Origin of the sequence: Kibdelosporangium persicum, assembly GCF_013280595.1 — a bacterium.
Classification (GTDB): domain Bacteria; phylum Actinomycetota; class Actinomycetes; order Mycobacteriales; family Pseudonocardiaceae; genus Kibdelosporangium; species Kibdelosporangium persicum.
The window spans coordinates 115,344-346,029 of sequence record NZ_JAAATY010000007.1; the positions used below are offsets into that span (position 1 = coordinate 115,344).

Consider the following 230,686-nt stretch of genomic DNA (forward strand, 5'->3'; position numbering starts at 1 on the left):
ATCACTTGTGACAGCACCTCGTACACCGCAACCGGCAGGTGCACCACGGTTCCGTCTGGAGTCATCAGCGCGGCATCTGCCGGAGCACGGGATAGCAGGGCCGCGAGTTCGTCCAGCTCAAGCCTCTCGGCTGGGTCGCTGGGTGGGAGGACTGGCCGGTCGACGGTAGCGGTCACGCTGGCTGCCCCATGGGTCGGCGTTGCATCTGACATGGTCTATGGTCGCCGGAAATCGAAAAAATCGCAAGTTGATGTTGAATGGCGTGCGGTCCGCCTCAGTCAGTGGCAAGGACGACCTCGGCGAGCGCTGGCAGTGTCAACCCGTCGAGGGCTTCTGCCCACGGTCCATCACGAGGCTGCCCGTACGGGTGCTTGACATGCCCTGCGGTCAGCCCTCGGCCTGGCGAGGCTCGGTAACTTCCGAGTGGAGCGGTATCCGCATCGTCAACTCGTGGCATGAACTGGCCCATAGACGCCGTGGCGATTCGTCTTTTCGGCCTTGCCTCTTGGGCCAGGCCAACGTCTGAACTCCGCTTTCATCGGTTACCAGCCGCGGGAACGCCATTCCTCGATGTGCGGTTTCTGCTCGCCGAGGGTCGAGTCGTCGCCGTGGCCGGGGTAGAACCACGTGTCGTCTGGAAGTACGTCGAACAACCGCGACGAAACGTCATCGACCAGCGAAGCGAAGTCCTCGGGCGAAGTGGTCTTGCCCACGCCGCCGGCGAACAGCGTATCGCTTCAGCGGTGAATACCGCCCGGGTCACGACGAGGGCGTCGGAAGGGGCCATGGCGGCTCGTGTGGACTCATGTGCGGGTGACCGCCACGGCTTGGCCACCACTCCTCCTGGCGAGCGCGACGAACGAGCACGTGAACAGCAGGCCAGTGACCAGGATAAATTCGATGATCGTCGGCAAGGGCACCGCGCCGATGAGCAGGAGCACGGCCGTGAGCGCGGCGAGCAGCAGGCTACGTTCCCACCACGCCAGGACCAACAGCCCACCGGTCACGAGCAGTTCTTCGGCCCGGTAGCTCGTCCACGTGGCCAGCAGGCCCGTTACGCCGACAGCCAGTGTCACCACACTTATCGCGGTCAGCGCAGATCTCCCACGCCCCAACTGGAAGTAGACCCACGCCGCGGCGCACAGTCCGATCGCGAGCAGTGAACCGGCGATCGTCGGTGCCAGGTCCGGCGTCTCATCGATGATCCACATCATGCACGGGAACGCCACGATGGCGACCGAACCACACACCGTGGCCAAGGCGAATGCCCGTACCCGGCCGGATCCATGGGCATACCAGGCAATCGCGGCAAGGAAGACAAGTGTCACCCCGACTATCCAGTACTCGGGGTTGCTGGTGAATGACCAGACTGTGGCGGCGTACACGGCGCCGGGCGAAAGCGTGTGTAGTTGCCGTTCAGCCGCCCGCGACATTTCCAAGCCGTAGAGAGTGGTGGTCACTGGGTAGTCGTTACCCGGAAAACTCGTGTAGCGCGCGTCCACCCACCATCCGCCCTGGGCGAACGCGGCGCTGCCGAGTGTCAGAAAGCCCAGTAACATCAACGGAAACCAGAAACCGAACCGCCCGCGTGTGCCCATACCGGTCAGCGTATCGATGTGGGACATGGCCGAGTTGCGCCATTCGTCGATGTGTGACTTCTGCTCGCCGAGGGTCGAGTCGTCGCCGTGACCCGGATAGCCAGTGTCGTCCGGCAGCAGATCGAACAGTCGCGACTTCACGTCGTGCTCACGCACCTGGCTCAGAGGTTCCCAGGAGTCCTGCGTGACACGTGTTCGAGGTGATGAGACGTCGCCATGGACACCCATCGGGACACGGATCCGGCAGTGTGCCCGCCGCGAGGCCGACAGAGCGTCAGCTCGTGATCGCCCCACGAAAAGTCAGGACCAGCGAAGTCCTCCCGTTCAACGAGTTCCTCGGCGAGGTCGGCGAACCTCTCCGCAGGAACATCGCCCTTCTCGATTCTTCTACGCAATACCACCGTTCTCCGCGGCACGGTGTAGCAGAGGTACGGGTAAGGGGATCGTGCGTTCTCCCCCGATCTGGGAACGGGGTGCGTCACGCCGTAGTCGCCATAGCCGATCATGCCCACCCGTCGGCACACCTCACTCCACAGGAAGACCTCGGGACGATCCCGCGTAGTTGTCGCGTAGGTGGTTCGAGCGGCCGGGATCGACCCGGCCAGGAGCGTGGCAGAGCCGGGACCGAGCACGTCGTGCACGGCTGCCGCGGCTTCTGCCACGGCAACTACCTGTGCCGTGCGCACTTCCTCGATGAACCCCACGTCCAGCACTGCGTGCACATGTCCGATCCGCGTGCCGGTCAACCTCATAATGGACCGAATTCTGTTGACGAGTTCGCTTGCCGGAAGCGCCCGACGGAACCGGATCACCAGGTCGCGTTCCCTGTGTTCGACGAGCAACCGAACCCGACGCAGTACTTCGTCAGACGCGCCACCGGCGATCACAGGTACGAGGCCGGGGAGGCCATCGGCCATGAGCCCGAGCTCTTCCAGCAATGCGGACTCGATCATGTCGTCCAGGTACTCGAACACTCCGCCGGGTTGTCCGGCGAGCGGGCTCGCGGCGGTGAGCCATGTGGTGTCCAGCCACAGCGTCCGCCGCAAGTCCGCGACGCTGACCGCGGCGCGAACAAGAGCGGGGAGGAGCATCCCGCCGGGTTTCGCCGAATCAAGCAGTTCGATCATCAACCTCACATGCGCATCGCGCGTGGAGCGGAGATGGCAGAGAGCGTCGAGTTCGCCGAGCTTGCATTTGAGCGTTACCAGTGGACGAGCGGGGTGCATCCGCCTTCCTCCCCGTGGACGGTGCGTAGCTCGAGACTCCCAGTGTGGGGCATGATCGAGCCACGCATCCGCCCTCCGGACAGGTGGCGATTACTCGCGTAAGCGTGATAGTGGGATTACGGAGAGTATCCGCGCTCGTCCCGTCTTACCAGCCGTGGGAACGCCATTCGTCGATGTGCGGCTTCTGTTCGCGCCCAACGTCGAGTCGTCGCCATGGCCCGGGTAGAACCAGGTGTTGTCGGGCAGCACGTCGAACAGTCGCGACTTCACGTCGTTGAGAAGCGAGGTGAAGTTCTCCGGGGATGAGGTTTGCCTACGCCGTCGGGGAACAGCGTATCGCGTGAGCGGTGAACAAATGGTCCGACACGAGTCATCTCGACTCGTGAGCACCATGGCCATGCCGTCAGGCAATTCAGCTGGGTTGATCCGTCGGTGCAAGATCAGAATGTTTGGTGTCGAGCAGACCTGGCGCGTGAGCGCTACTGCTCATACGGGTCTCGGGGCTCATGGTCGAGCGCGGCTTCCTGGTCGGCTCGGAAGGCGTCGGCGTCGATGTGTGTTGCGGGACATGGCGACGAACTCGGCTCGTGAGACGAAGCGCCGACGTCGGCGAAGCGGGATCAGTTCACCGATCTCGTGGCCGACCCCAGGTCGTTGGTCCGGAGCTTGAAGTTCTCCGAGGTAGGTATGGCCGTTCCGGCGCCGGCACGGAGTGTCGTATTCACTTCAGCGGTGAACAGGCGCCGACTGATGTCTTATCTGGACGCCTGGCGCAAATTGAGATGAGCGCCGCTTGCGGAGTCCGACAGATGGATTTGATCGGCGGCCATACGCCATTCGGGTGCCTCGCTGTCGCTCTGGCGGATCAGTGCCGTGATTTCACTTGCTTAGCGGTATGGCTCGAACGCTCGGTAAGTGGACTATCGATGATTAGCCGGAGCATGTCGGGGGCGTGATGGGACATTATCCAAACTGTGAGCGGGCTCAGAGCCGTCGATGCAAGTGCACGATGTGTTGGGGCACGCAGCATGGCTGGAAGGATGCGGTCAAGCTTGCGAAAGATCCTGATCCGACAGGCCGGAACCGGCTGCGTTCCGCGGTTGACGATGCGTGGCGCGCCGCCTTTGTAGGCCAGAGAAACGCTACTCGACGCCCCTCGAATAAGATCAGCTATCCGAAGAAGATCGCCGGGATCGACTCCGGTATCGCCGATCTTGTCGACTGGCTGGCGCAGGACCTCGCCGCGCGCAAATACGACGCAGCCCAGCGTGTCGATCGTGTGCCTGGGCAGGGAGTCGAGCTGTCGGCTCAGGAAATGGGCGTGCAGCAAACCCGCCGGTCAGCGGCGGCCTCGTCGAATGAGTCGGACAGTGCGGCAGTGAATACAAGCTTTCTCCCGCTGGTCTCGCGTCCGTCACCTGAGGACTCGTCGCGAGGGCCGGACCCTTCGGCAGACGAACCAACGGTGATCCAGGTGGAGAAACTGGGCGATGCACTGGCCGGGCAGGTTCTCAAGGATGTCGAGCGGGCCTACCCTGGTCCTGTTCCGTCAGCAGTGAAGGTGGCGTTGGCCGACCACTTCTGGTGCGATCTACTTGCGCAATTGGCGTATGTGGTCGATAGTGGCATCAAGGTCTTCGATCAGGTGCCGGACCGTGTTGCTCAGTTGATTCTGAAGTCACGAAAGGATGCCGGTCGGCTCCCGCTCGAAGAACTGGTCGTGAAGACTGCGGTCAAGAGCGTTTGGAAGTACATCCATGGGCTTGCGATCTTCGGCTGGATCATCCCGGCTCGCACGTTTCTCCCTGTGGTGAGGACTCTGGCGGTGTTGATCTGCAAAGCTCCTGAGCGTCATCGCGCCGTCGTGCAACATTGTCTCGATCCGATGGCAGGAGAGTTGACCTCGGAAACGAAGCAAAGACTGATCAAGGTTCTGCGTGAGTGGCTTCCCCAGACAGAACGCGGACTTGAACCGGCGATAGCCTCGGCGTTCGGTTAGCAAGCCTTGTATCGACGGTCCAGTCAAGATCAAGTCCTCGGATGGGTGGATCCAGGTAGCGCTCCGTGAGACACATCCATCGAGGCCCGTTTGCTGGCCTTCAGCAAGCGGGGCCGCTTGATTCGGCGGTGATCACCAGCCGCGGGAGCGCCATTCGTCGATGTGCGGTTTCTGCTCGCCAAAGTTGAGTCGTCGCCGTGGCCTGGGCAGAACCACGTGTCGTCTGGAAGTACGTCGAACAACCGCGACGAAACGTCATCGACCAGCGAAGCGAAGTCCTCGGGCGAAGTGGTCTTGCCCACGCCGCCGGCGGACAGCGTATCGCTTCAGCGGACAACACAGCCCGTGTGTAGCGCGTGGGGCTACGCGTGGCTACACTGCAGTCATGCGTGTCATCAGCCAGCGCGAGTTCCGCAACAACTCTGCGGCCGTCATGGATGCCGTAGAGGCGGGAGAGACTTACCACGTCACTCGCAATGGTGTTGAGATCGCTGAACTGCGCCCGCTTTCCCGGAGACGGAGGCTGACGGCTGAGGAGCTGGTTGAGCGCCATCGACGGTTGCCTCGTGTCGATCACGAGCTGATGCGGCGGGAGGCTGACGAGTTCTTCGGCACGGAAGATCGCATCGGTAGCGACGATCCATGGGAGCGTCGCCGTGGCTGAGCGTGCGGAGTCGGGTGTGTTGGACACGTGCGCGTACATCGACCTCTACTTGCTTGACCCAGCTCAGTTGCCTGTTATCCCGGTGATCACTGCGATCACGATGGCGGAACTGCATCAGGGTGTGGCAATGGCCAAGACCCCGGCGGTCAGGGCGGCGCGAACAGAGAAGCTCGGTGCTGCGATCGTTGATTTCGATCCGTTGCCCTTCGATGGCGACGCGGCCACCCGGTTCGGTTCCTTGGTCGGACTGACCTTGGCTGCGAACCGTGATCCGAAACCGCGGCGAATGGATCTCATGATCGCGGCGATCGCGTCGGCTCATGGCTTACCGCTCTACACGCGTAACGCCGATGACTTCAAAGGCTTGCAGGACTTGTTGACCGTGGTCGCCATCTGAGTGTGCGTCGGGCAAGCCTGTTGCCGACGCACACTCAGGCCAACGACCTACCAGCCGCGGGAACGCCACTCCTCGATGTGCGGTTTCTGCTCGCCCAACGTCGAGTCGTCGCCGTGGCCGGGGTAGAACCACGTGTCGTCCGGTAGTACGTCGAACAACCGCGACGAAACGTCATCGACCAGCGAAGCGAAGTCCTCGGGCGAAGTGGTCTTGCCCACGCCGCCGGGGAACAGTGAGTCGCCGGTCCACAGGTGCGGGTGGCCGGCCGGGTCGCGGTAGAGCAGGGCGATCGAGCCGGGGGTGTGGCCGCGCAGGTGGATCACTTCCAGGGTGCACTCGCCGACCGGGATCGTGTCGCCGTGTTTGACGAGCACGTCCGGGGGTACCGGAAGAGGGCCGGCGTCCAGCGCGTGCGCCACCGTGTTCGCGCCGTTCGCGCCGGCGACGGCGCCAAGGGCCTGCCAGTGGTCGGGGTGTTGATGGGTCGTCACGATCGTGCGCAACCGGGGCCGGTTGCGATCGTGGCCGATGAGGTCTTCGATCCGCTCGGGATCGTTCGCCGCGTCGATCAACAGCGCTTCCCTGCTGGCGTTGCACACCAGGAGGTACGCGTTGTTGTCCATCGGCCCGACGGACAGCTTGTTGATGGTCAGCTTCTCGAGGGTCCGCCTGGCGGCCGGGCCGCCTGGTTCCACATGACCGGTGTAGTTCTCGACAACGTCCACGGTCGCCGACAGTAGTCCTTCAGGCCCTGCTCAGTGTCCTCACAGGTAGCGTCATTACGCTCCGATCACGAAGTCGCCCTTGTCCGCCGATCACTGCGAGCTCGTGACTACCACACCTACAGCGACCACATCGGAAGCGCCGAAGCGGTCCACACGCCGGATCAGCTGGGACATCCTGCGGGTGTTCGCGGTGTTCGCCGTCGTCGTCGAACACATCACCCACCAGTCCCAGATCAACCACCCTGAGCTGGCTGGATATCCTTTTGCTTTACCGCTTCAGTTCGGCGCCAGCAGCATGCTGGTGATCTCCGCTTTCTTCGTGTGCGTCACGATCGGCCGGCGTCGGTGGCTGTGGAATCGCCTAGCCCGTTTGGTGCCCGCGTACCTTGTCGCCGTACTCGCGACGTATGTCATCTCGCGTATCGCCGTGACCGTTTTCAACGGCCATACGTATGCGGACGGTAGTTGGCTGTTTGGTATACCCGTGTCCGGTGTGCCCACGCCGTACCCGTGGTATCTGCCGACCGCGCATGACCTACTCGGCAACCTGCTCATGATCCAGGCCTGGTCGCCCAGCTTCCACTGGATCGACGCCTCCTACTGGACCCTTCCCGTCCAGATCATCGCGTTCGCCTGCGCCGCCTTCCTTTTCGGCCGGCGGTGGCTCACCGCCCGCAACGCCCCGGTGTGGCTGTGGTCGCTGGTCATCGTCCCGGTCGTGCTGCGGTTCACCCTGCGCACCGACGACGCCCCGCAGTGGATCAAGTCCGTCTTCGACGGCCTGGCCCTGCACCGCGTCCACCTCTTCGGCGTCGGCATCGCCATCTGGCTGTGGTCGACCGGCCGCATGCGCGGCTGGCACCTCGGCCTTTACATCGCCGCCGCCCTGGTCGCGCAGGACGCGCACGCCTACTTCGCCGACACGCCGTCCACGATCGCGTTCGGCGTCGTCCTCCTTCTTGTCTGCGCCGCCGCGGGCGGCCCGGACTGGGACATCGCGATCGTGCGCAGGATGGCACCGGCCATCACGTGGCTCGCCGGCATCTCCTTCGGCGTGTACCTCGTCCACCAGGAGCTCGGGTTCATCCTCGCCCGGTCACTGCTGGACATCGGCGCCACCCCGCTGGAACGGTTCGCCGCCTCGTTCACCCTCGCCGTCGTCCTCGGCTGGCTGCTCACCAAGCTCGTCGAACGGCCGGCGCACCGCCTGCTGACTCAGAGCCAGGCAGGCAGGTTCGGCAGGTCACCGGCCAGCCCGGTGCCGTCGCCGCGCCCGATCAGCCAGGCCAGCACGGTCGGCGCCGGTCCGCCCACGTCCGGGGAGTCCTTGGCCGCCGCCAGCTCCCAGTCGCGCTGACGCCCGTCGGCGAGGTCCACCCGCAGGCGCACCGGCGGCACGTCGGGGCGCTTGGCGAACTCGCCGACCACCATGTCCAGCAGACGCTCCACGTGCCCTTCGGGCAGATCGCCGAAGCCCACCCCGGCGTCCAGATCCACCAGGTGCACCGAGGTCTCCTGCCACCGCAGCCACGGCACCGTGCACGCGGAGATCTGCCGTCCGTTGGCCAGCACGACCGCGTTGCCCCACGAAACGTCATCCATCTGAGTGACTGCTTCGAAGAATCTCTCCAGCGCCGCGGTCAGGTCCTCGCGCAGCAGCGCGGCCATCCGGTGCGCGCCCTCCTCGATGTCCGCGTCGCGGTCCGCCCGGCTCGCGTACATCGGGTGCTCCACCCCGGTGCGTGCCCACGTGAGCAGGTTCACCAGCGCGTCCGCGTTGCGCGCCAGGTGGGTGACCACGTGTGCCCTGGTCCAGCCGGGCAACAGGCTCGGCCGCTTCATCGCGATGTCGTCGAGCCCTTCGACGACACCCGTCAGCAGCACGGACGTCTGCCTGGCCGCCGCCGTCCCGAGCTCGGCGTACTCGGTCGCGGAGAGATCACTCCTCGGCTCCGGCAGGGAATCGTGTGGCGTGGCGGTTTGTTGCGATACGCGTGGTCCAGTCATATGTCGTAATCCCGACTTCGTTGAGCGACATCGCGCTCACGATGAGCTGATAGCGACCAGGGTACGGGTAGATCACCGGCTGTGGGGCAGACTCCAAATCGGTTTTGTCGGACCCCCGGCCTAACATGGTCGCGGCAGCCTCGATCGAACGCATATTCGAGAGCACTGGCCGAAGATCAATACCGAAGGGACCCCCTGTGGCCGACCGTCTCGTGGTTCGCGGCGCCCGCGAGCACAACCTGCGCAGCGTCGACCTTGACCTGCCCAGGGACAGCCTGATCGTGTTCACCGGGCTGTCCGGGTCCGGCAAGTCGAGTCTGGCGTTCGACACCATCTTCGCCGAGGGCCAGCGCAGATACGTCGAGTCGCTGTCGGCGTACGCCCGCCAGTTCCTCGGCCAGATGGACAAGCCGGACGTCGACTTCATCGAGGGCCTGTCGCCCGCGGTCTCCATCGACCAGAAGTCCACCAGCCGCAACCCGCGGTCGACCGTCGGCACCGTCACCGAGGTCTACGACTACCTGCGGTTGCTCTACGCGCGCGCGGGCAAGCCGCACTGCCCGATGTGCGGCGAGGCGATCAGCAAGCAGACGCCGCAGCAGATCGTCGACCAGGTGCTCGCGCTGGAGGAAGGCACCCGCTTCCAGGTCCTCGCGCCGGTCATCCGCAGCCGCAAGGGCGAGTACGTCGACCTTTTCCAGACGCTGCAGTCGCAGGGTTACTCCCGCGCGCGGGTCGACGGTGTCGTGTACTCGCTCAACGAGGTGCCGAAGCTCAAGAAGCAGGAGAAGCACGACATCGCGGTCGTGATCGACCGGCTGACCGTCAAGAAGAGCGCCAAGCAGCGGCTGACCGACTCGGTCGAGACCGCGCTGCGCCTCGCCGACGGCCTGGTCGTGCTGGAGTTCGTCGACCTCGACGAGAACGACCCGCACCGCGACCGCGGCTTCTCCGAGAACCTGGCCTGCCCGAACGGCCACCCGCTGGCGATCGAGGACCTCGAGCCGAGGTCGTTCTCGTTCAACTCGCCGTACGGCGCGTGCACCTCGTGTTCCGGTCTCGGCGTCCGGATGGAGGTCGACCCGGAGCTGGTCGTGCCCGACCCGGATCTGTCGCTGGGCGAAGGCGCGATCGCGCCGTGGGCCGGCGGGCAGACCGCGGAGTACTTCACCAGGCTGCTCACGTCGCTGGCCGAGAGCGTCGGCTTCCGGATGGACACGCCGTGGAAGCGGCTTCCGGCCAAGGCGCAGAAGGCGGTGTTGCACGGCACGAACGACCAGGTGCACGTGCGCTACCGCAACCGCTATGGCCGTGAGCGGTCGTACTACGCGAGCTACGAGGGCGTGATCCCGTTCCTCGAGCGGCGGCAGGAGCAGACCGAGTCCGACGCGATGCGCGAGCGCTACGAGGGCTACATGCGGGAGGTTCCGTGCCCCGCGTGCCAGGGAACGCGCCTGAAGCCCGAGATCCTCGCGGTCACGTTGCACCACAAGACGCAGGGCGACCTGTCGATCGCCGACGTCTGTGCGATGAGTGTCGCGGACTGCTCGGAGTTCCTGGAAGGCCTGTCACTCGGCCAGCGCGAGAAGATGATCGCGGGCGCCGTGCTCAAGGAGATCCAGGCGCGGCTGCGGTTCCTGCTCGACGTCGGCCTGGACTACCTGTCGCTGGACCGCGGTTCGGCGACGCTGTCCGGCGGTGAGGCACAGCGGATCCGGCTGGCCACGCAGATCGGCTCCGGCCTGGTCGGCGTGCTGTACGTGCTCGACGAGCCGTCGATCGGGCTGCACCAGCGCGACAACCACCGGCTGATCGAGACGCTGACCCGCCTGCGGGACCTGGGCAACACGCTCATCGTCGTCGAGCACGACGAGGACACCATCCGCACGTCCGACTGGGTGGTGGACATCGGTCCGGGCGCCGGTGAGCACGGCGGCAAGGTCGTGCACTCCGGTCCGGTCGCGAAGTTGTTGAAGAACAAGGAATCCATGACCGGGGCGTACCTGTCGGGGCGCAAGGAGATCCCGGTCCCGGAGATCCGCAGGCCGATCGACCGCAAGCGGCAGCTGACCGTGGTCGGCGCGCGTGAGCACAACCTGCGCAACCTGGACGTGTCGTTCCCGTTGGGCTGCCTGGTGTCCGTGACCGGTGTGTCCGGCTCCGGGAAGTCCACTTTGGTCAACGACATCCTGGCGCAGGTGCTGGCGAACAAGCTCAACGGCGCCCGTCAGGTGCCCGGCAGGCACACCAGGGTCAACGGGCTCGCCCACCTGGACAAGCTGGTCCGGGTCGACCAGTCGCCGATCGGCCGCACCCCGCGGTCCAACCCGGCGACGTACACCGGCGTGTTCGACAACATCCGCAAGCTCTTCGCGGCCACGACCGAGGCGAAGGTGCGCGGCTACCAGCCGGGCCGGTTCTCGTTCAACGTCAAGGGCGGCCGCTGCGAGGCGTGCGCCGGCGACGGCACGATCAAGATCGAGATGAACTTCCTGCCGGACGTGTACGTGCCGTGCGAGGTCTGCAAGGGTGCCCGCTACAACCGGGAAACCCTTGAGGTGCACTACAAGGGCAAGACCATCTCGGAGATCCTGGACATGCCGATCGAGGAGGCGGCCGAGTTCTTCAAGCCGATCAACTCGATCCACCGGCACCTCAAGACGCTGGTGGACGTCGGCCTTGGCTACGTCCGGCTCGGCCAGCCCGCGCCGACGCTGTCCGGTGGCGAGGCGCAGCGCGTGAAGCTGGCCAGCGAGTTGCAGAAGCGCTCGACCGGCAAGACCGTGTACATCCTGGACGAGCCGACGACCGGTCTGCACTTCGAGGACATCCGCAAGCTGCTCGGCGTGATCAACGGCCTGGTGGACAAGGGCAACACGGTGATCGTGATCGAGCACAACCTCGACGTGATCAAGAGCTCCGACTGGATCGTCGACATGGGCCCGGAGGGCGGCTCGGGCGGCGGCACGGTGGTGGCCGAGGGCACGCCGGAGGATCTGGCGGACATCGAGGACAGCTACACCGGCCAGTTCCTCAAGCAGGTGCTCAAGGTTTAGGCCGAACGGGCGAAACGGCACGTGGGTCGACGATGTCCGAGGACATCGTCGACCCACGTGCCGCTCAGCGACCCGAGAGGCATCCTGACGGTCGTGCGCGGATGGGCGGGCCCGGCCACGCCGGCGCCGGCCGGCAGCACCCGCCGAAAAGTAGGACCAATCCGCGCCGTGAACTGCTTCGAACTGGGTTGAACCACTTCTGACCCCTCCTCGTGTGTGTGGGTGAACGAGGTCGCCGCGAAGGGCGGGGCCACCACAGGAGGTTAGTCATGAAGGGCGCTCGTGTCGGCGTGCTGACTGCCATCGCCGGTTTGGGGCTGCTGGGCCTGACCGCTTGCAGTGGCGACTATCCCGCCCCCAGGGTACAGATTCCCCCGCAGCAGCAACAGGAGTTGCCCGTCGAGGACGGTCCCAGGCCCACCCTCGTCGCCGCGGAGGTCTCGTCACTGGGCAAGGTGGTGACCAGCCAGCAGGGCATGACGCTCTACCGGTTCGACAAGGACAGTCCGCAGGTGTCCACCTGTTACGACGCCTGCGCCAAGCAGTGGACGCCCTTGTTGGCCGAGGGCAAGGAGATCACGTTCACCGGTGTCCCGCAGAACATGGTGCGCACCACCAAACGCAAGGACGGCACCCGGCAGATCACGATCAACAAATGGCCGGTGTACATGTACGCCAAGGATTCCGCGCCCGGTGACGCCGGCGGGCAGGGCATGGGCGGCACGTGGTTCGCGGTGACCCCGGAGGGCAAGAAGGCACAGGGCCTCGCGACCCAGGCGGATCAGCCGCAGCAGCAACAACAACAGCAACCGAAACCGCAGCGGGCACCGGCCGGCGACTCCGGTTCCGGCTACTGACGCGCGAGCGGAGGGAATCACGTCGTGAGCGCCTCACTGGCCTTCGCAGGAGGCCCGCGATCACCGGTGGTCCGTCCAAGTCCAGTAACCTCCGCACCGACTCGATCCCCAGCGGAGAGGAACCTGGTGACGACCCCAGGCTGGTGGCCGCGGCGATCGCGGCGCGTTCGTGGTGAAGACCTTGTCCGGTCGTTGTACAACGAGCACGGCGCGAGCCTGCTCGCGTACGCGACCCGGTTGACCAACGACCGGGCGGCGGCCGAAGACATCGTCCAGGAGACATTGCTGCGCGCGTGGAAGCACTCTGACGCGTTGACCGCCGAGAAGGGGTCGGTCAGGGGCTGGTTGCTCACTGTGGCACGCAACATCGTCACCGACCGGGCGAGGGCCCGCGCGGTGCGGCCGCCCGAGGTGGCCGAGGTGACGGAGTCGCCGTCGGTCGAACGGGACCACGCCGACCAGATCGTGGACTCGATGGCCATGCTCGGCGCGTTGGACAGCTTGTCCCCCGAGCACCGCGACGTACTCGTGGAGATCTATTACAAAGGCCGCACGGTCACCGAAGCCGCACAGGCGTTGGGCATCGCGGCGGGTACCGTGAAGTCAAGATCCTATTATGCATTGCGTGCCCTACGGGCCGTGATGTCCGGCGGCAAGACAGGGACGGAGGTGCCCCGGTGAGCAATCCACACGTGAGCAACCAGCACGATCACTCCTCGCTCGGGGCGTATGCCCTCGGGGTGCTGACCCCGCGCGAAGCCACGGAGGTCGAAGCGCACCTGCGGTCCTGCCCGGACGGCAGGCGTGAGGTCGCCGACCTGGTCAACCTGCGCACGGCGCTGGACACGGTGCCGCCGGAGGCGTTCATCGACGGCCCGCCGCCAGGGGGCGATCTGCTGCTGCAGCGCACGCTGCGCCGCGTTCGCGCCGAGGAGGGCCAGCAGCCCGCCGCGCGGCCCTCGATGGGCCGTCGCCTCGCCGCGGTCGCGGCGGCCGTGGTGATCGCCGGCGGCGCGTTCGCGGGTGGCATCGCTCTCGGCGGAGGGGACCCGAGCACGCCCGAGCCCCCCGGTGTGGCGTTCGCGGCCACGGACCAGGCGTCCGGCGCCACGATGGACGTGAAGGTCGAGCCGTTGGCCGGCTGGGTGAAGGTGCACGCCAAGGTCAGTGGCATCAAGCAGGGCGAGCAGTGCCAGCTGATCGTCACCGCGAAGGACAGGACGCAGCGCAGCGCGGGCAGCTGGCTGGTGACCGAGAAGGGCGAGGACGGGGGCACCACGCTGCAAGGCCCCGCGCTGGTCGCCCCGGAGGACGTCCAGTCGGTCGACGTGATCACGTTCGACGGCCGCAAGCTCGTCTCCGTGCCGGTGAACCTCTAGTTGACGCGGCAGGACTCGCAACCGCGGGGTGGCGTCCGGCTGACGCCGCTCCGCGGTGGCAACCGCTACCGGTTCCGTAGCCTGTGGACGCTGCCCGTGCCGGCGGGCGAGGTGTTCGACGTGGTCACCGATCCGGGCACGTATCCGTTGTGGTGGCCTGACATCCACGGCGTCGGCCGGATCGACGACGACACGGCTGAGGTCGTCTGCAGGTCCGTTCTGCCGTACGCGCTGACTTTCCGGCTGCACCGGGCCGAGGAGGACTTCGACCGGGGCCGGATGCTGGTCGGCATGACCGGGGATCTCGAGGGCTTCTGCCGGTCCATTTTGGTGACCCACCGGCGCCGGGTGACGTTGGAGATCACCCAGGAAGTCGTGGTGAACAAACGGTTGCTCACACTGCTGGCACCGGTCGCCAGACCGGTGTTCCGCGCCAACCACGCCGCGATGATGTGGCGTGGCCAGCGCGGGCTCCGCAGGTTCCTCTCGTGAGTGTTTATCAGGGTTAGAACCCGGATAAACACTCACGAGGGGGTTCAGGCGTGGGCGGGTTCCTTCTTGGCGCCTTCGTCCTCGTCGTCCTCACGCACGGCGTGCTCGTCGACCATCGTGGCCTCGTCGAACGGGTCCTCACCGGACAGCACGCGCTTGGCCTGGTCCCGGTCGAACTCCTTGGTCCACGTGCCCAGCAGCACGGTGGCGACGGCGTTGCCGGTGAAGTTGGTCAGCGCACGGGCCTCGGACATGAACCGGTCGATGCCGACGATGAAGCCGACGCCGCCGACCAGTTCCGGCCGGTGCGACGACAGACCGCCCGCCAGCGTGGCCAGGCCCGCGCCGGACACCCCGGCCGCGCCCTTCGAGGCGATCATCATGAACAGCAGCAACGCGATCTGCTCGCCGAAGCTCAGCGGGGCGTTCATCGCCTCGGCGATGAAGATCGTCGCCATGGTCAGGTAGATCATCGTGCCGTCGAGGTTGAACGAGTACCCGGTCGGCACCGTGATGCCGACGACCGGGCGGCTCACGCCGACGTGCTCCATCTTCGCGATCAGCCGCGGCAGCGCACTCTCCGAAGAGGACGTCGAGAAGATCAGCAGGTACTCCCGGGCGAGGTACTTCATCAGGGAGAACAGGTTGATCCGCGAGACGATCCACAACAGGCCGGCCAGCACCACCGCGATGAACAGCACACACGTGATGTAGAAGCCGAGCATGATCACCAGCAGGCTCTTGAGCGCCGCGGCGCCGGTCGCGCCGACCACGGCCGCGATGGCGCCGAACGCGCCGATCGGGGCGGCCCACATGACCATCGCCAGCACCTTGAAGACCAGCCGCTGGACGTGCGAGATGCCGCGCAGCACCGGCTTGCCCTTCTCGCCGAGGGCCTGCAGCGCGAAGCCGACCAGCAGCGAGATCAGCAGCGTTTCGAGCACGTCACCGCTGGTCAGGCCGGACAGCAGGGTGGTGGGGATGATGCCGAGGATGAACTGGGTGGTGTTCTCCTGGGCCTTGACCTGGGCCTGGCCGGACTTCGCCACCTGATCGGTGATGGTCAGCCCGTCACCGGGGTGCAGGACGTTGCCGACGATCAGGCCGATCGTCAGTGCGACGAACGACATCGCGATGAAGTACCCGATCGCCAGGCCGCCGACCTTGCCAACCCGCGCGGCCTGCCTGATCGAGCCGATGCCCAGCACCAGCGTGCAGAAGATGATCGGACTGATCATCATCTTGATCAGCGCGACGAAACCGTCACCGACCGGCTTCAGCGCGACACCGGTCTTCGGGAACACCAGCCCGACGATGATGCCGAGAATGACCGCGATGACAACCGCGATGTAGAGGTAGTGGGTGCGATCCCGGCGGGTACGCCCCTCGACTGTGGACAAAACAGGCCTCCTGGGAAGGCATGACGGCGACTCTTGGTCTGGCGAATTGGTTGTGCAGACTATCCGTGGCGATATGACACGGGTCACGGTTGTGTTCATTTCGGTCGCGCGTCGCGGAGGTTAACGGTCATGCGTGAGTGGAGTCTGGCCCGTCAGCTGATGGTGCTGCAGGTCGTGATCGTGGCCGTCATCGTCGCGGGTGGATCGATACTGGCCTACCTCGACGCGGCCAGGAACACGGAGGACACCGCGCGGCGTGAAGTCGTCGCCGTGGCCAAGTCGGTCGCGGACGCGCCCACCTTGTTGACCGCGCTGGCCACGCCAAGGCCGACGGACATCCTGCAGCCGTTCGCCGAAGACGTACGTCACGACACGGGTGTCGATTTCATCACGATCATGAATCCGGACGGGATCAGGTTCACCCATCCCAATCCGCAGGAGATCGGCCGCCATTTTCTGGGCAACACCAAGGACGCTCTGGAAGGGCGGGTGCTGACCGAGACATTTGTCGGAACGCTCGGGCCGTCGGTCCGCGCGGTCGTCCCGGTATTTTCAGCCGATCGTGTCGTGGTCGCATTGGTGGCCGTCGGGATCACGGTCGAGGCGATCGCCGACGAACTGTCCGAACGCATCGTCGCCGTTGTCGTGGTCGGCATCGCGGCGCTGGGCGCCGGCCTGGTCGGGACGTACTTCGTCAGCGCCCGCGTCCGCAGGCAGACCCGGGGGATGGGGCCCGCGCGGCTGGGCCGGATGATCGACTACCACGAGTCCATCCTGCACGCGGTACACGAGGGACTGTTGCTGTTGGACCGCCACGGAACCGTGACCCTGTGCAATGACGCCGCCCGCGACCTGCTCGGCGTGTCCGAGGACGTCGAGGGCAAACGGTTGTCGTCGTTGGGGCTCCCCGCATCCCTTGTGGACGGCCTGTTGTCCGACGGTCCCGTCCGTGACGAGATCCACCTGACCGACCGGCGGGTGCTCGTGGTGAACAAGTCGGAGTTGCCCACGCACGGCGCCGTGGTGACGTTGCGGGACCACACGGATCTGCAGGCGCTGACCGGGGAACTGGACTCGGTGAAGGGCTTCGCCGAGTCGCTGCGGTCACAGGCGCACGAAGCGGCCAACCGGCTGCACACCGTCGTCTCCCTGATCGAGCTCGACCGGACCGACGAGGCCGTCCGGTTCGCGACCGAGGAGCTGGAAATCGCCCAGCAGCTGACCGATCGTGTCGTCGGGGCGGTGGGGGAGCCCGTTCTGGCCGCCTTGTTGCTCGGCAAGACCGCTGAGGCGAGTGAACGCGGTGTGGAACTCGTGATCACCCCGGACACACACATCGACGAGACCACGCTGCCCGGACGCGATCTCGTGACGATCCTCGGCAACCTGATCGACAACGCCCTGGACGCGGCCGTCGAAGGGACGCAACCGCCGCGGGTCTTCGTCACCGTGCGGAAAACCGGCACCGACGTCGTGGTCAGGGTCGCCGACACCGGCCCCGGCCTCGACGACGAGACGTCCCAGGCGGCCTTCACCCGTGGCTGGTCTACAAAGGATTCGAATCGCGGCTTGGGGCTCGCGTTGGTCGGGCAGACCGTGCGCCGCTACGGCGGGACGATCGAGCTCGGGCAGGACGTCGGCGCTGTGTTCACCGTGCGGCTGCCACTCCCGGCGACGACTACGTGACGTGATGGTGTGACGACTCAGTGAGCGGAAAACCGCTGGTCAGTCACACGGCGGACGCGTCCCGTTCCGATCGGTGGTCAAGCGCGCCCGAATACCGCCCGGATGGGCTCGTGGGAGACACTGTTCGGCGGTAGGCCGGACGAGCCGGCCCCGTGAGGCTGTCGAGATGATCAGGGTTTTGGTGGTCGAGGACGACCCCGTAGCCGCCGACGCGCACCGGCTCTACGTGGAGCGGGTGGCGGGCTTCTCGGTGTCCGGAGTCGCCCACACCGGGGCGGAGGCGAAGCGGTTCGTCGAGCAGCACCCGATCGACCTGCTCCTGCTGGACCTCTACCTGCCGGACGCGCACGGCCTGCAGATCAGCCGCGCGTTGCGGGCCGCCAACCCGAACATCGACGTCATCGCGGTGACGTCCGCGCGTGACCTGGCGATGGTCCGGGCCGCGGTGTCCGCGGGCGTGGTGCAGTACCTGCTGAAACCCTTCACGTTCGCGACCCTGCGCGACAAACTGGAGCGCTACGCCCAGTTCAGGAACACCGTCACCGCCGCGGGGGAGGCCGCGGGCCAGGCCGACGTCGACCGCGCGCTGGCCACGCTGCGCGGCACGGACGGCATCGGCCTGCCGAAGGGCATGAGCGCGGACACCCTGGACTCGGTGGTCGCCGCGCTGCGGGAGACCCCGGAAGGCCTCTCCGCGGTGGGCGCCGCGACTGCCGTCGGCATCTCGCGGGTCACGGCCAGGCGCTACCTCGAGCACCTGGCGGACACCGGCACGGTCGTCCGGCGCCCGCAGTACGGCCAGGTGGGCAGGCCGGAGCTGTTCTACCGGCTCGCGGCCGGCTGACCGCCGTGTCCACCTTTCCAGCACCCCGTGTCGCACGTTCCGGCACCCCGAAATGCACGTTCCGGCACCATGAAAAGCCCGGTGCAGCGAGTCTTGGGGAATTTCAGGGTGCCGGAGTGGTGGACACGGGGTGCCGGAGTGGTGGACACGCCTAGGTGGGCAGGGTGCGGATTCGTCCGGGGACTCCGGGACGGGTCTGCCATGGGTGTGGGCCGGTGAGCGGCCGGTACTCCACACCCATGGCATCCAGCCTGGCCAGGTGGTGGTTGACCAGGCGGGCTTCGAATTCCCGGTAGGACCGGCCGTCCGGCGACGACCAGACGACCTCGGCGAACGCCGCGAGCCGGGGGAACGTGGCGTAGTCGACGCGCCGCGGGTTGTCCAGGTGCTCGGTCCAGACCTGCGCCTGCGCGCCGAGCACGTGCCGGTGGAACTCGGGCGCCAGCGCCGACGGGATCGGCTCGTAGCGGTAGACGTCCTCAAGCGTGTGCAGATAGCCGACGGGGATCGGCTCGTCGGGGTGCTCGGCCTGGCGGTGGTCGAGGTAGACGTGCTGCTCGGGGCACATCACCACGTCGTGGCCGGAGGACGCGGCCGTCACGCCCGCTTCCTCACCGCGCCACGAGGCGATGATCGCGTCTTCGGCGAGGTCCCCGGCGTCGAGGATCTCGTCCCAGCCGAGCGACCGACGGCCTCGCTCCGCCAGGTGCGCCGCGAGCCGGCTGACGAACCAGCCGTGCAGCTGGACTTCGGACGTGAACCCGAGCTCGGCCATCCGCTGGGCCGCGGCCGCGCTGTCCTTCCACTGCCCGGTCGGGACCTCGTCGCCGCCCAGGCAGATCACCGGGCTGTCGAAGATCTCCACGACGTGGTCGAGCACGGTCTTGAAGAACTCGATGGCGAAGTCCGAGACGTTCAGGATGTTCGGGTTGATGCCCCAGTTGCGCAGCACCGACAGCTGCTCGTCGGTGTTGCCGAGCTTCGGGTACGCCGCGATCGCCGCCTGGCTGTGCCCGGGGACGTCCACTTCCGGCACGATCGTGACGTGCCGTTGCTTGGCGTACGCCACAAGCTCGCGCATGTCGTCGGTCGTGTAGAAACCGCCGTGCGGACGGCCGTCGTGCTCCGTGGTGCCGTCAGGCTGACGGCCCACCCACGATCCCGTGCGCCACGAGCCGACTTCCGTCAGCCGCGGGTACGCGGGGACCTCGATGCGCCACCCCTGGTCGTCGGTCAGGTGCAGGTGCAGCACGTTCAGCTTGTGTGCGGCCATCTGGTCGATGAACCGGAACACCTCGTACTTCGGCATGAAGTGCCGTGCCACGTCCAACAGCACGCCACGCCAGCCGAACCGCGGCGCGTCCTCGACCGTGCCGCACGGCAACGTCCACGGTCCACTGTGGATCGATGCGGCCCTGAACCGGTCGGCTCCGTGGAGCTGGCGCAGGGTCTGCGAGGCGTAGAACGCCCCGGCCTCGTCGGCGGCTTCCACCTGGACGCCGTCCTGCGTGATCGTCAGCCGGTAACCCTCGGCGGGCAGCGTGTCGGTGAACCCGACCGACGGCTCCACCGGGGCGCCGGTGATCAGGCTCTCCCCGGTGGGCCGCACCGAGGAAGGCCGGGGCAGGAGGCCTTCGAAACCCGTCATCCCTTGACCGCTCCTGAAAGTCCGGACGCCAGGTGCCGCTGCACGAAGATGAAGAAGATCAGCACCGGGATCGTCATGAGTGTCGCGCCGGCCATGATTCCGCCCCAGTCGAGCTCTTCGGGCTTGTAGAACACGCGCATCGCCTGGGGCAGCGTGCGGTTGTCCACATCGGAGAAGATCAGCGTCTGCGCGAACAGGAAGTCGTTCCACGCGTGGATGAACGCCAGCACGCTGGTGGCGACCAGGCCCGGCGCGACCAACGGGAACAGCACCTGCCAGGTGAACCGCAGGCGGCTCGCCCCGTCCAGTGCCGCGGCTTCCTCCAGTTCGGCCGGGACAGCGGCGACGAACCCGCGCAGCATCCAGATCGCGAACGGCAGGCTGAACGCCAGGTTCACCAGCACCAACGGCGCCAGCTCGTTCAGGCCGAGCGCCGGAACCGCCGAACCCGCCTGCTGGACCATGAAGAACAACGGGATGGTCAGCGCCTCGACCGGAACCATCTGGGCGACAAGCAACATCACCAGCAGCACGGTCCGGCCCTTGAACCGGAACCGCGTCAACGCCACCGCGGACAGGAACGACAGCAGCATCGACAACGCCACCACGCACAGGGCGACGATCGCGCTGTTGACGAAATACCGCCCGAAGCCCTGGGAGTCCAGCACCCGCTCGAAGCTGTCGAAGCTGGGCGCGAACGTCCACGGCGCCGGGGACTGGATCTCGCCGGCGGGCTTGAACGCCGACAACACCATCCAGTACAGCGGAACCGCCACCAGAGCCGCGATGACGCAGCAGGCGATCTCGGCGATCAGCCGGCCGGGACGGCGGCGCTTTCTGACTGGGCGACTCACGGTTGCCATCCGGACCTCCGTTGCGTCCGTAGGTACACGACCGTGATCAGCATCAGCAGGATCGTCATCACCACGCCGATCGCCGCGCCCAGGCCGTATTCCTCACCGGCGAACGCCTTCTGGTAGGTGTAGACGTTCAGCACGAGGTTCTGGCCCGCGATGCCGCCGCCGTTGGTCATCACGTAGATCTGCGTGAAGATCTTGAAGTCCCAGATGATCGACTGGATCGTGGCGATCACCAGCAACGGCTTCAGGATCGGCAGGATCACCTGGGTGGCCGTGCGGGTCCACGTGGCGCCGTCCAGCTGGGCCGCCTCGATCACCTCGGCCGAGATGTTCCTGATGCCCGCGTACATCGTCATCATCACGAACGGGAACGAGCACCAGATGACCTCGGCCGCCACGAGCCCGAACGCCGAAAGCCGGTCGAAGGTCCAGGAATGCCCCTGCATCCCGAGGATCTCGTTGACCACGCCGAAGTCCGCGTCGAACAGGAACAGCCAGATGTACGAACCGGCCATCGCCGGAGTCGCCCAGGCACCCAGTGCCGCGAGGAAAAGCAGCATCCGGGGCACGGTCCGGACACGCGTGGCCAGGATCGCCAGACCCGTGCCGACCAGCAGGCTGCCGATCACGCACACCGCGGCGAAGAGCACTGTGGACACCAGCACGGACCAGAACTGGTCGTCGCCGAACAGTTCGATGTAGTTGTCCAGGCCGATGAACACCAACGGTTCGGCGCCGCTGGCCTGTGGCTGGTTGTACTCGTACAACGAGATCTGCACGAGCTGGTAGAGCGGGTACGCCATCAGCGCCAGCAGCAGGACCCCGGCGGGCAGCAGATAGAGCGCCGCCGCCCGCCCGTCGCGCTTCTTGCGGACAGGCCGCTGCGGCGCCGGAACCTCCAGTTCGGGCGCCGCAGGGGCGATCTGGGTCGTCATCAGCTTCCGAAGGCCTTGTTCATCTCGGCCGCGGCCGCGTCGGTCGCCGCTTCGAGCGACTGGCCGCCGGTGGCGATCTGCTGGATGGCGGTCGGGATGACCGACTGGGCGTCGATCTTGGTCCACGCCGGGGTGGCCGGGACGAACCTCGTGCCCGCCTGCGCGGTCTTCACGAACGGTTCCAGGGTCTTGTCGGCGCTGGCGACCTGTTCCTGGACGTCCTTGAACGTCGGCAGGTTGCCCATCGCGGTGTACATCTTCTGCTGGTACTTCTTGCCGCCCAGCAGCTTGATGAACTCCAGCGACAGCGTGTGCTTCTTGCTGGCGCCGAACACGCCGAGCAGGTTGCCGCCGGCGAACGCGGGCGCGATCGAGCCGGAGTCCTTGCCCGGCAACGGCACCACCGCGTACTTGCCCTTCACCGCACCGGCCTCCACGGCCTTGCGGTTGAAGTCACCACCGATCGTCATGCCCGCCTTGCCGCCGGCGAACTGCGCCACCGACTGGCTGCCGGTCAGCTGCGCGCACGCCGAAGGCGGGCAGATGTCGTCCTTGAGCAGTTCGGCGTACTGGCGAAGGCCGTCCCGCGCCTGCTGGCCGTTGATCGACGCCGTCCACTTGTCCCCGTCCTGTTTGGCCAGATCACCGCCGTTGGCCCAGATGTACGGGAAAGCCGCGTAGATGTACTTGCCGCCGGTGGCGATGCCGTACAGGTCCGGCTTGGCCTGGCGGATCTTGCGGGCGGTCTCGGTCAGCTCCGCCAGGGTCTTCGGCGGCTGCAGGCCGAGCTCGGAGAACACGTCGGTGCGGTAGTACAGCGCGCGAGTGCCGGTGTACCACGGGATTCCGTACGTCTTGCCCTTCACCTTCGCGGTGTCGAGCACCGACGGGATCAGGTCCTTGCTGTCCGTCCAGGCTCCCAGGTCGGCCGTCAGGTCCGCGAAACCGTTGGACGCGGTGTAGCCCGCGAGGTCGGTGTTGCCGAACTCGGCCACGTCGGGCGAGGAGTTCTTGTCGTTGAAGGCGCCGTTGAACCGGGACGCCCTGCCGTCGACCGGCAGGTACTCCACGGTGACCTTGACCCCCTGGTGCGCCGCCTCGAACTCCTGCTTGGCCTCGTTGACCACGGCCTCCTTGGGGCCGTTGCTGGCCTCCTGGAACAGCCACACCTTCAGCTCACCGGTCATCTCGCCGACCGGCTGGCCGGCGTTGCCGGTCTGCTGCGGCTGGTTGTTCGCGGCCTGCGGTGGTCCACACGCGACGACCAGCGCTCCGACAGCGGCTGCAGCGAGCACACCTTTGATCTTCATTGTTCCTCCGGTTGCGTCTGATGCAACGCGCGTTTCACATACGGCAATGTCGCGATGCTAGAACGGACAATTGCCCGGCACAAGGGTCTAAACCAATGCCGTTACCGCAGGTAAACCTCGTGAGTGTTTATCAGGGTTCTAACCCCGACAAACACTCACGAGGGGTGAGCTGGGGGTTACCTGAAGGAGACGATGCCGACGTTGTCCACCGTCACCGAACCCGCTGACGTGCCCAGCTTTCCGGTGCCCGGGTCACGGGGCAGCCAGTTGATCGTGCCGGTGCGTTGGTTGGACACATACACCCAGTTGCCGTTCGGGTGCAGGGTGAAGTGCCGTGGCCACGTGCCACCGGTCGGTGTCGTGCCGGCGAACGACAGGCTTTTGCCCTGCTCGCCGACCGTGAAGGTGGCCAGGCTGTCGTGGCCCCGGTTGGAGGCGTAGACGAACCGGCCGTCCGCCGACACCTCGATCTCGCCGGGGAAGTTCTCCGGCGGCGTGGCGTCGCCCAGCGTGCTGATCACCTGGCCGGGCGTGAACCTGCCCGCCGCCGCGTCCCACGCCGCCACGGTCACCTCCGACCGCAGCTCACCCAGGATGTAGGCGTACCTGCCGTTCGGGTGGAACGCCAGGTGCCGCGGGCCGAGGCCGACCGGCAGCCTGAGCTGCTGGTTCAGCTTCAACTTCCCGGCCGTGCCGAGGCTGTACACGTACACCGAGTCCGCGCCGAGGTCGACGGCGACGATCCACCGTCCACTCGGGTCGGTGACGACCTCGTGCGCGTGCGCGGCACGGTTGTCCCCGGTGTGCTTGACGACATCGGTCACGGCGCCGACCCGCCCGTCGGCCCGCAGCGACAGCACGGAAACGCTGCCGCTGCCGTAGTTGGCCGCCAGCAAGTGCCTGCCGTGGATGCTGATGTGCGTCGGGTGCGCGCCGTTCACGTCGGCCGAGTTGAGCACCTTCGGCCGCTGCGGATCGGCGATCGTGTACGCCGTGACCTTGCCGGGATCGGACTCGATGGTCGAGTACAGAATCCGGCGGTCCCGCGAGTACGTGAACCACGACGGGTCCACGATCCCGGGGATGCCGCCGGTCAGGGTCAGCTTCCCGGACACCGGGTCGACGGTGCCGACCGAGAAGCCCGGTCCGACCGGCGGTCCCCAGCTGGTGAAGCTTCCGATGTAGACAGTGGACACGTTTCTCCCGTACGCCGACGCCGGGACCCCCGTCGCCAGCATCAGCCCGCCTGCTCCGGCCGCGCCGAGGAAGGCGCGCCGGTTCAACCCGTTCACCGTGTGGAGATCCTCTCTGTGCAGGGTGTCAGATGAAGATCATCAAGACCGCGGCCACCAGGAACCCGACCACGGACAAGATGGTTTCCAGCACTGTCCAGGTCTTCAGCGTGTCCTTCACCGAGATGCCGAAGTACCGGGACACGATCCAGAACCCGCCGTCGTTGACGTGCGAGGCGATGATCGAACCGGCGCAGATGGCGGCGACGATGAGCGCCAGTTGCGGTTGCGTGTAGCCCGCGTTCGCGACGGTCGGGCCGATGATGGCCGCCGAGGCGGCGATCGCCGCGGTGGCCGAACCCTGCGCGATCCGCAGGCCACACGAGATGAGGTACGCCGCCACGAGCACCGGCAGGCCGACGTCCGCGAGGGATGTCTGCACGGCCTTGCCGATACCGCTGACGGTCAGCACCCGGCCGTAGAACGCTCCGGCGCCGACGACGAGCAGGATCATGGCGACCGGCTTGAGCGAGGCGTTCGCGATCGTGGACACCTGGTCGCGGGTCATTCCGCGGCGGTAACCCAGCAACCAGAACGCGAGCAGCACCGAGATGGTCAGCGCGATCGCCGGCGTGCCGAAGAACGTGGCGACACCGGCCAGGAACGTGCCCTTGTCCAGGATGATGCTGCCGAACGTGCCGATCAGGATGAGGATCAACGGCGTCGCGATGATCCACACGACCGTGCTGAGCCTCGGCTCGGTCTTCGCCGGGGCGGTGGCGGTGCCCGGCTTGTCGCCGGTGACCTTGGTGGCCTCGAGCATCTCCTCGGGCACGTCGATGTGGATGCGCTTGCCGATCCAGTTGGCGAACACCAGCCCGGCGCCCCACGCCGGGATCGCGCAGATCGCGCCGAACAGGATCACCCAGCCGAGCCCGACACCGAGCAGACCGGCCGCGGCGACCGGGCCGGGGTGCGGCGGCAGGAACGCGTGCGTCACCGACAGACCGGCCAGCAACGGCAGGCAGAACAGCAGGATCGAGCGGCCCGACTGCTTGGCGACCACGTACACCAGCGGCGCGAGCACGAAGATGCCGATGTCGAAGAACACCGGGACACCGAAGATCAGCCCGGCCAGGCCCATCGCCAGCGCGGCCCGTTTCTCGCCGAACGCCTGCAACAGCTTGCGGGTCAGCACATGCGCGCCACCGGACGCCTCCAGGATGGCGCCGAGGAACGTCCCCATCCCGATGATCACGGCGATGTGCCCGAGGATGTTGCCGAACCCGGTCTCGATCAACGATCCCGCGTTGCTCGACTGGATGGAGCCGACCAGCGTCTCCACCGGGATGCCCGCGGCCAGCGCGGTACCGACGCCGACGATCAGCAACGCGATGAAGGGCTCGACCTTCCACCACATGATCATCGTCAGCAGCAGTGCGATACCGACCGCGGCGAGCAGCAACAGCCCACCCGTCGTGTGTTGCAACCAGTCCACCATAGGACTGCTCCCTCTATTGTTCAGTGACACGCGCGGTGGCTACCGCGTCGACGAACTCGCCGGCCCGCTGCCGGATCTCGGCCAGCCGGGACTCGGCGGCCAGTGCGGGTGAGACCACGCCGCTGCCCGCGGTGACCGCGAGCGCGCCGGCTTCCAGGTACTGCGCGGCGTTGGCGGTGGTCAGGCCGCCGGTCGCCACCAGTGGCACGCCAGGGTAGGGCCCGTGCAGGTCCTTGAAGTACTCAGGACCCAGCCGCGCCGCCGGGAACACCTTGACCGCGGTGGCGCCCATGTCCACGGCGTCGGCCACTTCGGTCGGGGTCATCGCCCCGAGCACGACCGGCACGCCCTGCCGGACCGCCTCCTCGGCCACCTTGGGCCGCAAGCCGGGCGTCAGCAGGAACTTCGCGCCCGCGTTGACGGCGTCCCGGGCGTCCTGTCCGGTCATCACCGTGCCCGCGCCGAGGATCAGACCGTCCACTTCGGCCGCCTGTTCCATCAGCCGTGGCGCGTCCGGCGTGGTGAACGAGAACTCCACGATCGGCAGGCCGGCCTCGACCAGGGTGCTGCCCAGAGCGGCCGGGTCGGCGATCCGCGGAGCCCGGATGATGCACAACGAACGCCACGCCCTGAGCTCGGCGATGAGGTCCATGGATCAGACTCCCGGGTTACGCAGCGAATGACCGGGTGTGGCGCCCGTGTGGGTTCCGTCGTCGATCACCGGGACCCCGTTGACCAGCACGTACGGAATGCCGGTCGCGACCTGCCTCGGCTCGTCGAAGGTCGCGGTGTCGGCGACGGTGTCCGGGTCGAACAGCACCAGGTCCGCGGCGTAGCCCTCGCGGATCAGACCCCGGTCGGCCAGGCGCAAACGGTTGGCGGCCCGGCCGGTCAGGTGCGCGACGCACTCCTCGAGCTCCAGAACGCCCAGCTCACGGACGTAACGGGCGAGGTAGCGGGGGAACGTGCCCCATGCGCGGGGATGTGGACGCTCACCGACGAGGAGTCCGTCGCTGCCGCCGGTGTGCGCCGGGTGCTTCATGATCGCCTGGACGTTGTCCTCGTGACCGACGTGCATCAGGCACGAGGTACCCATTCGCTCGTCGATCAACACGTCGAAGTACAGGTCCGCGGGCGGCCGCCCGGCCTGCCGTGCCGACTCGGCGACGCTGTGCCCCACCAGGTGCGAGTTCGCGTCCTTGCGGACGCCGTTGATCTCGATGGAGTCCCAGTCGACGGGAACGCCGTGGCAGCCGTCGGACCCGTTCTCCTCCAGGTCGGCACGGATCTTCTCGCGGGTGTCCGGATCGGACATCCGGGCGATCGCGGCGTCCGGGCCGCCTTCGGTCGACCAGCTCGGCAGGAGCGCGGACAGATAGGTCGCGCCAGGCAGGTACGGGTACGTGTCCAGGGTGATGTCGCAGCCGTCCGCGATCGCCTCGTCCAGCAGGGCGAGCAGTTCAACGCCGCGGCCCTTGTTCACCGGGAAGTTCATCGTCGCGTGCGCCAGGTGCAGCGGGCAGCCGGAGCGGCGGGACACGTCGACCATCTCGGCGTACGCCTCCAGCGCGCCCGCGCCGTAACTGCGGTGGTGCGGGCTGTAGTAGCCGCCGAGCTTGCCGGTGACCTCGCACAACGCCACCAGCTCGTCGGTGTCGGCGTACATGCCCGGCGTATAGGTCAATCCGGACGAAAGGCCCATCGCGCCCTCGCGCATGCCCTGCGCGACAACCTCTTTCATCCGGTCCATTTCGGACTCGGTCGGCGGCCTGGCCGCCCAGCCGACCACCATCATCCGGATCGTGCCCTGTGGCAGCAGGTACGCCGCGTTCACCGCGATGCCCTGGTCGAGCCGGTCGAGGTACTCGCCGACACTGCGCCAGTTCCAGTCGAACCCGGGCGGATCGTCGTTCCAGCCCGCCAACTGGGCGCGCAGCCCGGCCAGTGTCTCGTCGTTGACCGGCGCGTACGACAGGCCGTCCTGGCCGTAGACCTCACTGGTCACGCCCTGCGACACCTTGGCGAGGTGGTCGGGTTTGGCCAGCACCTGCAGGTCCGAGTGGGAGTGCATGTCGATGAACCCGGGCGCGAGCACCAGGCCACGCGCGTCGATCACGCGGGTGGCGTCCAGTCTCCGGCCGGTCGCGATCTCGGCGATCCGGCCGGACTGCACGCCGACGTCCGCCTGGTAACGCGGGGCGCCGGTGCCGTCGACGACCGTCGCGCCGCGGAACGCAATATCCATTTCGGACTCCTTTGTCAGAAATAAGTCCGGATGAAGTCGACCACGGTCTCACCGTCCGCGCCGACCGCGGGAAGCAGTTGCCACTTGTCGAACACCGTGCACGGGTGCGAGAGGCCAAGACCGATCCAGTCGCCGACCTGGACGCCGGCCCCGTTCGGGACGAGGTAGGCGTGCTGGTCGTTGAGCGAGACGATCTCCGCGCCGGTCAACGGCCGGGTGGTGCCGTCCCGCCGGATCAGTTGCGGCTCCGGCAGCCCTTCGTCGAAGGACGCGTCCCGCTTGCCGATGGTCAGCAGGGCGAGGTTGTCCTCGGGCTTGGACGTGACCTGCGCCCACGCGCGCAGTGCGCTGCGCAAACTCGGCGTTCCTTCGATCCGGGAGTGCGCGCCGAGCGGGGAGTTCTCCCGGTAGAAGCCGTCGTCGTGGGTGACGTACGCGCCGCTTCGCAGCAACGGGAAGACATTCAGGCCCTCGGGCCACGGCTGGGTCAGCGCGTCGGCGACGTGGTCGAAGTACGCGCTGCCGCCGACCGTGACGATCACCCGGTCGCGGTCCTCGAACTTGCCGGCGAGCTGGACCGTGACGGCACGGATCTGGGTGAGGAAGTCGTCGATGGCCTTGAGGCCCTCCGCGGAGGCCTCGTGCGCCAGCGATCCCTCCCACCCGGCGGTGCCGACGAGCTTGAGCACCGGGCTGGCGACGATCGCGCCGGCGACCGCCTCGGCCGTCTCCGGCGTGCGCGCACCGGTGCGGCCGCCGGGCGCCCCGACCTCGACGAAGACGTTGACCTGGCGTTGCGCGCCCCGCAGACCTTCGGTCATCAACTCGACCGCGCGGACCGAGTCGGCCCAGCAGAAGAACTCGAAGTCCGGGTCGGCGGCCAGTTCGGCGGCCAGCCAGCGCAGGGCGTTCGGGTCGACCAGCTGGTTGGCCAGCAGGATCCGGCTCACGCCGAACGCGCGGTAGACCCGCAGCTGGCTGGCGTTCGCGGTCGTGATCGCCCAGCAGCCTGCGTCGAGCTGGCGCTGGAACAGCTGCGGCGCCATCGTCGTCTTGCCGTGTGGTGACAGTGCGAGACCACGCGATTCGCACCAACGGCGCATGGTCGCCAGGTTGTGGTCGATGGCATCGTTGTCGAGCACGACCAGCGGGCCGACGAAGCCGTCGGTGAACAACTTCGGGTTCGTGGCCAGTGCCTCGGCCACGGTCCTGCCGAACAGCGCGTCCGGCATTCCCTTGAAGCGCCAGTCGATCCGCTCCTGGCGGAGGCGGTCCACCGCGTCCCGGTCCATGCTCGCCGGCTCGGCCATCTCCCTGCCTCTCATTGCGTATGTTGCAACGGCTATTGCGCGATGTGCTGCGGTGGTGTGTAGCATCCTCATCGCCGCCAGGTCAACGTCGCAACTTCGAGCCCCCGTGCCGGCAGTGTCCCTTCATCTGGCTGGGGAAAGGATGGGAAACCCAGTGGAGACCGATGTGCTGTGCCTCGGCGAGTCCATGGCGCTGTTCGTGCCGGGCGAGCCGGGACCGGTGGACCAGGTCCGCACGTGGATCCGGACCGTCGGTGGCGCGGAGTCCAATGTGGCCTGCAATCTGGCGATGCTGGGCCTGCGGGCGAAGTGGGTGAGCGCCGTCGGCCAGGACGCCTTCGGCAAGGCCGTGGTCTCCGCGGTGGCGTCGCACGGGGTGGACGTGTCCGGAGTCGTGGTCGATCCCGCCCGGCCGACCGGGCTCTACATCAAGGAGAGCAGCGCGGGCGGCAGCCCGGTCCGGTACTACCGGCGCGGTTCGGCCGCGTCCGGAATGGGCCCCGCGTTGCTCGGTGACCTGGACCTGAACGTCCGGGTGGTGCATCTGACGGGCATCACGGCCGCGCTGTCCGACTCGTGCCTCGACCTGATGCGTGCGCTGGTCGCGGCGCCCCGGAACACTTTCCGGCTCTCGTTCGACCTGAACTGGCGGCCCGGGCTGTGGACCGGCCGGGACACGTCCGTGCTGCGGGAACTGGCCGATTCGGCGGACATCGTGCTCGCTGGTGACGACGAGGCACTGGACGTGTGGGGGACGAGTGACCCTGCCGAGATCCGCCGTATCCTGCCCGGCCCCGCCACCGTGGTGGTGAAACACGGCGCCCGCGGCGCGACGCTGATCGAAGGCGGTGTTTCGGTGTTCCAGCCCGCTTTACGCGTCGACGTCGTCGAGCCGGTCGGCGCGGGCGACGCCTTCGCGGCCGGGTTCCTCGCCGCGACACTGGCGGGGGAGTCACCCGTCCGCCGGCTCCGATCCGGACACTTGCAGGCCGCCACGACATTGCGGACGCATGATGATGTCGGGACACCGCTGCCGCCCGGCCTGATGACGTCGTTGCTCGACGCGGACGCGGACGAGTGGGCCGCCGCACACCTGACCGAGCAGGGGGTTTTACAGCCGTGAGCGCGCTTGCGAACGAACCATCCGACACAGGGCCCGGCTCATGCGACGCGAGCGGGCACAGCGGGGAGCGGGCATGAGCCAAAGTCTCGACAGGGCGTTGACCTTGCTCGACGCGCTGGCCGAAGGGCCTCGCACCCTGGACCAGCTCGCCGAGACCATCGGCGTGCACAAGTCGACCGTCCTGCGGTTGCTGCGGACGCTCGAAACGCATCGGTTCGTCCAGCGTGAGGGCGTGCGTTACTACCGGCTCGGCACAGCCCTGTTCGACCTCGCACACCGGTCCCTTGAGGACCGTGACGTCCGCCGGAGCGTCGAACCCGCGCTACGCGAGCTGAACGCGCAGACCGGCCACACCGTGCACCTGGCTTCGTACGAGGACGGCGAAGTCGTGTACATCGACAAGTTCGAGAGCCGCCACCAGGTCCGGATGTACTCCAGGATCGGCAAACGAGCCGCGCTGCACTGCACGGCCGTCGCCAAGGTGCTGGTGTCGGCGTTCCCCGAGGATCGGCGCCGCGAGATCGCCAACGGCATCACGTACGAGAAGAAGACCGAGAACACAATCCTGACGCCCGAGGCGTACCTCGCCGAACTGGCGACCGTCGCCTCGCGCGGGTACGCGGTCGACAACTCCGAGCACGAGGACTTCATCCACTGCATCGCCGCGCCCGTGCGAGGACCCCGAGGCGAGGTCCTCGCGGCCATGTCGCTGTCGGTGCCGAAGGTACTGTTGGACCTTGACGGGTTGCTGGGGCTAGTGCCCGACCTGCTGCGCGCGGCGGAGAAGGCGTCCGCCGAATGCGGATATCACCGATAGGAGAGGACAAACATGGCCAGGACCTTCATCCACCCCGAGGGCACCGTGAAACCGGCGGTGCCGCTGTCGCACGGGGTGCGGAAGGGCAACATCCTCCAGGTCGCCGGCCAGGTGGCGTTCGACGAGCAGGGTGAGGTGGTCGGCCGGACCGTGGCCGAGCAGACCCGCCAGGTGCTGGCGAACGTCAAGCGGGTGCTGGAAGCGGGCGGCGCGTCCCTCGACGACGTGGTGATGCTGCGCGCGTACCTGACCGACGTGGCGCACTTCGCCGAGTTCAACGAGGCGTACGCCGAGTTCCTCGGCGGCGACTTCCCGGCCCGCACAACGGTTTACGTCGGCCTGCCGCCCGGCCTGCTGGTCGAGATCGACGCGCTCGCCGTGGTGGACTGAGTACTGCCCGGGATGATCGGGCTCGCTTCGGCGGGCCCGATCACCCGAACACGCACCGCGAGGCGGTTACTCGCGGGGGATCTCGGCGGGCACCTTGGCCGAGCCGAACACCCGGGAGATCTCCATGCCGAAGCGCATGACAAGCGGGCCGACCTCGCGCACCCGGGCCGGTTTCATCCGGGAAGCCAGCGACGACACCGAAAGCGCGCCGATCACCTCGTCGCTGTGGTCGAAGATCGGCGCCGCCACGCACCGGACTTCCTCTTCGTTCTCACGGTCGTCGATGGCGTAGCCGCGGCGGCGGATGCGTTGCAGGTCCGCACGTAACGACTCAGGGTCGGCCAGAGTACGGCCGGTCACCGGTGCCAGACCACGGTCGATGGCGGCCTGGACCGCTTCCTCGGGCAGCCACGCGAGAATCGCCTTCCCCACCGCTGTTCGATAAGCGGGCACCCGGTTGCCTATCCGGGAGGCCATCCGTACCTGGTGGTCGTTCTCGACCTTGTCGATGTAGACAACGTCCGGCGGCTCGTACACCACTAGATGACAGGTCTCACCCAGCATGCGTTGCATGCGCCGCAACGGCTCCGCCGCGACGGTGCGCAGGTCCAACGACGCCAGGTAGGCCTGGCCGAGGCGCAAAGCGCCGTGGCCCAGGCGGAACCAGCCGGTCTGCCGGTCCCGGATGAGCAGGTTCGTGTCGAGCAGGGGAGTTGTCAGGCGCAGCACGCTGCTCTTGCTGATCTTCAGGTCCTCGGCGATACGTGACAGCGGGACACCGCGGGTCTCGTTCGCCCGGTCGGACACGTACTGGAGTACCGAAAGCGCGCGTCGTAGTGACGACGACTGGTTACGCGAACTGGGCTGACTGGACACAGTGTGAAGCATGACACGTGGTCTGGACCTGTTACGGCGACAACACGACTTTTTGCACTGCACAACAACCTGATCAACTCATGGCACGGCTGACCTGGGCGGTGGTCGTCTGGAAGGCGCTGGGGGTTGCACGCTCGAAGGGGTGACTATCCAATGAGTGAGGTCGGACGCCGGAGTTTTCTGGCGGGAGCGGGGGCCGCGGCTGTGGGGGTCGCGGCGACGGGCACGCTTGGCGGCACGGCGGTGGCGCGGGAATCGGAGGCTGGTGTCAGCCTTCCCGCCACCACAGTGCGGCCGGGCGACTCGAGATACGTCGACATGGTCCGGGGCACCAATCCACGCTGGATCGGGACGCCGGAAGCGGTCCACGTGGTCAGCTCGACCGCGCAGGTCGTTGCGGCGGTTCAGGAAGCGGTGACCGCGGGCAAGCAGATCGGGGTGCGTAGCGGCGGCCACTGCTACGAAGACTTTGTTTACAGCGGGAAACAAGTCGTCCTCGACTTGTCCGAGTTGGACGGCATCGGCTACGACCCGGCGGTGAACGCCATTTCGGTCGGCGCGGGTGCGAACCTTTTTCAGGTTTACGAGGCGCTGTACCGGGTTTGGGGCGTCATCATCCCGGGCGGTTCGTGCGGCACGGTCGGCGCGGGCGGCCACATCACCGGCGGCGGTTACGGTCTGAGTTCCCGCCAGTTCGGACTTACCGTGGACTACCTCTACGGCGTCGAGGTCGTGGTGGTCGACGCGTCCGGCCGGGCGCGGGCGGTCATCGCCACGAGGGAGGCCGACGATCCCAACCGGGATCTCTGGTGGGCGCACACCGGCGGTGGCGGCGGCAACTTCGGTGTGGTGACGCGGTTTCTGCTGAAGTCCCGAACCGCGACGGGCACCGACCCGGCCACGTTCCTGCCGAAGCCGCCGTCCGAGATCTTCATCAGCTCGGTGGCGCTGGACTGGAAGGACATCACCGAGGCGGACTTCACCAGGGTGGTGGACAACTTCGGCAAGTGGCACGAGCTCAACAGTGCGCCGGGTTCGCCGTACGCCGGGCTTTTCGGTCTGCTGAAGCTGAACAAGCGGACCGTCGATCCCGTCACCAAGGCGGTCGGCGGCCAGGTCGCCCTGCTGACCCAGGCCGACGCGACCGCGCCGAACGCACGGAAACTGCTCGACGACTACCTCGCGGCGGTCTTCGACGGCGTCCAGGCGCGGCGCACCGCGATGACCGCACGGTCCGGCGATCACCCGGCGCTGCCGCAGTTCGCCGAGCCGCAGCGGTTGCCGTGGCTCAACGGCACGTATGCCCTGAGCGGTGGTGGTTGGGAGTTCCGCGCCGACTACAAGTCCGCGTACCTGCGCAAGGGGCACACCGCCGAACAGATCGCCGCGACCTACCGGGCGTTGGCGACCACGGAGTACAACAACCCCAACGCGTTGGTGCAGATCGACTCGTACGGTTGCCAGATCAACGCTGTCGGTTCGGCGGACACCGCTGTGCCGCAACGTGATTCCGTGTTGAAGTTGCAATACCAGGTCTACTGGAAGGACCCGGCCGAGGAGGCCCAGCACCTCCACTGGTTCCGCACCTTCTACTCGTCGGTGTACGCGTCGACCGGTGGCGTGCCGGTGCCCAACGCGGTGACGGACGGCTGTTACGTGAACTACCCGGACATCGACCTGTCCGATCCGACCTTCAACAAGTCCGGCGTGCCGTGGTCGACCTTGTATTACAAGGGAAACTACGCGCGTCTGCGGCAGGTGAAGGCGAAGTACGACCCGCGTAACGTGTTCCGGCACCGCCAGTCGGTCGAGTCCTAACCCAACACGGCCGCCAAGGCTGCGGTGTCCTGATATTCCCGCCAGTGCACGGCTTTGCCGTCGCGCACGGTCAGGACGCCGATGAACCGGGCCGAGTGCCGCTCTCCGGTGGCGTTCACCGTACCGGCCAGTTCGTACTCCACGACGATCACATCGGGCTCGATGGTGTCGTGGGTAGCGATGGTGGTGCATTCGGTGAGCGTCACCGGCAGTGCGGCCCGGCCCGCGCGGGCGACGCGCGACACGACCGGCACGCCTCGATGGCCACGCCCGGCAGGCGCACGCTCGGCATCGTTTTCGCAGGACTCCGCCCGTCCGAAAAAATTCTCCGATCCCGCTGAACCGCCGTCGGGGGCCGCTCGTGTTGTGGGTGAGCAACCACGGCCCCGCAGAGATGCACCGGGGCATCAAGCGGGAGAAGGGATCGACGTCATGGCATCAGCTCGGGTGAGGCACATCCTTGCCACCGCGGCGGCTGTCGGCGCCGTGCTGGCCACCGCGGCGTGCGGGGCGAGCCCCACAGCGACGCCTGCGGCCAATCAGCGGCAGCTGCAACAGGAAGCGCAGCCGCCCGCCGTCGCAGCGCCGACCGGGACGGTGCCCGTCGACGACGCGCCGGCCGCGAACGGCGCGGGCGTCACCGGTCTCAAGGCGACCGAGTCGCCGACGCTGGGCACGATCCTGACCGACAGCGAAGGCAAAACCCTATACCGCTTCGACAAGGACACCCCGAAACCGCCGAAGTCCAACTGCGCCGACGCGTGCGCCAAGGCGTGGCCCCCGGTGCCGTTCTCGGACAGTCTGACGCTCGAAGGCGTCGACAAGGCGATGGTCGGCTCGATCGACCGCCCGGACGGCATCAAGCAGCTGACCGTCGGCGGCTGGGCGATGTACTACTTCGAGAAGGACACCGCGCCGGGCGAGACCAAGGGCGAGGCGGTCCAGGGCACCTGGTGGACCGCGGCCCCGAACGGCACCCGCGCCAAGGACAAGGTGAAGGCCGCCGCGCCGGGCACCACTGTGCTGCGGGCGATGGAGGTCAAGCCGTTCGGCAAGGTGCTGACCAACGACAAGGGTTTCACCCTCTACGTCTTCGACAAGGACACCAAGCAGCCGTCCGCGTCGAACTGCAACGGTGACTGCGCCAGGAACTGGCCGCCGCTCAAGGCCGAGGACAACGTCGTCGCCGAGGGCATCGACAAGAGCCTGATCGGTTCGGTCACCCGGCAGGACGGCACCAAGCAGGTGACCATCGCCGGTTCGCCGGTCTACACCTTCGCCAAGGACACCGCTCCCTGCCAGGCCAACGGTGAGGGCGTCCAGGGCACCTGGTTCGTGGTCGCGCCGGACGGCAAGAAGGCCAAGGACAAGATCGCCAAGTAGTGCCACAGATCATGTGATCCGGCGCTGGCCTCCCCTCCTGCGCCTCACCGGCGCCGGGTCACAGTTGGGTCCGACCCCCAACACCCCTATGACGGCCCCACGGGACTCCCGTGGGGCCGTTGGTTCGTGCGGATTCGTGCGGAGGCGAAATGGGTCGGTGGACGGCCGGGACGGCTCAGTAGACCGGCCCGGTGTACTTCTCGCCCGGCCCGGCGCCCGGCTCGTCCGGGAACGCCGAGGCCTCCCGGAACGCCCGCTGCAACGACTGGAGGCCTTCGCGCAGCGGACCGGCGTGCGGCCCGAGATACTCGACGGAGGCGGTGACGAGGCCGGCCAGCGCGGTGATCAGCCGGCGGGCCTCGTCCAGGTCCCGGCGGGGCGACTCGTCGGGGTCCGGGTCGGCCAGGCCGAGGCGTTCGGCGGCGGCCGACATGAGCATCACGGCGGACCGGCTGATCACCTCGACGCTGGGAATCTCGGCGAGGTCACGAACGTTGTCACTGCTGGCAGGGTCTGCGACGGGGTCACTCACGGTCTGGTACCCTTTCACGTGCGACCAGCCCCTGTACCCACGGGGGCGGCAAGTGGAGCCCCGCTCCCACCTGTGTCACCGCGGAGGTGTCCGGGTCCGGTCTTTATCGCAGCGGCGTGAGCTTGCTGCGGCGCGACGTGCGTGCACGTCGTGGATCGGTGTAGGCAGCGGGCCCCGCGTCAGCAATGACGGCGGGGCCTGACGCGTTACTGGGGTCACACCGCAGGCCGCAGCTGACAGCAAGAGAGACTTTGTACTCGGGAAAGAGGAGGCACCATCAGCTCCGAGTCACGTATTAACGACCGCATCCGGGTGCCGGAGGTCCGCTTGGTCGGACCGAACGGCGAGCAGGTGGGGATCGTCCGCATCGAGGACGCGCTCCGCCTCGCCCAGGAGGCGGATCTCGACCTCGTCGAGGTCGCCCCGCAGGCTCGTCCGCCGGTCTGCAAGCTCATGGACTACGGCAAGTTCAAGTACGAGAGCGCGCAGAAGGCTCGCGAGTCCCGGCGCAACCAGGTACTCACGGTGATCAAGGAGCAGAAGCTCCGGCCGAAGATCGACCCGCACGACTACGAGACCAAGAAGCGCGCTGTCGTCCGCTTCCTCGAGCACGGCAACAAGGTCAAGATCACCATCATGTTCCGCGGCCGTGAGCAGTCCCGGCCGGAGCTCGGGTACCGGTTGTTGCAGCGGTTGGCCGACGACGTGGCCGAGTTGGGGGTCATCGAGTCCTCACCGAAGCAGGACGGCCGAAACATGATCATGGTGTTGGCGCCGCACAAGAACGCCAAGCCGAAGGCGAAGGCGACGTCGCCGCAGCCTGACTCCGCGGAGTAGTACCGACCGGGGTCACCCGAAGTAGCGAGCTGCTTCCGCCCGTGCCGACACGGGCGGAAGCACCTAGATGAGGACGACCATGCCTAAAAACAAGACGCACAAGGGCACTGCCAAGCGCTTTCGCGTGACCGGCAAGGGCAAGTTGAAGCGTGAGCAGGCCGGCAGGCGGCACATTCTGGAGAAGAAGCCCAGCAAGCTGACCCGCCGCCTTGAGGGCATCACCGACGTCGCCCCGAACGACGAGAAGCGCGTCAAGCGCCTGCTCGGCATCTGAGCTCCGCTCAGCTCCACTCCCTTGACCACCCGGGGCGCCCCGAACGCCCCATCGAGATAAGCAGGATGGACCCGTGGCACGCGTCAAGCGGGCAGTCAACGCCCAGAAGAAGCGCCGCACGACCCTTGAACTGGCCAGTGGCTACCGCGGCCAGCGCTCGCGGCTGTACCGCAAGGCCAAGGAGCAGGTGCTCCACTCGCTGAACTACGCCTACCGCGACCGCCGCGCCCGCAAGGGTGACTTCCGGCAGCTGTGGATCACGCGGATCAACGCCGCGGCGCGTCAGAACGGCATGACCTACAACCGCTTCATCCAGGGCCTGAAGGTCGCGGGTGTCGAGGTCGACCGCAAGATCCTCGCCGAGCTCGCGGTGAGCGACCCGGCCGCGTTCACCGCGCTGGTCGAGGTGTCCCGCGCGAACGTTCCGGCGCAGGAGAAGGCCTGAGCGAGCAGTACTCCCGGCCCGGGGCGGTCCAGCTCTTCACCGAGCGGACGCCCCGGGTCGCCGCTGCCCGGCAGTTGACCAGACGCGCGGGCCGGGAGCGGGCGGGCCGGTTCCTCGCCGAGGGAGCGCAGGCGGTCCGTGAGGCGTTGCGGTACGGCGAGGTGTACGAGCTGTTCGTCACCGAGCAGGCCGCCGCCCGGAATGCCGAGCTCGTCACCGAGGCCCGCGACTCGGGTGTGCAGGTGTCCACTGTGACCGATCGAGCCGCCGATGGGCTCTCGGAAACCGTGACACCGCAAGGCATTGTCGCCGTCTGTGAGCTCCTGGACGTCTCGCTCGACGAGGCCCTTGCCGAACCTGGGCTGGTCGCTGTGCTGGTCGGCGTGTCCGATCCGGGTAACGCGGGCACGGTGACGCGGGTCGCGGACGCGGCGGGTGCGTCGGCCGTGATCTTCGCCGGTGACACCGTCGATCCGCACAACGGCAAGTGCGTTCGTGCGTCCACCGGCAGTGTCTTCCACCTGCCGCTGGCGCGTTCGCGTAACACCGCCGCGGTTTTCGAGGCGTGCCGTAAAGCCGGGTTGCGGCTGGTCGCGGCCGATGGGCACGCCACGACGGATCTCACCAAGGTCGACTTGAGCCGGCCCACCGCGTGGGTGTTCGGCAGCGAGGCGCACGGTCTTGATCCGGACGTGCTGGAAGCCGTCGACGACGTGGTGCGCGTCCCGATCCTCGGCAAGGCCGAAAGCCTGAACCTGGCGACCGCCGCCGCGGTCTGCCTCTACGCCACCCACCTGCGCTAACCCCCTCGTGAGTGTTTATCCGTGTTCTAACCCTGATAAACACTCACGAGGGGTTTTCAGGCGCGGAGGCGGGTGGTGAGGGCGCGGGCCGTGGGGTCCTGGGAGACGGGTTTGGACTGGGCTTCCAGGGCGCGGGTCAGGACGTCGAGCACGCGGGCTGTGATGCTCGGCGGTGTGTCGTCGGAGAGCAGTTCCGTGGCGTCCCTGGCCAGCTGTTCGGCCACGTCGGCGGCGTCCATCGCGACGTGGTTGCGGGCCGCGCGGACCATCAGGAAAATCTGCCAGTCCGGCTCGTCGAGGTCCGCCACGATCGCCGCGGCACGCATGTTGTCGTCCAACGCCTCAGCGTGCCGATCGAGCTGCGTGTACGTGTAACCCCGCAGTTCCAGCATTTCCGCGGTCAGCCGGGCGGCCAGGTCGCCTTCCTCGATGTGGGACTCGGCCCGTGCCAACGCCGTCAACGCTTCGAGCGGCGCGTCGTCCGCGATCGCGGCCGCTGTCTTGATCCACGCGCGGCAGGCTTCGACCGGCAGTTCGGCCTCCTCCCACAGCTCCGCGGAACGGCGGTGGCAGCGTTCGGCCTCGGCAGGCTCGCCGAGCGCGTGGCTGGTGGCGCCCAGACCGGCCCACACCATGGCCTGGGAGGCCGACGGCGCGTCCGCGACCAGGCCGAGCATGGCCTGGAAGTGCCTGCGGCCTTCGGCGTGCTCGCCGAGCTCCGCGCACACCGAGCCCAGCCGGTAGCGGGTCCGCAGCGTCTCCTCCTCGGCTTGCGAAGGCAACAGGCGCAGAGCTTCCTCAAGCGCCTCAGCGGCTTCGACGAGACGGCCGTGCGCCAGATAGCCGGAGGACAACACGTAACACGCGTGCGCCGTCTCCAGCGGAGTTCCCTCCGACCGGCACACGGCGACGGTTTCCACGAGCTCACGCAGGTGATCACCCGCGCGGTCCATGTTGTCCACCATGGACGCCCGGTGCAGCAACACCTCCGGCCGCCACGGCCCCGGGTACGCGCGGACGAACTCGACCAGTTCCGAAGACGTCCGCAACGCCAGGTCGACGTCACCGCGGACCTCGGCGATCGCCATCCTGGCCCGCAGGGCGTGGAACCGGTCGCCCGGCCGCAGCCCCGGCGTGGTCAGCACCTGGTCCAGGATCTCCTCGGCCGCGTCCAGGTTGCCCTGGCGTGCCAGGTGATCGGCTTGTTCCACCAGGACGGACGAAATCCGCTCGGACGCGGTCTCCTTGGCCAGCTCGAACGCCTCGTCGAGCAACGCGGTCGCGCGTACGTGCTCGTGCCGATGGTCGAGAAGCTCGCACAGGATCAGCCGGACCAGGATGCGCCCGGTCGACGACGAGTGCGCCTCGGCGGACACCAGTGCTTGCTCGGCCGTCTCGATCCCGCCGTCCAGGTCGCCGGATTCGGCCTTCAGCATGCCCAGTCGCGCGTGGAACCGGGCCGCCTGGTCGAGATCGCCGGCCTCGATCAGGCGCTGCACGGCCGACGGCAGGTCCTTGAGCGCGGTCGGCCCGGGGAACACGACGGTCCGGCGGGCGGCGAGTTGCGCGGCGAGTTTGGCGGGCAGCAACGGATCCAGGTCCGCCGGCAGCGACTTCAGCAGCCGGTGCCCGGTGAGGAAGTCGTTCTCCTCGTACGCCAGATGCGCCTGGTACGCCAGTTCGACCGGGTCCGCGGTGATCGGCTCGGGCTCGGCGGCCGGATTCGGCACGGCCAGCGGCACGTGCACCACGTCCGGAGCGTCCAGAATGGACTGGACGCGCTCGGACTGCCGGGTGGTGCCGTTGCGCTTGTCGAACTGCGCGGCCAGTTCCATCGCGCGGCCCGACAGGTACTCACGCAGCCGTCCCGCGGTCGTGTGCTCGACGCCGCCGCCAGGCAACGGGACGGCCAGATCGACGCGGTCCGAGTCGAGGCGGCTGAGCAGCAACGCCGCGCTGGCGGCGAAGTTCATCGTGCCGATCGGGCTGGTCGCGTGATGCACCTGATCGAGGTGCCGGCGCAGCAGCTCCATGCCACGCGGCACGTTGCCGGTCACGGCACAGAACTCCAGATGCAGGCCGACGTAACCCTGACTCGCCTGCTCACGGGACTGCCGGTACGCCAACAGGTGTGCGTTCTTGGCCCGTTCGATCTCACCCAACGCCGTCAACGCGGGCAGCAACGCGGTCAGCACCCCTTGCGGCTGCGTGCTGCACGTGAACCGGCCGGCCAACGCGGGTTCCGCGTGCCGCAACGCTTCCTCGTACCGGCCGCGCGTCACCAGGTGCTCGACCTGCTCCTCGACCACGCAGCCCGCGCAGTCGGACATGTCGTCGCGTTCGGTCGCGACGAACCGGGCGAAGTGCTCGTCCGCCAGGTCGAAGTCGCCGACATGGGAAGCGGTCAGCGCACGCTGGCCCCAGACGGGTTGCAACGAGAAGCCGAACCGCTTGAAGCGCGCCTCCAGCTCGTCGAGCACCGCCTCGATCTGCGCGAGCGTGAACCGCGGGTCGCGCCGCAGCCCGACCGGCACCCACTTGTGCGCCCAGTTCAGGCTGCGCATGTCGCTGTCGCTGAAGACCGACGGGTCACGCTTCTCCGCCGCGTGGCACCACGCGATCGGCGCGAGGATCAGGTCGTACCGGTTGAGGTAGTAACAGGACTGGATCAGGGCCACGCGGCAGACGGCAGGCAGGTGCTTGTCGCCGCTGGCGTCCGCGGCCCGCGCGGCGCGCTCCAGCGCCTCGTGCTTGGCCATGCCGGTCGGCATGTCCGTGGCCTCGGAGAACAGCCGCAGCGCGTACTCGACGGGATCGGTCATCGGCGCACCGCCCGGTCGAGCAGGTCGAGGAACGAACGGTTGAGCGCGGCGGTGTCCTTGGGCCGCATCGGCCGACGGGACTGAAGCAGTGCGTGCACGTAGAGCGACTCTACGGTCAGCTCGGCCAGCGTTCGGTCGGTCAGCTCGGAAAGCCTTCGCACCAGAGGATTGCGTGTGTTCAGCACGAGTTGCTGGCTCGCGGTGGACGCGGGTTCGGCGAGCTGGCCGAGCAGTTCCGCCCACAGCGGGTCACTCTGTTCGCTGATCTCGGCGTTGTCGCGCTGCCGTTCCCGGTCCGCGTCGGTGATCAGCAACGCGGGTAACGACACCGGGTCGAACTCGCGCGGCAACGCCTCGCAGTCGTGCCGGTCCAGCACGGTCTGCGCGAGCTTCAGGCTGGTCCGCAGCGCGCCCTCGATCCCGGCGTCGGGATGGTCCATCGTCGCCAGCAGTTCGCTGGGCACGACCCGGCGTGTGGCCGACGGGCCGTCGACCTCGGTCAGCCGCCGCATCAGTTCCGCGTCGTAGGCGTAACCCGCGTTGAGCAGCCCGACGCCCTGTGCCTGCGCGATCGACGCGAGCTGGCGGAACTCGTCGACGTCCGGCGTGTACGCGATGCTGGGGTACCGACGCCGGAACTGGCGCAACGTCATGGTGCCGTCGGTGGTCTCGAACGGCAGCCAGTGCTCGACGAGCCGCAGCAGTTCGTCGTCCATCAGCGCCACGGACTTCATGCCGAGCTGGTGTTTGGCCAGCAACGCCGACGCCCGGTCGGGCTCGGTGGCGCCGAGCCGGACCAGCCAGTCCTTCAGCACCGCGCCGAGCTCGTCCCGGACGGCCAGCAGGGTTTCGTCCTGGTAGAGCGACTCACGGCTGGCGGTCGGCCGCAACGCGGACGAATTCACCGCGCAGCGCACGAAATAGGCCCAGTCGGGGAGCAGTCCCTCGACAGAGTCGCCGACCAGCATGCGCTTCAGGTAGATCCGGTGCGCCTGCCGGGAACCGGGGTGTGCCGCGTCCGGCATGACGAACGCCGCCCCGGTCAGCCCGGCCGCCGGGATGTCCAGCGGCAGCACCTCGAACGGGCGGAAGCCGAACGTGCGCTCGCAGTAGGCGGCCATCCGGTCGGTGTAGTCGTCCACGGGTTCGCCCGACGGCCGCAGCCACGGCAGTTCGGGCAGGGTGAGCCGCTCCGAGCCGATCTCGACGTCGGCGGGCAGCAGTTCGCCGAATTCCCGGGCCAGCGCGGCGACCATGTCGTGCTGGAGCCAGTGTTCGGCGTCCTTGCGGGGAATCAGCGTGACGGTCGTGCCGATCTCGGCTCGGGCCGATTCGTCGGCCACCACTTCGTACGTGCCGGACGCGTCAGCGGTCCAGCGCACCGCCGGGCCGCCTTTCGCGGAGCGGCTGACCAGGTGGATCTCGTCGGCGACGAGGAAACACGACAGCAGTCCGACGCCGAACTGACCGAGGAAGTCCTGCCGGGCGAACCCGAGATCGTCCCGCTTGGAGGTGCGGCCCAGCGTGGACAGCAACGTGTGCACCTCGTCCTCGGTCAGCCCGATACCGGTGTCGGCGATCCGCAGCGTGCCGTCGCCGGTGCTCTCGGCCGGGTCGATCCTGATCGACGCGGGGCCGCCACCCCGTGCGGTGATCGCGTCCGTCGCGTTCTGCAGCAGCTCGCGGATGTAGACCCGTGGGCTCGAATAGAGGTGCTGGCTGAGCAGCTCGATGATGCCTCGGAGATCCACGCCGAACGATCTGGACATGAGTGGTAACTGACCTCGAAATGCGTGTGGGGTCGCGCGATTAGTCGCGCGCGTCACTCTATCGGGCGAGTTGCCGGTCCGTTACCCCACGGGATGGATCGTCTCTTGTGTGACCTATTGAGTTGCGCGAAGTGAGGGTCGCCTACGATCGTTGGGCTACCTTGCCTGTTTCAGGTGAACGCACACGCACTCGTGGACCCGAGGAGATGTCCAGCAACGATGTCCGGAGCCAACGACCCCTACGACCCTAAAGAGGTCGCGGCGCTCGCGCCTGAGACGCTTCAGCAGGCGGTCGACAAGGCTAAGGCTGAGTTTTCCGCCGCTGACAGCCTCGAAGCCCTCGCCGGAGTCAAGCCAGCCCATCTCGGTGACAAGTCGCCGTTGCTGGTAGCCCGCCGTGAGATCGGCGCGCTGCCGCCCAAGGCCCGTTCCGAGGCGGGCAAGCGCGTGAACGAGGCGCAGAACACCGTGAAGACCGCGTTCGAGCAGCGCCGCGCGCAGCTGGAGATCGAGCGTGACGAGCGTGTTCTGCGTGACGAGGCAGTGGATGTCACGCTGCCGTGGGACCGCGTTCCGCGTGGCGCACGTCACCCTGTCAGCACGTTGAGCGAGCTGATCGCGGACGTGTTCGTCGGCATGGGGTACGAAGTCGCCGAAGGCCCCGAGGTCGAGGCCGAGTGGTTCAACTTCGACGCGCTGAACTTCCTGCCGGACCACCCGGCCCGCACGATGTCGGACACCTTCCACATCGCGCCCGCGGACTCGGGCCTGGTGCTGCGCACGCACACCTCGCCGGTGCAGATCCGCTCGTTGCTGGACCGTGAGCTGCCGGTGTACGTGGTGTGCCCCGGCCGCACGTACCGCACCGACGAGATCGACGCCACCCACCTGCCGGTGTTCAACCAGGTCGAGGGCCTCGCGGTGGACAAGGGCATCACGATGGCGCACCTGAAGGGCACGCTGGACCACTTCGCCAGGGCGATGTTCGGGCCGGAGTCCAAGACCCGGTTCCGGCCGAACTTCTTCCCGTTCACCGAGCCGTCCGCCGAGGTGGACGTGTGGTTCCCGGAGAAGAAGGGCGGCGCGGGCTGGGTCGAGTGGGGCGGCTGCGGCATGGTCGACCCCAACGTGCTGCGCGCCTGCGGCGTGGACACCGACGTCTACTCGGGCTTCGCGTTCGGGATGGGGATAGACCGGACACTGCAGTTCCGAAACGGCATTCCGGACATGCGCGACATGGTGGAGGGCGACGTCCGCTTCACCACGGCGTTCGGAACGGAGGCGGAGTGAAGATCCCTCTCAGCTGGCTGAAGTCGCACGTCGACGTCCCGGAGGGGCTGACTCCGGACCAGATCTCCGAGGCGCTGGTCAACCTCGGCTTCGAAGTCGAGGAGATGCGCTCGCTCGACGAGGTGACCGGCCCGCTCGTGGTCGGCCGGGTCGTGGAGATCGAGGAACTCAAGGACTTCAAGAAGCCGATCCGTTACTGCCAGGTCGATGTCGGCGACGGCGAGGACGAGGACACCGTCGAGACGCGCGGGATCATCTGCGGCGCCACGAACTTCGCCGAGGGCGACCTCGTCGTGGTGGCGCTGCCCGGTGCCGTGCTGCCCGGCGGGTTCGCGATCTCCGCGCGCAAGACGTACGGCAGGACGTCCAACGGCATGATCTGCTCGGCCCGTGAGCTGGGCCTGGGCGAGGACCACGCCGGAATCCTGGTGCTGCCCAGCGGTGAGGCCAGTCCGGGGGACGACGCGGCGCCGCTGCTCGGCCTGGACGACACGGTGATCGACCTGGAGATCACGCCGGACCGCGGCTACGCCATGTCGGTCCGCGGCATGGCCCGTGAGCTGGCGATCGCGTTCGAGACCACCCTGGTCGACCCGGCCGCGATCGGCGTGCCGGGCGCCGAGGGCGACGCGCACAACGTCCACATCGAGGCCGAGGACGGCTGCTCGCGGTTCGTGGTCCGCCGGGTGACCGGGCTCGACCCGACGTCGCCGACGCCGTGGTTCATGCGCAGGCGGCTGATGCTGGCCGGTATCCGCAGCATCTCGCTCGCGGTGGACGTGACCAACTACGTGATGCTCGAGACCGGGCAGCCGATGCACGCCTTCGACACGTCCTCGGTCAAGGGCAACCTGGTCGTGCGGCGCGCGCAGCCCGGCGAGAAGCTGACCACATTGGACGATGTGGAGCGGGTGCTCGACCCGGACGACATGGTGATCGCCGACGACACCGGCCCGATCTCGCTGGCCGGGGTGATGGGCGGTGCGTCCACCGAGGTCCGGCCGGACTCCACGGACATCCTGCTGGAGGCGGCCGTCTGGGACCCGCCGTCGATCGCGCGGGCGGTCCGCAGGCACAAGCTGCCCAGCGAGGCCTCGCGGCGCTTCGAGCGTTCGGTCGACCCGGCGCTGGCCCCGGCCGCCGCCGAGCGGGCCGCGCAGTTGCTGCGTGAGCACGGCGAGGCACGCATCCAGCCGGGCCGCACCGACGTCGGACGGCCCGAGCTGCCCGGCCCGGTGCTGATGGAGATCGACCTGCCGGACCGCGTCGCGGGCATCAACTACCCGCGCGGCGTGACCGCGCGCCGGTTGAGCCAGATCGGCTGCACGGTCGAGGTGACGACCACCACCGCCGGTCGTGCCGCGGTGGTCGTGACGCCGCCGACGTGGCGGCCCGATCTGACCCGTCCGGCCGACCTGGTCGAGGAAGTCCTGCGGCTGGAGGGGTATCACACGATCCCGTCCGTGCTGCCCGCCGCGCCCGCCGGTCGTGGCCTGACGCCGTCGCAGCGTCGCCGCCGTGCGGTGGCGCGGACCCTGGCTGACGTCGGCTACGTCGAGGTCACGCCGATGACCTTCGTGTCACCGGAGACGTGGGACGCCTTCGGGCTGCCCGAGGACGACGTGCGGCGGCAGACCGTGAAGGTGCTCAACCCGCTTGAGGCCGACCGCGACGAGATGACCACGACGTTGCTGCCCGGCCTGCTGGAAGCGTTGGCACGCAACGTGTCCCGTGGCATCCGGGACGTGGCGCTGTTCCACGTCGGCCAGGTCGTGCTGCCCAAGGCGCAGCAGGTCCCGGTGCCGGAGCTGGCCACGGACCGCCGGCCGACCGACGCCGAGATCGCCACGTTGAAGGCCGCGCTGCCCGCGCAGCCGGTGCACGTCGGTGTCGTGCTGACGGGCAACCGTCAGCGCCCCGGCTGGTGGGGCAAGGGCGAACCGGCCACGTGGGCGGACGCGATCCAGGCCGCGCACGACGTCGCGGCTGTCGCGGGCGTCGAGCTGACGGTGCAGGCCGGCTCGCTGATGCCGTGGCACCCCGGGCGGTGTGCGGAACTGCGTGTCGGCGGCTTCCCGGTCGGGCACGCGGGCGAGCTGCACCCGAAGGTCATCGAGGCCCTCGGTCTGCCGAAGCGCACGTGCGCGATGGAGCTGGACCTCGACCTGCTGCCGCTCCAGAAGCACCGGCCGGCGCCGAAGGTCTCGCCGTACCCACCGGTGCTGCTCGACGCCGCTCTGGTGCTGGACGCCGCGGTGCCGGTGGCCGAGGTGACCGAGGCGCTCAAGTCGGGCGGCGGCGCCCTGCTGGAGGACCTGCACCTGTTCGACGTGTACACCGGCGAGCAGCTCGGCGAAGGAAAGCGTTCGCTGGCCTACTCCCTGCGCTTCCGCGCGCCCGACAAGACGTTGACGCTGGAGGAGGCCACCGCCGCCAAGGAGGCCGCGGTCGCCGTGGTGTCCGAGCGGTTCGGTGCAACTTTGCGCTGATCAAACCTCGTGAGTGTTTATCCGTGTTCTAACCCTGATAAACACTCACGAGGGGGTTTGGGTGGTGGGGCGTGGTTTCCAGGGGTATGAGGTCGTTGGTCGACGCGGTTCGCGCTGAACTCGCGCGGGCCGCGGATCCGGTCAAGGCGCCGGAGATGCAGCGGTACATGAAGTCGGACATGCCGTTTCGCGGCGTGCCGAAGCCGGAACGGGCCGTGCTGGCCAAGAAGCTGTTCGCCGAGCATGAGCTGTCCGATGTGGACGAGCTGCGAGCGGCTACTTTGGAGCTCTGGCGGAACGCCGAATACCGCGAGGAACGGTACATCGCGATCGACCTGACCGGATATCGCCGGTACGCGCCGTGGCAGACCACGGATCTGATGCCGATGTACGACGAGATGATCGTGACCGGCGCGTGGTGGGACTACGTCGACGAGATCGCGATCCGCCGGGTCGGGCCGCTTCTGCTGGCGGAGCCGGAAGTCATGACGGCGATGATGCGCGAGTGGGCGGCCGACGCCGACCTGTGGCGGCGCCGCACCTCGATCATCTGCCAGGTCGGTGCCAAAGCGGACGTGGACACCGATCTGCTGACCGACACCATCGAGGCGAACATCCACGACAAGGACTTCTTCCTGCGCAAGGGAATCGGCTGGGCGCTGCGCCAGTACTCCAAAGTGGACCCGGGCTGGGTGCGTGCCTTCGCCGGCACGCACCCAGCCCTCTCACCCCTCTCCAGGAAAGAGGCTATGAAGTACGTTTAGGCCCGAAGGCCGCGTACGCCACCAAGCCGGCCACACCGAGCACGACGGCGGTGGCCAAGGCCGGACCGGAGTCCGGACCTTGCGTCAGCCACAGCAGGATCTCGTTGTCAGGCGGCCAGACCGCGCCGACGGCGGCCCAGAGGGCGGGTGGCGACCACGCCAGCTGGCTGCCGAGTGTCACGGCACCCAGCCCGGCCAGGCCGGTCAGCCCGGCGGTGTTGCGCAGAACCACCTCGATGTCCCACAGGTTGACCGCGGCCGTCAGCCCGAACACGGCCAACGCCACGAGAACCAGGTGCGCACTTCGCCACAGCGGCCAAGGCAGCGCCCCCGTGCGGTCGAGGTGAACGTCCGCGCCACCAAGCCCAAGGGCCGCCACCGCGACGCCCAATCCCAAGGCCAGCAAGAGGATTCGCACATCGGGCACGTCGAGAGCCCACACACCGGCCGTCGCCGCCACCATCGTGGTCAACGCCGCGGGCACGCTCCGGCACCGTAAGTACAGCAGCACGTCAGCACTCCCGCGCCGTGGCGCGCAGCGAGGCGACATGAGCGGGCTGCTGGTCGGCAGGCAGAGCTTGTAGTGCCTGCCACATCGGCTCCGCCACGGCCATGACCTCCGGGTTCGGCGGGACACTCGGCCTCACGGGCTCGAACTTGCCGTCGAACCACGAAGCCACGACTGTTCGTTTGGCGCTCGACACCACGGACTTGTCCCAGGTGTCACAGCGCGCCAGCGCCGGTCCGGCGAGAATGGTCCGCCTGCTGTCGCGCTTGAACTCCCAGTCGTCGAAGTGGAAGTACACGACATCGGCGGACTTCGGCAGCGAATCCATGTCCCAGCTGGGCATCCGCGCTTCCTCCACCCTGGTCGGCGCGCCCGGCAGCTTGGCCAGCTGGCTCAACGCCTGCTTGGCGGGGCCGAGGACCTCGGGAAGGTGGTCTTCGTGGATTCGCGACACGCACACCTGGTCCTCGCAGACGAGGGCCGCGGCCGACGTGTCCGTTTCGAACACGCCGCCCTGGGACGGCAGCGATGGCAGGGCGATCGCCAGCGCCGCGAGCGCCGGGACCAGTGCGAGCAGACGTGCCTTGTCGCCTGCCAGCGTGAGCAGGCCGAAGCCGGTCACCGCCAACCCGATGAACCACAGGCCCTGCACCAGGTTCACCTCGGCGGACACCGTCGTGAACACGTCCGGCGGGTCGAAGACGGGGGACAGCAGGGCGACCTGTTGCGACACGGTGTTCTCCAGGGCGCTGCCGGTGCCCGGTCCGCCGGTCAGTGTGATCACCATCGCGGCCAGCCCGAGAACCGCCAGGATCGGTGCGGTCAGCAGGAAGGGGAACACCCGCCCGATGCCCATCCCCGCCAGCGCCGCGGCGATCACCGACAGCACGCCGACGATCATGATCGGCAGCCAGGCCGCGGAGAAGTAACCGGCGTTCCCGGCCACCTGAACCGCGCCGACGAGGAAGATCGCCAGGTAGGCACCGGCCACGCCGACGCACATCGCGGCGACCGGCGGCACCGCCCGCGTGAACGGCGACCTGGACGTCGTGGCCAGCAGTTCGTCCATCTTGGACCGGCGATCCCGCCTGCCCTGCCAGGCACCCGCGCCCAAAGCCAACGGCCAGGTCATGTTCAGCAGCCAGCGCTGCCACATGGCCAGCGAGGTCCATTCCTCGGTCCACGCGTCCATGCCTTTGCTCCACGGACCCGGCAGCGCGTAGAACAGCCCGACGCTGATCACAAAGATGAGCAAACCGGTCCACAACCCGGCCGAGCGGCGCAGCTCGATCACCACGGGCCTCATCGCGCACGCCCCAGCAGAGCCGAGTAGCCGCGTTCGGCCGGGCTGTCGCCGACGTCGGAGTCGCCGCCCGCCGCCGCCAAGGACTCCGGAGTGCCTTGGAACACCAGCTTTCCCTCGTCCATCAGCACCACGTCGGTACACGCGACGGCGACGTCCTCGACCAGATGCGTCGACACCACGACACACGTGTCCGTGGCCAGAGACCGCACCAGCTCCCGGAACTGCATGCGCTGCGCTGGATCGAGGCCCACTGTCGGCTCGTCCAGCAGCAGGATGCGCGGGTTGTTGACGAGCGCCTGCGCGATGCCCGCGCGCCGGACCATGCCGCCGGACAACGTCTTGAGCTTGTCGTCGGCCCGGGACGTCAGGTCGGCACGGTCGATCGCGCGCTGCACCGCGCCCGGGATCTCGGCCTTCGGCATTTCCTTGAGCCAAGCCATGTACTCGACGAACTCGCGCACGGTGAACCGTGGGTAGAACCCGAACTGCTGGGGCAGGTAGCCGATCTCGCGGCGCAGCGGCCGGAGGTCGCGGCCGCCCGGCTGCTTGCCCAGCAGTTCCAGCGAACCGCCCGCCGGGCTCAGAACCGTTGCCAGCGCCCGGATCAACGTCGTCTTCCCGGCCCCGTTCGGCCCGAGGATGCCGTGCACGCCGACACCCAGCGACAGGTCGAGCCCGTTCACGGCCATCCGGCGCCCGGCCCGGACCCGCAGGTCCGAGGTGTGGATCTCCCATGCGTACGTCGTCGGCGCGGTTTCCGCGGCCTTCACTACGCGTCCCAAAGTTGTTTCCCCTTAACGCAACAGTCGCGCGTAGGCATCGGCCCGCAGGGCCAGTGCCGCGACGCACCCGGCAATGGACAACGCCCAGAAGGGCAGGCTGGCCGGTTGCAGCACCACCGGCAGATCGTCCCGGATCAGGCCAGGACCCACGACGAGCACGGCCCACACCGCGGCAAGCACGCTCGCGGCACGCGTAACCCCGATGAGCAAACCGAAAGCGAGCGCCCCCACCGTGAAGGCCAAGCTGGGCACCAGCCACAGCGCGGGTGACGCCCCGCCCGGCAGTCCCGCGAGCACCAGTGCGGGAATCACCAGTACGAGGACCGAGACGGTCCGCCGGAGCACCAGTTCCAGCCCCGCTCGTGGCGTTCCCGCGACCAGTTCGTGCATCGGATCGACGTTCTTGTTCCACGAGGCCGCCACGCCGAGCATGGGCGCGATCGGAGCCAGCAGCAGCACCAGTGAGGTGTCGAGTGGCGCCAGCAGGTCGAGCAGCGTCGCCACGGCGGCCACCATGATCGTCATCCCGATCCACGGCAGACCGAGGGGCGAGACCCGCAGCCGGCGGTGCTTCGCGGGTGCTTCGGCGGGCGTGAGCCCGGCCCACACCGTGTCCAGCAACGGCGTGATGCCCTCGGTGTGCGAGGCCAGCACCTGACGGCATGTGGCGCACAGTTCCATGTGCGCCTCCAAGGCCCACACCTGGTCCGCAGGTATGCCGTCATCCCCGTGGGCATATCTGCGGACCAGGTCCCCCGGCACGTGGTTCATGAGAGCGCCTTCCGTAGCAACAACCGTGCTCGGCGAGCGCGGGTCTTCACCGTTCCTTCGGGCACGCCCAGCAGGACTGACGTTTCGCGCACGGTCAGCCCGTCGAGCACCATCGCCTGGAGCACGTCACGCAACTCCGGCGCGAGGCCGTCCAGTGCGGCGCCCAGTTCGGCCCCGACCGTGCCCGCCAACGCCTCTTCCTCGGCGGCAGGCGCGTCGGCCGGGATTTCCGGCCGGAGCGCGGCGTGTTTCTGCTGCCTCCGGAAGACGTCGACAAGCCGGTGCGCGGCGATGGTCCACAGCCAGCCGACGGCGCTGCCGTCCACCGCCGCACCGGCGAAGCCGCCTGCCGCACGCCAGACCGCCAGGTATGTCTCCTGCATGACCTCGGCGACGACCTGGTCGTCCGGACATCGGCGGCGCAACCGCACAGCCAGCCACGGTGACGTGCGGCGGTACAGCTCCTCGAAGGCAGCCTGATCGCCCCGGGCGATCCGGCGCACCAACGCCGCTTCGTCATCCGTCATGCCCAGCTAGACGACGGACTGGCCGGATCGGTTTTCGTCCGCCGGAGTTTTCTCGAAGCCCAGCGCCGCCCAGGCCGCGTCCACCGAGACCTTCCGCAGCTCCTCCTGCGGAACGTCGGCGTACTCGATCGTGCAGTCCTGGAGGCCGCCCAGCGCGACGGTCGCCCTGACCGACTCGGCGAGCGTCGGTCGCGGGCCGATCAGCAGCACGGCGATCCGCCGTCGCCACGCCATCACGGTCTCGATCAGACCGAGCATGTGCAGCGTGTTCAGCTCCTGGACGAACAGGATGATGTCTTTGCGGTGGGCGTAGTGGAAGTCGAAGTAGTCCTCCAGCACGGCGCGGTGGTCGACCTCGGTTCGTGACTCCTGGCGGCGCAGGAACTCCTCGCCGCCGTCGATCACCGGCTGCACGATGCTGCGGAGCAGGTCCTCGCGGGAGGTGAAGTGGTAGTACAGCGCGGGCTTGCTGATGCCGAGCCGGTCGGCGATCTGGCGCAGGCTGGTCCGCTGGACGCCCTGCTCGATGAAGAGCTGGCGGGCGACGTCCAGGATGCGCTGTTTCGTGTCGGCCACGTCCTGAAGAGTAGGTGACCTACCGGCAGGTCAGGGCCTGCCGGTAGGTCGTTGCTCAGATCAGGTGATCGAACTCGCCGTTCCTGGCGCCCGACAGCATGGCCGCGATCTCCGCCTCGGTGAACTGGAGGATCGGGCTCGCCGCTCCCAGCTTGGAGTCACGGACACCGATCACGTCGCCGACCTTGGCGAACTGGACGCAATCATCGTTTGGTTGGCTGGCAGCCGCTTTCTGCCACAGCGCCCCCTCGAAGGCGCTGCCTGGCAGGTAGTCTCGCTCGCGCAACGGACTGTCCTTTCCGAACACGGTTCACTTGTACTCCTCCGCCACTTTCCCGATGAAAACGCGGGATTCCACCGGGCCCAGCGCGGCGGCCTGAAGAGTGCCCCACAGCCGCTCGTAGCCTTCGACCAGGTCAGGGGCGTCGATGTAGCGCGCGTCGTCGTACTGTTCGAGATGCACGAAATTCAGTGGTGCCGCGATTCCCGGACTCGGGACGTGGATCAACGCGAAACTCAGCCAGCCGAAGCTGGTCTGGGTGCCGCTGGTGAACGGAAGCACCTGGATCTGAACATTGGGCCTCTCGCCGATCGTGATCAGGTGGTGCAGTTGCTCGTGCATCACCGTGTGATCGCCGTGCACGCGCCTGAGCACTGACTCGGAGAGGATGAAGGTTGCCATGACGTCACGGTCGAGAACGGTCTGCCTCTCCTTGCGCGCCTTCACCGTCTCATCCTCGTTGAAGGTGTACCCGAATGGGGATGGCATGCGGCTGATGGCTCGGACGTAGTCCTCAGTCTGCAGGAGGCCGGGGAGGATCTCGGCTCGCATCTGGCGGATGCGGTCGCAGTGGGCCTCCAGATCGATCAGCATCCGGGCCGACTCGCGGTAGACCGCCTTGTAGCCGGTCCAGTCACCCCTCTTGCCCAGCTTGCGGGCGAGGTCCGTCATGACCGCGATCAGGTCGGGCCCGGCGCCGTACACCTCACCCATCATCCGGACGTCGCCGACGCTCGGTTTCGAGGTCATGTTGAGGATGCGGTTGATTTTCGTACCGGCACATCCCAGGTAGGCGCCCGCTTCGTCATCTTTGATTCCGGACTTTTGTTTCAACCTGTTCAACTCGTTGTTGAGCATTAGGAGCGGAACGGTCTTCGTGGTCATCGTCAGGTGGCCTTCCCGGGGATTGTGAACTCCTGGCGAGAGTATCGTCACAGTCCGTCACTCGGTGAATCACCTGATCGGTTAATTCTGTTTCGGGGAAGCCTAGTTTAGCTTTGTTCCCGTTCCCGAACGAGGTGCGTGCATTCCTCGGCGGCGCCTGCTCTCGATAAGTCGGCCCGCTTGTGCGCACCACCGCCGGTCCGTGCGATCAAGGCGACTTTTCCACCAGCGCCGCCGAGATCGCGCGGACCGGCCGAATCCCACTACCACTAAGGAAGTCCCGTGTCCGAAGAGTTCGCCAAGCAAGTCGCGGAAATGGTCGCCGACCAGGCGCCGAAGGTGTTCGCGGTCGTCCTCGAATACGGCGCCCAGCTCGACGCCCAGGTGGCCGCCTGGGGCATCGCGCTCGACGAGGGCGCGTTCATGACCACGGTCGACGGCAGAAGCCAGTACGCCTTGGCCCAGCCGGAGAACGCGCTGCGGTACATCCGGCACCTCCCCGAGGTCACGCCACGCCTGGTCTGGCCCTGATCCCTTTACTTACCGGTAGGTCAGATTCGGTGCTAGTCTGACTTACCGGTAAGTAGGAGGGGATCATGCGGGTACTTGTCTCTGGGGCGAGCATCGCGGGGCCGGTCCTGGCGTATTGGCTGGTCAGGTACGGGCACGAGGTCACGGTCGTCGAGCGTGCCCCCGCGTTGCGCAAAACCGGCGGGCACGCGGTCGACCTGTTCAAGCCCGCCATGGACATCACCGAGAAGATGGGCGTGCTGCCGCACGTCGAGCGGCTCGCCACCGGCACCGAGCGGATGACGTTGCACCGGCCGCGCGCCAAGCCGATCCGGGTGAACCTGGGCAAGGTGTACCAGGCGGCGTCCGACCGGCACGTCGAGATCATGCGCGACGATCTGAGCGAGATCTACTACGACGCCACGACCGGCGACGTCGAATACCTCTTCGGCGATTCCATTACCGAGATTTCCGAAGACGGGAAGGTCACTTTCGAGAATTCCGCGCCCCGCCGGTTCGACATCGTCGTCGGCGCGGACGGGCTGCACTCCAACGTCCGCAGGCTGATGTTCGGCGAGGAATCGGAGTTCAGCGAATTCATCGGCGCCTACCTGGCCGTGATCACCGTGCCCAAGGAATTCGGGCGGGACGGCGAGTTCACCAACCACCTGGACGTCGGCCGCATGGCCGGTGTTTACAGCGCCAAGCACATGGACGACGCCCGTGCCGTGTTCCTGTTCCGCAGCAAACCACTCGATTACCACTACCGGGACGTGGCGCGGCAACGAGAATTGTTGCGTGACGCGTTCACCAGGCTGCACCCGGACGTGAACCGCTGGGTGGCGGAAGCCGAGCACTCACCGGCGTTCTACTTCGACTCGATCACACAACTGCGCATGAACACGTGGTCCCGTGGCCGTGTCACGCTCGTCGGCGACGCCGGATATTGCCCTGGCCCTGCCGTTGGCGGCAGCACGAGCATGGCGGTCGTCGGGGCGTACGTCCTGGCCGGGGAACTGGCCGCGGCAGGCGACGACCACGAGCGAGGTTTCGCGGCCTACGAGCGGGAGATGACCGAGTACGTCCTGCGTGCGCGGAAATTCGCCATGCAGGCGGCCAGGACCATCATCCCTGGCGGCGCGTTCGGCGTGTGGGCGCTGGCCAACGTGTCCCGCCTCGTGTCCGTGCTGCCCGCGTCGTTCAGCCGGGCGCTCGCCAGGCTGAACGCGTCCGGCGCCCGCATGCACGACGAGTTCCCGCTCAAGGACTACGGCTGATCAACGGCCGTCACTGAGTCCTGGCGCGTTCCGCCGCACTGCGTTCGACGCAGAACTCGTTGCCTTCGGGATCGTGCATCACGACCCAGCCCAGGCCGTCGGGCCTGCGGTGGTCCTCGAAGATCGTCGCGCCGAGCTCCAGCAGCCGGACCACCTCTTCGTCGCGAGTGGTGTCCGGCCGCAGGCAGATGTGCATCCGGTTCTTGATCGCCTTGGCTTCCGGCACCTGCTGGAAGAACATGTTCATGCCGCCACCGAGATCGATGGCGACCTCGGGGTCGCCGGGGTGGTCGTCGTCGCCGACCGGCTTGCCGTAGACCTTGCTCCAGAACTGTGCCAGCCCGTACGCGTCCAGTGCGTCGAGTGAGACGTTGTGGATCGTGGATGCCATGGGGTCATCCAAGTGCAGGCCAGGAAAACCGGCAAAACGATTTACCAGCCGGGCAGGTCGTCCACGGGCTTGGCGTTGGCCTCGTGCCGCGCGATCGTGCCGTCCAGCGCCGCGGACAGGTCCACCCCGGTCTGGTCGGCCAGGTTGATCACCGTGAACGCCAAGTCGGCCAGCCGCTGCTCCCAGCCCTCGGTCGGGCGGAACGGGCGACGGCCGTTCGCGGTCGCCGCGAGGACTTCGTCGGACAGCTTGCCGATGTCCGACAGCAACGTCAGGGTCAGTGTCGGCGCGTTCGCGTGCAGACCGAGTTTGTCGGCGGCCTGCGCGACCTTCTGCTGGACTTCTCGCACGGCACTACACAGTAGAGGACCCGCCCCGCCCCCTTTCCCCCTCGTGAGTGTTTATCCGTGTTCTAACCCTGATAAACGCTCACGAGGGGGAGTCGGCTGGTCAGCGGTCGCGATGGATGATCAGGCTGGCCAGCGCGGCCAGTTCGGCGGCGGCACCGGTCGGCGGATCGGCCGACCGCAGCCGGTGGATCGCCCTGGCCAGCCGGTCGTCCGCCTGCTCCTGGCACCATCTGCGGCCACCGGCCAGCTCCACCAGCTCGGCGGCGCGTTTGACCTCTCTGCCCGACAACGGCCGATCGGCGTGGTACAGCTCGTGCAACTGACGCCCGGCGACGGTCCGGGACGCCAACGCGACCACGACCGGAACGGACTTCTTGCGGTTGTACAGGTCGGAGTACACCGGCTTGCCGGTCACCGCCGGATCGCCCCAGATCCCGAGCAGGTCGTCGACCAGCTGGAACGCCAGGCCGAGCTCCTCGCCGAACGCACGCAGATGGTCGACCTGCTTCGCGCGCCCGCCGCCGAACAACGCCCCGATCGCACACGCCGCACTGATCAACGCGCCGGTCTTGCCGCGCGCCATCGCCAGGCACTCGGCCAGCTCGATGTCCCGCCGTTCCTCGAAGGAGACGTCGCGGCTCTGCCCCTCCACCAGGGACTGCACGGCCGAGCTGAGAATCCGCATGCCGTCCCGGGAATCGGGATGCCCGCTCGCCGCGAGCACCTCGAACGCCAGGGCCAGCAACGAATCCCCGGCCAGGATGGCGGCGTGGCGGCCGAACACGGTCCACGCCGTCGGGCGGTGCCGCCGGGTGACGTCACCGTCGATCACGTCGTCGTGCAGGAGCGAGAAGTTGTGCACCAGCTCGATGGCCACCGCCGCGGGCACGGCGGCCGACGCCACGCCGCCGACCGCTTCGGCCGCCAGCAGCGTCAACGTGGGCCGTAAGGCCTTGCCACCGCACGACGCCGTGGGTGTGCCGCGTTCGTCCCACCAGCCGTAGTGGTAGCCCGCGATCTGCCGCATCGAGTCCGGCAGCGTGTCCACAGCGGCCCGGCTGGCCGGCTCGACGAGCTCCCTGCTCCACGTCATGACCTCGCCGGGACCGCGGCTTTCGGCTGTCACTCCACGGGCCGTCATGGTTCACGCCCGAGCTCGACGCCCTCGAGGATGCCGAGCGCGTCGGGCACCAGCACCGCGACCGAGTAGTACGTGCTGACCACGTACGACATGATCGCCCGGTCGTCGACGCCCATGAACCGCACGTTGAGCCCCGGCTGCTGCTCGTCGGGCAGTCCGGTGCGGTGCAGGGCGATCACGCCCTGGTTCTTCTCACCGGTCCGCATCGCGATGACGGACGTCCGGCCGGTCTCGCTGACCGGGATCTTGTCGCAGGGCAGCAACGGGATGTTGCGCCACGTGCGCACGGTCCTGCCGTGGAGTTCGGTGGTGTTGGGGTAGATCCCGCGGCGGTTGCACTCCCGGCCGAACGCCGCGATCGCCTTGGGGTGCGCCAGGATGAACTGGGTCTTGCGGCGCCGGGAGATCAGCTCGTCCATGTCGTCCGGGGTCGGCGGACCGGACCGGGTGTGGATGCGCTGTTTGAGGTCGGCGTTGTACAGCAGCCCGATCTGCCTGTTGTTCATCATCTCGTGCTCCTGCCGCTCACGCAGCGCCTCGATGGTCAGCCGGAGCTGTTGCTCGACCTGATCCATCGGATGGTTGTAGAGGTCAGCGACGCGGGTGTGGATTCGCAGAACCGTCTGTGACACGCTCATCTCGTACTCGCGGGGCGTGAGCTCGTAGTCCACGAAGGTCCCGGGCAGCTGGTACTCGCCCTCGTGCCCGGAGGCCAGCTCGATCTCCGCCTCACCCTTGGCGTTGCTCGGCTTCCCGCGCATCGCGACGTAGTTCGCCACATGCGCCAGCAGCGTCTCGGACTGCTCGCACAGCCGGTCGAAGTCCTGACGGGACAACGACATCGTGATGCACCGGGTCTTGGCCTTCACCGAGAAGTCCCACTCGTGGGGCTGACCGGTCAGTGCCTGATCACCGAAGTACTCGCCTTCGCCGAGCGTGTCGACGATCTTGTCCTCACCGTACTCGCCCCGCCCGATCTTGCTCGCCTTGCCGTGCGCCATCAGCACCAGCCGGTCGGCGGACTGTCCTCTTTGGATGATCAGGTCGCCTGCCTCGAACTCCTGCTGCTCGAACCTGTCCGCCAGCGCGGCCAGCGTGTCGTCGTCCGCCAGGCCGCGCAGCAGAGCCAGTTCACGCAGTTCCGGCGGGACGACCTGGACCCGTCCGGCGGTGCTGATGAAGCTGACCAGTCCGTCGCCGAGGGCGTACGTCAGCCGCCGGTTGACCCGGTAGGTGCCGGCGTCGGCCTGCACCCACGGCAGGACGCGCAGCAGCCAGCGCGGCGTGATCCCCTGCATCTGCGGTACGGACTTGGTCGTCGTCGCCAGATTTCTCGCCGCCGACGTGCTGAGGCTCAGCTGCGGCTGGGGATTCTCGACCTGTGTCACCTGTGCGGCCTGCCTGTTCGTCGTTGATCGTGGGGAAGGTGGTTGGACGCCCGGCCGATGCCGACCGGAGTCGAAGGCCCGCGGATGGCGGGCCGCACATCGGCCGGCGCCCCGCCCGGTCACCGTGACTCTGCCCCTGACCGGTGGGGCACCACGCCTTTCACCCGGCTGATGGGAGCGCCGATGGCCGGCCGGGACGTGCGGCGTGGCAACGGCCAGGGCCTGGCGGCCGAGGTCAGCAGGCCCGCGGCCGAACCGGGCCGGTCCGCCCGGCGTCAGTCACCCGCGCGGCCGAGTTCGACGTTCTCCAGCACACCGAGCGCGTCCGGCACCAGGATCGCCGCCGAGTAGTAGGCGCTGACCAGGTAGGAGATGATCGCCTTCTCGTTGATGTTCATGAACCGCACCGACAGGCCGGGCTGGTACTCGTCCGGCAGGCCGGTCTGGTGCAGGCCGATCACGCCCTGGTTCTGCTCACCCACCCGCATCGCGATGATCTGCGTGGTCCGGGTGGCGGTCACCGGGATCTTGTTGCACGGCAGCACCGGGATTCCTCGCCACGACGGCACCTGGTGCCCGTTGAGGTCGATGCTCTGCGGGTACAGGCCGCGCTTGTTGCACTCCTGGCCGAACGCGGCGATCGCCCGCGGGTGGGCCAGGATGAACATCGGGTCCTTCCACACCGTGGCCAGCAGTTCGTCCATGTCGTCCGGGGTGGGCGGGCCGGACCGGGTCGGGACGCGCTGTTTGAGGTCGGCGTTGCAGAGCAGGCCGAAGCCGCGGTTGTTGATCAGCTCGTGTTCCTGGCGTTCCCGCAATGCCTCGATGGTCAGCCGGAGTTGTTGCTCCGTCTGGTTCATCGGCTGGTTGTACAGGTCGGCGACCCTGGTGTGCACACGCAGCACGGTTTGCGCGACGCTCAGCTCGTATTCCCGCGGGGTGAGTTCGTAGTCGACGAACGTGCTCGGCAGTTCCGGTTCCCCTTCGTGGCCGGACGCCAGTTCGATCTCGGCCTCGCCGTACGTGTTCGCCGGCTTTTTCGGGCTGTTCACATAGGCGGTGACGTGTGCGCGCAGTGACTCGGACTGCTCCTGCAATTCCTGGAATGCCCGCTTCGGCAGCGCCAGAATGGTCGTCGGCGTCACGGCCTTGGCGGTGAACTCCCAGATGCCCTGATCCTGGATGAGCCCCTGGTCGCCGAAATAGTCGCCGTCGACCATCGTGCCGAGCACGGTCTGGTCGCCGTACTCGCCGGTGCCGATCTTGTTCACCTTGCCGTGCGCGACCACGTACAGATGGTTGGCCTCGTGGCCGAACTCGGCGATCACGTCACCGGGCTGGTACTCCCGCTGTTCGAACCGGTCGGCCAGCGCGTTGAGCGCGTCTTCGTCCTCGTAGGTGCGCAGCAGCGCCAGTTCGACCAGGTCCGGGCCGACGACGTGGACCTGCGCGCCGAGGTTGGAGACCGCGATCCGGCCGTCGCCGATGGTGTAGCTCAGCCGCCTGTTCACCCGGTACACGCCGCCCTGGGCCTGGACCCACGGCAGCACCCGCAGCAGCCACCGCGAGGTGATGCTCTGCATCTGCGGGACGGATTTGGTGGTGGTCGCCAGATTCCGCGCGGCCGCGGTCGCCAGGCTCTGCTGTTGCTGGCCGTTCTCTACGCCAAGGTTCGACTCCACCGTGTCGGTCACAACTTGCCGCCGTTCTTCCTAGTCGGGTCCGATGAACACAGAAAAGACAGGGTGTAGCTGGTGATTGGCTCGAGACAATGCGGGAACGCCCTTTCGTGTCCCGGGAATGCACGAAAGTTCGGGCGGTGCCAAGACGGAGGCTAGCACCAGGTTTCGAACGTGCGCAGTCACCCAAAAGGCTTGCCGGTTGGTGGAAAACAATCATGGGACGACTCGTGGCCGGCCAGGAGAAAAACGACTGAAAGTGCAACTCGGGAAATGCCGTTCACTCGGCAGTGCAGGCGACTGCGACGAACGTGTGTAGCGGTGGGGCCCTGCGTGATCTGGTGCTAATCCATCCGGGGCAGTGGCATCCGGTCCAGCGCGGCGATCACGAGCGCGGCCATCCTGGCCGGGTCGCCCTGCTCCGGACGCAACACCAGTTCCGGCGCCACGGGCGGCTCGTACGGGTCGTCCACCCCGGTGAACCCGGTGATCTCACCGGCCCTGGCCCTGGCGTACATCCCCTTGGGATCGCGGGCCTCACACGTCTCGATCGGAGTGTCCACAAAGACCTCGAAGAACCCGAGACCCGCTTGCTCGTGCGCGGCGCGCACCCGGTCCCGATCGGCCTGGTACGGGCTGATCAGCGACACCACCGCGACCAGGCCCGCGTCCGCGAAGAGCCGCGCGACCTCGCCGACCCTGCGGACGTTCTCCGCGCGGTCGGCCGCGCTGAACCCCAGGTCGGCGTTCAGGCCGTGGCGCAGATTGTCCCCGTCCAGCAGATAGGCCGGACGGCCCGCGGCCACCAGCCGGCGCTCCAGTTCCACCGCGATGGTCGACTTGCCGGACGCGGACAGCCCGGTCAGCCACACCGTGCACCCGGTCGAGCCGCGTTCGGCGCGCCCCACGGCGGTCGAGTGCCAGACCACGGACTGGCTCGGCCCGGTGATCATGCCGGCGGCGACGGTGTTGTTGGTGGTCTCGTCCACCAGGATGAAGCTGCCACAAGCCCGGTTGCGGCGGTACGCGTCGAACAGCAGCGGCTGCTGCGTACGCAGCTTCACGCGACCGATCTCGTTGAGCGCCAGGGACTCCGCGGTCTCGTCGCGGTGCAGCGTGGTGATGTCCATGCGGTAGTCCAGCGACGTGACAACGGCCTTGGTCGTCCGGGTGGTGTTGACCACCGTGTATTTCGCGTCCGGGCTGAGGTTCCCGCGTTCGGTGAGCCAGCAGACCATCGCGTCGACGTCCTGGCCGACGTGCGGGCGGTTGTTCGGACGGCAGATCAGATCACCCCGGCCGACGTCCAGATCGTCGGCGAGCCGCAGCGTGACGGCCTGCGGCGGGAAGGCCTCGGTCACCGGCCGCCCGCCCGGGCCCCAGATCGCGCTGACCGTCGTGGTGAACCCGGACGGCAGCACGAGCACCTCGTCGCCCGGTTTGAACACACCGCCCGCCACGGTCCCGGCGTACCCGCGGAAGTCCTTGTGCCGGATGACGTACTGCACCGGGAACCGGGCGTCGATCAGGTTGCGGTCCGAGCTGATGTGCACCTCTTCGAGGTGGTGCAGCAGGGAAGTCCCTTCGTACCACGGCATCGAGGCGCTGCGGTGGACGATGTTGTCGCCGTGCAAGGCGGAAACCGGCACGAACGTCAGGTCCGGTACGGCGAGCTTCATCGAGAACCGCCGGAACTCCTCGCGGATCTCCTCGAACCGGTCCCGTGACCAGCCGACCAGGTCCATCTTGTTGACGCACACCACGAGGTGCGGGATGCCCAGCAGCGTGGCCAGGAACGCGTGCCTGCGCGACTGGTCGGCGATTGCGTTGCGCGCGTCGAGGAGGATCAGCGCCAGGTCCGCTGTGGACGCTCCGGTGACCATGTTGCGCGTGTACTGGATGTGCCCTGGCGTGTCGGCGATGATGAACTTCCGCCTGGGCGTGGCGAAGTAGCGGTACGCCACGTCGATCGTGATGCCCTGCTCCCGTTCCGCCCGCAGCCCGTCGGTCAGCAGGGCGAGGTTCGGGTAGTCCTCGCCGCGGTCGCGGCTGGCGCGTTCGATCGCCGCGAGCTGGTCGGCGAAGATCGTCTTCGAGTCGAACAGCAGCCTGCCGATCAGGGTCGACTTGCCGTCGTCGACGCTGCCCGCGGTGGCCAGGCGGAGCAGGTTCGGCATCAGAAGTAGCCTTCCTTCTTGCGATCCTCCATCCCGGCCTCGGAGATCCGGTCGTCCGCCCGGGTCGCGCCACGCTCGGTCACCCGGGTCGCGGCCACCTCGGCGACGACCTCTTCCGGGGTCCTCGCGGTGGATTCGACGCACCCGGTGCAGGTCGCGTCGCCGACGGTGCGGAACCGCACGGTCGCGTCGAACGGTTCCTCGTCCGGCAGGAGCGTCACGAACCTGGTGTGCGCCAACAACATTCCGTCCCGCTGGAACACCTTGCGCCGGTGCGCGTAGTAGATCGGCGGCAGTTGGATGCCTTCGTCCCGGATGTAGTGCCAGATGTCCAGTTCGGTCCAGTTGGACAGCGGGAACACCCGGATGTGCTCGCCGCGCCGGTGCCGCCCGTTGTAGAGGTTCCAGAGTTCCGGCCGCTGGTTGCGGGGATCCCACTGGCCGAACTCGTCCCGGAAGCTGAACACGCGCTCCTTGGCGCGTGCCTTCTCCTCGTCCCGGCGGGCGCCACCGAACACCGCGTCGAACCGGTTCTCGTTGATGGCACGCAACAAAGCCGTGGTCTGCAGGCGGTTACGGCTGGCGCGTGGCCCGGTCTCGTCGACGACCCGGCCCGCGTCGATGTCGTCCTGGACACTGCTCACGATCAGCCGCACGCCCGTGGTCTCGACGGTGTGGTCCCGGAACTGGATGACCTCGTCGAAGTTGTGGCCGGTGTCCACGTGCATCACCGGGAACGGCGGCGGCGCGGGCCAGAACGCCTTGGCGGCCAGGTGCAGCATCACCACGGAGTCCTTGCCGCCGGAGAACAACAGCACCGGCCGTTCGAACGTCGCCGCGACCTCGCGCATCACGTGTACGGACTCGGCTTCGAGCGCGCGCAGATCGGACAGCTCGTACGTGGTCGCCACGATCAAAAACTAGAACAGGTTATTGCGCCCGGTCAATGGCCGGGGTTCGATGATGGCATGAACTTGCACACGATCGAGGAGATCCGCAGGCTGAAGTACCGATATCTGCGCGGCGTGGACCAGAAACGCTGGGATCTGCTGGAGAACGCGCTGACCGAGGACGCGGTCGCGGACTACGGCACCAAGGCCATGGGGGAGCCGCTCGTGCTCACCGGCCGCGCCGCGATCCTGGACTTCCTGCGGCGGAACCTGGGTGGCGACAAGATCGTCACGTTCCACTTCGCCGGGCAGCCGGAGATCGACGTCGAGGGCGACACCGCGAGCGGGACCTGGGCGTTCGAGGACACCGTGATCGTCAAGGAACACCGCCTGGTGATCAAGGGTGCCGCCTACTACGAGGAGCGGTACGTCCGTTCGGCCGAACACGGCTGGCGGATCAAGCACATCGCCTATAACAGGTTGTACGAGGTGATGGTGTCGATGGACGACCTGCCGAGCCTGAAGTTCCTCGCCGGTGTTTGACCAGCTGTTAGAACACGTTCTAGCCTAGGTCGGTGCTCACCGAGTCATTCGCCGCCGCGATCGCCGAGGCCGAGAAGATCATCGCCGAGGCGCCGCACGTCCAGACTGAGCAGGACCTGACCGAGGGCTACGACTACCTCGCCGGCAGCATCCGGGCGTCGCTGCAGATGGCGTGGGCGTACGACCGTGACTTCCCCTTCTTCGTCCAGTCCACCGGGCCGTACACCAAAATGGGGCTGGACAACCCGGACACGCTGTACTTCCACGCGTACATCCGTGAGGACGCGGAGTACGTGGTGACCGGCCGCCGTGGCAGCACCGCGGATCTGAGCTTCCAGGTGCTCAACGGCGACTACTCGCCGGTGGACGTGCCGGACAGCCTCACCGCGTTCGACGACCGCGCGTTCGACATCGCCGCGGACGGCTCGTTCGAGATCCGGTTCGGGCCGGGCGAATCCGGGCCGAACTACTTCCACCTCGGCACGGGCTCGGCGATGCTGATCGTGCGGGAGGTCTACAGCGACTGGACGGCCGAACAGCGCGGCATGATCAGAATCCGGCGCGCCGACACCACCGGCAGCGCGCCGCCGATGCCCGCCAAGGAGCTGATGGCCAAGCGGTACGGCGTGGCGGGCAAGATGCTGATCGGCAGGCTCAGGACGTTCCTGGCGTTCCCGAAGTGGTTCTACCTCAAGCTTCCGGTGAACACGATGACCGAGCCGCGCTCGACACCGGGCGGGCTGACCACCCAGTTCTCCTCGGCCGGCCACTACGACCTGGCCGACGAGCAGGCGATGATCATCACGGTGCCCGCGTCCGAGGCGCCGTACCAGGGCTTCCAGCTGGGCAGCATGTGGTACGTCTCGCTGGACTACATCAACCACCAGACCAGCCTGACCGCCGACCAGGCCAGGATCGACCCGGACGGCAGAATCCGTTACGTGGTCAGTGAACGCGATCCCGGGCTGGCGAACTGGATCGAACGCACCGGCCATTCCCGCGGATATCTGCAGATCCGGTGGCAGCGGCTCTCGCGTGAGCTCAAACCCGAGGACGGCCCGCAGGTCGAAGTCGTCGACGTCGGAGACCTGCCGCGCCGGCTGCCGTTCCACGCCGAGGCGCGGGTGACTCCTTCGCAGTACGCAGAACGGATTGCCGCGCGCCAGGCGGCCGTGGCGACCAGGATGGTGGGCTGATGTTGTTGCAGGACAAGGTGGTCGTGGTCGCCGGGATCGGCCCGGGGCTCGGCCGGTCGATCGCGTTGCGATGTGCGCGGCAGGGTGCGGACATCGTGCTGGCGGCACGGACCGAGTCCCGGCTCACCGAAGTCGCCAAAGAGGTCACCGATCTCGGGCGGCGTGCGGTGACCGTGCCGACGGACATCTCCGACGAGACCGCGGCGGCTCGCTTGGCGGAGACCAGTCTGGAGTCGTTCGGGCGGGTGGACACCTTGGTGAACAACGCTTTCGCGATGCCGCCGATGCAGACCTTTGACCGGGCCCCGTTCGACGGAATCCGGCAGGGCTTCGAGACCAACGTTCTCGGCGCGCTGCGGCTGGTGAACCTGTTTCGTCCGGCGCTGGAAGCCAGTCACGGCTCGGTGGTGATGGTCAGCTCGATGGTGATCCGGCACTCGCAGCTGACCATGGGGCCGTACAAGATGACCAAGTCCGCGTTGCTGGCGATGGCGCAGAGCCTGTCGACGGAGCTGGGCCCCCAAGGCGTGCGGATCAACACGATCGCGCCCGGCTACATCTGGGCTGACAACGTGAAGTTCTACTTCGACTACCTCGCCAGGCAACGGGGCATCACGCCACAGGAGGTCTACCAGGAGGTGGCCGCCAACATCGACCTGCGCAAGCTGCCGGAGCCCGATGAGGTGGCGGACACGATCGTGTTCCTCGCCTCCGAACTGGCTCGTGCGGTCACCGGGCAGTGCCTTGACGTGAACGGCGGGGAGTACCACCACTAGGGGTTGCACTGTGGATGTCGAGTCGTTGCACGCGTCGGCCACCAAGATCACCGGCCTGACCGACTTCGGGGATTCCGCTTATCTCGAAGGCCTTTCGGTGCTGCTGGCCTCGTACGAACGGGAAGCCGGGCTCACCGAGCTGGGCTACCGGGTCAAACGCGCCGGCCTGCGCACGGCGTTGGTGGCGCGGCTGTTGAGCGAGGCGGCGTGGCAGCGCCATCCCGGGTACGCGTCCGTGCCGATCGAGCGGCCGATCTTCGTCACCGGCCTGCCCCGCACCGGAACGACGGCGTTGCACCGGCTGTTGACCGAGGACCCCGCGCACCAAGGCCTGGAACTGTGGCTCACCGACGTGCCCCAGCCCCGTCCGCCGCGTGAGACGTGGGACGAAAACCCGATGTACCAACGGATCCAGGCCGGATACGAGCAACACCACGTCGAGCACCCCGAGTTCATGGGCCTGCACTACATCACCGCGGACATGGCCGAGGAGTGCTGGCGGCTGCTGCGCCAGTCCATGTTGTCCGTGTCGTTCGAATGCCTCGCCTACATCCCGGGGTACTCGGCATGGCTGGCCGAACAGGACTGGAGCGACGCGTACCACCGGCACCGCCGCAACCTCCAGCTGATCGGGATGCCGGACGCGCAACGCCGTTGGGTGCTCAAGAACCCCAGCCACCTGTTCGCGCTCGACGCGCTGATGGACGCCTATCCCGATGCGCTGGTGATCCAGACGCACCGGCCGCCGCGCACCATCATCGCGTCGATGTGCAGCCTCGCCGAACAAGCCGCCGGGGAGTGGTCCACGGTCTTCCGTGGCCCGGTCATCGGCGAGACCCAGTTGGAGCTGTGGGCTCGTGGACTGGAGAAGTTCACCGCCGACCGCGCGAAACACAATCCCGCCCAGTTCTTCGACGTGCGGTACGACGATTTCGTGGCCGATCCCCTTGGCGTCGTCACGGACATCTACCGCCATTTCGGCATGGAGAACTCCGACGAGACGCTGACCGCGATGAAAGCCGTGCACTCGTCCGGCGATCGCCGCCGGTCGCACCGGTACGACCTGGCCGACTTCGGTCTGACGGTGGAACAGGTGGAGGCGAGGTTCAGTTCCGTAGCGCAGTGACCGCGACGGTGTTGAAGCGCATCGTGAAACGTCCGCCCATGGCGTCGATGGCCTCGCCCATGGCCACCAGCACTTCGGCGACGGTGTCCGCCGGGAAGCTGCTCATGCCGCCGTGGGTCGGGACGCGGTCGAGCCACTCGTCCCTGGTGTACTCGCGTTCCCAGCTGAACTGCCACTCGTCCGGCGCTTGGAACGCGCCTGTTTCGCGAATGCCGTCGGCGGCGCGACCGGTCATCACCGCGTATGGGTTGTCGTTGTTCGTGATCTGCGCGGGGAACGAGTCAGGCAGAAGCCTGCGGTAGATCTCGGCGAACGCCGTGGCCAGCTCGGCAGGCGGTTGGTCGGCGTTCCAGAACACGGCGAGCAGCCCGCCGGGTCGAAGGACTTGCGCCGCCTTGGCCGCTCCGTTCACCGGATCGACCCAGTGCCAGCACTGCCCGGCGGTGATCGCGTCGAACGTCCGGCCGGCGGACTGCCATTCCTCGATCTTCGCGACCTCGACCTCAAGGCCGCGTTCCCGGGCGTGCTCGGCCATCCGGGCGTCGGGCTCGACACCGAGCACCTCACATCCGGCCGCTTGCAGTTGGCGGGCCACGATGCCCGTACCGCAGCCGACGTCCAGCACGTGTGCTCCGGGGCTGGTGGCGACGATTCGGTCGATCAACGCGTCCGGGTAGCGGGGACGCGTTCGGTCATAGCGTTCCGCGTCGACGCCGAAGGACTCCGCGACGTGCCGGTACTGGTGAGGCTCTAGAGTGGGCATGTGCCCACCATAGTGGGCAAGCGCCCACTCGACAAGGGAGGAACCCCGGTGCCGACCGGCGTGAGCATCCGTGACGTGCGCGCCCAGCTCTTCGCAGCCGCCGACCGGATCCTGCTGCGGGACGGCCCGAGCGCGCTCACCAGCCGCGCCGTCACGGCCGAGGCAGGTGTGGCGAAAGGCGTCCTGCACAAGCATTTCGACGACTTCGACGCGTTCCTCGCCGAGTTCGTGCTCGACCGCGTCGAACGAATGGACGCCGATGCGGCAGCCCTGCGCGACGCCGCCGGAACCGGCTCGGTCGTCGACAACCTGACCACCGCGCTGATCGCCGTGTTCGAGTCTGTCGCTGTCGCGGTCGTCGCCCTCATCACGTATCGCGACGAACTCCGTGCCCGGTTGCGTGAGGTCTGGCCCGCGGGCGTCCCCGTACTGACGGAGGCCGCGATCATGATCGGCGACTACCTGGGCGCGGAACGGGACCGCGGCCGCATCTCGCCGGACTCGGACGTCAACACCCTTGCCGCGATGCTCATCGGCTCCGCGCACCTGCTGTTCGCCGACCGGTCCAACCGGCCGGACACCGAGGCCGTCCGCCGGATCGTGACGACGCTACTTGGTCCAGAAGCGTGACCAGGTCGCGGGCGGCCGCGACTCCGTGAGCACGTACTCGCGGAACGCCTCGACCACCGCCGGGGCGTAGTGATCAGGGCACCAGCCGACACCGATCGTCCTGGCACAGCGCGGTTGTGAGATCGGCAGTTCCACGACGCCGGGCAGCGGCCCGGGAGCCGGCGCGAGCAGCGCCACCCCGCAGCCCGCGCCGACCAGGCCGCGCAGCATCGTCGGATCCTCGCCCTCGAACGCGATCCGTGGCTCGAAACCGGCCTCGCGGCACAGCCGTTCGGTGATCGGCCTGAGCCCGAAGCCGTGCGCGAACGTCACGAACGGCTCGTCCTTGACCTCCGCGAGCCGGACCTTGCGGCGTCGCGCCAGGCGGTGCCCGACCGGGACGACCAGCGCGAGCGGCTCGTCCAGCACCGGTCGCCAGGTGATTCCCGGCTGGTCGGACGGTTGTGCCGCCAGCACCATGTCGACCTCGCCGTCCAGCAGGGCCTGTTCGTTGCGGCTGGTTCCGCCCTGCCGGAACGCGAACTCGACCTTGGGGTACCGGGCGCGGAAACCGCTCAGCAGGGCGGGAACCAGTTCGGTGCCGAGCGTGTTGAGGAACGCGAACCGAACCGTGCCGTGCGTGGGATCCGCGGCGGTTCCGATTGTCCTGACGGCACCGTCGATCGCGTTGAGCGCTCGTCTGGCGGCGTCGAGCAGTGTGCGGCCGTTGCTGTTGAGCCGCAGCACGCGGCCGACACGGTCGAACAGGGGAGCGCCGACCTCGCTCTCCAGCCGCGCGAGACCGCGCGACAGGGCGGGCTGTGACACATGCAACTGGGCCGCCGCGGCCGTCACCGTCCGGCCCTCGGCGACCATCACGAACCATCTGAGCTGGTCAATCTCCACACCAATGCATGGTACGCATCGATGTGATCGCTGACGTTCATTGGACGCATGACTGTGGCGTGCCGGAGAGTGAAGGACGTGGACTTGCTGGTCGTGGCCGCCGTGGGGCTGGTCGCCGGTGTGGTGAACGCGATCGCCGGCGCCGGTGCGCTGCTGACGTTCCCGGTGTTCCTCGCGATGGGCATGACGCCATTGCAGGCCAACGTCGCCAACTGCATTGGTGTCGTGCCAGGCAATGTCGCGTCCACCGTCAGCTTCCGCCGTGAGCTCGCGACGCAGAAACCCCTGCTGCGCCGCCTGATCCTGCCTGCCGCTGTCGGCTCGCTGATCGGCGGCCTCATCCTTTTCGCCCTGCCGGAACGGGTTTTCACGTACCTGGTGCCCATCCTGCTCGGCCTCGGCGCCGTGCTGGTGCTGAGCCAACCGCTCGTGGCCAAGAAGCTGCGCTCCACGGCCGCCCATCGAGGCCCGCTGAGGTCGCTGGTGTTCGGCACGTCGGTGTACGGCGGCTACTTCGGCACCGGGATCGGCGTCATCTTCTTCGCCGTGCTCGGCCTCTTCGCCAAGGGAACCGCGCACCAGTTGAACGCCGTGAAGGTTGTCCTGCAAGGCATCGCCAACGGCGTCGCCGGTGTCCTGTTCTGCTTCATCGCGCCCGTGCCGTGGCCACAGACCGTGGTCTTCGGACTCGCCACGATGATCTCGGGCCCGGTGGGTGCGTACCTGTCCCGCAAGATCCCACCGGCCCCGCTGCGGTACATCATCGGGACACTGGGCCTTGTCGCCGCCGTCCGGCTCGCGGTGGCCTGACTCACAGGTAGTCGAAGTGCACGCCGTCGATCGAGAAGATGCGCGTCGCGTCCCCGTCGAAAGTCTTCAGCAGCGCGGGGAAGTAGTCCCGCAAGGCTTGTTCGTAGCTCACCGTTCCGTCCCGCAGCTCACCTGCCGCGGTGACGATCCGGTCGAGATCGTCGACGATCCGCGCCCGGCTCATGCTCGGCGTGCGCGGCCCGTCCTGGTCCGCCATCATCGGCAACTCGCCGAAGACGGCGTAACTGGGGTAGCGGTCCACGTCGGGGATGATCGACCGGAACGGCACCCCGTTGAAGAAGAACTCGAACCAGCGGCCACCCGACAGCGTCAGCCACGGCGTGCCGACGGCCAGCGCGGCCATGCCGAACCCGGTGTGCGGCGACAGGAAGACGTCGCTCGCCTCGACCGCGGCCAACTGCTCGGCCAGGCTCTTGTCGAAGCAGTTCACCGGTCCGGACCGGTGACCCAGCAGCCGGTGGAGATCCTGCTCGGTGAGGGCGGTGGACGTGCGGTCGTTCTTGACCAGCTTGCCGACCAGCACGAGTTTCGCGTCCGGGTACGCCTCGGTCAGCGCGTCCATGATCAGCAGCCACGAGTCGGGCGACGGGTACAGCGCGGGTTCGCTCGATCCGCCGGGCATGATCGTGATGGTCCGGTGCCGCGGTTCTTGTCGCGGTGCGGGTAGTTCGAGCCGGAGCTGTTGGCGTGGCACGTAACCGGCTTTCGGGCTGGAGACGACGGTCCGTCCCTGCCGGGCGATCAGGTGCTGGTCCGTCGCGGTGTAGTAGTCCCGCAGGCCAGGGAACATCTCGAGCTGGTAGTCCTGGTATCGCCGGGATTCGTCGATCACCCAGTCCCATTCGCGCGGCAGGTGGGCGATGCGCCGAGCCGAATCCGCGCAGTGGCCGAACAACGGATGGTCGACGGTGTACTTGGCCGTGATGAACGGGCAGAAATCGGTGAGCTCGACCGCCGTGGCCGCGTTCAGCACGACCGCGAACTCACTGTCCGGGTTCGCCGCGTGGTGGCCGTTCGCGTAGTACAGCGCCTCGATCGCGTGGCCGACCGGTTGGCAGTAGAAGAAATTGACCAGCACGCGTCCCATGACGGGTGTTTCTACCGGGCGGTGCGCGGCTGGCGAAACTTGTTTTGGAGTCCCGCCGGCGGGTCCGCGACTCTGGTGCCGTCCTTGCTCCACGCGGTCGGCCGGGTGTCCACAGTGGTCGTCACCGGTCGTTTCGTTACCGGGCAGAGTGATCCGCGTCTCAAGCCGAAAGGCCCGGTTCCCTGGAGTGGGGAACCGGGCCTTTCGAACGCCTGTGGGCAATACTGGGATCGAACCAGTGACCTCTCCGGTGTGAACGGAGCGCTCTCCCGCTGAGCTAATCACCCTCTGGCCTGACAGAGACCAAGCTTACAGCAGGCTTCCAGTCGTTTGTAAGCACCCCCCTTTGTTCGGTCTGACCTGGGGAAGCTCGCTGACTGTCAGATCGGGGTGAAGCCTCCGTCGCAAGATTCACGCGTTGGCGACTACCAAGTTCAGGTCGAACCCAGCACTATGTACCCGTAGGTCCAACGAAGTGATTACAGGGCGGAGTCAATCGGTCGCATAGTGTCGACGTATGGGGCCCGAACGGGTGAAGATCGACCACAATGCTATCGACGGCCAGTGCTGTTGCGTCACAGGACTAAGGCTCAGTCGTTCAAGGCTGGGAAGGGAGCAGAAGGGTAGCGACGATGCGCAACGATCACGTGACGCTCCGCTCGACCGCGGTCTTCGACCTGCTCGCGCCGCGGACGCCGGCCGTGCCGGTGAAGGTCGAGCTGCGCTATGACACCCGCGACCCGTATGCGGTCGTCGCGGCGTTCCGCACCGGCCGGGCGGGCTGGGTGGAGTGGGTCTTCGCGCGCGACCTCCTCGCCGACGGGCTGATCGCCGAGGCGGGTGACGGCGACGTCCGGATCAGGCCGGCCGTCGACGACCCCGAGGTCGTGGTGATCGAGTTGAGCTCGCCGTCCGGCCACGCGGTCTTCGAGGCCTCGGCGCAGGAACTGGCGGACTTCCTCGACCGGACCTACGACGTCGTCGTGCCCGGCAACGAGCACACCTGGGTCAACGTCGACGAGGCGCTGACGCACCTGATCTCCAACGACCTGACCTGAGGAAACGCGGAAACCGACCCCCGGTTTGAAACCCGTTTGGAGGGTCGGATAAAGTTCTGCACGTACCACCGAGGCGGGCCGAGAAGCCCGCCAAGCTGGGGCAGGCGGACGTAGCGCAGCTGGTAGCGCATCACCTTGCCAAGGTGAGGGTCGCGGGTTCGAGTCCCGTCGTCCGCTCGGCGTCGGCCCCTCGGGTCGGACTCCTGGGCAGTTGACAGGAAACTGGCGCAGTGGCCGAGTGGCTTAGGCAAGGGCCTGCAAAGCCCTGTACGCGGGTTCGATTCCCGCCTGCGCCTCGGGCGATTAGCTCAGTGGGAGAGCGCTACCTTGACACGGTAGAGGTCACTGGTTCAATCCCAGTATCGCCCACCAGTTATATACGCTGGTCAGACGGCCTGTTGACGATCTTCGTCAGCGGGCCGTTTCTCGTCTGTGGGAGCACTATGGGAGCAGGCGATCTTGACCACAGTTGTTTCTGGGTAGTGGTCAGTCCAGATCGTGCTCCCAAACTGCTCCCACCGGGCCTGGAGCCCGGCGAGCATCGCGTCGATCATCGGCCGGGTGACGTGCGAGTAGATGCCGGGGACTCCGTGGTATTTGTGGCCCATCTGTTTGTGTTGGAGGACGTCGGGCACGCCGTCCTCGATGAGCCAGGTCTTGTAGGTGTGGCGTAGGTCATGGAAGTGCATGCCGGGCTGGATGGGTGCCCATCCCAGCTTCGGGTCACCGGCCAGCGCGGGGAGCCAGACACGGCGGCGGAAGTTGGAGCGGCGGAGCAGACCACCGTCCGTGCCGGTGAACACGAACCGGGCTGTCGGGTTGCGGCGGCGCAGTTCGGCGAGCGCGTCAACGAGAAACGCCGGCAGGTACACGGTTCGCACGCTGGCCGGGGTCTTGGGTGGCCCAAGCTCGAGACGTCCCTTGATCTCATGCAGGGCGCCGACCTCCGGGTCGATGGTGATCTGTCCCGTGTCCAGGTTCGTCCGGCTCCACTGCAGTCCAGCCAGCTCGCCCCATCGCATCCCGCTGTAGGCGGCGGTGGTGATCAGCACGGCGTTCTCGGGCGAGACGCGTCCGGCCAGGGCATCGACGTCGTCAGCGCTGGCGTGTGGACGCTCCGGCGGGCCACCGACATCTATCCGGAGTTTCCGGCAGGGGTTCGCCCCGATCAGCTCCTCGTCGACTGCTTCTCCCATGATCATCGAGAACAACGTGACGACGTCCCGGACGCTGGATTCAGCCAGTGAGCGTCGTAGCGTTTTCACCCAGCCCTTCACCACGATTCTTTTGACATCACCCAGGGGCATGTCGGCGAAGCGAGGCAGGATGTGGTTGTGCAGGTGCGAGTTGTACTTGGCCCACGTGCCGTCGCTGACGTCGTGCGCGGCTGTCCACTCGTGAATCCAGTCGCCTACCGTTGTTCGTGCGAGCCGGGGGTCGACGAACTGGTCGCGTCGCTGGTCGGACTCGACGTCCGCGGCCCGGTTCTCCGCTTGGTCTCGTGTCGCGAACCCGGTCTCGGAGTATAGGGAGCCGTCAGGAAGTCGGTATCGGACTCGAAATCCGTCTCCATGTTTCTCAACCCATGCCACTTTTGCGGCCTTTCAGTAGATAGGGATCCCGGAATCGGGCGTGGTGTATTCACGCTCCATTGCTGGAAAAGCGCAACCTAAATGTGGTCACGTTCCGAAAGAGCCCTGAAGTTAGGCGGTCGGCCGGTAGGGCCGCTTGTTTCCGCGGTTTCGAGGTCGTGGAGCGTGCGGGGCGGCACTGCGGCGGCCGCCAGACGGTGGGACTGCGGCTCGGCGAGCGGCATCGGCCACGATCTGGTCCAGATCTGCGCGGGAGAATCGCAAGTGTTTGCCGAGGAAGGTGCAGGGCACCTGTCGGCTGGCGGCGCGGCGCCGTAGCCAGGACTCCCGGACCTGCAACGCCGCCGCTGCTTGGGCCGGGGTGAACAGCAACGGCACTGGATCACCGGCTCCTGGGCCGGTCGCGGGCTGTACTGCACCTACCGCGGCATCCATACCCAGGTCGGCATCCGCCGACGGCTGCGGCAAAGGAAGAGACGATGCCGTCCTGCCACTCGGACCTGTGGCCCGCTGCCCGGACTGGCGCGATGCATCCTGCTTTGTCGGGCAGCTCTTGTTGCCACGATGGTCGTCCACGTGAGGCTGCGGTGCCGCAATGGCCTGCGCGGTCTGTTCGTGTGGGTTATAGAACGTGGCCATGAGGCAGTCCCTTGATGGAAGGCATGCCCGATGTGTCGTCGGCTTGCGGTACGGCGGTGAGGCACGACGACTTCCGGTTGACAGACAGTTATTCAGCGGGCGCGACGTGAATGGGTGCGTTCGTCCGCCCGGCCACACCCACCGTGTTCGCGGTGCCGTGCCGAGGTTTTCAGACTGGCCGTTTCCTTGCGGGATCGCGTCGTGCAGCTGATTGTGCGAGGTCAGGTTCGCCTGGTGAACACGCGTGGCGGCAGGCGCCAGTTGCCTGTCGGCCGTGAGTGGCGGCAGTGGACGGAGGCGATGCGGGCCGTGACGGCCCTGGCAGCGGGCACTCGGCCATCACCCGTACGCCGACCAGGGAGTGCCGGGAGGCTGTTAAACGGAAGGTATGTGTAGTCGTGGTTGTGGCGCTCATGCCGCCTGCTCCTCGGTCTCCGCCCCGGTGGCCGGCTCACCGGAGCGGCACGACCAGGGCGAGCAGCCGTCCGGATCGCCGTCCTCGTCATGTGCGGCCTGGGCGGTGATCAGCCGCAGATGCCGTTTGCTCTTGCCGGGGGTGTCGAGGTCGACTTGGTCGAGCGGTTGGCAGGAGCGATGCAGGAAGTACTGTCCCCGCAACTCTTGTCCTTGTTTGGTGGCGTGCGGGTAGCCGTGCCGGATGGCGTGGTCGAACTCGACTGCCTCCGTCCACCCGTCGGGGTCGTTGTCCCGGATCCAGCGCCAGCCCGCGTTGCCGTGAAATGGACAGCCGACGCAGGCGGATTTCACCGTGTGTCCGAAGCCTCGCTCGGCGAGGAACTCCACGCATCGGGCGCGGTCGAAGCCGAGGTCGAGGAGTGGGAAGACGTTGTGCAGGAACCGTACTCCGGAGTCCTTGGCGCGTGTGATCTCGTCGAGGCTGATGCCGATCGCTTGCTCCGCGTACACTCCGCGCGGTACTCGGCGCGGGTGGGGGTAGCTGAGCAGTTCGCGGGCGGCTTTCTTGAGCGGAATGATCTTGTACTCGCTGGTGCACTGACGTCGAGCTAGTCCTCGAGATCCGTCCGGGTTGAGGGTGTGCAGGGGCATCGAAACGAAGCGGTGCTTGGGGTCGAGGGCGTCGGCGCGGATGTTCCCGGCCGACACCCGGCGCACCGGGATGCCCTTCGTCGCCGCGTGCGCGGTCAGCCGGTCGAGGTTGGCGTACACGGCGCGCGGCTCCCAGCCTGTGTCCGCGAAAAGGGCAACGTCGAAGCGGGGGATTTCGCCTTCGCACGCCAGGAGCAACACGGTCGTGCTCTGCACACCGGCACCCAGAGACAGCAGTCGCAACGCAGGCCCGGCATCAGGAACCGCCAGGTTTCTCGCGGTCATGCCGCAGCCACCTCCCACCCCGGCTGCCGGCCGGTGTGGACAAGCGCGGCGAGGTCGTCCAGCAGCAGGGACACCGCGTGGGCGGCTTGCTGGGGAACGACACCGTTGCCCAGCGCGCGCAGTAGGACGGTGCGTGGCAGCGGGAGATCGGTGACCCAGCCGGGCTCCAGCCCTTGGAGCCATTCGACGAACGTGGGTGCGAGCACGGGGCGGCCGTGCCTGCCTGGTTGCGTCGGGAAGGGTGCTCGTCGTCCGAGCACGCGCTCCCAGCGCCGGACGGCCGGTGTGTAGGCACCCCAGTCCAGACCGGACGCAGATGCCGAGGTGTCATTCAGGACGGTTGATGCCGGGACAGCTACGAGGTGCCGTCCGCGGCGTTCGGGCCGGGCAGGCGCATGACCGCTGAGGGCAGCATGAGGTCGCCTTTGGAGCCGCGTTGCGCCGGGCCGTCCTTCGTCCCGTCGGTCGCTCGTGGGGTCGGCAGCAACGTTTCTGGGGCCGTCAGCATCCGGGCTTCGTCGGGGAGTGCCGGCCCACCGCGCTGCGTCTTGTGGGTGCAGTTCTTCGCGTCCGACGCTGTGGGGGTGGGCAGGAGTTTGACGATCGCGTTCACTGCGTCGTGCAGGCTCACTTGTCGTCCGCGGGCACGGCGACGGGCGGGGTCGGCTGCTCCTCGGTGATCCCCGTCGCGGGCTTGTGGGGTGGGCAGCATCGGTGTTGGTGCGGTTGCGGGGCCAGGCGAGCAGGAACACGCGTTCGCGTCGGTGGGCTGCGCCGATGTCGGCGGCGCGGACGCTACGCCAGAGCGCGTCATACCCTGCTTCGGCCAGGTCGCCGAGTACACGGTGGAGTCCTCCCGCGCGCCAGCGAAGCGCGGCGACGTTCTCCAGCACGACGAGCGCGGGTCGTAGTACGCGAATGCCTGCCACGATGTCGGTCCACAGGCCACTGCGGGTTCCTTTCTCGATGCCCACGCGCCGTCCGGCGGCGGAGATGTCCTGGCAGGGAAATCCGGCGGTGAACACCTCGACGGGCGCGATACCGCGCCAGTTGATGCCGCGGATATCGCCGAGGTTGGGCACGCTCGGCATCCGGGCGGTGAGGATCTGCGCGATGTGTGGGTCGGAGTCGGCGCACCACGCGATTCGTCCTCCGCCGAGCGCGGCCAGCACGCCGAGGTCAAGCCCGCCGTACCCGGTGCACACCGAGCCGATGACCGGGCCTGGACTCGCGGTGACCGACAGCGTGCCGGGAACGGTTTCCAGCGCGGTGTGCGGTGTGGCCGCCCGCTCCGCCCTCGCCGCCGTGGTGGTGACGGCGACGAGGGCGGGGGCGGAGCTGTTCGCCGGTGGATGTGTGGTGCGGCGTGATTGGACGCTCATGCCGCCCTGCTGTCTGACACGCTCGGGTTGGTGGCGTGTCGTGCTCGGCTTGCGGGGGAGCGTCGGGAACGTGGGCGGTCTGTCGCGATTGCCGAGCCCGCGGTTCGGCGCAGCGGAGTGCGGAACACCAGCACGTCCTCGTGTGCGATGAGGTGCAGCGGTAGTCCGGCTTCGCGTTGTTTGCGGATGAAGTCGCGCTGGAAGAACGACCCCCTCGGGACGAGGTCGGTCTCGGCTGCCCGTGCGAGTAGTGCGACGCAGCGTTCGACGGGGATCAGTCCGGCGTGCAGGCCGCAGGCAAGGATCTGGGAGGGCAGGTCGATCAGTTCGGCGTGTTCGCGCCAGGGCCGGATGGTGATGGCGATGTGCCCGCCGGGCCGCAGGAACGGCACCAGTCCGGTGAGGATGCGGGTGAATCCGGTCAGCAGGCGGTGGTGGCCGATGTTGGCGAGGTTGCCGCGGTCGAGGGTGTTGCCGTAAAGGTGGTGGTACTTCTGTACGCCTTGGCCTGGTGCGACGGCGACCTGTCCGTGGGTGGAGGGCCCGTAGGGCGGTGAGGTGACCACGAGCGCGGCCTGGCCGAGGTACTCCGGCGGTAGCAGGGAGCCGATCTGGCGGGCGTCGCCATGGAACACCCGCCCCTCATGCTGCGTCCCGGCGGCGTGGGCGCGTTGCAGGTTAACTCGGGTGACGTGGGCCCAGTGTGGTTCGTACTCGATGCCGACGGCGCGTCGCCCGGCGTGCAGGGCTTCGACGAGGCTGGTGCCGATCCCGCACATCGGGTCGAGCACCAGATCGCCGGGGTCGGTGTAGTGCGTGATGGCGTGGGCGGCGACGGCGGGGAGCATCTTGGCCGGATGTGCGGTCGATTCGGCCACGTAGCGGTTCTTGCGCTGGGCCGCCGGGGAGATCTGCGCGGTCGTCCACACCGACACCGCCGGCTCCCGCGGGTGGTCCTCGCCGGTGCGGTCGACCGGGGTCGTGGCGTGTGGTGGTGCCGGGTCGGGCAGGGCGTGGAGGAAGCGGTCGTCAGCCACGGGCGTGCCTTCCTGACGGTGGTCTCCGGGGTGTGGGATCGGCGCGCCAGTCATCGGGTGGCTCCGGTGTCGGGATTCGACCGGGCCGCGCTCGCCGGGTGGGGCCCGTGTTCGTGTGGCTGGGCGAAGACCAAGACGTCGGAGTGGATGCGCTGATGTGGTGCGGGCAGCCCGCGCACGGCCGCGCGGTGCCGAGCGCGCGCGTGGTCGTCGTCAGCCGCGTCGTGGAGTTCGGCGAGCCTTTCGACGGCGAACCGGCCGTCGCGCACCGGTGTGTGGAGGGCGACGATGTGCTGGAGGTAGAGCAGGTCGGCGTTCTGCGCCGCGGCCACCAGGGCACCGGTCGGGTCGATGAACTCACCCGTGGACAAGTCACTGTGCGTAAGTACGGCGAGGATGCCGCCGACGCGCAGCAGCCGAGCCGCGACCTGTGCGACAAGATCGCTGGTGTGGTCGTGGCTGTGCTCGGGACGCAGGCTGGTGATGATCAGGTCGGTGTCCGGCGAGACGGCGTCGGGGCCGTCGAGCACTCGGCCGCGCACGGCTGACGGCGACGTGGGGGAGACGGTCACGGGCACTGGGTCAGGGGCGGCGACAAGGTCGGCCCAGAACGGTCGCGCGCCCCGTCCGGTGAGGTCGTCCTCGGCCGCGACGTGCACCACCCGACTGCTCCGGTCGAGGCTCTCGATGACGGCGAGCGCCTCGGTCACGTCGTCCTGGTCGGTTCCGGGTGCGTGCTTGATCACGCCGTCCGCGCCGACAGCGTCGAGCCCGTGACGCTTACCGGGTGCCGGGTCTGTGGTCGGCCAGGGCAGCAGTGCGACCCGTGCGCCGGGTTTGCTGAACGAGTTGACGATCTTGCTGACGATCGGGGTGGGCCAGGTCGCGTGGAGGTCGATCGGTACCGGTCCCGCTGTCCACACGGTCGCCGGGGTCGGTGCCGGGGCCGAGCCGCGTGACCGCGGGCGGGTGGTGGTGGAGCCGGGCTTGGCGGGACTGACCCTGGTGGTGGTTGGCGCGGTGGGGTAGGGGCGGCGGTCGCCTCCTCGGCGGGTGCTCGCGGGGCCGTTGGAGTCGGTGCGCCGCTTCGGGCCGCGTGCGCTGGGGGTGCGCGCCGAGCGGTCGGACTGCGTCATGGATTCCTCCGGAGCCAGGGGGTGCGCCGCGCGGTACGTGGCGCCCTGTGACACCCCCCGACTCCGAAAAACGCCGCACTTTTCCAGGCTTGTTATCCAATCTTTATCGGCGATTTTCGTGGGTGTCTCAAACCTGGATAAGACGTGCACGTGTCTCGCGTTGACATGCCGGGCTGTGCGTCGTCTCTGGTCGACGAGAACACTGCGGAAGTTTTCTGTGTCCTGGTCGTTAAGGGCTAACCGAGGGCGTGGCTGAGGCGTCTTGGCGCTCTCGGAGGGCTCTTACCGGATCGCCACCAAAACGCCACAGCGTAACTATTTATGCAGCTCATGGCCTATTACTGTCGATCACCAACGATCTTGGATGACGGTTCGACATCCCGGCCGTGCATGCCTCTAGATGATCTCTGTGGCGGACGGAACCGATCACTCAAGATCATCCGTGGCGGTTTTGAGGTTGTTCGGAGGCGGTTTCGTGGCGTTTTGGTGGACTCGGTTTGGCGTCCTTGCCTGGTCGTTGTTTCTGCGACCTCGCAAGGAGTCGTCCGTGGCCCCGAATCACAAATTCTCTCGTGCACCTTTTGAGCACGATTCCCTGCCGCTGGACTCCGCCCGCACCGCGTTCGAGTGGCTGGTCACCGAACCGGAACCGCTGTCGATCGACGGCCGCTACTTCCCCGGCCTGCCTCGGCGACGGGTGCCCCTGGACGAGCTGCGCGATCTGCTGCTGGAAGGCACGCTGCCGATGCCGGCCGTGGACCTGATCTGGATGCACCTGGTCACCCGCTCCCGCGACGAGGGCGGCGCCTGGACGGTGGCCTGCGTCGGTGTGGCGTTGCCCGCGCTGTTGTCCATCGCCGCTGAGTTGTGCGCGCCGTACGCCGATGACCGCCGCGACATCCATGCCGCTGTTCTGACCGGGTTTCTGTCCGAGCTGGCGAGCATCGACCTTGCCCGGCCGTGGGTGTTGTGGCGGTTGCGGTGCGCCGCGCTGCGCGCGGGACACCTGTTCATCCGGGACGCGCTGGAGCGCCCGCTGCCCTCCGATGAGGACTTCCACTCCAGCGAACCCACACCGCCGTGGGGCCACCCGGACTTCGTGCTCGCCCGCGCGGTGGCCGAGGGCGCGATCACCCGCGAGGAAGCCGAACTGATCGGCTCCACCCGGCTGGAGGACTACTCGCTGTCCGCCGCCGCGGCCGATGCCGGTGTCAACGTCACCACCTTGCAGTGGGTTCGGGGAGAAGCCGAAGCACGCCTGGTCGCGTGGCTGACCGAGCAGGCCCCGCACGACGATCCCGGCGACCGCCGCGAGCGCGATGTGGAGATCCGCGCGGTCAACGCGGCGACCATCACCGCAGCCGCCAACGGCACCGGCAACACCCTGCGCCGCCCAGCTGGCAAGTCGCGCAGAGTGACCACTTCAACGGAAAAGTTGTCGGTCACGGTTCGGTATCGGACCTGGAAAACGGCGCCCCAATCCGGAGTCGAGGGCTGCGGGAGGACCTCAGCCGCCCCCGCGCACACCACCTCGCCCGACCGGCCGAGCGCGCCCGCGCCGCGCCCGTCGGGCACGACTCCGGAGGTGCCGCGATGCGCCTGACCCGTTCACCCCTTCCTCACCGGCCAGACCACCGTTGCGTTGACCGTCGGCCTGGCAGCCAGCACAGCGCGGTGGCTCGACAAGGCCGCAAGATTCGCTCCTGCGTACCGCGGTCGAACGCCGACGCACCTGGCACACGTCCGATGTCTTTCGTCTCGACCGCACGCCGGACCGCCGTCCGACGGACGCTCGTGGTGATCACCGAGGTGGTCGGCGTCGCCCTGCTGCTGTTCGCCGCCGGTGTCTCGGCGGCGCACGCGGAGACCGTTCAGGTGCTCGCCCTGGCCGGATCGATTGATCAGGTTTTGACCAACATCCGCAACTGGGTGATGGGCATCCTCGCCGGTTTGGCGACGGTGTTCTTTTCCATCGGCGGTGTCCGCTACGTGATGGGCAGCGGCGATCCCGGTGAGATCGAGAAGGCCAAAACCGCGTTCAAGGCCTCCGGGATCGGCTACGGCCTGGCCGCGCTCGCGCCCCTGGTCGTCGCCGTGCTCCAGGGCATCGTGGGGGCCTGAGCCATGTCCGGCCGATCAGGGCTGACCAGGCCCACCGGCTGTCGGACGGTGGCCGCGCTGACGGCGCCGAGCCTGTGCTCCGACGAAGCTGCCCACACCCATACGGAGGTCACCGGCGCCGACCGGGAACTGCTCGCGCCTCCAGTCGCCAGCACCACCCAACGCGCCGCTGGCGGGTCGCGGTGGTGGCCGCGCATGACGCGAAACCGGGCGCTGGCGATGTTGGCGGTGAGCCTGGTCCTCCTGCTCGGCGGCGCCCTCGCCGTCGGTGCTGCCGAGCCCGGCAACGGTCCGGCCACCGCGCAGCCCGCACCAACCCCACCCGCCCCGAATCCGCTCGCGCCGGTCCCGACGAGCGACCCATGCACACAGGACTCGCCGCTGCCGGTGTGCCACCTGCCTGCTCCCACCCCCACACCACCGTCCACGGGTGTTCCGTTGCCGATCCCGACCGGCCCACCGACCTCGGTGACGTGCTTCCCCGGATCGCTGCAGTACGAGTGCCTCAACCAGTCCACCCCGTCGGCCCCGCCGCCGTGCACGGGCGAGGGCTGTATCCCGCAGCCTCCGTCCTCGACGGCACCGCCGACCGATCCGGGCAGCAGGCAGCCCGGCCAGCCGGGCGAGGACGACGACGAGTGCGGCATCACCGATATCGGGGCCTGCATCACCGAGGCGATCAACGCCTTCTTCCGCGGCATCGTGGAGGCAGCGCTGAACCCGCTTTTGGATCTGTTGTCCAGGACGCTGCTGACCACACCGACCCCGGATTCGCTGCCCCGGATTGGCGAGTTGTGGAACAACTCGTGGCAGATCCTGCTGGCCTGCTATGGGCTGCTGATCCTGATCGCCGGTGTGCTGATCATGGGCTACGAGACCCTGCAGACCCGGCACTCGGTCAAGGAGATCGCGCCACGCCTGGTGGTCGGGTTTCTCGCCGGTGCGTTGAGCTTGTGGGTGGCGACCAAGGCCATCCAGATCGCCAACGGCCTGGCCCAGGCGGTGATGGGCGGCGGCGTGGACGCCAGCTCGGCCGGTACGACGCTGCGCAACCTTGTCCTCGGCTCGCTCAACGGCGGCATCTGGATCATCTTCCTCGGCATCTTCTTGGCCGGGATGCTGATCGTGCTGCTGGTCACCTACATCGTGCGGGTCGCGCTGACGGTGATCCTGGTCGCCGGGGCGCCGGTCGCGCTGATGTTCCACGCGCTGCCGCAGACCGAGGGCATCGCGCGCTGGTGGTGGAAAGCGTTTGGCGGCTGTCTGGCCATCCAGGTGTGCCAGAGCCTCACGTTGATCACCGCGATGAACGTGTTCCTCGCCCCTGGCGGGTTCAGCATGTTCGGCCCGACGGTGAGCGGTTTGGTCAATCTGCTCGTCGCGCTGGCGCTGATGTACATCCTGTTCAAGATCCCGTTCTGGGTGTTGGCTTCGGTGCGCACCGGCTCCGGCCGATCGTTGCTGGGCACGGTCGTGCGCGGCTTCGTGGCCTACAAGACGTTCGGCCTGTTCCGCGGCCGGGGCGGCGGCGCGACCGGCAGGCCACGCCCGTCCGGCGGTAGCGGTCGCGCAGGAAACAGCGGCGGTCGTGCACCAGCGGACCCGTATGTCCGCACCCGCGCCACCGCGGACGGCCAGTACGTGCTGCCGCTGACCGGTGTGCGCCGCCACCGACCAGCGGCCAAGCCGAAACCGGCTCCCGCGCCGAAGTCCGGCGCGGGGCAGGGGCGGCAGCTGGCGTTGCCGCTCGGGGACGACTGGCCGGAGCACAAACCAGTCCTGGGACGCGACGGCCAGTACCGGCTTCCGCTGGAAGTCGAGCGGGTCACGTCCACGCCATCCCCGGCCGCATCCGACCAGCCGGGAACGGGCGATCGGCCGCGGGGCCGATCCGGTGGCGGGCGGCAGCTGGAGTTGCCGTTCGACCCTTACAAGGGCAACCGGGCGACCCGTTCCGGGCAGTACCCGCTGCCACTGGATGGCGTGCGCCGCACACCGCGGCCGCCGAGCCCGCCACCCCCGGCCGCGCCACCGCCACCGCGGACGCGCGCGACACAGCCGGAACTTCCCTTCGACCCGTACAAGGGCAACCGTGCGACCCGTTCCGGGCAGTACCCGCTCCCGCTGGACGGCGTGCGCCGCGTCGCGCCCGCGAAACCCGCGCCCGCACCGCCACCAGCACGGCCCGTCCCGCCCGCCGGGCAGCAACTCCGGCTCCCGCTGGACCTACCGAAACCACCACGCCGCACCCGACCACCCAAGCCCGGAGGCATGTCGTGACGTCTCCCGTTCGCATCCCCGCCGACGTTGACATGGCCGATCGCGTCCTCGGCCCACTGACCGGCCGCCAGCTCGCGATCCTCGCGGTGACCGGCCTTGCGCTCTACGCCGCCTGGACTGTCACCCGCGTGTTCCTGCCGGTCCCGGTGTTCGTCGCGTTGGCCATCCCGGTCGGTGCGAGCGCGGCGATCCTCGCGCTCGGTCAGCGTGACGGCGTCTCCCTGGACCGGCTGCTGCTCGCCGCGATCCGGCAACGTATCCGACCACGCCACCAGGTGGCCGCCCCCGAGGGCGTGCGGCCCGCGCCGGACTGGCTGACCGGTCAGACCACCACCGCAAGCCGGGCTGCGGGCAACGGCGCCAAGGGCGGCAGAGGTTCGGTGCGGGAGCAGATCTCGCCGTCGGCGTTGCGGCTGCCCGCCGAGGCGGTCACCGACACCGGCAGCAACGTCGGGGTGGTCGACCTGGGCAGCGACGGCCTGGCTGTGGTCGCGGTGGCCTCGACGGTGAACTTTGCGCTGCGTACCCCGTCCGAGCAGGAGTCGCTGGTCGCCAGCTTCGGTCGTTACCTGCACAGTCTGACCGCACCGATACAGCTGCTGGTGCGCACCGAACGGCTTGACCTGTCCGGTCAGATCAGCGAGCTACGGGCACGTGCGGGTGGGCTACCGCACCCCGCTCTGGAACAGGCGGCTCTGGAGCACGCCGACTACCTCGCGCAGCTCGGTGAGCAGGCCGACCTGCTGCGCCGCCAAGTGCTGCTGATCCTGCGCGAGCCACTGGGCGCGACGACCGCGCCCACGGACGGGCTCGGCGGACCCAGGCCGCTCGCTGTCCTGTCCGCACTGGCCCGCGGCACACGCCGCACGACCAACCAGACCGGGCACGCGAACGCCGGGGCGCGGCGGGCCGCGGAGTCACGACTGGTGCGTCGCCTCGGCGAAGCGATCGAACTGCTCGCACCCGCCGGAATCGTGGTCACCCCCTTGGACGCCGGACAGGCCACCGCCGTGCTCGCCAGCGCGTGCAACCCCGACACCCTGCTGCCGCCCTCCGCGGACCTGGCCGGAGCCGACGAGGTCATCACCACCGCCAGCGATACCGACCTGGACGACCACCTCACCGACAGCGCCGCCCTCGACCATGACGGACACGACCCAGAAGACGGTGGCGAGGTCGATGACTGGGACTACGAGGACTACGACGAGGAGAGGGGGCGGTGGTGATGACCACCCGACCACGAAACCGGCGCCGCCGCCCCGCGACACGTCCCGCCCACCGGGCCGCGGCGTTCACCCCGGACGCCCTGTCGGTCGGCGCTCGGCATCTGGAAGTCGGCAACGAGTGGGTGTCCAGCTTCGCGATTACGGGTTTCCCGCGCGAGGTCCACCCCGGCTGGCTCGCCCCCTTGTTGACCTACCCCGGCCGACTGGATGTCGCCCTGCACGTCGAGCCGATCGACCCGGCCACCGCCGCCGCACGGTTGAAGAAACAGCTCGCCAAGCTCGAGTCCGGGCGCCGGCACACCGCCGAGCACGGGCGCCTCTACGACCCCCAGGTCGAAGCCGCCACCGAGGACGCCTATGACCTCAGCTCTCGGGTTGCGCGGGGCGAGGGCAAATTGTTCCGCGTCGGCCTGTACCTGACCATCCACGCTCCGTCCGAGCGGGCGCTGGCCGACGAAGTGGCCGCGTTGCGGTCGTTGGCGGCGAGTCTGCTGCTGGATGCCAAGCACACCACCTACCGGTCGCTGCAGGGCTGGGTGTCGACCCTGCCGATGGGCCTGGACTTGATCGGGATGCGCCGCACGTTCGACACCGCCGCGCTCTCGGCGGCCTTCCCGTTCACCAGCCCGGACCTGCCCGCGGCCGACCCGACCTCGGTGGCCGCACCGTCCGGTGTGCTGTACGGCTACAACGTCGGCAGCCAGGGCCTGGTGCACTGGGACCGGTTCGGCGACGGGATGCACAACCACAACTCGGTCGTCCTCGGCCGCAGTGGTGCGGGCAAAAGCTATCTGGTGAAGCTGGAGCTGCTGCGCAGCCTGTACCGGGGCATCGAGATCGCGGTGGTCGACCCCGAGGACGAGTACGCCCGGCTGGCCGCCGCGGTCGGCGGCACCTACGTCCACCTCGGCGCGGCAGGCGTCCGGCTCAACCCGTTCGATCTGCCGATCCACACCCGCGCCGACGGACGCCGCACCGCACCGAAAGATGCCCTTGTCCGCCGGTCGTTGTTCCTGCACACCGTCATCGCCGTGCTCGTCGGCAACGCCTTGCAGGCCGCCGAGCGGGCCGCCCTGGATCGAGGCATCGCCGCCACCTACCAGTCGGTCGGCATCACCACCGACGCCCGGACCTGGACCCGGCCCTCGCCCACGCTGCGGACCTTGCGCGACCAACTCGCCATCGCCGGCCAGGCCGGCGACCGGGCCGCTGCCGAGCTGGCCGCGCGGCTGCACCCGTTCGTCGAAGGCGCGTTCTCGTCGCTGTTCGATGGGCAGACCACCACCAACCCCGAAGGGCACCTCGTGGTGTTCAGCCTGCGCGACCTGCCCGACGAGCTGAAGCCCATCGGCACCCTGCTCACCCTGGACACGGTCTGGCGGCGGGTGTCCAACCCCGCGATCCGCCGCCCGCGCCTGGTGGTCGTGGACGAGGCGTGGCTGCTGATGAAAGAGCGATCCGGCGCAGAGTTCCTGTTCCGCATGGCCAAGGCCTCCCGCAAACACTGGGCCGGCTTGACCGTCGCCACCCAGGACACCGCCGACGTTCTCAGCAGCGACCTCGGCAAAGCCGTCGTCGCGAACGCGGCGACCCAGATCCTGCTCCGGCAGGCATCGCAAGCCATCGACGAGATCACCCAGACCTTCGATCTGTCCGCCGGGGAACGCGCCTTCCTGTTGTCGGCGGACCGGGGCCAAGGACTGTTGTCAGCGGGCACGCAGCGGGTCGCGTTCCACTCCATCGCCTCACCCACCGAGCACCGTCTCGTCACCAGCAACCCAGCGGAACTCGCCGGATACGCGGACAACACCGACAGTGGCGGCGACACCGACGCCGAACCGTCCTTCGTCGACCTGGGCTTCGTCGACGAACCACCGTGCGCGGCCGAGGGTGACGAGTTCGGTTCCTCCAGTGTGGACGACCACATCGAACTCGACGCCGCCTGACACCGGTCGTCTTTCCGTTCCTGGCTTGTGAGAGGACCCGTCATGCTTGCCTCGATACCGGCTGCCCTCATCCCGTCCGATGTGCCCATTCCGTTGACGTCTACCGGAATCGCGCGGACGGGCATAACCAACGGGTGGTTCGGGGACTACCTGCGGGATCCCGGCGGTGCCCTGCTCACCTTGCTCGATCGCCTGCGGGATGGGGCGATCGCGTGGGGGCCGATCGTCGCCCCGGTCCTCGCCCTGGGCATCACCGGGTTCCTGATCGGTCGGCGCTGGTGGGCGCGGCGCTGCCACGCGAGACTGGTCGCCGACGCCCGCCAGATCACCGTGCTCGCCCCACCCACCGTCGACCCCGCGGGCGGGCAGGCATTGTGGGCCAACCTGGTCGGACTGTTGCGGCCCGCCTGGCGCCGCTGGTTGACCGGGCAGCCACACGTGGCATGCGAGTACGTGTTCACCGAGGCCGGTGTCGCCATCCGATTCTGGGTGCCCGGCGTGATCCCGCCCGGCCTGGTCGAACGCGCCATCGAGGCCGCTTGGCCCGGCGCGCACACCCGCGTCGGCACCGCCGATCCACCCCTGCCGCCGCCCAACGACCGCCAGCGGCGGCTGGTGGTCGGCGGCGAACTGCGCCTGGCGCGGTCCGAGGCGCTGCCGATCCGTACCGACTTCACCGCCGACCCGATCCGTGCCCTGATCGGCGCCCCGGTCGGGCTCGGCCGCGACGAGTACGCCTGCGTTCAGATCCTCGCCCGCCCGGTCACCGGCCGACGCGTCGCCCGGGCGCGCCGCTCCGCGCGCAGAGTGCACGCCGGCGGCTCCACCCGCGTCGTCGGCCGCCTGCTCGACCTGATCACCCCCGGCATGACAACCAGCCCCGTCCGGCGGCACACCACGAAGTCCGGGGCATTGCACACCGATCCGCAGACCTCGCTGGAATACGCCGCGCAGAACCGCGCCATCGTGACCAAACAGCGCGGCTCCCAGTACGAGACCGTCATCCGCTACGCGGTCGCCACCCTCCTTCCGACAGACACCACCGAGGCCGAGATCCGTGCCGCGCGGGATGTGGCCCGTGGTCGGGCACACGCGCTGGCGGCCAGTTTCGCCTCCTACACCGAGCACAACCACTACACCCGCCACCGCCTGCGCCACCCCGACCGAGCGCTGGCCGACCGGCGACTCGGCAAAGGCGACCTGCTGTCGGTGGCCGAGCTGGCGGCGATGGCGCACCTGCCGACCGACGAGGCGATCCCTGGTGTCCAGCGCGCCGGTGCCCGCGCGATCGCCCCGCCGCCCGGCATCGCCACACCCGGACCGCAGGCCAAGCCGATCGGCGTCACCGACACCGGCCACGAACGCCCCGTCGCGCTACGCGTGCCGGACGCACGGCACCACCTGCACGTTATCGGCGCGACCGGCTCGGGCAAGAGCACGTTGCTGGGCAACATGATCCTGGCCGACGCCGAAGCCGGCCGCGGGATCGTGCTGATCGACCCCAAAGGCGACCTCGTCACCGACGTGCTTTCCCGCCTGCCCCGCTCGGCCGGTGACCGTGTCGTGCTCTTCGACGCCGACTCCAAGACCCGGCCACCATGCCTTAACCCATTGGACGGCGGGGAAACCGACCTCACGGTCGACAACCTCGTGTCAGTGTTCCGACGGGTCTACAGCGCCTTCTGGGGCCCGCGCACCGACGACGTCATGCGCGCCGCCTGCCTGACCCTGCGCGCCCAGGAAGGCGTCGCCACCCTCGCCGATCTGCCGAAACTGCTCGCCGATCCCGCGTTCCGGTCACGAGTGACGGCTGGGATCACCGACCCGGTGTTGCGCGGATTCTGGTCTTGGTACGCCGAACTCACCGACTCGGCTCGCAGCCAGGTGATCAGCCCGCTGATGAACAAGCTCCGGGCGTTCTTGTTGCGGCCGTTCGTCCGGGACGCCATCACCGGCGGGCCTTCCACTGTGGACATGTCCAGTGTGCTGGATGGCGGCATCTGCCTTGTGCGCATCCCCAAGGGCTCGCTCGGCGAGGAAACCACCCGACTGGTCGGATCGCTCGTCGTCGCGCGCACCTGGCAGGCCACCACCGGCCGCGCCCGCACTCCACAACGCCAACGCCGCGATGCGAGCCTCGTGATCGACGAATGCCACAACTTCCTCAACCTGCCCTACCCGATCGAGGACATGCTGGCCGAAGCCCGCGGATTCCGGGTCGCGATGACCCTGGCCCACCAGCACCTGGGCCAACTACCCCGAGAGTTGCGGGAAGGCATGTCCACCAACGCCCGCAGCAAGATCTTTTTCAACGCCTCCCCAGAAGACGCCCGGGAACTGTCCCGGCACACCGCACCCCGGCTGTCCGATCACGACCTGGCCCACCTCGGCGTCTTCCACGCCGCCGTGCGCCTCGTGCTCAACGGCGAGGAAGCGCAGCCGTTCACCATGCGCACCCAACCACTCCCGAGCGCCATCCCCGGCCGCGCCCGTGACATCCGCGGCATCGCCCGCCGCGCCTTGCACCGCCGCGCTTCTGCCCTCACTCCGCCTGCATCCGGCTCGGACACCCGGGCTCCGCAGCAGCCTGCCGGAGCCACCCGGCAGCCGCAGGCGATCACCCGCGAGCACCAACACCAGCCCCGCGTCCGGCCACACAGCACCGACCCACGCCGCCGCCAACCCTGACCCGCGCCAGGCCGCAACAAAGCAGCGGACGCAAGCCCTTTCCCCGCAACCCTTTCTGGAGGTTCGCGCCGTGATCACCAATCCCACTAGGCAACGAGCACTGCGAGGCCACAAAGCCACTCGCCCGTCCCCGCGTGCGGCGAACACCACCGAGCACCAAGCGGTGCTGGCATGGCGACTGACTCCACGCGACCGATGGATCATCCGGATGCTGCACGAGCACCGCGTGCTCACCTCCCACCAGATCACCGCACTCGCGTTCCCCTCCTTCCGCTCAGGCCGGATGCGGTTGCGGGAACTGTTCCAGTGGGGCGTGGTGGACCGGTTCCAGCCGTTCGTCTCGGTCGGCACGGCACCCATGCACTACGTCCTCGCGCCCGCCGGAGCCGCGGTACTGGCCGCCGAGGACGGCCTGGACGTCAAAGACCTCGGCTACCGGCACGACCGCGCCTTCGGAATTGCCCACTCCCTACGGCTCGCACACACCATCGGCGTGGCCGACTGGTTCACCGCCCTCGTGGACCACGCCCGCCACAGCGACCCCGCCGAACACGCAGCCCTGTGCGCCTGGTGGTCCGAGACCCGCTGCGCCAGGCACTTCGGCGACCTGATCAAACCCGACGCCTACGGCCGCTGGACCAGCCACGGTGCGGAGGTCGAATTCTTCCTCGAGTACGACTTCGGCACCGAAGCCCTGACCAAGCTCGCCGGGAAGCTCACCGGCTACGCCAAGCTGGCCGAGGCCACCGGCATCATCACACCGCTACTGGTCTGGCTGCCGACCGCACGACGCGAGGCCACCGCCCGCCGACTGCTCTACCGCGCCTGGCAAGGACTCGACGACCCCGACACAGTCCCGCTCGCCACCACCACGGCCGAGATGCTCAACCCCGAGACCGCCCACCCCAGCCCCGCCGACCAGATCTGGCTGCCCCTCACCACCACCAGCACCACCCGCGACAGCGGCAGCCCTCGGCGCGCACTGCACCGGTTGCTCGACGCCTGGCCGCACGTCCCGGCGCCCAGTAGCGACAACGAGGGCGGCGAGTCGGCGATCGGCACCGACATGCCGCTGCTGATGGCGCCAGCGCCGACACCGATGCCACCGCCGAACCCGCGCGGGCCAAGTACCTGCAGGCGGTGACCCGCGATGATCCTGAAAGTCGGTGCCGCTGCGCTTGCGCTGATCCTGTTCATCCCCCTGCTGATCGGCAATGGCGTCTCCGGAACGATCTCGGCGGTGTTCGGCAGCAGCACCAGCAGCCTGGACTGCGTCCTCACCGGAGACACGTCCGCGCGCGTCGCCGGATACGGGCCGGCGCAGCTCGCCAACGCCGCCACCATCGTCGCCGTGGGCAGACAGATGAACGTACCGGAACACGGCTGGCTGGTCGCCCTCGCCACCGCGATGCAAGAGTCCACATTGAACAACCTCGACCACGGCGACCGCGACAGCCTCGGACTCTTCCAGCAACGCCCCAGCCAAGGCTGGGGCACCCCAGCGCAGATCATGAACCCCACCTACGCCGCCACCCAGTTCTACCAACACCTGCTCGCCGTCCCCGGCTGGCAACAGATGAGCATCAACGACGCCGCCCAAGCCGTCCAACGCTCCAGAACCCCAAGCGCCTACGCCAAACACGAACACACCGCACGAGCCGTACTCGCCGCAGTCCACGGCGCCACATGCACAGCCACCACAAGCGAAGTCGTCGGCACCGGAGACTGCAACGCCATCCAAGCCCCCAACCCAGCTACCCTAGCCGCCATCAACTACGCCTGCGGACAACGAGGACTGCCCTACGTATGGGGCGGAGACGGACCACAAGAAGGCGGATTCGACTGTTCCGGCCTCACCAAGGCAGCCTACGCCGCAGCCGGAATCACCCTGCCCCGCACCGCCCACACACAATTCCACGCCGGACCACGCGTACCCGACGGGCAACCGCTGCTACCGGGTGATCTCGTGTTCTACGGCAACCCCAACACCAAGATCCGCCACGTCGGCCTCTACATCGGCGGAGGACTGATGATCGACGCACCAGACCGCGGACAGGTCGTCAAGATCCAGCCCTACCGACACCGAGGAGACGACTACGCGGGAGCAACACGGCCGGCCAATTGACCCTTTGTAGGTTCCGCGGACACTTGACCTCTTCCGTATGCAGATGACCACAACATGACCACCTGATCAAGTACCACGGAAGGAGCGCCCAACTAGTTCATCGAAGATGTGTACCCTGCCCGGGGCCAAGCGTCGGGCGACGAAGCCGCCGCTGTTACCGCGGTTGGCCACGACGCCAAACTTTTCGTCGTCGAACGGGAACGACAATCGCAGCGGACTTTTCCGCGTGCCGGACGGAGGTGAAGTTGACTAGGGTCAACATGGTGCATGCTATGAACGGGTAGAGCCAGAGGTGCGGATCACCCCAGAATTGTTCCGGTGACGCTATTGGTATCTGCCGAATTTTTCAACTAGGGTTCGCCCGCTGACCGGTCTCCCATGTCGGGACTTCACTTAACGCGTGGAAGCTTTGTGCGGCGATCTCACTGCCAGCTTCACCGCTCGCCGCCGCCAGGGTTTGGCCGGGACGGCCTGAGCGGTGCCTATCGCTGTACGACGCCGGAACACGTGGCTCGAGCGTTTGGGCCAGACTTCGTGTCTTCAGCAACTACTGCATCTTGGTGCGTTACTCGGCATGTCACCGATCCTCCGTCTGGACCAGTGATAGCGACGAGGAGCACGGTCTGGGTGTGTCCGTTTTGCATCGGGGCGACCGCTCGCCACGGAAGAGCCGGTCGATCCAGCCGCTGTCCATCGGGTGCTGTGATCGTGATGACTCCGGAGCCGGTGACCTCATATATGAGGTTGTTGTCTCCCGCGCTCCCCGCCGCAGCGCGTTGGCTTGGTGGAATGGCCGATGAAGGCGCAGTGTTGGGCACGGCCGTGACATCTGTTCCGACCGTGCCTGTCGTGAACGCTGCGCGTGTCGATGTGCCCGACGGCTGCAGCAGTGTCGCGGCCAGCACGGACGCGGCAACAATGATCGCTGCTAGCAATCCGATCAACAGCATTGTCCACTGTGGCGAAGATCGCCGAGTGGGTTGTCCGGGATCAGGAGCAGTGGTTGACACACGTGATCCTTTCCTGGCGGACGGTGGGGCGCTGGCGGCAGTTACGATACGTGATCCAATCGCGATCAGTCTGGGGCAGCAGGTGGCAACTGCTGACAGCGCCGCCCTTGTTGGACGTTTGCCCACTTCCCGTCGTGATGTAGTCGTGACGTCGGTTGTTCCCTTCGTCAGTAAGGCAATGTTCCCACGGCGAAGGTCGACATGTTGTGCAGCCAATTGGCCTTATCCAGCTCGGCGGGCAAATGGCGGTGTCGGGGCTACTTGAGGGTTACGGCGCCTGTTGCCGCCATCCGAGTGAATCTCACTGAGAGCTATTTACCAACCACGGGGTGACATCGCTAGGGTCTGTTCTGCGGCTGGCTCGGTGGGGACAACTTCGCCAGACGCGGTAGTGGGTGCGCACTGTCAAGCGACGCCGTTGAGGCGTTATTTCGTGTGCCCGCTTGCATTTTTAGCGAGGGCCCTCCGTGTCATTAAGCCGACAATTTCTGTCACTAGAGAAGTCTGGCAGCATGATGTCATTACGCAATGGGAGGATGTCGTGGGTTCACGAAGATTAGGCGTGGTATGCGCTGCGATCGCTGCTTTGCTTTTCGCGGCCGTACCACCGGCCACGGCTCAGGAGTCACAACACCACCAGCGTGTCGACCTATCCAAGATTGTTGGAAACCTCGGCAAAGCGCAGCCGAAGCCGCCTGTGCCCGTCAGACCCCGTCAGGCCACTAGTGCGACACCCGACTGCGAAACAGTCAATGCGAACTTGGCTGACTATGCGAAGCAGGGCGTGCAGAAGGTCCTGTGTGTGTCCAGCACGGCGGAGTCTTCGGCGCCTCAGCCAGTGCCACGTGTAGGACCGGCAGCAACAAATGTGTGGTGCAGCCCGGGCGCCCCGAACGTGTGGTATGTCACCCGCACGGAGCTGTGCCTGCACGACGGCTATCAGAGATTCATGATCATCGAGGTGCCGACCGGTGTCGTGCTGGGGACAGCGGTGCTCGCGATCGATCACGAAGTCACGCTGTCGGCGACAAACCTAGATATCGAGGACTCCACCGCGATCACCCTGGTGTCGTCCAGCGGGGAGTTGCGTTCCCCGGTCGCTACCCTGGCCAGTCGCTGTGGCACACCGTGCGGCACAGTCGACAACGTGGGGTTCACCAGAGAGAGGTTCACAGAGTGGGGCCAGACGCACGACGGTTTTATGCTTTACCGCGCGTCGCCGTTCAATCGTGCCGACTTTTTCGGCGTCACGTACACTCTGACTGTAGAAACGCCAGGGGCTGTGCCGCCGCAGGCAACAGGTGAATGGTCGATCCCGTCGGACATGTTCCGCTGTGACGACCTCGTGAGCAACTTCGCCGGATGCGTAATCCCGTTCTTTAAACCGGAACTGCAACTCACAACCTCGGTTCACAAGGAGGCGGCGGTCGGCATTCTTGTAGGCCAGCTTGAGTTGCCCGACGGTTTCGGACGCACCCAGCCTTTGACCCGTTTGGCCGATGACGCTGCAGCGGAAGCCAACCGGCAGAGGATCTGTGACAGCACGTTTAGGCCGCGGACCGATGTCACAGATGACAGCTGCGACGAATACGCATTCGCGAAAACCAGGCAAAGCGGCGGGTATCTAGGTCTCTCCGGTAAGGACTGCGCGGAAGTCATACCCCGGTACGACAGCCAGACCGGCGACTTCTGGTACGAGCCGATCCGGATGCTCGGCACCGAACGTTGCCTGCAAGCTCACGTGCCGCTTCCTATGAACAGCCGCGTCGGCGGTGATCTCGGAGCGCTCACCAACACTGAACGGCTGCTGGACAACGATCCGTACTACGTCGGCGTCTACGCCTTCTAAGACTCCGACCGATCGGATTCGGCGGCGGACGCGGGCCGATGTCCTGCGTAGGGCACGGCTCGCGTCCGCTCGGCGGCCTGTTCGCGACCGGGAAGCCGATCCCCCGGAACTGATATCGACCGGGCCCGACGGGACATATGGGTCGCCAGTCTCGCCGCAGCCGCTTCGATCGCTTTGGGTGTCGCGACAACGCCTTCCCACCCGGCGATCAACTGAGAACGCCACTCCGAGCCCGGCCGACAGTCCAGCATCTTGGCCACCGCCGCCCTCGGGCCGCTTCTGAGCAGCGCAGCTGCGGTCAGACCAGCCGATACACGTGCGTCCACACTCCGCACATCGACATTCCTGCCGCGGGAGCCCACGGGTGGACCCGAGATCAACCACTGTTCGGCGACAACACGCCGCAACGCCTGCCCAACGGGAGAGTCGTCCTCCACAACTCCCGACGGTTCGGCAAGCGCATCCAGAAGCTCACTTGAGCTGATTCCGACATCAGCCAACATGGCCCTCACTTGCTCAGACACCGCCGGCGCTAGTTCTTCGCAGCTCCCGGACTCGGCCAGCGCCACGATCTGTGCGTCGATGTCCGAGCGGACCGAGCCGCTCTCGGCGAACGACACCGGAAGCAGCGGCAGGATCACGCCCAGCGTCCCCGGCGAAGCGACCACACCGTCGTCAATCGGAAATCCACAGATGTCGCCCGCGAACTCGACGGCACTGCGCATCCGGCGTTCATCTGACCAGTTCTCCAGCGACACTCCGACACGGTCTGCGACCGCGTCCAGTTGATGCCAGCCAGCATCGCTCCGCCTGGGGACCTGGAACGGCCCGATCACATCGCCAAGCTCGGCAAACCCCATCTTGTATTCAGGGATGTGATCCAGACTGACCGAGACCACCCGACTGGCCGCCGACAACCGCCGCAAGACCGGTTCACGCATACCTTCGAAGCTGAAGCTCTCGACCGCGACACACCATTGGCCGTGCTCGACCACCCGTACCACGGGCCGGTAGCCGGTAGCGAGGCTATAGAGGCCGAGTTCGTCGCGGGCATCTCCGCGCACTGCGGTATCCAGGTCGGCGCCGAACGCGGCTAGCACTCGGACGGGGTCGGGTTGCTCGACGACAGTGACACAGTAGTTGTTGAGTCGACTCATCCACCCAAACGTTGAGTACACAGTCTTCCCTCACCTGCCAGACGACTCATGACTGTACGGAGCACCGCCGAGCCTATCGGTGCCAATCTGAGCCACGCCGAGCTTGGGTCGGAAAGCCCATCGTGTGGAGCCGCCGTTTCTTCGCTGGTTATGAACTCCTCGCACACGCTCGGGTGACACAATCGCTCTCAGCCCGCAGAACGCCACCCATTGTCCACGTCCGTTGTGCTGTCCCAGTGATCTACGCCCGACGTTGCCTCGGCAGGCTAGTCTAAGAAGACTCACTTATGCGCTGAGTTGCGCGTCGGCGTCCCTAGGCGCCATCGACCTGACAACCCATATCTCGCTCTCGTGCCACGGGTCGATCACCCCACTCAGGCGAGCGAATGATCAAATAGTGCGGACACCAGGCGCTTGCCGAGCGACAACACTACCTTCGGCATCGCGAGCCACAGCCGGGCGTACTCGGCCTCCACCGGGGGCACGCCGGGGCGCCTGGCCGGCGGTCGGCCAGTGGGCCGACATCAGCTCGTACAGCTTCCGCCCGTACAGCGACAGCGCGATGTCCGATCGTTCCCAAGGCCAACGATCAACTAGCCCGAAAGGAAATGCCACCAGTAGTGATCAACTACTGCGGAAACCGCAGGAGGAAGCCGCCAAAGTGATCACTTCAAAGCGGAAAGGACACCCTTTGTAACTTCCGCAGCAAGATGAGCATTTCCGTATGAACTTGAGCACTGGACGAGCATTTGCACAAGTTCGGCGGAAGCCATCTCCGTACCGCCGCCTGAGCAGCTGGCGTGCGGGAATCCCCAACCAACGTCCGCAGCGGATGCCTTGCCTTGGTCGACAGGGAACCGCAACGCACTCTCATACCGATGGGCGGATAAACGGGCTGCGTACGGCTGACTCCGCGTGTAGGTTCCGCGGACTCGGTCGATCCAGCGGGAGGCGGAGATCGGTCGACTACCAGTTGGAGAAGGTGATCGCGTGTTGGACGACGACCTGTCGGCGCTGTGGCGGCGGCAGTGGCCCGAGTGCCCTCCGTTGGCCCATACCCTGAAACACGCCCACTGCGACCGATGGGTGCGGATTCACAGCCTGCCCGGATCCAAGCGCTATCCCAGCCACGACGCCGAGTACGACATCGTGCTCCATCGCCACAACACGATCCTGGACGAGCTGTTCCACGGACAGGAGGTCCGAATCGTCACCGCCGACTGGTCGGACGCAACCGATGCCCCGGTGCTGCCCGCACATCACGAGCTCAGGAACCCCGGCGCCCTTCACTGGACGTCCGTGCGCACGGACGAGGACGAAACGGATCCGGACTTCATCACCTATACCCACCTGTACGCCAGTCGCAGGCCCTGGCGATCTGGTCTCGTGGACGACCTGCTCCGCGCTGTGGCCGACGATGTCACCGGCAACGTGATGATCACCAGTCTGTCCTTCGACCGCGTTCACCACCCGTACGACGGAGGCGCCGACATCCTGCTGCCCACGACCGGTGAACGTGACGCCTTGAAACATCGTCACACCGACTGGCTCTCCGCCCACCCTCTGGGCCTCTGAGCTTCCCCTGTCCGCTCCTGTCCGCTGACCGGTCACGCCGACCAGGGCAGCGAGTGCTCAAGTAGTGCGGAAACCAGTTGCGGACTGGCCGCTCGTATCACACGAGCTTCCGTGCACGGAATCGTGGCGCAGCCGTTTCTCCTGGAGGCAAAGCGCGACCAGCGCATACGGCGCCACGTCCCGGACGTCCTGCTGCTGACCGACTCCACACCGATCGTTGTGTGGACGTGAAGCCGCGGCATCGAGTCTCTGCCCAGAACGTCGCCGTCGTGCTCGCGTGGACCCGACGGGCAGTGGAGTCGCGTGGCTGGGACGACAACCCCGATGGCACCCCGTTCTGACACGGTCCGCCCACTCCGCAAAGACTCCTCCCGCCAGCCAGGGCCGCTGTGCGACGGCAGTTGCCTGTCGCACAGCGGCTCCGGCTCGGACCATGCACGATTGCTGGGTGGGGTAGGTTACTGCCCGCGCCGCGCGCGAAGTTCTGCCCGCAGGTCACCCAACGTGCGCCCATCGGATACCCGCCGAAACGCGCTCCAGCCGTTCTGGTGGTTGCCGCCCAGCGCTGTGGTGGCACCGCATGGGTTGGCGTACACCCGGCCGTCGGCGAGGACGAGGGTGCCGTCGGACCGGATGCGGGCGGTGTGCCGGACGCCGAGTTTGCGGCGGTTCCAGATCAGTTCCTCGCCTGCCGTGACCAGTCCGGCGTCCAGCAGTTCGGCGATGCCGCCGCGCGCCCACTTGATCAGCGGCGGGGAGGTCGACGGCGGGGTCTCCGACCAGATCGCCGCCTCGGTGGCGTCGCCGTGCAGTCCCATCACGGCGGCGGCCGTCGGCGCGACGAGACTCGGCCAGCCGTCGTCGACCCCAGCCCACTGGCCAACACGCTGCCAACGGCCTTGGTAGGCCAGCAGCATCTCGACATCGGCGGCGTGGTCGCGGGGCAGCGGGTACGTGGGATCGGCCGGGTGGGTCAGGCGCAGGACGAGGTCGCCGTCGTACAGGTTGTCGGCTGGGGGCTGTTCTGGCACCCAGTTCCCGGCGAACAACGCCACGTCGCCCGCGCGGTCGGGGTCGGCGTCGCCGATGATGTCGACCGCTGTCACGAGCATCGCCCACACGTCGTCGGGGCATCGCATCGGCGGTGGGTTGAATGCCGGGGCGAGGATCATCGTGTCCGGTGGCAGCCCTTCCCACGCTCGCATCGTCGCCTCGTCGTGCGGCTGTGACGCCCCGGCGGTCGCGGTGGTGTCCATCGGGTCGGGGTCCGGTCGTGGCGCGTCCACGGCCACGTCGGCGGCCAGTTCGGGTGGTTCGTGGATGTCGCGGTCGGTGGTCATTGTCTATGTGCCCCTTCGGTTTCCGGGTGTCGTGGCCGGATGGCCGATGTGTATGGACGCTTCGTGACCGCGTTGTTGTCAACGCACGTGTGCGCCACCGGGCCAAAGTGGGCCCATGTGGCGCAACGAAATCCCAGCTATACGCCATCGTCTACACGAGACGGTCGTCTTGTTTGCTGAACCCACTTGACTTCATGGGCCGAAGGAAGCGTCCATAGTCGTGTAGCCCGAACACACCGGCAAGCGCACCACGGGCCACACCTGCTCCGGCCGGGGCATGACCACCCAGCAGCGATCACGAACGCGAATCGAGGGATGTCATGTCCAGCAAGACCCGCACCCGCAAAACCCGCACCATCACAACCGCCGCCAGCACGACCGGATCCGCTCCGACGTTGCGGTCGGTTCCCGAGCAGACCGTCGCCGCGAAGGTCCGTACGGACACCGAAGACAGGCTGTGGGAGGCGTTGCACGCCGCGCCGAACAGCACCGCCGCCGACTTGTCCGCAGCAGCGAGGATCGGGAAGTCGACCGCGCAGAAGATCCTGGTCAAATGGGCCGCCGACGGCAGCGTCGCCCGCACCGCCGGGATCGCCGAGGGCGGGCGGCGTGCCGCCGACCTGTGGGCGATCACCGAAGGCGACACCACCCAGGCAGACCCGACCCCAGTGGACACCGCTGCGGCGGACGACGCCGACACGACCGACACCACGCAGGCCGAAACGGTCGCCCCGGACGCACCCGACGCCAACGACTCGGCAGTCACGGAGGAAGACCCCGTCGAGCAGACGGACACCGCAGTCGATGGCGCGCAGGACCCGGCCGACTCCGACGAAGCCGACCCGGTGGAAGCCGAGCCTGTCGTTGCCGAGGTGAACGACCCCACCGCCGCCAACGGCGCGGACGGCGCAACGACCGACGGCGACACGACGACGGAGAATGGCGCGGACGCGACGGGCGAGAAGAAGGCACGGTTGGCACCCGGCGGGTTGCGGGGGATGGTTGAGGACTACCTGCGCGACCACCCCGGTGAGGAGTTCGGTCCCACCGCGATCGCGAACGCGTTGGGCGGGAAGTCGTCGGGCGCGGTCAGCAACGCGCTGGACAAGCTGGTCGAGGGCGGCGTGGCGGCGAGGACGCAGGACAAGCCGAGGCGTTTCGCGCTCGCCCTGGCGGAGCAGGAGGCCGCCCCCGCGCCGACGAACTAACGCCCCGACGGCATGGCGAATGTGGTTGTGTCCCAGCGGAACTCCGTTGGGACACAACCACATTCGCGTCCGCACGCTATCCGGTCGCCAGATCTCCGGGATGCGGGGACGGCGCGTGCGCCTGGTTGGCGAGATGCGCCCACCAGGAACCGGTGTCCTGGACCGACACGGCAAACCCGAGCGCGGCCAGCACCCGCAGTACGTAGACCTCGATGAACGAGATCTGGTTGCGCACAACCTCGTGCGTTGCCGTGAAATCGCCCGCGTCGAGGGCGTCGCTGAGCGCTTGGTCGGCGGCGCGGTTGTCGTGGTCGGCCTCGCACAACGCCGTCAGGACGGCGTTGGTGGCGACGGTGTGTCCGGCTTCGGCGGCCCAAGCGACAGCGGCTTCGGCGATCGCAGTCATCGCCCTGGTGTCGGCGACCGCTGCCCGGCCCGCGCTGTCAGGCGGGGTGTTGAGCACCGTGATCCACCGGTGCCCGTTGGGGCTGTTGGCCAGCAGCAGCGCGGTGTCGCTGTCGTCGACGACCGCGATCAGCGTGGGCGCTGCGGTGGCTTCGACCAGTGCGGCGGCCAAGCCGGATACGTCCGGGAAGTCTCCTATCACGGCGGCCAGCTGCCAGTGGTCGTCGTGGCGGCCGACGAGCTCCGCCTCGTGCGAAGCCAGCAGGTCCATGTCGAGCAGCGAGATCGGGGTGCGGGCGAGGATGAGCAAACCGGTGAAACCCATGATCGGAACCTTGTCGTTAGGGTGGTCAGCGCGGTGGACACGGGTGTGGTTGGTGGGTGCGGTGGGCGGTGACGGCCTGCGCGGCGACGTCGGCGCGGACTCCAGCAGCTCACGGGCGTGGTCAAGGGTTGTGGCCCTCGGCGTAGCGGTCGGCGTCGAGCAGGAACCGCGGCGCGGTCACCAAACGTTTCATGCGCGAACGGCTCATCGGCAGGCAGCGCGTGCAGGCCCCGAGCCCGGGCCGCAGCAAACCGTGCATGATCTCGCGGATCGCCGGGGCGGCGAGGTCGGGCAGAGGACAACGCTGGCCAGCACGTACCCCGCGGCGCCAAGCACGGCGGCGGCGACTCGCCGCGGTGCGAGCGTGAGGTAGGCCGGTGGCACCGGCAGCAGCAAGGTGGCGCGGATTGAGACCGGCAGGCCCCGGAAGCCGGTGTAGGTGAAGAGATGACCGGGCCACCATCCGGTCCAGACGTCTCGCCCCGCAGTCGTGGTCGAGGTCGCACATCAGCCGCTGCAGTCCGGTCACCAGGCAGGGCGATGTCACACCCGCCGTCGTACTCGTCGTATTCGTGTGGCTCACCGACGATGACGGCGGCAGTCCGGGCAGTTCGGCTCGAAGTCCAGGAGCCGGAACTGTTCGCCTTGAGCGCTTCATTGTTGTCGTTCATCGCGCGTCCTTTCCTTGGTTTCGGCGACCGTGAACTCCTGTGGTGCTAGTAGGGATGGCTATTACTGAGTCCTACCGCGACAGTCACTGCTGGACACGTAGCCATGCGCGTCCGGTCGTGATCCACACCCGACCGTCGGGGAACGTGAACAACTCAGGTCCCGTGTGGCGAGGCTGTCCGGCCACGGCTACGGGCAGACGTGGCGGGGTGTTTGCCTGTGGTCCTCGTCGGTCCAGACGTCGAGCAGGTCGGTCGGCGGTGGCGGTCACTGGTCACGATGTGGCGGACGGGTCGCGTCGCGGAGCCGCTGATCGACCTCGTAGCTGTCGCGGGCGGTGAGGATGGTGGTCAGCACGAGGACGGCGGCCTCTTCGGAGACCGGGTTGACGGGTTGGTCGTCGAGGGTGAGGGGATGTCCGAGGGCGGTGACGATGCGCCAGTCGGACTGGTGGACGCGGTCGGCGCAGTAGTAGCTGCCGACGAGTGCGCCGTTGTGGGTGACGGTGCCGTACAGGGTTTGTTGTGCGTCGGCGGGATCGGCGACGATCGCGGTCACCTCGCAGCCGTTTTCGGTGAAGCGACGGATGACGGTCTCGGGTACTTCGTAGGCGGTCATGGATGGTCTCTCCGATGGGGTGCGTGCGGTTCCTACGACCGCTGCGGAAGGTCGAAGTAGCATTCGTCGTCACAGTCCTGACTGCCTTTGCTTGCCACGAAAGGGCATTCGTCGCGGTGGGCTTTGGTGAAGGTGACGCTGCCGTCGGGGTGCTCGAAGATGTGTAGTGCGCCGCCGTGGCTGGTTGCCCAGGCGATGTCGTCCGGGTCGATGTGGCATTCGCCGTTGAAGCCGCTGCTGGTGGCCAGCAACGCGCTTACCGCTTGGTAGATGTGGGGCGAGAAGGTCACCATGGTCTGCGGTGCGGCGAGGATCTTGGCGGCCCGGCGCAGTAGCCGCTCGGCCAGGGGGCCTAGCACGGTGGCGGCGTGGACGTCCGGACTTGGCGGTGGTGTGTCGTGCCACCAGTTGTTGAGCGCGTCAGCGGCGAGGCTGATCCACTCCGCTTGGTCGGTGAGCACCTCGGCGACGGCTCCGCTGTCTTTCCCGTAGAAGCCGCGCACGACGCGGGCTCGGACGGTGTGCCCGGCGATCTCGACGACGCCGGTGTAGTGATAGCGCCTCGAGGAGGCTCCAGCGTCCTGGTCATGTTCGGTGATTGAGGGAGTCATGGTGGTCTCCGTCGCGTGGGATTGGGGTTGTGGGGGCAGCGAGTGGCGAGTACGGGATGCGGTCGCACGGGGCGTTCATCGGGGTTACGTCGCCTATAGGTGCCAAGCCCCGCCCCGCGGACTCGCTGGCGAGTCCGCGGCGACGAGTCTGGGGACAAGGCGGTGGTGCCTGTCGTGGGCGACTGTGCCGAAGGCGTCGACAGTGTCCGTGGTCGTGGGAGGTGTGGCGCGGGTTAGCTGCTAGTCGCCGACGGTCGGCAGGGCGAACGTGCATCCCGGTCGGTGGAGGGACGTGTCGCGGGCCTCGTCAGCGGGCGAGATCTCGTCGTCGGGGTCCAGGTACTGGCTGAGGTCGGCGAGGCTGGCGACGCGGGTGGCGGGGATCTCGGCTTCGCAGTCGGGGCAGCGGTCCAGCAGTAGCCATCCGTCGCCGGGGGTGGTGACGTCGGGGATGAACCGCCACGCGCGTCCGCTTAACGGGTCGGTGACGGTGATCAGGTCACCGGGTACCGGTCCGGTTCGGGTGCGGTAGGTCCGGTGCGGGTCGTTGGTGACGAGTACGGCGTCCACGGGTACCCGCAGTGCGGTGGCGATGGTGCGGGCGACGCGAGCGCGACGTGCCCACCTGTTCCACTCCTCCGGAGTGTCGTGGCGGCGGTAGAACCCGTCGCGGTCGGCGGTGCGGTAGGTGCGCGCGGCGTGCACGGCACGCTCGGCGAGTCGGGGCGTGGTGGTGTTCGGGGTCGTGGATGCTGGGTTGGTCACTGTGACCACCCGAGGGCGTTGCTTGCGGGTCCGGGGAGGTAGCCGATCTGTTCGCCCTCGCCGAGCCACACCACGGGCGGGTCGGTGTGCGGGGTGTCGTCGCCCTCGGTGTTGTCGGGGGTGCACACGATGTGGCCGAGGGTGTGTTCGATGGGGTGGTCGGGTTGGGTGGCGAGTCTGACCGGGGTGGTGGGGTCGTAGCGGTCGAGGGCGGCGATCAGGTCGCCCACGGTGGCGATGTGCTTGTCGTTCATGATGGACACCTCCGACGGTGCTCGTGGTTGGTGGGGTCCGGGGCGGGGTTATCGCCCCTGGACCGAGGGTGGTCAGCGCGCGGCGCGCAGGGCGGCGGTGGCGGCGCGTCCGATGGCTTGGGCGGTGGCGGTGGGGTTGGTCAGCTGGTGCACGGTGACGCCGTCGAGGGGCGTGTCGCCGGGGTTGTTGGTCAGCCACAGCACGGCGCATCCGTTGGCGCGTAGCCGGTTGATCAGTTTCTGTCCCTCGTGGCGTTGGTAGGTGTGGACGAGGTGTCCGTCGGAGACGATCACCAACAGCCGCGCGGCACCGGGTTGGGACAGCCCGAGGGCACCGTCGAGGGCGGCGGTGGCGGTGGTGATGTTTTCGTAGTCGTCGTCGGCTTCGAACTCGGTCACGACGTCCGGAACGGTGCCGGGGCGGGTGATCGGGCGGACGTAGCGGCCGAAGATGACGGTGGCGGTGTCGACGGGCACGGTGGCGTGGCGTGCGGCGTTGGCGAGGATCCACGCCGTGGAGGCGACCGGGCGGCGCAGGCGTCCCATGGACCCGGACACGTCGCACGCGATGCCCAGCCGCAGGGGCGGGGTGGGCACGGTGCGCCGGGTGGTGCGGGTGAACGGTTCGGCGGTCGGCATGGCACCAGCGGCACGTTGGGCGTCGGCGGCGAGTGCACCGCGCATGCGCAACCGTCCCGGCGGGACCAGCGAGGTGGACTTCACCGCCACCCGATCCCGGACCCCGGCGGTGGACAGGGCACGCGCCAGCACGCGCGCGGCGGTGCGCTCCTTGGCGGTGGGCTTGCGGGTGCCCGCGATGGCAGTGCGCCCGGTCCCGGTGTAGTGCTCGCTGGAGAACACCGTCCGCGCGGCGTCCTCCGCGTCCTCGCGCGCGGCATCCTCCGCGGCCTTCGCCGCTGCCGCGACGACGGCGGGGTCCTCGGGTGGAGGCTCGTCCGCTACCGCCCGCGCCACGTTCGCCAGGGCCTTTCCGATGGCCTCGGTCAGCGGCGAGGGCACAGGCGACCCGCCCGACGGGTCGGGGGCACTGGACGAAGCCGGATCCGGCGGGGTGGGGCTGTCGGGGTCGGTGCCGATGACCTTGCACCACCGCCTGCCGAGGCCGATCATCGCCTCGGCGTCGTCATCGGCGGTGCGCAGGGCTTCCCGCCACAACGCGCGCAACTCGGCCAGCATGTCGGCACCGAGGATGCTCTCGACCACGGTGGCGACCGGGGCGGTTTCGGTGGCGGTGAGGATGCCGCCGTCGACACGTGCCAGCACCAGGGCGGCGGTGTGGGCGGCGTCCGCCGTGGTCATCTTCGGTGCGCGGGCGGGGTCGGTGGCGTCGGTGTCGGCGAGGATCAGGTTGGTCGCCGACGCGCGGAGCCAGTGCCGGTCGTCCGGGCGGCGGCGGATCTGTGCGGCTTCCATCCGGGGCTCTTCCAACAGCATGGCGGCGGCGATCACGGCGGGCGGGGTGCCCTCGGGTGCGTCCCATGCGGTGTGTTTGGCGTGCCCGCACTCGTGGGTCAGCAGACCCCACGCGGTCGCGTAGCGGGCGCGGTCGGCCAGGTTGGCGGGATCCACGGTGGCAGGGTCCACACCGAGGTGGGTGCCGTCGATCTCGATGACCGCGCGGGCCGGGTCGAAGCATGCCGGGGCACCCCCGCCCGCGCCGGGCGCGATGCTGACCAGCAGGTCCTCCCGGTCGGCGATCACGGGTACCTCGTCGGCCAGCGCGGCGGAAAGGGTGAGCCATTCGGGGCGGGCGGGAAACACGGCGGCACCGGTCGCGCCGGGGTCGGCTACCAGGTGGGCGGTCATCGCGAGTGTCCTTTCCGGACGGGTGGCGGGCGCACGGTGGCGGCGGTGGGGTCAGATGCGGGCACCGAGGGCGAGGGGTTTCACGGTGGTGCCGAAGGCATCGCGCACGGCGGCGGCGACGGTGTCACGGTCCTCGTCCGGGGCGATCCCGACGAGGTTCCCGGCGGCGGCGTCCGCGCCCAGCACGTCCGCGATCTTTTGGAACGCGATCAGCTCACGCAGTTGCGGCGCCCACCCGATCTCGCCCTTGGCCTGTCGGGTGGCGAGGTTGCGGGCGACCTTCACCGCACGGCGGTCGATCTTGAGCTGAGTGGCGAGGTCGTAGTCGGTGGACACGTGGATCTGGGCGGAAAACCGCGACGACAACGCGTCGGTGAGGATCGCGCCGTGCACGCCGGGGTTGTGTCCGGCGACTACGTAGAAACCCTCGGCGGCGTCGACGACCTCGCCGCCGTTGGCCTTGATCACGATCTGGCGGCGGCCGTCCATCGCGGGATAGACCACCGCGAGCACGGTCGGCGGGATCAGGGTGGCGTCGTCGATGAACAGCGGCACCCCTTCACGCATCGCGCGCACCAGCGGACCATGCACGAACACGTAGCGGCCATCGTCGGTTTGGGTGTACTCACCCACGAAGTCAGCGACCGTGGTGTCGCCGTCGCCCTGCACGGTCAACAGGTCGGGGAAGGCTGCCTCGACGACCGAGGTCTTGCCGGTTCCGGGTGGCCCGTACAGCAGGGCGGCGACTCCGGCGTCCCGCAACCGCCGTAGCGCGGTGACGTCCGGCATCCCGGACAGCAGCCGGGGGTGGTAGGCCATGCCGTTCGGGCGGGTGACCAAACCGGTCACCACCGCCGCCGTGCCCGTCACACCGGACGGGGCGGGCGGCGTGGTGGCGGCCGTCTTTTTCGGGCGACGTGGGCGGGCTGTGCCGGACGGGGCGGGTGTGATGATGGCGGCGGCCACCGACTCCGTTTTCGCGGTCGCCTTGTACATCAGCGGGGCGGTTGACGCGACCTCGGCTTCACCCCGGTCGGCCAACGATTTCAGCGCATTGCCGACCGCACCCGACGACCGACCGCCAAGCGCTGCGGCGATATTGCGCGGGGTTTGCGACGTGCCCCCGCAGTCGACCAGAACCCGCGCCACCATCGCGCGGAGTTCGCCGTTGCGCAACCGGAACACCGACCCACCCGTCGAGGCGGTGGGCGTGGCGGTGGCGGGCGGGATAGGCGTGGTCATCGCGGTGTTCCTTTCCGATCGATCTTGCGCGGGTGTGTCAGGAGACGACGCGACCGACGGTGCCGTCCGGCAGCGTGTACTCGGTGCCACGACGAAGCCGGACCGGGACACGGCCAGCGTCGGTCGAGAGCCAGACGCCTTGGACCAGATTCCGGCGGTAACCGGTGCCGTAGTAGAAGGCGGTTACCACGCCTTCCGTCGCAATCCTGGTTACGACGACCTGCGAACCGATGGTTATCACCGTGGATCCTTTCGATCTTGCGTGCCCGTGCGGCGGGGTCGGCTAGTTGTGCGGCGTGGGGATGTGACCGACGACGCGGACGGTGCGGGCGGCCAGGTCCACGGTTGCCCAGTCGATGACCAGCCCGCAGGAACGGCACAGGTAGTACCGTCCCGGCCATTGGCCCGGCGAATCGTCGAAATCACGGCCCGTCTCGTCGGTCAGCGCGAAACCGGCGAACGTCGGATCGTTGCCGCACGCGCATTCCCACCAATCCTCGGCGGTAGCGGTAATGGTTGCGATATCGACGGTGTTCACGGTTCGCCCCTTTCGGTGGACATAGCTCCCGCCGGGTGTGGTATTCGGTGTGGTTTCCGGTTCCCCGGTGCTAATTCAATTGTTACTCCACGGCGTGCCGAATGCAAGGGGAATGGCCGCCCATTTCAAGACTCTTTCGCGGAAATTCGACGCCATCGGTTTGATGGCGAATGGGAAGTCGTCCGTGCGGCTGCAAATCTCCTGCCCCTCACGGCGAGTTTCCGCAGGTCGACGGCCGCGAGGGTGCACTGTAGCCGTGGACGGAAATGGCAATGCGAACTGCAGGAACAGAATGTAAACATGAGAGAATGGTGAAGTCTGTGAAGCTCGCCGGTGAGCGGAAAGAAAAGACGGTCACCGTATTGCGGTGAAACCACTGGCCGCGCAGCCCGCCCGATGTGTCTACCGGCTTGTGGACAAGCGAGTCTGGGATACCAGCGGATCCCCCGGTGGCCCCGGTGACCAGCACCTTCGCAACATGCAGACGGTGGTCCTCTAACCTGATCCTCCGCATGAACCCCATCCTGATCCCCCGTATGAACCCGTGCTGGCCGTCACTAACCGTCTCGATGGACGCCACCTTGGTCACCCTGCGTAACGTTCGGTAGATAGATCGACTGAGTAGAACTACGGAAGTACGCATTGCTCCGTTCGGCGTAATATCGAGAGTCCTGCGGCGTCTCCATGGTGAGGCGCGGCGATGGCGGCGGGCGCGCTGAGCAGGCATGACCGTGCCACGGCGCTCGCAGACGCGATCAGGGTCGCGTCGGTGTGCGGCGGAAGGGCAGGGCGCGGCGAGGGGACCGGGCCGGTGTAACGGGGAGGCGGCATGGCGGCAGACGACGAGCAGTTCCTGCGGGATCTCTACAACGTGAGGTACCTCTTCGCGGACAAGTGGGCTCCCGCGATCAACGTGACGCTCTCTCATGGCCCGATGCGGCGCGCGGAGATTCTTTCCACGATCAAGTCTTATTCCCTCGACAAAGAATGGTCGGACAAAAACAGTGTCCTGCACGATAGCATCCTTGCGCGCACACTGAAAAAGATGACCGAAGAAGGCCTTCTGGTGCGTACGCGCGACACAGAGACTTTTCCGCCGAAAGTCTTCTACTCGCTGAGACCGGAAGTCGCCGAGCTTCTCAAACTGTTGGAGCCGCTCGTCGAATGGGTCAGGCGAAACCCGGATCTCATCGCAAAGGCGCAAGCGCGTAGCCGCGGATACAGTGACGAGGCAGGCACACTGACCGCACTTGATAGCGCCGACGGAGACGACGACGAATCCCGACCCGAGGATTCCCGCACGGTGTGAGCGGACTGCGCCTGACCGACACCACGGCATAACGGCCTCGTCAGCTGGCGGCGCTTCGGCCGCGCTCGCCCAGGGTGGTCGACCTCGCAGGGGCAGGAGGCCTGTGGTCGCGGCGCTGGCCCAGCCGGGCGGCCAGTCCCCGAGCCTCCGGAGTGGGCGCTGCATCGATTTCGGCCAGCCGGGTGGTCAGCAAGTTCAGCGTCCGCGGGATGGCGTCGAGCTGTCCCAGCCGTTCCTGCAGCCGCATGATGTCGCGGTAGAGCAGCTCGTTGTGCGGGTCGAACGCCCGCGCGACCTCCAGCAGATCCAGCGTCTGCTGCGGATCGGAGTCAACCAGAGCACGGGCCAGCGCGGCCACGGCATCGATCGCGTCGCGCCGAATCGCTTCACGCGCGGGCTCGATCCACTCCCAGCCCATGCCGTCGGCCAGCGGTCCGCCATAGCTGTTGACCACCTCCCGGTAGGCCGCGACGCGGGCCTGCTCGGTGGACGCGGCGCGGCGGGCGGCGACCGCGTGCGCGAAGCGCCAGTAATCGACCTGGACCATCGCGGGATGGAGCTGGTAGCGGCCGTTATCGACCGAGACAATGTCGGTGACCACGCCGCCGGTGGCCGTGGTCAGCGCCGAACGCAGCCGCGACAGCGCCGTGTGCAAGGCGTTGGTCGGACGGGTCGGCGGATCTTGGCCCCACAGCGCCGAAACAAGCATCTCGCGCGTGGCGCCATCAGGGTGCAGCGCCAACAACACCAGCAACTCCTTGGTTCTGGGCTGCAACGCTCCGGTGATCTCCCGGCCCTGCCGATCGGCGGTACCGGTGGCATCGGGTTCGGGGGTCCAGTGCACGCGCAGGCCACCGAGCACGGTGATCATGATGGCCGCGGAGTTCGTGCCCGCTTGGTGGTTGCCTCGAACTGGTGGCGGAGTCTGGGCTGCGGTCATGGTGGGCTCACCGGCCGGCGCTGGTTCGTCGTTGACCTCGCCTGTGTGCTGGTTGTGGTCGGCGACGTGCGGCGCGGCAGGCCGCTGGGCCGTCCTGACCGATGGGCGCTGCCGAGCGCCGTGCTCCGGTAGGGGACCGGGACCGAGAATCTCCAACTCGGTGTCCGGCGGCTCTGGTCGCTCGACCGCGGCCGTCACCTCCAGTTGGACCGCGCGCTCGTCAGCGTGGCCTGCCTCGCCCGGCGCCTGGTTGCTGCCGGCAGGGTGGGTCGGCACGACTCGAGGACACGGCACCGGCGCCGCGACCGTGAGGTCGTCCTCGGCTGGCGGGTCGGGTTCGGCTTGGTGCAGCAGGGTGAGCAGCTCGGCGGTGTCATCGTCGCCGAGGCGGAACATCCGAGTTCCACGCAGAGCCTCACCCAGGCCAGGGCCGGTCGCCGAGACGGTGCCGTCCTTCCGGACGTAGGCGGTCACACCGGGTTGCCACTGGCCCAGCAGCACTCCGGTGACACCGAACGGGGCGCCGTTGTCCAAGACCGCTTGCAGTCGCTGGCGTTGGTGTTGTGGGGGTCGTGCGACCAGCACCAGCGCTGGCCATGTCCCAGGCTGGGCGTCGCGGTCACGGCTGGCCGTGGCGCGCACCAGGGTTTCGGCCTCCACCGCGTCGAGCGCGTCGTTCAGGTCGGTGACGACGCGCAGGGCTGCGGGCAGTTGCGCATGGGCGGTTCCGCGTCCGAGCAGTGCGGCCAAGTCGTCGGCAGGGACGACAACGCTCGCCCGGGCCGATGTCGCGAGATGGTCGGTGCGGGAGGTGACCGCGGCCACCAGCAGCGCGCGAGCGGCCGCCGGAGCGCCGGCTCCCACCAGTCCAAGGCCGCGGGCGGTCGCGAGGTCAAGCGCGACCTCGCGCCCGTCCCGCACACCCAGTCCTGGAGCGAGGACTGGGTGCTGGTCGGAGCCGGTCTGGGGCGCACCGACCACAACGCGCGGCGTAGGGGCGTGCTGGGGGCGCTCGCCCTCGACGTCTGGGTCGAGGTCGAACTCGTCGTCCTGTTCAGCGCGCAGGTGCGCCAGGTGCAGTTGGTAGACCACCGGCGCCACCGGCAGGTCGTTACGATCGCCGCTGCCGGGCCGATACCGGCTGCGGTGACGGCGGCGGGCGATCAGCAATGCCGCGCTGACCGCGCCGGCCAGCCCGAGCCCGACAAACAGTTCCGGTCCCCAGCTGAAGCCCGGCTCCGGGGTCGTCGACGGCTGCGAGTTCGTGCCGGTCGCTGCGGGCGGCGTGTGCTGTGTGGATGGCGCGGGTGGCGCTGGAGTGGACGGTTGGATGCTTGTCGGTGGCGGGGCGGTGGTCGATGGCGTTGGGGGAGTGGGCGCGGGACGGGGCGCTGATGGGGGAGGCGGTAGTGGCGCGGTCGCGTCGGCGGGCAGGAGCAGTTCCTCGCCGGGGAAGATCAGGCTCGGCTTGGTGAACGGCTTGCCGTTGGGTTGTGGCTTGCCCTTGTTGAGTTCGAAGATCTCCGGCCAGCGGGTGCCGTCGCCGAGGGTGCGCGCCGCGATCCGCCACAACGAGTCGTGCACCCCGTTCTGCGGTGCCAGCACCACCACCGACTCCGGATGCACGGGCGCGCTGGCGACACTTTGGCGTGCCTGAATGGCAAGGACCGCTGTGCGGACTGCCGCTTGACCGTCAAGCGCCGGGTTATGCCACGCTGAGGCGGTCGCCACGACCTGCGACCCAGTTCCGGACACGGTGGGCAAGGAGCTGGCTGGTGCTGGTGCGGGTCGGTTGCCCAGCACCGACAGTAGGACCGCGCCTACCAGGACAGCTGCGAGAGCGTGCATCGGACCAGCTGCCGAGAATTCCGGCAGGCGGGCGGTGTCGAAGCCGCTGCGTGCCAAGGTCACCGTGCAGCGCAGGACGTCGACGGTGAACGCGGCCCAGGTGATCCAGCACAGGCAGGCTAGGAAGTCCAGCAGGAACGTGGTGGTCATCGGGCCGAGCAGCACGCCTTCGATCTCGGGCCAGGTGGGGACGTGGTTCGGCAGCGGCCAGCCGATGTAGTGCCACAGCGCCCAGGGCAAGCCCGCGACGAGCGCGAGCAGTACCACGGCGGCGATCAGACCCTGCAGCACCCGGCCGACGAACCAGACCGTGCCCGTCAGCATCCACCAGACGCTGCGGCCCGTGTTCGGTGGCTGTGGCTCCCGGCGAGATTGGTGTGATGGTGCGGTCACGGCTGGCTCGATTCCTCTGGCAGTACGGGTTATGGTTCGGCGCTCACCACGCCACGGGGTGTCACACGTAGGGGCCGAGCTTCGGTCTGCATCTCGGTTCCGCACGCCCAGGCGGCGTGGTTGAGGAAGGTCATGACACCCCGGCCGGGACACGGGCTGGTGTGTCCGCAGCGTGGGCGTCCGTGCGCGGTACCGCGGTCTCGGGCGCTGCGGCGGCCTGGCCTGTTGTCGACGTCTTCGTCGTAGATGGACCTCGGTTCGCGTCGCTCGACACACCCGTGCCGGGCTTCTTGCGCTTGCTGCGGCTTGGTTTCCGGGCGGCGAGCCATCGGGTCAGGTCGGCGGCAGGTACATCGGTGAACCGCGCAAGCTCGTCGATGTCTATGACGTCGCTGGAGTCGGCGAGCACCTCGCCGAGTTGTCGTTCGATGTCGTCGAGCTGCTCGGCAATGGCGGTCCGGCGTTGGGCGAGTACGCCGACCTGCTTTGCCGCAGCGGACCGCTTCGCACTCCTGGCCGTGTCGGCCTGCTGGACGCGGCGTTCGATCTCTTCCTCGGTTGCCATACTGATTCCTTCCAGTGAACGGGCTGCTTCGGTGCTAGCGCTGGGGATGTCATGGGTCGATCGTGTGAACCGTCCAAGCCGACTGGCTGACCCAACACCTGGGCCTGTCCGCTCAAGCCCTGTGCGAAGACCGCATCCGGCACGGACTGCACGCCACCGTGGGCGACATCCGTCGCTTGTGCGATCTGTTTGGCCTGTCCATTGCCGGTGCGGCGGTCGACCACCAGAGGCCTATAGTCCCGAACGTTGGCTCGATACAGACGTCCGTGAACGCGACCTCGCCGTGCGGCGCAAGGGAAGGGAACGGTATGACGCACGCGCGCAAGACCGCGCTGATCAACATCAGGGGGTGGCTTGAGGGCAGCCAGGACGGCCTTGAACTCGCTCAGCGGTTCATCCAGGACGATGCCGCCAACAACTGGTACAACTTTGGCTGGACGTTCCCGCACCAGCAGGTGACTGGCCACTGGTATGCGTTCTTCGGGCTGCATGTCGATGATGGCAACGTCGACTGGTTTCTCAACCAACTGCGGCACCTGGCGACACTGGCTGCCTCTGGCGCCAAGCCGTTGATCCGTGGCCTTTTCGTCATCAGCAACGAGGAGAAGACCATGAGCCAGGTGCACGTGAGAGACGGCCACGTGCACATCACGCCCGGCGACCCAAAGCTCGCCTACCTCGACGCGTGACGCGGCATGCTCCAGCTCGCTCCAACGAGTCGACCGGCTTGCCCTTCGCGAGCCGAACCAGGGCCACGATGGCGTCGCTCGCCCTCGTGCTTCGGTGTGTGAGCCCACAACCCGATCTACGCCGACTGCAGCCGTGCCCACGTCAGGTCGCCCCAGTCCGTACTTCAGAATTCGCGAACTCACGGGCTTCGCTCACCACGCCGCGCTGAGGGCGGGCGCTGCCGGTGCCGCGAACGGTGATGCTGGAAATCCCCACCATGCCCAGCAGTTGCGTGTTCTGGGAGGCGGTGACCGTCACGGTCACGGTGTCGCCGGAGACGCTCACCGTGCCGGATGCGCCGACAGCGGCAAGGTAGTTTTGCGCCTCGGCGACCGCCTGCGCCGGCATCAGTTGCAGTGTGCCGTTGACGCGGTAAGCGGTCAGGTCGATCGCCTGGGCGCCGGCGCGGGCGGCGGCCTCGGCTTGACCGGTGGCCTTTACCTTGGCGGACAGGGCCAATCCGCCGTCCAGGGTCAGCCCGGCCAGGGCGAGGATCCCGGTGGTGAGGACCACCACGAACGCGGTCGCTCGACCTTCGTCCGTCCGCCACCAGCCTTGCCGTGTTCGCCGCCACCGAGCCGATATCGTCGGCCGCGCATGGTATGTCCGGCGGATCATGCGCCGCCTCCGGGCGTATTCACCGGGCCTGAGCGCCACGTGTCGACCGGCTCGACAGCGGTGGCGGACAAGCGTTTCTCGCCAGGTACACCGAGGATCAACGCGTCACCGAAGTCGACCACGCAGGAGACCGTCACGCTCACCGTGCCGCCCGGCCACAAACCTCCAGTGGAGGTGGCCACGTTCAGCGACGCGCACGCGACCCCTGCGGATGCCAACGCGCTGGACGCGGTGGCCTGCGCCGCCGCGATCGCCCTGGCCGAGGTCCGTTCGATGCTCGCCGCGCGAGCCGCCTGATGCGCGGCATCATCCAGCCGCAGCCGAGCATCGACACCTCGGTGGATGACCACGGCGACGAAGACGAGCAGGATGATCAGGAACGGCGCCGCTACGGTAACTTCCGCCGCCACGGATCCCCGGTCTGCCCGCCACCAGGCTACCCGTCTACCCCGGCGGCGGTGTTGGGGTGACCCCACTGGCCCGGCCTGGTCCTGGGCACAGCCGCCCGTGACATCCGCACCGACCGGATCCTCGACCAAGTCCAAGCCACTGTCGGCGATCTGCGCCGCATGTGCGCCCTGGTCGGGCTGTCGGTCAAGGGCGCCGCCCGCTACACCGCGATCCTCGACCACCCTGACCTCACCGGCGGTTCCGCGTGGCAACCCCCGCGCCACCCTGACCCGCGGTGAGCAAACGCGACCCACCACAGGCACCATGACCCGATGACCGATCGCCGACCGGACTTGCGAACCGTCCTGCGCAACAGCGGCTACCGCCGCCTGTTCGCCGCCCAGACCATCTCGCGCTGGGGCGACACCATGAACACGGTGGCCCTGGTGGTGCTGGTCTTCCAGCTGACTGGGTCCGGCCTCGGCGTCAGTGGCGTCGTGATCGCCGAAATCCTGCCGGTGCTGCTGCTCGCCCCGATCGCGGGTGCTGTCGTGGATCGCCTGCCGCGCGTGCGGGTGATGGTCGGCGCTGATCTGGCGCGCATGGCGCTGGCTGGCGTGCTGCCGCTGGTCGACCAGCACATCGTGGCCGTCTTCGCCATCGCGTTCGGAATGTCGGCCGGTTCGGTGTTCTTCAACCCCGCCTCCGCCTCCGCGCTGCCCAGCATCGTTACCGAAGACGAACTCGTCGCCGCCAACAGCGGCCTGTGGTCGGCGGCCGTGGTCTCCCAGATCGCGCTCGCGCCCCTGGCGGGCGTCCTGGTCGCTGCATGGGGACCGGCCCCCGCATTCTGGTTCAACGCCGCCACCTTCGCCGGCTCCGCGCTCGCCCTGACTCGGCTGCGCCTGCCCCACCCGCCCGCACCGGTCAGTTCCTCCACCTGGACCGTACGTGTCCTGGAAGGACCCCGGCTGCTGATCCGCGACCGCCTGCTGCGGTTGCTTGCGTCCGTCCAACTCTTGGCCGCCCTGTCGGCCGGCGCGACCAGCGCCCTGCTCGTGGTCCTGGCCGAACTCCACCTCGGCGCCGGCCCGGGCGGGTTCGGGCTGCTCCTGGGTGCCATCGGCGTCGGCGCCGCCTTCGGTCCCTTCCTGCTGACCCGGCTGACCAGCAATCCGCGCCAGCCGACGCTGCTCTTCGGCCCCTACTTGCTGCGCGGACTCGTCGACCTCATCCTTGCCGCCACCCGCAACCTGCCCACCGCCATGGGCGCGCTCGCCCTCTACGGCGTCGGCACCTCCACCGGCATGGTCACCTACAACTCCCTGCTGCAAGCCGAGGTCGCCGAACACCAGCGCGGGCGCGTGTTCGCCGGGTTCGACATGCTCTGGCAATCCGGGCGGCTGGCCTCGATCGCCCTCGGCGGCCTGGCCGCCGACGCCTTCGGCATCCAAGCGGTCTACATCCTGGGCGGAATCCTGCTCCTGATCGCCGGCACGATCGGCCTGACCGGCTATAAGGCTATACAGACCCGGCGAGACAGCGACAAATACGACTGAACCCCACTCGAATGCGGTCAACGCGTCAGTGCCCGAACCGAAGTACCCGACTACCCTCATCACCCACCACCGCTTCGGTTCGCGGCCGACAAGGCTTCAGAATTCGTGAACCCGTAAGCAATGGGGACGAACCGTTCGACTGGGCCGGACGCCTCGGCGTGCACCGGCAAGCTGAGAAACGGGATCACCGTCGTGGCGATCCCGGAGATCCGGATCGACGCCGACGTCGCCGTCCGTTCGGCGCTGACGCTGGCATCGGCCAACGGGCCGCGCGCGAGCTGGTCGAGCATCTGCTGTGCGCTCGCGCTGCCCGCGGCCGCGGTTCCGCCGTGGACTCGCGCAGCTGCCAGCCCGTGCGACGCGGCGGCTTGGGCGATATGGGTTGCGTGTGACCACAGCGCGAACTGCACGATCGCCAACAGCATCAACAGAAGCAGCGGCGTGGCGATCACCAACTCGGCGCTGACCGCGCCGCGCTCGCCGCGCAGCAGTCGTCGGACCGGTCCGCTCGTGCCGGTTTTCCCGCACGCAGGACGCGTTCGGTCACCGCCGCGGTAGCGACAACACCGCCGCCTGAGTGGCGACTGCTGCCCGCGTTTCACGGCTACAAGTTGATGCCGTTGGCCTTGGCGGTGACTTTCGCGATGACGATCGCGATGACCGCCAACGCCGCTACCACCAACAGCGCGGTCACCAGCACCGTCTCGGTCGAGTACCCGGCCTCCGGTTCCCGGCGCAGCACTTCCCACCGCGCTTTGAGCGCGGTCCACAATGCCTCCAAGTACGGGTGCATCGTTGTCCTTCCTTTCCACGAGCCCGGCCTCACAGTCCATTGAGGACCTGTACAAGCGCGGGATAAGCGATGAAAGCCAAGAAACCCAGAAACAAAGCCATCACCGGCAACGACATGCGCTCGGTCGCGGCATGGGCGTCGCCTTCGGCGTCGGTGATCTGATGCGTGCGCAGCGCACCGGCCTTGGCCGCCAACGAGGCGCGGACCTTGGCGCCTTCAGTGCCGGCCAGGCTGACCGAGGCGGCGAGTTCGGACAGTTCGGTGACGTCTAGTTCCTCGCCGAGCTGGCGCAGCGTGGCCCACGGCGTTGTCCGGGTCAGCCGAGCGGTGTCCAAGGCCCGGCGGATCTGCTCGAACGCCCAGCCGCGGCCGATGGCGACCGAGTCGTTCAGCGCGCTGTCCACCCCGGCGCCACCGGCAAGGGTGATCCACACCAGGTCCAGGTACGCGGACAGGGCGTGGCGAAACCCAGTGCGGAGCTTGGCCGCCTCCGAGCGGGCTCGCAGGTCGGGCAGGACGAATCCGGCGACGGCCAGCACGAGCCCGGCAATGATCGGGAACTCGATCCCCAGCGACAGACCGGCCAAGGTGAGCAACAGTTGCAGCAGCACCGGGGCGAGCAGCCCGGCGATCGCCAGGGTCGCCTTCTCCGCCAGATGTGTCGCGACCGGTCGCCCAATGACGGCCAGATCGCGGGCCAACCGTTCGCTGGGCAGGCCGACCGCAGCCAGCGGGGCGATGAACGGTCGGCCGAGTTTGGCCGCCCACCCGGTGTCCTTTGTGGCCAGTATCGGTGCCGGTGCTGGCGGCGCCGTCGTACGCGCCAGGATCACGCCGAGGGCGGGTCGAGGCGGGAAGAGCCACACCGCCAGCGCCCACAGGCCGACGCCGAGCCCAGCTCCCAGCAGGAGTGCCGTCATCATGGAGACCGCCGCCTCTCGGCAACCAGCGGCGCGCGGCCCACCGTGGTGTTCTCGGCCAGCGACAGGAACCGGTCAGGTTCACTGACCGCGGCGATGCGCACCAGCCACGCGAACCCGAGCGCGAAGAGCACCCCGATGCCCAACAGGACGATCTGTCCGACCGCGGAGTCGTAGGCGGACAGGTACGAGCGGTTGAGCAGCACCACGGCGACCGCGAAACACAGGGTGGTGCCCACGATCACCCGCACCGAGGTGCGAGTGCGGGCGCGCCCGGCCTCGACCCGCATCCGCATCGAGGCTTGTTCACGGGCGGCGTGGGCCAGGGAGCCGAGCAGATCGCCGAGCTGGCGGGCTTGTTGCTCGGCGGCCAGGACCAGCGCGGCGATCACGAGGTCCCCGGTGGGGTCGGCGAGCCGGTCGGCCAGGCGCCGCAGCGAGGGGGCCAGCCGGTCGCCGTTCTCGATCCGTGCGGCGAGGTCGGTGATCTCACCCCGGATGGCCGGCGGGGCCAGCGGCGCGGTGGCGAGGATGGCCTGCTCCAGACCAGCGGCGGCCGAGAGCGTGTCGCGCAGCATTTCGGTCCAGGTCGCGATGGCCTCGATCCGAGCCACCCGGCGCGCGTGCTCGGGGTCGCGGCCCAGCACGCGGGGCAGCGCCCAGGCAGCGAGCCCGGCCAGCAGGGCTCCGACAACCCAGCCGGTTGCCACCCCGGTCAGCACACCGACCGCGATCGCAACGCCGACCCGCACCGCCCGGCGCTCATCTCGCCGGGCGCCCTGGGCCCGCGCAAGGCGTGCGCGGCGGAGCGGCCCGGTCCGCAGGTTCCCCTCCACGCCGCGCCAGCCGACAATGATCAGCAGCAGGCCGACGCCGACCCCGAGGCCGAGCAGGGCAGCCACGGCAGTGGTGGCGCCGATGGCGATGGTCACTGCGGCCACCAGCCTTCGGGTTGCTCCAGCAAGCCGGGGTCGAACCCAACGTCCACGAGGTCATCGAGTGTGTCGCTGCGCAGCGCACCGGCGACCGGGCGGGCGCGGCGATCCGAGCCAGGCCGGTAGACCTCGTTCGAGATCACCTGAGGGCCGTCGGCACCGACCACCTCGCGGACCGAGGACACCACGCGGCTTGTGCGGTCCATGCCGCGAGCCAGATGTACGACGAAGTGCACCGCGCTCGCGACAAGCAGGTTGGTCGCCTCCAATGGCAGGCGTTCGACGCCCTGGGCGGCGTAGGAGGCCAGCCGGGTGAAGGCGATCCTCGAGCTGGAAGCGTGCAGGGTCGCCATCGAACCGTCGTTGCCCTGCGACATGGCGTTACACATCGGGATGACCTCGGGTCCGCGGATCTCACCGACAATCACCCGGTCCGGGCTCATCCGCAGGCCCCAGCGGACGAGCTCGGCCTGGGAGATTGCGCCCTCGCCTTCGACGTTGGCTTCGCGGGCCTGGAAGGCGGTCACGTCGGCGTGGATGTCAGGGTCGAGTTCCAGGCCGAGTTCGAAGGCGTCCTCGATAGTGACGATGCGCTCCATCGGGTCCATCTCCGACGCGAGCGCTCGCAGCAGGGTGGTCTTGCCCGCGCCGGTGCCGCCGGTGATCAGAATGTTCTTCTTCGCCCGCACCAGGGCACGCAGGAACTGCTCCAGGCCAGGGTCAATGGTTCCGCGGACGCGTAGCTCAGGCAGCGTCACGGTGAGATAGCCGTGCCGGCGGATCGACAGCGAGGTCACCCCACCCGCGGTCAGGCCCATCACCGCGAACAATCGCTCCCCGCCGGGAAGCTGGAGGTTGACCGCTGGGGAGGCGTGGTCGAACCGGCGTTCCTGGCTGGAGACGCGCGCGGCGAGCAACCGGACCAGATCGGTCAGCTCCTCATTCGACGAGGCGATCGGGGCCACTCGCGCGCGTCGACCGTCGTTGTACTGCACGAATACCCGGTCGAAACGGTTGGCGTTGATCGTCTCAATCGTGGGGTCGTCCAGCAGCGGCTGCAGACCTGCCATGCCGAACAGCTCGTTGATGACCTCGGTGATCACTTGCTGCTCAATATCCCGGCCCACGAGCGAGCGGTTGTCCATCAGTTCGTTCTCACTGTGCGCCAGTACCGCGTCATCCAAGATCGCCCGCGCCAGCTCGCGACGGGCTTCACTGGTGACCGACATGCCCGTGCGGCGTTGTTGGGCGTCCACCCGCCGCGGTAGCTCGGTACCGAGCGTGTCGCGCAGGTGTTGGCGAAGTCGCCCGACGGCCTCGGTTGCCGGTACCGGTTCCCTGTCGCTCGGCGACTGCAGGAGGCCAAGTGCATCCTGCTGCCGAACCGGCGCTGTCCAGCTCGGTTGAGGGGACGCGTTGGCTGGTTGCCAGCCACCGGCTCGTTGATCCCGCTGGTAGGGGCGCAGGGGTACCGGTGGCGGGTAGTCATTGGGCGGATAGGTCATGACGCTTGTCCTCCGCGCGACGTGGTCTTGCGGTTGGGCGGTGAGGGTGGTGGCGCGAGTCGGAGACCGTTGGCCGAAACTGAGTTGGTGGGCACACCAGGAACCGCCCGCAGGATCGGTATGGGCCGGTTCTCGGCAGGCCCCTGGCGCGGTGGTGCGGATCGCGGCGCGTGTTCGGCGAGGGCCTTCGCAACCTTGTGCGCGACTTGCCCCAACGCCGAATGGGCCGGTCCGCGGCGCCCCCACCGCAGCGCGCTTGGCCGTCCACACAGCACAGCCGCGCCGCGCGGGTCATCAGGCACGCGACCCAGTGGCAGCACGCCGAGTTCGCGGGCCACCTCTGCAGCGGAATACCCCTCACCGACTAGCAACATCACCGGATGCGCGGTCCAGCGGCCGATCACTGGCAGCTGGCGGGCCAAGTGCGCAAGGTCGTCGGCATGAGCACGGCTCAGCAAGACCATTGCGTCGGCCACCCGCACAATCGGCATCGCTGGAGATTCAGCGCCGATTCGGCCACAGTCCACGATCACCGCGGTGTCCGGCACACTCGCAGCAGTCCGCACGACTCCTGCCCCGGTGGCAGGGTCGGACAACGCGGACAGTGCGGCTCGCGCCCGGTCGGCGTCAGGGGGCGCGGCTACCACTGGCAATCCACCCGGCAGGGCTTGCGCGTGCTGCCACAGCAATGCCGGGTCATCGCTGCGCCGTGCGGCAGCCGCCAAGCTCATCAGACCTGGCGTCGACGCAAGCGAGAACCGCGTCCCCACGTCCCCACCGGACGGATCGGCCTCCAACAGGAGGGTGCGCGTAGCCGACGGCCAGCGCGCGGCCAGCGCGACCGAGAACGTAGTCACCCCAGGCGACCCTTTCACTGACAGAACCGCCACCAACATCACTGACCACTTCCTGGAAGCATCACGATCGACAACTGGCCTGCGGGCACAGCGGCGATCTGGCGGGCGGCTGCCTGGCTCAGTTGCACCGAAACCACCGTGACCTGTTGGTTGGGCGGCGAGGTCACGCTGGTAACCACCGCCGGCCACGCTGTCGTGGAGTCCGGCGCCGGCGGGCTTGCTGGTACAGCGCCCGTCTGGCCGGGCACGAACACCACCGAGACGTGGTTGCCCGGTGCCACCTCCGGAGGGAACTGGCCCACCTTCAACGCCAGCGCCGCGAGCGCTTTCCCGGCCGCAGGAACACCGGCTCCGCTGACCGCGTCGCGCGTGAGCAGCGCACCAGCGGGCAGGTTCACGGACATCGTCTTACCCACCAGGCTGGCCGCCTGGTTCGCGTCCACAACAGCGACTTCGGAGTCAACGGCGACGTTGGCCTGTTTGAGGTCCTGTGCGGTCAACACCTGCCCGACCACCACCGGCTTCGCCAACGCCAAGACCGGTCGCCGGTTCGCGGAGTTCAGCGATACCAAGAGGAACCCAGCGGCACACGCCAGTACGAGCAGAGCACCCAACAGCAGGTGTGGGACGCTGCGCCGCCGTTTCGTTCCGCGTAGCCGCGAGGCAGGCTTCTTGCCGTCCGCGACCCACGAACCGTTCGCTGACATCGTGGGTCGGTCGGTGTCCGGCTGGGTCGTGATGTTGTTGGTCACGCCGGTACCTCCTCTGAGCATGGGGTAGTGCGCCGCGTCGCCAAAGGTGCAGCGAGCGGAAGGACGAGTTGCTGTTGCGTTGTTATGAAGGGAAGTAGCGTCCCGTGAGGATCAGCCGCCGCCTTTGTTGTTGAGTGCTTGGGACTCCGCAACACGGAATGCCGCGTTGCCGGTTGTCGTCAGGTTCGGGAACGTTCCGCCTTGGCCAGCACCGGACCAGGTGACTGCCCAGTGCACCGTCGCGGTAACCGGAAATGCTTGCCCGGCTTGCTTTGCGGACGAGGTGCGGTAGGTGTGCCCACAGTCAGGCGACGGCGCCCTCGGGTCGCTACCGGCACGGAATGGCGTTCCCGCCCCGGTGCACGTCACCGTGCTGCCATCGCCCATGGACCATGACACCGAGGTCGGTTTCGCAGTGGCCGTCACCGACACGCCCGGCACAGAAGCCGTCGCTGACACCGGCTCCCAGCCGCTCGACAGCCACATCCACGTCGGCAAGTTCACCAACTGGTCACCAGCAGGGTTCGCTGAAATCCTGGGGGTCGGCAGTTGCAGCCTCTTACGCGCCATCTCAGCGACCTGAGCTGGCGACAAGATCGGTGTGGCGCTTCCCTCCGCCGGAATCCATATTGGACCCTGGTGATTCTTACCGTCGGCCGAGCACAACACCATGAACCATCCACCCGGGCCTTCTGGTGGTTGGCCCGGTGGCTGATAATCGACAGGTACAGTCCTGCACGCGAATGGATCGGGAGACCCGCCTATGCCGACCGCTGGACCTCCAGCGCCTGGGCGGTTTCCGCCAGCTGTACCACCAGCAGGGCCGGAACCGGCAACAAGATCGCACACAGGAGAAGGGACTTGGTCGCAGGTCGTACTTCCCCAGCCGTCGGCCAAGGCAGGTGTCGCCATGCCAAGCAGACTTGCAGCTGCAATCCCGGCAAGAGCTGCGACAGCTGTGATCCGTCGCATGGTCAACACGTCCCCAGATCATGTACGCCGAAGTCAGAGACCTTCCACGAGCCGTCGGCCTGCTTCTCGACGATCGCGTTGATCAACCGTCGACCACCAGGGGTATCGGCGAGTTGCCCGTTGTCTGCGCGATACTTCAACCAACGTGTCGAGTCACCACAGTCGGTCACGATGATCTTCTTCGGGTCGTTGGCAGGCTCTGCAGAGGACACGCTCGGATTCAAGATCGGTTCGCCTTTAGTCACCAAGCCGTTGTAGTGATCGGCGTACAAACCCCGCGAAAGGTTCGTCAGGGCGACTCCTGTGGCATACCGGCCCAACTTCGGCGACTGCCAGTCCGATGTGGTCCCGGCAGCGACGAAGTCCTGCCACATGCCTCGGTACGCCGTTACAGCATCCTGCTTTGCCTTGTCCACCACGGAGAAGCTTGTCGTCGGCGGAGCCGAGATCGACGGTGGCTGACCTGTTGGCTGTGTCGCGTCAGGCGGGCCGCTGACCGCATCAGAACTGCAGGCGGTGACCGCCAGCACGGCTCCGAGCATGAACGCACCCGTGACCCGGCCCCTACGTACGACCAAGATCTCGCGAGCCACCACAGCCATCCCCCGAAGTCGGTGAAGATCGTCAGCCTTTGTGATACACACCACGTCTACACCATGGACCCCCGCCGACTGCAAAGTGTGTAGGTAACTGACTTTGAAGTCGGAATGGCCCAATTGCGAATCTTCACTCTTTCGGGCGAAAGTCGTCACTGTGCGATGGCTATGCCGTTAACACTGGACCTGTGACCAGCAGCTTTGTAGAGCGAGTACTGAACGTCAATGACCGCGGCGTTGGCTGATGTCGGCCGGATTCATCACCACATGGGCGAGCCTGGGAACCCTCACGGGTGCAGCCGTCGCGGTCTGTTACTTGCGGCATGCCCCACTGGCCTTGCCCGTTCTGCGCGCGGTACGACTCGCTGCCACGCTGCTGACCGCGCTTGCGTTCGGTGGTCTCGCCTGGCGCTTCGGTTACGAGTTCGACCTGCTCCCGTACAGCGTTATCGCCGGGCTCGGTGTCATGCTCGGTTTGATCGATCTCGTTGAGCACCGGCTTCCTCGAGTGCTCGTTTACTCCGGTGTGATCCTCGTCGGTGCCCTGTTGGCGACATCGGCGATTCTGGACTCCCGCGAGTCGGACTTCCTTCGCGCCCTCGCTGGCATGGCGATCATCTTCGTCTTCTACCTGATCCTTGCGTTGGCTTCCGGGGGCGGGCTCGGCGCGGGCGACGTGAAGCTGGGTGGCCTGCTCGGGCTGGCACTCGGCTGGCTGAGCTGGACCGCGCTCATCACGGCCACCTTCCTGGGATGGATCGCAGCCGCCCTGGCGTGGCTGGTTCTTCGAGCAGTTTGGCGGAGACCCCGGGACTCGCCATTGCCAATGGGGCCATTCCTGGTGCTCGGAACCCTGGTCACGGTCATTGTTGCGCCAGCGTGACTCAGTACGGCTACGCCAGCTGTGGACCGGGCACGCCGACGGAACCATTCGGTCACGGTCTGCCCCAGCCGAGATCTTGGAATGTGACCAGCCGAGACGGGCTGGGTAGCTCTGGGCTACACACCGTTGTGCCTTAACAGGGTGGAGACTTCAGACGCGAAACAGCGATCACGAATCTCTTTGCTTGACTGGCCAACGTCAGCCTTAGGTGACCACAAGGTCGACTTAGGAGTGTTGACATGGGGAACCCTGGGAACACCGAACTACCACGGTAGGCAACTGCTGCGCGAGCTGATACGGCTGCGCGAACAGGCTGGCTTGCAGAAGCTCAGTCGGATCGGGAACGGTCAGCTGCCCACCTACCACGAGATGCAGGCCATGCTCGTGGCCTATGGCCTGGAGCACGAGGAGTGCACGCTGTACTTCAACTTGTGGGAACAGGCTAAGAAGCCTGGCTGGTGGCGCGAGTGCGGACTGCGGGACTGCAGTTACGTCTGCATGGAGCAGGAAGCTTCAACCATGACCGAGTTCCAGCTCGGTTTCCTACCCGAACTGCTCCAGACCGAGCGCAAGCAATCCAGAGGCAGACCCTCAGGTGAGTGTCCGATTGCGACGGCAGCAAAGGCTTTACGGCAAAAGGAAGCCTCTGGTCCTACATACGCTCATCCACGAACCCACTCTGCGCCAAGGAGTGGACGGAAACAGCAGCTTCGGTTGATCGAACGTGCTAAGTTGCCGAACGTGACCCTGCAGGTCGTTCCGCAGTCCACTGGGATGCATGCCGGGCTTGTCGGCTCTGTGATCCTGCTTGACTTCGACGATCCGCATGAGCCTGACATTGCCTTTACGGAAACCGTGCTTGGCGTCGCTCATACTCAAGATGAGGCCAGAATATCGAACATGCGCAAGGTGTTGCTGGAAGTCGCCGCTATGGCGCTGAGCCCGGAGGACTCTCTCGACGTGATCAAGCCGCTGGCACGTAGCGAAAGCTAGCCTGTAGAGGCGGGGCAGTCGTTAGGCCGCACTGCCGGTGCTACGAGGTTTCCTGCCTAGGCCGCGCGGCGGCAACTGTATGCCGAAGGTTGTCGCCGCGCGGAGCCACAAACTTCGCTGGTGCGCGGTCTGCGTGGCAGGGGGTTGGTGCGGTAACTCCGCGGCTTAGGAAGCGTGAGCAGGGGAGGCCAGGTCCTCGATGCCGGGCAGTGAGACTCGGTGTTGATTCGATAGGTCAGCGATGAGGCGCGGGATGCGGCGCGGGCGTGGGACAGTGCGGCGGCGTCCGGTCCTCGTTCCATGTCACGCCATTGTGATGGTGCCCGGCTCATACTGGTCCAATGAGCTCCAGGGCCTCGTGGCACATACAGGCGATTGCCTGACCGGCTAGCTCACCTCGCGTTGACGAGTTGAGTCGGCTGGCGTACGCGCAAATCGCGGCTTGGAGAGCCAGTCGTTGATCTCGGTCAACTCCGCGGCGAGTCGAGCGCAACGACGACAGCTTGACAGGTGGGCTTCGACCAATGGTGTCCAGGATGGTGGCCTGGGCCCTTGTGCTAGCCAGGCTCCGAGCCGGGCCATGGTGAAGCGGCAGTTCTTGGCAAAGTCGACGGACGGAGGAACTTGAGCTTGAACGTACGCGGCGCGAAGTTCCTGGCGTGCGCGGTACATCCTGGCGCTCACGCAGTTGGGGGACACCCCAAGGAGAACGGCGGCTTCGCTGGGTGAAAGTCCCAGGACAATAGTCAGAACAACCGTGTCCTTGCTCATTGGCGGCAGCTTGTCAAAGGCCTGCGCTGCTGTGGAGTTTTCGAACTGTGTGGTCAGGGGGTCTTCGAAAGGCGCGGCCTCAGCGGCATCAGTGGCGGCTACGATGTCGTCGCATAGGGTGAGCCGGCGATCTTTGCGTGTCCTGTCGTAAGCGACATGCCGGATGGTTGTCAGGAGGTAGGCACGAAACTTGTGTCGTCGTGGGCCTTCGCCTCTTACGAGAGTGGCCAGCACGCGTGCGAACCCTTCTGCGACAAGGTCGTCGGCTTCGCTCGTCGAACAGCTGATACAGCGTGCGACGCTGTATGCGGCACTCTTGTGTCGTTTGTACAGCAGTTCGTAGGCGGACGTGTCACCCAGTCGAACGGACTCGATCAGCACCGCATCGAGTGGCTGATCGCCTTCGGATGGACAGGTGGCCGATCGACGGATTCGCCCGGAATGGCCAACGTCGGGTGGCGGTGCTCCGGTTTCAAACCGAGCTGGTGGCTTCGCGGTCTTGTGCCGACGTGGTGGCACAGCGCTGATGGCAGCAGGCATGAGATCCCCTGTGGGAGAGAGTCCAAGCAAAGATCACGGCGGTTGATCCACTGGGCTTCCAGCGAACGCGTCTTGGACATGGGTGTGAAGTTCATGGCGGCCCGTTGCTGACGCTGGGCCGAGCAAGGATGCCGAGAAAGCCGGGAATAGTGCGGCCATGGCGCGGACGCAGCACAGTGGACACAAGGTGTCTGGGACTGGCGGTCGCTGTTCCCAGATCTCCTCGACTGGAAGCCCGCACACCGCGAAGGACTCATTGTCCGGCCAGACCACGTGAACACGGCCGCCGTAGCGGTCTCCAGTTCCGCCCTGGCGGTTAGTTCCCCAGAGCAGTACCGGATTTGCCTCAGTTTGAGTCTGCCTCATGGGTCACCAAACCAACACGGTCGGACGTCCTGCGACGTGACAGGCGGCCTCATGGATAAGTCATGTCGAGCGCGGCATGACGGGTTGCGCGGGTAGTCGAGCGTGATCGCTGGAAGCTTCTCGGCACTACCAGCGTCTGTAGTGGATCAATTAGAACGCGGTCGGAGAGGCCATCGCTCTCGTCGTGGCGATGACTGCAGATTGCGGCGGAAAGTCGCTTGATGCTTCCGGTTCGCGTTCCCAGCGCCACAGTCCAGCCTGTTCATCTTCTGGCGAGGGCAGGATGATGTGGTTGCCGTGTAGGGCGACTGATGCGCCGAGACGGAGCAGTTCAACGGAGGCAACCTCATCGAGCGTGTGGCCGGGGCCGGTGATGAACGTCCATCTGTATGTGTGAAGGCGTTCGACAACCGGGCCAGCGAGCATCCGGATTTGCAGGCCGGCAAGCACACGGCGGCCAAGCTCTCCAGGCATCGTGATGGCGCCGACAAGTCCGCCAACAGGAAGGAGGATCCGTCGTGCCGCTGGATCGAAGGCTGCTGGTAGGCGATAGGTGTCACGGTAGAAGGCGCACCGCTCTTCCGGAGTCGAATCCGTGCGTGTCGCTGGACTGTTAGTGGTCGACGTTGTCACGACGAACCACCTCCTTGGTTTAGGCCGGGCTCAAGCAGCGCGAGTCACGGACGCGCTCTGGGCCGGGTTGCGAGATAGGCACCTTTGGGGTGCTTGTTACTGCTTGTCGACTGGCGTGCCGGGGGCTGCGTGGCCGGGCGACGGGTGATCGACACCCTGGGAGGCGAGGGCGCTGCCGTCGTCTGCGGTGCCATGGGCGCGGGCGCGGTGGGACTTGTCTTCGCATTGCCGGAATCCGGCAGTGCTCGCCGAAGTACCCACCAGCCGACACCGGCTCCGGCCACGCAGCCACCACCAGAAGTAGCGCCACTGAGATCGCCAACCCAGACCCTTACCTGAGCGAGGGCTTCTCCGGCACCGGGGGCGACCGCGGCCATCGCAGCGGCGATGGTAATTTGTGTACTCATCGCTCTGCGCTCCTCCGTGAACTGGGGCTGGTCCGTATGTCTGACTAGAACGTAATCTGTGTACTCAGATTAACTAGACCCCGAACGGGTGGATTGTCGATACGCTGCGCAACCAGCCACCCTGTCAACGTGAGGGACTCCGTGACGCAGCACCTAGAGTTGCCGCCGCCCGTGATGAAGGTCGTTCTCGGCAATCAGCTCGCTCGACTCCGGAGCACCGCCGGAGTAACCCAGGATGACGCGGCAGCCGTGCTCGGCTGTACTCAGCAGAAGATCGCCCACATCGAGGCCGGCAGCGGGATCAAGCTGGTCGAGCTGAACGCCCTGCTCGACCGCTACGGCGCGAACGACGCGGACCGGGCGTACACGCGAGACCTGCAGGCCGAGAGCAACCGCCGAACGAAGCGCGGCGCCTTCAGCACCAGGTTCCGTCAGTACATGCGGCTCTTGGTGGACATGGAACCGAGCTGTAATCGGTACTTCTCCTACCAAGCCCTGGTCGTCCCAGGACTGCTGCAGACCGAGGAGTACATGCGCCGCAACGCGCGGGCTTGGCGGCCCTCGCTGGCAGCCGGGGAGATCGACAAGTACGCCGCTGACCGCCTAGACCGGCAGCGTGTGCTCGACAACACCGACCAGCAGTTCTGGTTCATCATCGACGAGGCGGCCCTGCGCAGGACCGAAGGTGGTCGGGTGATGAAGGCCCAGATCATGAAGCTCGTCGAGACCATCGATCGGCCGAACGTCGAGTTGCAGGTCGTGCCGTTCAGTGTCGGCTACTACATGGGCCAAGGGCATGACTACACGATCTTCGGCTATGACACCAAGCCGGCAGTTGACATCATCTACCTGGAACAGCACGACGGCGGGGAGTATGTCGACAACAGCAAGCGCACGGCACAGTACGTGAAGCTGTGGGACTACCAGAAGGCGGCAGCTAGTGGGCCGGAGCAGACCCGCAGGGCACTGCTCGACATGGCCGCGTCGTTGTAGTTCGCATGTGGCTGGAGACCGGAAGGGTACGAGGGAGCAGATGAACATCCAGGACACCCACAAGTGCCACCTCGACACCAACTTCACCGAGTGGCACAAATCGCCGCTGAGCGGCCCGCCGGACAATCAGTGTGTCGAGGTCTCCTTCACCAGTAATGCGGTGGGGCTGCGGGACAGCCGGAACCCGGACGGCTACGTGCTCGTCTTCGACCACGGCGAATGGGAAGCGTTCGTCGGCGGGGTAGCGGCTGGGAGCTTCGATCTGCCGAAGTCCCAGTAAAAGGGCCGGGTCGGAAGCGTTCCACGCCTGCCAGCGAGCCCCGGCCGTTCTTCGTGCATGGTCTCTGTATCCCTGGGTTGCCCTGGTAGTCCACCGTTGATCGAACCTCCACGACTGGCTGGTGACTACCGTCCAGAAACCGTCCATTGCCCGTCCACGGGCCTGCCAGCATCGCCAACGACCACATCGGCTCCTACGCTCGCCACGGCAGGACATCATCGACTCGGCTGAAGGAGGACCGAGGTGGGACCACGTCGGGCATCGACACCGAAGCACCCACCGAACAAACGGCTGACCTGGCAGCGGCTTCAGCGTGGATGGAGCCGTGAAGAGCTGGTGGAGCAGATCAAGCGGAGCATGAAGCGGGCCGGGGAGGCGGAGTCCGGCCTGAACGTGGACATAGTCCGAAGGTGGGAAACCGGAGATCGCACGCCGGAGCCGCGGTATCGGAAGCATCTGGTGTTGATCTACGACAAGCCCGCCAGCGAGCTTGGTCTGTTGTCCGCGGAGGAGTTGGCGTGGTGCCCGGCCCAGTCCGTCACTCCCGCTGTGACCGCCATGCCAGTCAACGAAGAGCTCGTCGACGCCGTGATGAAGAAGGTGATGTTGGTGCTGCTGGGCGGCGATGCCGAGTTCGGCCGGCACGTGTTGGTGAAAGGCCTGCTCGGCGTGAGCCTGGCTGCTTTGCTCTCCAGCGGAGCGGCCATCCCCGACGGCATCGAGGCTCTTGCCGATGAGCAGCGGACGCGGTTGGATCCGCGGTCGATCGAGGCGTACTCGGCGATCACCACGTCACACCGCGACCTCTACTGGACGAGCCTCGCCGTGGATCTCCTACCGTCGGTTGCCGCGCACGTTCAGCTCGGTGCCAGGATGCTGAGATCGACCACGGACGCCGAGGGAATGCTGCCGCGCCGCCTTGCCGCCGCTGTGGCGGAGTCCGCGCTCCTCGCCTCGCGCCTGAACTTCTTCGACCTCAATCGAACTGATGAAGCGGCGCCGTTCTTCCAACTCGCAGAGGACGCGGCTGTCGCTTCACAAGATCACACGCTTGCGGTTGCGGTACTGGCCCACCGGGCGTTCGTTCCGGGCTTCGCGGAGCAACTGCAGCCAGCGCGTGATTTCCTGAAGGCCGCACAAGCACATGCGCGCTACGACGCCGGACCGCTGTTGCGCTCGTGGCTTCATTGCGTCGACGCGGAAATATCGGCGCGCACTGGGCAGCCGAAGTTAAGTCTTGCCCGCATCCGATCCGCGGAAGACGCGTTGACAACCACCGGCGACGACCCAGTCTGGCTCGACTACTTCGACGCCTCTCGACTCGACGGGTTCGCTGGCAACACATTGCTGCTGGCCGATCAGCACCGTGCTGCCGCAGCCCGGCTCCAGCAGGCGATCGACGGCCTCGCCGTGACCGCCACCAAGCAGCGGGCCGTGCTGCTGTTCGATCTCGCCGCGGCGCAAGCCCCCATTGACGCTGAAGAGGCCCTCGCCACTGCATCCCGGGCGTGTGACGTGCTGGGACGTGTCCCTTATGGAGCTGCGCTTCAGCGGGTGCCCAAGGTGCGTGCCGCCCTGAGTGCCACGCCCTACGTGAAGGAGCTGGACGAGAAAGTCCGCACGCTGACCAGCACCGGTGGCGTGGTATGACTCAGTTGTGCTCAGCGTTGTGGCGAGCCACGCGATCGGGCAATTCTGCCAGGCCGTCCAGGCGGAACAGGCATTGATCCTCCACCTCAGGAACATGGAGGATGTGCCCCCAAGGCCCGCGCCGGACAAGAGCAGTCGCGAGACCGGCGTTCTGGGCCGGCCGGATGTCGTTGTCCAGCCGGTCGCCGACGTACAGCACTGAGCTCGCCGCCACGCCAGCCTCCTCGATTACCCGGTCGAAGAAGCCTGGCGACGGTTTTTCCACGCCCCAGCCATCGGACGTGCCAATAACGTCGACCGGCAGCTCCAGCGCCTTGAGGATCTGCTCGGCCCGCGCGGTCTGGTTGCCCGCGAGCCCGACGCGAAGTCCGGAGGCCTGAAGTGCCTGGAAACAGGGCCCGGCATCGCTGTACAGGTCCTCTTCGGAGAAGGTCTCCGGTTGCCCTGTGGCCGCCCGCCGCTCCCGCTCCACAGCGAGGTCGAACCCCGGCCTGAACACCTGGAAGGTCTCCCGGTAGTCCCTGCCCTGGGCGATCACCGCACCGAACACAGCCGAGAACGTGTGGCGCGGAACCCCGAGCCAATCAGCCCAGGTCCCGTACTCCCGGGTCTCGTTGACCAGTACCTCCCCCACATCGAAGAAGACCGCTTCGATCCTTGCCACGTGGAAATCCTCCCTGCAAGATGTGCCGCTACGCATACCCATGGTGCCGGACACCGACGCTCGGCTGCTTCGGAGGTTCAACCTGCGGCTCGACACCGCGCCGGCGGACGGCAAATGGACGGGGCGTGGAAGGTACCTCGTGACGATCTCGGGTTGTTGACTATGTGCCTCGAATCAAGCATTTGCCGTGACGGAAGGTGTGGATGTGCCGAGCACCCAGCGCACTCGAAGCCCTCGCTGGCGGCGACTGTCCCATAAGAAGCAGCGAACTGACGTACGTCAGGCACGAGAGGCGATGACACCTCCATTCTCGGCGAGTCCGATAGAGCTCGGGCTGTCCGGCCCGTGCGAACCTGTTCGGCGCTGGGTTGCGAGCACGTCGGTGGAAGCGCGCTTCCTGAAGAGCTCGGTGACGTCCTTGAGTGTCCGTGGGAACGGCGAGCGAGCGTCAGCCGACGGGCTTGCATTAGGAGTTACGACTTTCGACCAGCCATTGTGGACCGGTCGTGAGTAAGCGTGCCCGCAGTGCGCGTCGCCTTGCGGGGTTATTGACCCGGACGGCCGGGACTCATGTGCGAGTCTGCTACGACCGCGAGATCCGGAGATACAGAGTGGTGTGGTCGAACGGGCCAGACGCGGCGCAGATGTACGCTTTTGCAGTTCAGAAAGCTGGCGAAGTGCCAGAATTGGATGTCGCAGCCTTGTTATGGGATCGAGGAACAGCAAGCGAAGATTGACTCATGTGCGAGAGAAATTCGCACAACTTCCGCCTCTGGTGAATCTGACAAGCCGTCGCAACTGACTATCCGTCCTCATGTCGTGGCAGGTATTGTCCGCACCAGCTGATACTGTCGACGAATAGCGCAACTTATCTCGCGCTCGCTCGTGTCGAACCGCCGTATTTCCCGGCGACTGAGAGAAGGAGACGGTAGACCCGTGCCTGTGCAACTGGTCTGCATTGCTTCGGCTGCTTTCGTAGCGGTGTTGGCTGTTACTCTGACTGTCTGTAGGAATTTCGCCACGTCCCACGGGCGACACCGGGCGTCGAACATGGACAACGCCGCCGAGGCGACTGAAATACTTGAGAAGGCCAGCGGCCAGTCCGCGAACAGCGAGATCGGACAGCTAGCCGTTCGAACAACAGCTGTTGAGGTCGATTCGACCGTGCCCTTCAGGCGGCCGGGCGACTTCGCTGCGGACGCAGACACCGATTTCTACTGCGCGATCGACCCGGCTCTTGTTCGGCCATACGTGGAGTCGATGCCACATGACCTGCATGAGCTGGGGTGGTTTCGCACTTCGGGATCAGTGGAGAAACGAATAGTGGCGCTTCCGTCGCAGCGGTCCAGCGGAGATGACAGCGGAGCGGTGCGGACGTCCGGACCTCCATCGCTGTTTAAGACGTTGCCCGCCACGGAGTCCATCGGCATGGCGTACGCGGCGTAGGAGCACGAATGATTATGGCTGCAAAATCGTGGTTGACGACAGCTTGTCAGAGAAGCGTGGGCTGTGCGGGACAGCCGTGGAAGCGCGGGAGACCCGTCCAATCAGCATGCCGACGTGCATCACCTGACATTCATCGCCTCTGGCATTGACGTCCGACACAACGCTTCTCGTGGAAATGCTCGCCTCGTCCCCACCGGCTGACTGTCCACAGAGGTCACACGTTGGTGTGGAGGTTGAGGCGTTAATGGCCCGCCACGAACTATCCGTACGGGCGAGGCGAGTCTTGGACGAGCTGGTCGCCAGGCGACGTGCGACACCCGTCACTACGTCGTTGTTGCGGGTTCAGGCCATCTTGTCCTGCGAGCCCGAGGTCGCCCGGGTGATCGTGCACGAGCTGGAGGCAGCGGGCTACGCGGAGCAGAGCGAGGGCCGGGCAATCCGCGTCTCGCCGACGCCGCACGGTGGTGACGTCACGAAGTTCCTGAACTTGCTCCAGGCTGTCGCGGGTGAGGCTGCGCAGAAGGCCCGGCTGGTGAGGGATCGCGACCGCTGGTGGTCTCGCGGTACTCCCGCCCGGGAAGTGATGCCCCTGCCGGATGAGGTGAGTGGCTGGCTAGCCACGCACGGCCTTGCGGCGCAGACCATGGTGGCTGTCGCGTCAGAGCATGGCTGGTACGACGTAGTCCGCCCGTTTGCACAGGATCTGGTGGACCTCTGGTGCGCGACCAGACAGTTCGGACACGCGCTGGATGCTCTTAATGCCGCGCTGGATGCGGAAACCCATGTCCGGCAGTCGCGCATCGCCGAACTGCAAATGATCCGTGCCAGGCTCCTGGATGCTGCAGGCGGCCGGTATGACGAAGCGCTGCGCGCTGCGTTGTCGGCAGTGGTGTCCGCCTGGGAAACGGGAAGCACGGAGCTGGTGGCCTCGGCCTACCAGGCTCGGGCCGAGGTCTATCAGCACGGCGGCCATTCCACACTGGCACTGTACGACTACGGACGCGTCGAGGCCCTGGCGAGGCGAGCCGTGCAGGATGCGCCGTTGGGAGATACGTCTGTCGTCGCAATAGATCCTGTGTTCGCGGCCGCGCGTTTTGACGACGCGATGCGCCGCTTGGAAGAGGCTGCCGTCGATCTCGCCGTCGCGCCTGACACGCAGGGCTTTGCCAACGTGCTGTCTTTGCTCGCGGACACCCTTGCGGCGACTGGTGAAGCGGACCCCGCAGGGATTCGGATCGCGCGCTTCGTGAAGAAAGCCACGACGACGTTGCCAGATGCCGAAGCAGCCGCCATCGCGATCACCGTTGGCCACTCGGCAGAACAAGCAGGCCACGTCAAGCTCGCTCGCACCTGCTACGGACTTGCGGCCATCCATTACACGGGCGCGGGCCAGCCCCACGAGGCCGCCGCGGCCCGCGAACGGCTCGTCGCGCTCGATCAGGCCGACAGCGCTGCATCGACCAGTTCCGCTGCAGACGGGAAGGCCGATGTTGACGAGCAGGCGTGACGAAGCACTCCAGGTCTGGTGTGAGCGACCTCCACGTGTGGCGGAGCTGCGGTCATCCTTACCCACCCTGTCGCACCTGATCGTTCGTCCGGCCGCGACAGACACGACGTCCTGAACCGCCGACGTCACGGAACACGGCGACTTACCGTTCTGCGCTCAGCGCGACGAACGTCCCGCATCCAATGCATTGCTAGGTAGTGCTCGAGTTAGATAGAACAATGGAGATCTAGTGCCCACTCTTTGCAACTTTGTGTTTCTCCGAATATCCTTTGGGCTTCTGTCCGTAGCGGCTTCTGTGGCGGCCCTTCTCGTTCTTATCTACTTCGTCTTCATTGCCACTGTCGACGCTTCCGGAGTGATGCGCTTGTTGCACATCGGATGCATCCTCCTTTTCTTGGTTGTCATCGCTATTGATGTCCTCCTTGGGCAACGAATGCGCCGTAAACCCGGTTCCCGGGGTATCGTGGCAGCGTTGAATAACTGGCGAGCATGGACCGTGCGTCTGGTAGGCCTCCCCTTCGCGGGTGCTGCGGCGGCGAAGATGGTACAGACTGGATTCGCCTCGCCGATAAGTGCAACAGGTATTGCGGTCGTTGGCTGGATTGCGTTCGACGTCTCTACTGTCGTCGGTGCTGCAGTACAACGCAGGGCGCGTTCGCAACGAAACGTCACAACGTGATACGGGCTAGAAGCTGGTTGTCTTGACTACATTCGAGTGAAGGATCAGGAATCATGCCAGGTGTTACACGGGACCTGAATTTCCACGGTCGCAAGCTGCTTCGCCTGCTCCGAAAGCTTCGCGAGGAGGCAGGGCTCACTCAGGGCGACGCTGGCGAGAAGGCGCGTATCGAGTTTAGGAAACTTAGTCGACTTGAACTGAAGCAGCTGCCCACTTACCACGAACTCGTCATATTGTTGGACGTCTACGGTGTGCCGAGCTGTGACTTCGAACCATACGTCCAGCTGTGGGAAATGGCGCGCACGCCGGCCTGGTGGGCGCCCTACAAGCTGAATGACGTCCGGTATATCCGGATGGAGAGTGAAGCCGACTCGAAAAGCGAGTTCCAACTTGGCTACATTCCCACTCTCCTGCAGACGGAGCGATATGCGCAAATGACCTTCGAGGACCATGTTAGGTTGTACGGAAAGAAGAGAATTCAGCAACTGGTAGAAGTCAGAATGCGTCAGCAAGACCGTTTGTCCGGCAAGCAGCCTCTTGTTTTGTCGGCTCTCGTGCACGAACCGGTACTCTGGCATGGCGTAGATCGTGAGCAGGTGCTTCGCCTGATCGACATGGCGGAAATGCCGAATGTTACTCTCCGGGTCGTTCCACAACACAAGCGACAGTTGCATCCTGGCCTGGTTGGTTCCTCGGCCATCCTGACGTTTTCTGACTGTGACGAGCCCGATGTCGCCTTCGTGGAGACCATGTTGGGTATTGACGAATCGAGCGACAACATTAAGGTTTCGACCGTGAAGCGTGCCTTGGGCAGAATAGAATCTCGCGCCCTGGATCCTCGCGAGACGGTCAACCTTCTGAAACAGATGACTTAGCCGTGTCTCATGTGGAGGCTGGAGAGCTCCTTGCAGAAGTTGAGGGCGCCGGGGGCGAGGAAGCCGCAGAACTAGGGGACGTTCTCTTGGCGGATAGTCAGACAGCGGCACGGGACGGTCAGGCGGTACTGCGTTCAAAGCCCAAGCGGTGGGGCGCGACGGTGCTGGCGTGCCTTGCCTTGTTGGCGGGCGCGTGCACGACCGTGAGCACAGGTGCTCCTGTACCGCAGGGGGCCGCATCGAGCAGCGGCACCGCTCCGCGGCCGAGCACGACGAGTATTGGTTCAGCCGCGACTACCGGGATTAAGTCTCGCAGGCCGGAACAACTCGTCTTGGCCGATGTCCAGCCGTGTGGTCTGCTTACGGCGGGCCAGCAACAGCGGTTCGGTGTCGACCGTCCACCCCGCATCACCGACGCTCCCGCGTTGAAAGCGCCAAGCTGCAACTTTCTCTCGTTCGAGCAGGGTATCGTGATCTCCATCTCGCCGATGACGAGTTTCGGAATAGACCGATTTCAGCCGGGACAGGTGAATGGCGAGGTGCGGCCGTTGACTGTGCGCGCGTTTCCTGCGGTTGAGGTGTTCACGGAGACGTCGGAGCGGTCTGACATGTTTTGCGTTGTTGTGGTTGACGTCGCTGATGGACAAGCAGTGCATGTCAACTACAGCGAGGCCGGGGTCCGGCCGCATCTGGGCAGGAACGTCGTGTGCGACCGCGCCGCGCAGGTGGCGGATGTCGTGATAGAGAACCTTTTGGCGCGTTGAAACGGTGCCTGTCTAAGGAGGAACGATGGCTGGACGCAACTGGCTTGCCACGCCCTATGAGCAGATGTATGCCGATATCCAGGGTGGACCGGTATCGAGGCCACAGCCACGACAATATGATCCGCGACGGTGGGACAGAGGTGCTGTCCAACGGATACCGCTGCCCGGAGCCTGGGGCCAGCCGAGGCATCGGCGCTACTGCCAGGTTTCGGTGCCGTCGAGGTACGAGACCTCGCTCGTGGACCTCGGCGATCAGGTTTGCCCCCGCCGAACTCGCTCGTGCACCGCGCAATCCCGCTCGCACCCAAGGCCTCCTCTGTGGAGCTTCTTCCTCTGCCCGCCGCGAGCTGCGTTGTCTGCGGTGGATCGGGGATGGTCATGATCCACCGCTGTGCCGACACCAGTGCCTCTCGACGAAGCGTGATCACGTCACAGGCGTTGATGGGAGGAGAACGCGCGCTGAACTCATCGTCCGATCGGCCATCGCGACGTGCTGTGGGGCACATCGGTCACACGCAGTAATCTGGCGGTGCCGTCATTTGAGATTAGGCCCACGAACAGGGCAAGTGTAAGTGTCAGCTTCGAACGGTCAAGCCTCCTCCGCTACTCTGAGCCAAATTGGAACTGCTGTTCCGAAGCGGCGTCGATCCACTGTCAGTGGCCATTTACGTGCAAATCATCACCTATCGGCGGATTATTCTTTTGCCCTGCCAAGGCGTACTGTGATCGTCCGGATTCGATCAGCCAAATACATGCGCATCACTACCCGCTATCGGTGGGCGTGATTGTCGCATGGTTTCGAAAGGCGCTCCATCATGGCTCGTACGCTAAGGATGCTCACGATATCCATGCCCGATAGCGAGGTATTTCAGCTATACGACTTTCTTGCTGGCCCACTGGAAGGTCGACGACCCCGTCTCCAGCATGGGCGTCGGGTCAACATCGTGGCGCGGCTGCACCAGGTGTTGCACGAGGCGAACCTCCGGGGCCAGTTGTGACTGTCGGGATGCTGGCACTGATGGTCGTGATCGGCCTGGCCGCCGGGGTGCTGAACTATGCCGCCGCGTCCGGAAGCCTGTTGCCATTCCTGGTGATGTCGTGGCTGGGAGTGCCCATGCTGGTCGCTAACGCCACGACATTGGCGGCAACTCCCTTGAGTTTCGTACGCGCATTCTGGGAAATCAAACGCGTTCCCCAGGTGATGGCAGTCCCACTTATATTCGCCGCCGCGGCCAGCGCGTTCGGCGCTTTCCTTGTCGCAAAGGTGGTGACGGCGGAGTTCTTTCGTGACGCCGTTCCCTACGTACTCATCGTCTGCGTGGCCGTATTGCTGACCTTCCGCAAGACCAAAGCACGCATCGACACGAACTCGTGGCGCGGCCGGTTCTCGCCTGCTGCAACCCGAGTCCTCTTGACGAGCGGCTTCAGCGTCACATCTGTGTACGCCGGAGCGTTCGGCGGCTCGGTCGGGGTGATGACACTCACCGTGTTCGGCGTCGTGACACGGTGGCCATGGCCGACGATCAACGCCGCCAAGAACGTGCTGTGCCTGACGACAAGCCTGGTGGGCTTCGGCGTGTACGCCACGACCGACCTCGTGCTATGGCCGGTGGCGGCCGTGGTGGGCATGGCCATGGTGACGGGCAGCCTCATCGGCGAGAAGCTGCTGCACACGCTGTCCGACAACACACTGCGGCTAATCGTGGCAGCCGCGACAACACTGGCGGCAGGTGGTCTGCTGTGGACGTCATGACAGCTCCGGCTCACGATCTGCGGTTATCACGACCCTCCGCGCTCGCGCGTGAGTTTGGCGATCGGCTGCGCCGTCAACGCGAACGTATGCACCTCACAATGGATCAAGCAGCAGCCCAAGTTGGCTTCGATCCCGACCAAGTCACTGCCATCGAATCCGGTTACCTGCCGCCGCATGTGACCGCAAAAGTCGAGAACTACCTGTCCGCGCTTGGCTGTACCACGCCTGAACTGCAGCGCGAACACATCACGCTACGCCAGATCCTGTTGAACCTCGGCTTCTGGCTCTGTGACAGGGAATCGTTGACCTACCACGAGACCCATGCCACCCGATGCGTCAGCTATCACCCGTATTCCGTCCCGGACGCCGCGCGCGTGGCCGCGCAGAGCGCCAAGCGACCCCAGCAACACCGGATCTACCTGATCGACGAGCGCGCGCTCACTGACCCTCAGCAAGATGCGGGATGGTGGATGGCCGCTCTGGCGCCCATGACCGGACTCGACTCCGTAGCCATCCGAGTAGTCCCTCATGGGCCATGGTCCTGTTCGGACACGTTCCGCATATTGGAAGGTCCCGGCCACAACGATCTCGTTCACCTTCCCAGTGGGGCTGGACATCTACTCCTCGAGGCCGAGTGCTACACGAGGCACTACCGAGACGTCGCCGCGAAGCTGCTGGCCAACGCCCACGACGCTGATCGCAGCCGGGATCTCTTGAGCGAACACTCCGACTGGACATCTCGGGCCTCGCCGACAGAAGAATCTCGATGATTCGTCCCACGACTGCGAAGCGCGTGAGAACCCCACCTCAGGCATCCTCAAAGACGGGACAGCTCGCATGACGAAAACCGGCAACACCACTGGCTCGCCCCGCGTTGGGGCATATGCCCTCATTGGACGAGAGGATCGTCTCCTGGTCATCGCACAGCCGGATCGCTCTGTTCTGCCCGGTGGCGAGGTACACGCCGATGAGCCTGTCGAGCAGGCGCTTCGCAGAATCCTGCGCTGCCAACTCGGCGGTACCATCGCTGACCTGGACTTCTGCGCCGTGATCGAACACGATGCGGCCGAGCCTGGTGGGCCACGCGCGTTCGCACTGGCTTTCCTATTCGACGTCACGCTCACCGAACCCCACTTCGTCGGCAAGTCAGCATCACATCCAGTTCGGTGGGCTCATACACGCAACCTCGCCACGCTCGCCCCACCGACCGTCAGAAACGATGTGATCTCAGGGCTACTGTCATCTGATCGCCCATGGCGTGGATGGAGCCCCTGAGCGTTCCTGGCGCCAAGGTGTGCCTGACCCGCTGGTCCGTTAGGGGCGGCGGACATGAACGTTTCTGGACTACACCGGCCCAAATCGGGCGGTGCGAGACGTGGCTCGACGGCACCCCGACATGCACGAAAGTGTACGTTCCTCGGTCAGGAGGGCCTCCAGCACTGCGACGGTGGGCCGTGCGGCGGCAGCCGCATGCCTGCCGGTACTGGCCGAGGGGAACCGTCGGCGGCAATTAGATGCTGGTGGGCGATGGTCCACACGGTGCACGGGTGTCGTCGCGGGCGTCGCCATCCCGAGCGTTCCGGGCAGCGGCCGTGCTCGTCGGGGGCGTGCAGTTCCAGCAGTGCCCGCCACGCATCTGTCAGTCGGGCGATCTCCGTTTCCGCCAGGGCGGCGCGGGACGGCTCATCACCTTTGGTGACCGATCGGTCGAGGTAGTCCAGACGTTCGGTCACCGCCGTGTTGAGGGTCGAGGTCAGGTACTTCATCCATCGGGGGACTCCTCGTCGAACCAGGTATCCGATCGCGGGCCGGCTTGGGGTCGTGGTGCGGGCGGGGCGGGAGATCGGGACTTCGGCTTCCCCCACAGCCGGGCGTGGAGGTCGTTCGGTATCCAGTCGCGAAGCTGCAGCCCGGCGGTCATCACCTGACGGGCAGCGGCGTTGAACCGGGAGCACGGCCAGGACTCGGTGCAGCACAGGGGGCAGGCCCACGGCTCATTTTGGGGCGAGAGGTGCGCGGTCAGTTCATCGATCGCCTCGACGACGCGTGCGGTAGCGCTGTCGGCTGCGACGATGACGGCGACGACTTCGCCGATCCGGCCCATCGGCTCACGCCGCCGTGTCGGGATGGGTCGGGGTCTCGTAATGCCGCGGCCGTCGTTGCCCGGTCTGCAGGTCGGTGATCAGGTGGCTGGCTGTGGCCGAATCGTGCGACAGCGCGAGTACGCGGGAGCCGTTGGGGGCGAACAACGGGTAGTTCCCGGCTGGGATCTCGGTGTTGTGCAGGCCGCTCATGATCAACCTTCCTGGTTCGGGGCGGCGTTAGACAAGGCTGGCGGCCGGGTTGTCGTTGATGGCCAGTCCGATCGCCGTCACGTCGTCGCGGGTCAGGTCGATCTGAACTGCCATCAGGTTCTCGTGGAGGTGAGTGCTGCAACTGGTGCCAGGGATGGGCATCATTACCGGGGAGCGGTGCAACAGCCATGCCAGTGCGAGCTGGGCGGGCATTGCGTTGTACTTCGTGGCCAGTTCGTCAAGCACGCCACCGAGTTCAGCGAGCTTGCCGGTCGCGAGCGGCGCGTATGGCACGAAGGCGATCTCGGCGATCTCGCAGTGACGAAGAACCTCTTCGAACACGCGGTTGGAGACGTTGTACTTGTTCTGCACGGCAGCGATGTCGACCAGCTCGGCGGCCTTGCGAACGTGACTTATGTCCACCTTGGACAGGCCGATGTGGTGGATCTTCCCTTCGGCCTGCATGTCGGAGAGCACAGCGAGTTGGTCTTCCATCGGCACGGCAGGGTCGATGCGGTGGAGGTAGTACAGGTCGATCCGGTCGACCTGGAGCCGCCGCAGGCTTATCTCGACGCACTGGCGCAGGTACTCCGGTCGGCCGCAGGGTGCCCACTTGGCGGGGCTTTGGCGAGTGAGTCCGCCTTTGGTCGCGATGACCAGGCCGTGCGGGTAGGGGTGCAATGCCTTGCGGATGTACTTCTCCGCGGTGAACGGGCCGTAGGCGTCGGCGGTGTCGATGTGCGTCACACCCGCGTTGGCCGCGTCGCGGAGTATCTGCATGGCCTGTTCCGGATTGTTCGGAGCGCCCCAGTGACCGGGGCCGATGATCTGCATGGAGCCGAACCGAAGGCGACGCGTAGGCGGCTCACCGATCGGGAGAACGTTCGGCGTCGAGTGCTGCTTGTCCGCGGTCACCATGAATTCCTTGTTGTGGTTGGACAAAGTAGACGACAGGCGGCATCGTCGCGAGCTGCGCCTTGGTGGACGGCGGGATCAAGGGTCGGGGCGCTTGACCCCGCCGCCGGCTTTGGGGGTGGCTACACCGCTGCATCGCCGGATAGCGACGTGGCGACGAACTCGATCGCCCTGGACAGAGCCTGGTCGTGTCCGTTTGCGGGCAGCAACTCGTGGGTCAGGTCGAGTTCATCGAGAACGCGGCCGACGAAGCGATCCGCGAGCACACGGAATTCACTGTCCTCGTCGCGGTCCTTGTTGTTACCCAACGGAATTGATGCGTCCAGAGTGGTGCGGAGCAACAGGTCGTAGTGGACGCTGTGACCGCGGACCAGGGATTCCAAGTAGGCCAGGGTGGTGGGCTCGGGCTGCTCACCGCGGTACTCCAGCGCGGCACGGTAGTAGCCGAGGGCGTCAGGCACTGGCCGGTCCACGAGTACGACATCGCCGTGACGCCACGCTTCCAGTTCGTAGCTGATCCCGCGCGTGGCGAACCACAGTGTCGAGGCCCAGGTGTGGTTGTGCAGGATCGGTAGCCCGGCGCGTTGGGCCTGCTCGCCGAGATCAGCCACGGTTGTGACCTGGATGTGCCGGCGGCGCAGGTCGTGGGCGAGGCGGGCGAGGAAGGTGGACTTTCCGGTGGAGTGGGTGCCGAGCACCCCGATCACCACGGGCTTTTCGACGTCACCGATCACCACAACCCTCCTTCGGGTTCACTGGGTGGAGCGAAACCTGGGAGCGCGGCAAGCTTGATCAGCTTGTCCCAGTCGAGGCTGCCGAGTTCGATCAAAGCGAGTAGCAGCTTCCAGGCGCACCAGGTGTCGTAGCCGGCGCGGTGGTAGCGCTGCTCGGTGATGCCGCTGGTATCCAACTCGACCACCCGGACCACGTTGTCGAGCCCGTAGCCGCCGCTGAGGTTGGGCAGGACGTACTTGGCCAGGCGCAGGGTGTCGAGCACCATCGGCGGTTTCCAGGCCGGGAGGTGGGCGGTGAGGACGTTCAGCTCCACCGAGGCGTTGTGCGCGATCAGCGTGCGCTCGGTCAGCAGCGGTTCCACCTCGGACGCGACCGCGGACCATGGTGGACAGCTGGCCACGTCGTCGTTGCTGATGCCGTGGACCTTGCGGGTCACCATCGCGGTGATCGGCCGTTCGGGGCGGATCATCCACGACCGCAGGTGGTCACCCGACACCTCGCCGTCCACCGGCAGCACCGCGATCTCGATGATCTCGGGCGGCTGCTGGCCGTTGCCTTCCACGTCGACCACAGCAAGCTGCCGGCCCGTCAGGACCGCGGGCAGGGAAGCGGTCACGGCGTCGTCTCCTTCATGGTCGCGGGCCAACCGAGGTCGGCTCGCCCGTGGCGGCGCGGGTGGTGCGGCTTGCTCACGTCGTGCACCTGGTAGCCCAGGCTGTGCTGCATGACATACCGGCATTGCTCGTCCAGTCCGGCAACCACCACGGCGCGGTCGTTGATGCCGACCAGCTTGCCGCCCAACCTCTCGGCCATCGCGGCGACCTTCTGTGCCTGCGGGCGAGTCCACGCTTTCGCGCAGCGCTGTAGCTGGCTGGCCGGGCAGATGTCGCACAGCTCGCGGATGCCGTAGTGGCCGTTGAAGTCCGCGACGCCGTGCGCGTAGGTGACGGCACAGGAGGTCTTGCGAAACAACGGTGAGCCACCATCCGGGCGGGACCGCGCGGCGGCCAGGATGCGCTGTTCCAGCGCCTCGGGGAAAACCTTGCGGCGTGCTCCTTCCTGGTAGGGCTCGGGGAGGCCGTGGTCGCGGTAGTAGGCGCGGATCTGGTCCTTGTAGAACAGGCCGGTGAACACGGTGGCGTGCGCGTACCGGCTCAGGTCGAGCGCTCGGCTCAGGTGCTCGTCACTGTCGTTGAGGCCCGGCACGATCGGCCGCCAATACAGGACCGTCCGATAGCGCTCGGCGTGCTCAAACGCCGTGCGCAACGAGGTCGCCGCAATGGTGGAGTCCACCGGCTCGACCTGATCGTGCTCGATCCCTGAGTGCGTGATCAGCAGGGTGAGCTTGATGTTGCGGAACGAGTTCAGCACCGCACAGTCAGCCGGCTCGACCCGCCAGCGGGAGATGACCAGGACGTGGTTGGTCAGCTTGTGGGCGTCCAGTAGTCGTAGCGTCGCGAAGGTGTGCGGCTTGACGGCCGGCAGCATCGGGTCGGTGGCCCGGTTGAGCAGCTGAATCGGGGTGACGTGGGGCTGAAAGAACCGGTGCCCGACCAGCAGGTCAACGGCCTGCTCGTCGCTCATCAGCGCGCGGGGCACCTTCATGGCGAAGTTGTCGAACAGGTGCCGCACGCAGTACCCGCAGTCCAGCGGACACCCGATCACGTGGTTGAGGCTCAGTCCGCTCTTGCGGTTCTCGATCACCTCCAGCAGCTCCGGCCGCAGGCCCGCCCGCTGCTGCTCGGTCAGGATCGGCAGCGGCTTCCGCGAGGTCACCGCGGGCCTGTCCTGAGCGGGTGCGGGGCTGGTGGGCGAGATCGTCACAAGAGCCTCCTGCTCGTTGGGGCGCATTTCGAGGAGCCGATTGCCATGTGAGCAGGACCACCTATGCTCACGGAACGGGGCAACTCCACGACACCGTGTGGTCGGCCCCTGTTGCCCCTCCGCGACACATGCAGCGCCGGGAGCCCGCGATGACCCACGACGACGCAGCCGAGGGCACCACCCTCGGTGAGGACGTCGAACCTACGGCGGGGCGGCTTGCTGAAGAGATCCGGCGACGCCGCAAGGCCGCCGACCTCAGTCATGCCCAGTTAGCGATGACGATCGGCTACTCGCGCGAGTACGTACGGCGGGCCGAGAGTCCGCGCAAGGGCTTGCCCTCGGTTGACCTGGTCCGCGCACTCGACCACGCCCTGGGTGACGACGGCACACTACTGGCCCTGCGCGAACAAGCCGACGTCGCGCGGCAAGCACGTCGCCGCTCGCGCGCCGGCTCGCTCGTGGCGGGAATGTCGATGTCGGCGATCCCCACCACGGTGTCTGGTGTCCCCGCACTCGCTCTGGACACCAGCGGCGGAGCAGACACCGAGGTCGCCGTCCAGGCACCACCCGGCCGGTTCTTCACGGGAACCTCGATCGCGGCCAGGGCCTACCCGGCCAGCGACGACGGCCGCATCCTGACCACCGTCCCGACCGGGTTCGCTGACGACATGTTCCTGCGGCGCCCCCGGCGTGGGCTGGTCATCGGCGTCACCAAGAACGAGCACGGTGTCGGCCTGTTCGGGCTGGACAGCCGGCAGGCGCGCCGACGATTGGCAGGTGCACCCGAGGGAGCACGGCTGCTGATGTCGCGTGCCTACGCCCTCGACGACCTCACCCTCGGCATCCTGTGGGCGGTGGCCAACCTGGATGAGGCGCTGCTCGACGACGACGCGACGCTGTCGGCCAGTCGGGGGCAACTGGCCGTCTACGAGCAGTCGCCCCGCTCGGCCGCTGGCTGTGAGATCGCTGCCGATCTGGCTCCCGCCTCGCGGATGTGGCTGGGTTCCCAGTTCTGTGCCAGCCACATCCTGCGCCACACCGACACCCTCACCGGTATGCCCGCGTTCTGGACCCGCGAGCAGCGCGGCGAGGAGGCCAGCACCTGGCTGCTGTTCGCGCACAAGTACGACTACCTGCGCCAATCGGCCAGTACAGCCTCCGGGGCGGATGCAGGCCCCACCCGCGCCTTCTGCGTACCGGCCTCGGCAGTGGCCAACTCCAGCCGACCCGAACGGATCCTGCTGCTGCTTGCGGTGGCGCTGATGGAGTCGTTCGGTATCACGGTCGACGTGTGTGCTGAGCCCGAATATGTTGCGGTGCCCGGCTTCGTTTTCGACGGCCATCGGCGCGCGATCGTGGCGAACTGGGTCGGCGCCGACGGCATCTGGCAGGTCGACGTCACCGACACCCCGCCGTTGCTGCGCGAGTTCGCCGACGCCACCGGCTACGCACGCTCCCACTCCATCGCCGCTGCCGCCACGCCGAGCGAACGGCTGCACGCGTTGGCGGACTACCTCGACCTGGACTGGGCGTGGCTCGTCCACCGCTGCCGGGAACTCGGCGACTACGGCAGCGCTGGGATCGCCCAGCCCCGCAGCCGCTTGCTGTCCACCGAGGGCGTCGACCAAGCCTGCCGCTTCCTCGCGCAGGCTGATCAGGTCGGCCGCTAGGCTGCCGAGGCATCCCGGCACCCAACACTGGAAGGGATACCTGTGCCCGAACCCTCCACCACGCTGGCACGCCGAGTGGTCGTTTTCGGCCTGGGCGGCACCATCGCCATGACCACCAGCGACGCGGGCGGCGTTGTACCCGCGCTGTCCGCCGACCAGCTGGTCGCCGCGGTGCCAGGGCTGGCCGAGTCCGGCATCGCCGTCGATGTGGAGGACTTCCGCCGCGTCCCCGGCGCATCGTTGACCTTCGACGACCTGGCCGCGCTGGCCAGCGCGATCGACCAGAAACTCGCCGCCGGGGCGGACGGCATAGTGATCACCCAGGGCACCGACACCATCGAAGAGACCGCCTACCTGCTCGATCTCACCCACACCCGCTCGCAGCCCATCGTCGTGACCGGGGCCATGCGCAACCCCACCCTCGCCGGAGCCGACGGCCCGGCCAACCTGCTCGCCGCGGTGCAGACCGCCGCCAGCCCCGACGCACGCGACCTCGGCACCCTGGTGGTGTTCGCCGACGAGATCCACGCCGCAGCTCGCGTCCGCAAAACGCACTCCACCAGCGGATACACATTCGTCTCCGCCAACGGCGGACCACTCGGCTACGTCGTGGAAGGACAGCCCCGAGTACTCAACCGCCCGAGTAGCCGCACCACCGTCCCCACGACCGGCGAGTTCCGCCCGGTTGAGGTCGGCCTGGTCACGATGGTGCTCGGCGACTCCGGCACCCTCCTGGAAGCCGCCGCTGATCGCCTGGACGGGCTGATCGTCGCCGGCTTCGGCGTCGGACACGTCCCCAAACGCGTCGTCGACACCCTCACCAAGCTGGCCGCCCAAATGCCCGTGGTACTGGCCTCCCGTACCGGGGCCGGCTCTGTGCTCGCCCGCACCTACGCGTTCCCCGGCTCCGAGTCCGACCTGCTGGGCCGGGGCTTGATCTCGGCCGGGTTCCTCGATCCGCTCAAGGCCCGCATCCTGCTACACCACCTCCTGGCCACGGGACACGACCTGGCCGGTATCCATGCCGTGTTCGCCCAAGCCGGCGGCGGACATGACGCCACAAACCCGCGCTCTAGCCACCCAGCCAGCACCCTGCAGGGAGCCGCCCGTGCGTAGCCACGAACTGACCCTCGGCCGCAGCTTCGCCGTCGCCTTCGACCACGGCGACGACTTCTTCACCGCCCTGACCGAGTTCTGTCAACAGCACGGCGTGCGCCAGGGCTACATCCCCGGCTTCATCGCCGGCTTCAGTGAGGTCCAGATCGTCGGTACCTGCGACAAGCTCGACGACCCCAACGCTCCAGTGTGGACCAAGGTCCACCTGACCAACGTCGAAGCCTTCGGCGGCGGCACCCTCGCCTACGACCCGGTCAACGACCAGGTCGCCCCACACATCCACGTCGCGGTCGGCCTCAAGGAACACAGCGCCACCGGCCACACCAGCCACCTGCTCGGCGCCACCGTCCAGTTCCTCACCGAGATGCTCGTCATCGAAGTCGCCAGCCCACAGATGCACCGCGTCCGCCAACCAGACCTCTACGACGTCCCCCTCCTGCGCTTCCAACCGAACGACGAGTAGCGGCGGTTGCGGCCACCACGCGATCGCGTGAGCCACCACCTCGCCGTCGTCCTACCGGTGCTGCCCCAGCGCGGTGCCAGCGGGACGTTCAGTGGAACCGCGGCCAGCATCTGCGTGAGGCGGATCGAGCCGCCGACCTCGGGGCGGCGCGCTGGGATCGGGGTCTCGGCCCTGCACAACGCGGAGGTCGCCTGGTCGGTGCGGATCGCTTCGCGGCTGAGTGTGCAGACGACTCAACGCATCTACCCCCTAGTCGGCATCGACGATGGCATCGATGCCGTTCTCCGCCGTTGCCTCGAGCTCAGGGGGTGCGTTCCATGGGTCGGCGATGGGTTGCGAACGTTTGCTCCGCGCGTGTCACCGTATTGAGTGGTTTATGGGACTGGCGTGCGCGGGCCATGCCGCCAACTGCTGGATAATGCGAGGGCGACGCCGCAGTTTGGCTCTGCCTCGCCAGCAGCATCCAGCGCGCGGACTGGGAGGTGTGGCCGTTGCCCAGCGAGAGCACGACGCGGTCGATGCTGCTGATCGATGCGGCTCCGCGCAGCGGTGATCACCGAGTGATTGTTGGTGAGGACGCCAAATTTCGGACCGCGCACGTCAACGCGCCTCCGACGGCTGGGCTGGCACGGACCTCAAGAGCTGGAAGGACCAGCTACTCGCCCAGTCGATCCAGCTCACCGAACTCTTCGTCATTCCGTCCCGAGCGAACAAGGGAGCGTCATTCATGGCCGTTTCCGCCGACCTGGCCAAGCAACTCGACAAGGCTTACGAGAACCTCACCGTCGCTGAAGTACTCGATGCACCCGTGGCGGCCCTGTCCGGCGTCAGCGAGGGTGATGCCGAGAAACTCGCCGCCGCCTTCGGTATCAAAACCGTGCGTGATCTGGGCACCAATAAGTACTTCCGGCTCGCTGCGGCCCTGACAGAACTCGACGCGGCGGCGAAATAACCCATTCAGAGCGCCCGGAGAGCGTTGTCTCTCCGGGCACTTGTTCGTCCTGCACAGCGTGGCACAGCCCAGGTTCGCTCGGTAGCAACTGGTCGAGCACCTTGTCCACGGTGACCAGACCGATCAAGGCTGCGTCGGCCTCGACGAGTTGATGGTTGCGGCGCTGGGCTTTGTATTTATCACCGTCCATGACCGCGTGGCAGCGCACGCACAGGCGATCGCCTTACGGGTACCTCGCCTCGCGTCGCGACATCCGGGCTCAACACCCTGCGCCCTGACGTCGAGAAGGCGGCGAACGAGTTCAGCCAGTTCGCTCTGATTCTGTTCGAGGCGAAGGGTTCGGCTGATCGTGGCTCAGCACGCCGGAAGATGAGCGGCGCTCCAGGAAGACGGTGTCGTGCCAGATACCGTCGAATTGGGCGATGCGTTCGCGGATGCCGACGGTGCGGTAGCCGGCGGCATGGTGCAGGGCGATGGCTGCCCGGTTCTCGGTGAAGACCGAGGTTTGGAGAGTCCAGAGACCGGCCGTGTCGGCGTCGGTGACCTGCTTGTGCAGCAACGCTTTGCCGACGCCGCGGCCGCGGTGGCTTTCTGCTACGTAGACCGCCGTTTCGGCGACGCCTGAGTAGCAGTCGCGGGTGGAGACCGGGCTGGCGGCGGTCCAGCCGACGACTTCGCCGTCGATCTCGGCGACCCAACGGTGGTCGGGCAGCCAGCTGGCGTCGAGGCTGGCCCGGCTGGGCACCGTGGTGTCAAAAGTGGCCAGCCCGGTGGCGATGCCTTCGCCGTAGATACGGCGCACGGCTGTCCAGTCGTCGGGTCTGAGGGCGCGGACGGTGACGTCGGCGGGCACGTTGTCTGGGCAGCAGGGGCGAGGTGCGAGCAGGCCCATGATCGCGTCGGCGGCGTGGGGCAGGCCGGAGCAGCAGGCTTGGTTGATGGTGATGATCGTGGCGGTGCCCTCCTTGCGGAGGTGGACGAAGCCGACGTCGGCGAGTTTGCGGACGTGGTGGGAGGTCGTGGACTGGCTGGTACCGAGGATCTCGGTCAGCGCGCCCACGGTGACGCCTTTCGGGCTGGTGGCCACGGCATGCAGCAGTCGCACCCGCATTGGTTCGGCCAGGCAGGCGAACCAGTCGGCGTAGGTGGCTGCCTCGGCAGCTGGCAGGACCTGGGCCTGGGGCAGCGCGATCGGCATGGGCGCCATTGTATCGATCGTCCTCGATAGTTGCGTTCATCGATGCCGCTCGATATTGTCTGGCTGATCAATCGAGCGGTATCGATGAAAGGGGTTTGGGATGGGTGACCTGCCTGTCGTGGTGATCGGTGCGGGGCCGGTGGGGCTGGCCGCCGCGGCGCACCTGGCCGAGCGGGGCCTGCCGTTCATGGTGGTCGAGGCCGGTGACGGGCCGGGGGCTTCGGTGCGGGAGTGGGCGCACATCCGGTTGTTCAGCCCGTGGCAGTACAACACCGATCCGGCGGCCAGGCGGCTGCTGGAGCCCACCGGCTGGGTACTGCCCGACGCCGAGGTGTTGCCGACCGGCGCTGGGCTGGTCAGCGAGTACTTGGCGCCGCTGGCGGCGCACCCGGCAATCGCGCCGCACGTACGTTATGGGGCGCGCGTGGCGGCGATCTCTCGCGAGGGCGTCGACCGGGTACGTACCGCGGGCCGGGCGGAGGCGCCGTTCGTGGTGCGGTTGGCCGATGGCCAGGAGTTGTCCGCGCGGGCGGTGATCGACGCTTCCGGTACCTGGCGGCAGCCCAATGTGCTGGGGGCCAACGGGTTGCCGGCCCGCGGCGAGGAGCAGATGGGCGAGGTCATCGCTACCGCGCTGCCGGACGTGCTGGGCGCCGACCGGGACAGGTACGTCGGTGTGCACACGCTGGTGGTTGGGGCCGGGCACTCCGCGGCGAACACTCTGCTGGCACTCGCCGAGCTTGCCGAGACGGCACCGGCCACCCGCATCACGTGGGCAGTACGCGGTGCGAGCGCGGATCGGGCGTTCGGCGGGGGTGACGCCGATGCGTTGCCCGGTCGTGGTGCCCTCGGCAGTGGGCTGCGGATGCTCATCGAGTCCGGCCGGATCGAGCTGCGTACGGGGTTCGGCGTGCGCGCCGTGCGGCCCACCGCTGACGGCCGGGTGGCGGTCGACGCCGATGGGCAGTCGGTGACGGTCGACCGGGTCGTGGCCGCGACCGGGTTCCGGCCAGACCACTCGATCGCTGACGAGTTGCGGCTCGACCTCGACCCAGCTGTCGGGTGTACCCGGGCGCTGGCGCCGCTGATCGACCCGAACCTGCACTCCTGCGGCACAGTGCGCCCGCACGGGGTGGACGAGCTGTCGCACCCCGAGCCGAACTACTTCATCGTCGGGATGAAGTCCTATGGCCGAGCGCCGACGTTCCTGTTGGCCACCGGGTACGAGCAGGTCCGCTCCATCAGCGCGGCCCTAGCCGGTGACTGGTCGGCAGCGCGCGATGTGCAGCTGGAGTTGCCCGAGACCGGGGTGTGCTCGGTGACCGCCGGGGCTCGCGCCATCGCCGCCGATGCCGCCGTCCGCCTTGGTCTGCCCGCGGACGTGCCGGCCAGGCTGGTGTCGGCCACGATCGCCCATTACGCGGTCACCTCCGACCTGCATGCCGCGGTGCGTGCCGCAGCCGACGAACTGGAGATCGAGGCGACCGCCGCCGATCAGCTTGCCGTACTGGTCGCCGATCAGCTTGAGGCCATGCTGGACACCGGCACCGCCGACCCTACCGTCGATGCTGCTGGTGACGGCGAGGTGGTGGGCGCGGCCGGCGGATCCTGCGGCGCACCTGCCGGGGCCGAGAACCTGTCGCTGTCGGCCTCGCTGGCTCGCTGACCTGGCGTGGCTACGACGCAGACGCCGGCCGAGTCGGACCCGGCGACCCGTGCGGGGCTGCGGCGAGTGTTGGTGGTGCTGTGCACCACGGAGATCACCAGCTGGGGCGTGCTCTACTACGCCTTCCCGGTGCTGGCCGGGCAGATCACCACTGCGACTGGCTGGTCGGCCACGGCGCTGACCGCGGCGTTGTCGGCCAGCCAGTTGGTCGCCGCCGCGATCGGTATCCCGGTCGGGCGATGGCTGGACCAGCAGGGGCCGCGCGGGGTGATGACCGCTGGGTCATTTCTGGCGGTGGCGGCGGTGGTCGCGGTCGCCACTGCCCAGAATGTGGCGTGGTTCCTCGGGGCGTGGCTGCTTGCCGGGGTGGCCATGGGCGCGGTGCTCTACCCACCGGCGTTCGCCGCGTTGACCCGCTGGCACGGCCCCAACCGGGTCCACGCGCTCACGGTGCTGACGTTGGCCGCGGGGTTGGCCAGCACCGTGTTCGCCCCGTTGACCGCCTGGCTGTCGGCGCACCTGGACTGGCGCGGCACCTACCTGGTTCTCGCCGGAATTCTCGCCATGGTCACGATCCCCGGACACTGGGTGGGCCTGCGTCTGCCCTGGCCGCCCCGTCCCACGGTAGAGCCGCAGCACGCCCAGGCCGCCGACCCGGCCCGGGTGGCGCGTAGCCGCGCGTTCCTGGCCCTGGTGACGGCAATGAGTGTGGCCGGGTTCGCCACGTTCGCAGTCGTGATCACCCTGGTGCCGCTGCTGGCCGAACGGGGCGTGGACACCGGCACCGCGGCGGTGGCCCTCGGCCTCGGCGGCGCCGGTCAGGTCGCCGGCCGACTGGGCTACGGGGTGCTGACCCGGCACACCAGCGTGCGTATCCGCACCCTGCTGGTTCTGCTGGCTATGGGCGCCACCACCGCGTTGCTGGGCCTGCTCACCTCCGTGACCGCGCTGATCGGCGCGGCGATCATGGCGGGCATGGCCCGTGGGGTGTTCACCCTGCTGCATGCCACCGCCGTGACTGACCGGTGGGGAACGGCGCACTACGGCCGGCTCACGGGGCTGCTCTCGGCTCCATTGACGATCGCGATGGCGCTCGCGCCGTTCGCCGCGACCGCCCTGGCCGAGCTGTTCGACGGCTACCCGATCACCTTCCTCGCGCTGGGCGCGGTCACCGTCGCCGCTGCCCTGCTGTCGCTGGCCACGACCCACAACCCTGATGAAAGGACTCGATTTCGTGATTGATGTCGTCGTCATCGGCGCGGGCCAGTCCGGCCTGACCGCCGCCCGCATCCTCCGGAGCCACGGCCTCACCCCGGTGGTGCTGGAGGCTGGACCGGAGCCGGTCGGCTCATGGCCGCGCTACTACGACAGCCTCACCCTGTTCTCCCCGGCCGGGCACAGCGGGATGCCCGGCCTGGACTTTCCCGGCGAGCCCGACCACTACCCCCACCGCGACGAGGTCGTGGATTACCTGCGTCGCTACGCCGCCGACGTGGACGCAGACATCCGCACCAACACCCCGGTCACCGCGGTGACCGCCCACGACGAGCGCGGATACCTCGTGCACACCTCCGCGGGCACGACCCTTCACACGGCAGGGGTAGTGGCCGCGACCGGCTCCTTCGACAACCCGCACATGCCGGTCTTACCCGGTCAGGAAAGGTTCGGCGGGCGAGTGCTGCACGTCGCTGACTATCGGAATCCCAAACAGCATGCCGGTGAACGGATCATCGTGGTCGGCGCGGGCAATTCCGCTGTGCAGGTCGGCTATGAACTGGCCGAGGTCGCCACGGTTTCCCTGGCAACCCGCCGTCCGATCACGTTCCTGCCCCAGCGACGCGGCGGAAAGGACGTCCACCACTGGCTGGTGACCAGCGGTTTTGATCAGTTGCCCCCGGAATGGCTGATCCGTTATGTCGGCGGAACGCTGGTGTTGGACACCGGCGACTACCGCACTGCCCTGACCACCGGGCGGCTGGACCGGCGCCCGATGTTCAGCACCTTCGACGGTGACGGTGTCGTCTGGGCCGACGGCACTCGTGACAAGGTCGATACCGTCCTTTTCGCCACCGGCTACCGCCCGCACCTGGACTACCTCACCCCGCTGGGCGCCCTCGACGAGCACGGCATGCCTCGTCACTCCGGCGGGATCTCGGTCACCCATCCCGGCCTGGTGTACGTGGGACTGGAGTTCCAACGGTCGTTCTCCTCCAACACCCTGCGCGGTGTGCACCGTGACGCCGGGCACGTCATCACTGCTCTGGTCGCCCACCTCCGCGACGCGCCCGCCACCATCGGCCTGTAACCACCAGACCGCGCAAGACGCGGGTTTCGGACGCTCGTGCAGCACGTCCGGCCGAACTCGTCCCGGATCGGCCGGACGTGCTCCACGAGCTTGCGGCACGGTCGCCGACTGCCTTGTCTAGTCCAGGATTTCAGCTACCAGCCGACGAACTCGGCGGTCGATCTCGTCCCGGATCGGCCGGACGGCATCCACACCCTTGCCCGCCGGGTCGTCGAGCTGCCAGTCGAGATAACGCTTGCCAGGGAACACCGGACACGTGTCGCCGCAGCCCATAGTGATGACCACATCGGACGCTTCGACGTCCTCAGTGGTCAGCTTGGACGGCACCTCGGCGGTAATGTCCAAGCCCCACTCGGCGAGCGCCTCGGCCGCGGCGGGGTTGACTGTGCCCGCCGGGTCGGAACCTGCGGAGCGCACGGCGATGCGGCCGAGCCCGTAGTGCTGCAGCAGCGCGGCAGCCATCTGGGAACGGCCGGCGTTGTGCACGCAGACGAACAGGACTTCAGGAACGTTCGCCACCACGTACTCCTCTGATCAGTTGTCCTGGTCTTGGCTGTAACGGTACAACCCGATCACCAGGCTGCTGCGCAGCCGTCGTGTCATGGTCGATGCCCGCGCGGGCCACAACGGCCTTGTCGTCCACATGCGACTGTTCAGTCGGACAGTTCTGACAGGAGACCGCGGATGCGGTGGCCGATGTCGTCGCGGATGCGACGGACCTGGTCGAGGGGCGCGCCGACCGGGTCGGGGATGTCCCAGTCGAGGTAGCGCTTGCCCGGGTAGACCGGGCAGGCGTCGCCGCATCCCATGGTGACCACGACGTCCGCCGCGCGCACGACCTCGTCGGTGAGCGGTTTCGGGTACGCCTCGGTCAGTGGGATGCCGAGTTCGGCGAGCGCGTCGGTGATGGTGTCGGGCATCTGGTCTTGTGGGTGGCTGCCCGCGGAACGGACGGCCACTTTGCCGGAAGCGTGGTGGTTCAGCAGCGCGGCGGCGATCTGCGAGCGGCCGATGTTGTGGAGGCAGATGAACAGCACCTGTGGCGCGGTGATGGGGGTTAGGCCCTGGGCGCGGCCGTAGTCGGTAAGTCGTTGCTTGGCGAACCTTGCGGTCAGTGAGGCCAGGTGCAGTGTGACGGTCGCGCGGGCTTCCAGCAGGTCGTAGGTTTCGTAGACGAACCGCCCGACGGTCCCGCGAGCGAACACGCCCTGGAACTTCTCGGCGAGCTCGTCGGTGATCCGGTGCAGTTGATCCCCGATGTGGTGCTGGGGAAGGCCTTCGGTGGCGCGAGTCATGATCGGCTCCCTGCCCGTGCACTCCGCTGAGCGCTGTTTCGACGCGGGACAGCACAGCAGTGTGGATCGACTCTTGTCAATCCAGAACGTACGCTGTGTGGCACATCGCTTCCTCTGGGTGAACGGGAGATAGGGGTCTTTGGTGGCCACGGTGCCTGATGGCGCGGACTTGCCCGATGACGATGCGGTCGCAGTGCGCGTGGTCCTGGTGTGTCGTGCGCTGGCCAATCCTGTGCGGGTGCGACTGCTCAGCCTGTTGCGTGCCGCGCCCGGTGGCGAAGCCTGTGTGGGCGAGCTGATCGAAAGCGTCGGCGTGTCCCAGTCGACCGTCAGTCATCACTTGCGTGTCCTGGTCGACGCCGGACTGGTCCGCTCGGCGCGCAGGGGGCACTGGGTCTGGTATTCACCCCGGTCAGACCAGCTTGACGTGATCGATTTCCTGCTGCGGTGAGCGGCATGCGGCAGATTCACCAGCTTCCGCTGCGTCGAGTTTTTTCGATCCGATGCGGCGCTGTCACGGCGTGTTCACCTGCTGTTTAGAACGACACTCTTCGATGCAAGAGTCCCGCGATCGCGGGTTTGACAGATCGCCCTGAGGCGGGGCGGCACCCATCAGGAGGGCACACCAGTGACCATCCGCCAGGTGAAATTCGCGCGTGTGGCACCCGTTTTTGTGGCCGCCGCGTTGGCGCTGGCCGGCTGCGGAGGCAGTGAGAACGCCGGCACCGGCACCGGCGAGAGCGGCGGTGAGCAGCTGTCCGGTCCGGTCGTGATCGATGGATCGAGCACGGTGAAGCCGTTGTCGGCGACCGCGGGCGAGCTGTTCATGGAGGCCAACCGGGGCGTCCAGGTCACGGTCGCGACGTCGGGTACCGGTGGTGGTTTCAAGAAGTTCTGTGCCGGTGAGACCGACATCTCCAACGCGTCCCGGGCGATCACGGAGGCGGAAAAGAAGCTCTGCGCCGACAAGGGAATCAAGTACACCGAGCTGCAGGTGGCCAACGACGCGCTGACGGTCGTGGTCAACAAGGACAACAACTGGGTCGACTGTCTCACCGTCGAACAGTTGAAGAAGATCTGGGAGCCCAACTCCAAGGTCAAGAACTGGAACGAGGTCGACCCGAAGTTCCCGAACGAGCCGATGGCCTTGTACGGGGCGGGGTCGGACTCGGGCACGTTCGACTACTTCACAAGCGCGATCAACGGCAAGGAAGGTGCAAGCCGCACCGACTACAACCCCACTGAGGACGACAACATCACCGTCCAGGGCGTCAGCGGGTCCAAGGGTGGCCTTGGCTACTTCGGGTTCTCCTACTTCGAGGAGAACGCCGGCAAGCTCAAGGCCCTCAAGGTCGACGGCGGCAAGGGCTGTGTCGAGCCGTCGGTGAAGACCGCGCAGGACGGTACGTACACGCCGTTGGCGCGGCCGCTGTTCGTCTACCCGTCGGACGCTGGTCTGAAGAAGAAGCAGGTCGAGAAGTTCGCCGAGTTCTACCTGGAGAAGAACGAGGAGATCGTCAAGACGGCCCGGTTCGTGCCGCTGACCGAGGAGCAGAAGAAGAAGGCCAACGAGGCACTGGCCGCGTTGAAGGCGCAGGCGGGCGGCAAGTGACGGTCCGCCAGACCCGCAGGAGTGGTCCCTCGGCGTCGGGGGACCACTTCGTGCTGTGGCAGGGGCCCAGCGTGGACCTGACGCAGCAGCGCCGCCGGATGGGGGAACGCGTGATCAAGGCGTTCCTGGTTGGTGCGGCGCTGCTGTCGGTCGTCGTCACGGTCGGCATCGTGGTGTCGTTGTTCGCCCCGTTGACCGAGTTCTTCAGTCACGTGGGCATCGGCGAGTTCCTGTTCGGGACCGAATGGACGGTCGGCTTCGGGAACAAGGCCAGCTGGGACGACAAGTCCTGGGGTGTGCTGCCGCTGGTGACCGCCACGTTCGTCATGACCGCGATCGCCCTGCTGGTCGCCGTGCCGCTCGGTTTGGGTGCGGCGGCGTTCCTCAGTGAGTACGCCTCCCCGCGAGCGCGCAAGATCCTCAAGCCCATCCTCGAGATTTTGGCCGGTATCCCAACTGTCGCGTTCGGATTCATCGCACTGACGGTCGTCACCCCGCTGCTGGGTAACATCTTCCAGTTCAATGGCATCTTCAACATGCTCGCCCCTGGCATCGTGATGGGCTTCATGATCGTGCCCACCGTGGCGTCGCTGAGCGAGGACGCCATGTCCGCGGTCCCGCTGGCGCTGCGGCAGGGCTCGTATGCCTTGGGAGCCAACAGGATGAAGACGACTGTGCGGGTGGTGTTCCCGGCCGCGTTGTCCGGCATCGTCGCGGCGATCGTGCTGGGCATCTCCCGGGCGGTCGGTGAGACGATGATCGTCACCATCGGCGCGGGCCTGCAACCGAAGATGACATTGGACCCGACACAAGGCGCGCAGGCGATGACCGGGTTCATCGCGCAGATCGCCAGCGGAGACGCCCCGGAGGGCAGTCCGGTGTACTACTCGCTGTTCGCGGTCGGTTCGCTGCTGTTCCTGTTGACCTTGCTGATCAACATGATCAGCATCCGGTTGGTGCGCAAGTACAGGCAGGCCTACTGATGACCACCACGACAGTTTCGTTCGGCGAGCGTCTGCGTTCCGGACGCCGGTCCAGTACCGCCTCGATGGTGTTCACAGCCGTCCTGTGGGCGTGCATGGCGATCATCTGCGCGTTTCTGTTCTTCGTTCTGTTCACCATCATTCAGCAGGGTGTGGCGAGGCTCGACGGGAACCTGCTGGACCGGCAGCCGTCGCAGATCCGTCCGGAGACCGCGGGTGTGCAGTCGGCGTTGTTCGGCACGCTGTGGGTGATCGGTCTGACAGCGGTGATCGCGGTCCCGCTCGGGATCGCCGCCGCGGTGTACCTGGAGGAGTACGCCGACCCGAAACGCTGGTATAACCGGCTGATCGAGCTGAACATCCAGAACCTGGCCGCGGTTCCGACGATCATCTACGGCATCCTGGTGCTGGCGTTCGTCGTGCGCGGGCCGCTGTCCGTGGGCGCGGTGGTCCTGGCTGGTGGTGTCGCTCTCGCCTTGCTGATCCTGCCGGTCATCATCATCACCACCCGAGAGGCGCTCAGAGCTGTGCCCGAGGAGATCCGGGCCGGATCGCTGGCCTTGGGCGCCACGCCGTGGCAGACCACGTGGAAGCAGGTGTTGCCGGCGGCGATCTCCGGTATCGCCACGGGCACGATCCTGTCGCTGTCGCGGGCGATCGGTGAGGCCGCGCCGCTGATCCTGGTCGGTGCCACGACGTTCATCACCTTCAACCCGGACGGCGTGTTCTCCCGGTACACCACGCTTCCGGTGCAGATCTACACCCTGGTGCCGGAGGATCGCGACGCGTACCGCGACTTGGCGTACGCGACCATTTTGTTGCTGATCATCGTTCTGCTTGCCATGAACGCCATCGCGATCTGGCTGCGCAACCGCTACCAGCGTCGCTGGTGACCGGGGGAGGAGACCGATACCCGATGACTCGAGCGGAGCATGACACTGTGACCCCAGCCGACAAGGACGCGACGGGCGAGATCGCGCAGCCCCCAGGGCACGTCGAAGTATGGCGCGGCAACGAGCATTCACCTGTGGAGGGAGCACCCGACGGTGTGATCACGCTCAAGGACCTGGAGGTCTACTACGGGGACTTCCGTGCCGTCACCGATGTGAACGTCCAGTTCGGCAGCAAGGAGATCACCGCGCTGATCGGCCCGTCCGGTTGCGGCAAGTCGACTGTGCTGCGGTGCCTGAACCGGATGAACGACCTGGTGCCGGGAGCTCGGGTGGTGGGCACTGTGGCCTACCACGGGGTGGACATCTACGGGCCGGATGTGGACGTGATCGAGGTCCGCCGCCGGGTCGGCATGGTGTTCCAGAAGCCGAACCCGTTCCCGAAGTCCATTTACGACAACGTCGCCTACGGCCCCAGGGTGACCGGCATGAAGGTCGACTCGATGGACGAGCTCGTCGAGCGGGCGCTGCGCGGTGCGGCGTTGTGGGACGAGGTGAAGGACAAGCTCAAGCAGAACGCGTTCGGCCTGTCCGGTGGTCAGCAGCAGCGGTTGTGCATCGCGCGGGCGATCGCGACCAGCCCGGAGGTGATCCTGATGGACGAGCCGTGTTCCGCGCTGGACCCGATCGCCACGGCGAAGATCGAGGATCTGATGGCCGAGCTGGCCAAGACCTACACGATCATCATCGTCACGCACAACATGCAGCAGGCCGCTCGTGTCTCGCAGCGCACCGGGTTCTTCACCGCCGAGGCCGACGAGATGGGGCACCGGACTGGGCGGCTGGTGGAGTTCGACACCACCGAGCACATCTTCGGCAACCCGTCCGACGAACGGACCGAGGCCTACATCACCGGCCGATTCGGCTGACCGCCATGCAAAGTCCGGTTCTGCCCGCCTGGGAGTCGGACAACTCCCAGTTCCACGTCCGGCGGCGAGCCTGCCTCGCCGCCGGCGGACGTGTCCAGAACAGGCTCGCGGTGCTGCTCGTGGATCACGACGGCGACGTCGTGCATGAGTTCACCACCGCGGTGGCTGGGCAACCGCTGGAGATCCGTACCTGCGGCGACCCAGCGGAGGCGTTGCTCGTGCTCGGTCGTACCTGCCCGGACATCGTCCTGCTCGGCCCCGCGGTGGGCCGCCTGGACCCGGTCGAGTTCATCCGCATCGTCCGGGCGGACGACCCAGAGGTGCCGATCATCGCCGGGGCCGGCGCGGGGTCCGGTGACTTCGCCGCGCGGGCGGCCGACGCGGGAGCGAGCGTGGTCGTACCCCGCCCGTACCGGGCGCGGGATGTGGTCGCGTTGCTCACCTCGTTCGCGCCGGAATCCGAACAGATCTCGGTTCGCCCCATGGAGATCGACCTCGGCCGGCTGAAGGTCGATGGTGCGGTCCCGCAGATCTGGCTCGACGGCGAGCGGATCGAGCTGCCCATGCGGGAGTTTCTGTTGTTGCGGTACTTCGCCGAACGGGTGGGTGCCGTGCACACCCGTGATGAACTGCTCAACGCGGTCTGGGGCGGACGGCATTCGACGAAGAGCAACACCCTGACGGTTCACATCCTGCGTCTGCGCAAACGTCTTGGCGACAACGAAAACGATCCGCAGTGGATCAAGGCCATCCGCGGTCTGGGCTATCAGTTCGTTGTGCCTGACCGTGAGCCGACGAGTCCGCCGCGGCCCCGGCACCCGGCCTGAGGAGGCTGAGTCGTGGCGGCAGCAGAGCGCGACCCAGTGCGAGCTGGCACGCCACGTCGGCGGGATCCGCTCGACCTGGCCGAGGCGATGACAGCGGCCGAGTTGTTCAGGGCGTGGGCCGATCCCGTCCGGGTCCAGATCTTCACCCGGATCCGCGAGGCTCCGGACGGTGAAGTCTGTTTCTGCGACCTGGCCGACGAGTTCGGCATGCCGCAGTCGTCGCTCAGCCATCACCTGAAGATCATGGTCGACGCGGGAATCCTGGAGCGAGAACGGCGACGGACCTGGAGCTGGTACCGGGTGGGGCAGGACGCTTTGGAGCGGCTGGAGACTCTGATCCGCCCCGGTGGCCCGCTGCGCGCGGCTGTTCCCCGGTAGCCCGGCGAGAAGGCGGCTCCCAGCAGCCGGGAGCCGCCCCTGAGGGTTGGTTGTTCCGGACCACCCTCACCCGGCTGGAGGACCGGGCGTCTAGTCGTCCTCGCCGATGCGGCAGTTGCCGCGGCTACGCCACACCGACACCACCGACGGGCGCGTGAGATTGCCCGGCCCGTCCGGCCAGACCGACACCGGCTTCTCCACACTGGCGCCGTCGACCTCGCCAGGGTGCTGCACCGCCACCATGACGCGCTTCTCGCTGATGATGGGACCGCAGGTCTCGGCGCCGATCGGCACGGTGAGGAACTGCTTGACCTGACCGCGGTCGCGACCGCTCACCGCGACCCCGAACAGCCCGTCGTTGGAGCCCAGGGCGTTGCCGTCCGTGGCGATCCACAGGTTGCCGTACCGGTCGAACGCGAGGTTGTCCGGGCAGGACACCGGGCTGACCTTGTCCTTGGGGAACCCGGCGAAATAGGTGCTCGGATCGGCCGGGTCGCCGCACACCAGGAACAACCGCCACGTGAAGCTGGTCGCCGCCGCGTCGTTGTGCGACTCCATGACTTCCATGACCTGACCGTGACGGTTGCGCGTGCGCGGGTTGGCCTCGTCCGGGCCCGCCTTGCCGGCGGCGCCGCGGTCGGAGTTGTTGGTCAACGCGACGTACACGGTTCCGGTCTGCGGGTGCGGTTCCACATCCTCCGGCCGGTCCATTTTGGTCGCTCCGACCTTGTCCGCGGCCAGCCGGGTGAACACGTAGACCTCTTCGGCGCTCATCCCCGGTACGAACGACCGGTTGCCGCTGGCGAGCGGGATCCACTTGCCACGACCGTCGAACTCGCCGTCGCTGGGCAGTTTGCCGCTGCCGTCGATCTCCGCGGCCGGGCTGTCACCGGTGAACTGCGCCACGTACAGGGTGCCCTCGTCCAGCAGGGTCAGGTTGTGCTTCCGTGCGGCCGGACTGTTGCCCTTCTTGACCCGGTCACGGGAGACATACTTGTAGAAGTAGTCAAACCGCTCGTCGTCGCCCATATACAGCACGACCCGGCCGTCCCGGGTCAGCCGCGGCTCGGCGGCCTCGTGCTTGAACCGGCCCAGCGCGGTGCGCTTGCGCGGCACGAAGTCCGGGTCGAACGGGTCGATCTCGACGATCCAGCCGTGCCGGTTGGTCTCGTTCGGCTCCTGGGAGACATCGAAGCGCTTGTCGAACCGTTCCCACTTGCGCTCACTGGCCAGACCGCGCAGGCCGTAGCGGGCCAGCTGGGCCTTGACCGTGGGATCGGTGACAAGGTCGGCGTTGCCGAAGTACTGGTTGAAGTTCTCCTCACCGGACAGCACGGTGCCCCACGGTGTCGTGCCACCGCCGCAGTTGTTCAACGTGCCCAGCACCCGCGTGCCGGTCGGGTCGGCCGACGTCTTGAGCAGCTTGCTGCCTGCGGCAGGTCCGGTGAACAGATGGGGGGTCGTGGCGGTGATGCGACGGTTGAGGCGGTGGCGGGTCACTGGGGTGAGCCGGCCCGAATCGTGGTCCTCGGCCAGGACGAGCACGCTCATGCCGTGCGCGGCCCAGGCGATCTCCACCTGCTCGCGCGTCGGATTCGCCGCGTTGTAGCCGGCGAACATCAGCACCTCGTCGGTGTACTCGTGGTTGGCCACCATCACGACCCGGCGCGGTTCGCCCGGCAGGTCCAGCACGGCGAGGTAGTCGCAGTTGTATCCGAACTGGGCGGCCTGGGCCGCCGCGGTCTGCCGTCCCGGGTTGAACGCCGGTGCGCCGGGCAGGACCGGATCACCCCACCGGACCACGACTGCCTGCTCGTAACCGGGCGCGACGACAACCTGGTCCAGCTTGTTAGGCGCCACCGGCTCGAACTGCAGTCCCTTCGGCTGCCGGCCGCGTCCCAGTGTCAGATCCGCCTCGCCAGCGGGAGTTGCGGCAGCGGACGTCGCCGCCGCGGCCATGCCCACTGCGCCCAGGGACACCACGGACCCTGCCCGCAGCAGCGACCGCCGCGACAGAGCCTTCGCGATCACGTCACCCAGGTATGGGTTGCCCGAGGTGTTCGGGGCCTGGTGAAAACACGCATCCCCACAGCGGTAGCGGCAAGTCAAAGCGGCACGGCCGCCCTCGTGGGCAGGAATGACCGGCAGCGGAACGATCCGCTGCCCGGCTTCGGAATGCGGGGGCACAAAAACCTCCATGGAGTCAATCCGGGAACGAGACCACCGACTTTCGATCGGAAAGTCTCGATCCAGGACCGTAAGCGCTCCGACTCCCGTTCCGGCCACGGCTCGGTGAACAGTCAGCGAACCCCTCGGATGTCGCGAGCCGGGCGTCACGGTGGGTGCCCGAGCATTCGCACCACGGCAACAAGGGATTGCGCTACCGGGAACGCCCAGCCGGATGGCGTATGGTGATCGGCTGGTGTTCACCGCACGTTCACCTGCTTTGATCAGTATGTCACCATGGCACGCAACGCAGCCGGAGTGAAGAACGTGGATGAGGTGGTGTCTCTGGTCGCGCTGCCCGCCGGGTCTGAACCGCTGGATCCGGACGACTCCGCTGCGGCGGCCAGCCTGTTCAAAGCCCTGGCCGACCCTATCCGGCTGCAGCTCGTCGCACTGGTCCGCCAGGCCCCCAGCGGTGAGGCGTGTTTCTGTGACCTGGCCGACGAGTTCGACATGCCGCAGTCCTCGCTCAGTCATCATCTCAAAGTCCTGGTCCAGGCCGGAATTCTGGAGCGCGAACGGCGCGGGACCTGGAGCTGGTATCAGGTGGCGGACAAACCGTGGGATCTGATCGAGCGCCTCATCCGTCCCGGCGGCCCGTTCCGGGACAAAAAGGCGCCGACCAAACGTGGGCGTCGTAACACTCGCTGCTGAACGCTTCACGGCGGACGACCCACCTCCTATCATCGCCGCGTGATACCAGTGGCGACTGATGTGATCAAGTTGCTGGCCGACCCGCTGCGCGCGCAAATCGTGCAGTTGCTGGCCGGTGAGGCACTGTGCACGTGTCACCTGGTCGAGGAAACCGGCGCGAAACAGACGAACATCTCCAATCACCTCCGTCTGCTGCGTGAAGCCGGTGTGGTCGAGGCAGAACCGTACGGTCGCTTCACCTACTACCGGTTGCGTCCCGAGCCGCTGCAGTCCACTGCTGATCACCTCGCTGCCCTTGCCGAGCGTGCCCGTAGCCACTCCGAGAGCAGGAGGCCCTGCTGATGACCGCCACCCAACCCGCCGCCGAACCGGACGTGTTGCGCGGCCTGTCCTTTCTGGACCGGCTGCTGCCCGTCTGGATCGGTCTCGCGATGGCCGCGGGGCTGCTGCTCGGCCGGTTCGTCCCGGGTTTGCAGGGCGTGCTGGACGCGGTGAAGATCGGCGAGGTCTCCCTGCCGATCGCGCTGGGCCTGCTGCTGATGATGTACCCGGTGCTGGCCAAGGTCCGTTATGACCGGCTCGACACCGTCACCCGCGACAAGCGCACGATGTGGCTGTCACTGGTCCTCAACTGGGTCGTCGGCCCGGCGCTGATGTTCGCCCTGGCCTGGCTGATGCTGCCGGACCTGCCCGAATACCGGACCGGGCTGATCATCGTCGGCCTGGCCCGGTGTATCGCGATGGTGATCATCTGGAACGACCTCGCGTGTGGCGATCGTGAAGCCGCCGCGGTCCTGGTGGCGCTGAACTCCGTGTTCCAGGTGATCATGTTCGGCGTGCTCGGCTGGTTCTACCTCGAACTGCTGCCGGGCTGGCTCGGCCTGGACACCGCGACGCTGGACATCTCCGCCTGGGAGATCGCCCGCAGTGTGCTGATCTTCCTCGGCATCCCGCTCGCCGCCGGCTACCTCACCCGCCGGTTCGGCGAGAAGTCCCGGGGCCGGGAGTGGTACGAGGCGAGGTTCCTGCCGCGGATCGGGCCGGTGGCGCTGTACGGGCTGCTGTTCACCATCGTCGTGCTGTTCGCGCTGCAGGGCGAGACGATCACGTCACGGCCGCTGGACGTTGCCCGGATCGCGTTGCCGCTGCTGGTGTACTTCGCGTTGATGTGGGGCGGCAGTTACCTGCTGGGCAAGGCCTGCGGACTGTCCTATCAGCGCACCACGACACTCGCGTTCACCGCGGCGGGCAACAACTTCGAGCTGGCCATCGCCGTGGCGATCGGCGTGTTCGGTGTCGCGTCCGGGCAGGCGTTGGCCGGTGTGGTCGGTCCGCTCATCGAGGTCCCTGTTCTCGTCGGTTTGGTGTACGTCAGCCTCTGGCTACGCCGTCGCTGGGTGGCATGAACCAGGTCGTCGTCATCGGAGCCGGGCAGGCCGGCCTGGCCGCGGGTTTCTACCTGCGGCGGGCCGGGCTCGACTTCGTCCTGCTCGACGCGCAGACAACCCCGGGCGGTGCCTGGTTGCACGGCTGGGACTCGCTGCGCCTGTTCTCACCTGCTCAGCACAGTTCGCTGCCCGGCTGGCCGATGCCGCCCTACCGCGGCTACCCGCCTGCCGATCACGTCGTGGACTACTTGGCGGCGTACGAGAAGCGCTACGAGTTCGACGTCCGCCGACCAGTGCGGGTGACCGCGGTCCGGCGCACCGACGGGCAGTTCGAGATCGCCACGGATGGGGGAACGTGGCGGGCCGACGCGGTGATCAGTGCGACCGGCACCTGGTGGCGGCCGTTCATCCCCGCCATTCGAGGACGGGCCGACTTCCTCGGCCGTCAACTGCACACTGTGGACTACGGCGGCCCAGACGAGTTCGCGGGCCAGCGTGTGGTCGTCGTGGGCGGCGGGAACTCCGGCGCGCAGATCGCCGCGGACCTCGCCGAGGTCGCGCATTTGACGTGGGTCACCCGGCGCCCACCGCGCTACCTGCCTGACGAGATCGACGGGCGAGCCTTGTTCGATATCGCCTCTCGGCGGCAGGAGACCGGCGGCGTGGCCGCTCTCGGCGACATTGTCGCTGTCCCGCAGGTCCGCGCCGCCAGGGACGCTGGGCTGCTTCGCGCCCGTCCCCTGTTCGACCGCATCACCGAGAGTGGTCCCGCGTGGACGGATGTCGTGGAGCCTGCTGATGCCGTGATTTGGTGCACCGGCTTCCGGCCCGCTCTCGGGCACCTCGCACCGCTGCAGCTGCGCGGCCGGGATGGAACCGTGCGAACCGATGGCACCCGAGTGGTGGCTGAGCCGCGGCTGCATCTCCTCGGTTATGGAGACTGGACCGGCCCCGCGTCGGCGACACTGATCGGCGTCGGACCGACCGCTCGTGCGGCGGCGAACGAGATCGCAGCCCAACTCACACGGCGGTAACTCGCTTCTGTCTCAGGAAGCTTGTGCCGCCGGTTCGGCCTGCCATTCGTTGGCCGGGCGCGCGAGCAACGACGCGAGCCGGTCCGTGACCTCAGGCCGCAGCCAGTAGTACACCCACGTTCCGCGTCGCTCGGACCCCACCAGGCCGGCTTGGCGCAGCAGCTTGAGGTGGTGCGAGATCGTCGGCTGGGACAGCTCGAACGCAGGAGTGAGTTCGCAGACGCAGACCCCCTTGTCCGCCTCGGCCGCGGCAATCAGGGACAGCAGCCGGAGCCGGACCGGGTCGCCCAGAGCCTTGAAGATCGCGGCGAGTTCCACCGCCTGACCTTCGCCGAGGGGCGCGGACTGCGGACTCGTGCAGCACGAAGTGGTCTGCACGATCGGCAGCTCCTGTTTCGACATGCCTCTATATTGACGTACTTCGATGAACCGGGCAACATGAATAGAAGAACGTCAATACAACCTGAAGGGAGTGTCATGAGCGAATCCGCTGATCTGCGCGAGGAGGTCCGAGCCCGGTATGCCGCCGCCGCGACAGCTGTCGTCGAGAAAGGCGGTGGCTGTTGCGGGCCGCAGGCCGTTGAGGTCGACGAGAGCTTCGGATCGGGCCTCTACACCGCCTCGGAGCGGGACGAGTTGCCCGCCGAGGCGATCGCGGCCTCACTGGGATGCGGAAATCCCACTGCGGTGGCCGAGCTGCGCGAAGGCGAGCGAGTGCTGGACCTCGGTTCTGGTGGGGGTATCGACGTCCTGCTCTCGGCTCGCCGCGTGGGGCCGACCGGCAAGGCCTACGGCCTGGACATGACCGACGAGATGCTTGCCCTGGCGCTGCAGAACAAGGCTAAGGCGGGCGCGGAGAACGTCGAGTTCCTCAAAGGCACGATCGAGGCGATCCCGCTGCCCGGCAACACCATTGACGTGGTGATCTCCAACTGCGTGATCAACCTGTCGGTCGACAAACCCGCGGTGTTCGCCGAGACCTTCCGCGTCCTGACACCGGGTGGGCGGATCGGGATCTCCGATGTCGTCGCCGACGACAACCTTACGGCCGAGCAGCGCGCGGAGCGTGGCTCCTACGTCGCGTGCATCGCGGGCGCGCTCACGTTCGCCGAGTACCGGGCTGGGCTGGAAGCGGCCGGGTTCACCGATATCGAGATCACTGCGACCCATGAGGTCGCCGACTCGATGCACTCGGCGATCATTCGTGCGGTCAAGCCGGCCAATGCTGTTGTCAGTCCTGTTCAGACGGCCTCGGCTGGTTCGTGCTGTGGCTAGCCGACTGGTGTTGACGCCGGAGATTTAGTCAGTCATCATTGACTCAATGAACGCTGACTGGCCTTCGACGTTGGTCGAGCGCGCGCGGGTGCACGCAGCGCTCGGCGAGCCGGCGCGGCTGGCGATCGTGGACCTGCTCTCGCTCGGCGACGCCTCGCCGAGCGAGATCGGGAAAACGCTCAGCCTGTCGAGCAACCTGCTGGCGCACCACGTGAAATTGCTGGAACAAGCCGGTGTGATCGAACGGTCCCGCTCCGAGGGTGATCACCGGCGCACTTACCTGCGGCTGAGAGCTTCGGCCTTCACCGGCCTGACGCCGACTGGAGCCCGGTCGGCGTCGCGGGTCGTCTTCGTGTGCACCCACAACTCCGCGCGTTCGCAGCTTGCGGCGGCCTTGTGGAAGCGCCGCAGTTCCGTCCCCGCTGCATCAGCGGGCACCGCGCCCGCGGAACGTGTTCATCCACGTGCGGTCGCCACGGCGAAGGAACACGGCCTGTCGCTGTCGCGAGCCCGCACGGCGCACCTGCAGGACGTTGTCCGACCCGACGACTTAATCGTCGCCGTCTGCGACAACGCCCACGAACAACTCGCCCATCAAGACCGGCTGCACTGGTCGGTGCCCGACCCCGTCCGCGCTGGCACTGACGAGGCCTTCGAGCAGGCCTTCCGTGACCTCGCCGACCGCGTCAACCGTCTTGCCCCCGCCGTACATCCCTTGGGAGACACCAATGACTGAGACCCACGAGCTGAGCATCGACCAGCAGGTCGCGCTGAGCACGGCCGCCGCCCGCCTGAAGAGGGAGTTCGACGGCGTGTTCGGCAAGGAGACCATCGAGCTGTTCCTGCACACCAGCTACGACCAGTTCGCCTCGCGCAGCACCATCCCGAACTTCCTGCCGCTGCTGGCCGAGCGGTTCGCCCGCCAACGGCTCCAGGCACTGGCCAAAGTGGAAGGACACGCGCACGACGGCAAGCCGACCGTCCTGTTCCTGTGCGTGCACAACGCCGGCCGTAGCCAGATGGCCCTCGGCTTCTTCCAGCACCTGGCCGGTGAAGGAGCCGTAGCCTGGTCCGGCGGCTCGGAACCCGGCCACGAGATCAACCCCTCGGCGATCGAGGCCATGGCCGAGCGGGGGATCGACATCTCCAGGGAATTCCCCAAGCCGTGGACGGACGAGATCGTCCAGGCCGCGGACGTCGTGATCACCATGGGCTGTGGCGACGCCTGCCCGGTGTTCCCCGGCAAGCGCTACCTGGACTGGACTTTGGACGACCCGGCTGGCATGGGCGTCGAGGCCGTCCGCCCGATCCGCGACGAGATCGAACGCCGCGTCCGCGCCCTGCTGGAAGAACTCAACGTCCCAGCCCAGCACTGACCGGCGATAGCAAGCTTCCGGCACCCGGCCAGCAACGCTCCCATCCGGCGTTCATGGTCATCGAGTGTCGGTGGGCGGCACGTTCTCGACGACATGCAGCACGAGATCCGCGTCCGGCAGTGCGTCCCGTGCGGTCTGTACGTCAGCGCTGGGTACGTTGAACAGTTCGATCCGCAGGGAGCCGAGAGGGCGCAGCCGCACCAGGTCTTCGATCGACTGGACGTTGTTCAGCGTCAGCTGTCGTAACGCAGGCAGCCTGCTCAGCTCGCGTACCTCCTCGGCGGTGGGGATTCCCTGCGCGGACACGGTTGTCAGCGTGGGCCATCGCTCGATTCCGAGCAGGGAACGTCGTTCCGGTCGCATGTCGACCGCGAGTTCGGTGAGGGGAAGGTCGTCCGGCAGTGGGTGCAGACCGTCGGCCAGCTGGGGATGGCGGATTGACAGTCGCTGGAGGCCGGCCCCGGTGAGGGATTTCAACGCCGGCACAGAACCTCCGCGGTACCCGGGAATGTGCAGCCGTAGTTCGGTGACGTTCAGCTCCGCGAGTGTCGAGAGGTCCCGCAACGCGTTGGCGTAGCCGGAGATCCACACCGAACGCAAGCTCACGCACCCGGCGAGCCCACGCAGGCTGCGCAGAACCTCGTTGGACCTGATCTCCAGGTGCCGCAGGGCAGGCAGGTCGGCAAGGGGATAGAGCCCGGCGGACCGGTCGGCGATGGCAATGTTGCCGATCAACTGCACCGCGGTCAGCGTACGCAGGTGCTTCAGGCGCGGCAGGACGTCCCAGCGGTGAACCTTGAGCACCAGATCCCCGAAGTCGACATTGGACAACAGAGTCCGGGCATAGTCCTCGGAGTACTCGTTCTGCCGCCATGCGCGCAGCAGCTCGTTGATCACGGCGCCCCGGTGGGTGTCGCTGAACGCCTGGATCTTGTCCCAGGCTTCCTCACCGCCGATCATCGCCAGAGTCCGGATGACGCACGCGGCGATCGCCGCGGGGTCGCCGCCGGACTCTTCGGCGTGCTTGCCAACCTCGATCGGGCCGGGCAGCAGATCGATCACGAAAGAGCCGGCTCTGGCCAGCAGTTCCGCTTCCTCGAGCCCAGCAGGCGGAATGAGCCTGCGCGCCGCGGCCATGACGTCGGTGCGGACGTGTTCGGGATCAATCACATCGACGTAACCCAGGGCCGCCGCCGCGATCAGTTCCAACCTGTCCGCGACCTCCTGATCCTTGCGGGTGACTCCTTTGCCGGCGCGCGCCAGCAGGCCGAGGAGCAGCTCACCGGCCTCGCGAGCACGTGCCTGCGCCGCGGCCATGAAGATGACTTCGTTGAGCGAGTCGTCATGGGCGTGGTCGATCAGATAGCCGAGTTCACCCGCCTTGACGAACTCGCCCGCCGCGAGGAAGTCCCGGAAGGTGCGGTGAACGAACTGGATCTTGCCGTCCACCGCGCTCTCCCGCATCAGGCCGGTGCGCTCCAGCATGTGTCTGAGCACCAGTGCGGGTGGCACGCCCTGTGAGCGTAAACCGGACATGGCCCTGCCGAATCGTTTCTCGGCTTCGTCGTGGCGCACCAGCAGCTCGGAGTTGCGCACCATGGGCGCGGCGAACCGCTCCAGCAGGATGATCTTTTCCTTCTCGGACATGCGCAGCTCGTCCTCGACCTGGACACCGCGGCGGACGTCCCACTCGCCGAGAAGCAGCTCGAGTGCCCGGTCCAGCAGTTCCTTGCGGCTCTGCGGGAGGTACATGTTCTCCTTGCGGTACAACGCGCACAGCAGAGAGCACAACAATGGGCTGGACACGAGTGTGCGAGTGTCCGGCCGCGTGGACAGCGCCTGGATGAGGCGGTGCTCGCAGCTGGTCAGCCATTCCCGTTGCTCGGGTTCGGTTTCCGACGCTCGGGCGGCGGTGAACCAGTGCCCGATGAGGTCACGCAGCCCATGGCCGCTCAGCGGAAGCAGCTCGTATCGTGCGAGGCCGTCACTGGCGTCTGGGCGGCTGGGGGCCAGCCAGTCTTCGGACACGGCTGACGGACGGGTTGTCACGACATAGCGCGCCAGCGGATAGGCCCGCAGCAGCCCGCCCAGCCACCGGCGTACGTCCTCCCGCCGCCCGAGCAGCAGCTCGTCGACACCGTCCACCAGCAGCATCGCACGCCCGAACCGCAGCAACGCACTCACCCAGCCGTCCGGTTTCTCCCCGGCCAGCGCCGGTGCGGTGACGCGGACGAGGTCCTCCGGCTCCGGCAGGTCCCGATCGGCGAACTGCCGGAGCGACACGAAGAACGGAACCACGTACTGCCGGGCATCGTCGGCGCCGTCCCGACGGTCCCGGACCGCGGCGGCCTCGGTGTGGGCCAGCCAGTGCAGGAACGTCGTCTTGCCTGCTCCCGCACCACCGAGCAGGAGAACATGCTGGGCCGAGGCGATGGCATGCGCACCGTTGGTGCCCGCGCCCGTGAGTTCGGTGTCGGACTCCGAGCGCAGCCGGCGCGCGATCGACGGCACGGCATAGAAGTCCGAGAACCTGTAGCGGGTTGGCGCGCGGCCCACACTGACTTGGAACAGTTCGAAGGTCGCGTGATCGTCGGCCACATAGGACACATACCTGCGCTCGAACGCATCGGCGCGCAGACGGTCACGCTGATGCGACTGGCGGGCCAGTTCGTCGACACCCTCCCTGATGGTGGTCACCTGAGTGGCCACGTCGACCTGCAGTGCCCGCATCACCTCATCAACGGCTCGCGCACGCAACGCGATCCGGCGGCAGCATTCGTCCAGCAACCGCTGATACGCCTCGATTCCCTGATCACCCAAGGCCGCTGACGCAAGCGCGCGCTTGCCCGCAGTACGGACCCTGGCCCGTAACCGAGCAGCGTCGGTCAGAACGGCGGGCTCGGTCTGGATCAGCCTGCCGACCACGACCTCCTGCAACGACTCGGCGACCGCATGCTGGGCGGCGTGCCAGTCGCCGTCCGGCAGAGTGGCGAACTCCGCACGACGCAGGTCGGCTAGGTCGTTGCCTGCGGCCGCGAGCAGCTTGGCGTGGTCACCCAGCGCCCGCCTCCGGCGCTGCTGTTCGTTCCGGTCCGCCGCTTTCTCCACAGCCCATTGGTGCAAGGCCGAAAAGGTCGCACCCAGCACCCCGGCGAGAGCAGAAGACAGCGGATCTACCAAGCCAACCCCCTCAACGGCACACACCACGGCCTACAACTCCACATTACCGACGACAAGCGACGACGCGTGCCCGCGTTCTCGGACCTGTGACTGGTAGGCACGGCACACGAGACCTTCACCCGCCGTTCACCACGACGTTCCCTCACCCGCGCCACACACTGGTTGAATCCAGATATATCGATCCAGAGGGTGACGGCCCATGCAGCACCACCAGGTGGTCGACCTCGATCCACTGACCGCACGTCGTTCCCCGCAAACGAACCGCGCTCGGCCGCACGCCAACCTTCCGGGGATGTCGGCTGACGAGGTTCGCCTATTCACCCGAGTAGCCGCTGATGAAGCCCGTGCGAGCGGCCCAATGCCGCAACCGTCCCGGACCATGGACGCCCAAACGCGGGCATCCCGGCATGAGCGAGGAAATCGGTACCGATGGCGACAGCTGACCACAAACCGCAGCAGAACGTCGAGGACATCACCAGGGAACTGCTCGTCGCGGCCTACCCGGAGAAGGACTCGTCCTGGATCGACGAGCAGGCGACGGCGGCCGGGCAGCGGATCACCCGGGCGAAACAGGGCCAGCCCTCAACGGCCGCGGCTGCCCGGCGGCTATCCGACACGGTGGTCAACCGCTCCGCTCCGCGCAGCACCCGGCCCTCGCAAGTCCCCATCGGGATCGGGCTGGCCGCGGTTGGCGTTCTGGCGATGGTTCTGGGAACCACGGAGCTGCAATGGGTTGCCGAGACCACCAACAGCACGGCCGGCATCGGCGTCCTCCTCGCCGTCACGGCAGTGGCCAGCCTAGGCACGATCACGTCGTACGCACGGTCGCGCCGCGAGCGGATTCTGTCCTGCCGCGTGCGGATCGACGCTCCCTTTGGATCCGAACTCGGCGAAACCGTCCGGCTGGAAGGCGAACGAGCCACCGTGGTCGATCCCGGCGTGGTTGTGGTGCGGGTGAAGAACACGGGCGGCACGCCGATCCAACCGGAGGATTACATCTCGCCGCTCAGCCTCCGTTTTCCCGGCCGGAAAGTGTTTTCGGTCGGTGCCACCGAATTTGAGCCGCCGGAACTGCAGCGCGTTCTCAACGCGCTGCCGGGCTTCACCATCGAACAGGACCGGGTGCGACTGCCGATGATCGGCCCGGACCAGGGCGACTCCTTCAAGCTGATGATCGTGCTGTCCGGGACCAAGGCCGGGAAGAAGCACCAGGTCGTCGTCGAGGGCGGCCTGCGGGACGGCCGGATCACCACCCGGGCCGGCAAGGAGAAGATCAGGCCCGACACGCTTGTGTGGGGCGGTCTGACCGCCATCTGCGCCGGGGCACTCGCCGTGGTGCTGCTGTTCAACAACGTCACACCATTCATCAGGCTGCCCTAAAGGTTGGTGTGTGTGCCCGGAACGCTGACAGTGGAGGGATCGAGCGCGTCCGGCCGTGCCGCTACGGAACTGGCGGGCCCGTACGCGCGTACTGTCGGGCGGTGTTGTCAGGGTGCGCACGCCCGGTAGTCGGGAAGGGCTGTTCGACGTCGTTGTCGTTCGAGCGATGGACGGTGACCGCCGAGAAGATCATCACGAGAAACCCCATCGGCTCGCTGACGACCAGGAGGTCCCGAGTCGTGTAGACACCTGCCGCATTGATCCGCAACGAACCGGGGCGAACTACACGGACGCTAACGGCAATGAGCAAGAGAGCAGGTAGGGCCTCCTGCCCGGATGCTGGCCTCGTCCAGCCAGCCAGTGAGATCGCCGGGCAAACCCACCGGGCTCCGATCAGCCAGTCATGCGCGGAATCCCTGATGAACGAATCCCGGGTGGCCATGACATCCATTCGTGTCACAACCACCCGAGGCTCGCCGGGATCGTCAGCTGTCGGGCAACAGGCCGTTCAGCTTCACCATCAGCTTCTCGAACCGGTTCAGCGTCGCCTGGTTGATCTTCGGCAGGAGACTCTTCTGGTTGCGCAGCAGCGCAGCAGCGGGCTTGTAGTGATTGAACTTCCCGCCGGCGACGTTGTTGGCCCTGAAGTACGCCTCGACGGCGCGGACCACCCGCGGATCATGCTCGTTGAGGTCGGCGAGCATGATGGGCGCGAGGAGCACCTTCTCATAGGCGGCGTTGACCAGCCGAAGGTAGAACTCGCGATCGAAGAGATCTTCGATATCGGCGTCCGTAGTGCCAGTGAACTCACTGACCTGGATCAGCCCGTTCTTGTCGAGCTGCCCGTTGTCGCGCAGGCGCTTGATCGCGCCCGCGTCCTGGGTGCTGGAATCGATCAGGACCGCGACGTGGAGTCTGTTCGCACCGAGCAAGGTCGCGAATGTGGACAGCTTGCCGGCGCCGCCGATCGGTGTCTTGACCCACCGGGTGTCGAGGCCCGCCTTGTTCTTAACCTCCAAGGCGTCGGTCAGGACGTCGAGGTAGATCAGATCAGAGGGGCCTTCGAGCAGCAGCGTGTGCTCGCCGACGAACAGCGTCTGGCTCAGCCCGATGCCCATCGCGTTGAGCAGCGGGAAGGCAGTGTCCTCGTCGGCCTGAAAGACGTCTGCCGAAACCTTCGTCCCGACTCCATCACGGTCGATGACCGTCCGCACCCGCTGGAAGTGGTCCGCCGAGACCAGGAACGGCGAGTGTGTGGTGTAGATGACCTGGTGCTTGGGGGCCAGCCGGGCGTCGATCAGCTTCAGCAGGTCCTCCTGGGCCCTGCCGTGCAAGGACAGTCCAGGCTCGTCGAGCAGCAGGATCAGGTCTTGGTTGGCTGCAGCTTCCAGCTCGTTGAAGTAGGCGAGGAAGCTGAAGAACCACACAAACCCGCGGGAGCGGTCGTCAAAGGGAACCGACGCCCTATGCCGGCTGTTGTAGACCCGGATCTGGAGGATCGGGCCCTCGTTCAGAGGCGGAAGGGCCTCGGTTTCGGGAGGCAACACCTTGAGCTCGACGGCGAGCTCGGTGTTCTGCGACCAGTACTCGAACACCTCGTCGGATATGACCGTGCTGGAGTTCTCGAGTTCTCGAATGAGGCGTTCGTGCTTGTCGTTGTGTAGGAACTCCTCGGGCGTCGTCCCGGCCATACTCAGCAGGCTCAGCAGAGCCTTCTCCCCACGCGTGAGGGTGCCGTCGTCGCGGCTGCGGATCAGATATGGGATGGAGACGGTCCCGGGCATCGAGTCGTAGTCGTCGAAGTAGACGAACTTCGGCAACCGCGGCCGCAGCAGCCGCTCGATGCAGCGGAAAGAGTTACCGCCCCACTGAACAAGGCGTTCGAGGAGCCCAGACGCCCTCGTAGTAGGTTCCTCGAGTTCCTTCAATGCCGTCACCAGGCCACCGACCGTCGTGGCCTTGGCCAGCTCCGCAGTTGCGGCCGCGTTCAGGTCGAGCGAACTACGGAAATGGTCGAGCATGACTTTCTCGCTGTACCGGATGCTCCAGTACCGGGTGGTGTCGCGGTAGCCACGCGTCACAGTGAGCTCCGGATCGGTGATGACTCCGACGCCGAGCACCTTTTCGACCGTGTCGATCTCGGATTGCTCAAGGCGGAACGTCGCGACGACGACCGGGACCTGCTCGTCTTTGGCCCACCGCTTGCGCTCGCGCGTCTTGCGGGTCGGGAAGTCGATTACTTCGTCGTAGACGGCCGACTCTTCGACCGGGTTGAGCCGGAAAAGTGCCCGGAGCGTCGCGGTCTTACCGGACTCGTTCTTACCGACGAGGCAGGTCACATCCGGCTCGACGGCGAATCTGCCCGAGTCTTCGACCGACCGATAGTTCGTGATGTGAGCATTGATCAGTTTCACGCAGTTACCTCAGGTATGTACGGAGCACTCACACGCACACAACGATGAGACTTGGATCACAAGAAGGGTGGCCATCTGTCACCCGTTCGTGAACCCGAGGTACGTTCATGACGCCAATCTGGACGGACCCCGGTCCTCGTCGCCCCATGCGCGCGAGCACCGGGGATTCCTATGTAGTCGGCAAGCTTAGCTTGGGACACCGACACTTTCACGTGCCTCCACCCGCCGCCGCGCTGGGTTTCTTCCTGTGCATTCAAACGCTCGCTGGCCGTGACGGCGCGCACACCTGGTGTGTCATTTTAGCGGTCAGTGACCGAACGAACACAATGTGGTGGGCATACCTAGTGTTTAGGCCCTACCGGGCCGTTGAGCGGCGCTCGATAAGGACGGTGCCGTGCCAAACACCGTCGAGTTGCGCGATGCGCTCGCGGATGCCCACGGAGGGGTAGCCGGTCGAGTGGTGCAGGGCGTGCTGGTGCGGTTCTCGGTGAAGATCGAGGGCTGCTGAGTCTAGATTCCGTCGTCGGCGACCCGCTTGTGCAGCAGGGCTTTACCGACGCCTCGGCCGTCCGCCACAGATTGCCGCCCCCATCAGCGACAGCCGCGAACGGGAACCATTGCCGAGGTCGACGTCATCCACGCCACCATCCCACGCCTACGCCCGCCCTCGACCGACTGGACCTGTCCGACGACGGGCCCACCAGGACATCGGCCGACCTGTATGAGAGATCGACCGAGCCAGCGACGACCAGCTGCGGTCCCCGCTACGGCAACCTCGCCCGCCGCCTACCCGACCTCATCATCGAGCTTGCCGGCGCCGGCAAACTCGGCGCCGCCGCCGAGCGCGCCCGCCGCGCTGCTCACCCTGGCGCTGCGCGCTGCCGACGGTGTGGCCTTCAAGTACGGATACGTGGACTTGCCCGCGCGGCTGATCGACCTAATGCGCTCAGCCGCCCAGCTCGCCGAGGACCCGCTGCTGCTGGCCGCGGTGGCGTACGTGCGAACCGAGACCTTCTTCGCCACCGGCCACTTGACACCGCCGCCCGCGCCCTCGAACTCGCGCCGACCGCGTACCCGACGTTGGCACCGCCTTGTCCTCGGCCCCTCCTGTGGTAGTTCGCGTGCAGCCGCAGGGATTTGAGCCTGCAGAACGCGCCCGGGAGATGGACGTGGCGATGAGGCATCGCCGACTGGATCGACGGTCATGGCGAGGTCGACAAGCGGCTTGCCGACGCGCTGCATGTCGTCGACCGTCCACTACAGACGGTGGAGGTCATCCGGCACGTCGGCGGCGCCGCGGTGTCCGGGCGGTCGCGACCGAGGAGGAGGTGTCGGTCCGGCGGATTCCGCCGTCCGGTCTTGGTTCCCAGGCAGCGGCGCTGCTGCCTAGCGTTGCTGAGGGCTATGGGCGTTCGGTGTCTGTGCCGACCGAGGCTCTGCAGGCCGCGGCTCACGCTGCGGGCGATGACATGCGCTCGTTACGGTCGCATCTGGAGCGGCAGGGGGTGTCTCAGGACGTGGCCCACCTGGTCGCGGTCATGAATCAGGACACTGTCGGTACCGCCCAGTTCGGCATGACGGTCTGCGTCGGTGACCGGGTTCGTCGTGCCGAGCACGTCATCGGCTGGTGGGCCACCAAGACCGGCGGCTACCTCGCTCAGCAACGCCGAAGCTCGTCCAACGAGTGCTGGACGACGATGACGCCTGCCGGCAATGCCAAGCTGGCACACCAGATCGACTCGGAACTCGCCCGGCTCAGCAGGCAGGCTGGTGTGCAGTGACGCAGCATGCCCGACGACCTTCATTCGCGTTTTCGTAGTGCGTAGTCGGGCACGAGTTGGTCGTGGACCTCGAGTTTGTCTCGTCGGCCGTCGGCGTAGGGGATGGCGAAGTTGACCACACCGAGCCAGTTGCCTTTCACGGTGGGCCACCAGCCGTACAGGAAGCCGTGGACTTCGCCGGTCATGTCCAGGCCGTGGGCGATGGTGTGGACGGGTGCGCCGCGGACGCGGACATAGATCCAGTCCAAGCGCACCCAGACGGGCGTCAAGACAGGGTGCCGGCCGTGTAAGTCGTCGCCTTCCCAGCGGGTGTAGGGGCTGTTGATCACGGGACTGCGCTCAGCCGAGCTAGGCCAGCGGTGTGTCGGTGAGCAGGTGGGCGTAGGGCGTGTTGTTGAACTCCGCCGATTCGGCCTGGCGGCCGTCTGTGGTGAAGGTCCAGGTGTGGTTCGGCCTGTCGTCGGTGACGCAGGACTGGCAGGTGACATGCAGGGTGCGGTCGGTTTCGTAGATCCGGTAGCCGGTGGCGCTCAGCTGGTGCAGTCCGCTAGGGCAGCGGGTGGGGACGAGGACTTGATGACCGTGACCTGCGGTGCGGTAGTGGGCAGGGCCGTGAGTCTGCTGGGCTTCGGTATCGCTGCTGGTCACGCGCGTCGTCATGCGGGACAGCGTAGCGCCGTTCGAACATATATTCGACTCCGGCGTAGGATTTGGCCCCTACGCTGCGGGGGAGGTTCGGTGTGTGTCGGGGTCAGGTCGCGCGTGCCACGGTGACGTGGTCGGTCTTGCCACGGCCAGCCTCAACGGCTAGTGCTCGCGGCCCATGAGGACACGCTCGATCGATCCAGTGGCGGCAGGTCACAGCACCTGTCCTCGCTCCCCACCCTCATCCGTCCAGCCTCGAACCGGGTCACCAACCGGGAGACTGACCCACGTCGGGCCCGCCGACGGCTACGGTGAGCTGCGGTGTTCGACGCTATCGTGCGGAGGGGGAGCCCATCCGAACCCGCACCATCGCCGTCCGCCGGGCTGCAGATCACCCACCATGTCGGGGAGGGGATCCGGTCGTTGTGGTTGCGGGCGAGATCGACGTGGAAACCGGGCCCGTGCTGGGCGACGCCGTGAGACAAGGTTGGACCAGGCGGCAGGCAGGCCGTGCGTCCTGGATCTGACGGCCATTACCTTCCTGAACTCGACCGGGCTCACGCTCTGTTGGACGCCACCCGGCACGCCTACGCCCGATGAGAACCGCTTCGCATCGTGTCGATGCCAATTCGCCTGGTGATCAGGCCGATCAAGGTCAGGGGCCTCGACCGCGTGTTGGCGCTGTATCACAGCGTGGAGGAGGCACTCAACGTCGGCGGCCGGCCCTAGCTGGGCGGTGGATCGAGTTCGTGGTGGCGGGTGGCCAGGGTGGTGGCGAGTTCCGCCAGTTTGACGTTGAGTTCCTGGGAGGCGCGGCGCAGGATGTCGAACGCCTCGTCGGCGCTGATCCCGCGACGGTTCATCAGGATGCCTTTGGCCTGCCCGATCACGTCGCGGGAGTCGATCGCGCGCCGCAGTTGCGCCTCCCGCAACGCGGCGAGTTCGACGGCCTGGTGCCGGCCAAGGCCAGCGAGGCGTGCGTGGCCAGCAGCAACGCGATATCCGCTGCCTCGCCGCGCAGGGCACCCGGCTCACGCGCGTAGATGTTCAGCGCGCCCGACAGCAGCGGCGGTTGAGCATCGGGCACCAGGACGGTGGACAACACCGCGTTGAAGCCACGTTCGGCGGCAGCGGCGCCGAACTTCGGCCAGGCTGGTGTGCGGGCGAGGTCGTCGTCGTACACATGGCCGGGTCCGGAAGCGCCGGGCAGCCTCCAGGCACGGGCCTTGTCGGGTGTCGTACTCCACCTGGTCGAGTTCGGTGGCCACCGGCGAAGTCTCCACTGGCGTGTGAAACGCGCCGTCGGCGGACCGCAGCGTGACCGAGACGAGGTCCGCGCCGGGCACGATCCGCTGCGCTGTCCACACGACTTGTTCGAGCACATCCGCGGTGGTGGAGGCGGCCCACAACGAGCGGGTCACGTGGGCGAACTCGGCCACCAGCGGGCTCGGGCTGGGATTGCCGACCCGGTGCTCGGCATCGTGGGCGTGCGCGACGAACTCGGCTCGGTCACGAGCCCAGTCCTGCTCATCGGCCATCTGCGATACCCGTGGTTTCCCCGTGCCCGGCGCCGGATCCTTGTGGGCACGGTCGTGATGGTGCCCCTCACGGCGCTACAGGATGGGTCGCGCTGCCGCCGCGGTGACCATAGCGATCACTACCCGGGCAGCGATCACGGTGACCAGACGGCCAACCCTACGCTGCTGAAGGCCGGAGCTACACCCGCCCGACCACCTGACGACCACCGCGAACGTAGCCAGCCGCCTGTCGCCGCTGCGCTCACCGTACGCGCTCCACCCATGACGGCACACCCTTTACTCGTGCCACAGACCCGCCTCGATGTCCGCGGCCGAGCTTGGCGATGAAGCAAGCCCGCTGGTCCTCGATCAGTCGCCAAGCAGGGGTAGAGCGGAGCCAGTCACCGTCGACGTGTTTTCGATGGCCCCGGCCTCGTGCCGTAGGTGAGCAGAGTCCCGGTCTTCCACGATCACCGGGATGCGTCGTAGCCGAAGCCAGAGGCCAACCGGTGCCGCACCATGTTGTTGCCCCATCAGTCCGCGGACCGCGCGGCACTTCGGGCCGGATGGTCGTCCGGCGCCGCAGGCGCCAGCAGGTCCCCGAAGGGACCGGGCGGACCCGAGTTCACGAGGCTGATGTCGAGTGGGGGTACCGAGTGCCCGCGTCCCGCCGTCGTCCCGGCGATGGGGACTGAGTGGCTTCCGGAGTGAATCGCTCTGCCGGGTGTCGGTGAGGCCGCATCAGGCGGCGAACGGTTACGCCGTCGTGGCCAGGCCGCCGCAGCTCTGCGGTGACCGAAGCGGGTGGGTGAGAGCGAACAGGACGTCGCGGTAGCCGGATATCAACCAGCGTGGCCATCGCGGCGCCTAGCGTGCCAGCGGGATAAGCAAACGCGAGGGCGATAGCCGAGACACCGGCTACGTCAGTTTCACGACAAAGACGTCCTTCAACCGCCGCTTTCTGAAGTCGGCGACGATACCGGCCTCCCTGAGGTGATCGAAGACTGTCCGGTGCGTCTCGTCAGCGGGCACGTCGAACTCGTCTGTGGCGCGGCTGATCAGATTGCTGTACGGCTCTCCCAACTCCGTCAGCACTGCAACGACCTCGGGTGCTGGCATGGGTGAGGCGGCAGCCAGCAGTTGTAGCGTGAGGTTCTTGTCGCGCGTGGCCGTCGCAACTCGGCGAACTTGGTCGAGGGGAAGTGTCCGCCCACGGGTAAAGGCATAGCGCCCTGCGGCCGAAAGCGCAGCGGTATCGTTGCCGGGTACGTACTGCGCGAGATTGTCGACGACTTTGTCGCAAGCCTGTCCCGGTACCACGTGACTGCCGAGGAGGTCTTTGACGAAGCCATTGATCAGTTCGGGCGTCATGAACTCCACGAAGTTCTCCGACTTCGCGATCGCAGGCTCGATGGCTTCCCAACCGGCAGTGCGGAACTGCGCGAAGGACTCCAGGGAGTCATCGACGAGATCGTGTTCGAGCAGGAGTGCCAGGAAGTCACCGGCCTCGGGTTTGATCTCCCCGGGCGATATGTAGTGGTCGAGTTGTAGGCTCACCACCAGGTTGACCCTCTGGCGAGCTTCGGGGATGGTGTCAGTCGCATTGAGGACGTCGATGGCGACGTTGAGCCGGACAGTTGCGTCCTCGCCAGCGTCGTCGATGCTGCCGGTCTGGACGAGTAGGTCGGCGAGGCTTTGATCGATAGAGCCGAGCGAGTCGCGGTAGGCCCGCACATTTCGAAGAGTCGAGCGAAAGAGGCGGTGTGCCGCGAGGTCAGGCCAGAACAATGGGGGAGCGGAGTCCAGGCGCTCCAGTCGACTATCTGGCGCGGCCATCGCGATGAGTTCCCGAACGTGGTCGATGTCCCAGGTTTCGGCGACGTCAGGGAGCACTTCGGCGAGGGTCGTCTCGGTAAGGACCGAGTACGGGGTGTGGCTGTCGTTCTCCACCGCTGCCAGGTACTCGTTCGGCCTCCGACGGCAGAGGGCGTACACGTCTGCGTTCTGGCATACCCGGTCGAAACTGACGTCTCCGGTGACACCAAGAGCCTCGCGCAGGTTGTCGGCCGTGAGGAGGTACAGGTGTTCGTGCACGACGCGATTCCGAATCGCCTCGTCCAGCCCCGCGAGTCCGGGAAGGATGACTCCTGCCTTCTTGATGAGCGCGACGACTTTGTCAGCGACCGCATCGTCCTGGTGACTTGTGAAGACCGCCATGTCCAGGTAGTTCGCGACGATGAAGTCACGCACCTCAGGACCGAGTTCGTAAGTCTTGCCGTCCACGGCATCGCGGAGTGCAGCGTCAACGAGAGCGGGTCGAACATCCGCCGGGATACCCTCGTCTTGGACCAGATACGTGAACACGCCAGGCCAAGGACGTTTGCTCAGCAGGGCGGCAAAGCGCGCTCGTTCCGAACCGGAGTTGAGGTATGCCGCGAGGAACGCTTGTGCGGCGTCCCCGAAGTTCGAGGCGATGGTGTCGGCGACGTCTACCGCGCGATCGTCGTTCTGCTGGAGGAGGTAATCGACTATTTCGATGTTGTAGGCGCTGACCGTGCGCGAGAAGTCCGCTGTCGTCTCGGCAAGGAGGTTCGCGATGGCCTCGGGCCCGCTGAACGTGTAGTCGATGTCCATCGTGTTGGTTTGCACGCTCTGCACAATGAAGTTGGCTACGTCGATTCCTGTGAAATCGCCGTAGAACTGTGCGGCATAGAGGGCGAAGTTGCGGTCCAGGTAGCCCTGCTTGACGAGATCCTGAGCAAGTCGCGACTTCATCGTCGCGTCGATGACGCTGGCGAAGGTCTTGTCGCCGTCCTCTGTGGACACGGTGAACCGGCTTTCGCGTGCAAGGTCCATGAAGTCTGCTCCTCGCAAGAACGTGATGTCCTCGTCGAGACTTTTAAGGGCGGACTGACGCTCGATCTCGTCGATCTCGACCCACCGGTTCGCGTCCAACGCTTCCGGGAAGAGCGCTTGGATCTGGCTGCGGCTCAACTTGCCTACCTCGGCGTGCTGACTGCCGTTCGGGTCGGCGCAAGCCAGGATGGAGACCGCACGGGTCTCGGCGACAGCAGCCCAGAACTGGTACGAGTTCATCTGGTCTCGGGAGTGCCGTGCCGAGCCGACAGAGAACTGTACGTGCGGCCAATGCGGGTAGGTGGAGGAGGCGGCTTTGACAGCCATCCCGAGCGCTTGCAACCGGTCGCCAAGCTGCTCGGCCATCGACGCCATCGACTTGTGCCTAGTTGGCTCGTTCAGTAGGTCGCGCTTGCGGGCCTCGCAGGCGTCGATGGCTGTGCGTACAAGTTCCCGACGCCGGTCGTAGAGCACGTCGAGGTCGCTGTTGCGGCGGGAGATCTCCTCGAAGTCTTCGAGGTGAAAGTTTTTGTAGGCAACGAGCGCGAAGAGGATGCTGGCGGACAGGCCTGGAGCGGTCTTACCGGAGGTGAGTAGTCGCTCAGCGAATACCGCGTACTCGTTGCAGATGTTCCTCAGCAGTCGCATGTCGGTGGCGTGCTGAGCAACGAGTGTTACGAGGGACCGATCGATGCCGGTGAAGCCGCTGGCCTTGAGCAGGTCGGCGAGGAGTTCGCGTGCGTTTCGGTGCGAGATGAACGGAACGAGTGGGATGACGACGTCGAAGAACTTCGTTCGGTTGGCGCGCGCGGTCTCGGCGGTCGCAGCGTCGTCGTTCAACTTCGTGGAGTCGGAGCCCAACCGCTCGAACAGGCTGTCCTTGATGGCGTAGATGAACCGAAGGGGTTCTCCCTTCCTGTGGCGCTTGGCCGTGTGGTTGAGGAGGGTGTTCAACTCTCGCAGTGCCTCGAAGATGTGTGGGTCGTCGAAGCGGTCAAGGTCCTCGAAGATGACGATGTCGGGCGAGACCTCGTCGAAGAAGTAGACGATTTCTTCCAGGTACTCGTCGAAGTAGGTCGAGGTGCGCTGTGTCAACTTCACCGCGGCCCCAGCCGCTGACACATCGGAGAGGACGAAACGGCCGTAGATGGTCCGTCTCAGCGCGGCGAGAACTATGACGACGAGGGCGGCGAAGGCGAGCCACGACAACACGCGGACCAGCCAGTGCTGGCCGGGTCCCGTTCCAGCCACGGCCGGTAGCCATCCGAGGAGCGCCAGAATCGAACCGACCACGCCGACTGCGATACTCGCTTCAACAGCCGCGCGCTTTCGCGAGAGCGGGACGATGCGATTGAAGCGTGAGAAGGCAAACTTGCGGGGAGCCGCCCGGTATAGGAGTTGTTTGACGAGCTCTTTCTGGATTCGATTGGTGAGGGTCACGCCCTCAGAGTTGGGTCCGAGGGTCGAGATCGCTATGCGCAGCGTCTTGTTCTTGTTCGTGACCTCGAACTCGTCGAGAACGCTGGACTTACCCGTCCCGTATCGGCCCGTGAGCGCTATGTTGAGATTCTTCGGCTTCTCGACTGCCTCTTGGAGATGCCGCAGGTATGTCACGTGCTGCTCGGGCACGTAACGCGAAGCCAACGATTCCAGCGCAAGGGAACCAGGGATGGGCGCGGGTGTAGCAGAACCGCCTCCCCTGTCGGCACCACCGGACACACCGGCGTCTCCATTAACTCCGGAGTCATCGGCTGGTTGATGCACATCGTCAGCGTTGATCATCCCGGTTCCTCGACTGCTCGGTGGTTCTCGGTGTCCAACTGTGCTGACCGGTAGCGCACGCCATCGGGGAGCACGCACTACGCGGCCATTCCTCGCCACTACGCTCGGCGGCCAACGCGCCGGACAGGCTCCAAGTGTGATGGCTCTCGTTCCAGTTCGGCCGACGACCCGCCGGTCAACCGCAGGTCACGCCATCAGGAGCTCTGACGGCCGCCTCTACGTTGAGCGGCCCGTGGCCAGCACGTCGAGCGCCACAAAGCGACCCGTCCGTCCCCACACGCGGCCAACACCACCGAGCACCAAGCGGTGGACCACGCCGCACGATCGTCGCCATGGCCCAGGATGTCTTTGGCCCGTGCAGTGGCCTTGCTCGCGAATGCGGCGACAGGAGGACAACATCGCCGAAGCTTTGGACATGGCAGGCGCGCGACCGGTACGCCGCCGTGGCGACCACTGGTAGAACAGGTTCAACTTGCCGTGTGAACGAGTCCGGCTGGTCCTGCCAGCCGTATGCCGGACAGCACCACCGAACCGGCCGGATCGCCGCCGACTGCGGTCAGTGGTGTCTGCGGCACCTTGCCGAGAACGCGGCGCCCGCCACGAGGGCATCGAAGAACGGATGGTGTCCGCAAACCTGCCACAGTCCACCCCGGTGCCGAGACCAACAGCCTCACCTGCGCCGCCGCATACCAGCGCGGGATGGAGCCACGGAGGCTGAGCGAGAAGCCTGCGATATCCGCAAGGATGCATTGTTAGCCAAGCTCAGTCGGCCGACGACGCAAATTCAGCGCTTGGCACGTCACGGTTACTCCGGTTGCCGAGCGGGAGCAACCGGAGTAACTGCGGGCACATACCAGGCCGGTCGAAAATAGGTCGACTCGTCAGGCACCGACATGGCGCAGGTTCGGAGTGGGCGACGACTGCGTTGTGGCCACGAATCGCCTACGGAGGTGTGACACGAGCAGCCTACCGTCGTGATCAGGTCTCCGTCGGGGAGCGTGTCGGATCGTTCGTCGGATCAGCGGGGTTGGCTGCAGGTGCTTTGCTGTCCCCAGCAGCTAGGTCTGCGCCGCGGATCAGCGCTTCGCCGAGCTGGCGTGCTTCGGACGGTGTCAGATGCAGCTCGTCGATGCGACAGTGTGCCTCGTGCACGATTACCAGGGGTGCGGCGTCCCGGACGTGCTGATCGAGCCGTGCGACAAGCTCGAATGGCACGTACCAAGGACCGTCCCCGGCTGGTGTGCGCTCGACAATCGTCGGCTCCTCCGTTGTCAGCACGATATGAGCCGACCAGTCGGACATGTGCCGCCGGTCGTCGACGAAGTCTGAGTCCTCATGCAGGTTGTCACACCAGGCGGGGCACGGTTCGGTTTTCCAATACGGGTGTGTCCGCGCCAACGTCTGGACGGAGGGAGGCTGTTTGGTCGTCATCGCGCACCGCCACCTTCAGCGTGCCGTTGGGTGATGTCACGACGGACTTGGACGGCAGCCTCCTGGAGATGGGTGGCCATCGTGAGCGCCTCATCTGGCGACATCACGACGTCGTACGGCTCCTCGCCGTTGCAGTCGTTCTCCAAGGCGCGCAGGTGCACGACCGGGTCGCAGCCTTCGACGCTCTGCCCCAGGCCGACCTGGATCGTCAGCCCCCACTCGACGAAGATAGTCCGGACCCCCGCCCGGTGATAGCCGTCCCAGTGCCACACGCGGCTGTCGACGATCTGTGGCCGGACCAGGCACCAACCGGGCGAGCAGATGGTATCCGGGTGCTCAGGCTCGCGCCGCTTCTCCTCGTTGAGCGCGGTCATCTGCTCTTGGCTGAGCGAGACGCCCACCCGGTTCAAGGCCGGTGCGGGCGAGGTCTGCCCGCTGTGTTCGATACACGGCGCCGTAACCGACCTGGTCGAAGCTTCCGTACTTGCGAGTATTGACATGGTTCTATCCTCCATTTGCTCATGCGTGTTCGTGAGACCACTCAGTCGCCGCGAAAGTGACTGGGTGGTCCTTCATACGACGGTCGATCTTGGCGGTCATTACGCGGAAGGGGGTTGGTTCGATCCGCTTCGGTGATCCACGCGTCCGGATCGTTTTGGTAGATCCGTTGCCGACCAATTGAGGATGTTGCTTACAGTAATGCGCCGAGCTTGCTGTTAATCACCCTTCGGAGTCGTTTCCGAACTTGGCGGGCTACTGATCTGCGGCACGTCCGGCACGCTCAGCCTTGGCCAGGTGCAGCGCCTCCGTGACGGCCGCAGAACTCATCGAGCGCCGCTTGCTGGTCAGGGTTTTGACGGTCAAACTGAGTCCTGCGGCGGTAACGTCGCCGTGCAGCGAGTTCTCGGACCGAAAGCCGGTCGACAGTTGCAAGTCGATCGCCCCGATGGTCGTTTTGAGGCTGTCGTCGAGTTGCACCACGTCGAGCACCCTGGTTGCCGCATCTTCCTGGCCGAGCGCGGCGTCGGGCCGTCCGGCCTAGCCCGGCGGGCCGAAGGCCGTCGGATAGGCAAGGTATCGTCGTCGGCATAGGCGGAGGCGTTCCAAGGTCGTGAGCAGCGCTTTCTATGTGTCCTGGGCCAGTCGGCTTGCGGCGAGTCGGCTTGCAGTCTCGCGTCTCGGCAGCGGAGTTTTGAGGTCGAGTTGCTCGGTGTTTCCGTGGACGTCTCGATGAAGCTGCCGAATCTGCCGCGGGTCGGTTCGTCAGCGTCCTGGCATCCGAGCTTGTGTCCATTCGATGAAGTGTGAGCAGTACAGGCCTTGGCGGCGCACGATCACGCTCTTCTCGGCGTTGGTGGGTTTTCGTGCTCGGTGACGATCACCAGTTAGTGGGCTGGGATGAACACCCGCCGGGACGGTTGTGACGCCCTACCTAGGCCTGGCGCGGCTGCGGAAGAATCTGGGAGGTGCGAACGACTGGACGAATAGTGATCGTGGTCGTGGTGGCCGCTGGCCTGGCTGGCGTCGTGTGGATGTTCACCGGGCGGGTGGCCGGTGATGCTGCTATAGGCAATGCACAGGTGGTCGGCGCGCTGGCCGGGGTATTAGCGGTGCTAGTCGCGGTTGTGGTGTTGTGGCCACGGGGTTTCCGACGCGTCAATGCGCAGCAGACAGAGAACGGGCACGCGGAGGTGGCAGTCGAGTACCTGGCCAACGAGACGTTGCGGTACTGGCGGCGTGAGGCCAAGGATCGACGGATCACTAATCCCTCGCCAGCATCCGTGCGGTGGGCGTGGGGGAGCCCGGATTTCGCCGTTCCCGCGGCGGAGCTGCAACCCGACCTGCCCGCAGTCTCCGGTGGGTTGGTGCTGGGGTCGACAGGCAAGGTACTCACAGCCGGGGTTGTGACGGAGCTCCGCCAGCAACTCTACGAATGCCTGGACGTCACACGAGGGCGGATCGTGGTGCTCGGTGGGCCAGGAGCGGGCAAGACGTCCGCGATGTTGCTGTTGCTCATCGACATCTTGGAACACCGACAGGCTGGCTCCCGCGTGCCCATACCGGTGTGGCTGTCCCTTGGCGGGTGGAACCCGGACAGCATCTCCCTGGAGGACTGGGCGGCCGAGACCTTGATCCGCGACTATCCCGCTCTGTCTGCCAGCGTCCACGGCGGTCGGGCCATCGCCAAGGAACTGATCCGCACCGGAAAGGTCGCGTTGTTCCTCGACGGGCTGGACGAGATGGCGCCCGCCATCCAAGGGCGGGCGTTGCAGAAGGTCGACCGCGACGCTGCCGGACTCAAGGTGGTACTGACTAGCCGTCCCCGCGAATACCATGCGGCGATCAGGGACGGGCGACTGTACGGAGCTGCTGTTGTCGAGGTCCTGCCGGTCGACGTTGACGACGCCGCAGCATTTCTGCTTGCCGAACAATTCGGTGAGCGTCGCATGGCTTGGCAGTACGTCACCGATCAACTGCGCGATCATCCGGATAGCGTCGCCGCCCGCACCTTGAGGACCCCGCTGGCGCTCAGCCTCGCCCGCGAGACCTACACGCGCGCTGATCCTGCCGAGTTGTTCGACACCCGCGCTTATCCCAGCCCTGACACGCTGCTGCAGCACCTGCTCGCGCGGTCTCTCATCCTTGCCTACCCGGACCCCGCCGAACGCGCCCGCGCCACTCGATGGCTGTCCTGGATGGCCCGGAACATGGGCGCCCGCCGGGACTTGCTCTGGTGGGACATCCTCGCCTGGGTGCCCTCCTGGCCCACCAGGCTCGTCTTCGGGCTCGTGGCTGCGCTGCCGGTATGTCTCACGGGTGGCAGGGGAGTCCTGCTCGGGCTCGTAATTGGGTTCGTGGCGGCAGTTGTGTCCGGGTTCGAGCTGGGGCCCCGAACTTTTGTTTTGCGGTGGCTTACGTATAGGGAACTGCGCGATCTTCTGGTGTCCGGGGTTGGTCCTGAGCGCGCTGTGGAACTCGCGGCTTTCTGGGCCAATCCTTCTGCTACAGCACGTGCTGGTAGCCCATTGGAGCTCTATCAGTCTGATCTGCGACGGAGTCTCGTCCTCGGGCTTGGAACCGTGCTTGTGCTCGGGCTCATCGGTGGGCTCATGGCCGATCTGGCGGTCGGGTTGGCACTTGGGTTCGTTGCCGGGCTCCCATCGGGACTTGGCCCGGCCCTACAGCTGACCGTGGTCCAAATGACCTGGTGGTCACGAGGTCGCGGGGTTCGGTTCCTGCCACTACTCAACACTGCGGTGCACAGGCAAGTCCTGCGCCAGGCGGGAGCGGCCTACCAGTTCCGTCATGCTTGCCTGCAGGACTACCTCGCAACTCTTGACCAGCCGAAATGACCAGAGGTGTTTCGAGTTCTCCGAGTACGACACGTTCACGGCGGTGCAGTTGCTGCGGCGCTGAAAGTCGGCGGTGGCCTGACAATCGGGCGGAAGGCAGAACGCGGGGGTCACGAGTAAGTCCTGAGTCGGCGGTGGCTGGAGACGCGACGTAGTGTGTTCAAGATCAGTTTTGTGACGACCGACCTGACCGCCGTGGTGTGGAGAGAGCGACCGCATCGTCGACCCGGCATACGGCAAGGCGTACGCCGCCGCGATCCCGACCTCGACATTCACCGTGCTGCCCCGCATCGGTCACCTGCCGCAGGTCGAGACACCCGAGGAACTGCTCGGCGACGCTGTTCGACCGCCTCGACCGGTGACATCTTTACCAGGCAAGGAGAAACCACCATGCCCAACGGCCGGATCGGTCACACCTGTCAGCTGATCGACATCGGCAGGATCCGAGTTGGCACCGAACCGCGTGGTTCACCTAGCGGGGGACGTCGGCGCGCCTCCTGCGGCATACCGGTCGATGTGCGGCCTGCTGCCCGAAGCCCGTGGGAGCAGGAGGTGGGAGCAGTTTGGGAGCCGCTAGGTGCGCTCAACTGCGTTGAACTGCACCCAACGGCTCCCAACGGCTATGTGCGACGTGCAGAAGTCGTGTTTCCGCAGGTCACTGAGATTGTTGATCTTAGTTGACACGGTAGAGGTCACTGGTTCAATCCCAGTATCGCCCACCAGGACGTTTGTCCAGGTCAGAGACCCTTTCTCGCGATCAACGAGGGAGGGTTTTTCTGTGTCCACCAAGATCCTTTGTAGATCGATTGTAGAACCCTGCACGCCGGTTTCGGCGGCAAGATGCGGGAACCAGGACACCAGCCTGGCACGCTCCGTCGCGGTGAGCCCGGCCAGCCCGTCCCGCCACCGGGCCTCCAGCACGTCGAGGACCTGCTGGCGCATCTCCGGGGTGACGTGGTCGTAGGTGCGGGCGATGCCCTTCATCTTCTGCCCGAGCCGGGCCCGCCGGGCGACCTCGGGGACACCGTCCTCGATCAGCCAGGTGGAGTGGGTGTGACGTCCTTCATGGAAGGTGATCCAGGGCAGGATCGGAGGCTGATGGTCGGGTGATGTGGGGTAGTCCACATCGACGCCGTCCCAGGTCGGCCGCCAGTAGCGCTGCCGGAAGTTCGACCGCCGCAGCGGCTGCCCTTCGGGCGTGGTGAACACAAACAGGTGCGGCAGTCCTTGATCAGCAGCTCGTAGAACACCGCGATGCTCGGCGGCAGCTCCACCAGCCGGGTACCGGCTGGGGTTTTGGTCCGGCCGCGCTGCTTGCCCCGAACCCGCCGCGGCTGGACCGCGCTGACCGGCGTCGCCGCCAGCTCATTGACGGTCTTGCCGCCTTTGGTCAACACGCCGCTCACCTCGAGCAGCGGGGTGCGGATGTTGATCCCGCGTCGCTCGGGGTCGTATTCGTGGGGCTGCTGCCCGACGAGTTCACCCCATCGGGCGCCGGTGTAGAAGTCCAACAGACACAGCACAAACCCCGGCAGGCCCATGGTTTCGTACAAGCGCATGGCGGCGCGGAGCGCCTGGGTGGGCGTCGCCACCAGGTACTCGGTCTCGTAGGCGCCGGCGGTGACCCGGACGCCGTAGCACGGGTTGACGGGGATCAGCCGGGCGCGCACGACGGCGTTCATGATGGTGGAGAACGTGGCGAAGATGGATGCCACGGTGGACTCGGCGAGGGGATCAACATGCAGCTCCTGACCGACCTGCGGCGCGACGGCGTGCCTGACATGGTGCGGCGTGCCCTCGATCAGGTACTCGCTCGTCTGCGGGAACAACCCTCCGAGGGCTTCACGGCTTGCACTTGACGTAAACGTCAACTCGTAACGTCGGCGCCATGACCATTGCTGTTCCTACTGTCCATCGTGAGGTGCGTCTCGCTGCCCGTCCGGAAGGGACGTTCAGGACCGATCACCTCCGGGTCGTCGAGGCTCCCGTTCCCGAGTACGGCCCCGGCCAAGTGCTTGTCCGCAATCGGATGATGAGCGTCACCGCTGTGATGCGCACGCTCATGGACGGCGACATCGGGTTGCCCATGCCGGCGTATGAGCCAGGTCAAACCTTGTGGGGACCGGCCATCGGCGAAGTGATCGCTTCGGCGGACACTGACTTGAGTCCTGGCGATCTCGTCGTGCACAACCATGGTTGGCGGGAGTATGCCGCCGTCGGCGCGGCTGATGTGCGGCGTGCTGACGTTGACTCGTTGCCAGACTTGGGTGCGCACCTGTCCCAGGGGTTGACTGCATGGCTCGGCGTTGTGCGGACTGCCGAGGTGCGGAGTGGGGACACGGTGTTCGTGACCGGTGCTGCGGGTGGTGTCGGTTCCCTTGCAGGGCAGTTCGCTCGGCTGCGTGGTGCCACGCGGGTGATCGGCAGCACCGGTTCCCGGCGCAAGGGTGAGTACTTGGTCGGACAACTGGGGTACGACGCCGTGGTCATCCGGGGTGAGGGCGCTATCGAGGACCAATTGCGCACGGCGGCTCCGGATGGCATCGACGTGGTCTTCGACAACGTCGGCGGCGAGCAACTGCTTGCTGCTCTGGCGGTTGCCCGACGCGGCGCTCGCGTCGCGCTCATCGGCACGATGTCCAGCCAGACGTCGGGTGGCTTCAGTGCTCCGGTCACGATCGACACGGGCGCACTCATCTTGCGGGGGATCACACTGCGCGGCATCGCGGGCAGCGACCACCTCGATGCCACTCCCCAAGCGATGCGGGAGTTCGGTCGTGGGCTCCGCGACAAGACGCTTGTCTTCCCCCACACGCGTCTGTCAGGCATCGATCAGGCACCTCGTGCGTTGTGCGAGTTGCTTGAAGGGCGCCATATCGGTGCGGTGATTGTGGAGCTGTAAGTCCAGGGGAGGACCAGGAATGCGGATCGGCGAAGCTTCGGCAGCGGCGGGGCTTACCCCGAGAGCGCTCCGCTACTACGAAGAGCGAGGGCTGCTCGCGGCGCGGCGCACGACATCGGGCCATCGTGAGTACGACGAGGAGGACGTCCACCGGTTACGGATCGTACGGGAGTTGCTGGCAGCAGGACTGACGATCAGTGATGTCCAGGCCGTGGTCGAAGGCCTGGACATGCCGCTCAAGCAACCTGGCGATTGCCCGATCGTCGACATCACCAACCGGCGGCTGGCCGAGCTCGACAAGCGCATCGAGCGGCTGACCGAACTGCGCCGTCGTCTGGCCAACGCGCTCACTCACCGATTCGACAAACAGTTCCATAGACCTGACCAGCAGGCGGTCGCAATGCGACGCCGACTGAATCCGTGTGAACGCCAAATAAGCGATGAGTTCACGGTGACGTGAGCAGCTCGGCTTCGTAGCCGCGGCGGAAAACCTCCACAAAGGACGGTGCATCGGGCGGGAACACATCGCCGATCCGGCGCACGGGCACGCCCGGCGTCCATGAGTTCATGACCACGGATCTGCCCAATGTGGACAGATCCTCGACTGTGATCTCTTCGACACGCTGCGGGACGCCGAGGCGGTCCAGTTGCCTGCGAGACGATGCTCATCGTGATCCCGGTGCGGATGTCGACGTGTGCCACACCACCGCGGTGCCGTCCCAGAAGGCGAGGTTCCAGATCGTCGCTTCGCTGAGCCTGCCGCGGCGGTCGATGAACGCGGCGTCGTCGAAGTGCTGTTTGACGGCCTGACGGAGGTAGTAGGTCTTGGCCACCTCGCCGACATGCTTCACTGCCGGGAGTACGTGTTCGTGTTCCACCACCGCCAGCGGCAACGGACCTGTCGGACCCGAGGAAGGTGGCGCGGTCCGGACCTGTGGGGTTCCAAAAGTCGGCTTCAGGGTGTGACCAGGGTTTACGCAGCCGTGGGTGGGATTGACCCGATTCGACAGACAAGGTCGATATGTGGTCAGGCTACCGCAAGCCCGGTAGCAGTTTCCTGGGCCGCTTCGTAGGCGGCCGGGCTGGGGTATCCAGGGCTGGAATGCCGCCGGCGGGTTGTTGTACCAGCCTTTCACGTATTCGAAGATTGCCTTGTGCACCAAGGCTTTCGTGGGCCACGCCTGCCGATCGAGCAGCTCGGTCTTGATCGAAGCGAAGAACGACTCCGCAACCGCGTTGTCCCAGCACTGTCCCTTCCGGCCAACCGACAGCCGCACCCCGCTGTCGCGCGCGAGCCGGGCGTACTGGCCGGAGGTGTACTGACAGCCCCGATCGGAATGGAAGATCACACCAAGCTCCGGGCGGCGCTGGGTGATGGCGTTGCGCAAGGCCTGCTCGACCCGATCCCCGTGTCCGCACATTACCCGCGAGGAGTTGCTGCGACGGGTCTGTTCCGGCGGCGCCACCGTGATCGACGTGCGTCCGCACGAGGAATACACCGCCGGGCACATCCCCGGCGCGGTGTCGATTCCGCTGGCGGATCTCGCCGAGCGCTTGGCTGAACTCCCGCTCGATCAGGAGATCGTCGCCTACTGCCGCGTCGCCTACTGCGTGTTCGCCCACGACGCGGTCCGCCTGCTCACCGCAGCCGGTCGCCCGGCTCGCCGGTTGGCCGACGGCATGCTCGAATGGCGCTTGGCCGACCTACCGGTGGCAACCTGACCGAGATTTTCAGGCGCGGTGCCGAATCGGGCGTGTTGTCAGTCTTCTCCTGAGCAAGGAGAAGTTGAGCTGGCCGCATCGCGCCATCGCTCTGCACACCACGTGGCCGGCTCCGAGGCCGCACTGACTGAGCTGTCCACATTGGATGATGTGCTGGACCATTGCCACCGCTATCACGCCACCCGCGCAGAGCCGATGCGCGAGCTCGGCCACTCCAGGCAGGCTCAGGCCGCCGAGCGTCGCGCGCTGGAGCTGATCGCCCCCCGGATCAACCGGTGGTGGCTGCCGACGTGGTCGAGCAGCAAGACCGTCCCGTCGGGACGTAGGACCCGGTGCATCTCGATGATCGCTGCCCGCTCGTCGGGGAAGCCGCACAACCCGAGTGCACACCAGGCGAATCCCTCCACCAATGCGCGGGTCAACGCCTCCAAGCGTCTGGGTCCTGCCAGTCAGAACTGCGCCAGCTGTCCGCGGCGCAGCTCGCTCGCGCCGCCGGTTGGGTGATCTGCTTCACATGGTGTCAGGATTTTCGTCGATGCGGTGTCTTGTGCTCGATCCCCAAGAGCGAAGGAGACACCGTGAGCAAGAACATCGACGTGGTCGTGATCGGCGGCGGATATGCCGGTGTCATGGCGGCCAACCGTGTGACGCAGCGCGACAACGTGACGGTGACCGTGATCAATCCGCGCCCGGTCTTCGTCCCGCGGCTGCGTCTGCACCAGTTGGTGGGTGGGACCCACGATGCGGTCGTCGACTACACGGAAATCCTCGCCGAGGGCGTCCAGTTGGTCGTCGACGGCGCGACACGGATCGACGCAGCTGGACGGGGTGTGACGCTGGCTGAGGGCGGCAGTATCGGCTACGACTACCTGATTTACGCGGTGGGCAGCGGGAGCGCCGGCCCGCAGGTGCCCGGCGCGGCCGAGTTCGCGTACCCGATCTCCACACTGGAGGCGGCGCAGCGACTGCGGTCAGTGCTCGACGACACCCCTGTGACGGCTGCGGTGACGGTCGTCGGGGGTGGCCCGACCGGCATCGAGACCGCCGCGGAACTGGCAGAACAGGGTCGCAGCGTCACGTTGGTCTGCGGGGGTGTCGTCGGCCCGTACTTGCACCCCCGCGCTCGGCGCACCGCCCGCAAGTACCTCGCCAAGCTGGGGGTCGATGTGTTGGAAGGCTCGGCTGCGTCGGTCAGTGCGGTGACACGGGAGGCCGTGCAACTCGGTGACGGCCGCACGCTGGCGAGTCAGGTCACCATTTGGACCGCGGGTTTCGGTGTGCCCGATCTGGCGGCCAACAGCGGGTTGCGCACCGACGCCGCCGGGCGCCTGCTCACCGACGAAACACTGACCTGCATTGATGAGGAGCGAATCGTCGCGGCAGGTGACTCGTCAGCCCCGTCTGGCCTGCCGTTCCGAATGAGCGCCTACGCCGCAGGTTGCCTGGGCGCCCACGCCGCCGACACCGTCCTGAACCGGATCGCGGGTGAGCAGCCGGCACCGATCGACCTGTCGTTCCCCGCCATGTGCATCAGCTTCGGCCGCCACACCGGGATCTTCCAGCTCGGCCACAAGGACGACACAGCGATGCGGATCTACTTCAGCGGGCTCGTGGGCAAGGCGCTCAAGGAGTTCTCCTGCGCCGCCAGCGTCAAACACCTGATCACCGAAGCGCACAAGCCCGGCTCGCACTCCTGGCCGAAAGACGGCAAGCACAGGCCGCAGTTGCTGCGGGCCCAGCACAGCGACGCGCCCGCACAGATCGCCTGAGACACCCCATGGACACAACAGGTGCACCCGACGGGCAGCGGCGGGCCGACAGCGAGGACCACGCCACCGTCGACGCGACGGAGACGTTCGTCGTACACCGCAATCTGCTGTTCACCGTCGCCTACGAGATGCTCGGATCAGCGGCCGACGCCGAAGACGTCCTGCAGGAAACGTGGCTGCGATGGGTGAAGGTCGACGTAGCCAAAGTGAGCGACCCGCGCGCCTACCTGGTGCGGATCACGACCCGACAGTCGCTCAACCGGCTGCGCTCGATGAAACGCCGCAGGGAAGCATATGTGGGCTCCTGGCTACCGGAGCCACTGCGCACCGCACCGGATGCGTCCGCCGACATCGAACTCGCCGAAAGCGTGTCGATGGCGCTGATGCTCGTCCTCGAGACACTAAGCCCGACCGAGCGGGCGGTGTTCGTGCTGCGCGAAGCATTCGGAATCGGCTATGACGACATCGCGGCCGCGGTCGACAAGACCCCCGCCGCCGTGCACCAGATCGCCCGTCGTGCCCGCCGCCACGTCGAAGCCCGCCGGCCGCGCCGTGCGGTCACCGCACGGCAGGCCCAGGCGGCTCTCGAAGCTTTTCAGCGGGCGCTCGAGACCCGGGACCTGCAGGGCCTGCTCGACGTGCTCGCCCCCGACGTTGTCGCGATCAGCGACGGCGGCGGTATCAAACAGACCACCCCGCGTCCGATTGTCGGCGCCGACAAGGTGGCCCGGTTCATCGTCGGCGGACTCACCAGGAACGACGTGTTGCTCACTGTCGAGCCGACCATGGTCAACGCCGGCCCGGCACTGGCATTGCATGTCGACGGTGAACCCGACGGCGTCATCGTGATGCATGTCGTGGACACCCGCATCACCGGCCTCTACTACGTCCGCAATCCGCAGAAACTGACCCACATCGAATCCGCGACCCCGCTCACCCTGCGGTGAACACCGGTCACGGCCCAACTGTTCAAGGAGTAGACATGACCCCGCGAGCACCGCTCGCCACCGACACCCCTCCGTCACGATGGTCGACGGTGGCCGGCGTCGTCGTCCTGCTCACGGCGATCACGGGCATGTTGCTCATCGCGTTCGCCTGGCCGTCAGTGCGGTCGTCGGTGCACGATGTGCCAATCGCTGTCGCTGGACCGGCCAGCGCGGCCGCACAGATCCGCACCGCGCTCGATCAACGTCTGCCGGGCGGCTTCGAGATCACCGAAGTCGCCGACACCGATGCCGCTGAACAACTTATCCGCGACCGGCAGGTGTACGGGGCGATCGACCTCAGCTCCGGCCCCCCGCAAGTCATCGTCGCCTCAGCCGCCAGCACCGCAGTCGCCCAAACCCTGCAGACCATGGCGACCGGCCTCGGCCAGGCAGACAAAACCGGCACACCCGTCGCCGTCCGCGACCTCGCCGCGCTGCCCGCCGACGACCCGCGCGGCGCCGGCCTGGCCGCAGGCGCACTGCCACTGGTCATGGGTGGTCTGCTGGCCGCGGTGCTGCTGACCAGACTCGTGCACGGCACCGTCCGCCGGGTCACCGGGGCACTCGCCTTCGCGACCATCGGCGGCCTGACAGTGGCAGCGATCCTGCAGTTCTGGCTCGGCTCCCTGAGCGGGTCCTACCCAGCCAACGCCGGCGCTCTCACCCTGACCATCGCGGCCACATCCCTGACCGTCCTCGGGCTGGAATCCCTGCTCGGATACGCCGGAATCGGGATCGGCGCCGTGGTCATAATGCTCATCGGCAACCCACTCTCGGGCACGGCGACCGCACCCGAGATGCTGCCCGGCTGGTCCGGCACGCTCGGCCAACTACTACCCCCCGGAGCAGGCGGCCAGGTGCTGCGATCGACCGCCTTCTTCGACGGCCGCGGCACCACCCACGCCGTCACCATCCTGATCGCCTGGATCGCGCTCGGTGCAGTGCTCTGCCTCGTCGGCGGCCTCCGCGCACGCCGTGCCGCCAACGCCGCAGCCGGACTTCGGACGACGTACACATCACCGGCCGACGCCACTAAGACGATGCCTACATCGTCGTCACACCCGAGTACAACACCACTCCGCCCGCCGCACTGACCAACGCCATCGACCACCTCTACGAGGAGTGGGGCGGCAAGCCGGTCGCCTACGTCGGCTACGGCACCTACGGCGCGGTCATGGCGGTGCAGAAGCCACGCGCGCAAGCTGGCGTGCCGCGGATGGCCGACATCGGGCCGCAGGTGGTGCTGACGCCGCGCGAATGCTGGTGTGGGCGCAGGCACTCGGCCCGTTGCGCACACCTTCCCAACCGTTGACCAGCGAGATGCCCTACCAGAGGAAGGACAGTTTTCATGCACATCACGGTCTTCGGAGCCAACGGTCCCACCGGCCGCCTGCTCACCGGCCAGGCACTCGCCGCCGGACATCAGGTCGCCGCGATCACCCGGCAGCCGGACGCGTTTCCGCTGCACCATGACCGGCTCGAGGTAGTCGGTGCCGACGTGCTCGATCCGATGGCCGTCGACGCCGCCGTGGCGGGGCGGGATGCGGTGCTTTCGACGCTCGGGGTGCCCGCCAGGAAGGAACCAATCAGCACCTATTCGCGTGGTGCGGCCAATATCATCGCCGCGATGCAACGGCACCGGGTGCGCCGGCTCGCCGCGGTCAGCTCGGCCGGGGTCGACCCGCACTCGTACTCCGACGGTGGATTCCTGTTCAACCGAGTATTACTGCCATACGTGACGCGGGTGCTGGGTAAGACGCTGTACGACGATATGCGGCGGATGGAAACGCTGATCCGCGCCAGCGATCTCGACTGGACGATCGTGCGCCCAAGCGGGCTCTTCCACCTGCCGTCGGTCACCGACTACACCCTCGTCGAGGGCCACGCCGACGGCAGGTTCACCGCCCGCGCGGACCTGGCCGCGAGCATGCTGGCCCTGCTGAACGACGACCGCTACCTCCGCACCACCGTCGGCGTCATCACCACCGTCGACAACCCCACCTTGCTCCGGTGGATCCGCCGCGAAGCACTCGCCAAGAGCTGAGCCGATTCATCCGCATCCCGCCGCCGAGTCGCTACCGCCCTGGGTACGCGTGCGAGGGACTGTAACGCGAAGGGCGCAGTGAATGATCATCACCGTCACCCTGCCGGCGACAACCTGACCGAGCCAGCGCACGTCCGCTCGGCGCGCACCGGGATGAGCGCGGTGGTGCCGCCGTCAGTGCGGTCGGCGGGATGATCGTTGATGACATGATCAAGCCCTCTGCGCCGATACGGTCGGCTCCGTAGTAGAGCCGCCGCAACTGCTTCCAGGTGCAACCAACGGGTCATGGACACCGCGGGCCGTGTGGAGAAGTTCAACCGCCGCTACGGAAACAGGGCCCGCTGATGGCCGTTCGCGACATCGCCGCGCACAGTGGAAAGCACGGGCTGCCGACCTTGTTCCGGTCACCACTGTGGACGGTGCGGTCGCTGTGGGCGTGTCGCAGGCGGCTGGCACTCGGTGGTTCCGGCAGCGTGGTGGCATGCCTACGTTCACGTCGACACCGTTGGCGAGCCGCTATCTGTCGTTCGGGGAGCGGGAAGAGATCGCTGTGCTGCGAGCTCAGGGGGTGGGCGTGCGGGACATCGCCGGCCGGTTGGGACGGTCCCCGTCAACTGTTTCTCGGGAGTTGCGCCGGAACGCGGCGACCCGTGGAGGGAAGCTGGACCCGGAAACTCATCGCGACGGCCACCGCCGCTCCGCGCCGTCCGGCCCCTCGTTCCGGCCGCGGTCGTACTCCGCCGCGAACTCGCCGGCCGGGGTCGCCGCTCGCACGGCTCGTTCCAGTGCCGCGGTCTCCGCCGGTGCCCGCTCGCCGCCCCGGCACGCGGTGGCGGCGCCGAGCAGGAACGCGGCCTCGCCACCGCGACCCGTCGCCAGCACCGTCGCCGCCAGTCCCTCGTACGCCGCCGCCACCGTCTGCGGTGAGCCGGTGGCCCTGGCCGCGGCCAGGGCGCGGCGATGCCGGCCCAGCGCGGCGCCCGTGTCGCCCCGGGCCTGCGCCGTGTGGCCGAGCTCCGTGAGCGCCATGGCCTGTTCCTCCGTCGGCGGCTCGCCGCCCCGCTCACCCAGCCACGCCGTCAGGCGGGCCTCGGCCTCCGCCGTGCGGCCCTGTCGCCGTGCCACCGCGCCCAGATGCAGGCCCGCGAACCGGCGGCCGAAGATGTCGCCGTGCCGTACCGCCAACCCGTGCCCCCGCTCCAGCAGGTCACGAGCCGCCGCCAGGTCACCGCGCAGCATCGCGGCCCGCCCCAGGAACGCCGTCCAGTGCGCGACCTTGGTTGCCAGCCCCAGGTCCTCGGCCAGGCGCAACCCGGCGGCACCGAGGCGGGCGGCCTCGGCGTGGTCGCCGACCGACTCCGCGTGCCGGCGCAGCACCGCCATGGCCTCCAATCGCCCCCACGTGTCACCCAGTTCCTCGAACAGGGTGAGGGCACGGCGTCCTGCGCCACCCGCGTCCTGCGCCGACCCCCGCATCAACGCCAGCCACGCTCGGTTGCACAGCACGGCGGCCACACCCCATCGGTCGTCCCTGGCCTGGAAGTCCGCGAGGGCCGCCGCCAGCATCCGCTCACCCGCCGCCAGCTCACCGACCTCGATCAGCATGGGACCCATGAACCACCGGGCCCGCGCCGTGGCCGCCGCGTCGGCGCCGGTCGCCACCAGCGTGGCCACGGCCTCGGTCGCCGCGGCGACGGGGTCGGCAAGGTCTCCGTCGACGAGTTCCAGGCCCGTGCACCACGCCGCGGCCACCGCTCGCAGCGCCGGCGCACCGCCGGGCAGCGCGAGCGCGGCGCTCAGGGTGTGGTGCGCCTCCCGCAGCCGACCCCGCAGACAGCGGTACCAGAAGCCGCCGACGGCCAGCCGCAGGGCGCTGTCGGCGTCCGGCACCCGCAGGGCCTCGGCGAAGGCGGCCCGCAGGTCGTTCGCCGACTCGTCGAGCCGCCGCAACTGACGTGCCTGGTCCGGGCCACGCAGCGCCGGCTCCACCCGTTCCACCAGCGCCACGTGGTACCGCAGGTGGCGGTCACGCACCCGGTCGGTCTCGCCGGCCGCCGCCAGCTTCTCCGCCGCGTACGCCGCGATCGACTCCAACAGCCGGAACCGCACCCCGTCGGCGCCGTCCGTCGGCACCGCGAGGGAGCACTCCGCGAGGCGCGCGAGCGAGTTGGTGGCGGGGCTGTCCAGCACGGCAGCGGCCGCCTCCGGGGTGCACCCGTCGGCGAAGACCGAGATCCGCCGCAACGTGACCCGCTCCGGCTCCGCCAGCAGCTCCCAGCTCCAGTCGATCATCGCGCGCAGGGTCCGCAACCGCTCCGGCGCGTCACGCTCACCGGAGTCGAGCAGGGCGAACCGGTCGTCGAGCGCGGCGGCCAGCGCGGTCAGGCCGAGCGCCCGCACCCGGTTCGCGGCCAGCTCCACGGCCAACGGCAGCCCGTCCAGGCGCCGGCAGACGGCCGCCACGACCGGCTCGGTCTCCGCGTCGAGCCGGAATCCGGGTGCGGACGCCGCCGCGCGGACCGCGAACAGCCGGACCGCGGCGCCGTCCGGCCCGGCGCTCAGCGGGTCGACCTGGTACACCCACTCGCCGCGGATCCGCAGCGGCTCCCGGCTCGTGGCCAGCACGTGCAGCCCCGGCGCGGCCTCCCGCAGTGCCCGGACCACGGCGGCCGCGGCGACCAGCACGTGCTCGCAGTTGTCGAGCACCACGATCCCCCCGGTGCCGGCGAGCGCCCCGGTCAGCCGCGCGAGCCCGCGCTGGCCGCCCTCGTCCCGCATCCCCACGGCTGCGGCGACCGCGTCGGCCAGTTCCTCGGCGTCGTCCCCGAGGGTCACCGGCACACTGCCGAGCTCGACGAACCAGACCGCGTCCAGCTCGTCGGCCACCGCACGGACGGTCTCCACCGCCAGCCGTGTCTTTCCGACGCCACCCGGCCCGGTGAGCGTCACCAGCCGGCGCCCGTCCGCCACCAGGAGCCGGCGCAGGTCCGCCACGTCGTCCTCCCGGCCGACGAACTCGTCGAGTCGGGCGGGCAGCACGGCACGACCGCCGCGGACCGGCTCCGGCCATGCGGCCAGGACGGGGTCCTGCCGGAGGATCGCGGCGTGCAGGTCCACCAGCTCGGGGCTGGGGTCGACGCCCAGCTCCTCGGCGAGCGCGTGCCGCAGGCTCTCGAACGACGCCAACGCCTCGGCCTGGCGGCCGGCCCGGTACAGGGCACGCATGTGCGCCGCGCGGAGGCGTTCCCGCAGCGGGTGGGCGTCGACGAGCCTGCCCAGCTCACCGGCGAGCAGCGGGTCGCGCCCCAGCCGCAACAGGACGTCGGCGCGTTCCTCTGTCACCGTGAGCCGGTCCTCGTCCAGGCGTTCGGCCCATGTGTGGAGCGCGGCCAGGTCGCCGACGTCGCCGAGCGCGGGACCCCGCCACAACGCGAGGGCCTCGTCGAGGGTCGCGACACGCACGTGCAGGTCGCCGCTGGCCCTGGCCTGCTCGACCAGCGCGCGGAACAGCAGCGCGTCCAGCTCGTCGTCGGCGAAGCGCAGGGCGTACCCGCCGGGACCGTGCACGAGGCGGTCGCGGCCACCGGGCTCGGCCGCGTCGAGTACGGCACGTAACCGCGACACCTTGGAGCGGAGCACCCGCTCCGGCGCGGCCGGCCGGTCGCTCTCCCACACGTCCTCGACGAGCGCCGCGGTGGTGACGGGTTCCCCGTTGCGCATGAGCAGGGCGGCCATGATCGCGCGCACCTTGGCCTCGAGGACCGAGACCGGCTGTCCGTCGGCGTTCCACACCTGAACAGGCCCGAGAACACCGAACCGCACAGGTGGTGACCCTACTACGGGGGTTGCGGTCGCACCGCAACCTCTTCGGAACCCCCGGCGGCCATCGTGAGCAGTGGAAACGAAACCGGAAGGGGGACGAAGAACCATGGCGACCGGTTCGCGGGCCGGTGTACGGGAGTGGGTCGGGCTCGCCGTGCTGGCGTTGCCGATCCTGCTGATCTCACTCGACCTCACCGCACTGCACCTGGCGCTGCCGCACCTGACCGCCGACATGGCGCCTACCAGCACCGAGCAGCTGTGGATCCTGGACATCTACGGCTTCATGGTGGCCGGCTTCCTCGTCACCATGGGCACGCTCGGTGACCGGATCGGCCGTCGCCGGCTGCTGATGATCGGCGCGTCGGCGTTCGGCCTCGCGTCGCTGGCCGCCGCGTACGCGCCCTCACCCGAGCTGCTGATCGCCGCCCGCGCGTTGTTGGGGATCTCGGGTGCCACGCTCATGCCGTCGACCCTGTCGCTGATCAGCAACATGTTCCACGACGCGCGCCAGCGGGGGTTCGCCATCGCGGTGTGGGGCAGCTGTTTCGCCGCGGGCGGGGCGATCGGGCCGATGGCCGGTGGCGCCCTGATCGAGTGGTTCTGGTGGGGCGCGGTGTTCCTCATGGCCGTGCCGGTCATGGTCCTACTGCTCATCGCCGCGCCGCTCCTGCTCCCCGAGTACCGCGACCCGGTGCCGGGTCGGCTCGACCTGGTGAGCGTTCTGCTGTCGCTGGGCGCGGTCCTGCCGTTCGTGTACGCGTTCAAGGACGCGGCGCGACACGGGTGGCAAGTGCCGACGGTCGCCGTGCTCGCCGTCGCCGCGGTCGTCGGGTGGCTGTTCGTCCGGCGGCAGCGGCGGCTGCGGGACCCGTTGATGGAGCTGTCGCTGTTCGGCGAGCGGGCGTTCACCGTGGGACTGGGCAGCCTGCTGCTGGGCACGCTGGTCCAGGGTTCGTTCATCCTCCTGCTGGCCCAGTACCTGCAGCTGTCCCAGGGCCTGCCGGCCCTGGCGGCGGGGCTGTGGATGGCACCGTTCGCCGCGGCCAACATCATCGGCTCGCTGGCGTCGCCGCCGCTGGCGAGGCGGTGGGGCCCCGGTCGCACGATCGCGGCCGGGCTGGTGCTGATGGCCGTCGGGTTCCTGTTGTTCGCCCAGGCCCGGCCGGACTCGGCGCTGGCGGTGCCGATCACCGCCGCGGTGGTCATCTCCATCGGCATCGGACCGCTCCTGGTGCTGGTCATCGACCTCGTGATCGCAGCGGCGCCGAAGGAGAAGAGCGGCTCGGCGTCGTCGATGTCGGAGACGGCGTCGGAGATGGGCATGGCCCTGGGCGTGGCGACGCTCGGCGCCATCGGCACGGCCGTCTACCACGCCGAGCTGGCACCGAACCTGCCCGAGGAAGTCCCGGCCTCGGCGGCGCCGCACGCACTCGACAGCATGGCGGGCGCCGCGGCGGTGGCCGAGGGACTACCCGCGCAGACGGGTGAGGAACTGCTGACCGCCGCGCGGGAGGCCTTTACCTCGGGGCTCGCCGCCGTCTCGTACACCAGCATGGCGGTCCTGCTCGCCCTGGCCGTGCTCACCGGCCTGTTCCTGGACCGCCGCCGCTCGGCGCAGCAGGCGGATGCCGTCACCTCCCATGTCTGACCTACTCAGAGGAACCGGCCTTGACCCGGCGACGTTGACGCCCTGGCGCCGATTGCGGACGGTCAGGGCGTGGATGAGCCGCGTGAGCAACGGCGGGCGCTGTCTTGGACGAACTGCACCGCGCTGTCCAGTTGCCCGTCCCAGTAGGCAATGAGGCTTTGCAGGCCACGGGCCCACGAGCACATTGCGTTGTGGCCAGCCAGCTCCGCGCACAGGAATGCGGTGTGTGCGTGGGTATGAGCCGCTCGATAGTGGCCAAGGTCGAGGCAGATGTGCGCTGCAGGCCGCCCAATCGGCTTGCCGCGAGGCAGAGGTTACGCATCTGATCGGGAAACCTGTTGTTCTCCACCAGGTTGAAGACCTCACCGCGGAGCGCGCGGATATCCATGAACAGTTCCGACAGCGGCTGAGCGAAGTAGCCTGTGGCGAAACGGCGAATCTCCGAGCTGATGTGGTCCAAGGCCGAGGTGCTGATCCTCGTTTCGCTGATCTGGCAGGCGAACCGCGCTGCGTCACGGGCATCGTTCACGATCAAGGCACGGTCGAACCGCGCATCCGACCTCGCCCGGGCGGGCACGTCTACCGCCAACGCGCCCGTCATCGCAGTCGGGGTGAGGAACTCAGTGTTGAGCCAGGATCCGTGTTTGGGGGTGTGGTGGATCTCCAGGCGCTGGGCCAGGGCGAAGGCCTCGGCGGGCGTGAAGGCCTCATAGAGGGAGGCGATGCCGTGGGTGTTGAGGTTGTCCATGACCAGCACCACGGTCTCGGCGTCGGGATAGTCGACGGTCAGGAGTTGTTTGACCTGCCCGGCTCAGTCGATCTTGGTGCGCTGGGCCAAGGCGTGGACGCGGCGCCACCCGCGCAGCGGCTCAACCCATACGAAGATCGAGCAGGTGCCACACCGGACGTATTCGCTGTCCTGGCAGGCGTCCTTGCCTGGTCGTGCGGGCTGCGGCTCGCGGGCGTGGCCGAGTAGCTGGAAGGGTTTCTCGTCCATGCACACGACCGGGCGGGTGAGGTCGTACGTGCGGGCGTAGACGGCCAGGACGTCTTCCATGCGGGTGTTTGATCGGGTCGTGATGCCACCGCAGCACGGTATCCGGGCTGACCATAGCCGGAGTCGGCGCACCGTCGCGCGGGCCAGTGGCACGAGCAGGGCCGCCAACAACGCCCTGTCCTCGGGGTGCAGTCGTGGAGGTAGACCAGACGAACAGACACGACCGCCGATCATCGAACGTCACGATCGCCCAGGTCAAATCGGATGGCCGCATTCTCGACCAGGACAGGCGCGGTGGAACGTCTCTTCGTACTCAGCCGGAGGAGTGTTCCCGCAGAAAGAATGTAGTCGTCCGAGTTGTACCAGGCAACCCATTCCATCGTGGCTAATGTCACGTCCGTCGCGTTCTTCCATCCTCCGTGGAAGTCGATCAGTTCTTTCTTGTAGAGGCTGTTGAGTGACTCGGCCGCAGCGTTGTCATAGGAGTCACCCTTGCTACCGACTGAACGCGCCGCACCGATTTGGTCGAGTCGTTCGGCGTAGCGAATGGACGTGTATTGAACTCCTCTGTCGGAATGATGAACAAGGCCGTCAACCTTTCCTCCGCGCGCCCAGATCGCCATTTCCAAGGCGTCAAGCGCGAGGTCGGCACCCAGGTGGTCGGCGACCTGCCAGCCGACGATGCGGCGCGAGTACAGGTCCTGGACGAACGCGGTGTACACCCAGCCGGCCGCGGTGGCGACGTAGGTAATGTCGGCGACCCACCGCTGGTTCGGCGCGTCCGCAGCGAAGTCCCGTTCCAGCAGGTCACCTGGCCTGTCGGCACCTGGGATGGTGGTGCGTGGCCGCTTGCGGGACGCGGTCACCCCGCTGATGCCCAGCTCGCGCATCAGCCGCTCGACCGTACATCGCGCCACCATGATGCCCTCGCGGTTGAGCTGCACCCACACCTTCCGCGCCCCGTACAAGCCACGCCCCCGGCCCGTACCACACCCGCAGAATCTCTCCTTTCAACCATTCGTCTCGAACCGCACGAGCCGACCGATTCGACTCCCGCTTCTTGGCCGCCCAATACGTCGACGGCGACACCTCCAACACGACACAGATCGGCTCCACACCGAACTGCCCTCGATGGGTATCGATGAACTCGACTAGGGCGGCGGTTTGGGGTCGAGTTCCCGGGCGAAAAACGCCGACGCCTTCAGAACCTCGTTCGCCCGCCGCAGTTCACGATTCTCCCGCTCCAGCTCAGCAATCCGCGCAGCATCACTCGTCGACATCCCCGGCCGTTTCCCACCATCAACCTCGGCCTGCCGCACCCACGTCCGCAACGCCTCCCGATGCACCCCGAGCTGATCCGCGACCCGGCCGATCGTCCCGGTCCGCTCACCTGTCTGCTCACGAAGCTCAAAGACCATCCGAACCCCACGTTCCCGCAGCTCAGACGAGTACTTCCTCGGTGGTGCCATAGCTCCTCACCCTTCCAGGTATCAGAGCCTCCAACCAACCCGGGGTGGTCCAAGAGATCGACCGGAGGGGCGACGAGCGGGGCGGCCCAGGCGGGCACACCAAGCCAAAGCGCAAGGTTGAAGACGTTGCCGAAGCCAAACAAGAATGTCAGGCCAACAACCGTTCCCATGATCACGGTGACCGACCTGACAACAACCGCCGGGTCGACGGCGGGCCGGGCCTTGCCGAACTCGACCGCGGCCATCAGGCATCCCGCCCAGCGGATCCACGGGAAGGTGCCCTCGATCACCAGTCGGCCAGCAAGACCCCCGGTTAGACCTCCATCCTTCTGCATGGTGCCCTGCCGACAGCAGCGTTCCGCACCGGCTCCCGCGCAGAATCGCTGATCGGCTTGCCCTTGCCGGGTCATCCGCGTGTCAGGGCCTGGCGGGACATCAGGCGGTGCGTGAAGTTCCTGCGACCTCGTGCGCGTGGAACCGGAACAGGTTGGTCAGATGCCGGTCGGCAACGCGCGCGAGCGCCAGTGCCCTGAGGTCGAAGGTACCCGGTTCCTCTGCCAACAGGCCGATCCCGGCTGTTGCCCGGTCGGTAGCCAGAGCGAGGGCGATTTTGGCGTGGATTCCGTTGCGGAACAAGAATTTCTCGAGGTAGCGCTGCGAGGAGGGATGCTGCTGGCTCAAGGGAGCCAGCATGTCGAGCGAGACCACGCCTGAGTGCTGGTAGAGAGGCAGGAACGCAGGCTGCGCGAAAGGATCGTGCTGATGGGCGCTTTCGATATAGTGCGTAACCATTCGACCGGCACGACCGTTCACCACGGGCGCGCGGTCGGTGAAGACCTCGGGCAGTGTCCGTCCGATGAAGAACGTAGCGTGCCGATACCCGAAGTAGCGGCCGAGTGAATCGACCACTGCCTCCTGAAAGGCGCTGAGGTTCGGCGCACGTTCGCACTCGTCCAGTAGGCCCAATAGCTTTTGTAGATCCGCGGCGTGCAACAGCTGGGCTGGGTCCGCCGGCGGCCGACCGGTGAACGATCGACGCGACCTGAGCTCGGGCAAGGACTGTGCTGGGTACGGGTGGTCCGGCAAGCTGATCCAGCCCACTGTGGACGTTTCCTTGATCGCGACCCGCACCGGCCGGAAAGTGGCGGGGTCGGTGTCCGTGCTATGCCGGACGACTTCGTCGAAGAACCACCCGGATGTGATCATAGCCAGCTCACCAGGCGATTCGGCCAGCGCCGTCCGCACTGCGGGAGCGTTCAGCAATCGGAGCGCCAAGTTGATCGAGGTGCCAGTGACCCCGTGCTCGTCGTAGGCGACTTCTCCGGCGTGCAGGGCCATCCGCAGCCGGATCTGTTCTTCGGCCGGGTGACTCGTGTTGTGGTGGTGCAGCGCTGTTGCCAGTGCCAGCGGCACCGAGTCCACGAACGGGGCCTTGAGTACCTGGGCAGGGGCCAGCACGATCACACCATCGCCCCGATCCTCGTGGTCGCATTCGGCCCACGGAATGCCTGCCTTGTCGAACGCCTGCCGCAGAGCGCGGTACAGGCCCGCGCGCACGGTGAGTTGATGGGGTCTGGTCCGGCGCTGCTCTGTGAAACCTTCGACGTCGACGACCAGGACTGTGCGGTGGACGGCTGCTCGTGGATACTTCATCTGTCTCTCCCCTTCCCCGTGCACCGCCGCAGGGATCGCGCCTACCGCGTTGCCTGGCGGTCTCTTCATGGCCCCTGGGCATCGTCCAGGGGCCATGGATTACCCAGAAATTGGATCAGAGTGGATGTTTGGGGCCGAAGCCGTAGGTGAGGTTGTCGAAGTAGTAGTTGGGCCCGGTGGCCCCGCCACTCGGCAGATTGCTCACCGAACTGTCATAGGCTTTGAAGATCGCCACTGATCGGGTCAAGCAGTTGTTCCACAGCGCGTCGTACGATTGTCCGTAGAGTTGGCTGACCTTGTTGGACGCGGCCCCCACTGAGCTGTTGGGAGTGTCCTTACAGCGCCATTGGGTGTAGTAGCCACGCGTGATTCCCTTACCCCGCAAGCCCCTGAACGTGTCGAACATGGTGTTGAGGTCGCCGCTGTCCCGCCAGTTGTAGGACGCTGATTCGGTGGCGCCGAAGTTCCAGCTCTGGCTGTCACCGATACGAAACGCCCACCCGACGTGTCCCATCCTGGCTGGACCGACCGGGGCGCCGGTAGGGGCGTTGAACATACAGACAACCCCTGGCCCCAGCGCTTGTGCCGGAACGGCCGCGACCGTCAGTGCCGCGAATCCCATGGCAGCGCCGATCACGATCGCGAGCTCGCTTGCTTCGTTGTCGTGGCGACTTTTTCTCCATCACAGCCTTCCCTTTCCGTTGTCCTGACCGGTACGGGAGGAATGGTGGTGCGATCCACGGCGACGTGTCATGCCGTGCGTTGTATGACGGGTGGTGGCACCACATCTACTACGCCGGTACCCAGAGTTCCGCGTACGGGTCTGGTTCGAGCAGCAGTCCGCCGCCCGCGGCGATGAGTGTTTCCCTGGCTCTGACAACGGACTCGGCGTCTGGCGGGGTGGTGCCCCGGGTGACGAGGATGGTCAGCAGCACCTTGGCGTCGTCGATGTCGGCGCGTACCACGACCGCCTGGTTATGGTCAGCCAGTGAAAGCAGCAGCGTGCGGGCGGCGCCGGCCAGCACGGCGAGGTTTTTCTCGTTAGGTCGCTCTGCGCGGAGCCGACGGTCGTGGAGGTCGACCGACAGTCCGGCGGCGCGCGCTTCTTCAGCCACGCGATGTAGGTCGTTCCCCACGGGTGTCGCCTCGGTCTCGACCAGTCGCCGCAGCCACGCCGCTCGGCTTCGGACCACCTCACGTTGGTTCTGATCGGTGATCAGGTCGCTGTACGCCAGTGCCTCCAGGGTTTGCAGTATCCGGTCATGCAAGGCGCGCACGTGGCGATGCCGTTCACGTTCGACTGCCAATTGGGTAGCGCTGGTCACTTCACGCCGCCGGGCCTCGACGATCTCCGCGTCCGCCCGGCGTTGTGCACGCACGGCCGCCCAGCCGATCACCGTGTAGGCCACGTAACCCGGCACCACTCCCAGAGTCGCCACCGGGTCCACGTGGTGAAAGACACTGACAGCCAACGTGTAGCCACCGCTCCAGGTCAGGCCGGCCAGCACCGCCCCCAGAGCCGACCGCACCGCCATGCCCAGCGTCAAGGACAGCAGAACGGTGTACGGAAAGGTGAAGAAACTCCACCCCTGCGGCCAGTACGGTGTGATCGAGGCGTTGGCGAGCATGGCGGCAGGCCCCATGGGGATGTCCACGGCCAGACCGGCCCGGGTGACCATCCCGGCGCGCCGCCAGATGAGCAGGACGACGCAGGTGCACAACGCCAATCCGGCCAGCAGCACCAGCGCGAGTGCCGGCTCGGAGAACTTCCGCCACACGAAAGGCACTGCGAAGGCGACCACGGCCAACGCACTCAGCCGAATCACCACGGCGATGAGCAGAGCTGCCTGCGCCAGTGCTCCATCGAGAGCGGCGATGTACCGGTCGCGCAACGTCATCGGTTCACCGGCACCGAAACGAGTACCCGCGTTCCCCTGCTCGGAAAGGACTCGATGCGCGCCTGGCCGTCGACCTCGATCAGCCGCCGCTGGATCGACTCGCGAATGCCCACCCCGACAGGCGCCACCGAGGTGTCGAAACCTCTTCCGCCGTCGATCACTTCAATCGTGAGGGCGCCGTCGACGACGTCGAGGTTGACGTCGGCCTCGGTGACACCCGCGTGTTTGACCACGTTCGTCAACGCTTCCCGTGTCGCGCCAAGCAACGCGTCCGTTCTCTCGCCAGTCAGCTCTGGGCGCGTTGCCGCCCACCGGACATTGAGCCGTAGACCTGTCGACTCCTTCTCCCGGAACAACTGCTGGAGATCGTCGAACACGTCGCCTGAGCCTGCGGCTGGTTCGGCCGCGACAAGCCGCCGGAGCCAGGCTGTCTCGGATCTCAACTGCTGCCGGACGTACTCATCGGGCACCGCGTCCGCGGCCATGAGGCCCTCCAACACGTCCAGCAGTGCGCCACGAAGCATCTGGGCCTGCCGTACTCGCTCACGTTCCCTGGCGAGGCGGCTCGCCGCAGCGACGGCGTGTTCCCTCTGGGTGTCAAGGTGGTTCGCCGCGATGCGGACCGAAGTCGCGATCAGCCAGCTGATCATCGTGACCACGAGCGGATTGGCTATGTCCGGCACGACTGTCCATGTCACTTCCGTCATGGTGGCGGCAACGGCGACAGCGGCAGCCGCGCCCACCCCCAGCGTCGTCACGAAGGACCACCCGGCCAATCCAGCCACTGGAACAGCGATGATCAGATAGTTGTAGGAGTGGCTGACGGTGTCGGTGGGCGGGATGGTTCCCGGCCAGAGCACGGCGATCGTGACGGCCACGTCGGCGAACGCCGCCACCTGCGGAATTCGGCGCCGCCGAAGGCAAATCGTGATGAACAGCAAGCTTTCCGTGACGCAGAAGCCGACTACACCCAGTAGTAGCGGAGTCCCCGCTATGACCAACGGAACCAACAACGGCAGTGAGAACAACCGGCCCACGGCCACCACCACGACCAGGACCCGCTCGACATGGTTGGCTGCGCTCTTGACCGCGCTCACCACTTCAGCTTGGCCTACCGGTCACCGGACGGGAACCCGCTCCACAAACAAAGTGGGGCACCGTGTGGTGCGAATGACCGACACACCGCCCCCTACCGGGCCCGGCCACCCGCCTCACACAATGCCGGAGGGGGAGCCAACTCCCAGATGCGTCCATCGGGAGGACGACACCCGCCCAAGGAGAACGCCAGAATGACCACAGAGGGCAACCGGCGGCCGGAGGAGGACGACGTGATCCGGGTGGCCATCGTCGACGACCACCCGATCGCCCGCTACGGCATCGAACACGTACTCACCGGCACTCGCCACATCGACGTCGTCCTCACCGCGGGATCCGTCCGGGAACTCGCCGAGGCCTTGCCCGAGCACACGGCACTGGACGTCCTCATCGTCGACCTGTACCTCGGCACAGACGAACCAGCGCTGGCCGCGGTCACCGAACTGGCCGCCAGTACCCGGGTTCTGGTCATGTCCGCCTCCGGGCGGCCCGCGGACGTCCTTGGCGCCATCCGCGCCGGGGCGAGCGGGTACATCACCAAGCACTCCGGCGCCGAGCTGATCATCTCCACAGTCGAAACCGTGGCAGCGGGCGGTTTCCTGCTCTCGGCGGAACTCGCCGACGTCATCCAGGCCGAGTTGATCAAGCATCTGCCGGCCGCGACCACCCCCGCCGCGGACTCCGGACCGCGGTTGTCGCCTCGCGAGGAGGAGACACTGCGGTGGGTCGCGAAAGGATTCACCCACGCCCAGATCGGAACCCGAATGGGTGTCAGCAAAGCCACCGTCGACACGTACGTGGAACGCATCCGCGCGAAACTCCAAGTCGGCAACAAAGCCGAACTCACCCGCGCAGCGCTCAACCGACTCAACAACCCAGGCACCAACCCAGGACGCTGGGTCTGACAGCGCTGCACGAGACGGCGACGGCCTTCCACGGACAGCGGGTTACCGAGGAGCACGAGGCTATCCTCCAGGCCGGTTGTCGCTTCCGCGGGTCTGTGTCCTGATCACGCGCCGCAAACAGCCATCTCGTCACCCCGCGTGTGCGCTACGACCACGCCGTCACACCAGGCGATCAAGGCGACGGCTGACGCCGCTGGGCGCTGCGGTGATCGTCGCGCGGCGGAATGCGTTTGCCCCAAAGGACAGCACCACCCACCAAACCGATCTCCGCGACGACCTGATCCAATACTTGACCGCGCTCAGCAACTCCCTCGCCGGGTTCTTCGCCATCGCGGCAGCCGCGTCGTTCTCGGGGCTGCTCACCGCCACCGGCCTGTCGCCCGCGGAGATCCGCGAACAGGCCATGGGCGACCAGCTGCTCCCACAGACGCGAACCATCTACCGGCAGGCCGCGGCCCGCGGCGAGATCATCCTGGAAGGCATTCCGCCAGCGGTGCTCGCCCTGCCATTCGACCTCGTACGACACGACTTGCTCATACCTCAAACCCCTCAACGCCGAACGCATCCACTCGATCGTCGATGAGATATTCCTGCGCCTCGTGCGGGCCCACCGCACGAGCTGAGGACCTGCTCAGAGCCGCTACCAGCCGCTTGCCGACCAGCTGGCCGAGTATCGCGAAACATTGAAGGCAAGCAGGAAATGACGTCCGATCGAGACTGATCTCGGTGGCATCGCCGTGAGACAACCGAGAAACGCCAGATCGGACAAGATCGACATGTCATTCGTGGTGGGACCCTACATGATCACGGGCCGCGCTGTTGATCTACTAGTTGGTCACTCGATGTGGTGATACCGGTTCGTCCTAATTCGCCGCCGGCGAGGCCGGTCGGTTGCACCCCGACCTCAAGTTCGGCGACGTTGTGCTGGCCAAGAAGATCTACGCGATCCACGGCGGCAAGGAGGACGACACGGGATTTCGGCCACGTCCCATCTCATGGCAGCCCGATCATGGCCACCTCCAGCGGGCCGAACGTGTCGCCGAGGACGACGCGTGGCGAAACGCGCGTCCCGACCGGCGGCGAGTTGAGGCGAAAGCAGTCGTACGCGCGATCGCTTCCGGCGAGGTCGTGTTGGACTCGGTCGATTCGCCGCTCGCGCGGATACTCAAAGAGCAGTACAACGATGCCGCGGCGATCGAGATGGAGGGAGCCGGGGCCGCGGTCGCCAGCCACCTGAACAAGTCGCTCCCCATGGTTGTCCTACGGGGAATCAGCGACTATGCCAACGGCCAGAAGGAAGCGGCCGATCAGGACGGCTGGCAGGAACACGCCGCGCGCAACGCAGCGGCGTTCGCCGTGACTCTGTTGACAGAACTCATACCCGACCGCTGGGCCGCCTCATCGCAGGCCGCTCGTGCGGTGGAGGAAGACCTGCTGTACGGGAGCGCGGAACAGCAGATCGCAGCCACGGATGCCTTGAGCAGCGGTCGTTTTGAGAACGCGGTGTCCGTGCTGGTGCGAGGTTTCGAGGCGACCCTCGACCCTGATGTGACCTGTCGGATCATCGCGGCACTGGGCCGTTTGAGGACCATTCTCGCACGGGATGCCTTAAGAACCCTGAAACCACGCTATCGGATCGAGGAGCTCGCCATTCGCCGAGCCCTCGAGGCGTGGCAGGAACCACTGGAATGAAAGGGGATCGACTTTATGAAACGCCGACATTGGCTGCGAAAGCCGAGGACCGTCGTACTGGCGGCGGCGGTCCTTCTCGGCACCAGCACAACCGGTTGTGGCATGTTCTCGGATTCGCCCGAGCCTCAGCCGGAGTCGGAGCCAGCGTGCATACGCGACAAGACACCGTACTCGCTGGGGCCGGACACCTACGCTGAGGTTGGAAAACTGGGTGATGCGAGAGGGAACGGCCGTCCCTTCGTGACCGTTTTCGACGAGCAGCACGCATCGCGCATCGGGCAGGTGGAAATAGCCATGATGCTCAACCGCCTCTACCACACCGCCAACCTGCGGAATCTGGCGCTGGAGGGGAGCATCATCGAGAAGCCTCGACCGAACCTCGCGTGGTTCACCTCGAAACCGGACGCTCGACTCCGTGCCGATGTGGCGTTGCAGCTACTGCGGGAAGGCGAGGTGAGCGCCGCGGAGTTCGCGGCGATGGCCCTACCCGGCTTCCAGTTGCATCCGATCGAGCACGAGAACGAGCACCAGGTCGACCTGCCGGACGCGGCCACCCGCTCGTACACCTCGTACATGGTGGCCATCGCGGTGATGTCCATGACGGACAGTCAGGCCACGCAAGCGGAAGCGCTCCTCAAACAGGGCAAGAATGAGGATGTGATCAAGTTCATCATCGACTCGAATCCATGGACCAAGGAGCGGTACGAGCTCTACATGCGCAAGGCACCCGTGGTGACCACCGAGGAGATGCAGAAGCTCGGCACCGAACTCGAAGACAAGGCCCGGCAGGTCGGCGCCGACGTCTCGGAGTACCGCGATGGCCTCCAAGCCGCTCGTAAGTTCTTCGACACAGCCACGCAGCGCAGTTCCACGATGGCCGCGGCGACGGCCGACATCGCCACAGCGCGTATGGGCGAGTGCGCGCCGATCGCCATGAACATCGGCGCAGCCCACTCCAGCCAGGTCGCGGGTCTGTTCGGCCACAAGAACGTGTCCTATGCTGTGGTCTCGCCGTCCTCACTGGAAACGGGTACCACCATCGGCAACGGCAGCATGGCCCTGCCAGTGTACGAACGCAAGGTGAAGGGCCAGTCGGTCGATCCGGCCGGCGGCATCGGGGCCTTCCTGGACGGACGACGCAAGCCGCCACTGGCCAGTCAGAACGAATGGTTCAAGGCCAAAGCCGAGCTCGGCTACGGCACCGCCGTCATCGCCAGTGCGGCCGCCGCGGCGGGCGGTTCGGGCATGCAGCCTCCGTTCGGCCTCGATCAGAAGCAGTTGGGCCTGGGCGGATCCGGGCTGGACGCACCGTCCATCTCCATTGACCTCTCCACGATCAGGATAAGGCCGGTCCAGGACAACGGGACCACGCGAAACGACGTCATCTTCCAGGTCACGCTGCTCAAGCAGAAAACCGCACTGTGGATCCGAGCGGGTGCTTTCGCTGCGCAGCCCGGCGCGCACGACGAAAAGCTGACTTTGCAGCAAAGCCTCGAACAAGCGCTCAAGAAGATGCGTGAGGAGCTCAAGAACGAGCCTCCCACCGACGACCCGCCAACTTCGGGGCAACCGAAGGTGGCCGAGATCGTCCCCGGCATCAAAGCCGCAGTCGCAACCAGTGAGGAGGCCGCCGCGGCCGTGAAACTGTCCCCGTCGTGACTGGCGTCAGAGGCAGTCTCACGTGTACTCGGCGGGCGTCCAGCCTAACGACCTCGTGCATGGTTGGCGTTGAGGCGTGGCGGGCCGTGGGAGCGGCGGGCGTTACATGGTTGTTCCGGCTGGCAGTGCGGCGACGGGTTGCCGGGTCGGTTGGGTGTGTTGGTGGTCGGAGAGCAGTCCGGCGACGGCGCGGACGGTGTCGTCGAGGGTGTCGCGGCGGCCGAGGTGCCGGGTCAGGCTGCGCCAGTTCTTCATGTGGGCGATGGTGTGCTCGACACGGACTCGCCGACGAGCATGAGATTTCCTTTGCAACCACTACACCCGCCACCGCGTCCGCCACCCCGGCATGGTGTTGGCCGAGCGGCGCCTCGGGAAAGGCGACTTGCTGTCGGTGGGCGAACTGGCGGCCGTGGCGCACCTGCCCACCGACGAGGCGATCCCCGGCGTCCAACGCGCCGGAGCCCGCGCTATCGCCCCGCCGCCGGGCATCGCCACACCGGGGCCGCAGGCCAAGCCGATCGGCGTCACCGACACCGGACACGAACGCCCAGTGGCGTTGCGCGTCCCGGACGCGCGGCACCACCTGCACGTCATCGGCGCGACCGGCTCAGGCAAGTCCACGTTGGTGGGCAACATGATCCTGGCGGACGCCGAAGCCGGGCGCGGGATCGTGCTGATCGACCCCAAAGGCGACCTCGTCACCGACGTCCTCTCCCGGCTCCCGAAATCCGCAGGAGACCGCGTCGTGATCTTCGACGCCGACTCGAAAACCCGGCCACCGTGCCTCAACCCCCTAGATGGCGGGGAAACCGACCTCACTGTCGACAACCTCGTCTCGGTTTTCCGGCGGGTGTACTCGGCGTTCTGGGGTCCGCGCACCGACGACGTGATGCGCGCTGCCTGCCGACCCTGCGCGCCCAGGAAGGCGTCGCCACTCTCGCGGACCTGCCGAAGCTGCTGGCCGATCCCGCGTTCCGGTCACGCGTCACGGCCGGGGTCACCGACCCTGCGCTGCGCGGGTTCTGGTCCTGGTACGAGGAACTCACCGACTCCTCCCGCAGCCAGGTCATCTCGCCCTTGATGAACAAGCTGCGCGCGTTCCTGCTGCGGCCCTTCGTGCGTGACGCCATCGCAAGCGGGCGCTCCACAGTGGACATGAGTGAGATGCTGGACGGCGGCATTTGCCTGGTGCGTATGATCAAGCAACGAACGAGACTATTCGCCAGAGTTGCGGTTCTCATGGTGCTTCCCGATAGTTCATCGGTGTCACGGGGTCCTGTTCTGGTGTGCGATTACGGTGATCGTGACCGCTATCCCGATGACCACTGTTGTGATCGCGGCTGTGGTCGGCCAGCCGAACCATTCGACTGCTGTAGCACCGAAGGCGCTACCGAGACTTCCGCCCACGAAGTACACCAGCATGTACGCGCTGTTGAAACGTGCCGGTGCCGCGGGGTCGATGGACAGGACGGTGCTCTGGTTCGCGACCTGAGCGGCGAAGAGACCCGCGTCGAAAACAGCCAGACAAACAAGGGTTACGACGGTGTTCGCGAGCGTGAAGCCGACGACAGCTGCGGCGGTCCCCGCCAATACCAAGCCCACCAGGATGACGCGCCGGGCGCCCACTCGATCGGTCCAGGTACCGGCGACCTGTGTCGCCAGGATGCCCGAGAGACCGGCTAGTGCGTACAGGCCGATCCGCTCTGCTGAGTACGAATATGGGGGCTGCGAGAGGGCTACTGCGAGCCCGGCCCACACAACGCAGAACGCGAAGAACCACAAGGCACCGCGGGTTGCCGCAAGCCGTAGTGAGGCATACCGAACGAACAATCCGGGAATTGAGCACAGGGTGGCAAGGTAGCCGTGCTCGGTGCCGCCCCGCGTGGCTGGGAGCACCAACAGCGACCACAATGCAACGAGCGCACAGGCAGTGGCGAACACGAGAACCGTGCCACGCCAGCCAATCTCGTCAGCAAGCCAACCGCCAACGATCCTGCCGGCAAGGATCCCGGCTGAGATCCCAGCGGTCACGATTCCCAGGATCGCCGCGCGGCGACGCTCAGTCGCGAGCCGACCCGCTACTGAACTGAGGCCCGCGCCCACTGCCGAACAGGCTCCGATCACGCCGACCACCGGCCCCAACACCAACACACCGCCCACAGCGGCACTCAACGCCAACGCAATGGCCAGGACCCCGAACTGAACCGCGAGCACCCGACCCGGGGAGAAACGGTCGACCAGGGGAACAAGAAGGCCGAGTCCGACCATGTATCCAGCTGGGCCGCACGCAAGCGCGACTCCGACAGCGGTGATCGAGGAGCCCAACGAGTCCGCGACGGCCGCGATCGCAGGCTGCAGCGGGTAGATCGTGGACGTGCCCAGCGCGGCCGCAAGCGACATGAACCACACGACGGAACCACGCAGTTGTGCGGCGATCGGGGTCTTGGCGGCAGGATCAACATTCACGGGGACCGATCGTAGGCAAACAGCAACCCCCAACGCTGGCGGAATATAGACATCACCGTCACCCCGGGACCGTCACACCACCGCCTGCCCTCGCACCGCAACTGCCGTAACCGCAAGCAAACAACCTCAGTAACCATCCCGGTCGGCGATCCATCCGGTGAACATCAGCCGGCACATTTCAATCCATTATGGACAGCATCGGGGTGGAACACCCTGCGCTCTGCCACACAACCGTCTCCGATACCCAGGAAGTGATCCCGCATGTCCACATCCACCAAGATCGCCGTCGGCGCGGCAGCCGCGGTACTGCTGCTACCCGTGCTGCTCGCCGCCGCTGCCGGCAGCGTAATCAGCGCTGTCTTCGGCCGCGGCACCAGCACCCCGAGCCAGACCGCGATAGCCGACATACCCGCCGACTACCTCACCCTCTACCAGCAAGCCGCCACCGAATGCCTCGGACTTGACTGGTCCATCCTCGCCGCCATCGGCAAGATTGAAAGCAACCACGGCCGGAGCACTTCGGTCGGCGTCGTGGACGGCACATCGAACTACGCGGGTGCCCGTGGGCCGATGCAATTTCTCCAGTCCACATTCGATAGTGTGATCACTCGGCACACGATCCCACCCGGCGGGAAGAGCCCACCATCCCCCTGGGACAAACACGATGCGATCTTCGCAGCCAGTTTCTACCTCTGCGACAACAACGCCGGCCACGGCCTGCGCGCCGCGATCTTCGCCTACAACCACGCCGACTGGTACGTCGACAAGGTGCCCACCCAAGCCACCCTCTACCGCGGCGCCCCGCCCGACGACAGCCCGGCCCGCCAAGCAGCCCTGGCCGCCGTGGCTTTTGCTCAAGCTCAACTCGGCAAACCCTACGTCTGGGGCGGCGATGGCGACTCCGAAGGCGGATTCGACTGCAGTGGCCTCACCCACGCTGCCTACCACGCGGCGGGCGTCACCATCCCGCGCACCGCACAAACCCAACACAACGCCGGACCACTGCTCCCGCGCGGAACACCACTGCTACCCGGCGACCTGGTGTTCTTCAGCAGCCGCCCCGGCAAGATCACACACGTCGGCATCGCCATCTCCAGCACCCACATGATCAACGCCCCCTACACCGGCGCCGTCATCCGCATCGACCCCATTGGCCGCTACCTCGCCGCAACAAGACCGTCACAAGGACCGGCAGCATGAGACCGCGCGGAGGAATAGAGCACCCCTGAAATAAGTACCCTCCGCCAGTCAATGGACCCGATGGTGGGCATGCGGGCTTCGACTGCTCGGGCTTGACCAAGGCTGCCTATGAAGCCGCCGGGGTTACCTTGCCACGCACCGCCCAGACCCAGTTCAACGCCGGACCCCGCGTCCCGGCCGGACAGCCGCTGTTGCCGGGCGACCACGTCTTCTACGGCACGCCCATCAAGATCCACCATGTCGGCCTCTACATCGGTGGCGGACGCATGATCAACGCGCCGACGTTTGGCCAACCGGTGCGGATCAACAACTATCGGTACAAAGGAGACGATTACGCAGGCGCTACAAGTCCCGCTGGTTCCGTTGCGGTTCGCGTGTAGTTCCGCGCACACTTGACCATTTTCGCGCGCAGACGACTACAACATGATCATTTGATCAAGTGCTGCGGAAGGAGTGAAGTCGGGTCCACCGGATCACCCGGTGGACCCGACTTCGTTGCTTCTATTGTTCGAGTGCCCTGGCTTGTGTGAGCCAAGTGGTGAACATGTGTGTGTCGATGTCTTCGATGTCGGCGAGTTTGACGCTGGCCATCTGGCGTGCGCCAGGTTGGAGACGGCCGGAGGGGTCGGTGATCTCCTGCCCGCGCCACAGTCCGAAGGTGACGTAGGACTTGTACGCCTTGATCAGCGCCACGGGTGTCTGGCCGGCTCTGTCCCCGAGCCCCCACACCGGATGCCCGTGCCACATGGCGCTGTGTGCGCCGGGCAGCGCGTCGTCGATGGTGGCGCGAAGTGCCTGGGCAGTTTCCCGCAGCGGTGTGTCGAGCGTGTTGATGTAGGCGGTGATCTGGTTGCTCATCGGGTGGCCCCGGTCTGGTAGTGCAGGTGGACGACGCCGGTGTCGAAGGTCCGCGTACCGGCCAGGGCTAGGTCGACGCGCTTGCCCTCATCGGGGAACAGCCGGGTGCCGGTGCCGAGAACGATCGGGAACACCATGAGGTGCAGGTCGTCGAGCAGCCCGGCTGCCAGCAGGGTGCGGACCACGCAGATGCTGCCGGAGATGTTGATGTTCCGGCCCGGAGTGTTCTTCAGCTCGGTCAGCCGCGCCGCCAGGTCGCCGGTGAGGATCTCGCTGTTGTTCCAGTCGGCCGCGGTGAGGGTGGTGGATGCCACGAGCTTGCGCATCCCGTTGAACGCGTCGGCCATCGGCCCGGTCTGACTTGCCCAGTGCGCGGCGAACTCCTCGTACGTGGCTCGGCCAAGCAGCAGCGTGTCGGCCTCGGCGATCAATCCGGTGATCACGGCGCCGGCCTCCTCTGTCATGTGCTGGAAGGTCCACTGCTCCGGCGCGCCGACCACGCCGTCGGCGGAGATGAACAGCCCGGCCACGATCCTGCGGTTCGTCACGTCGCTCTCCTTCATCGTTGGTGATCAGTGACAGCGACTACGTTCCGTCAGCGCGAGCCCACCATCAAGAACACTTACGGCTACGATCGTTGCGTCCCAGTCAACGATGGGAGCCGACGTGCTGGAACGCACCGAGACAGAGGTGTTGCTCGCCCTCGCTGAGGAGCTGCACTTCGGCCGCACCGCCGAACGACTGCGGCTCACCACCAGCCAGGTGAGCCGCACCGTGAAAAGCCTGGAACGACGCATCGGTGCGCCGCTGTTCGCCCGCACCAGCAGGGCCGTCGCGCTCACCTCGATCGGCGCCCGCCTCGTCGAGGACCTCCGGCCCCACGTCAAGGGCATGGACGCGGCGGTACGGACTGCCATTGAGGCCGGCCGGGGTGTCAGCGGGACGCTGCGAGTCGCGTTCGTCGGGGCCGCGGCCGGTCAACTCCTGCTCAAGGCGGTGGCACTGTTCGGCAGCCGGTACCCCGACTGCGAGGTGCACATCCACGAGGCCCAGGTACACGACGCCTGCGAACGCGTCTACAGCGGAGCAGTGGACGTGCTGATCACCGGACTTCCGGTGCGCGGAGTACGGGTGGGACCGGTGCTGTTGTCCGAACCGCAGTTCCTGGCCGTCCCACGCCGACACCGCCTCGCCAACCGGACCAAGGTGACCAGGGAGGTGCTCGCCGACCACCCGGTCGTCCAGATGCCCGACACACTCCCGGAAGAGACCAGGCGCTACCGCATCCCCGACACCACCCCGAGCGGACGACCTGTGCGGCACGGCCCGAAAGCCAACACCTTCCCCGAGATCCTCACCCTCGTCGCCGCCGGGCAAGGCGTGTTCCCCGTCGGCGAGCACGTGACGCGCTTCTACCCCCGACCGGACATCACCTACATCCCGATGCCCGACGCCCCACCCCTGCAATGGGCACCGGTATGGCTCGACACAAACGAAACCGGCCCAGTACGCGCATTCGTCACCTGCGCCACTGAGATCACCGCATCACCCGCTTCGACCAAGTCAGCGTGACGGATTTGTGGGTGGGAAGGACGACCTGGCTCCTGTTGACGGATTGGGCTCGCGGCAACGTCCCACACCGGGTGGTCCTGCTGGGCCGATCGATGCATGCCGATGGGCAGGGGGCATCGGTGGCCCGGGTCAGTTCTCCAGGAGGGTGCGCAGCGTCTGGCGAAGCTGATCCGTCGCATTCGGACTGATCGCGGCCAGGAACGCGCTCTCTGCCTTCCCGTACGCCACCCGCGCCGCCTCGTAGGTCTGCATCCCCTGTTCGGTGAGCTCGACGACGTTCCTGCGCCGGTCTGTGGGGTCTGGTCGCCGCGTGACGATGCCCTTGCGCTCGAGCACGTCCAGCAACGCCACCATCGTGGTGCGGTCGATGCCGAGCGTCTGCGCCACCTGCAGCTGCGACGCCGGTTCCTGGTGGGCCAGGACCCGCAGTGCCCCGAAGTCCTTGCTGTCGATCCCCAGCTGTTCGAGTGCTGCGTCCGTCAACGCCGTGAGCTTGAGGGTCGCGTGCTTGAGGAGGTACCCCAGGACCTCGTGCGGGTCAGCGGTGGTGCTCGGCTCGGTGGACACGGCGCCTATCTTACGCTTAGTCTGATCGTCAGTAGTACTGACGATCAGACTTGCTGCGAAAGGTGCGATCATGATCCTCGTCACCGGAGGGCTCGGCTTCATCGGCTCCCACACCGTCCGCGCCCTCACCGAGGCCGGCGAGGAGTGCGTCCTGCTCCAGCGCCGTACCCCGCAGGTCCCCTCGCACATGGCCGGCCTGCCCGTCCACGTCGTCCAGGCCGACGTCGCCGACCTCGACGCCCTGCTCGCCGTGGGCCGGCAGTACCCGATCACCGGGATCGTGCACCTCGCCGTCGCTCTGCCGTGGCCGGTGACCGACACCGACCCGATCGAGGCCACAAGGGGCGCACTGGACGCGTTCCTCAACATCGTCCGCGCCGCGCAGACCTGGGGTGTGCGCCGTGTCGTGAACGCGAGCACCATCGGCGTCTACGGCTTCGCCTCCGAAGGCGCGCTGACCGAGGACGTACCGATCCCCCTGGGGCACTTCCACGCCATCCCGACGTTCAAGAAGGTCACCGAACTTCTTGCCGGCCATCTCTCGGACGTGACCGGCGTGGACATCGTCAACGCACGCATCTCCGGCACCTGGGGGCCCGGCGGCCACCTGCCCGACCCGTTCTTCGCCGCCCCCTCCCTGGCTCATGCCGCAGCCCGGCGCAGCGAACCCGACCTGTCCGGACTCATCGCACCGCCGCACGCCGAAGACGCTCTCGATCTGCTCTACGTCAAGGACACCGGTCGCGCGCTCGCGCTGCTGCAGCTCGCCGGGAAGCTGAACCACTCCACGTACAACGTCGCCTCTGGTCGCGCCACGAGCAACGCCGACGTCGTCACCGCGATCAACTCCGTCGAGCCCGACTTCCAGTGCGAGCTCCCCTCGGCCGCAGACCGCCCGGTGCGCTGGCTCGACATCACACGCCTGCGCGAGGACACCGGGTTCGAGCCCCAGTACGACACCGCCGCGGCTGCCGCGGACTACATTGCCTGGCTGCGCGCGGGAAACCAGCGATAACCCCCAGCCGCCCTCGGCTGCCGTCACGCAGATCCGATCGTTGCCTTGCCGGAGGACGATTCCCATCGTCCTCCGGCAAGGACCCTCACCAGTCCGACCTCGACCGTTCTCCACCTGCCCGCGGCGGGGAGCGTGATGCGTGCTTCAGGCCGGTTTACGATCCGGGGCCTTCCTTCGACGACGTATCCGAGCGGGCCGCCGGTGGGGGACTGAAAGGTGAATCCGCTCGTCGAGTGTGTCTTGCGTACTCGGCTGGCGGCGTGGATTTCGTCGGCGAACACCACCAACACGCCAAGGTCACGGGCCGGGATGCTCGCGGCCACTTGCACGGCGGCGAGCAGGTTGGCGGGGCCATCCGCGCCGGCCAGTGTCGGGTTGCGCATCGCGCCCGTCACGACGACGGGCTCTGATCGACCGAGGGATAGGTCAAGCAGGTATGCCGTTTCCTCGATCGTGTCCGTGCCCTGGGTGACGACGACGCCGTCCACGCCATCTGCGAGACATCGGCGGATCGCCTCGATCAACTCCTCGAGGTCGTCGAAGGTGAGGGATGCGCCGGGAACCCGGCGGAAGTCCTGGACTTCGACGGTGATGCCGGAGTCGGCCAGGCCGGGGACGGCGGCGACGAGTTGGTCAGCCGACAGCGCTGGTACGACGCCACCGCCTTCGCTGGCAGTCATGGCGATGGTGCCACCGAGGCCGAACACCGTCACACGGCGTCCAGGCGTTGCGGAGAGGTCGGGCACAGGCGTCCTGTCGGCTGTCGAGGAAGGCGATCACAGCAGCCTATTGTCTGCCGCATCCGGCAGCTGCGAGCCCTGCATCTCACCGATGTGCGCGGCGGCCGGTTGCACGTCGACGACCGCGCCATCCCTCTCGGGGTCCCCGTCCGGCTCCGGTTTGCTGTGACAAGGAGATCGCCATGTCAAGAATCCTCGCGGCCCAGAATGGGCGGCGCATGCAGTCGCGCTCGAGCGGCCAGGACTGGATCGTGTCATGGCATCCACCGCGAACTCCTCTTGAGGGCACACCACACGGAGCAGCTGGCGTCTGTTTGACCAGCGACCACCAACTCGTCTTGATCAGCCACGACGGCAAGCACTGGGGCTTTCCGGCCGGCCGGCCGGAGGGCCACGAAAGCCCAGAGGAAACACTTCACCGGGAGATGCTCGAGGAGGCGTGCGCGACTGTGACGGGCGCGCAACTGCTGGGCTTTGCCCGCAGTGAATGCGTCAACGGATGGCAGTACGGCCTTGTCCTCGTCCGGTCCTACTGGCGAGCCGATGTCGAAGTCGCGCCCTGGAAACCGATGTACGAGATCCGGCACCGTCGTCTGGTCGCGGCAGCCGAGGCAACCGATCACGTGAGAGATCCTGACCCGGTCGCCACCCGCATCTCGCACCGTGCTCTGGCGGAGGCTGGGCTCAGCTAGCCCCAGCAGGCTTCCCAGACAGGGCAAGCACATGAGTGGTGGCCGAACCGAGTCTGTCCCTGTGTACTGTGAACCTCGGGATCCAGATGCCCTCATGGCACCTCCACCCACCCGGAGTTCGTTTCAGGGTTCACCGACGGCGACGCCGCGACCCGTCGCGTCGAAGCCCTGCTGCTGAGGAACTTCGATGCCACCGAGGTGCTGGTCACCACCAAGCAAGGCTAGCTGTTGTGCGTCGCGCCCGGAGTGTTGGTCGACGCGGCCACCGAATTCGCCCGCCACCTTGAGGTTGTCCTCTCGCCCGAGCGGAGATGGCAGGTCGCTGTGGGACGGGCGCATCCTGGCCCCGGCGGGATCCTCCGATCCTATGAGGAGGCCCGCAGCACGTTGGAACTCGCTGACTCCCTTGGTCTGGACGCCCGTGTCCTCAAAGCGACCGAACTTTTGGTCTTCCAGGTGCTGTTCCGCGACCGGTCAGCGATCATCGACCTCGTCAACACCGTCCTCGGCCCACTCGACAACACTCGTGGTGGCGCGCGACCACTCCTGGAGACGCTCTCGGCCTACTTCGCGGAGGCCGACAACGCGGCCGCTGTCGCCCGGCGGTTGTTTCTCAGCGTTCGGGCCGTCACCTATCGTCTCGACCGGATCAAGCACTGACCGGCCACGATCCGCGAAATCCGGCACAGCGATTCACTTGGGACGCGCCAGCACCGGGTGTGGTCGGCTGTGCTCGTTGGGCATGCGGTCGTCGCCCAGCGCTGACGGGCGCTGTTCGGCGGGGCAAGCTGCCGGGGTAGCACCGCCGACATCACCCAGGCCCGCCACGCCCGGCGTGACCGACTGGCTCGAACATACGCTCGGCGGGCCTACCTGCGCTCATGACGCCTCGCGGTGCGCCAGCCGACGACTTGAGGGACGCACCGTCCCGGCTCAACCGGTCCTACGGCCTGGACTACAGGACGATCATGTCCGGTGCGCTGCTAGCCGTGCTGCCGCTGGTGGTGCTGTTCGTGCCGTTCGCCCGCAACTTCATCGCCGACGCCGTGAGTGCGCCCTGCGCGGCTGACCGCGAGTCCTACCAGGGGAGGTTTTCCTCGTCGTCGTCGGTCTCCGTGTCCTTGCGCCGCGGAGGCCGCCCCTGCGGAGCATTGGCCTGGGGAGCGTTGCCCTGCGGGGAATCCGGTTCGGACCCGGCCGGTTCGTCGTCGTCTTCCTCGTCGTCTTCCTCGTCGTCTTCCTCGTCGTCGGCATCCGGGTCGGGGAAGCGGCTGCGCAGGTTGTCGACCATGAGCGTGCGGGTCTGCGGGTCCTGCTCGCCGATCTCCTCGTCCATGATGTCCGAGACGCGATCGGCGATCTGCGACTGGGCACGCCGCATGGTGGTGAGGATCTGGTCGGACAGCTCCTCGAGCGGCATCGTGCGGGCCGAGCCGGCCAACTGCAGCCTGGTGATGCTGCCGTCGGCGCGTACGGTGACCTTGACCGAACCGTCGCTGTTGGACGAGGTCAGCCGCAGCTCCTCGGTGCGTTGCTGCGTGGCCTGGTAGCGCTGAGCCTTCTCGGCGAGGCCCTGCGCCCAGGCGTTGACCCCGGCCATCGCCTCTTCCGGGCTGCGCATCAGGTGGCCGAGTCCGTTCGGGCTCGTCATGTCACATCCTTCTCTGGCTCAAGGCAAGAACATCAGGCGAACGAGAACTGCTGTCCCTTGGGGTCCTTCTTCCACGGTACGAAGCCACCCTTGCCGTCCGGCGCCAGGAACTCGCCGGTGATCGTGTCCATCCGGGTGCCCTTCGGCGGAAGGTCGGCCAACGGCATCATGCCATTGGCCTTCAGCTTGTCCACCACTTCCGGCGTGACGTTCTTGTACTCCGCGTTGATCTCGATGTAGTCCCGGATGGACCGCTCGAACGGGTTGGGCGAGTTCGGGAACTTGACGTCGTCGCTGACCTTGACGTTGTACTCGATCTTGACGTTGTCCGGCAGGCCCGACTTCTGCCACGCCTCGCCGTTGACCCGGTCGACGAAGTCCTTCACGGCCTTCTCCACGCCGCCGTGGTGCGCCTTGTTCGCCTTGTCGGTCAGCGGCGTCAGGTTGTCCGACGTGCCCTTCCCGCCGAGGTTGTCGTTCTCCAGGTGCCCCTTGATCCACTTGGTGTCCGGGGCCATGTTGTTGTCGCTGAGGTGGTCGGCCAGCTCCTGGGAAAGCTTGTTCTCGCCGTACCATTCCCCGGTCACGGGGTCCTGCTTGTTGGTGGTGATCGCAGCCTGGTTCAGGTCCTCGACGTCGGTCAGGTGCCCCGGCTTGGGCGAGTTGCCCGCGGCGTTGCTGGTCGAGTTCCCCTTGCCGTAGGTCCCGCCGCCCTCCTTACCGCCACCCTGCTGCTGGGTACGCCCGGACTTCGGGTCGACGTCCGACCGCCTGGGTTTCTTGGCAGGCTGCCCAAGCTGGCCCCCGTCGTGGTCGCCGCCAGGGCGTTTGGGCGGCCGGTTGCCGGAACCGCCCGCGCCACAAGGGGCCTTGTACATCAGGCCGAGCGGGTCGGTCTGCAGCAACGGGTTGGGCACGTACGCGGCGGGATCCGGCGCGGGACGCAGTCCCAACGGGTCCTGACTGAGATACCGGCCGGTCGCGGGGTCGTAGTACCGGTACACGTTGTAGTGCAAGCCGGTCTCGGGATCGGCGTACTGGCCGGGGAACCGCAGCGGGATACCGCCGGGTGTCGTCACCTTGCCCCACAAGGTCGCCCGGCGCCGCCACGTCAGCCCGGTCGTCGCGGCGGCCAGTTCAGTGGGCGAGCCGAGCTGGTCGGTCACGACCATGTTGACCCGGCGCGCACCGCCGATGAGCTCGGCCTGGGCGATCGGACGATCGTCGGCGGGGTGCCGTTCCCACGTCAGCACGTGCCGGATTCCCTGCGCGTCGGTGTACACCTGTTCGATGAGCTGGGTGTTGGCCCAGCCGAAGTCGACGCGTTCCGCCACCGTGCCGTCGGGCCTGAGCCGCAGCTTGGCGATCCGGCGTCCGAGCGGGTCGTAGAGGTATCGCCAGCGGGAACCGTCCGGCGTTGTCACGCCGGTCATCCGATCGAGCGGATCCCAGCTGTACAGCCAAGTCTGCGCACCGGCCGCCGGGTCGACGAGCGTGCGCCTGATCAGACGGCCCTGCGAGTCGTACGTGTAGCCCACGACTCCGGCCGAGGACAGCGTGTTCGCGACGTAGGTGCGCGTGCCGTTCTCGGCCTCGGGCGGCCACTGACCGGCCACTGTGGACTCGACGAGGTGGCCGGCGGGGTCGTACCGGTAGCTCTCGTGATGGTCGGCCGCGGCCACTTCGACGACACGACCGGCCGGGTCGTAGCCGTACCGCGTCACGCCTGACAGCGCGTCGGTCACCGCGTTCAGCGAACCGTCGGGCCGGTAGTCGAGTCGTCGCTGCTGCAACGGGCCGGACGGACTGGCGAGCGTTTGCCCGGTAAGGAGTTCCGCGTCGAACGACTGGGTGAGTTCGAGGGAGTCGTCGATCGTCCGGCGCAGTTCCCGGCCGGCTCGGTCGTGGTCGAAGCGCATTTCGTGCCCGGCGAACGTCAGTGTCGAAGGGATCCCGTCGCCGTCCACCCGCCAGTGACTGTCCACACCGGACGACGTGCGCCGGGAGACGACGTTGCCCGCACTGTCGTAGGAGAACACCACGCTGTTGCCGTTCGTCGTCTCCCTGAGCACGCGTCCGGACTCGTCACGGTCGAACTCCAGCGCGGCGTCGGCGTTCGCCGCGCGGACGAGCCTGCCGACTGGGTCGTAGGTGTACTCGGTGATGCCGGCCGGCGTATGCCGCCTGACGATGTTGCCCAGCAGGTCGCGGGTGTAGTCGATCGCCTCGCCGAGCCCGTTGACCGAGCGGACGAGTTGACCGGCCGCGTCGTAGAAGAACCGGAGCACCCTGCCGTCGAAGTCGCGTTCCTCGACCAGTCGCCCGGCCGGGTCATAACGGTAGTGCCAGGTCAGGCCGGCCGGGTTGGTGACCGACGTCAGCTTGAGTTCGGTGTCGTAGCTGTAGGTTGTGCGGGCACCGTTGGCGTCGATTGTGGCGGTACACAAGCCGAATGGGCCGTACTCGGCGAGTTCGGTCCCGCCGGTGACCGTCTTGTGCTCGATCTCGTTGCCCTCGGCGTCATAACGCCACTGCTCACGCGCGCCGGTTCGGCCGATCCGCGCTGCCCGAAGGCCTTCCACGGTCCACTCGAACCGGACCTGGCCGCCGAACACGTCGGTCCGCGCCCGGGGACGGCCGAACAAGTCCCGGTACTCGCTCTCGTCCTCGCCGGATTCCGGCTCTCCGTCGGCATCTCCGGCGGGCAACCCGGTCGCGACGCCGATCTGTTCGCTGGTCAGGTCCGGAACACCCGCGCCCGGCTGCCCGGTGTACTCACGCGACCAGGTGCGTTCGCCTTCGGCGACCTCGATGATCAACGGCTGGGCCGGATCGGAGTTGACCGACACGACGGAGCCGTCGGGCCGGACGACGCCGCTGAGCCTGCCGAAGGCGTCGTAGGTGAAGGAAGTGGTACGGCCCAACGGATCCGTGCGGGACAACAGCTTGTCGTAGCGGTCGTGCACGAATTCCGTGACATTCCCGAGCGGATCGGTCTCCCGCACCACCTGACGCAGGTCGTTCAGTTCGAACGTCGTGGTGTGGCCGAGGGAGTCCGTGTACCGGGTGACACCTGGCTTGTACTCGAAGGTGCCATCGAGGTAGCCCTTGTCGCCGACTGTGCGGACGCACCTGCCCTGGTCGTCGTAGACGTACCGGTACCAGGCGCCGTTGCGGTCCTGCCAGCCCAGCACCCGGCCGGAGTCGTCGTAGTCGAACACCATCGGCTTGCCGGACGAGTTGACCACGGCGGTCAGCCGGCCGAGGTGGTCGTAGCCGAACGCCGCCACCTGGACCGTCATTCCGCCCGAGGCGTCCACAACGGACAGACGGCGCAGCCTGCGGTCCTCGATGCCCAGGTCGACCCGGTAACCGTCGGAGTGCAGCCAGGACACCGGAACGCCGTCGGCGTTGTGCTCGATCCGGATGACACTGTCACCGCCGCCTTCGATGGCGGTCAGCGGGTGCGTGCCATCCGCGGCCGGCTTGGCCGCGAATGTCAGGGTCCGCCGCCGCGCTGGATCGTTGATGACATACGCGCCGGAAGCGTCGATGCTCAGCGGCCAGCGCGGGCCTTCCAACGGCTCCTGCGGCCGGCCACCGGGCGACGGCAGCGGGTAGACCAGGATCATACCGTCCGGCGAGAAGTAGCAGGCGTGCTCCTTGTCCAGCTCCAGCCGCTGGTCCACACTGGACGCCCACGACGGGCCGAACAGCCTGCCCGCACGGTAGGACGAGACATGCGTGCGCTGCAGCACGAGCTCAAGCGCACCGGGGAAGCTTACGTCGTCCTGGATCAGGATCATCTCGCCGGACGCGACGTCGATCGGGTCGGACTTGCACACGCGGTTGTCCGGACCGACGCCGGTGTCCCGCGCATTGTCGGGCTTGTTGGGGTTCGGCGACGGGTCGGGTGTCTTGCCGCTGCCGGAAGGACCGCTGCCGGAAGGCGTGGTCGATCCGCCGCCAGGGGTGGGGGAAGGCGTCGAGTCCGGACCGCCCTTGGGGGTGGGGGAGGGATCCGGGCCACCCTTGGGAGTTCCGCCACCGTCAGGCGAACCCGACGGTGTCGTACTGCCGTTCCCGCTTCCTGAAGGTGTGGTGTCGCCGTTGCCGCCCTTGGGCACGCTGGTGTCCTTCGGCGGCGGGCCGATGTCGCCGTTCTTCTTGATCGGGTCGACCTTGCCCGGCTTGATGTTCCGGAACGCCTTGGCCGCGTCGGAGAACAGGTCCCCGGCCCGCTTCAGCAACGGGATCAGGTTCTTGATGGCCTTGATCAGCCGGTTGGTGAACTGGGCGATGTTCGCGGCGGTCTTGGCCACCGCGTTGACCACCTGTGGCACCACCCACGTCAGCCCGATGCCGAGGGTGAACAGCACCTGCAGCGCCCAGCTGATCATGTGCCCGACCAGCTCGGCGATGATGTCCCGGACCAGCGCACGGACCGCCGCGACGACCTCACCGGCGGTCTGGACACCGCTGGACGCGCCCTCGCAGCCCTGCTGTGCCGAATTCAGCAGCGCGACCGTGTCGTCGACTCGCTTGCGGTACGCGTCAGCGGACGCACCGGTCCACGACGCGGTGTCCGCCTCGGTCATCTTGGCGAGGTCCTGGCCGATGGCGCCGAGCTCGGTGGCGACGTTCTTCCAGGTCTGCGCCTGGGCCTTGACTTCGTCGGCATTGCCGGTGAGGCCGTCGAGGGCCTCCTTGAGCGGTCCGACATGCTCCATCAGCCAGCCGACACCGTTGGCGAGGATCGCTCCGAACGGGTCGAGCGCCACCGACAGCGCATCCAGCGCGGTGCCGACTGTGCCCAGCGCGACCGAAGCCCACTCGCCGCTCTCGATGGCGGACTTCAGTTCGTGCCCGGACTCCAGCAACGACATGCCGGTGTACCACTGAGTCGAGTCCTGGACCGGAGCGACCAGGGGGTTCGTCACTACGCGAGCTCCTTCAGGCCTGGTTGAACGAACTGTCGAACGAAGCCTTCTGCGCCTGGTCGTCGTTCCGGTACGCCTCGGCTGCGACGCGGACGTTGCCCGCGATCTGCTGGATGCCTTCGACGGCGGCGGTGATCGTGTCCTTCGCCTGTTCGCCCGTGGGGTTGACGATCGGCGGCAGGAAGGCGCAGATGAGGCCGTACGCGTCCGGCGACATCGCGGTGTTCGCTGCCGCGGAGGCTGTCTGCAGTCTGTCCGTCAGGCCGTCGAGATGACTCCCGTGTGCAGCCAGATCATCGGGTTCTACGGCGAAACCGGATGTCACGCGCGCACACTCCAATCATGGGGCAAGCCACTGGGAAGGCTAGGAAGCTAGCAGGTGGGACGCGCACGGGTCAGCGACACATGGCCGGATGTGCACGAATCGCCAGTGATTCTTGC

209 protein-coding genes, 4 tRNA genes and 13 pseudogenes (1 of these 226 running past the window's edge) are annotated in these 230,686 nt (G+C 67.0%); 110 read left to right on the top strand and 116 right to left on the bottom strand.

Features of this window, described 5'->3' with window-relative positions:
• The 5 genes and pseudogenes from GC106_RS49305 to GC106_RS47745 form a co-directional block, all read right to left on the bottom strand.
• On the bottom strand, positions 1 to 176 hold the 5' end (the start) of the coding sequence (locus tag GC106_RS49305) for a helix-turn-helix domain-containing protein (protein ID WP_217280538.1). 289 nt of this gene lie to the left of the window's left edge; the window shows 176 of its 465 coding nt (coding positions 1-176); it begins with the start codon at positions 174 to 176; the stop codon falls past the left edge of the window.
• Positions 177 to 542: 366 nt separating this feature from the next.
• Positions 543 to 734, bottom strand: a pseudogene (locus GC106_RS15030) (MBL fold metallo-hydrolase); the annotation flags it as partial.
• A gap of 900 nt (positions 735 to 1,634) precedes the next feature.
• Positions 1,635 to 1,742: pseudogene (locus tag GC106_RS49310) on the bottom strand (MBL fold metallo-hydrolase); the annotation flags it as partial.
• A 17-nt stretch (positions 1,743 to 1,759) separates the two neighbouring features.
• Entirely contained in the window at positions 1,760 to 2,824 is a 1,065-nt protein-coding gene (locus tag GC106_RS15040) for a beta family protein (protein ID WP_173130132.1), read from the bottom strand.
• A gap of 145 nt (positions 2,825 to 2,969) precedes the next feature.
• Positions 2,970 to 3,162 (bottom strand): annotated as a pseudogene (locus tag GC106_RS47745) (MBL fold metallo-hydrolase); the annotation flags it as partial.
• A gap of 671 nt (positions 3,163 to 3,833) precedes the next feature.
• Between GC106_RS47745 and GC106_RS15045 the strand changes: the two are divergent.
• The 3 genes from GC106_RS15045 to GC106_RS15055 all read left to right on the top strand — a co-directional run bounded on the left by GC106_RS15045 (position 3,834) and on the right by GC106_RS15055 (position 5,884).
• Positions 3,834 to 4,823, top strand: a complete 990-nt coding sequence (locus tag GC106_RS15045) for a hypothetical protein (RefSeq protein WP_173130135.1) — start codon at positions 3,834 to 3,836, stop codon at positions 4,821 to 4,823.
• Between the two features lie 385 nt (positions 4,824 to 5,208).
• Positions 5,209 to 5,487, top strand: a complete 279-nt coding sequence (locus GC106_RS15050) for a type II toxin-antitoxin system Phd/YefM family antitoxin (protein ID WP_173130138.1) — start codon at positions 5,209 to 5,211, stop codon at positions 5,485 to 5,487.
• Positions 5,480 to 5,884, top strand: a complete 405-nt coding sequence (locus GC106_RS15055) for a type II toxin-antitoxin system VapC family toxin (RefSeq protein ID WP_173130140.1) — start codon at positions 5,480 to 5,482, stop codon at positions 5,882 to 5,884. Before GC106_RS15050 ends, GC106_RS15055 begins: the two co-directional genes overlap by 8 nt.
• A 47-nt stretch (positions 5,885 to 5,931) precedes the next feature.
• Here GC106_RS15055 and GC106_RS15060 read toward each other — a convergent pair whose 3' ends face one another.
• A complete protein-coding gene (locus GC106_RS15060; protein WP_173130143.1) occupies positions 5,932 to 6,609 on the bottom strand; it encodes an MBL fold metallo-hydrolase in 678 nt (225 codons plus the stop codon).
• 103 nt (positions 6,610 to 6,712) lie between these two features.
• Between GC106_RS15060 and GC106_RS15065 the strand changes: the two genes are divergently transcribed.
• Complete coding sequence (locus GC106_RS15065) at positions 6,713 to 7,966, top strand: acyltransferase family protein (RefSeq protein ID WP_312872659.1); 1,254 nt, start codon at positions 6,713 to 6,715, stop codon at positions 7,964 to 7,966.
• On the opposite strand, the pseudogene GC106_RS47755 reads toward GC106_RS15065, so the two are convergent.
• Positions 7,897 to 8,616 (bottom strand): annotated as a pseudogene (locus tag GC106_RS47755) (maleylpyruvate isomerase family mycothiol-dependent enzyme); the annotation flags it as partial. The gene GC106_RS15065 and the pseudogene GC106_RS47755 sit on opposite strands and share 70 nt — an antisense overlap.
• Positions 8,617 to 8,813: 197 nt before the next feature.
• On the opposite strand from GC106_RS47755, the gene uvrA reads away from it, so the two are divergent.
• The 5 genes from uvrA (at position 8,814) to GC106_RS15095 (ending at position 14,400) form a co-directional block, all read left to right on the top strand.
• Positions 8,814 to 11,672, top strand: coding sequence for an excinuclease ABC subunit UvrA (gene uvrA / locus GC106_RS15075; RefSeq protein WP_173130149.1), 2,859 nt, complete (start codon positions 8,814 to 8,816; stop codon positions 11,670 to 11,672).
• Between the two features lie 269 nt (positions 11,673 to 11,941).
• Positions 11,942 to 12,529 carry a hypothetical protein gene (locus tag GC106_RS15080; protein ID WP_173130152.1) on the top strand — a complete coding sequence of 196 codons (588 nt, stop codon included), beginning with the start codon at positions 11,942 to 11,944 and terminating at the stop codon, positions 12,527 to 12,529.
• 126 nt (positions 12,530 to 12,655) lie between these two features.
• Positions 12,656 to 13,210, top strand: a complete 555-nt coding sequence (locus tag GC106_RS15085) for a sigma-70 family RNA polymerase sigma factor (protein WP_173130155.1) — start codon at positions 12,656 to 12,658, stop codon at positions 13,208 to 13,210.
• Positions 13,207 to 13,908: an anti-sigma factor family protein gene (locus tag GC106_RS15090; protein WP_312872660.1), complete on the top strand. Its 702-nt coding sequence runs from the start codon at positions 13,207 to 13,209 to the stop codon at positions 13,906 to 13,908. The genes GC106_RS15085 and GC106_RS15090 overlap by 4 nt, the downstream gene beginning before the upstream one ends.
• Entirely contained in the window at positions 13,909 to 14,400 is a 492-nt protein-coding gene (locus GC106_RS15095; RefSeq protein ID WP_246365737.1) for an SRPBCC family protein, read from the top strand.
• A gap of 44 nt (positions 14,401 to 14,444) precedes the next feature.
• Here the strand turns inward: GC106_RS15095 and GC106_RS15100 are convergent, their stop codons facing one another.
• Positions 14,445 to 15,800, bottom strand: a complete 1,356-nt coding sequence (locus tag GC106_RS15100) for a cation:dicarboxylate symporter family transporter (protein WP_246365738.1) — start codon at positions 15,798 to 15,800, stop codon at positions 14,445 to 14,447.
• Between the two features lie 129 nt (positions 15,801 to 15,929).
• Between GC106_RS15100 and GC106_RS15105 the strand changes: the two genes are divergently transcribed.
• Both GC106_RS15105 and GC106_RS15110 read left to right on the top strand, forming a co-directional pair.
• Entirely contained in the window at positions 15,930 to 17,486 is a 1,557-nt protein-coding gene (locus GC106_RS15105; protein WP_173130161.1) for a sensor histidine kinase, read from the top strand.
• Positions 17,487 to 17,652: 166 nt separating this feature from the next.
• Positions 17,653 to 18,330: a response regulator gene (locus tag GC106_RS15110; RefSeq protein WP_173130164.1), complete on the top strand. Its 678-nt coding sequence runs from the start codon at positions 17,653 to 17,655 to the stop codon at positions 18,328 to 18,330.
• A gap of 151 nt (positions 18,331 to 18,481) precedes the next feature.
• Here the strand turns inward: GC106_RS15110 and GC106_RS15115 are convergent, their stop codons facing one another.
• The 9 genes from GC106_RS15115 to GC106_RS15155 all read right to left on the bottom strand — a co-directional run bounded on the left by GC106_RS15115 (position 18,482) and on the right by GC106_RS15155 (position 29,371).
• Complete coding sequence (locus tag GC106_RS15115; protein WP_173130167.1) at positions 18,482 to 19,978, bottom strand: beta-N-acetylhexosaminidase; 1,497 nt, start codon at positions 19,976 to 19,978, stop codon at positions 18,482 to 18,484.
• The gene (locus GC106_RS15120; protein WP_173130170.1) at positions 19,975 to 20,841 is read right to left on the bottom strand and encodes a carbohydrate ABC transporter permease; all 867 of its coding nucleotides are present in this window, start codon (positions 20,839 to 20,841) and stop codon (positions 19,975 to 19,977) included. The genes GC106_RS15115 and GC106_RS15120 overlap by 4 nt, the downstream gene beginning before the upstream one ends.
• Positions 20,829 to 21,773 carry a carbohydrate ABC transporter permease gene (locus GC106_RS15125; RefSeq protein WP_173130173.1) on the bottom strand — a complete coding sequence of 315 codons (945 nt, stop codon included), beginning with the start codon at positions 21,771 to 21,773 and terminating at the stop codon, positions 20,829 to 20,831. Before GC106_RS15125 ends, GC106_RS15120 begins: the two co-directional genes overlap by 13 nt.
• On the bottom strand, positions 21,773 to 23,083 hold the full coding sequence (locus GC106_RS15130) for an extracellular solute-binding protein (protein ID WP_173130176.1): 1,311 nt from the start codon (positions 23,081 to 23,083) through the stop codon (positions 21,773 to 21,775). The genes GC106_RS15125 and GC106_RS15130 overlap by 1 nt, the downstream gene beginning before the upstream one ends.
• Positions 23,084 to 23,259: 176 nt before the next feature.
• Entirely contained in the window at positions 23,260 to 24,375 is a 1,116-nt protein-coding gene (locus GC106_RS15135) for a lactonase family protein (protein ID WP_173130179.1), read from the bottom strand.
• A gap of 28 nt (positions 24,376 to 24,403) precedes the next feature.
• Positions 24,404 to 25,816 carry a GntP family permease gene (locus GC106_RS15140; RefSeq protein ID WP_173130182.1) on the bottom strand — a complete coding sequence of 471 codons (1,413 nt, stop codon included), beginning with the start codon at positions 25,814 to 25,816 and terminating at the stop codon, positions 24,404 to 24,406.
• A 13-nt stretch (positions 25,817 to 25,829) separates the two neighbouring features.
• Positions 25,830 to 26,468, bottom strand: a complete 639-nt coding sequence (locus GC106_RS15145; RefSeq protein ID WP_173130185.1) for a bifunctional 4-hydroxy-2-oxoglutarate aldolase/2-dehydro-3-deoxy-phosphogluconate aldolase — start codon at positions 26,466 to 26,468, stop codon at positions 25,830 to 25,832.
• Between the two features lie 3 nt (positions 26,469 to 26,471).
• Complete coding sequence (locus GC106_RS15150; protein ID WP_173130188.1) at positions 26,472 to 28,061, bottom strand: N-acyl-D-amino-acid deacylase family protein; 1,590 nt, start codon at positions 28,059 to 28,061, stop codon at positions 26,472 to 26,474.
• Between the two features lie 14 nt (positions 28,062 to 28,075).
• Positions 28,076 to 29,371 (bottom strand): amino acid deaminase, encoded by a 1,296-nt coding sequence (locus tag GC106_RS15155; RefSeq protein ID WP_173130191.1) that lies wholly within the window; start codon positions 29,369 to 29,371, stop codon positions 28,076 to 28,078.
• Between the two features lie 142 nt (positions 29,372 to 29,513).
• On the opposite strand from GC106_RS15155, the gene GC106_RS15160 reads away from it, so the two are divergent.
• The 3 genes from GC106_RS15160 (at position 29,514) to GC106_RS15170 (ending at position 31,701) form a co-directional block, all read left to right on the top strand.
• Positions 29,514 to 30,494, top strand: coding sequence for a sugar kinase (locus GC106_RS15160; RefSeq protein WP_281368493.1), 981 nt, complete (start codon positions 29,514 to 29,516; stop codon positions 30,492 to 30,494).
• A 73-nt stretch (positions 30,495 to 30,567) separates the two neighbouring features.
• Positions 30,568 to 31,311: an IclR family transcriptional regulator gene (locus GC106_RS15165; protein ID WP_173130197.1), complete on the top strand. Its 744-nt coding sequence runs from the start codon at positions 30,568 to 30,570 to the stop codon at positions 31,309 to 31,311.
• Between the two features lie 12 nt (positions 31,312 to 31,323).
• Positions 31,324 to 31,701, top strand: coding sequence for a RidA family protein (locus tag GC106_RS15170; protein ID WP_173130200.1), 378 nt, complete (start codon positions 31,324 to 31,326; stop codon positions 31,699 to 31,701).
• Between the two features lie 66 nt (positions 31,702 to 31,767).
• Here GC106_RS15170 and GC106_RS15175 read toward each other — a convergent pair whose 3' ends face one another.
• Entirely contained in the window at positions 31,768 to 32,577 is an 810-nt protein-coding gene (locus GC106_RS15175; RefSeq protein WP_217280540.1) for an IclR family transcriptional regulator, read from the bottom strand.
• 153 nt (positions 32,578 to 32,730) lie between these two features.
• Between GC106_RS15175 and GC106_RS15180 the strand changes: the two genes are divergently transcribed.
• Positions 32,731 to 34,395, top strand: a complete 1,665-nt coding sequence (locus GC106_RS15180) for an FAD-binding oxidoreductase (protein WP_173130206.1) — start codon at positions 32,731 to 32,733, stop codon at positions 34,393 to 34,395.
• Here the strand turns inward: GC106_RS15180 and GC106_RS15185 are convergent.
• Positions 34,392 to 34,649 carry a nuclear transport factor 2 family protein gene (locus GC106_RS15185; RefSeq protein WP_173130209.1) on the bottom strand — a complete coding sequence of 86 codons (258 nt, stop codon included), beginning with the start codon at positions 34,647 to 34,649 and terminating at the stop codon, positions 34,392 to 34,394. The genes GC106_RS15180 and GC106_RS15185 overlap by 4 nt on opposite strands.
• 178 nt (positions 34,650 to 34,827) lie before the next feature.
• Here GC106_RS15185 and GC106_RS15190 point away from each other — a divergent pair, with 178 nt between their 5' ends.
• Positions 34,828 to 35,778 (top strand): hypothetical protein, encoded by a 951-nt coding sequence (locus GC106_RS15190; RefSeq protein ID WP_173130212.1) that lies wholly within the window; start codon positions 34,828 to 34,830, stop codon positions 35,776 to 35,778.
• 175 nt (positions 35,779 to 35,953) lie between these two features.
• On the opposite strand, the gene GC106_RS15195 is transcribed toward GC106_RS15190, so the two are convergent.
• Positions 35,954 to 36,310 carry a DUF1844 domain-containing protein gene (locus GC106_RS15195; RefSeq protein WP_173130214.1) on the bottom strand — a complete coding sequence of 119 codons (357 nt, stop codon included), beginning with the start codon at positions 36,308 to 36,310 and terminating at the stop codon, positions 35,954 to 35,956.
• A 276-nt stretch (positions 36,311 to 36,586) separates the two neighbouring features.
• Here GC106_RS15195 and infC point away from each other — a divergent pair, with 276 nt between their 5' ends.
• The 4 genes from infC to GC106_RS15215 all read left to right on the top strand — a co-directional run bounded on the left by infC (position 36,587) and on the right by GC106_RS15215 (position 38,669).
• The gene (gene infC, locus GC106_RS15200; protein ID WP_173130642.1) at positions 36,587 to 37,147 is read left to right on the top strand and encodes a translation initiation factor IF-3; all 561 of its coding nucleotides are present in this window, start codon (positions 36,587 to 36,589) and stop codon (positions 37,145 to 37,147) included.
• Between the two features lie 79 nt (positions 37,148 to 37,226).
• Positions 37,227 to 37,421: a 50S ribosomal protein L35 gene (gene rpmI / locus GC106_RS15205; RefSeq protein WP_173130216.1), complete on the top strand. Its 195-nt coding sequence runs from the start codon at positions 37,227 to 37,229 to the stop codon at positions 37,419 to 37,421.
• Positions 37,422 to 37,494: 73 nt separating this feature from the next.
• A complete protein-coding gene (rplT, locus tag GC106_RS15210; protein WP_033389397.1) occupies positions 37,495 to 37,866 on the top strand; it encodes a 50S ribosomal protein L20 in 372 nt (123 codons plus the stop codon).
• Positions 37,863 to 38,669, top strand: coding sequence for a TrmH family RNA methyltransferase (locus GC106_RS15215; protein WP_173130644.1), 807 nt, complete (start codon positions 37,863 to 37,865; stop codon positions 38,667 to 38,669). The genes rplT and GC106_RS15215 overlap by 4 nt, the downstream gene beginning before the upstream one ends.
• A 56-nt stretch (positions 38,670 to 38,725) precedes the next feature.
• On the opposite strand, the gene GC106_RS15220 is transcribed toward GC106_RS15215, so the two are convergent.
• Entirely contained in the window at positions 38,726 to 41,491 is a 2,766-nt protein-coding gene (locus tag GC106_RS15220) for a tetratricopeptide repeat protein (protein WP_173130218.1), read from the bottom strand.
• Entirely contained in the window at positions 41,488 to 43,260 is a 1,773-nt protein-coding gene (locus GC106_RS15225; protein WP_173130220.1) for an HSP90 family protein, read from the bottom strand. The genes GC106_RS15220 and GC106_RS15225 overlap by 4 nt, the downstream gene beginning before the upstream one ends.
• A 219-nt stretch (positions 43,261 to 43,479) precedes the next feature.
• On the opposite strand from GC106_RS15225, the gene pheS reads away from it, so the two are divergent.
• The 3 genes from pheS to GC106_RS15240 all read left to right on the top strand — a co-directional run bounded on the left by pheS (position 43,480) and on the right by GC106_RS15240 (position 47,803).
• The gene (pheS, locus tag GC106_RS15230) at positions 43,480 to 44,550 is read left to right on the top strand and encodes a phenylalanine--tRNA ligase subunit alpha (protein WP_173130222.1); all 1,071 of its coding nucleotides are present in this window, start codon (positions 43,480 to 43,482) and stop codon (positions 44,548 to 44,550) included.
• A complete protein-coding gene (pheT, locus tag GC106_RS15235) occupies positions 44,547 to 47,039 on the top strand; it encodes a phenylalanine--tRNA ligase subunit beta (RefSeq protein ID WP_173130224.1) in 2,493 nt (830 codons plus the stop codon). Before pheS ends, pheT begins: the two co-directional genes overlap by 4 nt.
• An 86-nt stretch (positions 47,040 to 47,125) precedes the next feature.
• On the top strand, positions 47,126 to 47,803 hold the full coding sequence (locus tag GC106_RS15240; protein ID WP_173130226.1) for a DNA alkylation repair protein: 678 nt from the start codon (positions 47,126 to 47,128) through the stop codon (positions 47,801 to 47,803).
• Here the strand turns inward: GC106_RS15240 and GC106_RS15245 are convergent.
• From GC106_RS15245 to GC106_RS15280, 8 genes are read right to left on the bottom strand one after another with little or no spacing between them, the layout of a single operon-like run.
• The gene (locus tag GC106_RS15245; RefSeq protein ID WP_173130228.1) at positions 47,787 to 48,314 is read right to left on the bottom strand and encodes a hypothetical protein; all 528 of its coding nucleotides are present in this window, start codon (positions 48,312 to 48,314) and stop codon (positions 47,787 to 47,789) included. The two genes, GC106_RS15240 and GC106_RS15245, sit on opposite strands and share 17 nt — an antisense overlap.
• Position 48,315: 1 nt before the next feature.
• Positions 48,316 to 49,617, bottom strand: a complete 1,302-nt coding sequence (locus GC106_RS15250) for an ABC transporter permease (RefSeq protein ID WP_173130230.1) — start codon at positions 49,615 to 49,617, stop codon at positions 48,316 to 48,318.
• Positions 49,614 to 50,399 carry an ABC transporter ATP-binding protein gene (locus GC106_RS15255; protein ID WP_246365741.1) on the bottom strand — a complete coding sequence of 262 codons (786 nt, stop codon included), beginning with the start codon at positions 50,397 to 50,399 and terminating at the stop codon, positions 49,614 to 49,616. Before GC106_RS15255 ends, GC106_RS15250 begins: the two co-directional genes overlap by 4 nt.
• Positions 50,400 to 50,411: 12 nt before the next feature.
• Positions 50,412 to 51,170: a zf-HC2 domain-containing protein gene (locus GC106_RS15260; RefSeq protein WP_217280541.1), complete on the bottom strand. Its 759-nt coding sequence runs from the start codon at positions 51,168 to 51,170 to the stop codon at positions 50,412 to 50,414.
• On the bottom strand, positions 51,167 to 51,697 hold the full coding sequence (locus GC106_RS15265) for an RNA polymerase sigma factor (protein WP_173130231.1): 531 nt from the start codon (positions 51,695 to 51,697) through the stop codon (positions 51,167 to 51,169). Before GC106_RS15265 ends, GC106_RS15260 begins: the two co-directional genes overlap by 4 nt.
• Positions 51,698 to 51,703: 6 nt before the next feature.
• Positions 51,704 to 52,273, bottom strand: a complete 570-nt coding sequence (locus GC106_RS15270) for a TetR/AcrR family transcriptional regulator (protein WP_173130233.1) — start codon at positions 52,271 to 52,273, stop codon at positions 51,704 to 51,706.
• Positions 52,274 to 52,328: 55 nt separating this feature from the next.
• A complete protein-coding gene (locus GC106_RS15275) occupies positions 52,329 to 52,559 on the bottom strand; it encodes a DUF397 domain-containing protein (RefSeq protein WP_246365742.1) in 231 nt (76 codons plus the stop codon).
• Between the two features lie 24 nt (positions 52,560 to 52,583).
• Positions 52,584 to 53,438 (bottom strand): DUF5753 domain-containing protein, encoded by an 855-nt coding sequence (locus tag GC106_RS15280; protein ID WP_173130235.1) that lies wholly within the window; start codon positions 53,436 to 53,438, stop codon positions 52,584 to 52,586.
• Between the two features lie 282 nt (positions 53,439 to 53,720).
• Here GC106_RS15280 and GC106_RS15285 point away from each other — a divergent pair, with 282 nt between their 5' ends.
• Positions 53,721 to 53,969 carry a hypothetical protein gene (locus tag GC106_RS15285; RefSeq protein ID WP_312872661.1) on the top strand — a complete coding sequence of 83 codons (249 nt, stop codon included), beginning with the start codon at positions 53,721 to 53,723 and terminating at the stop codon, positions 53,967 to 53,969.
• 65 nt (positions 53,970 to 54,034) lie between these two features.
• Positions 54,035 to 55,225 (top strand): FAD-dependent monooxygenase, encoded by a 1,191-nt coding sequence (locus tag GC106_RS15290; RefSeq protein WP_173130237.1) that lies wholly within the window; start codon positions 54,035 to 54,037, stop codon positions 55,223 to 55,225.
• Positions 55,226 to 55,235: 10 nt separating this feature from the next.
• On the opposite strand, the gene GC106_RS15295 is transcribed toward GC106_RS15290, so the two are convergent.
• From GC106_RS15295 to GC106_RS15310, 4 genes are all read right to left on the bottom strand, one after another.
• Entirely contained in the window at positions 55,236 to 55,616 is a 381-nt protein-coding gene (locus GC106_RS15295) for a VOC family protein (RefSeq protein WP_173130239.1), read from the bottom strand.
• A 41-nt stretch (positions 55,617 to 55,657) separates the two neighbouring features.
• Positions 55,658 to 55,966 (bottom strand): hypothetical protein, encoded by a 309-nt coding sequence (locus tag GC106_RS15300; protein ID WP_173130241.1) that lies wholly within the window; start codon positions 55,964 to 55,966, stop codon positions 55,658 to 55,660.
• Positions 55,967 to 56,066: 100 nt separating this feature from the next.
• The gene (locus GC106_RS15305) at positions 56,067 to 57,107 is read right to left on the bottom strand and encodes a family 2 encapsulin nanocompartment cargo protein polyprenyl transferase (protein ID WP_173130242.1); all 1,041 of its coding nucleotides are present in this window, start codon (positions 57,105 to 57,107) and stop codon (positions 56,067 to 56,069) included.
• Positions 57,104 to 58,495 carry a family 2B encapsulin nanocompartment shell protein gene (locus tag GC106_RS15310; protein WP_312872662.1) on the bottom strand — a complete coding sequence of 464 codons (1,392 nt, stop codon included), beginning with the start codon at positions 58,493 to 58,495 and terminating at the stop codon, positions 57,104 to 57,106. The genes GC106_RS15305 and GC106_RS15310 overlap by 4 nt, the downstream gene beginning before the upstream one ends.
• 42 nt (positions 58,496 to 58,537) lie before the next feature.
• On the opposite strand from GC106_RS15310, the gene GC106_RS15315 reads away from it, so the two are divergent.
• Entirely contained in the window at positions 58,538 to 58,846 is a 309-nt protein-coding gene (locus GC106_RS15315) for a hypothetical protein (RefSeq protein ID WP_173130244.1), read from the top strand.
• Here GC106_RS15315 and GC106_RS15320 read toward each other — a convergent pair.
• The 3 genes from GC106_RS15320 to cysD all read right to left on the bottom strand — a co-directional run bounded on the left by GC106_RS15320 (position 58,771) and on the right by cysD (position 63,265).
• On the bottom strand, positions 58,771 to 60,189 hold the full coding sequence (locus GC106_RS15320) for a family 2B encapsulin nanocompartment shell protein (protein ID WP_312872663.1): 1,419 nt from the start codon (positions 60,187 to 60,189) through the stop codon (positions 58,771 to 58,773). The genes GC106_RS15315 and GC106_RS15320 overlap by 76 nt on opposite strands.
• 329 nt (positions 60,190 to 60,518) lie before the next feature.
• On the bottom strand, positions 60,519 to 62,351 hold the full coding sequence (gene cysC / locus GC106_RS15325) for an adenylyl-sulfate kinase (protein WP_173130246.1): 1,833 nt from the start codon (positions 62,349 to 62,351) through the stop codon (positions 60,519 to 60,521).
• The gene (gene cysD, locus GC106_RS15330) at positions 62,351 to 63,265 is read right to left on the bottom strand and encodes a sulfate adenylyltransferase subunit CysD (protein ID WP_173130665.1); all 915 of its coding nucleotides are present in this window, start codon (positions 63,263 to 63,265) and stop codon (positions 62,351 to 62,353) included. The genes cysC and cysD overlap by 1 nt, the downstream gene beginning before the upstream one ends.
• A 54-nt stretch (positions 63,266 to 63,319) precedes the next feature.
• Here cysD and GC106_RS15335 point away from each other — a divergent pair, with 54 nt between their 5' ends.
• The 4 genes from GC106_RS15335 to GC106_RS15350 are packed head-to-tail and all read left to right on the top strand — an operon-like array spanning position 63,320 to position 66,882.
• The gene (locus GC106_RS15335) at positions 63,320 to 63,784 is read left to right on the top strand and encodes a nuclear transport factor 2 family protein (protein WP_173130248.1); all 465 of its coding nucleotides are present in this window, start codon (positions 63,320 to 63,322) and stop codon (positions 63,782 to 63,784) included.
• A 32-nt stretch (positions 63,785 to 63,816) separates the two neighbouring features.
• A complete protein-coding gene (locus tag GC106_RS15340; protein WP_173130250.1) occupies positions 63,817 to 64,980 on the top strand; it encodes a hypothetical protein in 1,164 nt (387 codons plus the stop codon).
• Positions 64,980 to 65,756 (top strand): SDR family oxidoreductase, encoded by a 777-nt coding sequence (locus GC106_RS15345; RefSeq protein ID WP_173130253.1) that lies wholly within the window; start codon positions 64,980 to 64,982, stop codon positions 65,754 to 65,756. Before GC106_RS15340 ends, GC106_RS15345 begins: the two co-directional genes overlap by 1 nt.
• 10 nt (positions 65,757 to 65,766) lie before the next feature.
• On the top strand, positions 65,767 to 66,882 hold the full coding sequence (locus GC106_RS15350) for a sulfotransferase family protein (RefSeq protein WP_173130256.1): 1,116 nt from the start codon (positions 65,767 to 65,769) through the stop codon (positions 66,880 to 66,882).
• Here the strand turns inward: GC106_RS15350 and GC106_RS15355 are convergent.
• A complete protein-coding gene (locus GC106_RS15355; protein WP_173130259.1) occupies positions 66,863 to 67,645 on the bottom strand; it encodes a class I SAM-dependent methyltransferase in 783 nt (260 codons plus the stop codon). The genes GC106_RS15350 and GC106_RS15355 overlap by 20 nt on opposite strands.
• 48 nt (positions 67,646 to 67,693) lie before the next feature.
• On the opposite strand from GC106_RS15355, the gene GC106_RS15360 reads away from it, so the two are divergent.
• Entirely contained in the window at positions 67,694 to 68,275 is a 582-nt protein-coding gene (locus GC106_RS15360) for a TetR/AcrR family transcriptional regulator (protein WP_173130668.1), read from the top strand.
• Here GC106_RS15360 and GC106_RS15365 read toward each other — a convergent pair.
• Entirely contained in the window at positions 68,255 to 69,160 is a 906-nt protein-coding gene (locus GC106_RS15365; protein WP_173130262.1) for a LysR substrate-binding domain-containing protein, read from the bottom strand. The genes GC106_RS15360 and GC106_RS15365 overlap by 21 nt on opposite strands.
• A 78-nt stretch (positions 69,161 to 69,238) precedes the next feature.
• On the opposite strand from GC106_RS15365, the gene GC106_RS15370 reads away from it, so the two are divergent.
• Positions 69,239 to 69,970, top strand: a complete 732-nt coding sequence (locus GC106_RS15370) for a sulfite exporter TauE/SafE family protein (RefSeq protein WP_173130266.1) — start codon at positions 69,239 to 69,241, stop codon at positions 69,968 to 69,970.
• A gap of 1 nt (position 69,971) precedes the next feature.
• Here the strand turns inward: GC106_RS15370 and GC106_RS15375 are convergent, their stop codons facing one another.
• Positions 69,972 to 71,078, bottom strand: coding sequence for a hypothetical protein (locus GC106_RS15375; RefSeq protein ID WP_173130269.1), 1,107 nt, complete (start codon positions 71,076 to 71,078; stop codon positions 69,972 to 69,974).
• Between the two features lie 215 nt (positions 71,079 to 71,293).
• Positions 71,294 to 71,365, bottom strand: a tRNA-Val gene (locus GC106_RS15380).
• Between the two features lie 345 nt (positions 71,366 to 71,710).
• On the opposite strand from GC106_RS15380, the gene GC106_RS15385 reads away from it, so the two are divergent.
• The 4 genes from GC106_RS15385 (at position 71,711) to GC106_RS15400 (ending at position 72,508) form a co-directional block, all read left to right on the top strand.
• On the top strand, positions 71,711 to 72,136 hold the full coding sequence (locus tag GC106_RS15385) for an SsgA family sporulation/cell division regulator (RefSeq protein ID WP_033393736.1): 426 nt from the start codon (positions 71,711 to 71,713) through the stop codon (positions 72,134 to 72,136).
• A 104-nt stretch (positions 72,137 to 72,240) separates the two neighbouring features.
• Positions 72,241 to 72,313 (top strand) — tRNA-Gly (locus tag GC106_RS15390).
• A 47-nt stretch (positions 72,314 to 72,360) separates the two neighbouring features.
• Positions 72,361 to 72,432 (top strand) — tRNA-Cys (locus tag GC106_RS15395).
• A gap of 1 nt (position 72,433) precedes the next feature.
• Positions 72,434 to 72,508: transfer RNA gene (locus tag GC106_RS15400), tRNA-Val, on the top strand.
• Positions 72,509 to 72,522: 14 nt separating this feature from the next.
• Here GC106_RS15400 and GC106_RS15405 read toward each other — a convergent pair.
• The 8 genes and pseudogenes from GC106_RS15405 to GC106_RS15425 form a co-directional block, all read right to left on the bottom strand.
• The gene (locus GC106_RS15405; protein ID WP_173130272.1) at positions 72,523 to 73,728 is read right to left on the bottom strand and encodes a tyrosine-type recombinase/integrase; all 1,206 of its coding nucleotides are present in this window, start codon (positions 73,726 to 73,728) and stop codon (positions 72,523 to 72,525) included.
• 111 nt (positions 73,729 to 73,839) lie between these two features.
• Complete coding sequence (locus GC106_RS49710) at positions 73,840 to 74,367, bottom strand: helix-turn-helix domain-containing protein (RefSeq protein ID WP_376777743.1); 528 nt, start codon at positions 74,365 to 74,367, stop codon at positions 73,840 to 73,842.
• Between the two features lie 411 nt (positions 74,368 to 74,778).
• Positions 74,779 to 75,720, bottom strand: coding sequence for a hypothetical protein (locus GC106_RS15410; protein ID WP_173130275.1), 942 nt, complete (start codon positions 75,718 to 75,720; stop codon positions 74,779 to 74,781).
• Entirely contained in the window at positions 75,717 to 75,926 is a 210-nt protein-coding gene (locus GC106_RS47765; RefSeq protein WP_246365920.1) for a hypothetical protein, read from the bottom strand. Before GC106_RS47765 ends, GC106_RS15410 begins: the two co-directional genes overlap by 4 nt.
• 149 nt (positions 75,927 to 76,075) lie before the next feature.
• Positions 76,076 to 76,351 carry a hypothetical protein gene (locus GC106_RS47770; RefSeq protein ID WP_246365928.1) on the bottom strand — a complete coding sequence of 92 codons (276 nt, stop codon included), beginning with the start codon at positions 76,349 to 76,351 and terminating at the stop codon, positions 76,076 to 76,078.
• Positions 76,352 to 76,496: 145 nt separating this feature from the next.
• A pseudogene (locus tag GC106_RS47775) lies at positions 76,497 to 77,102 on the bottom strand (DNA cytosine methyltransferase); the annotation flags it as partial.
• Entirely contained in the window at positions 77,099 to 78,193 is a 1,095-nt protein-coding gene (locus tag GC106_RS15420; protein ID WP_173130281.1) for a TRM11 family SAM-dependent methyltransferase, read from the bottom strand. The gene GC106_RS15420 and the pseudogene GC106_RS47775, both read right to left, overlap by 4 nt.
• Positions 78,190 to 79,275 carry a hypothetical protein gene (locus tag GC106_RS15425; RefSeq protein WP_173130283.1) on the bottom strand — a complete coding sequence of 362 codons (1,086 nt, stop codon included), beginning with the start codon at positions 79,273 to 79,275 and terminating at the stop codon, positions 78,190 to 78,192. Before GC106_RS15425 ends, GC106_RS15420 begins: the two co-directional genes overlap by 4 nt.
• 547 nt (positions 79,276 to 79,822) lie before the next feature.
• Between GC106_RS15425 and GC106_RS15430 the strand changes: the two genes are divergently transcribed.
• From GC106_RS15430 to GC106_RS15470, 9 genes are all read left to right on the top strand, one after another.
• The gene (locus GC106_RS15430; protein WP_173130285.1) at positions 79,823 to 80,878 is read left to right on the top strand and encodes a hypothetical protein; all 1,056 of its coding nucleotides are present in this window, start codon (positions 79,823 to 79,825) and stop codon (positions 80,876 to 80,878) included.
• Between the two features lie 143 nt (positions 80,879 to 81,021).
• Positions 81,022 to 81,396, top strand: coding sequence for a pilin (locus GC106_RS15435; protein WP_246365745.1), 375 nt, complete (start codon positions 81,022 to 81,024; stop codon positions 81,394 to 81,396).
• Between the two features lie 195 nt (positions 81,397 to 81,591).
• Positions 81,592 to 83,676 (top strand): TrbL/VirB6 family protein, encoded by a 2,085-nt coding sequence (locus GC106_RS15440; RefSeq protein ID WP_246365748.1) that lies wholly within the window; start codon positions 81,592 to 81,594, stop codon positions 83,674 to 83,676.
• A complete protein-coding gene (locus GC106_RS15445) occupies positions 83,673 to 84,902 on the top strand; it encodes a PrgI family protein (protein ID WP_173130286.1) in 1,230 nt (409 codons plus the stop codon). The genes GC106_RS15440 and GC106_RS15445 overlap by 4 nt, the downstream gene beginning before the upstream one ends.
• Positions 84,902 to 86,848 carry a VirB4 family type IV secretion system protein gene (locus GC106_RS15450; protein WP_173130288.1) on the top strand — a complete coding sequence of 649 codons (1,947 nt, stop codon included), beginning with the start codon at positions 84,902 to 84,904 and terminating at the stop codon, positions 86,846 to 86,848. Before GC106_RS15445 ends, GC106_RS15450 begins: the two co-directional genes overlap by 1 nt.
• 42 nt (positions 86,849 to 86,890) lie before the next feature.
• Positions 86,891 to 89,536 (top strand): DUF8128 domain-containing protein, encoded by a 2,646-nt coding sequence (locus GC106_RS15455; RefSeq protein WP_173130290.1) that lies wholly within the window; start codon positions 86,891 to 86,893, stop codon positions 89,534 to 89,536.
• Between the two features lie 70 nt (positions 89,537 to 89,606).
• On the top strand, positions 89,607 to 90,680 hold the full coding sequence (locus GC106_RS15460) for a replication-relaxation family protein (RefSeq protein WP_173130292.1): 1,074 nt from the start codon (positions 89,607 to 89,609) through the stop codon (positions 90,678 to 90,680).
• Positions 90,681 to 90,686: 6 nt separating this feature from the next.
• Positions 90,687 to 91,661 carry a C40 family peptidase gene (locus GC106_RS15465; RefSeq protein WP_173130295.1) on the top strand — a complete coding sequence of 325 codons (975 nt, stop codon included), beginning with the start codon at positions 90,687 to 90,689 and terminating at the stop codon, positions 91,659 to 91,661.
• Between the two features lie 1,959 nt (positions 91,662 to 93,620).
• Positions 93,621 to 94,520 carry a hypothetical protein gene (locus tag GC106_RS15470; RefSeq protein WP_173130298.1) on the top strand — a complete coding sequence of 300 codons (900 nt, stop codon included), beginning with the start codon at positions 93,621 to 93,623 and terminating at the stop codon, positions 94,518 to 94,520.
• On the opposite strand, the gene GC106_RS15475 is transcribed toward GC106_RS15470, so the two are convergent.
• On the bottom strand, positions 94,517 to 95,677 hold the full coding sequence (locus GC106_RS15475; RefSeq protein ID WP_173130301.1) for a DUF6461 domain-containing protein: 1,161 nt from the start codon (positions 95,675 to 95,677) through the stop codon (positions 94,517 to 94,519). The two genes, GC106_RS15470 and GC106_RS15475, sit on opposite strands and share 4 nt — an antisense overlap.
• A 993-nt stretch (positions 95,678 to 96,670) precedes the next feature.
• Here GC106_RS15475 and GC106_RS15485 point away from each other — a divergent pair.
• On the top strand, positions 96,671 to 97,252 hold the full coding sequence (locus GC106_RS15485; protein WP_217280591.1) for a DUF3885 domain-containing protein: 582 nt from the start codon (positions 96,671 to 96,673) through the stop codon (positions 97,250 to 97,252).
• Positions 97,253 to 97,710: 458 nt separating this feature from the next.
• Here GC106_RS15485 and GC106_RS15490 read toward each other — a convergent pair whose 3' ends face one another.
• Positions 97,711 to 98,592 carry a restriction system modified-DNA reader domain-containing protein gene (locus GC106_RS15490; RefSeq protein ID WP_173130307.1) on the bottom strand — a complete coding sequence of 294 codons (882 nt, stop codon included), beginning with the start codon at positions 98,590 to 98,592 and terminating at the stop codon, positions 97,711 to 97,713.
• A 320-nt stretch (positions 98,593 to 98,912) separates the two neighbouring features.
• On the opposite strand from GC106_RS15490, the gene GC106_RS15495 reads away from it, so the two are divergent.
• Complete coding sequence (locus GC106_RS15495; protein ID WP_173130309.1) at positions 98,913 to 99,800, top strand: MarR family transcriptional regulator; 888 nt, start codon at positions 98,913 to 98,915, stop codon at positions 99,798 to 99,800.
• A 76-nt stretch (positions 99,801 to 99,876) separates the two neighbouring features.
• On the opposite strand, the gene GC106_RS15500 is transcribed toward GC106_RS15495, so the two are convergent.
• From GC106_RS15500 to GC106_RS15540, 9 genes are all read right to left on the bottom strand, one after another.
• A complete protein-coding gene (locus GC106_RS15500; protein ID WP_173130312.1) occupies positions 99,877 to 100,530 on the bottom strand; it encodes a hypothetical protein in 654 nt (217 codons plus the stop codon).
• A gap of 936 nt (positions 100,531 to 101,466) precedes the next feature.
• Positions 101,467 to 101,817, bottom strand: coding sequence for a hypothetical protein (locus GC106_RS15505; protein WP_173130314.1), 351 nt, complete (start codon positions 101,815 to 101,817; stop codon positions 101,467 to 101,469).
• Positions 101,818 to 101,849: 32 nt separating this feature from the next.
• A complete protein-coding gene (locus GC106_RS15510; protein WP_173130317.1) occupies positions 101,850 to 102,428 on the bottom strand; it encodes a hypothetical protein in 579 nt (192 codons plus the stop codon).
• A 240-nt stretch (positions 102,429 to 102,668) separates the two neighbouring features.
• Positions 102,669 to 103,193, bottom strand: coding sequence for a hypothetical protein (locus GC106_RS15515; RefSeq protein ID WP_173130320.1), 525 nt, complete (start codon positions 103,191 to 103,193; stop codon positions 102,669 to 102,671).
• Positions 103,190 to 103,447, bottom strand: coding sequence for a hypothetical protein (locus tag GC106_RS15520; protein ID WP_173130324.1), 258 nt, complete (start codon positions 103,445 to 103,447; stop codon positions 103,190 to 103,192). Before GC106_RS15520 ends, GC106_RS15515 begins: the two co-directional genes overlap by 4 nt.
• Positions 103,448 to 103,519: 72 nt before the next feature.
• The gene (locus GC106_RS15525; protein WP_173130327.1) at positions 103,520 to 105,274 is read right to left on the bottom strand and encodes a vWA domain-containing protein; all 1,755 of its coding nucleotides are present in this window, start codon (positions 105,272 to 105,274) and stop codon (positions 103,520 to 103,522) included.
• A 51-nt stretch (positions 105,275 to 105,325) separates the two neighbouring features.
• Positions 105,326 to 106,516 carry an AAA family ATPase gene (locus tag GC106_RS15530; protein WP_173130330.1) on the bottom strand — a complete coding sequence of 397 codons (1,191 nt, stop codon included), beginning with the start codon at positions 106,514 to 106,516 and terminating at the stop codon, positions 105,326 to 105,328.
• Positions 106,517 to 106,553: 37 nt separating this feature from the next.
• On the bottom strand, positions 106,554 to 106,757 hold the full coding sequence (locus GC106_RS15535) for a hypothetical protein (RefSeq protein ID WP_173130333.1): 204 nt from the start codon (positions 106,755 to 106,757) through the stop codon (positions 106,554 to 106,556).
• Positions 106,758 to 106,799: 42 nt separating this feature from the next.
• On the bottom strand, positions 106,800 to 107,054 hold the full coding sequence (locus GC106_RS15540) for a hypothetical protein (RefSeq protein WP_173130336.1): 255 nt from the start codon (positions 107,052 to 107,054) through the stop codon (positions 106,800 to 106,802).
• 829 nt (positions 107,055 to 107,883) lie between these two features.
• On the opposite strand from GC106_RS15540, the gene GC106_RS15545 reads away from it, so the two are divergent.
• A complete protein-coding gene (locus GC106_RS15545) occupies positions 107,884 to 108,363 on the top strand; it encodes a winged helix-turn-helix transcriptional regulator (protein ID WP_173130339.1) in 480 nt (159 codons plus the stop codon).
• Between the two features lie 40 nt (positions 108,364 to 108,403).
• On the opposite strand, the gene GC106_RS15550 is transcribed toward GC106_RS15545, so the two are convergent.
• Together GC106_RS15550 and GC106_RS15555 are read right to left on the bottom strand one after the other, a co-directional pair.
• Complete coding sequence (locus GC106_RS15550) at positions 108,404 to 111,475, bottom strand: AfsR/SARP family transcriptional regulator (RefSeq protein WP_217280543.1); 3,072 nt, start codon at positions 111,473 to 111,475, stop codon at positions 108,404 to 108,406.
• A gap of 199 nt (positions 111,476 to 111,674) precedes the next feature.
• The gene (locus GC106_RS15555; RefSeq protein ID WP_173130345.1) at positions 111,675 to 112,109 is read right to left on the bottom strand and encodes a hypothetical protein; all 435 of its coding nucleotides are present in this window, start codon (positions 112,107 to 112,109) and stop codon (positions 111,675 to 111,677) included.
• A gap of 308 nt (positions 112,110 to 112,417) precedes the next feature.
• Here GC106_RS15555 and GC106_RS15560 point away from each other — a divergent pair, with 308 nt between their 5' ends.
• Complete coding sequence (locus GC106_RS15560) at positions 112,418 to 112,798, top strand: hypothetical protein (RefSeq protein ID WP_173130348.1); 381 nt, start codon at positions 112,418 to 112,420, stop codon at positions 112,796 to 112,798.
• 142 nt (positions 112,799 to 112,940) lie between these two features.
• On the opposite strand, the gene GC106_RS15565 is transcribed toward GC106_RS15560, so the two are convergent.
• Together GC106_RS15565 and GC106_RS15570 are read right to left on the bottom strand one after the other, a co-directional pair.
• Positions 112,941 to 113,456, bottom strand: coding sequence for a pilus assembly protein TadG-related protein (locus GC106_RS15565; protein ID WP_246365750.1), 516 nt, complete (start codon positions 113,454 to 113,456; stop codon positions 112,941 to 112,943).
• Positions 113,453 to 113,866 carry a pilus assembly protein TadE gene (locus tag GC106_RS15570; RefSeq protein ID WP_312872664.1) on the bottom strand — a complete coding sequence of 138 codons (414 nt, stop codon included), beginning with the start codon at positions 113,864 to 113,866 and terminating at the stop codon, positions 113,453 to 113,455. Before GC106_RS15570 ends, GC106_RS15565 begins: the two co-directional genes overlap by 4 nt.
• A 312-nt stretch (positions 113,867 to 114,178) precedes the next feature.
• Between GC106_RS15570 and GC106_RS15575 the strand changes: the two genes are divergently transcribed.
• Positions 114,179 to 115,405: an MFS transporter gene (locus tag GC106_RS15575; RefSeq protein WP_173130351.1), complete on the top strand. Its 1,227-nt coding sequence runs from the start codon at positions 114,179 to 114,181 to the stop codon at positions 115,403 to 115,405.
• A gap of 59 nt (positions 115,406 to 115,464) precedes the next feature.
• On the opposite strand, the gene GC106_RS15580 is transcribed toward GC106_RS15575, so the two are convergent.
• The 6 genes from GC106_RS15580 to GC106_RS15605 form a co-directional block, all read right to left on the bottom strand.
• Complete coding sequence (locus GC106_RS15580) at positions 115,465 to 115,896, bottom strand: TadE/TadG family type IV pilus assembly protein (protein WP_173130682.1); 432 nt, start codon at positions 115,894 to 115,896, stop codon at positions 115,465 to 115,467.
• Between the two features lie 113 nt (positions 115,897 to 116,009).
• The gene (locus GC106_RS15585; protein ID WP_173130354.1) at positions 116,010 to 116,198 is read right to left on the bottom strand and encodes a hypothetical protein; all 189 of its coding nucleotides are present in this window, start codon (positions 116,196 to 116,198) and stop codon (positions 116,010 to 116,012) included.
• A gap of 29 nt (positions 116,199 to 116,227) precedes the next feature.
• The gene (locus tag GC106_RS15590; RefSeq protein ID WP_173130357.1) at positions 116,228 to 117,121 is read right to left on the bottom strand and encodes a type II secretion system F family protein; all 894 of its coding nucleotides are present in this window, start codon (positions 117,119 to 117,121) and stop codon (positions 116,228 to 116,230) included.
• A complete protein-coding gene (locus GC106_RS15595) occupies positions 117,118 to 118,059 on the bottom strand; it encodes a type II secretion system F family protein (protein WP_173130360.1) in 942 nt (313 codons plus the stop codon). The genes GC106_RS15590 and GC106_RS15595 overlap by 4 nt, the downstream gene beginning before the upstream one ends.
• Positions 118,047 to 119,558, bottom strand: coding sequence for a TadA family conjugal transfer-associated ATPase (locus GC106_RS15600; protein ID WP_173130685.1), 1,512 nt, complete (start codon positions 119,556 to 119,558; stop codon positions 118,047 to 118,049). The genes GC106_RS15595 and GC106_RS15600 overlap by 13 nt, the downstream gene beginning before the upstream one ends.
• Before the next feature lie 895 nt (positions 119,559 to 120,453).
• Positions 120,454 to 121,167: an SAF domain-containing protein gene (locus GC106_RS15605; protein ID WP_173130363.1), complete on the bottom strand. Its 714-nt coding sequence runs from the start codon at positions 121,165 to 121,167 to the stop codon at positions 120,454 to 120,456.
• Between the two features lie 358 nt (positions 121,168 to 121,525).
• On the opposite strand from GC106_RS15605, the gene GC106_RS15610 reads away from it, so the two are divergent.
• Entirely contained in the window at positions 121,526 to 121,750 is a 225-nt protein-coding gene (locus tag GC106_RS15610; RefSeq protein ID WP_173130366.1) for a hypothetical protein, read from the top strand.
• A gap of 391 nt (positions 121,751 to 122,141) precedes the next feature.
• On the opposite strand, the gene GC106_RS15615 is transcribed toward GC106_RS15610, so the two are convergent.
• Positions 122,142 to 122,669 carry a hypothetical protein gene (locus tag GC106_RS15615; protein ID WP_312872665.1) on the bottom strand — a complete coding sequence of 176 codons (528 nt, stop codon included), beginning with the start codon at positions 122,667 to 122,669 and terminating at the stop codon, positions 122,142 to 122,144.
• A 310-nt stretch (positions 122,670 to 122,979) separates the two neighbouring features.
• On the opposite strand from GC106_RS15615, the gene GC106_RS15620 reads away from it, so the two are divergent.
• On the top strand, positions 122,980 to 123,618 hold the full coding sequence (locus GC106_RS15620; protein ID WP_173130369.1) for a prepilin peptidase: 639 nt from the start codon (positions 122,980 to 122,982) through the stop codon (positions 123,616 to 123,618).
• 141 nt (positions 123,619 to 123,759) lie between these two features.
• Positions 123,760 to 124,611, top strand: a complete 852-nt coding sequence (locus GC106_RS49955; RefSeq protein ID WP_173130372.1) for a DUF5753 domain-containing protein — start codon at positions 123,760 to 123,762, stop codon at positions 124,609 to 124,611.
• Positions 124,612 to 124,998: 387 nt separating this feature from the next.
• Here the strand turns inward: GC106_RS49955 and GC106_RS15630 are convergent, their stop codons facing one another.
• The gene (locus tag GC106_RS15630; protein WP_173130375.1) at positions 124,999 to 125,763 is read right to left on the bottom strand and encodes an RNA polymerase sigma factor; all 765 of its coding nucleotides are present in this window, start codon (positions 125,761 to 125,763) and stop codon (positions 124,999 to 125,001) included.
• Positions 125,764 to 126,438: 675 nt separating this feature from the next.
• Entirely contained in the window at positions 126,439 to 126,921 is a 483-nt protein-coding gene (locus GC106_RS15635; protein ID WP_173130378.1) for a hypothetical protein, read from the bottom strand.
• Between the two features lie 536 nt (positions 126,922 to 127,457).
• On the opposite strand from GC106_RS15635, the gene GC106_RS15640 reads away from it, so the two are divergent.
• The 3 genes from GC106_RS15640 to GC106_RS15650 all read left to right on the top strand — a co-directional run bounded on the left by GC106_RS15640 (position 127,458) and on the right by GC106_RS15650 (position 130,251).
• Complete coding sequence (locus GC106_RS15640; RefSeq protein ID WP_312872666.1) at positions 127,458 to 128,321, top strand: helix-turn-helix domain-containing protein; 864 nt, start codon at positions 127,458 to 127,460, stop codon at positions 128,319 to 128,321.
• Positions 128,322 to 128,361: 40 nt separating this feature from the next.
• Positions 128,362 to 128,601 (top strand): DUF397 domain-containing protein, encoded by a 240-nt coding sequence (locus GC106_RS15645; RefSeq protein ID WP_173130381.1) that lies wholly within the window; start codon positions 128,362 to 128,364, stop codon positions 128,599 to 128,601.
• 243 nt (positions 128,602 to 128,844) lie between these two features.
• On the top strand, positions 128,845 to 130,251 hold the full coding sequence (locus tag GC106_RS15650) for a helix-turn-helix domain-containing protein (protein WP_512698683.1): 1,407 nt from the start codon (positions 128,845 to 128,847) through the stop codon (positions 130,249 to 130,251).
• A 1-nt stretch (position 130,252) separates the two neighbouring features.
• Here the strand turns inward: GC106_RS15650 and GC106_RS15655 are convergent, their stop codons facing one another.
• Positions 130,253 to 130,969 (bottom strand): HAD family hydrolase, encoded by a 717-nt coding sequence (locus tag GC106_RS15655; RefSeq protein ID WP_312872667.1) that lies wholly within the window; start codon positions 130,967 to 130,969, stop codon positions 130,253 to 130,255.
• Positions 130,970 to 131,851: 882 nt separating this feature from the next.
• On the opposite strand from GC106_RS15655, the gene GC106_RS15660 reads away from it, so the two are divergent.
• From GC106_RS15660 to GC106_RS15690, 7 genes are all read left to right on the top strand, one after another.
• Positions 131,852 to 132,361, top strand: coding sequence for a hypothetical protein (locus GC106_RS15660; RefSeq protein ID WP_173130386.1), 510 nt, complete (start codon positions 131,852 to 131,854; stop codon positions 132,359 to 132,361).
• Positions 132,362 to 132,644: 283 nt separating this feature from the next.
• Positions 132,645 to 133,868, top strand: coding sequence for a hypothetical protein (locus GC106_RS15665; protein WP_173130389.1), 1,224 nt, complete (start codon positions 132,645 to 132,647; stop codon positions 133,866 to 133,868).
• A gap of 732 nt (positions 133,869 to 134,600) precedes the next feature.
• Positions 134,601 to 135,422 (top strand): helix-turn-helix domain-containing protein, encoded by an 822-nt coding sequence (locus GC106_RS15670; protein ID WP_173130392.1) that lies wholly within the window; start codon positions 134,601 to 134,603, stop codon positions 135,420 to 135,422.
• A gap of 161 nt (positions 135,423 to 135,583) precedes the next feature.
• On the top strand, positions 135,584 to 136,186 hold the full coding sequence (locus GC106_RS15675; RefSeq protein WP_312872680.1) for a DUF3558 domain-containing protein: 603 nt from the start codon (positions 135,584 to 135,586) through the stop codon (positions 136,184 to 136,186).
• A 1,018-nt stretch (positions 136,187 to 137,204) separates the two neighbouring features.
• Complete coding sequence (locus tag GC106_RS15680; protein WP_173130398.1) at positions 137,205 to 137,939, top strand: sulfite exporter TauE/SafE family protein; 735 nt, start codon at positions 137,205 to 137,207, stop codon at positions 137,937 to 137,939.
• A complete protein-coding gene (locus tag GC106_RS15685; protein ID WP_246365878.1) occupies positions 137,936 to 138,709 on the top strand; it encodes a Scr1 family TA system antitoxin-like transcriptional regulator in 774 nt (257 codons plus the stop codon). The genes GC106_RS15680 and GC106_RS15685 overlap by 4 nt, the downstream gene beginning before the upstream one ends.
• Before the next feature lie 67 nt (positions 138,710 to 138,776).
• The gene (locus GC106_RS15690; protein ID WP_173130405.1) at positions 138,777 to 139,214 is read left to right on the top strand and encodes an NUDIX domain-containing protein; all 438 of its coding nucleotides are present in this window, start codon (positions 138,777 to 138,779) and stop codon (positions 139,212 to 139,214) included.
• A 146-nt stretch (positions 139,215 to 139,360) separates the two neighbouring features.
• Here the strand turns inward: GC106_RS15690 and GC106_RS15695 are convergent, their stop codons facing one another.
• The 7 genes from GC106_RS15695 to GC106_RS15725 all read right to left on the bottom strand — a co-directional run bounded on the left by GC106_RS15695 (position 139,361) and on the right by GC106_RS15725 (position 143,707).
• Positions 139,361 to 139,705, bottom strand: coding sequence for a hypothetical protein (locus tag GC106_RS15695; protein ID WP_173130408.1), 345 nt, complete (start codon positions 139,703 to 139,705; stop codon positions 139,361 to 139,363).
• Positions 139,702 to 140,043, bottom strand: coding sequence for a hypothetical protein (locus GC106_RS15700; protein WP_173130411.1), 342 nt, complete (start codon positions 140,041 to 140,043; stop codon positions 139,702 to 139,704). The genes GC106_RS15695 and GC106_RS15700 overlap by 4 nt, the downstream gene beginning before the upstream one ends.
• 4 nt (positions 140,044 to 140,047) lie before the next feature.
• Positions 140,048 to 140,233, bottom strand: a complete 186-nt coding sequence (locus tag GC106_RS15705) for a hypothetical protein (protein ID WP_173130414.1) — start codon at positions 140,231 to 140,233, stop codon at positions 140,048 to 140,050.
• A 27-nt stretch (positions 140,234 to 140,260) separates the two neighbouring features.
• Positions 140,261 to 141,148 (bottom strand): aldo/keto reductase, encoded by an 888-nt coding sequence (locus tag GC106_RS15710; RefSeq protein WP_312872668.1) that lies wholly within the window; start codon positions 141,146 to 141,148, stop codon positions 140,261 to 140,263.
• A 122-nt stretch (positions 141,149 to 141,270) separates the two neighbouring features.
• Positions 141,271 to 141,882 (bottom strand): AAA family ATPase, encoded by a 612-nt coding sequence (locus GC106_RS15715; RefSeq protein WP_173130417.1) that lies wholly within the window; start codon positions 141,880 to 141,882, stop codon positions 141,271 to 141,273.
• Entirely contained in the window at positions 141,879 to 142,499 is a 621-nt protein-coding gene (locus tag GC106_RS15720) for a 3'-5' exonuclease (protein WP_173130420.1), read from the bottom strand. Before GC106_RS15720 ends, GC106_RS15715 begins: the two co-directional genes overlap by 4 nt.
• Positions 142,496 to 143,707, bottom strand: a complete 1,212-nt coding sequence (locus tag GC106_RS15725) for a radical SAM protein (RefSeq protein ID WP_312872669.1) — start codon at positions 143,705 to 143,707, stop codon at positions 142,496 to 142,498. The genes GC106_RS15720 and GC106_RS15725 overlap by 4 nt, the downstream gene beginning before the upstream one ends.
• A 149-nt stretch (positions 143,708 to 143,856) precedes the next feature.
• On the opposite strand from GC106_RS15725, the gene GC106_RS15730 reads away from it, so the two are divergent.
• The 4 genes from GC106_RS15730 to GC106_RS15745 all read left to right on the top strand — a co-directional run bounded on the left by GC106_RS15730 (position 143,857) and on the right by GC106_RS15745 (position 147,908).
• A complete protein-coding gene (locus GC106_RS15730; protein ID WP_173130423.1) occupies positions 143,857 to 145,377 on the top strand; it encodes a helix-turn-helix domain-containing protein in 1,521 nt (506 codons plus the stop codon).
• A 42-nt stretch (positions 145,378 to 145,419) separates the two neighbouring features.
• Positions 145,420 to 146,493, top strand: coding sequence for an asparaginase (locus tag GC106_RS15735; RefSeq protein ID WP_312872670.1), 1,074 nt, complete (start codon positions 145,420 to 145,422; stop codon positions 146,491 to 146,493).
• Positions 146,486 to 146,956: a PPC domain-containing DNA-binding protein gene (locus GC106_RS15740; protein WP_173130426.1), complete on the top strand. Its 471-nt coding sequence runs from the start codon at positions 146,486 to 146,488 to the stop codon at positions 146,954 to 146,956. The genes GC106_RS15735 and GC106_RS15740 overlap by 8 nt, the downstream gene beginning before the upstream one ends.
• Before the next feature lie 727 nt (positions 146,957 to 147,683).
• The gene (locus GC106_RS15745) at positions 147,684 to 147,908 is read left to right on the top strand and encodes a hypothetical protein (protein WP_173130429.1); all 225 of its coding nucleotides are present in this window, start codon (positions 147,684 to 147,686) and stop codon (positions 147,906 to 147,908) included.
• 301 nt (positions 147,909 to 148,209) lie between these two features.
• Here the strand turns inward: GC106_RS15745 and GC106_RS15750 are convergent, their stop codons facing one another.
• Positions 148,210 to 149,106, bottom strand: a complete 897-nt coding sequence (locus tag GC106_RS15750) for a helix-turn-helix domain-containing GNAT family N-acetyltransferase (RefSeq protein ID WP_173130432.1) — start codon at positions 149,104 to 149,106, stop codon at positions 148,210 to 148,212.
• A gap of 100 nt (positions 149,107 to 149,206) precedes the next feature.
• Between GC106_RS15750 and GC106_RS15755 the strand changes: the two genes are divergently transcribed.
• Genes GC106_RS15755 through GC106_RS15765 form a run of 3 tightly spaced genes read left to right on the top strand, consistent with a single transcriptional unit; the run spans position 149,207 to position 153,077 of the window.
• Positions 149,207 to 150,772 (top strand): FAD-dependent oxidoreductase, encoded by a 1,566-nt coding sequence (locus GC106_RS15755; RefSeq protein WP_173130434.1) that lies wholly within the window; start codon positions 149,207 to 149,209, stop codon positions 150,770 to 150,772.
• A 6-nt stretch (positions 150,773 to 150,778) separates the two neighbouring features.
• Positions 150,779 to 152,014: an MFS transporter gene (locus tag GC106_RS15760; protein WP_312872671.1), complete on the top strand. Its 1,236-nt coding sequence runs from the start codon at positions 150,779 to 150,781 to the stop codon at positions 152,012 to 152,014.
• Positions 152,007 to 153,077: a flavin-containing monooxygenase gene (locus GC106_RS15765; RefSeq protein WP_173130436.1), complete on the top strand. Its 1,071-nt coding sequence runs from the start codon at positions 152,007 to 152,009 to the stop codon at positions 153,075 to 153,077. Before GC106_RS15760 ends, GC106_RS15765 begins: the two co-directional genes overlap by 8 nt.
• 117 nt (positions 153,078 to 153,194) lie before the next feature.
• Here the strand turns inward: GC106_RS15765 and GC106_RS15770 are convergent, their stop codons facing one another.
• Both GC106_RS15770 and GC106_RS15775 read right to left on the bottom strand, forming a co-directional pair.
• On the bottom strand, positions 153,195 to 153,596 hold the full coding sequence (locus GC106_RS15770) for an arsenate reductase ArsC (RefSeq protein ID WP_173130438.1): 402 nt from the start codon (positions 153,594 to 153,596) through the stop codon (positions 153,195 to 153,197).
• 134 nt (positions 153,597 to 153,730) lie between these two features.
• Positions 153,731 to 154,372, bottom strand: coding sequence for an arsenate reductase ArsC (locus GC106_RS15775; protein ID WP_173130440.1), 642 nt, complete (start codon positions 154,370 to 154,372; stop codon positions 153,731 to 153,733).
• Between the two features lie 169 nt (positions 154,373 to 154,541).
• On the opposite strand from GC106_RS15775, the gene GC106_RS15780 reads away from it, so the two are divergent.
• The 7 genes from GC106_RS15780 (at position 154,542) to GC106_RS15810 (ending at position 159,991) form a co-directional block, all read left to right on the top strand.
• A complete protein-coding gene (locus GC106_RS15780) occupies positions 154,542 to 154,823 on the top strand; it encodes an ArsR/SmtB family transcription factor (protein WP_173130442.1) in 282 nt (93 codons plus the stop codon).
• A gap of 192 nt (positions 154,824 to 155,015) precedes the next feature.
• On the top strand, positions 155,016 to 155,984 hold the full coding sequence (locus tag GC106_RS15785; protein ID WP_173130444.1) for a PstS family phosphate ABC transporter substrate-binding protein: 969 nt from the start codon (positions 155,016 to 155,018) through the stop codon (positions 155,982 to 155,984).
• 50 nt (positions 155,985 to 156,034) lie between these two features.
• Positions 156,035 to 156,967 carry a phosphate ABC transporter permease subunit PstC gene (gene pstC, locus GC106_RS15790; protein ID WP_312872672.1) on the top strand — a complete coding sequence of 311 codons (933 nt, stop codon included), beginning with the start codon at positions 156,035 to 156,037 and terminating at the stop codon, positions 156,965 to 156,967.
• On the top strand, positions 156,967 to 157,860 hold the full coding sequence (pstA, locus tag GC106_RS15795; protein ID WP_173130446.1) for a phosphate ABC transporter permease PstA: 894 nt from the start codon (positions 156,967 to 156,969) through the stop codon (positions 157,858 to 157,860). The genes pstC and pstA overlap by 1 nt, the downstream gene beginning before the upstream one ends.
• Before the next feature lie 155 nt (positions 157,861 to 158,015).
• Positions 158,016 to 158,786, top strand: a complete 771-nt coding sequence (gene pstB, locus GC106_RS15800; protein ID WP_312872681.1) for a phosphate ABC transporter ATP-binding protein PstB — start codon at positions 158,016 to 158,018, stop codon at positions 158,784 to 158,786.
• A 5-nt stretch (positions 158,787 to 158,791) separates the two neighbouring features.
• A complete protein-coding gene (locus tag GC106_RS15805) occupies positions 158,792 to 159,613 on the top strand; it encodes a winged helix-turn-helix transcriptional regulator (protein WP_173130463.1) in 822 nt (273 codons plus the stop codon).
• Positions 159,614 to 159,625: 12 nt separating this feature from the next.
• Positions 159,626 to 159,991: an ArsR/SmtB family transcription factor gene (locus GC106_RS15810; RefSeq protein WP_312872674.1), complete on the top strand. Its 366-nt coding sequence runs from the start codon at positions 159,626 to 159,628 to the stop codon at positions 159,989 to 159,991.
• A 90-nt stretch (positions 159,992 to 160,081) separates the two neighbouring features.
• Here GC106_RS15810 and GC106_RS15815 read toward each other — a convergent pair whose 3' ends face one another.
• A complete protein-coding gene (locus GC106_RS15815) occupies positions 160,082 to 162,190 on the bottom strand; it encodes a PhoX family protein (protein ID WP_173130466.1) in 2,109 nt (702 codons plus the stop codon).
• A gap of 264 nt (positions 162,191 to 162,454) precedes the next feature.
• On the opposite strand from GC106_RS15815, the gene GC106_RS15820 reads away from it, so the two are divergent.
• From GC106_RS15820 to GC106_RS15835, 4 genes are read left to right on the top strand one after another with little or no spacing between them, the layout of a single operon-like run.
• The gene (locus GC106_RS15820; RefSeq protein ID WP_173130469.1) at positions 162,455 to 162,871 is read left to right on the top strand and encodes an ArsR/SmtB family transcription factor; all 417 of its coding nucleotides are present in this window, start codon (positions 162,455 to 162,457) and stop codon (positions 162,869 to 162,871) included.
• Between the two features lie 39 nt (positions 162,872 to 162,910).
• A complete protein-coding gene (locus GC106_RS15825; protein ID WP_312872675.1) occupies positions 162,911 to 163,213 on the top strand; it encodes an ArsR/SmtB family transcription factor in 303 nt (100 codons plus the stop codon).
• Positions 163,213 to 164,277, top strand: a complete 1,065-nt coding sequence (gene arsB, locus GC106_RS15830; RefSeq protein WP_246365758.1) for an ACR3 family arsenite efflux transporter — start codon at positions 163,213 to 163,215, stop codon at positions 164,275 to 164,277. Before GC106_RS15825 ends, arsB begins: the two co-directional genes overlap by 1 nt.
• Complete coding sequence (locus tag GC106_RS15835; RefSeq protein ID WP_173130472.1) at positions 164,274 to 165,293, top strand: ArsO family NAD(P)H-dependent flavin-containing monooxygenase; 1,020 nt, start codon at positions 164,274 to 164,276, stop codon at positions 165,291 to 165,293. The genes arsB and GC106_RS15835 overlap by 4 nt, the downstream gene beginning before the upstream one ends.
• 12 nt (positions 165,294 to 165,305) lie before the next feature.
• Here the strand turns inward: GC106_RS15835 and GC106_RS15840 are convergent, their stop codons facing one another.
• Complete coding sequence (locus tag GC106_RS15840) at positions 165,306 to 165,695, bottom strand: ArsR/SmtB family transcription factor (RefSeq protein ID WP_173130475.1); 390 nt, start codon at positions 165,693 to 165,695, stop codon at positions 165,306 to 165,308.
• A gap of 75 nt (positions 165,696 to 165,770) precedes the next feature.
• On the opposite strand from GC106_RS15840, the gene arsM reads away from it, so the two are divergent.
• The 3 genes from arsM (at position 165,771) to GC106_RS15855 (ending at position 167,944) form a co-directional block, all read left to right on the top strand.
• A complete protein-coding gene (arsM, locus tag GC106_RS15845; protein ID WP_173130478.1) occupies positions 165,771 to 166,568 on the top strand; it encodes an arsenite methyltransferase in 798 nt (265 codons plus the stop codon).
• A gap of 70 nt (positions 166,569 to 166,638) precedes the next feature.
• Positions 166,639 to 167,304: an arsenate reductase/protein-tyrosine-phosphatase family protein gene (locus GC106_RS15850; protein ID WP_246365759.1), complete on the top strand. Its 666-nt coding sequence runs from the start codon at positions 166,639 to 166,641 to the stop codon at positions 167,302 to 167,304.
• Positions 167,297 to 167,944, top strand: a complete 648-nt coding sequence (locus GC106_RS15855) for an arsenate reductase ArsC (RefSeq protein WP_173130484.1) — start codon at positions 167,297 to 167,299, stop codon at positions 167,942 to 167,944. The genes GC106_RS15850 and GC106_RS15855 overlap by 8 nt, the downstream gene beginning before the upstream one ends.
• Before the next feature lie 57 nt (positions 167,945 to 168,001).
• Here the strand turns inward: GC106_RS15855 and GC106_RS15860 are convergent, their stop codons facing one another.
• The gene (locus GC106_RS15860) at positions 168,002 to 171,124 is read right to left on the bottom strand and encodes an NACHT domain-containing protein (protein WP_173130487.1); all 3,123 of its coding nucleotides are present in this window, start codon (positions 171,122 to 171,124) and stop codon (positions 168,002 to 168,004) included.
• A gap of 429 nt (positions 171,125 to 171,553) precedes the next feature.
• Here GC106_RS15860 and GC106_RS15865 point away from each other — a divergent pair, with 429 nt between their 5' ends.
• Positions 171,554 to 172,504, top strand: coding sequence for a hypothetical protein (locus tag GC106_RS15865; protein WP_173130490.1), 951 nt, complete (start codon positions 171,554 to 171,556; stop codon positions 172,502 to 172,504).
• 485 nt (positions 172,505 to 172,989) lie between these two features.
• Here the strand turns inward: GC106_RS15865 and GC106_RS15870 are convergent, their stop codons facing one another.
• Positions 172,990 to 174,918, bottom strand: a complete 1,929-nt coding sequence (locus tag GC106_RS15870) for an AAA family ATPase (RefSeq protein WP_173130493.1) — start codon at positions 174,916 to 174,918, stop codon at positions 172,990 to 172,992.
• A gap of 355 nt (positions 174,919 to 175,273) precedes the next feature.
• Positions 175,274 to 175,485 (bottom strand): annotated as a pseudogene (locus GC106_RS47780) (GNAT family N-acetyltransferase); the annotation flags it as partial.
• A gap of 241 nt (positions 175,486 to 175,726) precedes the next feature.
• On the opposite strand from GC106_RS47780, the gene GC106_RS15875 reads away from it, so the two are divergent.
• Both GC106_RS15875 and GC106_RS15880 read left to right on the top strand, forming a co-directional pair.
• A complete protein-coding gene (locus GC106_RS15875) occupies positions 175,727 to 176,059 on the top strand; it encodes a hypothetical protein (RefSeq protein ID WP_173130496.1) in 333 nt (110 codons plus the stop codon).
• Between the two features lie 22 nt (positions 176,060 to 176,081).
• Entirely contained in the window at positions 176,082 to 176,699 is a 618-nt protein-coding gene (locus GC106_RS15880) for an ESX secretion-associated protein EspG (protein WP_376777746.1), read from the top strand.
• A 20-nt stretch (positions 176,700 to 176,719) separates the two neighbouring features.
• Here GC106_RS15880 and GC106_RS15885 read toward each other — a convergent pair whose 3' ends face one another.
• The 7 genes and pseudogenes from GC106_RS15885 to GC106_RS15915 all read right to left on the bottom strand — a co-directional run bounded on the left by GC106_RS15885 (position 176,720) and on the right by GC106_RS15915 (position 185,911).
• Positions 176,720 to 176,953 carry a hypothetical protein gene (locus GC106_RS15885; protein WP_246365761.1) on the bottom strand — a complete coding sequence of 78 codons (234 nt, stop codon included), beginning with the start codon at positions 176,951 to 176,953 and terminating at the stop codon, positions 176,720 to 176,722.
• Positions 176,954 to 177,047: 94 nt separating this feature from the next.
• On the bottom strand, positions 177,048 to 177,359 hold the full coding sequence (locus GC106_RS15890) for a hypothetical protein (protein WP_173130504.1): 312 nt from the start codon (positions 177,357 to 177,359) through the stop codon (positions 177,048 to 177,050).
• Positions 177,360 to 178,069: 710 nt separating this feature from the next.
• A pseudogene (locus GC106_RS15895) lies at positions 178,070 to 178,882 on the bottom strand (GAF and ANTAR domain-containing protein).
• Between the two features lie 897 nt (positions 178,883 to 179,779).
• Positions 179,780 to 183,499, bottom strand: coding sequence for a YobI family P-loop NTPase (locus GC106_RS15900; RefSeq protein WP_446684934.1), 3,720 nt, complete (start codon positions 183,497 to 183,499; stop codon positions 179,780 to 179,782).
• Positions 183,500 to 184,477: 978 nt separating this feature from the next.
• Positions 184,478 to 184,930, bottom strand: a complete 453-nt coding sequence (locus GC106_RS15905) for a DUF6907 domain-containing protein (RefSeq protein ID WP_173130511.1) — start codon at positions 184,928 to 184,930, stop codon at positions 184,478 to 184,480.
• Complete coding sequence (locus GC106_RS15910) at positions 184,927 to 185,304, bottom strand: hypothetical protein (protein WP_173130514.1); 378 nt, start codon at positions 185,302 to 185,304, stop codon at positions 184,927 to 184,929. The genes GC106_RS15905 and GC106_RS15910 overlap by 4 nt, the downstream gene beginning before the upstream one ends.
• A 379-nt stretch (positions 185,305 to 185,683) precedes the next feature.
• Positions 185,684 to 185,911 carry a hypothetical protein gene (locus GC106_RS15915; RefSeq protein ID WP_173130516.1) on the bottom strand — a complete coding sequence of 76 codons (228 nt, stop codon included), beginning with the start codon at positions 185,909 to 185,911 and terminating at the stop codon, positions 185,684 to 185,686.
• Between the two features lie 506 nt (positions 185,912 to 186,417).
• On the opposite strand from GC106_RS15915, the gene GC106_RS15920 reads away from it, so the two are divergent.
• Complete coding sequence (locus tag GC106_RS15920; RefSeq protein ID WP_173130518.1) at positions 186,418 to 188,283, top strand: NACHT domain-containing protein; 1,866 nt, start codon at positions 186,418 to 186,420, stop codon at positions 188,281 to 188,283.
• Between the two features lie 837 nt (positions 188,284 to 189,120).
• On the opposite strand, the pseudogene GC106_RS15930 reads toward GC106_RS15920, so the two are convergent.
• A pseudogene (locus tag GC106_RS15930) lies at positions 189,121 to 190,031 on the bottom strand (tyrosine-type recombinase/integrase); the annotation flags it as partial.
• Positions 190,032 to 190,171: 140 nt separating this feature from the next.
• Between GC106_RS15930 and GC106_RS15935 the strand changes: the two are divergent.
• Together GC106_RS15935 and GC106_RS15940 are read left to right on the top strand one after the other, a co-directional pair.
• Entirely contained in the window at positions 190,172 to 191,185 is a 1,014-nt protein-coding gene (locus GC106_RS15935) for an MDR family NADP-dependent oxidoreductase (RefSeq protein ID WP_173130524.1), read from the top strand.
• A gap of 19 nt (positions 191,186 to 191,204) precedes the next feature.
• Positions 191,205 to 191,645, top strand: a complete 441-nt coding sequence (locus tag GC106_RS15940) for a MerR family transcriptional regulator (RefSeq protein WP_173130526.1) — start codon at positions 191,205 to 191,207, stop codon at positions 191,643 to 191,645.
• Here GC106_RS15940 and GC106_RS48795 read toward each other — a convergent pair.
• Both GC106_RS48795 and GC106_RS15945 read right to left on the bottom strand, forming a co-directional pair.
• A complete protein-coding gene (locus GC106_RS48795) occupies positions 191,632 to 191,754 on the bottom strand; it encodes a hypothetical protein (RefSeq protein ID WP_281368497.1) in 123 nt (40 codons plus the stop codon). The two genes, GC106_RS15940 and GC106_RS48795, sit on opposite strands and share 14 nt — an antisense overlap.
• 96 nt (positions 191,755 to 191,850) lie before the next feature.
• Positions 191,851 to 192,573, bottom strand: coding sequence for an aminotransferase class IV (locus GC106_RS15945; protein ID WP_173130530.1), 723 nt, complete (start codon positions 192,571 to 192,573; stop codon positions 191,851 to 191,853).
• Here GC106_RS15945 and GC106_RS15950 point away from each other — a divergent pair.
• From GC106_RS15950 to GC106_RS49960, 8 genes and pseudogenes are all read left to right on the top strand, one after another.
• Positions 192,560 to 192,907, top strand: a complete 348-nt coding sequence (locus GC106_RS15950) for a rhodanese-like domain-containing protein (protein WP_173130532.1) — start codon at positions 192,560 to 192,562, stop codon at positions 192,905 to 192,907. The genes GC106_RS15945 and GC106_RS15950 overlap by 14 nt on opposite strands.
• A gap of 102 nt (positions 192,908 to 193,009) precedes the next feature.
• Positions 193,010 to 193,411 (top strand): hypothetical protein, encoded by a 402-nt coding sequence (locus GC106_RS15955; RefSeq protein WP_173130535.1) that lies wholly within the window; start codon positions 193,010 to 193,012, stop codon positions 193,409 to 193,411.
• Between the two features lie 74 nt (positions 193,412 to 193,485).
• Positions 193,486 to 194,676, top strand: a complete 1,191-nt coding sequence (locus tag GC106_RS15960) for an NAD(P)/FAD-dependent oxidoreductase (RefSeq protein ID WP_173130538.1) — start codon at positions 193,486 to 193,488, stop codon at positions 194,674 to 194,676.
• An 8-nt stretch (positions 194,677 to 194,684) separates the two neighbouring features.
• Positions 194,685 to 195,623: an RNA polymerase sigma-70 factor gene (locus GC106_RS15965; protein WP_173130541.1), complete on the top strand. Its 939-nt coding sequence runs from the start codon at positions 194,685 to 194,687 to the stop codon at positions 195,621 to 195,623.
• A gap of 35 nt (positions 195,624 to 195,658) precedes the next feature.
• The gene (locus tag GC106_RS15970) at positions 195,659 to 196,756 is read left to right on the top strand and encodes a hypothetical protein (protein WP_217280546.1); all 1,098 of its coding nucleotides are present in this window, start codon (positions 195,659 to 195,661) and stop codon (positions 196,754 to 196,756) included.
• Positions 196,753 to 196,974, top strand: a complete 222-nt coding sequence (locus GC106_RS15975) for an NAD(P)H-dependent oxidoreductase (RefSeq protein ID WP_246365898.1) — start codon at positions 196,753 to 196,755, stop codon at positions 196,972 to 196,974. Before GC106_RS15970 ends, GC106_RS15975 begins: the two co-directional genes overlap by 4 nt.
• A gap of 36 nt (positions 196,975 to 197,010) precedes the next feature.
• On the top strand, positions 197,011 to 197,706 hold the full coding sequence (locus tag GC106_RS15980; RefSeq protein ID WP_173130544.1) for an NAD(P)-dependent oxidoreductase: 696 nt from the start codon (positions 197,011 to 197,013) through the stop codon (positions 197,704 to 197,706).
• 301 nt (positions 197,707 to 198,007) lie between these two features.
• Positions 198,008 to 198,373: pseudogene (locus tag GC106_RS49960) on the top strand (helix-turn-helix domain-containing protein); the annotation flags it as partial.
• 8 nt (positions 198,374 to 198,381) lie between these two features.
• Here GC106_RS49960 and GC106_RS48805 read toward each other — a convergent pair.
• Entirely contained in the window at positions 198,382 to 201,528 is a 3,147-nt protein-coding gene (locus GC106_RS48805) for an AfsR/SARP family transcriptional regulator (RefSeq protein ID WP_173130547.1), read from the bottom strand.
• A 106-nt stretch (positions 201,529 to 201,634) separates the two neighbouring features.
• Between GC106_RS48805 and GC106_RS16000 the strand changes: the two genes are divergently transcribed.
• The gene (locus GC106_RS16000; RefSeq protein WP_173130550.1) at positions 201,635 to 203,176 is read left to right on the top strand and encodes an MFS transporter; all 1,542 of its coding nucleotides are present in this window, start codon (positions 201,635 to 201,637) and stop codon (positions 203,174 to 203,176) included.
• Position 203,177: 1 nt separating this feature from the next.
• On the opposite strand, the gene GC106_RS47035 is transcribed toward GC106_RS16000, so the two are convergent.
• The 7 genes and pseudogenes from GC106_RS47035 to GC106_RS16030 form a co-directional block, all read right to left on the bottom strand.
• Positions 203,178 to 203,966 carry a transposase gene (locus GC106_RS47035; RefSeq protein ID WP_281368511.1) on the bottom strand — a complete coding sequence of 263 codons (789 nt, stop codon included), beginning with the start codon at positions 203,964 to 203,966 and terminating at the stop codon, positions 203,178 to 203,180.
• A 21-nt stretch (positions 203,967 to 203,987) separates the two neighbouring features.
• Positions 203,988 to 204,233 (bottom strand): hypothetical protein, encoded by a 246-nt coding sequence (locus GC106_RS47040; RefSeq protein ID WP_217280548.1) that lies wholly within the window; start codon positions 204,231 to 204,233, stop codon positions 203,988 to 203,990.
• Positions 204,234 to 204,428: 195 nt separating this feature from the next.
• A pseudogene (locus tag GC106_RS16010) lies at positions 204,429 to 205,642 on the bottom strand (IS3 family transposase).
• 435 nt (positions 205,643 to 206,077) lie between these two features.
• Positions 206,078 to 207,199, bottom strand: a complete 1,122-nt coding sequence (locus GC106_RS16015) for a hypothetical protein (RefSeq protein ID WP_173130553.1) — start codon at positions 207,197 to 207,199, stop codon at positions 206,078 to 206,080.
• Positions 207,200 to 207,410: 211 nt separating this feature from the next.
• Positions 207,411 to 207,932: a hypothetical protein gene (locus GC106_RS16020; protein WP_173130556.1), complete on the bottom strand. Its 522-nt coding sequence runs from the start codon at positions 207,930 to 207,932 to the stop codon at positions 207,411 to 207,413.
• 154 nt (positions 207,933 to 208,086) lie between these two features.
• Positions 208,087 to 209,193, bottom strand: a complete 1,107-nt coding sequence (locus tag GC106_RS16025) for a sensor histidine kinase (protein WP_173130559.1) — start codon at positions 209,191 to 209,193, stop codon at positions 208,087 to 208,089.
• Positions 209,190 to 210,290, bottom strand: a complete 1,101-nt coding sequence (locus GC106_RS16030; protein WP_173130562.1) for a sensor histidine kinase — start codon at positions 210,288 to 210,290, stop codon at positions 209,190 to 209,192. Before GC106_RS16030 ends, GC106_RS16025 begins: the two co-directional genes overlap by 4 nt.
• A gap of 192 nt (positions 210,291 to 210,482) precedes the next feature.
• Between GC106_RS16030 and GC106_RS16035 the strand changes: the two genes are divergently transcribed.
• From GC106_RS16035 to GC106_RS16050, 4 genes and pseudogenes are all read left to right on the top strand, one after another.
• Complete coding sequence (locus tag GC106_RS16035; RefSeq protein ID WP_173130565.1) at positions 210,483 to 211,193, top strand: response regulator transcription factor; 711 nt, start codon at positions 210,483 to 210,485, stop codon at positions 211,191 to 211,193.
• 205 nt (positions 211,194 to 211,398) lie between these two features.
• Positions 211,399 to 211,776: a TetR/AcrR family transcriptional regulator C-terminal ligand-binding domain-containing protein gene (locus GC106_RS47790; protein ID WP_312872676.1), complete on the top strand. Its 378-nt coding sequence runs from the start codon at positions 211,399 to 211,401 to the stop codon at positions 211,774 to 211,776.
• A 299-nt stretch (positions 211,777 to 212,075) separates the two neighbouring features.
• Positions 212,076 to 212,885, top strand: a pseudogene (locus tag GC106_RS16045) (5'-methylthioadenosine/S-adenosylhomocysteine nucleosidase family protein); the annotation flags it as partial.
• A gap of 102 nt (positions 212,886 to 212,987) precedes the next feature.
• The gene (locus GC106_RS16050) at positions 212,988 to 214,544 is read left to right on the top strand and encodes a hypothetical protein (RefSeq protein ID WP_173130570.1); all 1,557 of its coding nucleotides are present in this window, start codon (positions 212,988 to 212,990) and stop codon (positions 214,542 to 214,544) included.
• Positions 214,545 to 214,646: 102 nt separating this feature from the next.
• On the opposite strand, the gene GC106_RS16055 is transcribed toward GC106_RS16050, so the two are convergent.
• On the bottom strand, positions 214,647 to 214,799 hold the full coding sequence (locus tag GC106_RS16055; RefSeq protein ID WP_217280549.1) for a hypothetical protein: 153 nt from the start codon (positions 214,797 to 214,799) through the stop codon (positions 214,647 to 214,649).
• A 55-nt stretch (positions 214,800 to 214,854) separates the two neighbouring features.
• Here GC106_RS16055 and GC106_RS16060 point away from each other — a divergent pair.
• A pseudogene (locus tag GC106_RS16060) lies at positions 214,855 to 215,747 on the top strand (type IV secretory system conjugative DNA transfer family protein); the annotation flags it as partial.
• A gap of 63 nt (positions 215,748 to 215,810) precedes the next feature.
• Here GC106_RS16060 and GC106_RS16065 read toward each other — a convergent pair.
• The gene (locus GC106_RS16065) at positions 215,811 to 216,944 is read right to left on the bottom strand and encodes an MFS transporter (protein ID WP_217280590.1); all 1,134 of its coding nucleotides are present in this window, start codon (positions 216,942 to 216,944) and stop codon (positions 215,811 to 215,813) included.
• Positions 216,945 to 217,271: 327 nt separating this feature from the next.
• Between GC106_RS16065 and GC106_RS16070 the strand changes: the two genes are divergently transcribed.
• A complete protein-coding gene (locus GC106_RS16070; protein ID WP_173130576.1) occupies positions 217,272 to 218,210 on the top strand; it encodes a C40 family peptidase in 939 nt (312 codons plus the stop codon).
• A gap of 50 nt (positions 218,211 to 218,260) precedes the next feature.
• Positions 218,261 to 218,590, top strand: a pseudogene (locus tag GC106_RS16075) (C40 family peptidase); the annotation flags it as partial.
• Positions 218,591 to 218,711: 121 nt separating this feature from the next.
• On the opposite strand, the gene GC106_RS16080 reads toward GC106_RS16075, so the two are convergent.
• Together GC106_RS16080 and GC106_RS16085 are read right to left on the bottom strand one after the other, a co-directional pair.
• A complete protein-coding gene (locus GC106_RS16080; RefSeq protein ID WP_173130579.1) occupies positions 218,712 to 219,068 on the bottom strand; it encodes a DUF1801 domain-containing protein in 357 nt (118 codons plus the stop codon).
• On the bottom strand, positions 219,065 to 219,616 hold the full coding sequence (locus GC106_RS16085) for a dihydrofolate reductase family protein (RefSeq protein ID WP_217280550.1): 552 nt from the start codon (positions 219,614 to 219,616) through the stop codon (positions 219,065 to 219,067). The genes GC106_RS16080 and GC106_RS16085 overlap by 4 nt, the downstream gene beginning before the upstream one ends.
• Before the next feature lie 118 nt (positions 219,617 to 219,734).
• Between GC106_RS16085 and GC106_RS16090 the strand changes: the two genes are divergently transcribed.
• Entirely contained in the window at positions 219,735 to 220,640 is a 906-nt protein-coding gene (locus GC106_RS16090; RefSeq protein ID WP_173130585.1) for a LysR family transcriptional regulator, read from the top strand.
• A 129-nt stretch (positions 220,641 to 220,769) separates the two neighbouring features.
• On the opposite strand, the gene GC106_RS16095 is transcribed toward GC106_RS16090, so the two are convergent.
• Positions 220,770 to 221,207: a MarR family winged helix-turn-helix transcriptional regulator gene (locus GC106_RS16095; protein ID WP_217280552.1), complete on the bottom strand. Its 438-nt coding sequence runs from the start codon at positions 221,205 to 221,207 to the stop codon at positions 220,770 to 220,772.
• A gap of 70 nt (positions 221,208 to 221,277) precedes the next feature.
• Here GC106_RS16095 and GC106_RS16100 point away from each other — a divergent pair, with 70 nt between their 5' ends.
• A complete protein-coding gene (locus GC106_RS16100) occupies positions 221,278 to 222,222 on the top strand; it encodes an NAD-dependent epimerase/dehydratase family protein (RefSeq protein WP_173130591.1) in 945 nt (314 codons plus the stop codon).
• A 23-nt stretch (positions 222,223 to 222,245) separates the two neighbouring features.
• Here GC106_RS16100 and GC106_RS16105 read toward each other — a convergent pair whose 3' ends face one another.
• Positions 222,246 to 222,935: an asparaginase gene (locus GC106_RS16105; RefSeq protein ID WP_312872677.1), complete on the bottom strand. Its 690-nt coding sequence runs from the start codon at positions 222,933 to 222,935 to the stop codon at positions 222,246 to 222,248.
• Positions 222,936 to 223,180: 245 nt separating this feature from the next.
• On the opposite strand from GC106_RS16105, the gene GC106_RS16110 reads away from it, so the two are divergent.
• The gene (locus GC106_RS16110; protein ID WP_281368512.1) at positions 223,181 to 223,654 is read left to right on the top strand and encodes an NUDIX hydrolase; all 474 of its coding nucleotides are present in this window, start codon (positions 223,181 to 223,183) and stop codon (positions 223,652 to 223,654) included.
• 228 nt (positions 223,655 to 223,882) lie between these two features.
• Complete coding sequence (locus tag GC106_RS49985) at positions 223,883 to 224,314, top strand: PucR family transcriptional regulator (protein WP_173130596.1); 432 nt, start codon at positions 223,883 to 223,885, stop codon at positions 224,312 to 224,314.
• Between the two features lie 418 nt (positions 224,315 to 224,732).
• On the opposite strand, the gene GC106_RS16120 is transcribed toward GC106_RS49985, so the two are convergent.
• The 3 genes from GC106_RS16120 to GC106_RS16130 are packed head-to-tail and all read right to left on the bottom strand — an operon-like array spanning position 224,733 to position 230,570.
• The gene (locus GC106_RS16120) at positions 224,733 to 225,305 is read right to left on the bottom strand and encodes a YbaB/EbfC family nucleoid-associated protein (RefSeq protein WP_173130598.1); all 573 of its coding nucleotides are present in this window, start codon (positions 225,303 to 225,305) and stop codon (positions 224,733 to 224,735) included.
• A gap of 32 nt (positions 225,306 to 225,337) precedes the next feature.
• Positions 225,338 to 230,245, bottom strand: coding sequence for a DUF6531 domain-containing protein (locus GC106_RS16125; RefSeq protein ID WP_312872678.1), 4,908 nt, complete (start codon positions 230,243 to 230,245; stop codon positions 225,338 to 225,340).
• Positions 230,246 to 230,258: 13 nt separating this feature from the next.
• The gene (locus GC106_RS16130; protein ID WP_173130601.1) at positions 230,259 to 230,570 is read right to left on the bottom strand and encodes a type VII secretion target; all 312 of its coding nucleotides are present in this window, start codon (positions 230,568 to 230,570) and stop codon (positions 230,259 to 230,261) included.
• Positions 230,571 to 230,686 lie beyond the last annotated feature (116 nt).

Coding starts and splice junctions, on each gene's coding strand:
- GC106_RS16065 (WP_217280590.1), bottom strand. CDS start 216,944: ATGTCGCTTGCGGCCGCGCTGGGCACGTCCACGATCTACCCGCTGCAG.
- GC106_RS48795 (WP_281368497.1), bottom strand. CDS start 191,754: ATGAACTCATGGACGCCGGGCGTGCCCGTGCGCCGGATCGGCGATGTG.
- GC106_RS15970 (WP_217280546.1), top strand. CDS start 195,659: ATGACCCCGCGAGCACCGCTCGCCACCGACACCCCTCCGTCACGATGG.
- GC106_RS15700 (WP_173130411.1), bottom strand. CDS start 140,043: ATGGGCCGGATCGGCGAAGTCGTCGCCGTCATCGTCGCAGCCGACAGC.
- GC106_RS15475 (WP_173130301.1), bottom strand. CDS start 95,677: ATGAGTCGACTCAACAACTACTGTGTCACTGTCGTCGAGCAACCCGAC.
- GC106_RS15290 (WP_173130237.1), top strand. CDS start 54,035: ATGCGGGTACTTGTCTCTGGGGCGAGCATCGCGGGGCCGGTCCTGGCG.
- GC106_RS15980 (WP_173130544.1), top strand. CDS start 197,011: ATGCACATCACGGTCTTCGGAGCCAACGGTCCCACCGGCCGCCTGCTC.
- GC106_RS15280 (WP_173130235.1), bottom strand. CDS start 53,438: ATGACCACGAAGACCGTTCCGCTCCTAATGCTCAACAACGAGTTGAAC.
- GC106_RS15550 (WP_217280543.1), bottom strand. CDS start 111,475: ATGCTGACGGGCACGGTCTGGTTCGTCGGCCGGGTGCTGCAGGGTCTG.
- GC106_RS15560 (WP_173130348.1), top strand. CDS start 112,418: ATGACGCACGCGCGCAAGACCGCGCTGATCAACATCAGGGGGTGGCTT.
- GC106_RS15495 (WP_173130309.1), top strand. CDS start 98,913: ATGTCCAGCAAGACCCGCACCCGCAAAACCCGCACCATCACAACCGCC.
- GC106_RS15680 (WP_173130398.1), top strand. CDS start 137,205: ATGGTCGTGATCGGCCTGGCCGCCGGGGTGCTGAACTATGCCGCCGCG.
- GC106_RS15345 (WP_173130253.1), top strand. CDS start 64,980: ATGTTGTTGCAGGACAAGGTGGTCGTGGTCGCCGGGATCGGCCCGGGG.
- GC106_RS15730 (WP_173130423.1), top strand. CDS start 143,857: ATGACCCACGACGACGCAGCCGAGGGCACCACCCTCGGTGAGGACGTC.
- GC106_RS15355 (WP_173130259.1), bottom strand. CDS start 67,645: ATGCCCACTCTAGAGCCTCACCAGTACCGGCACGTCGCGGAGTCCTTC.
- GC106_RS15855 (WP_173130484.1), top strand. CDS start 167,297: ATGACTGAGACCCACGAGCTGAGCATCGACCAGCAGGTCGCGCTGAGC.
- arsM (WP_173130478.1), top strand. CDS start 165,771: ATGAGCGAATCCGCTGATCTGCGCGAGGAGGTCCGAGCCCGGTATGCC.
- GC106_RS15190 (WP_173130212.1), top strand. CDS start 34,828: ATGGCATCAGCTCGGGTGAGGCACATCCTTGCCACCGCGGCGGCTGTC.
- GC106_RS15180 (WP_173130206.1), top strand. CDS start 32,731: ATGAGTGAGGTCGGACGCCGGAGTTTTCTGGCGGGAGCGGGGGCCGCG.
- GC106_RS15815 (WP_173130466.1), bottom strand. CDS start 162,190: ATGGAGGTTTTTGTGCCCCCGCATTCCGAAGCCGGGCAGCGGATCGTT.
- GC106_RS15305 (WP_173130242.1), bottom strand. CDS start 57,107: ATGACGGCCCGTGGAGTGACAGCCGAAAGCCGCGGTCCCGGCGAGGTC.
- GC106_RS15420 (WP_173130281.1), bottom strand. CDS start 78,193: ATGACTGGCGCGCCGATCCCACACCCCGGAGACCACCGTCAGGAAGGC.
- GC106_RS16035 (WP_173130565.1), top strand. CDS start 210,483: ATGACCACAGAGGGCAACCGGCGGCCGGAGGAGGACGACGTGATCCGG.
- GC106_RS15900 (WP_446684934.1), bottom strand. CDS start 183,499: ATGATCAACGCTGACGATGTGCATCAACCAGCCGATGACTCCGGAGTT.
- GC106_RS16100 (WP_173130591.1), top strand. CDS start 221,278: ATGATCCTCGTCACCGGAGGGCTCGGCTTCATCGGCTCCCACACCGTC.
- GC106_RS15150 (WP_173130188.1), bottom strand. CDS start 28,061: ATGGATATTGCGTTCCGCGGCGCGACGGTCGTCGACGGCACCGGCGCC.
- GC106_RS15500 (WP_173130312.1), bottom strand. CDS start 100,530: ATGGGTTTCACCGGTTTGCTCATCCTCGCCCGCACCCCGATCTCGCTG.
- GC106_RS15115 (WP_173130167.1), bottom strand. CDS start 19,978: ATGACGGGTTTCGAAGGCCTCCTGCCCCGGCCTTCCTCGGTGCGGCCC.
- GC106_RS15965 (WP_173130541.1), top strand. CDS start 194,685: ATGGACACAACAGGTGCACCCGACGGGCAGCGGCGGGCCGACAGCGAG.
- arsB (WP_246365758.1), top strand. CDS start 163,213: ATGACCGCCACCCAACCCGCCGCCGAACCGGACGTGTTGCGCGGCCTG.
- GC106_RS15260 (WP_217280541.1), bottom strand. CDS start 51,170: ATGAACCACGTGCCGGGGGACCTGGTCCGCAGATATGCCCACGGGGAT.
- GC106_RS15040 (WP_173130132.1), bottom strand. CDS start 2,824: ATGCACCCCGCTCGTCCACTGGTAACGCTCAAATGCAAGCTCGGCGAA.
- GC106_RS15690 (WP_173130405.1), top strand. CDS start 138,777: ATGACGAAAACCGGCAACACCACTGGCTCGCCCCGCGTTGGGGCATAT.
- GC106_RS15555 (WP_173130345.1), bottom strand. CDS start 112,109: ATGGCAACCGAGGAAGAGATCGAACGCCGCGTCCAGCAGGCCGACACG.
- GC106_RS15805 (WP_173130463.1), top strand. CDS start 158,792: ATGCAAAGTCCGGTTCTGCCCGCCTGGGAGTCGGACAACTCCCAGTTC.
- GC106_RS15935 (WP_173130524.1), top strand. CDS start 190,172: ATGACCATTGCTGTTCCTACTGTCCATCGTGAGGTGCGTCTCGCTGCC.
- GC106_RS15585 (WP_173130354.1), bottom strand. CDS start 116,198: ATGCACCCGTACTTGGAGGCATTGTGGACCGCGCTCAAAGCGCGGTGG.
- GC106_RS15410 (WP_173130275.1), bottom strand. CDS start 75,720: ATGACCGCGAGAAACCTGGCGGTTCCTGATGCCGGGCCTGCGTTGCGA.
- GC106_RS16000 (WP_173130550.1), top strand. CDS start 201,635: ATGGCGACCGGTTCGCGGGCCGGTGTACGGGAGTGGGTCGGGCTCGCC.
- GC106_RS15775 (WP_173130440.1), bottom strand. CDS start 154,372: ATGACTCGCGCCACCGAAGGCCTTCCCCAGCACCACATCGGGGATCAA.
- GC106_RS47040 (WP_217280548.1), bottom strand. CDS start 204,233: ATGGAAGACGTCCTGGCCGTCTACGCCCGCACGTACGACCTCACCCGC.
- GC106_RS16120 (WP_173130598.1), bottom strand. CDS start 225,305: ATGACGAGCCCGAACGGACTCGGCCACCTGATGCGCAGCCCGGAAGAG.
- GC106_RS15520 (WP_173130324.1), bottom strand. CDS start 103,447: ATGAACGACAAGCACATCGCCACCGTGGGCGACCTGATCGCCGCCCTC.
- GC106_RS15565 (WP_246365750.1), bottom strand. CDS start 113,456: ATGATCCGCCGGACATACCATGCGCGGCCGACGATATCGGCTCGGTGG.
- GC106_RS15295 (WP_173130239.1), bottom strand. CDS start 55,616: ATGGCATCCACGATCCACAACGTCTCACTCGACGCACTGGACGCGTAC.
- GC106_RS15545 (WP_173130339.1), top strand. CDS start 107,884: ATGGCGGCAGACGACGAGCAGTTCCTGCGGGATCTCTACAACGTGAGG.
- GC106_RS15905 (WP_173130511.1), bottom strand. CDS start 184,930: ATGACGACCAAACAGCCTCCCTCCGTCCAGACGTTGGCGCGGACACAC.
- pstA (WP_173130446.1), top strand. CDS start 156,967: ATGACCACCACGACAGTTTCGTTCGGCGAGCGTCTGCGTTCCGGACGC.
- GC106_RS15620 (WP_173130369.1), top strand. CDS start 122,980: ATGTCGGCCGGATTCATCACCACATGGGCGAGCCTGGGAACCCTCACG.
- GC106_RS16025 (WP_173130559.1), bottom strand. CDS start 209,193: ATGACGTTGCGCGACCGGTACATCGCCGCTCTCGATGGAGCACTGGCG.
- GC106_RS15165 (WP_173130197.1), top strand. CDS start 30,568: ATGAGCCAAAGTCTCGACAGGGCGTTGACCTTGCTCGACGCGCTGGCC.
- GC106_RS15225 (WP_173130220.1), bottom strand. CDS start 43,260: ATGTCCAGATCGTTCGGCGTGGATCTCCGAGGCATCATCGAGCTGCTC.
- GC106_RS16055 (WP_217280549.1), bottom strand. CDS start 214,799: ATGAAGAACTGGCGCAGCCTGACCCGGCACCTCGGCCGCCGCGACACC.
- GC106_RS15705 (WP_173130414.1), bottom strand. CDS start 140,233: ATGAGCGGCCTGCACAACACCGAGATCCCAGCCGGGAACTACCCGTTG.
- GC106_RS15880 (WP_376777746.1), top strand. CDS start 176,082: ATGGACGTGGCGATGAGGCATCGCCGACTGGATCGACGGTCATGGCGA.
- GC106_RS15130 (WP_173130176.1), bottom strand. CDS start 23,083: ATGAAGATCAAAGGTGTGCTCGCTGCAGCCGCTGTCGGAGCGCTGGTC.
- GC106_RS15645 (WP_173130381.1), top strand. CDS start 128,362: ATGAACATCCAGGACACCCACAAGTGCCACCTCGACACCAACTTCACC.
- GC106_RS15695 (WP_173130408.1), bottom strand. CDS start 139,705: ATGAAGTACCTGACCTCGACCCTCAACACGGCGGTGACCGAACGTCTG.
- GC106_RS15525 (WP_173130327.1), bottom strand. CDS start 105,274: ATGACCGCCCACCTGGTAGCCGACCCCGGCGCGACCGGTGCCGCCGTG.
- GC106_RS15505 (WP_173130314.1), bottom strand. CDS start 101,817: ATGACCGCCTACGAAGTACCCGAGACCGTCATCCGTCGCTTCACCGAA.
- GC106_RS15510 (WP_173130317.1), bottom strand. CDS start 102,428: ATGACTCCCTCAATCACCGAACATGACCAGGACGCTGGAGCCTCCTCG.
- GC106_RS15600 (WP_173130685.1), bottom strand. CDS start 119,558: ATGACCTATCCGCCCAATGACTACCCGCCACCGGTACCCCTGCGCCCC.
- GC106_RS15530 (WP_173130330.1), bottom strand. CDS start 106,516: ATGACCACGCCTATCCCGCCCGCCACCGCCACGCCCACCGCCTCGACG.
- GC106_RS15455 (WP_173130290.1), top strand. CDS start 86,891: ATGCTTGCCTCGATACCGGCTGCCCTCATCCCGTCCGATGTGCCCATT.
- GC106_RS15385 (WP_033393736.1), top strand. CDS start 71,711: ATGCGCAACGATCACGTGACGCTCCGCTCGACCGCGGTCTTCGACCTG.
- GC106_RS15265 (WP_173130231.1), bottom strand. CDS start 51,697: ATGACGGATGACGAAGCGGCGTTGGTGCGCCGGATCGCCCGGGGCGAT.
- GC106_RS15840 (WP_173130475.1), bottom strand. CDS start 165,695: ATGTCGAAACAGGAGCTGCCGATCGTGCAGACCACTTCGTGCTGCACG.
- GC106_RS15685 (WP_246365878.1), top strand. CDS start 137,936: ATGACAGCTCCGGCTCACGATCTGCGGTTATCACGACCCTCCGCGCTC.
- GC106_RS15820 (WP_173130469.1), top strand. CDS start 162,455: ATGGCACGCAACGCAGCCGGAGTGAAGAACGTGGATGAGGTGGTGTCT.
- GC106_RS15170 (WP_173130200.1), top strand. CDS start 31,324: ATGGCCAGGACCTTCATCCACCCCGAGGGCACCGTGAAACCGGCGGTG.
- GC106_RS15155 (WP_173130191.1), bottom strand. CDS start 29,371: ATGGCCGAGCCGGCGAGCATGGACCGGGACGCGGTGGACCGCCTCCGC.
- GC106_RS15140 (WP_173130182.1), bottom strand. CDS start 25,816: ATGGTGGACTGGTTGCAACACACGACGGGTGGGCTGTTGCTGCTCGCC.
- GC106_RS15050 (WP_173130138.1), top strand. CDS start 5,209: ATGCGTGTCATCAGCCAGCGCGAGTTCCGCAACAACTCTGCGGCCGTC.
- GC106_RS16070 (WP_173130576.1), top strand. CDS start 217,272: ATGTCCACATCCACCAAGATCGCCGTCGGCGCGGCAGCCGCGGTACTG.
- GC106_RS15450 (WP_173130288.1), top strand. CDS start 84,902: ATGACCACCCGACCACGAAACCGGCGCCGCCGCCCCGCGACACGTCCC.
- GC106_RS15080 (WP_173130152.1), top strand. CDS start 11,942: ATGAAGGGCGCTCGTGTCGGCGTGCTGACTGCCATCGCCGGTTTGGGG.
- GC106_RS15490 (WP_173130307.1), bottom strand. CDS start 98,592: ATGACCACCGACCGCGACATCCACGAACCACCCGAACTGGCCGCCGAC.
- GC106_RS15425 (WP_173130283.1), bottom strand. CDS start 79,275: ATGACGCAGTCCGACCGCTCGGCGCGCACCCCCAGCGCACGCGGCCCG.
- GC106_RS15465 (WP_173130295.1), top strand. CDS start 90,687: ATGATCCTGAAAGTCGGTGCCGCTGCGCTTGCGCTGATCCTGTTCATC.
- GC106_RS15375 (WP_173130269.1), bottom strand. CDS start 71,078: ATGGGACGCGTGCTGGTCAATTTCTTCTACTGCCAACCGGTCGGCCAC.
- GC106_RS16080 (WP_173130579.1), bottom strand. CDS start 219,068: ATGAGCAACCAGATCACCGCCTACATCAACACGCTCGACACACCGCTG.
- GC106_RS15940 (WP_173130526.1), top strand. CDS start 191,205: ATGCGGATCGGCGAAGCTTCGGCAGCGGCGGGGCTTACCCCGAGAGCG.
- GC106_RS15670 (WP_173130392.1), top strand. CDS start 134,601: ATGCCAGGTGTTACACGGGACCTGAATTTCCACGGTCGCAAGCTGCTT.
- GC106_RS15240 (WP_173130226.1), top strand. CDS start 47,126: ATGAGGTCGTTGGTCGACGCGGTTCGCGCTGAACTCGCGCGGGCCGCG.
- pheS (WP_173130222.1), top strand. CDS start 43,480: ATGTCCGGAGCCAACGACCCCTACGACCCTAAAGAGGTCGCGGCGCTC.
- GC106_RS15125 (WP_173130173.1), bottom strand. CDS start 21,773: ATGACGACCCAGATCGCCCCTGCGGCGCCCGAACTGGAGGTTCCGGCG.
- rpmI (WP_173130216.1), top strand. CDS start 37,227: ATGCCTAAAAACAAGACGCACAAGGGCACTGCCAAGCGCTTTCGCGTG.
- GC106_RS49710 (WP_376777743.1), bottom strand. CDS start 74,367: ATGGCCACGTTCTATAACCCACACGAACAGACCGCGCAGGCCATTGCG.
- GC106_RS15160 (WP_281368493.1), top strand. CDS start 29,514: ATGGGAAACCCAGTGGAGACCGATGTGCTGTGCCTCGGCGAGTCCATG.
- GC106_RS15890 (WP_173130504.1), bottom strand. CDS start 177,359: ATGACGACGCGCGTGACCAGCAGCGATACCGAAGCCCAGCAGACTCAC.
- GC106_RS15045 (WP_173130135.1), top strand. CDS start 3,834: ATGTGTTGGGGCACGCAGCATGGCTGGAAGGATGCGGTCAAGCTTGCG.
- GC106_RS15755 (WP_173130434.1), top strand. CDS start 149,207: ATGGGTGACCTGCCTGTCGTGGTGATCGGTGCGGGGCCGGTGGGGCTG.
- GC106_RS16110 (WP_281368512.1), top strand. CDS start 223,181: ATGCAGTCGCGCTCGAGCGGCCAGGACTGGATCGTGTCATGGCATCCA.
- GC106_RS15950 (WP_173130532.1), top strand. CDS start 192,560: ATGGCGTTGCGCAAGGCCTGCTCGACCCGATCCCCGTGTCCGCACATT.
- GC106_RS15590 (WP_173130357.1), bottom strand. CDS start 117,121: ATGATGACGGCACTCCTGCTGGGAGCTGGGCTCGGCGTCGGCCTGTGG.
- cysC (WP_173130246.1), bottom strand. CDS start 62,351: ATGCCGAACCTGCTCCGCCTGGCCACCGCGGGCAGCGTCGACGACGGC.
- GC106_RS15335 (WP_173130248.1), top strand. CDS start 63,320: ATGAACTTGCACACGATCGAGGAGATCCGCAGGCTGAAGTACCGATAT.
- GC106_RS15110 (WP_173130164.1), top strand. CDS start 17,653: ATGATCAGGGTTTTGGTGGTCGAGGACGACCCCGTAGCCGCCGACGCG.
- GC106_RS15835 (WP_173130472.1), top strand. CDS start 164,274: ATGAACCAGGTCGTCGTCATCGGAGCCGGGCAGGCCGGCCTGGCCGCG.
- GC106_RS15470 (WP_173130298.1), top strand. CDS start 93,621: ATGATCATCGAGGTGCCGACCGGTGTCGTGCTGGGGACAGCGGTGCTC.
- GC106_RS15865 (WP_173130490.1), top strand. CDS start 171,554: ATGGCGACAGCTGACCACAAACCGCAGCAGAACGTCGAGGACATCACC.
- GC106_RS15145 (WP_173130185.1), bottom strand. CDS start 26,468: ATGGACCTCATCGCCGAGCTCAGGGCGTGGCGTTCGTTGTGCATCATC.
- GC106_RS15105 (WP_173130161.1), top strand. CDS start 15,930: ATGCGTGAGTGGAGTCTGGCCCGTCAGCTGATGGTGCTGCAGGTCGTG.
- GC106_RS15910 (WP_173130514.1), bottom strand. CDS start 185,304: ATGACCGCGCTCAACGAGGAGAAGCGGCGCGAGCCTGAGCACCCGGAT.
- GC106_RS15120 (WP_173130170.1), bottom strand. CDS start 20,841: ATGGCAACCGTGAGTCGCCCAGTCAGAAAGCGCCGCCGTCCCGGCCGG.
- GC106_RS15440 (WP_246365748.1), top strand. CDS start 81,592: ATGACGCGAAACCGGGCGCTGGCGATGTTGGCGGTGAGCCTGGTCCTC.
- GC106_RS15435 (WP_246365745.1), top strand. CDS start 81,022: ATGTCTTTCGTCTCGACCGCACGCCGGACCGCCGTCCGACGGACGCTC.
- GC106_RS15745 (WP_173130429.1), top strand. CDS start 147,684: ATGGCCGTTTCCGCCGACCTGGCCAAGCAACTCGACAAGGCTTACGAG.
- GC106_RS15250 (WP_173130230.1), bottom strand. CDS start 49,617: ATGAGGCCCGTGGTGATCGAGCTGCGCCGCTCGGCCGGGTTGTGGACC.
- GC106_RS16050 (WP_173130570.1), top strand. CDS start 212,988: ATGTTCTCGGATTCGCCCGAGCCTCAGCCGGAGTCGGAGCCAGCGTGC.
- GC106_RS15220 (WP_173130218.1), bottom strand. CDS start 41,491: ATGACCGATCCCGTCGAGTACGCGCTGCGGCTGTTCTCCGAGGCCACG.
- GC106_RS15575 (WP_173130351.1), top strand. CDS start 114,179: ATGACCGATCGCCGACCGGACTTGCGAACCGTCCTGCGCAACAGCGGC.
- GC106_RS15750 (WP_173130432.1), bottom strand. CDS start 149,106: ATGCCGATCGCGCTGCCCCAGGCCCAGGTCCTGCCAGCTGCCGAGGCA.